This window comes from Streptomyces sp. NPDC093085, from assembly GCF_040683935.1.
Classification (GTDB): domain Bacteria; phylum Actinomycetota; class Actinomycetes; order Streptomycetales; family Streptomycetaceae; genus Streptomyces.
This window is the reverse complement of record NZ_JBFBFB010000009.1, coordinates 56,076-247,589: the sequence shown is the minus strand read 5'-3', so window position 1 is coordinate 247,589 and position 191,514 is coordinate 56,076. Positions and strand designations below refer to the sequence as shown.

164 protein-coding genes, 5 pseudogenes and 1 riboswitch (1 of these 170 cut by a window edge) are annotated in these 191,514 nt (G+C 72.5%); of the genes and pseudogenes, 101 read left to right on the top strand and 68 right to left on the bottom strand.

All coding sequences use genetic code 11. The features are described from left to right. Together AB0O07_RS24500 and AB0O07_RS24495 are read right to left on the bottom strand one after the other, a co-directional pair. On the bottom strand, nucleotides 1–186 hold a 186-nt coding region (locus AB0O07_RS24500; RefSeq protein WP_365636712.1), incomplete at its 3' end, for a hypothetical protein. A gap of 96 nt (nucleotides 187–282) precedes the next feature. After that, entirely contained in the window at nucleotides 283–1,260 is a 978-nt protein-coding gene (locus tag AB0O07_RS24495) for a hypothetical protein (RefSeq protein ID WP_365636710.1), read from the bottom strand. A 116-nt stretch (nucleotides 1,261–1,376) separates the two neighbouring features. On the opposite strand from AB0O07_RS24495, the gene AB0O07_RS24490 reads away from it, so the two are divergent. The 4 genes from AB0O07_RS24490 to glmM all read left to right on the top strand — a co-directional run bounded on the left by AB0O07_RS24490 (nucleotide 1,377) and on the right by glmM (nucleotide 5,956). Next, on the top strand, nucleotides 1,377–3,020 hold the full coding sequence (locus AB0O07_RS24490) for an ATP-binding cassette domain-containing protein (protein WP_365636708.1): 1,644 nt from the start codon (nucleotides 1,377–1,379) through the stop codon (nucleotides 3,018–3,020). 314 nt (nucleotides 3,021–3,334) lie between these two features. Beyond that, nucleotides 3,335–3,778, top strand: coding sequence for a 50S ribosomal protein L13 (gene rplM / locus AB0O07_RS24485; RefSeq protein WP_365636707.1), 444 nt, complete (start codon nucleotides 3,335–3,337; stop codon nucleotides 3,776–3,778). Nucleotides 3,779–3,820: 42 nt separating this feature from the next. Then, nucleotides 3,821–4,348: a 30S ribosomal protein S9 gene (rpsI, locus tag AB0O07_RS24480; protein WP_365636704.1), complete on the top strand. Its 528-nt coding sequence runs from the start codon at nucleotides 3,821–3,823 to the stop codon at nucleotides 4,346–4,348. Nucleotides 4,349–4,597: 249 nt separating this feature from the next. Then, nucleotides 4,598–5,956, top strand: coding sequence for a phosphoglucosamine mutase (gene glmM / locus AB0O07_RS24475; protein WP_365636702.1), 1,359 nt, complete (start codon nucleotides 4,598–4,600; stop codon nucleotides 5,954–5,956). Nucleotides 5,957–5,992: 36 nt separating this feature from the next. On the opposite strand, the gene AB0O07_RS24470 is transcribed toward glmM, so the two are convergent. Beyond that, entirely contained in the window at nucleotides 5,993–6,439 is a 447-nt protein-coding gene (locus AB0O07_RS24470; protein ID WP_365636699.1) for a hypothetical protein, read from the bottom strand. A 224-nt stretch (nucleotides 6,440–6,663) separates the two neighbouring features. Then, nucleotides 6,664–8,295: a hypothetical protein gene (locus AB0O07_RS24465; protein WP_365636697.1), complete on the bottom strand. Its 1,632-nt coding sequence runs from the start codon at nucleotides 8,293–8,295 to the stop codon at nucleotides 6,664–6,666. Between the two features lie 248 nt (nucleotides 8,296–8,543). Between AB0O07_RS24465 and AB0O07_RS24460 the strand changes: the two genes are divergently transcribed. The 5 genes from AB0O07_RS24460 to AB0O07_RS24440 all read left to right on the top strand — a co-directional run bounded on the left by AB0O07_RS24460 (nucleotide 8,544) and on the right by AB0O07_RS24440 (nucleotide 14,735). Further along, the gene (locus AB0O07_RS24460; protein ID WP_365636695.1) at nucleotides 8,544–9,503 is read left to right on the top strand and encodes a polyphosphate polymerase domain-containing protein; all 960 of its coding nucleotides are present in this window, start codon (nucleotides 8,544–8,546) and stop codon (nucleotides 9,501–9,503) included. Beyond that, the gene (locus tag AB0O07_RS24455) at nucleotides 9,500–10,183 is read left to right on the top strand and encodes a DUF4956 domain-containing protein (RefSeq protein WP_365636692.1); all 684 of its coding nucleotides are present in this window, start codon (nucleotides 9,500–9,502) and stop codon (nucleotides 10,181–10,183) included. The genes AB0O07_RS24460 and AB0O07_RS24455 overlap by 4 nt, the downstream gene beginning before the upstream one ends. After that, nucleotides 10,183–11,994 carry a CotH kinase family protein gene (locus AB0O07_RS24450; RefSeq protein WP_365636690.1) on the top strand — a complete coding sequence of 604 codons (1,812 nt, stop codon included), beginning with the start codon at nucleotides 10,183–10,185 and terminating at the stop codon, nucleotides 11,992–11,994. Before AB0O07_RS24455 ends, AB0O07_RS24450 begins: the two co-directional genes overlap by 1 nt. A 339-nt stretch (nucleotides 11,995–12,333) precedes the next feature. Beyond that, the gene (locus AB0O07_RS24445; RefSeq protein ID WP_365636688.1) at nucleotides 12,334–13,116 is read left to right on the top strand and encodes a response regulator transcription factor; all 783 of its coding nucleotides are present in this window, start codon (nucleotides 12,334–12,336) and stop codon (nucleotides 13,114–13,116) included. Then, a complete protein-coding gene (locus AB0O07_RS24440) occupies nucleotides 13,113–14,735 on the top strand; it encodes a HAMP domain-containing sensor histidine kinase (protein ID WP_365636686.1) in 1,623 nt (540 codons plus the stop codon). Before AB0O07_RS24445 ends, AB0O07_RS24440 begins: the two co-directional genes overlap by 4 nt. Nucleotides 14,736–14,759: 24 nt before the next feature. Here the strand turns inward: AB0O07_RS24440 and thrS are convergent, their stop codons facing one another. Then, nucleotides 14,760–16,088: a threonine--tRNA ligase gene (gene thrS, locus AB0O07_RS24435; protein ID WP_365636685.1), complete on the bottom strand. Its 1,329-nt coding sequence runs from the start codon at nucleotides 16,086–16,088 to the stop codon at nucleotides 14,760–14,762. A 179-nt stretch (nucleotides 16,089–16,267) separates the two neighbouring features. Next, nucleotides 16,268–17,260: a type I pantothenate kinase gene (gene coaA / locus AB0O07_RS24430; protein ID WP_365636834.1), complete on the bottom strand. Its 993-nt coding sequence runs from the start codon at nucleotides 17,258–17,260 to the stop codon at nucleotides 16,268–16,270. Between the two features lie 156 nt (nucleotides 17,261–17,416). Between coaA and glmS the strand changes: the two genes are divergently transcribed. The 7 genes from glmS to AB0O07_RS24395 all read left to right on the top strand — a co-directional run bounded on the left by glmS (nucleotide 17,417) and on the right by AB0O07_RS24395 (nucleotide 25,003). Then, the gene (gene glmS, locus AB0O07_RS24425) at nucleotides 17,417–19,312 is read left to right on the top strand and encodes a glutamine--fructose-6-phosphate transaminase (isomerizing) (protein WP_365636683.1); all 1,896 of its coding nucleotides are present in this window, start codon (nucleotides 17,417–17,419) and stop codon (nucleotides 19,310–19,312) included. Nucleotides 19,313–19,330: 18 nt separating this feature from the next. Beyond that, nucleotides 19,331–19,699 carry a holo-ACP synthase gene (locus AB0O07_RS24420; protein ID WP_365636681.1) on the top strand — a complete coding sequence of 123 codons (369 nt, stop codon included), beginning with the start codon at nucleotides 19,331–19,333 and terminating at the stop codon, nucleotides 19,697–19,699. Nucleotides 19,700–19,882: 183 nt separating this feature from the next. Then, nucleotides 19,883–21,370 (top strand): NAD(P)H-hydrate dehydratase, encoded by a 1,488-nt coding sequence (locus tag AB0O07_RS24415; RefSeq protein WP_365636680.1) that lies wholly within the window; start codon nucleotides 19,883–19,885, stop codon nucleotides 21,368–21,370. A gap of 106 nt (nucleotides 21,371–21,476) precedes the next feature. Continuing rightward, nucleotides 21,477–22,661 carry an alanine racemase gene (gene alr / locus AB0O07_RS24410; RefSeq protein ID WP_365636831.1) on the top strand — a complete coding sequence of 395 codons (1,185 nt, stop codon included), beginning with the start codon at nucleotides 21,477–21,479 and terminating at the stop codon, nucleotides 22,659–22,661. A gap of 12 nt (nucleotides 22,662–22,673) precedes the next feature. Beyond that, nucleotides 22,674–23,912 carry an alpha/beta hydrolase gene (locus AB0O07_RS24405; protein WP_365636677.1) on the top strand — a complete coding sequence of 413 codons (1,239 nt, stop codon included), beginning with the start codon at nucleotides 22,674–22,676 and terminating at the stop codon, nucleotides 23,910–23,912. A 76-nt stretch (nucleotides 23,913–23,988) separates the two neighbouring features. Further along, nucleotides 23,989–24,579: a tRNA (adenosine(37)-N6)-threonylcarbamoyltransferase complex ATPase subunit type 1 TsaE gene (gene tsaE, locus AB0O07_RS24400; RefSeq protein WP_365636675.1), complete on the top strand. Its 591-nt coding sequence runs from the start codon at nucleotides 23,989–23,991 to the stop codon at nucleotides 24,577–24,579. A 154-nt stretch (nucleotides 24,580–24,733) separates the two neighbouring features. Then, nucleotides 24,734–25,003, top strand: coding sequence for a hypothetical protein (locus AB0O07_RS24395; protein WP_365636673.1), 270 nt, complete (start codon nucleotides 24,734–24,736; stop codon nucleotides 25,001–25,003). Nucleotides 25,004–25,077: 74 nt separating this feature from the next. Here AB0O07_RS24395 and AB0O07_RS24390 read toward each other — a convergent pair whose 3' ends face one another. Next, the gene (locus AB0O07_RS24390) at nucleotides 25,078–25,644 is read right to left on the bottom strand and encodes a hypothetical protein (protein WP_365636670.1); all 567 of its coding nucleotides are present in this window, start codon (nucleotides 25,642–25,644) and stop codon (nucleotides 25,078–25,080) included. A 103-nt stretch (nucleotides 25,645–25,747) separates the two neighbouring features. On the opposite strand from AB0O07_RS24390, the gene tsaB reads away from it, so the two are divergent. The 4 genes from tsaB to AB0O07_RS24370 are packed head-to-tail and all read left to right on the top strand — an operon-like array spanning nucleotide 25,748 to nucleotide 28,392. Beyond that, on the top strand, nucleotides 25,748–26,401 hold the full coding sequence (tsaB, locus tag AB0O07_RS24385; RefSeq protein WP_365636667.1) for a tRNA (adenosine(37)-N6)-threonylcarbamoyltransferase complex dimerization subunit type 1 TsaB: 654 nt from the start codon (nucleotides 25,748–25,750) through the stop codon (nucleotides 26,399–26,401). Between the two features lie 50 nt (nucleotides 26,402–26,451). Further along, nucleotides 26,452–26,976, top strand: a complete 525-nt coding sequence (gene rimI / locus AB0O07_RS24380) for a ribosomal protein S18-alanine N-acetyltransferase (protein ID WP_365636830.1) — start codon at nucleotides 26,452–26,454, stop codon at nucleotides 26,974–26,976. Nucleotides 26,977–26,981: 5 nt separating this feature from the next. Then, nucleotides 26,982–28,124 carry a tRNA (adenosine(37)-N6)-threonylcarbamoyltransferase complex transferase subunit TsaD gene (tsaD, locus tag AB0O07_RS24375; protein ID WP_365636666.1) on the top strand — a complete coding sequence of 381 codons (1,143 nt, stop codon included), beginning with the start codon at nucleotides 26,982–26,984 and terminating at the stop codon, nucleotides 28,122–28,124. A gap of 10 nt (nucleotides 28,125–28,134) precedes the next feature. Continuing rightward, nucleotides 28,135–28,392 carry a hypothetical protein gene (locus AB0O07_RS24370; protein ID WP_365636664.1) on the top strand — a complete coding sequence of 86 codons (258 nt, stop codon included), beginning with the start codon at nucleotides 28,135–28,137 and terminating at the stop codon, nucleotides 28,390–28,392. 24 nt (nucleotides 28,393–28,416) lie between these two features. Here AB0O07_RS24370 and AB0O07_RS24365 read toward each other — a convergent pair whose 3' ends face one another. Together AB0O07_RS24365 and AB0O07_RS24360 are read right to left on the bottom strand one after the other, a co-directional pair. Next, nucleotides 28,417–28,665 carry a hypothetical protein gene (locus AB0O07_RS24365; RefSeq protein WP_365636661.1) on the bottom strand — a complete coding sequence of 83 codons (249 nt, stop codon included), beginning with the start codon at nucleotides 28,663–28,665 and terminating at the stop codon, nucleotides 28,417–28,419. Between the two features lie 124 nt (nucleotides 28,666–28,789). Continuing rightward, entirely contained in the window at nucleotides 28,790–30,196 is a 1,407-nt protein-coding gene (locus AB0O07_RS24360; protein WP_365636659.1) for a cytochrome P450, read from the bottom strand. A gap of 135 nt (nucleotides 30,197–30,331) precedes the next feature. Between AB0O07_RS24360 and AB0O07_RS24355 the strand changes: the two genes are divergently transcribed. Next, nucleotides 30,332–30,955, top strand: coding sequence for a helix-turn-helix domain-containing protein (locus AB0O07_RS24355; RefSeq protein WP_365636656.1), 624 nt, complete (start codon nucleotides 30,332–30,334; stop codon nucleotides 30,953–30,955). Nucleotides 30,956–30,994: 39 nt separating this feature from the next. Here AB0O07_RS24355 and AB0O07_RS24350 read toward each other — a convergent pair whose 3' ends face one another. Continuing rightward, the gene (locus tag AB0O07_RS24350) at nucleotides 30,995–32,467 is read right to left on the bottom strand and encodes an RICIN domain-containing protein (RefSeq protein WP_365636654.1); all 1,473 of its coding nucleotides are present in this window, start codon (nucleotides 32,465–32,467) and stop codon (nucleotides 30,995–30,997) included. A 294-nt stretch (nucleotides 32,468–32,761) separates the two neighbouring features. On the opposite strand from AB0O07_RS24350, the gene AB0O07_RS24345 reads away from it, so the two are divergent. Beyond that, on the top strand, nucleotides 32,762–33,121 hold the full coding sequence (locus tag AB0O07_RS24345) for a YciI family protein (protein ID WP_365636652.1): 360 nt from the start codon (nucleotides 32,762–32,764) through the stop codon (nucleotides 33,119–33,121). Nucleotides 33,122–33,430: 309 nt separating this feature from the next. After that, a complete protein-coding gene (locus tag AB0O07_RS24340; protein ID WP_365636827.1) occupies nucleotides 33,431–34,684 on the top strand; it encodes a DUF6596 domain-containing protein in 1,254 nt (417 codons plus the stop codon). 104 nt (nucleotides 34,685–34,788) lie between these two features. Here the strand turns inward: AB0O07_RS24340 and AB0O07_RS24335 are convergent, their stop codons facing one another. Further along, nucleotides 34,789–35,328, bottom strand: coding sequence for an NUDIX hydrolase (locus AB0O07_RS24335; protein WP_365636650.1), 540 nt, complete (start codon nucleotides 35,326–35,328; stop codon nucleotides 34,789–34,791). 346 nt (nucleotides 35,329–35,674) lie between these two features. On the opposite strand from AB0O07_RS24335, the gene AB0O07_RS24330 reads away from it, so the two are divergent. The 3 genes from AB0O07_RS24330 (at nucleotide 35,675) to AB0O07_RS24320 (ending at nucleotide 37,581) form a co-directional block, all read left to right on the top strand. Continuing rightward, nucleotides 35,675–36,451 carry a hypothetical protein gene (locus tag AB0O07_RS24330; RefSeq protein ID WP_365636648.1) on the top strand — a complete coding sequence of 259 codons (777 nt, stop codon included), beginning with the start codon at nucleotides 35,675–35,677 and terminating at the stop codon, nucleotides 36,449–36,451. 10 nt (nucleotides 36,452–36,461) lie between these two features. Continuing rightward, on the top strand, nucleotides 36,462–37,118 hold the full coding sequence (locus tag AB0O07_RS24325; protein WP_365636646.1) for a hypothetical protein: 657 nt from the start codon (nucleotides 36,462–36,464) through the stop codon (nucleotides 37,116–37,118). Nucleotides 37,119–37,203: 85 nt separating this feature from the next. Further along, nucleotides 37,204–37,581 (top strand): hypothetical protein, encoded by a 378-nt coding sequence (locus AB0O07_RS24320; protein WP_365636643.1) that lies wholly within the window; start codon nucleotides 37,204–37,206, stop codon nucleotides 37,579–37,581. On the opposite strand, the gene AB0O07_RS24315 is transcribed toward AB0O07_RS24320, so the two are convergent. Continuing rightward, on the bottom strand, nucleotides 37,565–38,902 hold the full coding sequence (locus tag AB0O07_RS24315; RefSeq protein ID WP_365636825.1) for a class I SAM-dependent methyltransferase: 1,338 nt from the start codon (nucleotides 38,900–38,902) through the stop codon (nucleotides 37,565–37,567). The genes AB0O07_RS24320 and AB0O07_RS24315 overlap by 17 nt on opposite strands. An 82-nt stretch (nucleotides 38,903–38,984) precedes the next feature. Between AB0O07_RS24315 and AB0O07_RS24310 the strand changes: the two genes are divergently transcribed. Continuing rightward, entirely contained in the window at nucleotides 38,985–40,010 is a 1,026-nt protein-coding gene (locus AB0O07_RS24310) for a polysaccharide deacetylase family protein (RefSeq protein WP_365636641.1), read from the top strand. Here AB0O07_RS24310 and AB0O07_RS24305 read toward each other — a convergent pair. After that, the gene (locus tag AB0O07_RS24305; protein ID WP_365636639.1) at nucleotides 40,001–40,276 is read right to left on the bottom strand and encodes a hypothetical protein; all 276 of its coding nucleotides are present in this window, start codon (nucleotides 40,274–40,276) and stop codon (nucleotides 40,001–40,003) included. The genes AB0O07_RS24310 and AB0O07_RS24305 overlap by 10 nt on opposite strands. Before the next feature lie 270 nt (nucleotides 40,277–40,546). Here AB0O07_RS24305 and groES point away from each other — a divergent pair, with 270 nt between their 5' ends. Together groES and groL are read left to right on the top strand one after the other, a co-directional pair. Next, nucleotides 40,547–40,855, top strand: coding sequence for a co-chaperone GroES (gene groES, locus AB0O07_RS24300; protein WP_365636636.1), 309 nt, complete (start codon nucleotides 40,547–40,549; stop codon nucleotides 40,853–40,855). A 103-nt stretch (nucleotides 40,856–40,958) separates the two neighbouring features. Continuing rightward, a complete protein-coding gene (gene groL / locus AB0O07_RS24295; protein ID WP_365636634.1) occupies nucleotides 40,959–42,584 on the top strand; it encodes a chaperonin GroEL in 1,626 nt (541 codons plus the stop codon). Nucleotides 42,585–42,782: 198 nt separating this feature from the next. On the opposite strand, the gene AB0O07_RS24290 is transcribed toward groL, so the two are convergent. From AB0O07_RS24290 to AB0O07_RS24280, 3 genes and pseudogenes are all read right to left on the bottom strand, one after another. After that, the gene (locus AB0O07_RS24290; protein WP_365636631.1) at nucleotides 42,783–43,577 is read right to left on the bottom strand and encodes an SDR family oxidoreductase; all 795 of its coding nucleotides are present in this window, start codon (nucleotides 43,575–43,577) and stop codon (nucleotides 42,783–42,785) included. A gap of 85 nt (nucleotides 43,578–43,662) precedes the next feature. Continuing rightward, on the bottom strand, nucleotides 43,663–44,349 hold the full coding sequence (locus AB0O07_RS24285; RefSeq protein WP_365636629.1) for an MOSC domain-containing protein: 687 nt from the start codon (nucleotides 44,347–44,349) through the stop codon (nucleotides 43,663–43,665). A gap of 247 nt (nucleotides 44,350–44,596) precedes the next feature. Further along, a pseudogene (locus tag AB0O07_RS24280) lies at nucleotides 44,597–44,914 on the bottom strand (WhiB family transcriptional regulator); the annotation flags it as partial. A gap of 436 nt (nucleotides 44,915–45,350) precedes the next feature. On the opposite strand from AB0O07_RS24280, the gene AB0O07_RS24275 reads away from it, so the two are divergent. The 4 genes from AB0O07_RS24275 (at nucleotide 45,351) to AB0O07_RS24260 (ending at nucleotide 49,863) form a co-directional block, all read left to right on the top strand. After that, nucleotides 45,351–45,962 carry a response regulator transcription factor gene (locus tag AB0O07_RS24275; protein ID WP_003948568.1) on the top strand — a complete coding sequence of 204 codons (612 nt, stop codon included), beginning with the start codon at nucleotides 45,351–45,353 and terminating at the stop codon, nucleotides 45,960–45,962. Nucleotides 45,963–46,363: 401 nt separating this feature from the next. Further along, nucleotides 46,364–46,939 (top strand): sigma-70 family RNA polymerase sigma factor, encoded by a 576-nt coding sequence (locus AB0O07_RS24270; protein WP_365636626.1) that lies wholly within the window; start codon nucleotides 46,364–46,366, stop codon nucleotides 46,937–46,939. Nucleotides 46,940–47,139: 200 nt separating this feature from the next. Further along, on the top strand, nucleotides 47,140–48,642 hold the full coding sequence (gene guaB, locus AB0O07_RS24265; RefSeq protein WP_365636624.1) for an IMP dehydrogenase: 1,503 nt from the start codon (nucleotides 47,140–47,142) through the stop codon (nucleotides 48,640–48,642). Between the two features lie 96 nt (nucleotides 48,643–48,738). After that, nucleotides 48,739–49,863 carry a GuaB3 family IMP dehydrogenase-related protein gene (locus AB0O07_RS24260; RefSeq protein ID WP_365636621.1) on the top strand — a complete coding sequence of 375 codons (1,125 nt, stop codon included), beginning with the start codon at nucleotides 48,739–48,741 and terminating at the stop codon, nucleotides 49,861–49,863. 100 nt (nucleotides 49,864–49,963) lie between these two features. On the opposite strand, the gene AB0O07_RS24255 is transcribed toward AB0O07_RS24260, so the two are convergent. Together AB0O07_RS24255 and AB0O07_RS24250 are read right to left on the bottom strand one after the other, a co-directional pair. Beyond that, a complete protein-coding gene (locus tag AB0O07_RS24255; protein ID WP_365636619.1) occupies nucleotides 49,964–50,452 on the bottom strand; it encodes a hypothetical protein in 489 nt (162 codons plus the stop codon). 115 nt (nucleotides 50,453–50,567) lie between these two features. After that, nucleotides 50,568–51,800: a nucleotide sugar dehydrogenase gene (locus tag AB0O07_RS24250; protein WP_365636617.1), complete on the bottom strand. Its 1,233-nt coding sequence runs from the start codon at nucleotides 51,798–51,800 to the stop codon at nucleotides 50,568–50,570. Between the two features lie 349 nt (nucleotides 51,801–52,149). Between AB0O07_RS24250 and AB0O07_RS24245 the strand changes: the two genes are divergently transcribed. The 7 genes from AB0O07_RS24245 (at nucleotide 52,150) to AB0O07_RS24215 (ending at nucleotide 67,554) form a co-directional block, all read left to right on the top strand. Then, entirely contained in the window at nucleotides 52,150–53,871 is a 1,722-nt protein-coding gene (locus tag AB0O07_RS24245; RefSeq protein WP_365636614.1) for a glycerol-3-phosphate dehydrogenase/oxidase, read from the top strand. Nucleotides 53,872–54,251: 380 nt separating this feature from the next. Beyond that, complete coding sequence (locus AB0O07_RS24240) at nucleotides 54,252–56,240, top strand: serine/threonine-protein kinase (protein WP_365636612.1); 1,989 nt, start codon at nucleotides 54,252–54,254, stop codon at nucleotides 56,238–56,240. 227 nt (nucleotides 56,241–56,467) lie between these two features. Continuing rightward, entirely contained in the window at nucleotides 56,468–59,767 is a 3,300-nt protein-coding gene (locus AB0O07_RS24235; RefSeq protein WP_365636609.1) for a protein kinase, read from the top strand. 85 nt (nucleotides 59,768–59,852) lie between these two features. Beyond that, nucleotides 59,853–61,832, top strand: coding sequence for a serine/threonine-protein kinase (locus AB0O07_RS24230; protein WP_365636607.1), 1,980 nt, complete (start codon nucleotides 59,853–59,855; stop codon nucleotides 61,830–61,832). 134 nt (nucleotides 61,833–61,966) lie between these two features. Then, nucleotides 61,967–63,976, top strand: coding sequence for a protein kinase (locus tag AB0O07_RS24225; protein WP_365636605.1), 2,010 nt, complete (start codon nucleotides 61,967–61,969; stop codon nucleotides 63,974–63,976). 55 nt (nucleotides 63,977–64,031) lie between these two features. Further along, nucleotides 64,032–65,654 (top strand): succinic semialdehyde dehydrogenase, encoded by a 1,623-nt coding sequence (locus AB0O07_RS24220; protein ID WP_365636603.1) that lies wholly within the window; start codon nucleotides 64,032–64,034, stop codon nucleotides 65,652–65,654. A gap of 28 nt (nucleotides 65,655–65,682) precedes the next feature. Next, on the top strand, nucleotides 65,683–67,554 hold the full coding sequence (locus AB0O07_RS24215) for a GMC family oxidoreductase (protein ID WP_365636600.1): 1,872 nt from the start codon (nucleotides 65,683–65,685) through the stop codon (nucleotides 67,552–67,554). Between the two features lie 75 nt (nucleotides 67,555–67,629). Here AB0O07_RS24215 and AB0O07_RS24210 read toward each other — a convergent pair whose 3' ends face one another. Continuing rightward, nucleotides 67,630–68,703, bottom strand: a complete 1,074-nt coding sequence (locus AB0O07_RS24210; protein WP_365636598.1) for an LAETG motif-containing sortase-dependent surface protein — start codon at nucleotides 68,701–68,703, stop codon at nucleotides 67,630–67,632. Nucleotides 68,704–69,158: 455 nt separating this feature from the next. Beyond that, entirely contained in the window at nucleotides 69,159–69,491 is a 333-nt protein-coding gene (locus AB0O07_RS24205) for a chorismate mutase (protein ID WP_365636596.1), read from the bottom strand. A gap of 370 nt (nucleotides 69,492–69,861) precedes the next feature. Between AB0O07_RS24205 and guaA the strand changes: the two genes are divergently transcribed. From guaA to AB0O07_RS24185, 4 genes are all read left to right on the top strand, one after another. After that, nucleotides 69,862–71,445, top strand: a complete 1,584-nt coding sequence (gene guaA / locus AB0O07_RS24200) for a glutamine-hydrolyzing GMP synthase (protein ID WP_365636594.1) — start codon at nucleotides 69,862–69,864, stop codon at nucleotides 71,443–71,445. A gap of 114 nt (nucleotides 71,446–71,559) precedes the next feature. Continuing rightward, complete coding sequence (locus AB0O07_RS24195; protein ID WP_365636592.1) at nucleotides 71,560–72,171, top strand: Uma2 family endonuclease; 612 nt, start codon at nucleotides 71,560–71,562, stop codon at nucleotides 72,169–72,171. 180 nt (nucleotides 72,172–72,351) lie between these two features. After that, on the top strand, nucleotides 72,352–73,617 hold the full coding sequence (locus AB0O07_RS24190) for a hypothetical protein (protein ID WP_365636590.1): 1,266 nt from the start codon (nucleotides 72,352–72,354) through the stop codon (nucleotides 73,615–73,617). A 253-nt stretch (nucleotides 73,618–73,870) separates the two neighbouring features. Then, nucleotides 73,871–74,389: a DoxX family protein gene (locus tag AB0O07_RS24185; protein ID WP_365636588.1), complete on the top strand. Its 519-nt coding sequence runs from the start codon at nucleotides 73,871–73,873 to the stop codon at nucleotides 74,387–74,389. A gap of 156 nt (nucleotides 74,390–74,545) precedes the next feature. On the opposite strand, the gene AB0O07_RS24180 is transcribed toward AB0O07_RS24185, so the two are convergent. Continuing rightward, nucleotides 74,546–75,952 carry a PspC domain-containing protein gene (locus AB0O07_RS24180; RefSeq protein ID WP_365636586.1) on the bottom strand — a complete coding sequence of 469 codons (1,407 nt, stop codon included), beginning with the start codon at nucleotides 75,950–75,952 and terminating at the stop codon, nucleotides 74,546–74,548. Nucleotides 75,953–76,110: 158 nt separating this feature from the next. On the opposite strand from AB0O07_RS24180, the gene AB0O07_RS24175 reads away from it, so the two are divergent. After that, nucleotides 76,111–77,415 carry a PspC domain-containing protein gene (locus AB0O07_RS24175; RefSeq protein ID WP_365636583.1) on the top strand — a complete coding sequence of 435 codons (1,305 nt, stop codon included), beginning with the start codon at nucleotides 76,111–76,113 and terminating at the stop codon, nucleotides 77,413–77,415. A 98-nt stretch (nucleotides 77,416–77,513) separates the two neighbouring features. Continuing rightward, nucleotides 77,514–78,236, top strand: coding sequence for a response regulator transcription factor (locus tag AB0O07_RS24170; protein WP_365636580.1), 723 nt, complete (start codon nucleotides 77,514–77,516; stop codon nucleotides 78,234–78,236). A 61-nt stretch (nucleotides 78,237–78,297) separates the two neighbouring features. Here the strand turns inward: AB0O07_RS24170 and AB0O07_RS24165 are convergent, their stop codons facing one another. Next, nucleotides 78,298–79,368, bottom strand: a complete 1,071-nt coding sequence (locus AB0O07_RS24165; RefSeq protein ID WP_365636577.1) for an NlpC/P60 family protein — start codon at nucleotides 79,366–79,368, stop codon at nucleotides 78,298–78,300. A gap of 274 nt (nucleotides 79,369–79,642) precedes the next feature. Here AB0O07_RS24165 and AB0O07_RS24160 point away from each other — a divergent pair, with 274 nt between their 5' ends. Then, nucleotides 79,643–79,996: a hypothetical protein gene (locus AB0O07_RS24160; RefSeq protein ID WP_365636575.1), complete on the top strand. Its 354-nt coding sequence runs from the start codon at nucleotides 79,643–79,645 to the stop codon at nucleotides 79,994–79,996. 145 nt (nucleotides 79,997–80,141) lie between these two features. Here AB0O07_RS24160 and AB0O07_RS24155 read toward each other — a convergent pair. Next, a pseudogene (locus AB0O07_RS24155) lies at nucleotides 80,142–80,498 on the bottom strand (C40 family peptidase); the annotation flags it as partial. A 1,453-nt stretch (nucleotides 80,499–81,951) separates the two neighbouring features. Then, nucleotides 81,952–82,127, bottom strand: a riboswitch (cyclic di-AMP (ydaO/yuaA leader). Nucleotides 82,128–82,482: 355 nt separating this feature from the next. Between AB0O07_RS24155 and pcrA the strand changes: the two are divergent. Beyond that, nucleotides 82,483–85,077, top strand: coding sequence for a DNA helicase PcrA (gene pcrA, locus AB0O07_RS24150; protein WP_365636572.1), 2,595 nt, complete (start codon nucleotides 82,483–82,485; stop codon nucleotides 85,075–85,077). Nucleotides 85,078–85,187: 110 nt separating this feature from the next. Here the strand turns inward: pcrA and AB0O07_RS24145 are convergent, their stop codons facing one another. Both AB0O07_RS24145 and AB0O07_RS24140 read right to left on the bottom strand, forming a co-directional pair. Continuing rightward, on the bottom strand, nucleotides 85,188–87,077 hold the full coding sequence (locus AB0O07_RS24145) for a M23 family metallopeptidase (RefSeq protein ID WP_365636570.1): 1,890 nt from the start codon (nucleotides 87,075–87,077) through the stop codon (nucleotides 85,188–85,190). A gap of 334 nt (nucleotides 87,078–87,411) precedes the next feature. Further along, nucleotides 87,412–88,380, bottom strand: a complete 969-nt coding sequence (locus AB0O07_RS24140) for an alpha/beta fold hydrolase (protein ID WP_365636568.1) — start codon at nucleotides 88,378–88,380, stop codon at nucleotides 87,412–87,414. Nucleotides 88,381–88,707: 327 nt separating this feature from the next. On the opposite strand from AB0O07_RS24140, the gene AB0O07_RS24135 reads away from it, so the two are divergent. Next, nucleotides 88,708–89,121 carry a cobalamin B12-binding domain-containing protein gene (locus tag AB0O07_RS24135; RefSeq protein ID WP_365636565.1) on the top strand — a complete coding sequence of 138 codons (414 nt, stop codon included), beginning with the start codon at nucleotides 88,708–88,710 and terminating at the stop codon, nucleotides 89,119–89,121. 157 nt (nucleotides 89,122–89,278) lie between these two features. On the opposite strand, the gene AB0O07_RS24130 is transcribed toward AB0O07_RS24135, so the two are convergent. Further along, nucleotides 89,279–91,183, bottom strand: coding sequence for a DUF5691 domain-containing protein (locus AB0O07_RS24130; protein WP_365636563.1), 1,905 nt, complete (start codon nucleotides 91,181–91,183; stop codon nucleotides 89,279–89,281). Nucleotides 91,184–91,254: 71 nt separating this feature from the next. Then, entirely contained in the window at nucleotides 91,255–92,598 is a 1,344-nt protein-coding gene (locus AB0O07_RS24125; RefSeq protein ID WP_365636561.1) for an SWIM zinc finger family protein, read from the bottom strand. 121 nt (nucleotides 92,599–92,719) lie between these two features. On the opposite strand from AB0O07_RS24125, the gene AB0O07_RS24120 reads away from it, so the two are divergent. The 5 genes from AB0O07_RS24120 to sucD all read left to right on the top strand — a co-directional run bounded on the left by AB0O07_RS24120 (nucleotide 92,720) and on the right by sucD (nucleotide 100,399). Then, a complete protein-coding gene (locus AB0O07_RS24120; protein ID WP_365636823.1) occupies nucleotides 92,720–93,859 on the top strand; it encodes an AAA family ATPase in 1,140 nt (379 codons plus the stop codon). Continuing rightward, nucleotides 93,856–96,501: a DUF5682 family protein gene (locus AB0O07_RS24115; RefSeq protein ID WP_365636559.1), complete on the top strand. Its 2,646-nt coding sequence runs from the start codon at nucleotides 93,856–93,858 to the stop codon at nucleotides 96,499–96,501. Before AB0O07_RS24120 ends, AB0O07_RS24115 begins: the two co-directional genes overlap by 4 nt. After that, complete coding sequence (locus AB0O07_RS24110; RefSeq protein ID WP_365636557.1) at nucleotides 96,498–98,084, top strand: VWA domain-containing protein; 1,587 nt, start codon at nucleotides 96,498–96,500, stop codon at nucleotides 98,082–98,084. Before AB0O07_RS24115 ends, AB0O07_RS24110 begins: the two co-directional genes overlap by 4 nt. A gap of 206 nt (nucleotides 98,085–98,290) precedes the next feature. Then, nucleotides 98,291–99,466: an ADP-forming succinate--CoA ligase subunit beta gene (gene sucC / locus AB0O07_RS24105; protein WP_365636556.1), complete on the top strand. Its 1,176-nt coding sequence runs from the start codon at nucleotides 98,291–98,293 to the stop codon at nucleotides 99,464–99,466. 21 nt (nucleotides 99,467–99,487) lie between these two features. Next, complete coding sequence (sucD, locus tag AB0O07_RS24100) at nucleotides 99,488–100,399, top strand: succinate--CoA ligase subunit alpha (protein ID WP_365636554.1); 912 nt, start codon at nucleotides 99,488–99,490, stop codon at nucleotides 100,397–100,399. Between the two features lie 199 nt (nucleotides 100,400–100,598). Here sucD and AB0O07_RS24095 read toward each other — a convergent pair whose 3' ends face one another. Continuing rightward, entirely contained in the window at nucleotides 100,599–102,104 is a 1,506-nt protein-coding gene (locus AB0O07_RS24095) for a helix-turn-helix domain-containing protein (protein ID WP_365636552.1), read from the bottom strand. A 116-nt stretch (nucleotides 102,105–102,220) separates the two neighbouring features. On the opposite strand from AB0O07_RS24095, the gene AB0O07_RS24090 reads away from it, so the two are divergent. After that, nucleotides 102,221–104,125 (top strand): DUF6350 family protein, encoded by a 1,905-nt coding sequence (locus AB0O07_RS24090; protein ID WP_365636549.1) that lies wholly within the window; start codon nucleotides 102,221–102,223, stop codon nucleotides 104,123–104,125. Between the two features lie 57 nt (nucleotides 104,126–104,182). On the opposite strand, the gene AB0O07_RS24085 is transcribed toward AB0O07_RS24090, so the two are convergent. Further along, nucleotides 104,183–105,160: a hypothetical protein gene (locus AB0O07_RS24085; RefSeq protein WP_365636546.1), complete on the bottom strand. Its 978-nt coding sequence runs from the start codon at nucleotides 105,158–105,160 to the stop codon at nucleotides 104,183–104,185. A gap of 362 nt (nucleotides 105,161–105,522) precedes the next feature. Here AB0O07_RS24085 and purN point away from each other — a divergent pair, with 362 nt between their 5' ends. Together purN and purH are read left to right on the top strand one after the other, a co-directional pair. Next, entirely contained in the window at nucleotides 105,523–106,134 is a 612-nt protein-coding gene (gene purN, locus AB0O07_RS24080; RefSeq protein ID WP_365636820.1) for a phosphoribosylglycinamide formyltransferase, read from the top strand. Continuing rightward, nucleotides 106,127–107,689: a bifunctional phosphoribosylaminoimidazolecarboxamide formyltransferase/IMP cyclohydrolase gene (purH, locus tag AB0O07_RS24075; RefSeq protein ID WP_365636544.1), complete on the top strand. Its 1,563-nt coding sequence runs from the start codon at nucleotides 106,127–106,129 to the stop codon at nucleotides 107,687–107,689. The genes purN and purH overlap by 8 nt, the downstream gene beginning before the upstream one ends. 169 nt (nucleotides 107,690–107,858) lie before the next feature. On the opposite strand, the gene AB0O07_RS24070 is transcribed toward purH, so the two are convergent. Next, nucleotides 107,859–108,461 (bottom strand): hypothetical protein, encoded by a 603-nt coding sequence (locus AB0O07_RS24070; protein ID WP_365636541.1) that lies wholly within the window; start codon nucleotides 108,459–108,461, stop codon nucleotides 107,859–107,861. Nucleotides 108,462–108,717: 256 nt separating this feature from the next. Between AB0O07_RS24070 and AB0O07_RS24065 the strand changes: the two genes are divergently transcribed. The 13 genes from AB0O07_RS24065 to AB0O07_RS24005 all read left to right on the top strand — a co-directional run bounded on the left by AB0O07_RS24065 (nucleotide 108,718) and on the right by AB0O07_RS24005 (nucleotide 125,120). Further along, nucleotides 108,718–109,587 (top strand): bifunctional methylenetetrahydrofolate dehydrogenase/methenyltetrahydrofolate cyclohydrolase, encoded by an 870-nt coding sequence (locus tag AB0O07_RS24065; protein ID WP_365636539.1) that lies wholly within the window; start codon nucleotides 108,718–108,720, stop codon nucleotides 109,585–109,587. A gap of 54 nt (nucleotides 109,588–109,641) precedes the next feature. Further along, entirely contained in the window at nucleotides 109,642–110,319 is a 678-nt protein-coding gene (locus AB0O07_RS24060; RefSeq protein ID WP_365636536.1) for a DUF3017 domain-containing protein, read from the top strand. 477 nt (nucleotides 110,320–110,796) lie between these two features. Next, nucleotides 110,797–111,858 (top strand): peptidoglycan-binding protein, encoded by a 1,062-nt coding sequence (locus AB0O07_RS24055; protein WP_365636534.1) that lies wholly within the window; start codon nucleotides 110,797–110,799, stop codon nucleotides 111,856–111,858. Next, nucleotides 111,855–112,925: a helix-turn-helix domain-containing protein gene (locus AB0O07_RS24050; protein ID WP_365636532.1), complete on the top strand. Its 1,071-nt coding sequence runs from the start codon at nucleotides 111,855–111,857 to the stop codon at nucleotides 112,923–112,925. Before AB0O07_RS24055 ends, AB0O07_RS24050 begins: the two co-directional genes overlap by 4 nt. A gap of 593 nt (nucleotides 112,926–113,518) precedes the next feature. Beyond that, nucleotides 113,519–114,694, top strand: a complete 1,176-nt coding sequence (locus tag AB0O07_RS24045) for a DUF2690 domain-containing protein (protein ID WP_365636530.1) — start codon at nucleotides 113,519–113,521, stop codon at nucleotides 114,692–114,694. Between the two features lie 356 nt (nucleotides 114,695–115,050). Beyond that, on the top strand, nucleotides 115,051–116,040 hold the full coding sequence (locus tag AB0O07_RS24040) for a malate dehydrogenase (RefSeq protein WP_365636528.1): 990 nt from the start codon (nucleotides 115,051–115,053) through the stop codon (nucleotides 116,038–116,040). Between the two features lie 164 nt (nucleotides 116,041–116,204). Further along, nucleotides 116,205–116,453, top strand: a complete 249-nt coding sequence (locus AB0O07_RS24035; RefSeq protein ID WP_365636525.1) for a helix-turn-helix transcriptional regulator — start codon at nucleotides 116,205–116,207, stop codon at nucleotides 116,451–116,453. Continuing rightward, the gene (locus AB0O07_RS24030; RefSeq protein WP_365636523.1) at nucleotides 116,450–116,983 is read left to right on the top strand and encodes a hypothetical protein; all 534 of its coding nucleotides are present in this window, start codon (nucleotides 116,450–116,452) and stop codon (nucleotides 116,981–116,983) included. Before AB0O07_RS24035 ends, AB0O07_RS24030 begins: the two co-directional genes overlap by 4 nt. A gap of 230 nt (nucleotides 116,984–117,213) precedes the next feature. Continuing rightward, the gene (locus tag AB0O07_RS24025; protein WP_365636520.1) at nucleotides 117,214–118,734 is read left to right on the top strand and encodes an aldehyde dehydrogenase family protein; all 1,521 of its coding nucleotides are present in this window, start codon (nucleotides 117,214–117,216) and stop codon (nucleotides 118,732–118,734) included. Nucleotides 118,735–118,815: 81 nt separating this feature from the next. Continuing rightward, nucleotides 118,816–120,414, top strand: coding sequence for a GMC oxidoreductase (locus AB0O07_RS24020; RefSeq protein WP_365636518.1), 1,599 nt, complete (start codon nucleotides 118,816–118,818; stop codon nucleotides 120,412–120,414). Next, the gene (locus AB0O07_RS24015) at nucleotides 120,411–121,799 is read left to right on the top strand and encodes a glycine betaine/L-proline ABC transporter ATP-binding protein (protein WP_365636515.1); all 1,389 of its coding nucleotides are present in this window, start codon (nucleotides 120,411–120,413) and stop codon (nucleotides 121,797–121,799) included. The genes AB0O07_RS24020 and AB0O07_RS24015 overlap by 4 nt, the downstream gene beginning before the upstream one ends. 281 nt (nucleotides 121,800–122,080) lie before the next feature. After that, nucleotides 122,081–124,051: an ABC transporter permease subunit gene (locus AB0O07_RS24010; protein ID WP_365636818.1), complete on the top strand. Its 1,971-nt coding sequence runs from the start codon at nucleotides 122,081–122,083 to the stop codon at nucleotides 124,049–124,051. Between the two features lie 175 nt (nucleotides 124,052–124,226). Then, nucleotides 124,227–125,120: an ABC transporter substrate-binding protein gene (locus AB0O07_RS24005; RefSeq protein WP_365636816.1), complete on the top strand. Its 894-nt coding sequence runs from the start codon at nucleotides 124,227–124,229 to the stop codon at nucleotides 125,118–125,120. 39 nt (nucleotides 125,121–125,159) lie between these two features. Here the strand turns inward: AB0O07_RS24005 and AB0O07_RS24000 are convergent, their stop codons facing one another. The 5 genes from AB0O07_RS24000 to AB0O07_RS23980 form a co-directional block, all read right to left on the bottom strand. Further along, on the bottom strand, nucleotides 125,160–125,387 hold the full coding sequence (locus AB0O07_RS24000) for a type II toxin-antitoxin system HicA family toxin (protein WP_365636512.1): 228 nt from the start codon (nucleotides 125,385–125,387) through the stop codon (nucleotides 125,160–125,162). Further along, the gene (locus tag AB0O07_RS23995; RefSeq protein WP_365636510.1) at nucleotides 125,377–125,598 is read right to left on the bottom strand and encodes a type II toxin-antitoxin system HicB family antitoxin; all 222 of its coding nucleotides are present in this window, start codon (nucleotides 125,596–125,598) and stop codon (nucleotides 125,377–125,379) included. The genes AB0O07_RS24000 and AB0O07_RS23995 overlap by 11 nt, the downstream gene beginning before the upstream one ends. A 146-nt stretch (nucleotides 125,599–125,744) precedes the next feature. After that, nucleotides 125,745–126,254 (bottom strand): carboxymuconolactone decarboxylase family protein, encoded by a 510-nt coding sequence (locus AB0O07_RS23990; protein ID WP_365636507.1) that lies wholly within the window; start codon nucleotides 126,252–126,254, stop codon nucleotides 125,745–125,747. Between the two features lie 67 nt (nucleotides 126,255–126,321). After that, nucleotides 126,322–127,467: a methyltransferase domain-containing protein gene (locus tag AB0O07_RS23985; RefSeq protein ID WP_365636505.1), complete on the bottom strand. Its 1,146-nt coding sequence runs from the start codon at nucleotides 127,465–127,467 to the stop codon at nucleotides 126,322–126,324. Nucleotides 127,468–127,682: 215 nt separating this feature from the next. Continuing rightward, nucleotides 127,683–128,519 carry a hypothetical protein gene (locus AB0O07_RS23980; protein WP_365636815.1) on the bottom strand — a complete coding sequence of 279 codons (837 nt, stop codon included), beginning with the start codon at nucleotides 128,517–128,519 and terminating at the stop codon, nucleotides 127,683–127,685. A 197-nt stretch (nucleotides 128,520–128,716) separates the two neighbouring features. Between AB0O07_RS23980 and AB0O07_RS23975 the strand changes: the two genes are divergently transcribed. Beyond that, on the top strand, nucleotides 128,717–128,986 hold the full coding sequence (locus AB0O07_RS23975; protein ID WP_365636503.1) for a hypothetical protein: 270 nt from the start codon (nucleotides 128,717–128,719) through the stop codon (nucleotides 128,984–128,986). Further along, nucleotides 128,986–130,245, top strand: a complete 1,260-nt coding sequence (locus AB0O07_RS23970; RefSeq protein WP_365636500.1) for a glutathionylspermidine synthase family protein — start codon at nucleotides 128,986–128,988, stop codon at nucleotides 130,243–130,245. Before AB0O07_RS23975 ends, AB0O07_RS23970 begins: the two co-directional genes overlap by 1 nt. Nucleotides 130,246–130,287: 42 nt before the next feature. Here the strand turns inward: AB0O07_RS23970 and rocD are convergent, their stop codons facing one another. Next, entirely contained in the window at nucleotides 130,288–131,475 is a 1,188-nt protein-coding gene (gene rocD, locus AB0O07_RS23965; RefSeq protein ID WP_365636813.1) for an ornithine--oxo-acid transaminase, read from the bottom strand. A 285-nt stretch (nucleotides 131,476–131,760) separates the two neighbouring features. Here rocD and trpS point away from each other — a divergent pair, with 285 nt between their 5' ends. Next, nucleotides 131,761–132,771, top strand: a complete 1,011-nt coding sequence (gene trpS, locus AB0O07_RS23960; protein ID WP_365636498.1) for a tryptophan--tRNA ligase — start codon at nucleotides 131,761–131,763, stop codon at nucleotides 132,769–132,771. A 305-nt stretch (nucleotides 132,772–133,076) separates the two neighbouring features. Beyond that, the gene (locus tag AB0O07_RS23955) at nucleotides 133,077–133,667 is read left to right on the top strand and encodes a 2'-5' RNA ligase family protein (RefSeq protein ID WP_365636495.1); all 591 of its coding nucleotides are present in this window, start codon (nucleotides 133,077–133,079) and stop codon (nucleotides 133,665–133,667) included. Nucleotides 133,668–133,754: 87 nt separating this feature from the next. Here AB0O07_RS23955 and AB0O07_RS23950 read toward each other — a convergent pair whose 3' ends face one another. Continuing rightward, nucleotides 133,755–134,549 carry an SDR family NAD(P)-dependent oxidoreductase gene (locus AB0O07_RS23950; RefSeq protein ID WP_365636492.1) on the bottom strand — a complete coding sequence of 265 codons (795 nt, stop codon included), beginning with the start codon at nucleotides 134,547–134,549 and terminating at the stop codon, nucleotides 133,755–133,757. 128 nt (nucleotides 134,550–134,677) lie between these two features. Here AB0O07_RS23950 and AB0O07_RS23945 point away from each other — a divergent pair, with 128 nt between their 5' ends. Further along, entirely contained in the window at nucleotides 134,678–135,715 is a 1,038-nt protein-coding gene (locus AB0O07_RS23945) for a YhjD/YihY/BrkB family envelope integrity protein (RefSeq protein ID WP_365636489.1), read from the top strand. Here the strand turns inward: AB0O07_RS23945 and AB0O07_RS23940 are convergent. Beyond that, nucleotides 135,663–137,204, bottom strand: coding sequence for a D-alanyl-D-alanine carboxypeptidase (locus tag AB0O07_RS23940; RefSeq protein ID WP_365636487.1), 1,542 nt, complete (start codon nucleotides 137,202–137,204; stop codon nucleotides 135,663–135,665). The genes AB0O07_RS23945 and AB0O07_RS23940 overlap by 53 nt on opposite strands. Here AB0O07_RS23940 and AB0O07_RS23935 point away from each other — a divergent pair. The 3 genes from AB0O07_RS23935 (at nucleotide 137,143) to AB0O07_RS23925 (ending at nucleotide 140,541) form a co-directional block, all read left to right on the top strand. Next, complete coding sequence (locus AB0O07_RS23935) at nucleotides 137,143–137,400, top strand: hypothetical protein (protein WP_365636484.1); 258 nt, start codon at nucleotides 137,143–137,145, stop codon at nucleotides 137,398–137,400. The two genes, AB0O07_RS23940 and AB0O07_RS23935, sit on opposite strands and share 62 nt — an antisense overlap. A gap of 102 nt (nucleotides 137,401–137,502) precedes the next feature. Then, complete coding sequence (locus AB0O07_RS23930) at nucleotides 137,503–138,813, top strand: metallophosphoesterase (protein WP_365636811.1); 1,311 nt, start codon at nucleotides 137,503–137,505, stop codon at nucleotides 138,811–138,813. A gap of 174 nt (nucleotides 138,814–138,987) precedes the next feature. Further along, entirely contained in the window at nucleotides 138,988–140,541 is a 1,554-nt protein-coding gene (locus tag AB0O07_RS23925) for an ABC transporter substrate-binding protein (protein WP_365636482.1), read from the top strand. Between the two features lie 68 nt (nucleotides 140,542–140,609). Here the strand turns inward: AB0O07_RS23925 and AB0O07_RS23920 are convergent, their stop codons facing one another. The 4 genes from AB0O07_RS23920 to AB0O07_RS23905 form a co-directional block, all read right to left on the bottom strand. Continuing rightward, nucleotides 140,610–141,302: a TetR family transcriptional regulator gene (locus AB0O07_RS23920; RefSeq protein WP_365636809.1), complete on the bottom strand. Its 693-nt coding sequence runs from the start codon at nucleotides 141,300–141,302 to the stop codon at nucleotides 140,610–140,612. A 196-nt stretch (nucleotides 141,303–141,498) separates the two neighbouring features. Continuing rightward, on the bottom strand, nucleotides 141,499–142,293 hold the full coding sequence (locus AB0O07_RS23915) for an SDR family oxidoreductase (protein ID WP_365636807.1): 795 nt from the start codon (nucleotides 142,291–142,293) through the stop codon (nucleotides 141,499–141,501). A gap of 182 nt (nucleotides 142,294–142,475) precedes the next feature. After that, nucleotides 142,476–143,327, bottom strand: coding sequence for a helix-turn-helix transcriptional regulator (locus AB0O07_RS23910; protein ID WP_365636480.1), 852 nt, complete (start codon nucleotides 143,325–143,327; stop codon nucleotides 142,476–142,478). A gap of 75 nt (nucleotides 143,328–143,402) precedes the next feature. Next, a complete protein-coding gene (locus tag AB0O07_RS23905; protein WP_365636477.1) occupies nucleotides 143,403–144,176 on the bottom strand; it encodes a glycosyltransferase family A protein in 774 nt (257 codons plus the stop codon). A 284-nt stretch (nucleotides 144,177–144,460) separates the two neighbouring features. On the opposite strand from AB0O07_RS23905, the gene AB0O07_RS23900 reads away from it, so the two are divergent. Next, nucleotides 144,461–145,657, top strand: coding sequence for a nucleotide disphospho-sugar-binding domain-containing protein (locus AB0O07_RS23900; protein ID WP_365636475.1), 1,197 nt, complete (start codon nucleotides 144,461–144,463; stop codon nucleotides 145,655–145,657). A 61-nt stretch (nucleotides 145,658–145,718) separates the two neighbouring features. Here AB0O07_RS23900 and AB0O07_RS23895 read toward each other — a convergent pair whose 3' ends face one another. From AB0O07_RS23895 to AB0O07_RS23865, 7 genes and pseudogenes are all read right to left on the bottom strand, one after another. Next, nucleotides 145,719–146,309, bottom strand: a complete 591-nt coding sequence (locus AB0O07_RS23895) for a helix-turn-helix domain-containing protein (protein WP_365636472.1) — start codon at nucleotides 146,307–146,309, stop codon at nucleotides 145,719–145,721. A 139-nt stretch (nucleotides 146,310–146,448) separates the two neighbouring features. Beyond that, entirely contained in the window at nucleotides 146,449–147,009 is a 561-nt protein-coding gene (locus tag AB0O07_RS23890; protein WP_365636469.1) for a hypothetical protein, read from the bottom strand. A 198-nt stretch (nucleotides 147,010–147,207) separates the two neighbouring features. Then, nucleotides 147,208–147,996, bottom strand: coding sequence for a succinate dehydrogenase iron-sulfur subunit (locus AB0O07_RS23885; RefSeq protein ID WP_365636466.1), 789 nt, complete (start codon nucleotides 147,994–147,996; stop codon nucleotides 147,208–147,210). After that, nucleotides 147,996–149,750, bottom strand: a complete 1,755-nt coding sequence (gene sdhA / locus AB0O07_RS23880; protein ID WP_365636463.1) for a succinate dehydrogenase flavoprotein subunit — start codon at nucleotides 149,748–149,750, stop codon at nucleotides 147,996–147,998. The genes AB0O07_RS23885 and sdhA overlap by 1 nt, the downstream gene beginning before the upstream one ends. 20 nt (nucleotides 149,751–149,770) lie before the next feature. Further along, on the bottom strand, nucleotides 149,771–150,265 hold the full coding sequence (locus AB0O07_RS23875; RefSeq protein ID WP_365636461.1) for a succinate dehydrogenase hydrophobic membrane anchor subunit: 495 nt from the start codon (nucleotides 150,263–150,265) through the stop codon (nucleotides 149,771–149,773). A 5-nt stretch (nucleotides 150,266–150,270) separates the two neighbouring features. After that, nucleotides 150,271–150,651, bottom strand: coding sequence for a succinate dehydrogenase, cytochrome b556 subunit (gene sdhC, locus AB0O07_RS23870; RefSeq protein WP_365636459.1), 381 nt, complete (start codon nucleotides 150,649–150,651; stop codon nucleotides 150,271–150,273). A 315-nt stretch (nucleotides 150,652–150,966) separates the two neighbouring features. Further along, nucleotides 150,967–151,482: pseudogene (locus AB0O07_RS23865) on the bottom strand (2-oxo-4-hydroxy-4-carboxy-5-ureidoimidazoline decarboxylase); the annotation flags it as partial. 387 nt (nucleotides 151,483–151,869) lie between these two features. Here AB0O07_RS23865 and AB0O07_RS23860 point away from each other — a divergent pair. The 4 genes from AB0O07_RS23860 (at nucleotide 151,870) to AB0O07_RS23845 (ending at nucleotide 156,190) form a co-directional block, all read left to right on the top strand. After that, entirely contained in the window at nucleotides 151,870–153,471 is a 1,602-nt protein-coding gene (locus AB0O07_RS23860) for a glycoside hydrolase family 20 protein (protein ID WP_365636457.1), read from the top strand. Between the two features lie 147 nt (nucleotides 153,472–153,618). Next, nucleotides 153,619–154,629: a DUF4328 domain-containing protein gene (locus tag AB0O07_RS23855; RefSeq protein ID WP_365636455.1), complete on the top strand. Its 1,011-nt coding sequence runs from the start codon at nucleotides 153,619–153,621 to the stop codon at nucleotides 154,627–154,629. A 112-nt stretch (nucleotides 154,630–154,741) separates the two neighbouring features. Continuing rightward, a complete protein-coding gene (locus AB0O07_RS23850; RefSeq protein ID WP_365636453.1) occupies nucleotides 154,742–155,320 on the top strand; it encodes a hypothetical protein in 579 nt (192 codons plus the stop codon). Between the two features lie 150 nt (nucleotides 155,321–155,470). Then, nucleotides 155,471–156,190 (top strand): hypothetical protein, encoded by a 720-nt coding sequence (locus AB0O07_RS23845; RefSeq protein WP_365636451.1) that lies wholly within the window; start codon nucleotides 155,471–155,473, stop codon nucleotides 156,188–156,190. A 71-nt stretch (nucleotides 156,191–156,261) separates the two neighbouring features. Here AB0O07_RS23845 and AB0O07_RS23840 read toward each other — a convergent pair whose 3' ends face one another. Continuing rightward, complete coding sequence (locus tag AB0O07_RS23840; RefSeq protein ID WP_365636449.1) at nucleotides 156,262–156,768, bottom strand: hypothetical protein; 507 nt, start codon at nucleotides 156,766–156,768, stop codon at nucleotides 156,262–156,264. Nucleotides 156,769–157,029: 261 nt separating this feature from the next. On the opposite strand from AB0O07_RS23840, the gene AB0O07_RS23835 reads away from it, so the two are divergent. The 3 genes from AB0O07_RS23835 (at nucleotide 157,030) to AB0O07_RS23825 (ending at nucleotide 159,557) form a co-directional block, all read left to right on the top strand. Then, on the top strand, nucleotides 157,030–157,734 hold the full coding sequence (locus AB0O07_RS23835; RefSeq protein ID WP_365636805.1) for an RNA polymerase sigma factor: 705 nt from the start codon (nucleotides 157,030–157,032) through the stop codon (nucleotides 157,732–157,734). Continuing rightward, nucleotides 157,734–159,041, top strand: coding sequence for a hypothetical protein (locus AB0O07_RS23830; protein WP_365636446.1), 1,308 nt, complete (start codon nucleotides 157,734–157,736; stop codon nucleotides 159,039–159,041). The genes AB0O07_RS23835 and AB0O07_RS23830 overlap by 1 nt, the downstream gene beginning before the upstream one ends. A 144-nt stretch (nucleotides 159,042–159,185) precedes the next feature. Then, complete coding sequence (locus AB0O07_RS23825) at nucleotides 159,186–159,557, top strand: peptidase inhibitor family I36 protein (RefSeq protein ID WP_365636445.1); 372 nt, start codon at nucleotides 159,186–159,188, stop codon at nucleotides 159,555–159,557. Nucleotides 159,558–159,958: 401 nt separating this feature from the next. Here AB0O07_RS23825 and AB0O07_RS23820 read toward each other — a convergent pair whose 3' ends face one another. After that, on the bottom strand, nucleotides 159,959–160,885 hold the full coding sequence (locus AB0O07_RS23820) for a L,D-transpeptidase family protein (protein WP_365636442.1): 927 nt from the start codon (nucleotides 160,883–160,885) through the stop codon (nucleotides 159,959–159,961). 279 nt (nucleotides 160,886–161,164) lie between these two features. Here AB0O07_RS23820 and hemC point away from each other — a divergent pair, with 279 nt between their 5' ends. Then, complete coding sequence (gene hemC, locus AB0O07_RS23815; protein ID WP_365636439.1) at nucleotides 161,165–162,100, top strand: hydroxymethylbilane synthase; 936 nt, start codon at nucleotides 161,165–161,167, stop codon at nucleotides 162,098–162,100. A gap of 78 nt (nucleotides 162,101–162,178) precedes the next feature. On the opposite strand, the gene AB0O07_RS23810 is transcribed toward hemC, so the two are convergent. Next, a complete protein-coding gene (locus AB0O07_RS23810) occupies nucleotides 162,179–162,376 on the bottom strand; it encodes a DUF1918 domain-containing protein (protein ID WP_365636436.1) in 198 nt (65 codons plus the stop codon). Between the two features lie 230 nt (nucleotides 162,377–162,606). Here AB0O07_RS23810 and AB0O07_RS23805 point away from each other — a divergent pair, with 230 nt between their 5' ends. Further along, entirely contained in the window at nucleotides 162,607–162,963 is a 357-nt protein-coding gene (locus tag AB0O07_RS23805; protein WP_365636434.1) for a hypothetical protein, read from the top strand. Between the two features lie 297 nt (nucleotides 162,964–163,260). Here the strand turns inward: AB0O07_RS23805 and AB0O07_RS23800 are convergent, their stop codons facing one another. The 3 genes from AB0O07_RS23800 to AB0O07_RS23790 are packed head-to-tail and all read right to left on the bottom strand — an operon-like array spanning nucleotide 163,261 to nucleotide 166,902. Next, complete coding sequence (locus tag AB0O07_RS23800; protein ID WP_365636432.1) at nucleotides 163,261–164,433, bottom strand: acyltransferase; 1,173 nt, start codon at nucleotides 164,431–164,433, stop codon at nucleotides 163,261–163,263. A gap of 1 nt (nucleotide 164,434) precedes the next feature. After that, nucleotides 164,435–165,916 (bottom strand): polysialyltransferase family glycosyltransferase, encoded by a 1,482-nt coding sequence (locus AB0O07_RS23795; RefSeq protein ID WP_365636429.1) that lies wholly within the window; start codon nucleotides 165,914–165,916, stop codon nucleotides 164,435–164,437. Then, a complete protein-coding gene (locus tag AB0O07_RS23790) occupies nucleotides 165,916–166,902 on the bottom strand; it encodes a glycosyltransferase family 2 protein (protein WP_365636428.1) in 987 nt (328 codons plus the stop codon). Before AB0O07_RS23790 ends, AB0O07_RS23795 begins: the two co-directional genes overlap by 1 nt. Before the next feature lie 208 nt (nucleotides 166,903–167,110). Here AB0O07_RS23790 and AB0O07_RS23785 point away from each other — a divergent pair, with 208 nt between their 5' ends. The 4 genes from AB0O07_RS23785 (at nucleotide 167,111) to AB0O07_RS23770 (ending at nucleotide 172,305) form a co-directional block, all read left to right on the top strand. Further along, on the top strand, nucleotides 167,111–168,547 hold the full coding sequence (locus tag AB0O07_RS23785) for a DUF6716 putative glycosyltransferase (RefSeq protein ID WP_365636426.1): 1,437 nt from the start codon (nucleotides 167,111–167,113) through the stop codon (nucleotides 168,545–168,547). 292 nt (nucleotides 168,548–168,839) lie between these two features. After that, entirely contained in the window at nucleotides 168,840–170,201 is a 1,362-nt protein-coding gene (locus AB0O07_RS23780; protein ID WP_365636423.1) for an N-acylneuraminate cytidylyltransferase, read from the top strand. Between the two features lie 12 nt (nucleotides 170,202–170,213). Further along, complete coding sequence (locus AB0O07_RS23775) at nucleotides 170,214–171,146, top strand: N-acetylneuraminate synthase family protein (protein WP_365636420.1); 933 nt, start codon at nucleotides 170,214–170,216, stop codon at nucleotides 171,144–171,146. 4 nt (nucleotides 171,147–171,150) lie between these two features. Beyond that, the gene (locus AB0O07_RS23770; RefSeq protein WP_365636417.1) at nucleotides 171,151–172,305 is read left to right on the top strand and encodes a hypothetical protein; all 1,155 of its coding nucleotides are present in this window, start codon (nucleotides 171,151–171,153) and stop codon (nucleotides 172,303–172,305) included. A 69-nt stretch (nucleotides 172,306–172,374) separates the two neighbouring features. Here AB0O07_RS23770 and AB0O07_RS23765 read toward each other — a convergent pair whose 3' ends face one another. The 10 genes from AB0O07_RS23765 to AB0O07_RS23720 form a co-directional block, all read right to left on the bottom strand. Then, the gene (locus AB0O07_RS23765; protein WP_365636803.1) at nucleotides 172,375–172,929 is read right to left on the bottom strand and encodes a GNAT family protein; all 555 of its coding nucleotides are present in this window, start codon (nucleotides 172,927–172,929) and stop codon (nucleotides 172,375–172,377) included. Between the two features lie 13 nt (nucleotides 172,930–172,942). Then, nucleotides 172,943–173,677 carry a lasso peptide biosynthesis B2 protein gene (locus AB0O07_RS23760; RefSeq protein ID WP_365636414.1) on the bottom strand — a complete coding sequence of 245 codons (735 nt, stop codon included), beginning with the start codon at nucleotides 173,675–173,677 and terminating at the stop codon, nucleotides 172,943–172,945. Further along, complete coding sequence (locus AB0O07_RS23755) at nucleotides 173,670–175,514, bottom strand: albusnodin/ikarugamycin family macrolactam cyclase (RefSeq protein WP_365636412.1); 1,845 nt, start codon at nucleotides 175,512–175,514, stop codon at nucleotides 173,670–173,672. The genes AB0O07_RS23760 and AB0O07_RS23755 overlap by 8 nt, the downstream gene beginning before the upstream one ends. 85 nt (nucleotides 175,515–175,599) lie before the next feature. Beyond that, on the bottom strand, nucleotides 175,600–175,734 hold the full coding sequence (locus AB0O07_RS23750) for an albusnodin family lasso peptide (protein ID WP_365636410.1): 135 nt from the start codon (nucleotides 175,732–175,734) through the stop codon (nucleotides 175,600–175,602). 122 nt (nucleotides 175,735–175,856) lie between these two features. Further along, nucleotides 175,857–176,723, bottom strand: a complete 867-nt coding sequence (locus AB0O07_RS23745; protein ID WP_365636407.1) for a helix-turn-helix transcriptional regulator — start codon at nucleotides 176,721–176,723, stop codon at nucleotides 175,857–175,859. Then, a complete protein-coding gene (locus tag AB0O07_RS23740; RefSeq protein ID WP_365636801.1) occupies nucleotides 176,720–177,244 on the bottom strand; it encodes a DUF6879 family protein in 525 nt (174 codons plus the stop codon). Before AB0O07_RS23740 ends, AB0O07_RS23745 begins: the two co-directional genes overlap by 4 nt. After that, nucleotides 177,244–177,480 carry a hypothetical protein gene (locus AB0O07_RS23735; RefSeq protein WP_365636404.1) on the bottom strand — a complete coding sequence of 79 codons (237 nt, stop codon included), beginning with the start codon at nucleotides 177,478–177,480 and terminating at the stop codon, nucleotides 177,244–177,246. Before AB0O07_RS23735 ends, AB0O07_RS23740 begins: the two co-directional genes overlap by 1 nt. A 60-nt stretch (nucleotides 177,481–177,540) precedes the next feature. Next, nucleotides 177,541–178,152: a hypothetical protein gene (locus AB0O07_RS23730; protein WP_365636402.1), complete on the bottom strand. Its 612-nt coding sequence runs from the start codon at nucleotides 178,150–178,152 to the stop codon at nucleotides 177,541–177,543. Beyond that, nucleotides 178,149–178,355 carry a hypothetical protein gene (locus AB0O07_RS23725; RefSeq protein ID WP_365636399.1) on the bottom strand — a complete coding sequence of 69 codons (207 nt, stop codon included), beginning with the start codon at nucleotides 178,353–178,355 and terminating at the stop codon, nucleotides 178,149–178,151. The genes AB0O07_RS23730 and AB0O07_RS23725 overlap by 4 nt, the downstream gene beginning before the upstream one ends. 131 nt (nucleotides 178,356–178,486) lie before the next feature. Continuing rightward, nucleotides 178,487–178,717: a hypothetical protein gene (locus AB0O07_RS23720; RefSeq protein WP_365636397.1), complete on the bottom strand. Its 231-nt coding sequence runs from the start codon at nucleotides 178,715–178,717 to the stop codon at nucleotides 178,487–178,489. Between the two features lie 103 nt (nucleotides 178,718–178,820). Here AB0O07_RS23720 and AB0O07_RS23715 point away from each other — a divergent pair, with 103 nt between their 5' ends. The 3 genes from AB0O07_RS23715 to AB0O07_RS23705 all read left to right on the top strand — a co-directional run bounded on the left by AB0O07_RS23715 (nucleotide 178,821) and on the right by AB0O07_RS23705 (nucleotide 180,477). Continuing rightward, the gene (locus AB0O07_RS23715) at nucleotides 178,821–179,651 is read left to right on the top strand and encodes a helix-turn-helix transcriptional regulator (protein ID WP_365636394.1); all 831 of its coding nucleotides are present in this window, start codon (nucleotides 178,821–178,823) and stop codon (nucleotides 179,649–179,651) included. Next, nucleotides 179,648–179,860 (top strand): DUF397 domain-containing protein, encoded by a 213-nt coding sequence (locus AB0O07_RS23710; protein ID WP_365636392.1) that lies wholly within the window; start codon nucleotides 179,648–179,650, stop codon nucleotides 179,858–179,860. The genes AB0O07_RS23715 and AB0O07_RS23710 overlap by 4 nt, the downstream gene beginning before the upstream one ends. 101 nt (nucleotides 179,861–179,961) lie before the next feature. Then, nucleotides 179,962–180,477: a DUF6879 family protein gene (locus tag AB0O07_RS23705; RefSeq protein ID WP_365636800.1), complete on the top strand. Its 516-nt coding sequence runs from the start codon at nucleotides 179,962–179,964 to the stop codon at nucleotides 180,475–180,477. Nucleotides 180,478–180,597: 120 nt separating this feature from the next. Here AB0O07_RS23705 and AB0O07_RS23700 read toward each other — a convergent pair whose 3' ends face one another. The 3 genes and pseudogenes from AB0O07_RS23700 to AB0O07_RS23690 all read right to left on the bottom strand — a co-directional run bounded on the left by AB0O07_RS23700 (nucleotide 180,598) and on the right by AB0O07_RS23690 (nucleotide 184,219). Further along, complete coding sequence (locus AB0O07_RS23700) at nucleotides 180,598–181,932, bottom strand: MFS transporter (RefSeq protein ID WP_365636389.1); 1,335 nt, start codon at nucleotides 181,930–181,932, stop codon at nucleotides 180,598–180,600. Nucleotides 181,933–181,955: 23 nt separating this feature from the next. After that, nucleotides 181,956–183,359, bottom strand: a complete 1,404-nt coding sequence (locus AB0O07_RS23695; RefSeq protein ID WP_365636387.1) for an MFS transporter — start codon at nucleotides 183,357–183,359, stop codon at nucleotides 181,956–181,958. Further along, a pseudogene (locus tag AB0O07_RS23690) lies at nucleotides 183,356–184,219 on the bottom strand (alpha/beta hydrolase). The gene AB0O07_RS23695 and the pseudogene AB0O07_RS23690 overlap by 4 nt, the downstream one beginning before the upstream one ends. Nucleotides 184,220–184,353: 134 nt before the next feature. Between AB0O07_RS23690 and AB0O07_RS23685 the strand changes: the two are divergent. The 6 genes and pseudogenes from AB0O07_RS23685 to AB0O07_RS23660 all read left to right on the top strand — a co-directional run. Then, complete coding sequence (locus tag AB0O07_RS23685) at nucleotides 184,354–185,412, top strand: LysR family transcriptional regulator (protein WP_365636384.1); 1,059 nt, start codon at nucleotides 184,354–184,356, stop codon at nucleotides 185,410–185,412. A gap of 87 nt (nucleotides 185,413–185,499) precedes the next feature. Next, on the top strand, nucleotides 185,500–186,741 hold the full coding sequence (locus tag AB0O07_RS23680; protein ID WP_365636797.1) for an amidohydrolase: 1,242 nt from the start codon (nucleotides 185,500–185,502) through the stop codon (nucleotides 186,739–186,741). Nucleotides 186,742–186,986: 245 nt separating this feature from the next. After that, nucleotides 186,987–188,036, top strand: coding sequence for a BMP family ABC transporter substrate-binding protein (locus AB0O07_RS23675; protein WP_365636382.1), 1,050 nt, complete (start codon nucleotides 186,987–186,989; stop codon nucleotides 188,034–188,036). 360 nt (nucleotides 188,037–188,396) lie between these two features. After that, nucleotides 188,397–190,019, top strand: a complete 1,623-nt coding sequence (locus tag AB0O07_RS23670) for an ABC transporter ATP-binding protein (RefSeq protein ID WP_365636795.1) — start codon at nucleotides 188,397–188,399, stop codon at nucleotides 190,017–190,019. Further along, nucleotides 190,016–191,110 (top strand): annotated as a pseudogene (locus AB0O07_RS23665) (ABC transporter permease); the annotation flags it as partial. The gene AB0O07_RS23670 and the pseudogene AB0O07_RS23665, both read left to right, overlap by 4 nt. A 158-nt stretch (nucleotides 191,111–191,268) precedes the next feature. Next, nucleotides 191,269–191,514, top strand: partial view of an ABC transporter permease gene (locus tag AB0O07_RS23660; protein ID WP_365636380.1) — the beginning only. Its footprint extends 1,044 nt past the window's final position; only the first 246 of its 1,290 coding nucleotides appear in the window; its start codon is at nucleotides 191,269–191,271; its stop codon lies off the right edge, out of view.

The window sequence follows — 191,514 nt, the reverse complement described above, 5'->3', positions numbered from 1 at the left end:
CGCCGCGCGTGCCGCGCCCGCCGCGCGTGCCGCGCCCGCCGCGCGTGCCGCGCCCGCCGCGCGTGCCGCGCCCGCCGCGCGTGCCGCGCCCGCCGCGCGTGCCGCGCCCGCCGGGCCGTCCGCGCCCGCCGTACCCGCCGCGCGTGCCGTCCGTACCGCGCGTGCCGTACGCGCCCCTCGCGCCATTCGCCCGCTCCCGTTCCGCCCCCGCCGGGTGCGTGGGGCACGTGGGTGAACGCGCGCGGAGGCCGGAGGGTTACGGCGTGACCCCAGGCCGGAGGGTTACGGCGTGACCGGCTCCGTGGCCGCCGCCGAGGCCTGCGCCTCGCCCCGGCCGAGGATCTGCCGGAAGGTGAACTCGGCGACGTCGTCGCCGATCGTGAAGACGTCCTTGTCCGCCTCCACGACGTTCTTGCCGCTGGTGAAGCCGCCGACCGTGAAGTACACGTACCGGCCGTACGAGTTGGTGGTCTTGCGGCAGATCGAGGGGGCCCGGCAGAAGGTGCCGACCCCGTCGCCGGAGAGCGAGGCGATGCCCCCCTGTGCCTGGTCCTTCGCCTTCAGCGCCTGCGCCTCGCGCCCGAAGACGGCGACGCCGACCGTGACGGCCACCCCGTCCTTGTGGTACGTGGCACGGATGACCTGGTCACAGCTGTTCGCGGCGAGCACGGAGCCCAGCGCGCCCTGGGTGGCCGCGGCGCAGTTGGTGGTGGTCGCGGTGGCGCCCTTGAGGTAGACGCGGTCGCCCATGGTCAGCTTCTTGCCGGGGAACAGGGTGCCCTCGTCGAGGGGCGCCTTGTCCTTGTCGGCGCTGGATATGAACTCCTTCGGGTCCGGCGGCGGCAGCGGGTCCGCCGACGAGAAGGAGGGTTCCGGGTCGGCCCCGCTGTTCGGCGAGTCCGCGCCGCTGGTGGGGAGCCGGCCCGAGGCGTTCTGCGCGTCGGTGTTCTTGTCGCCGCCGTTGTTCATCGAGACGACCGCGGTCGCGACGATCGCGGCGACCGCGCCGGTGGCGAGCACACCGCCGCCGGCCATCAGCCACCGCTTGCGCCGGGTGCGGGCGGCGGAGGCGTCGGCGAGCGCCGCCCAGTCGGGTGTCTGCGCGTTGTACGGCTCCGACGCGGGCGGCTCGTACGGATCCTGCGACTGCGGGTATCCGTAACCGCCCTGCGGCTGCCGTGCTCCGTAAGGATCCTGGTCCGGTGAACCGGGGCCGCCCCACGAAGGGCCCTGCCCCCCCTGCCCATGCCCAAAGCTCATGCGGCGCAGTCTAAAGCCCCGAAGTGAAGGGCGTGTGCCGCGTGTTGCCCCGAAGCGGCCGGGCGTAAACAGAAAACGGTTTGGGAGCCGGGACGTCTCCACCGACAATGCGGAGCATGGGACATCTGGAGGCCGCGCACCTTGAGTACTACCTACCGGACGGGCGGGTGCTGCTCGCCGATGCCTCCTTCCGCGTCGCCGAGGGCTCCGTCGTCGCCCTCGTCGGCGCCAACGGGGCGGGGAAGACCACTCTGCTGAGGATGCTCGCCGGCGAGCTCCGGCCGCACGGCGGCACGGTGAACGTGAGCGGCGGGCTCGGGGTGATGTCGCAGTTCGTCGGCTCGGTCCGGACCGGCGACGACGGCGCGGACAGCGACGAGCGCACCGTCCGTGACCTGCTGGTCTCGGTCGCGCAGCCCCGGATCCGGGAGGCCGCCGAGGCGGTGGACCGGGCCGAGCACGCGATCATGACGGTGGACGACGAGGCCGCGCAGATGGCGTACGCGCAGGCGCTCAGCGACTGGGCGGAGGCGCGCGGCTACGAGGCGGAGACGCTCTGGGACATCTGCACGACGGCCGCGCTGGGCGTCCCGTACGACAAGGCCCAGTTCCGCGCCCTGCGCACGCTCAGCGGCGGCGAGCAGAAGCGGCTGGTTCTGGAGGCGCTGCTGCGCGGCCCCGACGAGGTGCTGCTGCTGGACGAGCCGGACAACTATCTGGACGTGCCGGGCAAGCGGTGGCTGGAGGAGCGGCTCAAGGAGACCCGTAAGACGGTCCTCTTCATCTCCCACGACCGCGAGCTGCTGGCCACGGCGGCCGAGAAGATCGTCAGCGTGGAACCGGGCCCGGCCGGATCGGACGTCTGGGTGCACGGGGCCGGCTTCGCCACGTACCACCAGGCGCGCCGGGAGCGGTTCGCCCGCTTCGAGGAGCTCAAGCGGCGCTGGGAGGAGGAGCACGCCCGGCTGCGGGCGCTGGTGCTCCGGCTCCGGCAGCAGGCGGCGAGCAGCCCCGACATGGCCTCGCGGTACCGGGCGATGCAGACGCGCTTCGCGAAGTTCGAGGAGGCGGGCCCGCCGCCGGAGCCGCCGCGCGAGCAGGAGATCACCATGCGGCTGCGCGGCGGCCGTACCGGCGTACGGGCGCTGACCTGCGTCGGCCTGGAGCTGACCGGCCTGATGAAGCCGTTCTCGCTGGAGGTCTTCTACGGCGAGCGGGTCGCCGTGCTGGGCTCGAACGGCTCCGGGAAGTCGCACTTCCTGCGGCTGCTGGCGGGCGAGGACGTCCGGCACACGGGGGAGTGGAAGCTCGGCGCGCGCGTCCTGCCGGGACACTTCGCGCAGACCCACGCCCACCCGGAGCTGGTCGGGCGGGCGCTGGTGGACATCCTGTGGACGGAGCACGCGAAGGACCGGGGCGCTGCGATGAGCGTCCTGCGCCGGTACGAGCTGGAACGCCAGGGCGACCAGCCCTTCGAGAAGCTCTCCGGCGGCCAGCAGGCGCGCTTCCAGATCCTGCTGCTGGAGCTGGCGGGGACGACGGCGCTGCTCCTGGACGAGCCGACGGACAACCTGGACCTGGAGTCGGCGGAGGCGCTCCAGGAGGGGCTTGAGGCGTATGAGGGGACGGTGCTGGCGGTGACCCACGACCGCTGGTTCGCTCGTACGTTCGACCGCTATCTGGTCTTCGGCTCGGACGGGGTGGTACGGGAGACCTCGGAGCCGGTCTGGGACGAGCGCCGGGTGGTACGGGCGCGGTAGGGGGGCCGGGGGTACGGGACCGACAGGGCCCCGGGGGCGGGGTGTGCCCCTTCCGGGCCCCCTGACCCCCGTTTTGACCGGTGCGGCGGGGCGGCGGTATTCTGCTGGTTCGTTATGCGTATTGGCTTGGTCGTTCTCACGCGAGGGGCCCTTACGCCGGTTCACCGGGCCGATGGACAGCGGCGGTGCACGGGTTGCGTCCCCGTCGTACCTCCAGGGCTGTCGTGATCGTCCGGGTGGCCTTGTCAGGACCCGTCCCACAACCCTCGCGGGCTGCGGGAAACTCATCACTGAAGAAGCGAAGGCATACGACCGTGCGTACGTACAGCCCCAAGCCCGGCGATGTGACGCGCCAGTGGCACATCATCGACGCGCAGGACATCGTCCTGGGCCGTCTGGCGACCACCGCCGCCAACCTTCTGCGCGGGAAGCACAAGCCGATCTACGCGCCGCACGTTGACACCGGTGACTTCGTCATCATCATCAACGCGGACAAGGTGCACCTGTCCGGCAACAAGAAGACCCAGAAGATGGCGTACCGCCACTCGGGCTACCCGGGTGGTCTGCGTTCCGTCCGCTACGACGAGCTGATGGCGAAGAACCCCGAGAAGGCCGTCGAGAAGGCCATCAAGGGCATGATCCCCAAGAACTCCCTGGGCCGTCAGATGATCTCCAAGCTGAAGGTCTACTCGGGCGACCAGCACCCGCACGCTGCCCAGCAGCCGGTGCCGTTCGAGATCACCCAGGTCGCGCAGTAATTCCGGCCACCCCCTAAGACGAAAAGAAATCTGAGGAGCATCGTGGCCGAGACCACTGCAGAGATCCCCGTCGAGGGCGCCGAGGTCGAGGAGACCTATGACGCCGTCACGACCTTCGAGTCGGAGGTGCCCGTAGAGGGCGAGTACACCTCCGAGTCGCTCGCGGGCCGCTTCGGCGACCCGCAGCCGGCGGCCGGCCTGGGCCGCCGCAAGAACGCCATCGCCCGCGTCCGGATCGTCCCGGGCACCGGCAAGTGGAAGATCAACGGCCGCACCCTTGAGGACTACTTCCCCAACAAGGTGCACCAGCAGGCCGTCAACGAGCCCTTCAAGGTGCTTGAGCTGGACAACCGCTACGACGTCATCGCCCGGATCTCCGGTGGCGGCGTCTCCGGCCAGGCCGGTGCGCTGCGCCTCGGCGTGGCCCGCTCGCTCAACGAGGCGGACGTGGACAACAACCGCGCCACGCTGAAGAAGGCCGGCTTCCTGAGCCGCGACGACCGTGCGGTCGAGCGCAAGAAGGCCGGTCTCAAGAAGGCCCGCAAGGCGCCGCAGTACAGCAAGCGCTAATCGCGCGCCGGCCCGCACAGGCTCTTTCACAGCCTTTCGGCCTACCGTTCGCCCCGGCGGCACTCCCGTGCTGCCGGGGCGTTCGTTTATCGCCAGACTCGGGCGTATAACAGCATGCAGGGTGCACGCAGAGCACATGTCTGCTCAATCGCTCGATCTGTCGGTGCATGAATTCGCATTTTCGATGTGTTTTCGCTCGGGGTGGCCGCGGTGACGCCGCCGCGCCGGGCGTCTCTCGGAGGGAGAGCTGTGGGACGACTCTTCGGCACGGATGGTGTGCGCGGTGTCGCCAACGCCGATCTGACGGCTGAGCTGGCGCTCGGTCTGTCGGTCGCTGCGGCGCATGTGCTCGCCGAGGTGGGGACGTTCGAGGGGCACCGGCCCACGGCCGTGGTCGGCCGTGACCCGCGTGCCTCCGGCGAGTTCCTGGAGGCCGCCGTGGTGGCGGGTCTCGCGAGCGCGGGCGTGGACGTCCTGCGCGTCGGTGTGCTGCCCACCCCCGCGGTGGCGTATCTCACCGGTGTGCTGGGCGCCGACCTCGGCGTGATGCTCTCCGCGAGCCACAACGCCATGCCGGACAACGGTGTCAAGTTCTTCGCCCGGGGCGGGCACAAGCTCGCGGACGAGCTGGAGGACCGTATCGAGACGGTGTACGAGCAGCACAGCACCGGCGAGCCGTGGACGCGGCCCACCGGTGCCGGGGTCGGTCGGGTCCGTACGTACGACGAAGGTTTCGATCAGTACGTGGCACACCTGATCGGCGTCCTGCCCAACCGGCTCGACGGCCTGAAGATCGTCCTGGACGAGGCGCACGGCGCGGCGGCCCGGGTCTCGCCGGAGGCGTTCGCGCGCGCGGGCGCCGAGGTCATCACCATCGGCGCCGAGCCGGACGGCCTCAACATCAACGACGGCTGCGGCTCCACCCACCTCGGGCCGCTCCGGGCGGCCGTCGTCGAGCACGGCGCGGACTTCGGCATCGCGCACGACGGCGACGCGGACCGCTGCCTCGCCGTGGACGGCGCGGGCGAGGAGGTCGACGGGGATCAGATCCTCGCCGTCCTGGCGCTCGCGATGCGCGAGGCGGGGACGTTGCGCGGGGACGCGGTGGTCGCCACGGTCATGTCGAACCTCGGCTTCAAGCTGGCCATGGAGCGCGAGGGGATCCGCCTGGTGGAGACGGCGGTCGGCGACCGCTACGTTCTCGAATCGATGAAGGAGCACGGCTACGCCCTGGGCGGCGAACAGTCCGGCCATGTCATCGTCCTCGACCACGCCACCACGGGCGACGGCACCCTGACCGGCCTGATGCTGGCCGCCCGTGTCGCCGCCACCGGCCGCACCCTGGCCGAGCTGGCCGCCGTCATGGACCGCCTCCCCCAGGTCCTGATCAACGTCCCGGACGTCGACAAGTCGCGGGTGGGCACCTCCGCCGAACTGGCCTCGGCGGTAGCGGAAGCGGAGCGCGACCTGGGCACCACGGGCCGTGTCCTCCTCCGCCCCTCGGGCACGGAACCCCTGGTCAGGGTCATGGTCGAGGCAGCGGACATCGGACAGGCCCGCACGGTGGCCGGCCGCCTGGCGGACGCGGTGAAGGCGGCGCTGGGATAGGGGCGGCCCCGTACACCCCGTACGGCGTCACCACCCTCACGTGGTGACGCCGTACGCCCCCGAGCAACTGGAGGCGGCCCCCCGCACCAGGCAGACCCGCAGCTCGTAGCGGCGGCCCTCCGGGAGGTCGCCGGTGGCCCAGGGGCTGACGTACGGCGCGTTGTGGCCGCGGGTGGTGGCGACGCGGCCGACGGGGTTGAGGTACGCCTCTATCCCCCAGGTGTCGGTGGAGGTGTCGGCGACGATCATGGCGTTGCCGGGCCAGCCCAGTACGGGATCCGGGTCGCCGTTCCAGTACACGTACCCGACATGCTTGCCGTTCCTGACGACGACGACCTGGACGTACTTCCGGTTCGCCCCGCCGCCCGCCGACGCCTCGAACGTGACCGACGCCGCCCGGGCGGACCCCGCCCCGGCGGAGAGCAGCCCGGCCGTGAGCACGGCAGTGACCAGCGGCGCGACGCCCCGCCGCAGTAACTTCATGAACCCCACGTCCCTGCCCCGCCCCTGGTCACGCCGTCACGCCTAGTCGTGTACGCGCATTTTCCCGGCTCCCCCACCCCCCTGACCAGCGGGCCCGCGTCAAACAACGGCCCGGCCATGTGGCACTCCACAGGATTGCGCTCCGCAGGGCGGTGGGTGTACGCGGAACGATGGTCATACGGACACCCGGCCGGCCCCCCCCGGCGCGCTCCCGGGTGACTCGGTCAGGCCGAGGAGAGCTGTTCCGCTATCTCCTTGACCCAGGCGGCGCTCTTCGCCGGGTCGTCGAGGGAGTTCGCCCACTCGTCCGGGGTCATCCGCTGGTTGGCGGGGCCCGCCTTGAGGGCGACGAGAAGGGCCCTGGCCGAGCTCCGCATCTCCGGGGTCGTGTCGCCGTGCCCCTTGACGTCCGGGCCCGCCGCCAGTCCGTAGAGTTTGCGCGCCATGGCCTGGCGTTCGCCGTTCTCCACCTTCTTCCAGAACTTCAGGGCCTCCTTCAGCGCGTCCTCGCGCGAGGCGGGCTCCCTCGTGCTCCCCTCCGGCGCCCAGCGTTCGGGGTGGCGGGCCCCGTCGTAGCGCTTCTTGCCGGCGCGGCCCGCCTTGTACGCGGTGACGCCGAGGATGAGACCGGCCGCGCCCGCGGCGAGGCCCCAGCCGACCGGGTTGCTCGCCAGCCCGGCTCCGCCCGCCGTGGCGGCGACCGCCGTGACGACGCCGCCCGCGGCCTTGGTGGACTCGCCCACCGCCGTCAGCGCCTGCTTGCCCATCTTGTGGCGCTGCTTGCCGAGCGCGTAGTTGTGCACCGTGTCCATCGTCTTGACGTCGTCGGCCCGCCGGAAGTCCCGGCCGGCGTCACGGGCCTCACCCATCGCCGCCCAGGCCGTGTCGATCGCCTCGGAGACGCGCTCCAGCCGGCCCTCGTCCTCGTGGTCCCACTGGGCGTCCAGCGCGACGTACGCCTCGGCCGCGGCCCACTCGGCCTGCTGCCGCGCCTGGTCCAGGCGGGCCAGCGCCTCCTCGTCGGCGTGTTCGGGCGCCCCCAGCTTCTTGATGGCCCGGTACTTGCGGGCCGTCAGACCGGTGCGGGCCGCCGCACGGACGCCCTTCGCCGCGCCGACGATTCCGGAGCCGATACCGCTCGCCTCGGACACCGCGGCGGCGTTCGCCACCTTGTGAACCTTGGTCAGCTCCTTGGCGACACCGAGGGCGTAGTTCGCCGCGCCGGCCGAGCTGACGATCGCGTCGGCCGACTTGGAGTTGGCCTTCTTGTCCGCTCCGTGGAAGGCGGCGCCGCTCTGGTGCTTCTTGGCGTCCTTCCGGGCCTTGGCCGCCTCCATGCCGCTGAGCACGGCGCCCGCGGCCTCCTGGGCGAAGCCCTCCGAGGCGGCGGCGCTCCCCGAGACGCCGACGGAGCTTTTGAGGCCGCTGTCGGCGGTGGCGGCGGCGTGCTGGGAGAAGCCCGAGTTGGAAGGGGTGTGGATGCCCTTGACGAAAGTGTCGATGAATTCGAGATTCTTCTTGACCTTGTCGAGGATCCCGGCGATCCGGTCACGGAAACCCTTCGCCCCGGCAGCCGCGACCCGCCTCTCCGGCGCGGGGGGTCGACTGGTGGCCGCCGGTGTCTCGCCCGTCGCCGGTGTCCCCGCTCTCGCCGTTCTCCTGGCCCGCTGCACCACCGCGCTCGCGGCCCGGTTGCCGGCGGTGGACTGGACCTGGAGGAGGGCACGCTCCGCCGCGTTCCCGGCCGGAGCGCCGGCCGGGTTCCGACTTCGGCTCCGGCTCCCGCTCTGCTGCTGGGACGGCGTAAAGGCAGCCGCGGACTGGCGAGTTGAGGTGCGGTAGACCGGGGTGCTCATGGATCTGTCTCTCGTGCGCCGGACCAGGGCAAGGGACAGTAGCCAGGCAGGGCTAACGGAAGGCGTGCGCCGGGGAAAATCCTCAGGGATCACGCGGAACGCCTTGATCACGCTCCACTCTCCGTTCACCTTCCCTTCTCCTTGAAGACTCCTGAAATAAACCCGTGATTCTCATGGGCTCCTCATGCGCCGTTGGTTGCGTAGGCCAGGCCGGTCGGTCGGTCCGCAACGTACGAGCAAGGAGGCGCATGGTGTTCCTGGCGAAGCCGGACAGCGGCGAGGGCGGGGAGGGCGGGGAGGAGGAGGCGTTGCATGTGGCCAGTCGGCTGCATGCGTTCAACCGGTTCGAGCTGAAGTATCTGGTTCCGGTGGAGCAGGCCGCCGAGATCCGGGACGAGCTGGGCGAGCGGATGGACCGGGATCTGCACAGTCCGGCCGGCGGGTACGGGGTGTGGAGTCTGTACTACGACACCCCTCAGCTCCGGTTCTACTGGGAGAAGATCGAGGGGCTCAAGTTCCGCCGCAAGCTGCGTATACGGCACTACGGCAACCCCGATGGCGTCACCGACGACTCGCCGGTCTGCGTGGAGATCAAGCAGCGCGTCAACCGGGTCACCCAGAAGCGCCGTATCACCCTCCCCTACGGCGTGGCACGGCAGTTGTGCGACGGCCGGGAGATGGTGGCCCACTCGGCCAAGGAGAGCGCCTTCGTCCAGGAGGTTCTCGAACTGGTCGTACGGCTGAACCTGCGGCCCACCGCCATCACCGGCTACCAGCGGGAAGCCCTGGTCGGGCGGGATGCCGACACCGGGCTGCGGGTCACCTTCGACCGCCGGATCCGGGGCCGGGACCGGGACTTCGGCCTCGGCATCGCGACGCCCGAGAACCGGTTCACGATCCCGCCGCACCTGTCGGTCATGGAGATCAAGGTCAACGAGCGGACCCCGCACTGGATCACCGACCTCGCCGCCCGGCGCAACCTCAATCTGGTGCGCATCTCGAAGTACGTGCAGTCCATCGAGGCGTTCGGGCTCGCCCCTCGGTCGGTTTTCCATGTCGATGAGGCGGATTGTCCGCCCGTCACCCCCACCACCCCCACCACCCCCACTGAAGAGAAGCAGTCGTCCGGGCTGCTGTCGGCGCGGCACGACGCGTCGTCGGAAAACGCGACGTCGCGGGACGCGTCGTCGAAGGTAGGAGCGCCGTGAATTTCGATCTCGAACTACAGGAACTCAGCGGCACGTTCAGCGTGGCCGATGTCGTGGCGGCGATGGCGCTGTCGTTCGTCCTCTCCACGCTCATCGGTTACGCGTACCGCTACACGCACCGCAACGTCTCCTACAGCCAGTCCTACGTGCAGACCCTGGTCATCGTCGGCATGATCGTCGCCTTGATCATGCTGGTCGTCGGATCGAACCTGGCGCGGGCCTTCTCGCTGGTCGGAGCCTTGTCCGTGGTCCGCTTCCGTAACGCGGTCAAGGAGACCAGGGATGTCGGCTTCATCTTCCTGGCGATGGCCATCGGCATGGCCTGCGGCGCCCGCTTCTACACGCTGGCGGCGGTGGGCGCCGTCGTGATCTGCGCGGTCATCCTGGTGATGTTCAAGTTCAACTGGTTCGCGCTGAATGTGCAGCGGCAGGTCGTCAAGGTCCAGGTCCCGGCCGGTGAGGACTACACGCCGCAGATCCGTGACGTACTGATCAAGTACACGAGCGAGTTCGAGCTGGTGAGCACCGAGACCATCCGGGGCGGCGCGCTGAACGAGGTCTTCTACACGGTGCGCCTGAAGAAGGGCGCCGAGCCCGGCGATCTGGTCAGCGCCCTCCAGGAACGCACCTCCGGGCAGCGGGTGACCGTCCTGACCGGTTATGACACGACGGACCTGTGATGGGACGGCGGAAGAGCGCCGCCGCCGTCCGGCACGGGCGGCGACGACTGGGGCTACGGCTACGGGACCGGGTGCCCGTCCGGCTGCGCCACCACTGGAAGCCGACTGCGGCGCTGGGCGTCGGGCTCGCCGCGCTGGTCGCCTTCCTCGGGGACGCGCGGATCTCCCCGTACGTCACCTCGTCCTCGCGCGTCGAGGCGGACGCCATCACCGACGACGTCCGGGGGACGGTGGAGCTGTACGACGCCACGGTGCCGCACTCCGTGCAACTCACCTATCAGCAGACCGACTTCGACAAGATGATGAAGGAGTACAAGGAGGACGGCACCAAGGAGTACATCAAGGCCGACCTCGTCATCGACGGTGTCTATCTGAACGACGTCGGGATCCGTCTCAAGGGGAACTCCACACTGTCGTCCCTGCGCGGGAACAGGGGCATGCCCGGTGGCGGCCGGAACATGCCCCAGCGCGCGGGGGGCGCTCCGGCCGGCGGGGCCGCGCCTGGAGGGGGCGCCTCTGAAGGGGCCGCCTCTGAAGGGGGCGGTCCGGCCGCTGGGGACGCTGCTGGTGCTGGTGCTGGTGCTGGTGCTGGTGCCGGAGGTGGCAATGGTGCCCAAGAGGCCGGTGGGCCCGGCGGTCCCGGCGGTCCCGGGGGCATGGTGCAGTACAACCTCTCCGCCGAGAAGCCCGAGGAGCTGCCCTGGCTCGTCAAGATCGACGAGTACGTCGAAGGGCGCGCCTACCAGGGCGAGCGGGAGATCTCGCTGCGCCCCGGCAGCAACGGACAGGTGCCCCTCAACGAGGCGCTGTCGCTGGCCCTGACCAAGGAGAGCGGCGAGAAGGCCGAGCGCTACAGCTTCACCCAGCTCAAGGTGAACAACCGGCCGGCGGTCGCCCGGCTCATGGTCGAGGCGCCCGACACCGACTACGCCGACGACCTCGCCGACGGCAACGGCGTGCTCTACAAGGCGAGGGCGGGCGGCAGGTTCGAGTACGCCGGTGACGACCCGACCGCGTACGAGAAGTCCTTCAAGCAGCTCAACAAGAAGGGCAGCCAGGATCTCGAACCGGTGATGAGGCTCATCAAGTGGGCCGACAGCGCCTCGGACAAGGAGTTCGCCCGCGATCTGGGCACGTATGTCGAGGTCGAATCGCTGGCCACGTACATCGCCACGCAGAACCTGCTGCTGAACGGCGACGACATGGCGGGCCCGGGCAACAACTACCTCCTCTGGTACGACCTGGACACCAAGAAGTTCTCCGTCCTGGGCTGGGACTACAACCTGGCCTTCAGCGGGGACGCGGAAGCCGGGCCGGAGGACCGGGTCGGCATCGGCGGCGGAATGCCCGTCGGGGAAGGCTCGGGCGGGATCCCGGAGGGGTTCCCGGAAGGGATGCCCCAGGTACCCCAGGAGATCCCGGAAGGGTTCCCCGGAGGGGCGGCCGGCGGTGGGCCGGACGGTGCGGGCGGCAACGGGGGCGGTAACGGAGCCGGTAACGGAGACGGCAATGGAGCAGGGGGCGAGGGAGGTCAGCGGAGGATGCTCGGGGGGCACGTCCTGAAGACCAAGTTCCTCGACTCCGACGACTTCGACGGCGTCTACAAGAAGGTGTACCGGGAGCTGTACGAGAAGCTCTATGCCTCGGGTACGGCGGCGGAGGCGCTGAAGACGCTCGGGGAGCAGGCCCGCGCCGCGGGGGCCGGTTCCCAGGAGCTGGACACCGCTCTGACCGGGCTCACCACGACCGTCACCGACCGCGCGGCGGCCCTGGCCAAGGACAAGGCCGTGACGGGGGCGGCGGGGACATGACGTGGACGTGACGTAGGCGTGACCGGCTGAGCCCGCCCGGCGCCCCGGGCCTCCCGCCCCCTGAGGGCCTGGCCCGGGGCGCCGGATCCGGCCCCGTACCGACGTCATGCACGGCCCCCGGACCCGCCCCCCTCTCCGTATCCAGCCCCCGCACAGGTTCCCCTCCTACCCTGGCGCTCGCACGGCCGGCCCCGGCCCCCCGGCCCGGCCTGCCCGTACCCCGAGGTGCTGAACGTGACCGACCCGTACGCCCCAGTCCCAGCCCCAGTCCCTATCCCCGCACCCGCAGCCGCCCCCGCTCCCGTCCGCACGAACCCCGCCGGGCACACCGTCCTGGTCGTGGAGGACGACGCCAGCATCCGTACCCTCCTCACCTCGGCGCTCGGCGTCGCCGGGTACACGGTGGTGAGCGCGGCCAGTGGCCAGGAGGGCATGTTCGAGGCCGGTAACCGGCGGCCCCACCTGATCGTCCTCGACGTCATGCTGCCCGACACCGACGGCTTCGAGTTCACCCGCGCCCTGCGCGCGCAGGGCGTCTACACGCCGGTGCTCTTCCTCACCGCCCGTACCGGGGTCGAGGACCGCATCATCGGGCTCAGCTCCGGCGGCGACGACTACGTCACCAAGCCCTTCCACGTCCAGGAGGTGCTGCTGCGGATACGGGCCATCCTGCGCCGCAGCAACGCCCCGGCCTCCGCCGACGCGACCGGGGCCCGTCCGCCCCGGCCGCCGCTGCGGTACGCCGACCTCACCCTGGACGAGGGCGGTCACGAGGTACGGCGCGGGGGCCGCCTCCTGAAGCTCTCGCCGACCGAGTTCCGGCTGCTGGCCTGCCTGCTGGCGCACCCCGAGCGCGTGCTGACGAAGGCCGGGATCCTCCAGCAGGTCTGGCGGTACGACTTCGCCGGCGACACCCGCATCGTGGACACGTACGTCAAGAACCTGCGCCGCAAGATCGACCGCGAGCCGCCCGCGCTGATCCACACGGTGCGCGGCGTCGGCTACTGCCTCCGCCTGCCACGCGACGAGCCCCCCACGCCCCCCACACCCCCCACACCCCCGACACCCCCGACACCCCCGACACCCCCGACACCCCCGACACCCCCCAAGGCTCCCCAGTGAGGTGGCCCCGCCGCCTCCGCCCGCGCTCGCTCCGCAGCCGCCTCGTCCTGATCGCCTCCCTGCTCGCCACCAGCGCCGTCCTCCTCTGCCAGCTCGCCGGGCTCACCGTTCTCCGGGGCTGGCTCACCGACCAGGTCGACGACCGGCTCGCCCGCTTCCGGCCCCCGGAACCCGCCTACGCGGACATCCTCGCCGCGGAAGCCGCCGACATCGGCACACTCCGCCCGGGGCGCCCGCACGACGACGTACTCCCCTCCGACTACCGGGTCTACTTCTACGACGCGGCGGGCGACCTGCTCGACGCCTCCCTGGCCAGCGGCGGCAGCGAGGAGGGCCCCCGCCTCCCTCGCCACGCGGCGGACCTGGACTCGGCCGTCGGGAAGCCCAGGACCGTACCGGACGCGGACGACGCGGCAGGCCGCTCCGGCTGGCGCGTGATGGTGCACTCCGGGCCCGACCGCATGTACGCCGTCGTCGCGCTCCCGCTGGACACCGTGGACGGTGCCACCACCAAACTCCTCTGGCTCAGCCTCAGTCTCGGGGCCGCCGTCGCCGCCGGTGTGGTCGTCCTCGGCAACGGCGCCGTCCGGCTGGGGCTGCGCCCGCTCACCCGGGTCGAGCACACCGCGCGGCACATCACCGAGGGCGCGCTGCCCGACGTCCCCGTCGCGGACCCGGACACCGAGGTCGGCCGGCTCGGCCTGGCCCTCAACACCATGCTCGACCGGCTGCGCGCCGCGCTCCAGCGCAGGGAGGCGTCCGAGGCACAGCTCCGCCGCTTCATGGCGGACGCGGGGCACGAACTGCGTACGCCGCTCACCGCGATCCAGGGGTTCTCGGAGCTCCTCCTCGACGAGCCGGACATGTCCGTACGGCGGCGGCGCGAGGCACACGCTCTGATCGCCCACAACGCCGACCGTATGAGCCGCCTCGTGGAGGACCTGTTTCTCCTCGCCAAGCTCGGCGACACCCCGGCCGCGCACCGGGAATCCGTCGATCTCCTCTCCCTGGCCGCCGACGCCATCGCGACCACGGCGGTACGCCACCCCGCCCGCCCCATCACCCTGGAGCCGCTCACCACCCACCCGACCGCCCCCGCCCCTTCTCCCGTGCCTTCTCCGGCCCCCTCTCCCGACCTGGACGTCATCGAGGCCCCCGGCGACCCCCACCAGCTCGCCCAGGTGCTGGGCAATCTGCTCGCCAACGCCTGCGCGCACACCCCCGCCGCCACCGCCGTCCACGTCCGCGTAGGCGCCACCCGCACCCCTCAACCCGGCAGCGGCCCCGCCCCGGGCTCCCTCGGGAGCGGCCCCCCACTACCCCCCGGCACCCCCGTCAACGTCATCGAGGTCGCCGACGAGGGCCCGGGAATCGACCCCGCCGAAGCCCCGCGCGTCTTCGACCGCTTCTACCGCGCGACGCCGCTCCACCGGCCGTCCGTACGGACCCGGGCGTACGGGGCCGATGGCGACCCCGACCCCGACCCCGGGTCCGGGCTAGGGCTCGCCATCGCCGCCGCCATCGCGACGGCCCACGGCGGACGCCTCGAACTCGACAACCGCCCCGGCGAGGGCTGCGTCTTCCGCCTCCTCCTCCCGGACCCGGCAGACGGCACCTGACCAGGCCGACAGCATGGCGGGGGGCTACTTCCCCTCCGCGCCCTCCCACAAGGCAGTGGTACGTCCTGCGATGACCCCGCCCATCCGCCCCAGCAGCTCTTCGACCGGCAGCCCAGGCACCCTGCGGCCGTCCCGGAGCCGCAGCGCCACCTGCCCTGCCGCCGCCTCCCGGGCGCCGATCACCGTCTGGTACGGAACGAGCCGCCCGCCCCGGATCCGGGCCCCCAGGGTGCCGTGTTCCGGGCCGCTGAGTTCCGCCCGTACCCCCTGATCGGTGGCGCGGCGGACCAGTTCGGCGGCCGGGGCCAGCTCGGCGGCGGAGACCGGGAGGACCGTGAGCTGGGTCGGGGCGAGCCAGGCGGGGAACGCGCCGCCGTGGACCTCGATCAGGTGCGCCATGGCCCGCTCCATGCTGCCTATGACACTGCGGTGCACCATGACAGGACGGTGCCGTGCCCCGTCCGCGCCGATGTAGCGCAGCCCGAACCGCTCCGGCTGGTGGAAGTCGACCTGAACGGTCGAGAGCGTCGCCTCGCGCCCCGCGCCGTCGGCGATCTGCACGTCGATCTTCGGCCCGTAGAACGCCGCCTCGCCCTCCTCCGCCTCGTACGCCACCCCGGCCCGCTCCAGCGCCTCCCGCAGTACCCCGGCGGCCCGCTCCCACATCCCCTCCGGGCCCGCCACGTACGACGCACCAGTCCCGCCGGTCCCGCCCGGACCCGGGAGCGAGAGCCGGTGGCGCACCGGCCGGATCCCCAGCGCCGCGTACGCCCGCCCGATCAGCTCCAGCGCCCCGTACGCCTCTTCGGCCGCCTGCTCCGGGGTGCAGAAGATGTGCGCGTCGTTGAGCTGGATCGACCGTACGCGGGTGAGGCCGCCCAGTACACCGGAGCGCTCGGCCCGGTACATGCCCCCCAACTCGGCGATACGGAGCGGGAGTTCGCGGTAACTGTGGGTGCGCGAGCGGTAGATCAGGGCATGGTGGGGGCAGAGGCTGGGGCGGAGCACGACCTGCTCGCCGCCGAGTTCCATCGGCGGGAACATGTCGTCGCTGTAGTGCGACCAGTGTCCGGAGATCTCGTACAGCTCGCGCTTGCCGAGCACGGGCGAGTACACGTGGCGGTACCCGGCCCGCCGCTCCAGGTCCCGTACGTACTCCTCCAGGGTGTGCCGTACGGTCGCGCCGTCCGGCAGCCAGTAGGGGAGCCCCGCGCCCATCAGCGGGTCGGTGTCGAAGAGGTCCAGGGCACGGCCCACCCTGCGGTGGTCGGGGGCTCCGTCGGACGTCTGGCCGGGGGTCTCCCGGGGGTGGTCCCCCGGGGGCGGGGGCATCTCGGGGGGCATCGCGGTCATCGGGGGTCTCCTCGCTGGGGAGGGAGCGGGTGACCCGACGGCGAAGCCCCGGGGCACTCGCCCCGGGGCTTCGGACTCGGTCAGCAGTCAGCGCGCCGGGACACTCTCCGGCGTCGTCGTCATCACGGCTGCGGCACGCTGCATGGGCGGGAGCGTAGCCGGGGCGGTTCCCGAGGGCATCAGAGTTTCCGGAGCGAGAGGCGCTGGACCTTGTGGTCCGGGCCCTTGCGGAGGACCAGGGTGGCGCGGCCCCGGGTGGGGGCCACGTTCTGGAGGAGGTTGGGGCGGTTGATGGTGTGCCAGGTGGTACGGGCGTACTCCAGGGCCTCCTCCTCGGAGACCTGGGTGTACTTGCGGAAGTACGAGGACGGGTCCTGGAACGCGGTCTCGCGGAGCTTGCGGAAGCGGTTCAGGTACCAGCTCTCGATGTCCTCGGGCCGGGCGTCCACGTACACGCTGAAGTCGAAGTAGTCGGCGAGCGCGACCCTCGTCCTGCCGTCCTTGCCGGGCAGGGCGGGCTGGAGGACGTTCAGGCCCTCCACGATCAGGATGTCGGGGCGGCGCACCGTCAGGAGCTCGCCGGGGACGATGTCGTAGATCAGGTGCGAGTAGACGGGCGCGGTGACCTCGTCCCTGCCCGCCTTGATGTCCGCGACGAACCGGGTCAGGGCCCGGCGGTCGAACGACTCGGGGAACCCCTTACGGGACATCAGGCCGCGCGCGATCAGCTCCTTCATCGGGAGCAGGAAGCCGTCGGTGGTGACCCGTTCCACCCTCGGGTGCTCCGGCCAGCGGGCCAGCAGCGCCTGGAGGAGGCGGGCCACCGTCGACTTGCCCACGGCCACGCTGCCGGCCACCCCTATGACGAACGGCGTGCCGCGCTGCGCGCCGTGCCCGTTGCCCGCGTCGCCGAGGAAGGTGTTGAGCGCCCCGCGGAGCCCGTCCGTGGCCTGTACGTAGAGGTTGAGGAGGCGGGAGAGCGGCAGGTAGACGTCGCGGACCTCGTCCAGGTCGATGACGTCCCCGAGCCCGCGCAGCGCCTCGACCTCCTCGGCGGTGAGCGGCAGCGGCGTCTTGTCGCGGAGCGCGCTCCACTCGGCGCGGGAGAGGTCGACGTACGGGGTCGGTCCGGGCTCACCCCTGCGGGGGGCGCCGGGCGGTGGCGGAATGATCACTGAGCCATTGTGGGGGAGCGTGTCCGATTGTGGCGGGTGTGTTACGTCACGCCCCCCGAGCCCCGACGCGGGCCCGCGCTCCCCGCCAGCCACCCTCCCTTGTGTGACGATATGTCAGCAATTCATCGGAAAAGGGAGCTTCGGAGGAGCGTTATGTGCGGAATCGTAGGGTACGTCGGCGGTCAGCCGGCGCTCGACGTCGTCGTCGCGGGGCTCAAGCGCCTGGAGTACCGGGGATACGACTCCGCAGGGGTCGCCGTCCTCGCCGACGGCGGGCTCGCCACCGCCAAGAAGGCGGGCAAGCTGCTCAACCTGGAGAAGGAGCTGGTGGAGAGCCCGTTGCCGGGCGGCTCCACCGGCATCGGCCACACCCGCTGGGCCACCCACGGCGGCCCCACCGACGCCAACGCCCACCCGCACCTGGACAACGCGGGCCGGGTCGCCGTCGTCCACAACGGGATCATCGAGAACTTCGCCGCCCTCCGCGCCGAACTCGCCGAACGCGGCCACGACCTCGGCTCCGAGACCGACACCGAGGTCGTCGCGCACCTCCTCGCCGAGGCGTTCTCCTCCTGCGACGACCTCGCCGAGTCGATGCGCCAGGTCTGCCGCCGCCTGGAGGGCGCCTTCACCCTCGTCGCCGTCCACGCCGACGCGCCCGACGTCGTCGTCGGCGCCCGCCGCAACTCGCCGCTGGTCGTCGGGGTCGGCGAGGGCGAGGCGTTCCTCGCCTCCGACGTCGCCGCGTTCATCGCCCACACCCGCTCCGCCATCGAACTGGGCCAGGACCAGGTGGTCGAGGCCCGCCGGGACCCCAAGGGCGGCGGGGACGGCATCGGCGGCGGCCGCGGCGGCAGTGTTGATGTACTGGTCACGGACTTCCACGGCGCCCCGGCCGAGGTCCGCTCGTACCACGTGAACTGGGACGCCTCCGCCGCCGAGAAGGGCGGCTACCCCTCCTTCATGCTCAAGGAGATCGCCGAACAGCCGAAGGCCGTCGCCGACACCCTCCTCGGCCGGATCGACGCCGAGGGCGTGCTCACCCTCGACGAGGTGCGCATCCCCGAGCCCGTGCTGCGCGAGGCGGACAAGGTGGTCATCGTGGCGTGCGGAACGGCCTTCCACGCCGGGCTGATCGCCAAGTACGCCATCGAGCACTGGACCCGGCTGCCCTGCGAGGTGGAACTGGCCAGCGAGTTCCGCTACCGGGACCCGATCCTCGACCGCCGTACGCTCGTCGTCGCGATCTCGCAGTCCGGCGAGACGATGGACACCCTGATGGCGCTCCGCCACGCCCGGGAGCAGGGCGCGAAGGTGCTGGCCATCTGCAACACGAACGGCTCGACCATCCCCCGTGAGTCCGACGCGGTCCTCTACACCCACGCGGGCCCCGAGGTCGCCGTCGCCTCCACCAAGGCGTTCCTGACCCAGCTCGTGGCCTGCTATCTGGTCGCGCTCTACCTGGGGCAGCGGCGCGGCACGAAGTGGGGCGACGAGATCCGGGACGTCGTACGGGACCTGGGGCGGATCGCGGCGGACGTGGAGCGGGTGCTCGCCACGATGGAGCCGGTACGGGCCCTCGCGCGCACCCTGAAGGAGAAGCGGACGGTCCTCTTCCTGGGCCGCCATGTCGGGTATCCGGTGGCGCTGGAGGGGGCGCTCAAGCTCAAGGAACTGGCGTACATGCACGCGGAGGGGTTCGCTGCGGGCGAGCTGAAACACGGCCCGATCGCGCTGGTCGAGGAGGACCTGCCGGTGGTGATCGTCGTACCGTCGCCCCGGGGACGCTCGGTGCTGCACGGCAAGATCGTCTCGAACATCCAGGAGATCCGGGCCAGGGGCGCCCGCACGATCGTGATCGCGGAGGAGGGGGACGAGGCGGTGGCACCGTACGCGGACCATCTCATCCGGATCCCGGCGACGCCTACGCTGCTCCAGCCGCTGGTCGCCGCGGTGCCGTTGCAGGTGTTCGCGTGCGAGCTGGCGACGGCCCGGGGCAACGAGGTCGACCAGCCGCGAAATCTGGCCAAGTCGGTCACAGTGGAGTGAGTGAGGGAGAGGCGCGGAGTGATTATCGGGGTGGGTATCGACGTGGCCGAGATCGACCGGTTCGGGGAGTCGCTGCGGCGCACCCCGCACCTGGCCGACCGGCTCTTCGTCCCGGACGAGCTGCTGCTCCCCGGCGGCGAGCGGCGCGGCACGGCCTCCCTGGCGGCGCGGTTCGCCGCGAAGGAGGCCCTGGCGAAGGCGCTCGGCGCGCCCGCCGGGCTGCGCTGGACGGACGCGGAGGTCTACGTCGAGGAGTCCGGCCGGCCCCGGCTCCGGGTGACCGGCACGGTGGCGGCGCGCGCCGCCGAACTGGGCGTACGGAGCTGGCACATCTCCCTCAGCCATGACGCGGGGGTGGCCTCCGCCGTGGTGATCGCGGAGGGGTGAGGACGGGGAGAGGGAGGACAGGGAGGGCGGGCGCCGGGAGGGCGCGTACGGGGAGGGCGGGCGCCGGAGGGTGATCGCGTACGGGCACGGGGTAGCCATCGGGGGCACGGGCCGGGGCCGGCGCGGCCCGGGACCCGACCGAACTCGGCAGGAACTCGGCAGAGAGCAGACAGGGCAGAGCAGATGCGTACCGCCTACAGCGTGGAGACCGTGAGAAACGCCGAGCGCGAGCTGATGGCGCGGCTGCCGGAGGGCGCCCTGATGCGGCGCGCCGCCGCCGGTCTCGCCGCCGCCTGCGCAGGGCTGCTGGGCGATCTGCTCGGCCGGGTGTACGGGGCGCGCGTCGTCCTGCTCGTCGGCAGCGGCGACAACGGCGGCGACGCCCTGTACGCCGGCGCACGCCTGGCCCGCAGGGGCGCCGGGGTCGCCGCCGTCCTGCTCGCCCCCGACCGCGCGCACCCCGGCGGTCTCGCCGCGCTGCGGGCCGCGGGCGGCCGGATCGCGGAGGACCCGTACGAGATGCTGGCCGCCGCCGATCTCGTCCTCGACGGCATCACCGGCATCGGCGGCCACGGCGGGCTGCGCCCGGACGCGGTGCCGCTGGTACGGGCGGCGCGCGGCAGCGGCGCCGTGGTCGTCGCGGTGGACCTGCCGAGCGGCGTCGAGGCGGAGAGCGGGCAGGTCGAGTCGGCGGAGCGGGCGGTACGGGCGGACGCGACGGTCACCTTCGGCGCGTACAAGCCGGGTCTGCTCGTCGACCCGGCGCACACACACGCGGGCGCGCTCCGGCTGATCGACATCGGCCTCGGCCCGTATCTGCCCTCCGTACCCGACCTGGAGGCGCCGCAGCACGCGGACATCGCGCGGCTGCTCCCGGTGCCGACGGCGGAGAGCGACAAGTACCGGCGCGGCGTCATCGGCATCGTCGCGGGCTCCGCGCGCTATCCGGGCGCGGCGGTCCTCGCGGTCTCGGGCGCGCTGCGGGGCGGCGCGGGGGCCGTACGGTACGTGGGCCCCGGCAGCGAGCCGGTCCTCGCCCGCTTCCCGGAGACCCTGGTCCACGAGGGCCCCCCGTCCGACGCGGGCCGCGTCCAGGCATGGGTGGTCGGCCCCGGCCTCGGCGAGGGCTCCTGGGCCCGCTCGGCGGTGGCCGAGGTCCTCGCCTCCGACGTCCCGGTCCTGGTCGACGCGGACGGCCTGCGCCATGTCACCCCGGAGGCGCTCCGCCCCCGTACCGCCGAAACCCTCCTCACCCCGCACGCGGGCGAGGCGGCGGCGCTGCTCGGCATCCCCCGCGCGGAGGTGGAGGCGGCCCGCCTGGCGGCCGTACGCGAACTGTCCGCCCGGTACGGCGCCACCGTCCTCCTGAAGGGCTCCACCACCCTGATCGCCACCCCACCGAAGCCCACCCCCGCCACCCCGCCACCCCCGGTCCGCGTCAACCCCACCGGCACCCCCTGGCTCGCCACGGCCGGCTCCGGCGACGTCCTCTCCGGCCTCGCCGGCGCCCTCCTCGCCACCGGCCTCCCGGCCCACGACGCCGCCACGGCCGCCGCCTACCTCCACGGCCTCGCCGCCCGCCTCGCCGCCCGGGGCGCCCCGGTGGCGGCCGACGACGTGGCGGCGGGGCTGGGGGAGGCGTGGCGGAACGTGGTGGGGGACGGCGGCTGACGACGCGGGGCGCGGCGGGGCCGGGCACGGTGCGGGGGCGGACGGCCCCGGCCGGATCTGACCGGTGCCCCGCGGAGCTGAGAGACTGGCTCCGATGACCGGAAACATGCAGACCTCGGCGGCGCTTCGGGCGCGGGCCGAAGTCGATCTCGCGGCCCTGCGGGGCAATGTGCGCGCGCTGCGTTCCCGGGTGGGGGACGGGGTCGCGGTGATGGCTGTCGTGAAGTCGGACGCGTACGGGCACGGCGCGCTCCCCGTCGCGCGGGCGGCCCGCGCCGCCGGGGCGGCCTGGCTCGGGGTGGCGACGCCGCACGAGGCGCTGGCGCTGCGGGCCGCCGGGGTCGGGGGGCGGATGCTCTGCTGGCTCTGGACGCCCGGCGACCCGTGGCGGGAGGGGATCGAGGCCGATCTCGACATGGCCGTCAGCGGGCTCTGGGCGCTGCGCGAGGTGACCGCAGCCGCGCGGGCGGCGGGCCGGGCAGCGCGGATCCAGCTCAAGGCCGACACCGGGCTCGGCCGCAACGGCTGCCAGCCCGCCGACTGGCCGGAACTCGTCTCCGCCGCGCTCGCCGCCGAGGCGGCCGGCGAGGTCCGGATCACCGGGCTCTGGTCCCACTTCGCCTGCGCCGACGAGCCCGGACACCCCTCCATCGCCGGGCAGTTGGACGTCTTCCGGCAGATGGTGACGTACGCCGAGAAGGCGGGCGTCGAGCCCGAGGTGCGGCACATCGCCAACTCGCCCGCCGCCCTCACCCTCCCCGAGTCCCACTTCGACCTCGTACGGACGGGCATCGCCCTGTACGGCATCTCGCCCTCCCCCGAGATCGGGGTTCCCGAGGACTTCGGGCTGCGGCCGGTCATGACGCTCTCCGCCTCCGTCGCCCTGGTCAAGCAGGTGCCCCCGGGCCACGGCGTCAGCTACGGCCACCACTACGTCACCCCGGCCGAGACCACGCTCGGTCTGATCCCGCTCGGCTACGCCGACGGCATCCCCCGGCACGCCTCCGGGCGCGGCCCCGTGCTGGTCGGCGGGGTCCGCAGAACGGTCGCCGGGCGGGTCGCCATGGACCAGTTCGTCGTCGACCTCGGCGGCGACACGCCCGAACCCGGCACCCCCGCCGTCCTCTTCGGCCCCGGCGACCGGGGCGAGCCGACGGCCCAGGAGTGGGCGGACGCCGCCGACACCATCGCGTACGAGATCGTCACCCGGATCGGCACCCGCGTGCCGCGCGTCTACGTCGGCGAAGAGCCGCGGGAGCGGGCGGACGACGAGAGCACGACGACAGCATGACGGGGGAGCACCGTGAGTGAGGACCGCAGTTGGCGCAAGGCGGGGATCGCGGGCGCCGCCATCGGCGTGATCGCGGCCGGGGCCGCCGCCGGTGTCGCGATCGAGCGGATGACCGTCGGGCGCGGCATGCGCCGCAAGGCGCGGCTCGCGCTGGACTCGGCGGGCCCGTACGGCGCCCTGCGCGGCACCCCCGGCAAGGCGGTCGCCGACGACGGTACGGAGTTGTACTACGAGGTCGACGAAGTCGACGAGACCGGAGCGGCCGGGGATGCCGGGGCGGCCGGGGCGGCCGGGGCGGCCGGTCCGGGGACGTCCGGCGGGCGGCGGCGCCGGCTCTTCGGGCGGAAGCGGCCCGCGCCCGTCACCGTCGTCTTCAGCCACGGCTTCTGCCTCAACCAGGACGCCTGGCACTTCCAGCGCGCCGCCCTGCGCGGCCTCGTCCGCACCGTCCACTGGGACCAGCGCAGCCACGGCCGCTCCGCCCGGGGCGTCGCCCAGCTCGCCCAGGGGCCGGCGCGAGGTCCCGTACCCGGGCCCGCGCAGGACCCCGTACCCGTCACCATCGACCAGCTCGGCCGCGACCTGAAGGCCGTCATCGACGCCGCCGCCCCCGAGGGCCCGCTGGTGCTGGTCGGCCACTCCATGGGCGGGATGACGGTGATGGCGCTGGCCGGCCAGTTCCCGGAGCTGATACGGGAGCGGGTCGCCGGGGTCGCCTTCGTCGGCACGTCGAGCGGGAAGCTCGGCGAGGTCACCTGGGGGCTGCCCAGCGTCGGTGTCACCGCCCTGCGCACCGTGCTCCCCGGCGTGCTGCGGGCCCTCGGCTCCCAGGCGGAGCTGGTCGAACGCGGTCGGCGGGCCACCGCGGAGATCGCCGCGGGCCTCGTCAAGCGGTACTCGTTCGGCTCGAAGGACGTGGACCCGGGCGTCGCCCGCTTCGCGGAACGCCTCATCGAGTCCACCCCGATCGATGTCGTCGCCGAGTTCTACCCGGCCTTCACCGAACACGACAAGACGGCCGTCCTGCCCGTCGTCTTCCGGGACATCCCCGCGCTGATCCTGGCGGGCGAGAAGGACCTGGTGACCCCCAGCACCCACAGCGAGGTCATCGGCGACCTGCTCCCCGACGCGGAGCTGGTCCTCGTCCCGGACGCGGGACACCTGGTGATCCTGGAGCACCCGGAGGTCGTCACGGACCGCCTGGCCGACCTGCTCGTACGGGTCGGGGCGATGGCGGCCCGTACGGGCTGACCCGCACCGGCCGAGGGGCCCCGTACGGGCTGACCCGTACGGGCCGGAGCGGCCCGTACGGCTACCGTGGGGACGTATGGAAGCTCCCCGCCCCACCGGCACCACCCCCCGTACCGCAGGCACCGCCACCCGTACCGTTCTCGCCGTCGACTCGCCCGCGCGGATGACGGCCCTGGGCCTGCGCCTCGCCGCCCTGCTCCGCCCCGGCGACCTGGTGATGCTCACCGGCGAACTCGGCGCGGGCAAGACGACCCTGACCCGCGGTCTCGGCGAGGGCCTGGGGGTACGGGGCGCCGTCACCTCCCCGACCTTCGTGATCGCCCGCGTCCACCCCTCCCTGACCGGCGGCCCCGCGCTGGTCCACGTCGACGCGTACCGGCTCGGCGGCGGTCTCGACGAGATGGAGGACCTGGACCTCGACGTCTCGCTGCCCGACTCGGTGATCGTCGTGGAGTGGGGCGACGGCAAGGTGGAGGAGCTCTCGGAGGACCGCCTCCATGTCGTCATCGAGCGCGCCGTGGGGGACGCGGGCACCATGGCTGCCACGGATGCCACGGACGCCACGGATGCCCCGGACGGCGACGACCGCCGTACGGTCACGGTGACCGGCCTCGGGCCCCGCTGGGCCGACGCCGACCTGACGGTCCTGGCCCCGTCCGCCTCGTAGCGGCCCGTACGGCCGCCCCACCCGGTGCGGCCGCCCGTTTCCGACAAGCCGTCGGCAAAATGTTGCGCGGGCCCCGCCCTGCGTGGTCCCATGGAAGGGAGATTTGGTTAGGTCTGCCTAACCGTGCCTGCCCCCGGAGCCTCAGGAGGCACCCATGCAGCCGCCGTCCGTCCCCATGAAAGACCTGCTGGCGTCCTGCGCGGCGGCAGCCGCCGTCTCCACCCCGCCGGCCGCCCCCGGAGCGGACGCGGAAGCCGGCCAGGCGTCGCGGGAGGCGGTGGAGCTGGAGGTGCTCCGGGAGAGCGGCGCGGACGGCGAGGGCGGCGAGAGCGGCGCGGACACGGAGGGGCCGGAAGGTACGGAAGGCCCCGCGGGTCCGCGGGGACAGCGATGCGGCGCCGCGCGGGAGCGCGACGCCGCATAGGGCACATCCGTTCGTACGTGTTCGCCCGTACGTCTCCGTGCGGGCGTATCCGCGCGGCCGTTTCCGCTCGGGCGCTACGGCACGACCTGCACCGCCGAGCCGACCGTCGCGAACGTCCACATCGCGTTGCCGTCCGCCACCTTCATCCGCACCCCGCCCGTCTTCAGCGTCGGGTCAGGGCTGGTCAGCGTGCCGTCCACGGCCGCGCTGAACCCGATCGTCACATTGTCGACGGTGGCGAAGCGCACCACATGCTCGATCCGGACCCCGTCCGAGCCGGTCACGGAGCCGGAGCGCGAGGTCACGGTGTACGCGCCGGGGTCCGGGCTGACCGTGCTCGGCATGACCCCGAAGGTGTGCGTCGCCCGGCCCTTCTCGTCCACCAGCCACACCCGGCGCTGGGCCAGCGCGTAGACGACCCGTTCCCCCGTACCCGAGTCGGCCGGCAGGGCCAGCGGGTCCTTCGGCTTCTGCGCGGGGGAACCGGCGGAGGGGGCGGAGCTGCTGGAGCTGGGGGAGGCCTTCGAAGGCTTGCCCAGGGTCTTGGGGACGTTCGCCGATGCCTGGAAGGCGAGGAAACCGACCACGGCGACAGCCGCTGCGGTGAGCCCGGCCACGATTCCCGAGCTGCTCCTGGACACCTAGATCCACCTCTCGTACGTATGACTCCGTGGTGACGTTAGCAGCAGCCGGGTGACGGGGCAGGGCGCCGTGCCCCGGCCGTGGGAGCCGTAGGCTGTTTGCGTGCTTCTGCTCGCCGTAGATACCGCCACGCCCGCCGTCACCGTTGCCCTCCACGACGGTTCCGCCGTCCTGGCCGCCGAGCGCCGTACCGACGCCCGCCGCCACGGGGAGCTGCTGCTGCCCGCCGTCGACCGGGTCCTCGCCCGCGCCGGACGGAGCCTCGACGCCGTCACGGAGGTGATCGTCGGGGTCGGCCCAGGACCGTACACCGGACTGCGCGTCGGACTCACGACGGCACTGACGTTCGGCTCGGCGCTCGGCGTGCCGGTGCGCGGCCTCTGCTCGCTGGACGGCCTCGCGTACGCCTCCGGCCTGGACGGGCCCTTCGTCGTCGCCACGGACGCCCGCCGCAAGGAGGTCTACTGGGCGCGGTACGCCGACTTCCGTACGCGGCTGACCGAGCCCGCGGTGGACCGCCCCGCCGAACTCGCCGAGCGGTGCGCGGGGCTCCCCGTGGTCGGCGCGGGGGCGACGCTCTACCCGGACGCCTTCCCGGACGCGCGCGGCCCCGAGCACCAGTCGGCCGAGGCGCTGGCGGAGCTGGCGGCGGAGCGGCTGGCGGGGGGCGGGGAGTTCCTGGATCCGCTGCCGCTCTATCTGCGGCGGCCGGACGCGCAGGTGCCCAAGAACTACAAGGTGGTCACCCCCAAGTGACGGCCTCATCCGCCTCGTCTGCCTCTCCCGCCGCTGTCGTCCTGCGCGAGATGCGCTGGTGGGACATCGAACCGGTGCTCGCCCTCGAACGCGCCCTCTTCCCCGAGGACGCCTGGTCACCGGGGATGTTCTGGTCCGAGCTGGCGCATGCGCGCGGCCCCCGGGCCACCCGGTACTACGTGGTCGCGGAGACGGCCTCGGAGCCGACGGGGGAGCGGCGGATCGTCGGGTACGCCGGGCTCGCCGCCGCGGGCGGCCTCGGCGACGTACAGACCATCGCCGCCGCCCGCGACCACTGGTCCACCGGCCTCGGCTCCCGGCTCCTCACCGACCTCCTCCAGCGGGCCACCGCCTTCGAGTGCGCGGAGGTCCTGCTGGAGGTACGGGTCGACAACACGCGGGCGCAGCGGCTGTACGAGCGCTTCGGCTTCGAGCCCATCGGCTTCCGGCGGGGCTACTACCAGCCGGGCAATGTCGACGCGCTCGTCATGCGCCACCGCGCCCAGGACACCGCCCAGGACACCGCTCAGGACAGAGAAACCCATGATGGTGCGAGAGAGACGGCAGGGAACTGAGAACCATGGCTGACGAACCCCTCGTTCTCGGCATCGAGACCTCCTGCGACGAGACCGGTGTCGGCATCGTGCGCGGGACGACGCTCCTCGCCGACGCCGTCGCCTCCAGCGTGGACGAGCACGCGCGCTTCGGCGGCGTCGTCCCGGAGGTCGCCTCGCGCGCGCACCTGGAGGCGATGGTCCCGACCATCGACCGCGCCCTCAAGGACGCCGGGATCGCCGCCCGCGACCTCGACGGGATCGCCGTCACGGCGGGCCCCGGACTGGCCGGGGCGCTGCTGGTCGGGGTCTCGGCGGCCAAGGCGTACGCGTACGCGCTCGGCAAGCCGCTGTACGGCGTCAACCACCTGGCCTCGCACATCTGCGTCGACCAGCTCGAACACGGGCCGCTCCCCGAGCCGACGATGGCGCTGCTGGTCAGCGGCGGGCACTCGTCGCTGCTGCTCGCGCCGGACATCACCAGCGACGTACGGCCGATGGGCGCGACCATCGACGACGCGGCGGGCGAGGCGTTCGACAAGATCGCGCGCGTGCTCCATCTGGGCTTCCCCGGCGGCCCGGTGATCGACCGGCTGGCGCGCGAAGGCGACCCGGCCGCCATCGCGTTCCCGCGCGGGCTGACCGGGCCGCGCGACGCCCCGTACGACTTCTCCTTCTCCGGGCTGAAGACGTCCGTGGCGCGCTGGATCGAGGCGAAGCGGGCGGCGGGCGAGGAGGTGCCGGTACGGGACGTGGCGGCCTCGTTCCAGGAGGCGGTCGTCGACGTGCTGACGCGGAAGGCCGTCCGCGCGTGCCAGGACGAAGGCGTCGACCATCTGATGATCGGCGGCGGGGTCGCGGCCAACTCCCGGCTGCGCGCGCTCGCCGAGGAGCGGTGCGAACGGGCCGGCATCCGGCTGCGCGTGCCGCGCCCGGGGCTCTGCACGGACAACGGGGCGATGGTGGCCGCGCTGGGCGCCGAGATGGTCGCCCGGGGCCGCGCGGCCTCGGACTGGGGCCTCTCGGCGGACTCCTCGCTCCCGGTCACGGAGCCGCACGTACCGGCCGTACGGAAGGATCCGCAGGACCCCGGCCACGACCACGGCCACGGCCACCCGCACGACCACGACCACCTGCACGAACTGGCGAAGGACAACCTCTACTCATGACCGCCGCCTCATGACCGTCGCCCTGATGTGGGAAGCGAAGGCCGCCCCCGGCCGGGGCCCCGACCTGCTGTCCTGGGCTGCCGCACACACCCTGCCGGCCACCCCGCTGCGCCGCGAACTCCTCCGCGCCCCGGGCGACCGGGTCCTGGTCATCACCTGGTGGGCGGCCGCATACGACGCCGAACTGCCGGAACTCCCCGACCCGGCCCCGGACCTGACCGCCCGCCCGGTCCACCGCTGGCGCTTCGAGGCGGTCGACCCGGCCTGACCCCCGTCCGGGCCGGGCCGATATTCAGGGATTCAGGAGCACGGAGGTGTCGAGGGAGGGATAGGGCGTGGGCAGCGGCAGCGAACGCCCCAGTTCCACTTCGACTTTGGTCGCGTAGTGCGCTGTGGCCGGATCGTCGCCCGGCACCGGCTCGGAGAAGGCGTACGCCTTGCCTTCCTGACGGTGAATGAGGACATAAACCGGGATGCCGACACCACCGTCATCCCCTCGAAGTACTCGGGCCGAATCGGCGTCTCCGACGCTTCTTCGCACGCGATCAGTAGATCGACGGGGTCCTGCCTCAGCTCGTTCACCGGCTCGATGCTGGGGCATGATCGCGTACGTCCGTGGCCCTTTCCCGGGAAATCCCCCGAACGGGAACCCCGCGCTCGCCCCGCTACCGGCGGAGCGGCAGCCGGTTCAGCCCGCGCAGCAGGCCGGGGCGCCAGTCGGGGGGTGCGGCCTCGTCGGCGAGGGTCAGGTCCGGGAAGCGTTCCAGCAGCGTACGGAGGGCTATGGCGCCCTCCAGGCGGGCCAGCGGGGCGCCCAGGCAGTGGTGGATGCCGTGGCCGAAGGAGAGATGGGCCCGGGTGGCGGCCGGGTCGCGGTGGATGTCGAAGCGGTCCGGGTCGGGGAAGCGCTCCGGGTCCCGGTTGGCCGCCGCGATCGAGAACATGACGGGCTCGCCGGCGGCGATGCGTGTCCCGGCTCCGGTGCCGACGGGGCCGGCGGGGCCGCCAGGGCCGGCGGTGCTGCCAGGGCCGCCGGGGGTGCCGAAGTCGACCGGGGCGGCGGTGTGCCGGTACGACGTGGCCTGTACAGGTGGCTCGTACCGCAGGGTCTCCTCGATCGCCCCGTCCAGCAGCGTCCAGTCGGCACGGAGCGCGGCGAGCTGGTCGGGGTGGCGCAGCAGGTGGTGGACGGCGCTGGAGATCAGGTGCGCGGTCGTCTCGTGCCCGGCGACCAGCAGCACGAAGGCCATGCCGAGCAGTTCCTCGGTGTCGAGCGCCCCGTTCTCGTCCTCCGCTCCTCCGGCGGAGTGGATCACCGCGTGCAGCAGATCGCTCTCCGCCGCCCCGGCCGGGAGCGCGCGCTTCCGCTCGATGAGGCCGAGGAAGTACGCCGCCATCTCCTCGTTGGCCCGCTGCCCGGCCGCCGGGTCCGTCGGGTCGACCACCGCCGCCGACCAGGCCCGGAACGGCCCCCGGTCCGCGACCGGCACCCCCAGCAGCTCGCAGATGACCGTGACGGGGAGCGGGAAGCCGTACGCGTCCACCAGATCGAAGACCCGGCCGTCCCGCTCCACCGCGTCCAGCAGGCTGTCCGCGATCTCCTGGACGCGCGGGCGGAGCGCGCTCACCCGGCGCGCGGTGAACTCCCGGGCCACCAGGCGGCGCAGCCGGGTGTGGTCGGGCGGGTCGACCTGGAGCATGTTGCGGCCCACGGCATGGCCGCCGTCGCTGGTCCAGGAGGCGGAGTGGCGGATGTCGTTGCGCAGCCGGCCGGTGTCGGTGAGCCCGGCGCGGATCGCGGCCCCGTCGGTGACCAGCCACTGCGGGGCGCCGAGGGGGAGGCGTACGGGGTGGACGGGGCCGGTGGCGCGCAGCTCCGCGTAGCGGGGGTACGGGTCGGCGGTGAAGCCGGGCCAGTCGCCGAGGGCGAGATCCTCCGCCCCGGCGTCCTCGGCGCGCACCCCGTCGCCCGCGCCCGCGTCCGCGCTCGCGTCCTTGGGAGGGGGAGGCGTGGGGGTGGTGGAGCCGGTAAGGCCAGTGGAGCCGGTGGGGTCGGTGGGATGGGTCGGCATGGTGGCGGCCTCCTGGGTCCGGTCCGTCCAGCGGGAACCATGAAACGGGGAGTCCTCCCCGTTTCCTCTCCGCCCGGACGATAGCAGGAAATGGGGAGTACTCCCCGGTTATTCTCGGCGCGGTACGGTACGGCCGTGAGACAGGACGCGCAGCGCAACCGTGAGCGGGTGATCGCGGCGGCCCGCGCGGTCTACGCCGAGCAGGGCGTGGAGGCCCCGCTGGATGTGATCGCCCGCCGGGCCGGGGTCGGCAACGCCACGCTCTACCGGCGCTTCCCCGACCGGGCCGCCCTGATCGAGGCCGTGTTCGGCGCGGGGCTCGCCGAGACCATCGAGGCGGGGGAGCGCGCGCGGGCCGCCGTGGACCCCTGGGCGGGGCTGACGGCGTATCTGGAGCGGACGTTCGGCGGGCTCGCCACCGACCGGGGGGTCACCGACCTGATGACGACCGCGATCCCGGGCGTACCGACCCTGGAGGCGCTGCACGTGCACAACGCCGTGACCGTCGAGGCCCTGCTCGCGCGCTGCCGCGCCGAGGGCACCGTACGGACGGACCTGTCGACGCCGGACGTCCTCTTCACCCTGGCCGCGCTGGGCCGGGCCGTACCGGCGGCCGAGGCGGCGGCGCCGGGGTCCTGGCGGCGGCTGCTCGCGCTCTTCCTCGACGGGCTGCGCGCTGAAGGGGCCCGCCCGTTGCCGGGCGAGCCCCTTACCGATGAAGCGCTACGGACGGCGCTGGGCGAGCTGCACACCTCCTAAGAGGGCGGGCAGCGCGTCCCGGGGCGCCGTCCTGGCCGGCTACTGGCCGGTCTGGGCCAGCTCCTTCGCCTTCTTCTCCGAGACGAACTTCCAGACCCCGCCCTCGCCCTGCGTGCACGGCACGACCACGAGCGACGCGTCCGGCCCGAAGTCGTCCGAGTTGGGGTCGGCGCGCTGGAGCTTCAGGCACATGTTGTCGCTGGCGACGTTGCGGATGAAGTAGTGGGACAGGGTGTCACCGTCGTTGGGCTGGAGGTCGAGCCACCAGAGCTGGTTGTCGGCGGTGGTGCCGTCGCAGTGGAACTCGGCGACGGCCGTCCCGGGCTCGACCCCCCCGTAGCCGCCCAGGTCCATGCAGAGCTCGTCCGTGACGTTCCTGATCTGGAAGATGCTCGTTCCGTTGGGCGCCTTGTCCTTGTAGCGGACCTCAAGGTTCCAGAGCTGGTTGTCCTCGTCCGGGGGGTTGCAGAGCGAGTGCCTGACCGGCCCGTTCGGCTCCCCCTTCTCACGGCCGAGGATGTCGGCGCACTTGCCGGTGAGGACGTTCCTGATCTGGACGCGGGAGCGCTCGGCCGGGTCCTTCTTCTCCTTGGGCTCCTCCTCGCCTCCCCCCGAGTCCTTCTCGCCGTCGCCCGCCCCGGCCTCGGGCGAGGGCGCGGCCGGAGCCTCGGGCGTCTTCTCCTCGACGGGGGCGGAGGGCAGCGCGGCCGGGGGATCGGACGGCTTGATCACCTCGGCGGCGACCGGAGTGGTCTTCTCCTGGGCCAGGCTCACCACGCGGGGCTTGAAGTTGAACCACATGACCAGCCCGCTGATCGTGAGCACGAGCAGCAGACTCAACACCGTCATCAGCCAGTACGGCATCACACTGCGCTGCACATACGTACCGTCGACGGCCGTCGGCTCGGCGCCCGACCTGCGGACGTCCAGCTTGTACGGCCGGTCCTGCTTCGACCCGGCCCAGGTGATCTGCCGCGGCTTGAGGGTCGCCTTGACGAACGCGGCGCGCCCCGGCTCGATCTGCACACTGCCCGGCAGGATCTCGTACGAGAGCTGATCGCCGTTGTCGCTGCCGCTGATGGAGGCGGTGAGCTTGACGTTGCCGAGGTTGTCGACCGCCAGCTTGGGGCGCCCACGGAACCGCCCCTTGACGGTCGGCGGTACGAGTTCGGCGCGCAGCTCCGTGAAGGGCGCGATGGTGACATTGCCCTCGGCGACCGTCGTCGCTTCGGAGTTCTCGGTGGGCACCACCTGCACCCCGTACGGGTGCGGTCCCGCGGTGGAGTCGGGGGAGCGCGGGGGAGCGAAGGTGATGGCGACCGTACCGGTGGTACCGGGGTAGAGCCGCAGGCTGGGGGGCTCGACCGTGGCATACGGCGCGAGGTCACCGACGGTGACGAAATGGAATTCGTCGACGACGTCACCGGTGTTGCGCAGCCGCAACGTCACGGTCTTGGTCGCACCCGCGTCCATGGTGATCGAGGGGGGTTCGAGGGAGGTCCATAGGCTCACGCGCCCGACCCTAGAGACGTTCAGGCAGGGGTGACAGTGGCTCAGGGGCACAATGGCCGGCCATAAGGGCGCCCATGAGGGCGCGAAAAAGTGCCCGAAGGCGCATCGGCGCATGCGGTGCGTCGTCGGTGACGAACCCCGGTCGTCACTCTCTGTGAGAGAGGTGCTCCCGGACCCGGTCCTCGACCGGTTTCTGACATTCCTCTCCGGCGTGTGTCGATTCCGGTGTCTCCCGTTCGACGTAAGGGTGTGAGACGGGAAACACCCGTTCCCTACCCAAGGAGCAGAGTCACCATGCCGCGTTTTCTCTCCATGATCCGCATCGACGAGTCCACCGTCCCCGAGGCAGGCCCCAGCATCGAGCTCCAGCAGCGCATGGGGGCGCTGCTGGAGGAGATCACCAAGGCCGGCGTCATGCTCGACACCGCCGGTCTCACGCCCACCTCCGACGGAGTGCGGGTCCGGCAGGACAAGAGCGGGAAGATCACCGTCACCGACGGCCCGTTCACCGAGTCCAAGGAGGTCATCGGCGGGTACGCGGTCTTGCAGGCCAAGGACAAGACCGAGGCCGTCGAGTGGGCCCGGCGCTTCGTGGAGGTGCACGAGGGCGAGTTCGACATCACCTGCGAGGTCCGGCAGATCCAGGAGGGGTAGTCCGGGGACGACGTCCCCGGCCCGCCGCGCCGCCGGCCGGTCCGTGTGCTGTCATTGGTGCCCGTGAGGGCACACGGACCACGGGGCGGAGCCGATCCGGCCGGAGACGCCGGCCGGCCCGGCACCTCCGGCCGCGCCGAACCGGCCGAGGGCGCTGCTCCGGCCGATCACGCTGCCCCGCCCGAAGGCGCCGATCCGTCCGAGGGTGCCGAACTGCCCGGCCACGGCGAACCGTCCGGCCACAGCGAACCGTCCGGCCACAGCGAACCGTCCGGCCGCGCCGAACCGTCCGGCCGCGCCGACCGGGCGGTGGAGGCGGTCTTCAGGATCGAGTCCCCGAAGATCATCGCGGCGGTGGCCCGCGTCGTGCGCGATATCGGCATCGCCGAGGAGATCACGCAGGACGCCCTCGTCGCCGCGCTGGAGCGGTGGCCCGAGTCGGGCGTCCCGGAGCGGCCGGGCGCCTGGCTCATGGCCACCGCCCGGCACCGCGCCATCGACCTGGTACGCCGCAGGGAGACCTACGCCCGTAAGCTCGCCGAGGTCGGCCGCTCCCTGGCGGAGGTCTCCGGGCCGGGCGGCGAGCCCGCCGGACCGGCCGGGATCGCCGACGGCGAGGAGATCGACGACGACCTCCTCCGCCTCATCTTCACCGCCTGTCACCCCGTGCTCCCCACCGAGGCCCGGATCGCCCTCACCCTGCGCCTCCTCGGCGGGCTCACCACCCCCGAGATCGCCCGCGCCTTCCTCGCCCCCGAGGCCACCGTCGCCCAGCGCATCGTGCGCGCCAAGCGCCGGCTCGCGGCGGCGGGGGTGCCCTTCGAGGTGCCGTACGGTACGGAGCGCGCCGCGCGGCTCTCCTCCGTCCTGGAGGTCATCTACCTGATCTTCAACGAGGGGTACGCCGCGACCGAGGGCGACGACCTGCTCCGCCCCGCGCTCTGCGAGGACGCGCTCCGGCTCGCCCGGGTGCTCGCCGCGCTGATGCCGGAGGAGCCGGAGGCGCACGGACTCGCCGCGCTGCTGGAGCTCCAGGCGTCCCGTACCCCCGCCCGTACCGGGCCCGACGGCGCGCCCGTGCTCCTCGCCGACCAGAACCGGGCCCGCTGGAGCCAGGCGCTCGTGCGGCGCGGTTTCGCCGCCCTCACCACCGCCGGTGACCTCACCGCCCGCGCGGGCGGGGCGCCCGGGCCGTACGCGCTCCAGGCGGCCATCGCCGCGTGCCACGCCCGCGCGGCGACGTACGAGGAGACCGACTGGAGCGCGATCGCAGCCCTGTACGGCCGGCTCGCCGCGCTCACCCCCTCCCCGGTGATCGAACTCAACCGGGCCGTCGCGGTCTCCCTGGCCGAGGGGCCCGAGGCGGGGCTCGCGCTGGTGGACGCCGTCGCCGGCGCGCCCGCGCTCAAGGCGTACCACCTGCTGCCCAGCGTCCGGGGCGACCTGCTGGCCCGTCTCGGCCGTACGGCGGAGGCGCGCGCCGCGTTCGAACGGGCCGCCGGGCTCACCCGTAACGAGGCCGAACGCGCCCTGCTGCTCCGCCGCGCCGCGGAACTCGGCTGACACGATTCCACGGCGGCCCCGCACCTCCGGCCGGCTCCGGCCCGTACCCCGGCCCCTGCCCCGACCCAGACCCCGGCCCGTGGCCCGTCGGCGCCACCGGCCGGCTACCGGGATACGGCCATCCTGTCCTGGAGCCGGTGGCGGAGCCGGGGCGGCCCGATCTCGTCCAGCGAGGTCCAGCGGGCCCGCCCCAGCGCGGCCATCGCGGGGACCAGGACGCGTGAGTGGGTCCGGAAGAGATAGCGGAAGCCGAAGCGGGTGCGGCGGCCGTCCTCCGGGGCCGCGGGCGAGGTGTCGACCAGGATCGGGCCCTCCTCGCCGGGCGCCGTCCAGACCTCGGCCACCCCGGCGAACTCCTGGAGCACCCGCGAAGCGGTCCGGCTGAGCGACTGGTCCGACGGGGCGGGCGCACCCTCGGCGAACCCCCAGGCCGCCCCGTACCGCAGGGCGAGCGCGCGCCCCCGCTCGTCGAGGAGGATGGCGCCCGCGCGGACCACCGGGCAGCTCCCGTGGTGCAGACAGACGCCCTGGCGGGAGTGGTCGAGCAGCGCGTCGAACAGGGGCATGGTCGCCGACGTCTCGTCCGGGTGGCCAAGCAGGTAGTGATTCAACTCCTTGATGATGGCGCTCGCTTCGACAGCCACGGTCAACTCAACTCCTTGTGCTCTCAGCCCTGGACCCACCGGAACGGCCGCTGTGACGCCCTGAGGGCGAGGTCACGTACGGTGACGGGCAGATGGGGTTCGGTCGGTGTGACGAGGAGGCCGCGGCGGCCCCGGCGTGTTTGTCGATACGGGGCGGCGGCACCCGATTCATGGCCCTATGACGTCAACGTTTCTACCAGTTCACGGGGTTTGCGTCCCACTCCGTCCCGGCGCACGGCGAGGTCGATCGTCAGTTCCCGTACGGGTGCGCGCACATGAGGGGGCAACGTTAAGTGACGAAGGGTGCGGAGAGAGGGGACGGGAGGAGGTGGCTACTCTCATGCCCATGTCACGCCGCACGCCGCTGCCCCCGCCTCCGCCCCCGGCGCATCTGCGCTCCTGGCCCGACCGCGCTGCCCTGCTCGCGGATCGCGCCCTGGCCCTCGCCCACCTCGGCGGGCGCGTGCTGGGTCCCGCGGCGCTGGCGGCGTACTGGCTGCTGACGCTGGGGGTGGAGGCCGGCTGGGCGCTGATCGCGCTGGTGCTGAAGGCGTTCGTGGACGGAACCGATGACGCGATGGCCCTGATGTCCCTGCCCCTGGCGGGCATCGGCCTGGCCACCCTCCTCACGGCCGGGATCTTCCTCGCGGAGTCGGTCGGCAGGGCGCGCCGGGTGCGCGCGCTGATGGCCGAGTGGGCGGCGCTGGACAGCGACCCCGGGGCCGACGCGGGGCTGCGGATGCCGGCGCGGAGCCTGAGCTGGCTGCTCACGTCGTTCGTGGCGGGCGCTGCGGGGCTGGGCGTGGCGCTCGTCGTACCGGCCACGGCGGTGCGCGGCGAGGACACGTACACGGATGTCGCGTACGCGATGGTCGCGGGCACGGTCCTGTGGATCGCGGGTCTTGCCGGGGTGACGAGGGCGGTGGCCCACTACCGCTGGGCGCTGAGACTGCGGCCCCCGGCCACCCCGGCCACCCCGACCGACCCACCCACCCCGACCGACCCAGCCACCCCAGCCACTATGGCGGCCCCAGCCACCCCGGCCGCCTCGGCCACCCCGGCAGCCCCGCCGACTCCGCTGCCGCCCCCGACCGGTCGGAACGCGCCCCCGGAAGGACGCTAACCTCTCCCCAATGATCACTGGAATGATCACCCGTCGGCCCTTGCCGCCCGCCCCGCCGCCCGAGGACGAACCGGCCTGGCCCGACGAGGCGGCCCTGCTCGCGGAGCGGGCCACGGCCCTGGCGGAGCTGACCCGGCGCGGGCTCGGGGTGGCGCGGCTGCTCGGGCTCTGGCTGCTGGCGGGGGCCGCCGCCCTCGGGTGGGCGTGTGTCGCGCTCGCGGTCCAGAGCCTCGGCGAGACGGGCTTCGACCCCGTGGGCGGAGCGGTGGCCCTCTTCCTCGCCGCGCTCCTGCTGATACCCGCGGCGGTCGGGTTCGGCTTCTGGCTCCACCGGGGCGCCGTCATCCGGCAGCGGCTCACCGCGTGGGCGGAGCTGACCGACGAGCCGGCGGCCGACGAACGCGCCCTGGCCCACAGCAGGTCGGTGCTGTGGCTGCTGCCCTCGGTGGTGCTCTCCCCGGCGGGGGCCGGGGTGATCGGCGTCGCACTGGCCGAGGCCTCGTCCCGTGAGACCGCGGTGAGCGGAACGGCGTACCAACTCGGCCTGGGCGCGACGATCCTGCTCACGGGCGCCGTGGGGATCGCCCAGGCGCTCACCCAACGCCACTGGGCGGTCCGCCTCCGCCCCCGGCTCCCGCCCCGCCCGCGCGGCGGCGCGCACCGCTGAGGCGCGCATCGCCGACGCGGTTCGTACGGCGACGGTCTTATCCTGAAGAGAACGTATGCGCCATTCAGGTGCGAGGGGGCGGCGGATGGACTGGCTCTGGTGGATTTTCGTCTTCTTCATCGTCGGCGGCTTCGGCTGGGTGGCCGACACCGGAAGGACCGCGCTCAGGACCCGGCATGAACGGAAGATGCAGCGCCTGCAACTGGCCGAGCACGAACGCCAGGCCGAACGGGAGGCCCTGGAGGTGGCCCAGAAACCCCCGGAGCCGGTCTGCGGCTGCTCCCACCACCTCGCCAAGCACGACCGCCAGGGCAAGTGCCATGAGGACGTGGAGATCCCGACCGAACTGGACGAGAACAAGAAGCCCCTCAAGTACGAACTGCGCCAGTGCAACTGCCAGCAGTACGTAGGCCCCCAGCCCCTCTCCCGGATCTACGCCGACGAACTCACCGACCTCGGCTGACCGCCTCACCGCCGGGGACCGGCGTCGGGTGGCCCAGGAGCATGGTGGGGGCTCCTGCCGCGCGGGTCAGGAAGACGGTGGCCGTGTTGGGGCCCTTGAGTTTGAGGCGGCGGCGGAGTTCCTCCGGTTCCACCGCCGAGCCGCGCTTCTTCACCGTCAGGACGCCCACCTCGCGGTCGCGGAGCAGGGCCTTCAACTTCTTGAGGTTGAAGGGGAGTTCGTCGGTGATCTCGTAGGCGGTGGCGTACGGGGTGGGGTGCGCGCCGTCGGTGGTGATGTACGCGATCGTCTCGTCGATCAGGCCGCCCGCGATCTCCTCGGCGACCTCCGCGACCAGATGGGCCCGGATGACGGCGCCGTCCGGTTCGTACAGGAAGCGGCCCACCGGGCGGACCGGGGGGTCGGGAAGGCCGCGGCCCATGAGGGTGACGGGGGGTCTGCCGGGGGCGAGGAGGGTGGCGCGGCGGGTGTCCGGGGTGGTGGGGGCGGTGTCCGGGGTGGCGCGGCGGGTGTCCGGGGTGGTGGGGGTGGTGCGGGGGAGGTGCCAGAGGACCGCCTCCTTGACGTCGCCGCCGTCCGAGATCCATTCGGCCTCGAACCCCTCGGGGATCAGCTCGTGCGGGATGCCCGGGGCGATCTTGATCGCGCCCGCGCCGGCGCCGCGTACCGCCTCCACCGCCCAGGAGAGCGGGGGCGAGTAGGCCTCGGGGTCGAAGATCCGGCCCCGGCCGCCGCGCCGCGCCGGGTCGATGAAGAGCGTCCCGGCGTCGGTGAGGTCGTACGTGCGGACGTCCGCCCGGGTGACCTTCGCGGGCGGGGCGTCGGGGGCCAGGGTGGCCAGGTTCGTCCGGGCCATCTCGCAGGTCGGCGGGTCGAGATCGACGGCGGTGACGGCGAAGCCCGCCCGCGCCAGCTCGATCGCGTCACCGCCGATGCCGCAGCACAGGTCCGTGACCCGGGGCGCGCCCCCGTCGTCGCCGGTCGGGGGTACGAGGGTCCGGAGCCGCGCTGCCCGGTAGGCGGCGACCGAACGGCGCGTGGCCTGCTCGACGCCGTTCGGCGTGAAGTACATGCGGTACGCGTCCGCCGCGCCGAACTTCGCCACCGCCCGCTGGCGCAGCCGCGCCTGTGCGAGCGCCGCCGAGACCAGCTCGGCCGGATGGTCACGGCGCAGCCGGGTCGCGAGGGCCAGTTCGCCGGCCGGGTCGTGGTGGCGCAGCTCGGCGAGGAGCGCCTGGCCCTCGGGGGAGAGCAGGGGCGCCAGCGACGAGGAGGCGGGGGAGGAGGGGGAAGCGGGGGTGCGGGCGGTCACCTGGCCCATTGTGGGCCAGGAGAGGGACCGTACGCGCCGGGCGGCGGTGTCGGCCGGGCGGGGACGGCGCCCGCTGACAGGATGCGGCACCATGCAGCTAGTAGGAAAAAAGGAACAAAAGGCAGCAGAGGGAGCGCCCGTGGCGGCGCCCCGCACCCGCCGCACTCCCCACCGCACGCCCCGGCGCACCCGGCAGTGCGCCGTCTTCCTGACGGCGCTGCTCGTCGCCGCGGCCGGCTCGGCGTGCGGCTCCGGTGAAGGCTCCGGGGGAAGCTCCGGCGAAGGCGCGGGCAACGGCGCGCACGGCCGGTCGGCGGCCCCCGGCGCACCCGGCGCCCGCGAGGAGGGCGGCGCTGGCACCCTCTCGTACGCCGAGCAGACGCGCCGCTCGCAGGCCGCGCGCGCCGTCGCGGCGAAGAAGTGGGGGCTCGCGAGCACCCCCCTCCCCGCGCCCCCGCCCCCCGCCGTCAAGCCGGAGATCACCAACCGCAAGGGCTTCGAGATCACGGACGAGGAGGAGGGCGAGAACCTGCCGCCCGTCTTCACCACCGTCCCCGTCAAGGACCGCGTCGTCTTCCTGACGATGGACGACGGCTCCGAGAAGGACCCCGACCTGCTGCGGATGATGACCGAGCTGAAGATCCCGTACACGGCCTTCCTCAGCGACTACGTCATCAACGACAACTACGGCTACTTCAAGGAGATGCAGGACCGGGGGGTGACCATCCAGAACCACACCCTCAACCACCCCTACCTGCCGGGACTCTCCTACGAGGAGCAGCGCACCGAGATCTGCGACCAGCAGGACAAGCTGGAGAAGCGGTACGGGAAGCGGCCCACCCTCTTCCGGCCGCCCTACGGCAACTACAACCACGACACGCTGCGCGCCGCCAAGAGCTGCGGGGTGCGCGCCGCGCCGCTGTGGACGGCCGAGGCGTACCCCGACCACATGGAGTGGCGCGAGTGGGACCGGGACCTGCACCCCGGGGACATCGTGCTGACGCACTTCCGGGGCCGGGACGACTGGAAGGGCACCATGCCCGACATGATCCGGCAGGTGATGAAGGTGATCACGGACAAGGGGTACGCCGTGGCCAAGCTGGAGGACTACGTATGACCCCCGCGCACCGGCCGCTGGGGTCCGCCCTGGCCGGAGTGGTGGCGGCCGGTGCGCTCCTGACCGCCGGCTGCGCGCCGTCGGCCGACCCGCTCGACCCCATCGAACGCCTCGGCCGCAAGGCGGCGCACCTGCCCGCCGTCCCCGCTGCCCCCGTGGCCCCGGCGGAACCGGCTGCCCCCGTGGCCCCGGCGCCCGCCCCGGCCCCGGTCTCCCGCGCGGTCGCCGTCGTCCACCGCGTACACCCGGAGCACGCCCGTACCCATGCTCGAACTCCCGTACGTACACAGGTGTGGGACGACAGCGGAACGAACCCCTCGTCCCTCCCGTTTCCCTGTCGGAGAGACGCGCCGCGCCCATCCGTATTGGCACTCCGCTTGACCGAGTGCTAATCGCGGTCATAGTGTCGTCTCTGGCACTCCCCACTGGAGAGTGCCAAGCGCGACTGACGGATCCGGCACCCGCGACGACGGGTCCCAAGGGCGCCACCCTCAGACAGTTAACCCCGTGAGATCTCCGAAGGGGGAGGTCGGATCGTGACGACCGCCAGCACCAAGGTTGCCATCAAGCCGCTTGAGGACCGCATCGTGGTCCAGCCGCTCGACGCCGAGCAGACCACGGCCTCTGGCCTGGTTATCCCGGACACCGCCAAGGAGAAGCCCCAGGAGGGCGTCATCCTGGCCGTGGGCCCGGGCCGCTTCGAGAACGGCGAGCGGCTTCCGCTCGACGTCTCCGTCGGCGATGTCGTTCTGTACAGCAAGTACGGCGGCACCGAGGTGAAGTACAACGGCGAGGAGTACCTCGTCCTCTCGTCCCGCGACGTGCTCGCGGTCATCGAGAAGTAACTCACCCAAGATTTACTTTTGTTTGTGAGCCGCGCCCCTGGCCCTCCCCGCGAACGCCGGGCGGACAGGGGCGCGACTCATGTGAGAGGACAGAGAAGCTCCCATGGCGAAGATCCTGAAGTTCGACGAGGACGCCCGTCGCGCCCTTGAGCGCGGCGTCAACAAGCTTGCCGACACGGTGAAGGTGACGATCGGCCCCAAGGGCCGCAACGTCGTCATCGACAAGAAGTTCGGCGCCCCCACCATCACCAACGACGGTGTCACCATCGCCCGCGAGGTCGAGCTGGACGACCCGTACGAGAACCTGGGCGCCCAGCTCGTCAAGGAGGTGGCGACCAAGACCAACGACATCGCGGGTGACGGCACCACCACCGCCACCGTGCTGGCCCAGGCGCTGGTCCGCGAGGGCCTGCGCAACGTCGCCGCCGGTGCCTCCCCGGCCGCCCTGAAGAAGGGCATCGACGCCGCGGTCAAGGCCGTCTCCGACGAGCTGCTCGCCACCGCCCGTCCGATCGACGACAAGTCCGACATCGCCGCCGTCGCCGCGCTCTCCGCCCAGGACGAGCAGGTCGGCGAGCTCATCGCCGAGGCGATGGACAAGGTCGGCAAGGACGGTGTCATCACCGTCGAGGAGTCCAACACCTTCGGGCTCGAACTGGACTTCACCGAGGGCATGGCCTTCGACAAGGGCTACCTGTCCCCGTACATGGTGACCGACCAGGAGCGTATGGAGGCCGTCCTCGACGACCCGTACATCCTGATCCACCAGGGCAAGATCGCCTCCATCCAGGACCTGCTCCCGCTTCTGGAGAAGGTCATCCAGGGCGGTGGCTCCAAGCCGCTGCTGATCATCGCCGAGGATGTCGAGGGCGAGGCGCTCTCCACCCTCGTGGTGAACAAGATCCGCGGCACGTTCAACGCGGTCGCCGTCAAGGCGCCCGGCTTCGGTGACCGCCGCAAGGCCATGCTCGGCGACATCGCCACCCTCACCGGTGCGACCGTCATCGCCGAGGAGGTCGGCCTCAAGCTCGACCAGGCCGGTCTGGACGTGCTGGGCACCGCCCGCCGCGTCACCGTCACCAAGGACGACACGACCATCGTCGACGGCTCCGGTGCCGCCGACGAGATCACCGGCCGCGTCAACCAGATCAAGGCCGAGATCGAGACCACGGACTCCGACTGGGACCGCGAGAAGCTCCAGGAGCGCCTCGCGAAGCTGGCCGGCGGCGTCTGCGTGATCCGCGTCGGTGCCGCCACCGAGGTGGAGCTCAAGGAGAAGAAGCACCGTCTGGAGGACGCCATCTCCGCGACCCGCGCCGCGGTCGAGGAGGGCATCGTCTCCGGTGGTGGCTCCGCCCTGGTGCACGCCGCCAAGGTGCTGGAGGGCAACCTCGGCAAGGACGGCGACGAGGCCACCGGTGTCGCGGTCGTCCGCCGCGCCGTGGTCGAGCCGCTGCGCTGGATCGCCGAGAACGCCGGCCTGGAGGGGTACGTCATCACCTCGAAGGTGGCGGACCTGGACAAGGGCAACGGCTTCAACGCCGCCACCGGCGAGTACGTCGACCTGGTGAAGGCCGGCGTCATCGACCCGGTCAAGGTGACGCGCTCCGCCCTGGAGAACGCCGCTTCCATCGCCGCGCTGCTCCTCACGACCGAGACCCTGGTCGTCGAGAAGCCGGCCGAGGAGGAGCCCGAGGCGGCCCACGGCGGTCACGGCCACAGCCACTGACGCCACGGGACATGCCGGGTGCGGGGCCGTCCCCGTACGTACGGATGTCACCCCCGGCGCACGGACATCCGCAGGGAGGTCCGTACGTACGGAGGTACGCACGACGCCGAGGCCCGGTGTCCCCACGGGGGCGCCGGGCCTCCGGCATGTCCGTACGTACGGTGCGGTCGCGCGGTCCCGGCCGGGCGCCGTCCGCCGTCAGGAGCCGCCCCGGCCCTGGTGCTGCGGGCCGAACTTGTGGCCCATCTTCGACGTGACCCCGCCGAGCACCGAACGCGGCGTCAGCTTCGCCGCCCCCATCAGCGCCTTGTACCGCGGATCCGGTACGGACACGGTCTTCCCGCGCGCCAGGTCCGCCAGCGCGGCCGTCACCAGCTTGTCCGCGTCCAGCCACATCCACGCCGGGATGTTCCCGGTGTCCAGACCGGCCCGGTCGTGGAACTCGGTCCGTACGAAACCGGGGCAGAGCGCCATCAGCCGTACCCCCGACCCCGCCAGATCCCGCGCCGCCCCCTCGGTGAACTGCACGACCCACGCCTTCGACGCGCCGTACGTCCCGCGCGGGACGAACGCGGCGGCCGACGCCACATTGACGACACCGCCCCGCCCGCGCGCCTTCATCCCGCTCACCCCGGCCGACGTCAGCCGCAGCACCGCCTCGCAGTGCACCTTCAGCATCATCAGCTCGTCGGCCATCGACACATCGAGGAACCGGCCCTTGCTGCCGAAGCCCGCGTTGTTGACCAGCAGGTCCACCGAGTGCTTACGGTCCGAGAGCCGCTTCTCCACCGCCTCGATCCCGCTGTCGGCCGACAGGTCGGCGGTGAGCACCTCGGCCTCGATGCCGTGCAGATCGTGGAGTTCGGTGGCCTCGTCCCGCAGGCGCTCGGTGTCGCGGGCCACGAGCACGAGGTTGTGCCCGTCCGCCGCCAGCCGCCGTGCGAAGGCGGCGCCGATGCCCGCGGTCGCGCCGGTAATCAGAGCAGTCGTCATACGCGCACGGTAATGCCTGCGCCGGGAAGCCCCCGGAGCCGTCCCCCTTCCCGGCGCTTCCCGCCGCCGCCCGCCGCTCCCCGGGCTACTCCCCGGACTTCCCGGACGTCCCGTGCTTCGCCACGTACTCCCGCGCGGTCCGCAACTCCTCGCCGTGCAGCGCCTCTCCGGCCGCCAGCACCCTCGGCAGCAGCTCCCGCTCCGTCGTGGAGGCGCGGAACGCGAGGCTCACCGTCACGTCGTGGTCGGGGCGGTGGACCACCTCGATCGGATCGCCCGCCCGAATCTCCCCCGGAGTGATGACCCGCAGATACGCGCCGGTCACCGCCGCGCGGGTGAACCGCCGGACCCAGCCGGTCTCGCCCAGCCACGCCTGGAACGTACGGCACGGGATCCGTCCGCTCGTCGTCTCCAGCACCACCTCGGAGCCGATCCGCCAGCGCTCGCCGATCCGCGCGCCGGTGATGTCGAGGCCCTGGGTGGTCAGATTCTCGCCGAAGGCCCCGTTCGCGAGGGGGCGCCCCAGCTCGCGCTCCCAGAAGTCGAGATCCTCGCGCGCGAAGGCGTAGACGGCCTGGTCGGTGCCGCCGTGATGACGCAGATCGCAGACCGAGTCGCCCAGCAGCCCGCTCGCCCCCACCCCCTTGGGCCCCGGATCGGCCACCTGGACGGGGCCCTCGGCGGGGCGCTTGTCGATCCCCGTGGCGCCACCGGGCGCGTCGGTGTACTCCACGGCCTTCGGCTGTCCCACATTCACGGTCAGAAGCTTCATACCCGCCTACGCTAATCGGGCCCGGTGCGGACGTCGTGGTGATTTCCCGGAGGGGATCCCGCGGGGAACGCTCGCGGGACAGTGCCGCCCGCAGGGGAGTTGCAGAAACGTTTCTTTCCACAGTGGACGCGGTGCCGGATCAGTCGTCGTGGTGCCGTACCGCGGACGAGGGCGCCACCGAGTGGCCGGCGGAATGACCGGTGGAATGGCCGCCGGAATGACCGGCGGAATGACCGCTGGTGGAGTGGCCGCCGGAGTGGGCCGCGGAATGCGTGGTGATCAGCCGGGTGCGCGCCCGTCCCATCAGCTCCTCGCGCTCGTCCTCGGTCAGTCCGCCCCACACGCCGTACGGCTCCCTCACCGCCAGCGCGTGTGCCGCGCACTCCGCGCGGACCGGGCACCGCATGCACACCTCTTTCGCCGAGTTCTCGCGCGCGCTCCGTGCCGCGCCTCTTTCCCCCTCCGGGTGGAAGAAGAGCGAACTGTCCACCCCGCGGCAGGCCGCGAGGAGCTGCCAGTCCCACAGATCTGCGTTCGGTCCGGGAAGGCGGGAGAAATCTGCCATTGCTCATGTCCCCTTGAAACCGTGCTGAGGCGGATCCGGGCCGCTTGGACGCCGGGCGTGCGCCGGGTGCGAGCCCAGCGCGTACCCGCTCCGGTGCTCCCGACGGTACATCTACTATGTAAGTAGATGTAAATATGACTCATTGCGAATCTAGCTACAGACACCACCAAAAGTGAAGAAAAGCCGCTAAATGGGGCATGACTCCGATCGGGTAGCGCATGGACGCGCTCCCGCTCTGCTCCGTGTGCGCCCCCTTACGGGGAGTGCCGAACCGGGCTCGTGGACCCGTAACTCTTTCGAGTGACCGTCGTTGAAGGTGCGAGGCGGTTGAGAGAATGAGCGATCGGGCACATGTCCGAGAGCGTCAATCGCACAGGTGACGACATGTACCAGCCTGGAGGCTCAAGGTGACGCGCACTAGCTGCGGAGGACGGTCATGACATCCGTCCTCGTCTGCGACGACTCCCCGCTTGCCCGAGAGGCGCTCCGCCGCGCGGTCGCGACCGTGCCCGGCGTCGAGCGCGTGACGACCGCGGCCAACGGCGAGGAAGTCCTCCGCCGCTGGGGCGCCGATCGGTCGGATCTCATTCTGATGGACGTACGGATGCCCGGGCTCGGCGGTGTGGAGACCGTCCGCCGGCTGCTCTCGGCCGACCCCGGGGCCCGCATCATCATGCTCACGGTCGCGGAGGATCTGGACGGCGTCGCGCTCGCGGTCGCCGCCGGGGCCCGCGGCTATCTGCACAAGGACGCCTCGCGCGCCGAGTTGCGCGCGACGGTGACCCAGGCGCTCGCCGACCCGACCTGGCGGCTCGCCCCGCGCCGGCTCCGCTCCGCCGAGATGGGCGCGGCGCCCACGCTCACCGCGCGGGAGATCCAGGTGCTCGAAGGCATGAGCCACGGCCGCTCCAACGCGGAGATCGGCCGAGAGCTGTTCCTCTCGGAGGACACGGTCAAGACGCACGCCCGGCGCCTCTTCAAGAAGCTCGGCGCCTCGGACCGCGCGCATGCGGTGGCGCTCGGCTTCCGCTGGGGTCTGGTCCGCTGACCTGCGGCGACCCCCTTCGCCGCGCCGCGCCCCGCCCGCGCGGCCGGCCCCGGTGCTCCGCCCGCCGACGACGCACGGCGGCGGGCGGCCCAGCGGTCCCCCGGGCGGGTTCCCGGGGTGGTTCCGGGGCGTTCCGCAGGGAAATTCCCCGCCGGAGAGGGGGCGTTTTCGGCGTCGCGAGCGGCGCTTTCCGGGCGCCTGGTGAGGCAAACGTACGCCCGTACACACCCGTTTCCCGCGCTATGCCGCATCCTTGAGATGTGGACCTCCACGGGGACGAGTCGGACGAGCGCGAGGGGAGAGCGCAGGGAATGAGTTCTGCCGCACCCGCTCATAACGCTTCAGTGCACAACTACGGACGCGGTGCCACCGAGCATCAGGCGCCAAGGCACCATGGACCGATGCGCGAAGACGAGCCCACGGTGATCGGTGCGCTCGTTCACCGCGCCGTCGACGGGGACGAACGGGCAACCCACGATCTGCTCGCCCGCGTCCACCCGCTCGCGCTGCGCTACTGCCGTACGCGGCTGAACCGGCTGCCGGGTGACGCTCGCCACTTCGTGGAGGACCTCGCGCAGGAGGTCTGCGTCGCCGTCCTCATGGCGCTGCCGCGCTACCGCGACACCGGACGCCCCTTCGAGGCGTTCGTCTTCGCCATCGCCGGGCACAAGGTCGCCGACCTCCAGCGGGCCGCGATGCGCCACCCCGGATCCACCGCCGTCCCCTCCGACGAGATGCCCGAGCGGCCCGACGACTCGCTCGGCCCCGAGGAGCGCGCACTGCTCAGCAGCGATGCCGAGTGGGCGAAGAAACTCCTGGCCAACCTGCCCGAGAACCAGCGGGAGCTGCTGGTGCTGAGGGTCGCGGTCGGGCTCACCGCGGAGGAGACCGGGCAGCTCCTGGGGATGTCCCCGGGGGCGGTACGGGTCGCCCAGCACCGCGCCCTGAGCAGGCTGCGGGCGCTCGCCGAGCAGTAGGAGGAGGGCGGCGGCGGTTGCGGGGCGCGGTCGCCGGAGGGCTCACGGAGGGGTCACGGAGGGTGACCGTGCCGGGGGCGGGGTGGTTCGCCGTACGAACGTACAAAGCCCGATCGGTGATCTCCGGCGTGGAATGAGAGGCCCGCAGAGGCCGTTAGCATGGACATCCGCACCGATCAAGGCCATTTGGGGAAGGTGTCATGACTGCAAACGTCGACGGAGTGCCCGGGAAATTCGCGACGCTCGGGCTGACATACGACGACGTGCTGCTGCTGCCCGGCGCCTCGGAAGTGCTGCCCAACGAGGTGGACACCGCGTCTCTGGTCTCGCGGAACGTCAAGGTGAACATCCCGCTGCTCTCCGCCGCGATGGACAAGGTCACCGAGTCCCGGATGGCGATCGCCATGGCCCGCCAGGGCGGCGTCGGCGTCCTGCACCGCAACCTCTCCATCGCCGACCAGGCCAACCAGGTCGACCTGGTGAAGCGCTCCGAGTCCGGCATGGTGACCGACCCGATCACGGTCCACCCGGACGCGACGCTCGCCGAGGCGGATCAGCTCTGCGCCAAGTTCCGGATCAGCGGGGTCCCGGTCACCGACCAGGCGGGCAAGCTGCTCGGCATCGTCACCAACCGTGACATGGCCTTCGAGGGTGACCGTACCCGTCAGGTGCGCGAGGTCATGACCCCGATGCCGCTGGTCACCGGCAAGGTCGGCATCTCCGGTGTGGACGCGATGCAGCTCCTGCGCCGCCACAAGATCGAGAAGCTGCCGCTCGTCGACGACGCGGGCATCCTCAAGGGCCTGATCACCGTCAAGGACTTCGTCAAGGCGGAGAAGTACCCCAACGCGGCGAAGGACGCCGAGGGCCGGCTGCTCGTCGGCGCGGCCGTCGGCGCCAGCCCCGAGGCGCTGGAGCGCGCCCAGGCGCTCGCCGCCGCGGGCGTCGACTTCCTCGTCGTGGACACCTCGCACGGCCACAACAGCAACGCGCTGAGCTGGATGTCCAAGATCAAGTCGAGCGTCCCGGTCGACATCATCGGCGGCAACATCGCCACCAGGGACGGCGCCCAGGCGCTGATCGACGCGGGCGTCGACGGCGTCAAGGTCGGCGTCGGGCCGGGCTCCATCTGCACCACCCGGGTCGTCGCCGGGATCGGCGTCCCGCAGGTCACGGCGATCTACGAGGCCGCGGTGGCGTGCCACGCCGCCGGTATCCCGGTCATCGGCGACGGCGGCCTCCAGTACTCCGGCGACATCGGCAAGGCGCTCGCCGCCGGGGCCAGCACGGTGATGCTGGGCAGCCTGCTCGCCGGGTGCGAGGAGTCGCCGGGCGAGCTCCAGTTCATCAACGGCAAGCAGTTCAAGTCGTACCGCGGCATGGGCTCCCTCGGCGCGATGCAGTCGCGCGGCCAGGGCCGCTCCTACTCCAAGGACCGCTACTTCCAGGCCGAGGTCGCCTCCGACGACAAGCTCGTCCCCGAGGGCATCGAGGGCCAGGTCCCCTACCGGGGCCCGCTCGCCGCCGTACTCCACCAGCTCGTCGGCGGGCTGCGCCAGACGATGGGGTACGTGGGCGCGGCCTCCATCGACGAGATGGAACGCAAGGGCCGCTTCGTCCGCATCACCTCGGCGGGGCTCAAGGAGAGCCACCCCCACGACATCCAGATGACGGTCGAGGCGCCCAACTACACCGGGCGCTGACGATTCCGTCCACGTGGTCGACTTCACCCAGGTCCTCCTTGAGGAGTGAGCGCGGGGATACTGGGACGGCAGACGTAGAGGGAAAGGCCACACATCGTGACTGAGATCGAGATCGGGCGCGGCAAGCGCGGCCGCAGGGCGTACGCCTTCGACGACATCGCCGTCGTCCCCAGCCGGCGCACCCGGGACCCGAAGGAGGTCTCGATCGCCTGGCAGATCGACGCCTACCGGTTCGAGCTGCCGTTCCTGGCCGCGCCGATGGACTCCGTGGTCTCGCCGCGCACCGCCATCCGCATCGGCGAGATGGGCGGTCTGGGGGTGCTCAACCTGGAGGGTCTGTGGACCCGGTACGAGGACCCGGAGCCGCTGCTCGACGAGATCGCCGGGCTGGACGGGGCGACCGCGAACCGCAGGCTCCAGGAGATCTACGCCGAGCCGATCAAGGAGGAGCTGATCGGGCGGCGTATCAAGGAGGTGCGGGACTCGGGGGTCGTCACGGCCGCCGCGCTCTCGCCGCAGCGCACCGCGCAGTTCTCCAAGGCCGTCGTGGACGCCGGGGTCGACATCTTCGTCATCCGGGGGACGACGGTCTCCGCCGAGCATGTCTCGGGCGCCGCCGAGCCGCTGAACCTGAAGCAGTTCATCTACGAGCTGGACGTCCCGGTGATCGTCGGCGGCTGCGCCACGTACACCGCGGCCCTGCATCTGATGCGGACCGGCGCCGCGGGTGTCCTGGTCGGCTTCGGCGGCGGCGCCGCGCACACCACCCGTAACGTGCTGGGCATCCAGGTTCCGATGGCCACGGCCGTCGCGGATGTGGCGGCTGCGCGGCGCGACTACATGGACGAGTCCGGCGGCCGGTATGTCCATGTCATCGCGGACGGCGGCGTCGGCTGGTCCGGCGACCTGCCCAAGGCGATCGCCTGCGGCGCGGACTCCGTGATGATCGGATCGCCGCTGGCCCGTGCCACGGACGCGCCGGGCAAGGGGCGCCACTGGGGCATGGAGGCCGTTCACGAGGACGTGCCGCGCGGCAAGCTGGTGGACCTGGGCATCGTCGGTACGACGGAGGAGGTCCTGACGGGCCCCTCGCACATCCCGGACGGGTCGATGAACTTCTTCGGCGCGCTGCGCCGGGCGATGGCGACGACGGGCTACAGCGAGCTGAAGGAGTTCCAGCGCGTCGAGGTGACGGTGGCGGACTCGCAGCACCGGCGCTGAACGCTCGCCCTGGCGTGCTGCCGTGATCGGCAGAGCGAGTGACATACAGGTGGCCGCTTCCGTGGTGAGGAAGCGGCCACCTCTGTCTCTCCTGTGCCTCTCAGGACGCTGCCTTCTTGGCGCCCGAGAACGCGGCGAAGACGGCCAGCGCGAAGAAGAGCAGCGTCATGGCGCCGGCGCCCTCGCTCCAGGCCCGGGTCAGCTCCCCGAAGTGGTCGACGAGGATGTCCGTCACGGCGAGGTTCATGCTCTTGCCGATGAGGATGGCGATGCCCAGGATCTGGCCGAGATAGACCGCCCCGATCGCCAGCGCGGCGCTCACCACGGGCAGCACGGGGCCGGGTCCGCCCGCCTTGCCGGCGGCGAGGCCGATCAGGAAGCCGACGCCGATGGCCGCCCACCCCACCTCGCGCTCGATGGCCCCGGCGATCGCGCCGTAGATCCCGGCCGAGACCAGCGCGGCGACCACGGCCGCCAGCAGGCCGAGCGCCAGGTTGTCCCGTACGGGCGCGGGCGGCGGGGCGTACGGCGCGGGCGGCACCGCGCCCTGGGCGAACGGGTTGCCTGGTGGCGGTGCGGAGTTGCTCATGGTGATATCCCCCCTGGGAAAAATGGCGCATGCATGACTTGCACACGACAGCCCAGGACAGTAGCAGCCGGCTCCGGCAGCCGTCCCCGCGATATTTCTCCCGATACTTCGCGCCTCAGAGGCGGTACGCGGCGCCCGCCGGGCTCGCGCCCCGGGTGTCCAGCAGGAGTTGCGCCTTGACCGCGAGGCCCTGGAGGTCGTACGTGCGGTGGTGCTGGAGCAGCACCGTCAGATCGGCGTTGGCGGCGGCCTCGTAGAGGGAGTCCGCGCGGGGTACGGGGCGCTCGCGTACCCGCCAGCCGGGGACATAGGGGTCGTGGTAGCTGACCGCCGCGCCCAGGTCCATCAGCCGCTGGGCGATCTCGGTGGCCGGTGAGCGCTCCTGGTCGGCGAGGTCGGGCTTGTAGGTGACGCCCAGGAGCAGCACCCTGGCGGCGCGCGCCGACTTGCCGTGCTCGTTGAGGAGGGTGGTGCAGCGCTGGATGACGTACTCCGGCATGCGGTTGTTGATCTCCTGGGCGAGCCCGGCCAGCCGGAGGGGGTGGCCCGGGGCGAGCGGTACGCCGTGGCCGCCGACGCCGGGGCCGGGGCGGAACGCCTGGAAGCCGAAGGGCTTGGTCTCGGCGCAGCGGATGACGTCCCAGATGTCCACGCCGAGGTCGTGGCAGAGCACGGCCATCTCGTTGACCAGGGCGATGTTGACATGCCGGAAGGTGGTTTCGAGGAGCCCCGCCATCTCCGCCTCGCGGGGGCCCCGGGCCCGTACGACCTTGTCGGTGAGGCGGCCGTGGAACGCGGCGGCGGACTCGGTGCAGGCGGGGGTGAGGCCGCCGATCACCTGGGGGGTGTTGGCGGGTCCGTGGGTGCGGTTGCCGGGGTCGAGCCGGCTGGGCGCGTACGCGAGGTGGAAGTCCCGTCCCGCGCGGAGCCCGGAGCCCTCCTCCAGCAGGGTGCGCAGGAGGCCTTCGGTGGTGCCGGGCGGTGCGGGCGAGGCGAGGAGCACGGTGGTGTGCGGGCGGAGCCGGGCGGCGAGCGCGCGGGCCGCCTCGCCGAGCGCGGTGAGGTCGGGGGTGTGGTCGGCGCGGAGGGGGGTGGGCGCGCAGAGCACGGCGGTACGGACCCGGCCCAGCTCGGCCGGGCTGGTGGTGGGCCGGAAGCCGCGGGCGAGCATCCGGCGGACGTCGGAGGCGGTGAGCGGCCCCTCGACCGGGGTGTGGCCGGCGGCGAGCGCGGCGACGGGGCGGGGGTCGGTGTCGTAGCCGACGGTCTGGATCCCGGCGGTCACGGCGGCCTGGGCGAGGGGCAGTCCGAGATGACCGAGTCCGATGACGGCGAGGTCTGCGGGCATGGCGGTGGCCGTCCTTCCCTTAGGGCCTGTCTGGGGTCGTGATCTGCCAGATCACAACCCCAGACAGGCCCTAGCCGGAGTGGGCTGTGAGCGCAAGCCGTGTGGACAGAACGAGCGAGCGCAATGTCAGACTAGGCGTAAATATGACCGTTCTGTCGCATTGTGCGGCCGGGGCGTCGTGGTGGCGTTTCCGGGGGGTGACACGGGCGCCGGGCGAGGGGCGTTGGAGGGCCGGGCGGGGGCCGGGCGCGGGGCGGGCGGGGTTGTCCACAGCCGGTGGCTGAAGTCGGGGAGTGCGGACAGAATCGAGACGTGGGCCCGATCAGTGGGGGACGACGGGAGGCGTGCGGTGAAGACAGCGACACTGGGACCGGCGGAGCGTGCGCAGGCGCTCGCCACGATGGCCGAGCGTGAACTGGACGTGCTGGTCGTGGGCGCGGGGGTGGTCGGCGCGGGGACCGCGCTCGACGCCGCGACCCGGGGCCTGGCGACCGGTCTGGTGGAGGAGCGCGACTGGGCCTCCGGCACGTCGAGCAGATCGAGCAAGCTGATCCACGGCGGCCTGCGCTATCTGGAGATGCTGGACTTCACCCTCGTGCGCGAGGCCCTCAAGGAGCGCGGGCTGCTGCTGGAGAAGCTCGCGCCCCACCTGGTCAAACCGGTGCCGTTCCTCTACCCGTTGCAGCACAAGGGCTGGGAGCGGCTGTACGCGGGCTCGGGCGTCGCGCTGTACGACGCGATGTCGGTCTCCTCCGGGCACGGCCGGGGTCTCCCCGTCCACCGCCACCTCTCCCGCCGGCACGCCCTGCGGGTGGCGCCCTGTCTGAAGAAGGACGCCCTGGTCGGCGCCTTGCAGTACTACGACGCCCAGATGGACGACGCGCGGTATGTGGCGACCCTGGTGCGCACCGCCGCCACCTATGGCGCACAGGTCGCCAACCGGGCGCGGGTGGTGGGCTTTCTGCGGGAGGGCGAGCGGGTCGTCGGGGTCCGGGTGCGGGACATGGAGAGCGCCCGGCGCGGCGGGGCGGGGGAGTACGAGATCCGGGCCAAGCAGGTCGTCAACGCGACCGGGGTGTGGACGGACGACACCCAGGCGCTGATCGCCGAGCGCGGGCAGTTCCATGTCCGCGCCTCCAAGGGGATCCATCTCGTCGTCCCCAAGGACCGGATCAACTCGTCCACGGGGCTGATCCTGCGCACCGAGAAGTCCGTGCTCTTCGTGATCCCCTGGGGCCGGCACTGGATCGTGGGGACCACGGACACCGACTGGGATCTCGACAAGGCGCACCCGGCGGCCTCCAGCGCCGATATCGACTATCTCCTCGAACGGGTCAACGCGGTGCTGCGGACTCCGCTGACCCGGGACGACGTCCAGGGGGTGTACGCGGGGCTGCGCCCGCTGCTCGCCGGGGAGTCCGACGCGACGAGCAAGCTGTCGCGCGAGCACACGGTCGCCCACCCGGTGCCGGGCCTGGTCGTCGTCGCGGGCGGCAAGTACACGACGTACCGGGTGATGGCCAAGGACGCGGTGGACGAGGCGGTGCACGGCCTCGACCAGCGGGTCGCGGAGTGCGTCACGGAGGAGGTGCCGCTGCTGGGGGCCGAGGGGTATCCGGCGCTCTGGAACGCGCGGGTCCGGATGGCCGCGCGGACCGGTATCCATGTGGCCCGCGTGGAGCATCTGCTGAACCGCTACGGGACGCTGGTGGAGGAGGTCCTGGAGCTGATCGCCGCCGAGCCGGGGCTCGGCCGGCCGCTCGGCGGCGCCGAGGACTATCTGCGGGCCGAGGTGGTGTACGCGGCCTCGCACGAAGGGGCGCGCCATCTCGACGATGTGATGACGCGTCGCACCCGGATCTCGATCGAGACCTTCGACCGGGGCACGCGGAGCGCCCGGGAGTGCGCGGAGCTGATGGCGCCGGTGCTGGGGTGGGACAAGGACCAGATGGAGCGGGAGGTGGAGCACTACGAGAAGCGGGTGGAGGCGGAGCGGGAGTCGCAGCGGCAGCCGGACGACCAGACGGCGGACGCGGCACGGCTGGGGGCGCCGGACATCGTGCCCGGGTGACGGGGCGGGAGTTGAGCGGCCGGTGGCGGGTGTCGCGCCGATCGCGGGGGAGCGCGGGAGCGGGGCTCGGTGGCGGCGGGAGAGCGGGCGTAGGGCATACTCCCGTCACCCCCCTCCGATGTCATACGTCACAGTGGGCTCACCGGTTGCGGGCATACGTTCCCTTTTTCGGACGGGTGCCCGGGCCGCGGGGTGCGGGGACGGGCCGGGGGTAGTGGCACAGTAGGGCTTCTCCGCCGGGCCGGGCCGTGCGGGTCCGCCGGACCCGCGAGCAGTGGCCGTCCCGGAGTGAGGGACAATGAAGGCTCTGCCAGGGCGTGTTACGGCACCGCGCCGCGCGGGCAGTCGCGGGCCAGGATCAGGGATCGCAGAGGGGACGCATGTCGGAGTCGGAGCAGTCGCGGGACACGGTGCGGGAACCTCGGAAGGACGCGGGGACGAAGGTCGAGGACGCCCCGGAGGGGCGCCTGCTCGCCGGCAGGTACCGGCTCGAAGGCGTGCTCGGCCGCGGCGGTATGGGCACCGTGTGGCGGGCGCTGGACGAGACCTTGGGCCGTACCGTCGCGGTGAAGGAACTCCGCTTCCCCTCCAGCATCGACGAGGACGAGAAGCGCCGGCTCATCACCCGCACCCTGCGCGAGGCCAAGGCGATCGCCCGGATCCGTAACAACGGCGCGGTCACCGTCTTCGACGTCGTGGACGAGGACGACCGGCCCTGGATCGTCATGGAGCTGGTCGAGGGCAAGTCGCTCGCCGAAGCCATCCGCGAGGACGGGCTGCTGACGCCGAGACGGGCCGCCGAGGTCGGGCTCGCCATCCTCGACGTGCTGCGCTCGGCGCACCGCGAGGGCATTCTGCACCGCGATGTGAAGCCGTCCAATGTGCTCATCGCCGAGGACGGCCGGGTCGTCCTCACCGACTTCGGGATCGCCCAGGTCGAGGGCGACCCGTCGGTCACCTCCACCGGCATGCTGGTCGGCGCCCCCTCGTACATCTCGCCGGAGCGCGCCCGGGGCCACAAGCCGGGCCCCGCCGCCGACCTCTGGTCGCTCGGCGGACTGCTCTACGCCTCGGTGGAGGGGTGCCCTCCGTACGACAAGGGCTCGGCGATCGCCACTCTGACCGCCGTGATGACCGAGCCGCTCGACCCGCCGAAGAACGCGGGCCCGCTCAGCGAGGTCATCTACGGGCTGCTCGCCAAGGACCCCGAGCGGCGGCTCGACGACGCGGGCGCGCGGGCCCTGCTGGAGGATGTCGTCCAGGCGCCGGAGACGGAGCCGGAGCCGCCGCTCGACGCCACCCGGGCCGTCCCGATGGTGGTGCTGCCCGAGGAGTCCGGCCGGGGCGCCGGGGATTCGGGCGGCGACCGGGCGCGCGGAGCGCAGCGTTCCGGGCGCGGTGCGCCGGTGGCCGCCGCCTCCGCCTCCGTCGGCGCCGGATCCGCCGCCCCGGCCGCGCCGGGTCCGGGGGCCGGGGCGGTCACGTACCGTTCGGCCGGATCGCGCCCCTCGCTCACCGATGTGGTGCCCCGGCGCACGCTGGTGATCATCGCGATCGTCGCCGTGGTGGCCCTGTTCACCACGATCCTGGTCGTCGCCCTCACCGGCGGCGACGAGAACGCGGGCTCCGGCGCGAGCGGCGGCAAGGACGCGCCGGCCGTCGCCAAGAGCGCGGGCGCGGACGGGGGTCCGGACGCCGGCAAGAGCGCGGACGCGGACGGCCAGGGCACCGTCGCCACCGGCAGCGCGAAATCCGGCGACGACTCCGACGGCGATTCCGGTGACGATTCCGGCGAGGACCGCTCCGGCAAGAGCGCCGACCCGGCGGACGGTTCCGGCTCCGACGACGACAAGAGCGGGAACAAGGGCAAGGGAAAGAGTGGCGACGACAGCGGCGACAAGGCCGGACTTCCCGCCGGGTACACCACGGTGAGCGACGGCCGGTTCCGGTTCTCGATGGCGATGCCGGAGGGGTTCAAACGCACCGACGTCGCCGGAGCGAACTCCGGGGGCATCTACAACAGGTCCTCCGGGGCCTTCCCGCGCGTCCAGGTCGACTTCACCTCCGGGCCCACCGACGACGCGGCGGCGGCCTGGCGGAAGGCGGAGCCGACCGTTGCGGGCAGTAGCGGTAATTACAAGCTGCTGGGCATCACATCGGTCTCGTACAACGGCTATCCGACCGCCGCCGACTGGGAATTCGAGCGTGACCAGGGCGGTCAGCGAATACGGGTGCTCAACCGGGGCTTCAAGATCGACAGTACCCACGGTTACTCGATCATGGTGAGCTGTGCGGCCGACCGGTGGGACGACACCGAGTGCAAGACCCTCCGGGAGACCGCGCACGCGACGTTCGCGCCCAAGGACTGAGAGGTCCGAACGGACGGGTGAGTTCCGGCCGTGGACGGGAAGGATGCGGAATACCGGATGCGAACGTTCCGCAGCGGGTTGCCTCGACCCGGCGGCATGTTCACCCGCCGCCACGTATCGTGAGACCTCGCGAACCGTACGCATCCACAATGAGCCGGTAGACGACCGGAATTGGCGGTTACGCGGGTCTCCGTGACCAGGAGACGGCCTGTTTGTGGGGAGGCGTCGTGGACGAATACGCGGGTCGAGTGCTCGCAGACCGCTATCGCCTGCCGTTGCCGCCCTCCGACGAGTACGAGCTCGTCGAGACGCGCGCGTTCGACACGTACAGCGGACAGGAAGTCCTCGTCAGGCAGGTGCCGCTGCCGGAGGTCGTGGAGGCCGAGGTCGTGGAGACCGACGGCGGGCCGCCCCGGCGGGTCCACGGACGTACGGCACGCAGACATACCGATCCGGCGGTACGGCGGGCCATCGAGGCCGCGCAGAGCGCCGCCCAGATCCCCGACCACCCCCGCCTCGACCAGGTCTTCGACGTCTTCGCCGAGGCCGGGTCGCTGTGGATAGTGAGCGAGCTGATCGCCGCCAGGCCGCTCGCCGCGCTCCTCGCCGAACGGCCGCTGAACCCCTTCAGGGCCGCCGAGATCGCCTCCGACGTGCTCACCGCCGTCCGCGTGGTCCACGCACACGGCTGGACCCACCGGAACATCACCGTCCGTACCGTGCTCGTCTGCGACGACGGCCGGGTCGTGCTGACCGGGCTCGCCGCGGGCGCGGCCGAAGAGGCGCTGTGCGGTTACGCACCGGTACCGGAACCGCCGGATCCGGACCCGGAGCCGGTCGCCGGCCCCTACGCCCAGGGGCGGCCCGAGGGGCACTCCCCGGGGCAGAGTCAAGAGCCCGAACAGGCCGACGAGGCGCCTCCGCACGGCCTGGAAGGGCATGCGGGAACGGACGGAAGGCTCGGTTCACCAGGGCGGCTCGGACTCCCCGAGGGGTTCGCGCCGTCCGGCTCCGGGGGAGTCCCCGGCACCACCCGCCAGGGCCCCGCGTACGACCCGGGGCCGACGGTGGGCGTGCCCGGCGCCACCGGCCGCGCCGAGCTGGAACGGGCGCCTCGGGACGCCCCGTACGACGAGAACGCCTCCTCCGGTACGTCCGGCGCCTTCCCCCGGCCGCGCACCTCGCCCCCCGGGGCGCCCGCCCCGTACGGCGGCCGTCCCTCGCTGCCGAGCGGGAGCGCCTCGGGCGACATCCGCGCCGCGCGCGCCGGCGCGATCGCCGCGTACCGCGCGGGCGCACGCGCCGCCGCCCAGGCCAGCGAGGAGCAGACCACCGGCGGGACCGTCATCCCCCCGCTGCCCGAACCGCGCAGTGGCAGCACCAGCGGTGCCGGTGGTGCGGGCGGTGCCGGTGTTACGGGTGCGGGGAGCGCCGGTACGGGCACGGGCGGTCTGAGCGCGGGAACGGGCACCGGAACGGCGGGAACGGGCGCGGGAGAGGGCGCGGAGGGCACGGAGGGCGCCGACGCGGGTGCCGGTACCGGCGGCGTCGGCACGGGAACCGGCACCGGAACCACCACGGGAACCAGCACCAGCACCGGTAGCGGGATCAGCACCGGTACCGGGAGCGCGGACGGCGGGCGGCCCGAGGAGCCCGTACGCCCCGCCGGGCCCGACCCCGACTGGTGGGCCCAGCCGCGCGGCTTCTCCTTCGACCCGGACGGGGACGCCGACGGCGACGCCGACGAGGACGAGGAACCGCCCACCCCCTACCGCCCCCGGCTCGCCGGGACCTGGCGGGACGGCCCCGCGCCCTGGAGCGACACCTCCGGCTCGCTCCCCGCGGGCGGCGGCCTCCCCGGCGGCGACCCGGCACCGTACGGCGGACCCGGCGACGAGGACCCGCACCACGGCACCGACCTGGTGATGGCCCGGAGCGGCGGCGGCCGGTGGGACGAGGTGATGGCGAGCGGCACCACCCCCGCCTACCGGGGCCCCGCCACCCCGCTCGCCGCCGAGCGCGCCCGGCAGGCCAGGATCGCCCTGGTCGGCGCGGTCACCGAGCGCTGGTCGCCCGAGCAGGCGGGCCCCGTCCACGGCAACTGGCAGCTCGCGCCGCCCATCGGCCCCGCCACCGACCTGTGGGCGTTGGGCGCGCTGCTCTACCGCGCGGTGCAGGGCCACGCCCCGTACCCGGAGGAGAGCGCGATCGAGCTGGTGCAGCTCGTCTGCGCGGAGCCGCCCGCGTTCGCCGAGGAGTGCGGCCCGCTCCGCCCCGTGGTCGAGTCGCTGCTGCGGCAGGACCCCACCGAGCGCCCGGACTTCGAGGAGCTGCGCGGCTGGCTCCGCTCGCTCATACGCTCCGCGCCGGAGCCCGAGGCCGGACTCGACGTCGTGCCGCTGCTCTCCGAGGACGCCACCAAGCTGCCCATCAAGCGGCGCAGGGGCGAGCTGGTCCGCCGCAGGCGCCGCCGCGATCTGCGGCACGGGAAGCACCGTCAGAAGAAGGGCGGCGAACGGAAGGAGAAGCCCGCTAAGCCGGGGAAGGCCGGAAAGGCGGCGGCTTCCGGGACGGCGATGGCCGCGGGGACGCCGCTGCGCGGCGCGGCCGACGGACTCCGGCCGTACGAGCCGCGGGAGCCGAGGGGGTCGCGGGACGAGCGGGGGTCGCTGAGCCCGGAGACCGAGGAGCTCTTCCACCAGGAGGACCGCTTCGACGAGGCCCCGGAGCGCGCGGGACGCCGGGACCGGCGCGACCGGACGGACCGGCGCGACCGGGCCGGCCGGGCCGCTCGCGAGGAGTGGGACGAGCGGGACGAGGGCGGGCGCGGCCCGCGCGCCCTGGGCCGCACCCTGCTCCTCCTGATCCTGCTCCTCGTCGTCGGTGGCATCGCGTACGCCATGCTCTTCCTGCCCAGGAACGACGCGGCACAGCAGGGACAGAGCGTCAGCGAGGAGAGCCCGGGCGCCACTTCGGCCCCCCGGACCCCCTCAGGGGAATCACCGCCCCCCGAAGGGCCGGCCGGAGGAGCCGACACCACCGCGCCCCAGACCGACGGGCCCCCGCCCGAACTCGCCCAGGGGTACGCGATACGGCAGGACACCGAAGGGTTCCGTACGGCCGTCGACAAGACCTGGCAGCGCAGCCCCATCAACGACAGCGGCCAAGTCCGCTTCAACGGGGGCGGCTTCACACTGATCGTCGTCCCCGGCCGGGACAGCGTCGCGGACAACGGCGACGACCCGCTCGTCTACCAGAGCGACAAGGAGCGTGAACTCCAGCCGCTGCGCGACTCGTCGTGGTCGAGTTCCACCGGCGTACGCCGGATCGACGTGGGGCAGCAGGCCATGGCGGAGGGTCAGTACACCTGGCAGGACAGCAGCGGACGGGAGGTCTACGTCCGGAACCTGGCGATGATCGTCGCGGGCCGGTACCACATAGTGCAGGTGATCGGTCCGGAAGACCAGCGCGACAAGGTCACCGAGATCTATCAACAGGCCACCGGCAACTACCGGGTCACCCGCTGAGGCACCGCACCGGCGCGCCCCCGAGGTTCCCGCCACGGTGTTCGCTCCGTACCCTGTGATCCCGAGGAACGGGGCAGGGGACGTGATGCATGCGCAGGGTACGGGCGCGAACACCGGCGCCGGCGCGGGAAGGGGCGCGATGACAGGCGCGGGCGCGGGTGGCGGTACGGGGGCGCGTGATACGGGTGCTCGCGATGCGGGGGCGCGCGGTACGGGGCCGAACGGTACCGCCGTCGGCGCCGGGCCGGTGCTCGCCGGGCGGTACCGGCTGGGCGAGTCCATCGGCAGCGGCGGCATGGGCCGGGTGTGGCGCGCGCACGACGAGATGCTGCACCGCACGGTCGCCATCAAGGAGTTGACCGCCGGCCGGTACGCCTCCGAGGCGGACCGCGCGGTCCTGCACCAGCGCACCCAGAAGGAGGCGCGGGCCGCCGCCCGGATCACCCACCCCTCCGTCGTCACCGTCCATGACGTCCTCCACCACGACGGCCGCCCCTGGATCGTCATGCAGTACGTGGACGGCCCCTCGCTCGCCGACGCCACCAAGGAGCGGGGCCGGATCGAACCGACCGAGGCGGCCAGGATCGGCCTCGGGGTCCTCGGCGCGCTGGGCGCGGCGCACGCCGCCGGGGTGCTGCACCGCGATGTGAAACCCGGGAACGTGCTGCTCGCGCGGGACGGCAGCATCCTGCTCACCGACTTCGGGATAGCCGCGATCGAGGGTGACTCGACCATCACCAAGACAGGTGAACTGGTCGGCTCCATCGACTATCTGGCGCCCGAACGGGTACGCGGCAAGGACCCCGGCCCCGCCTCCGACCTCTGGTCGCTGGGCGTCACCCTCTACACGGCGGTGGAGGGTACCTCCCCGTTCCGCCGTGGCTCCCCGCTGACCACCATGCAGGCGGTCGTCGCCGACGAACCGGACCACCCCGGCCACGCGGGCCCGCTCGCCCCCGTCATCACCGCGCTGCTCGCCAAGGACCCGGAGAAGCGGCCGGATCTCGCGGAGTGCGCGCGGCTGCTCCGGGATGCGGCGGAGGGCCGTACCCCCGGGGAGGGCGGCGCGCCGTCGGGACCGGAGGCGGCGACGGCGTATGTGACGCGGCAGGTCGCGGTGGACGGCGCTGCCGCGGTCCCGGCCGCGCCCGCGCACGCCGGGAGCGCGGGCGGCCCCGGGGACACGATCGGCGCGGGTGTCTCCGGTGGTGCCGGTGGTGCCAACGGTCCGGGTGGTGCCAACGGTTCGGGTGGTACGAGCGGTTCGGGTGGTACGAGCGGATCCGGCGGCTCCGGTTTCGGCGTACCCGGTTCGGCGGTGCTGCCCCCGGCCGGGCCGATGCCGGGGCCCGCGACCGTCCCCGGGGCGGACCCCGGAACGGGACCGTCCTCCTCCGTACCGGCGCGCGGGGGCCAGAAGCGGCGCGGCCGGTGGCGTACGGCGGTCGTCGCGCTCGTCGTGGCGGCGGTCCTCGGCGGCGGCGCGGGGTATCTCGCCCTCCAGTACCCGGGCGGCTCCACGGACGCGGCCGGCGGCTCCGGTACGGGCGGCGCGGCGCGGCCCACCGGCGACGAGACCCCCGGCGACACCGTCGAGCCGGGGTGGAAGCGGATCGAGGCGCCGGAGGGCTTCAGCGTCACCGTGCCCGAGGACTGGGAGCGGGTGGAGGGCACCGGGCAGATCGACTACAGCCCGGACGGCGGGCTCCACTTCCTCCGTATCAGCATCGACAACCCGGACTTCGAGACTCCGCAGCAGCACATGGAGTCCATGGAGAAGAGCCTTCAGAAGCGGCTCGACTACACCGTGATCCAGATGCAGGCCAACCGCTACCGGGACCAGCAGAAGGCCGCGATCTGGGAGTTCACCTGGACCGAACTGGGCACCCACCCCGGCAAGCGGCACGCCATCGACCAGATCTACTACTCGGACGACAACGGCACCGAGTACGCCATCTACATGTCGGGCCCCGACGAGGACTGGGAGACGACGCGCGAGCAGTTCGACGCGGTCCTCAGAAGCTGGCGGGAACCGCCCGCCGCGTCGGCGGAATCCTCCTACTGAGCGCGGCGTACCGTTCCTACGGGCGCATGCGGCGTGGCGCGGCGTAGTGCGACACCGTGCGGCATCGTGCGGTACGACGGTGCGGCGCCGCGTACGGGGTGCGGTGCGCACGGGGCGACCGGGAGGAGCTGGGCATGCCCGCAGGGGACGGCGGGCCGCCGGACGGCCGGCTGATCGCCGGACGGTACCGGCTGGGGGCCAGGCTGGGCCGGGGCGGCATGGGCACGGTGTGGCGGGCGGAGGACGAACTGCTGGGCCGCTCCGTCGCCGTCAAGGAGCTCCATGCCACGGAGTTCCCCGCGACGGGATCCCACGTTGCCGGTGACGCCGCCGGTGGTGACGCCGACGCAGGGCGGGGCGCGACGACGCTGCGGGAGGCGCGCGCGGTCGCCCGCGTCAAGCACCCGCATGTGGTGGTCGTGCACGATGTCGTGCAGGAGGACGGCCGCCCGTACATCGTCATGGAGCTGGTCGAGGGCGGCTCCCTCTCCGACCGGCTCAGGAGCGGCACGCTCGACGTGCGCGAGGCCGCCCGGATCACGCTCGCGCTGCTGGGCGCGTTGCGCGCGGCCCACGGGCTCGGGGTGCTGCACCGCGATCTGAAACCGGCCAATGTGCTGCTGGAGGAGGGCACGGGCCGGGTCGTGCTGACCGATTTCGGTATCGCCCGTCTCGTCGGCGCCACCACGATCACCGATCCGGGTGTCTTCATCGGCTCGCCCGAGTACTCGGCGCCGGAGCGGGTACTGAACGCCGTCTCCGCGGGCCCCGCCTCCGATCTCTGGTCGCTCGGCGCGCTGCTCTGCGCGATGCTCAGCGGCGAGTCCCCGTTCCGCCGTGACTCGCTGCCGGGCGTGCTGCACGCGGTGGTGACCGGCGAGATCCGGCCACCCGCAGCGGCCGCGCCCCTGCTGCCGCTGGTCCAGGGCCTCCTGGAGCGCGAACCGGGCGACCGGCTCACCGCGGCCGAGGCGGAACGGCTCCTGACGGCGTACGTCGCGACGGGCACCCCACTGGCCCCGCTGCCGCCGGGGAGGCCGTCCGCCGGGGGCCCGCCGCCGGAGCAGCCGACTCCGCAGACGCCTCCTCCTGAGGACCCGCCGCCCGGGACCGCCCCACCGGCGGCCTCGCCCCCGCCGGACAGCCTGCCCCCCGGGCCCCCGCCCCCGGACGCCCCGTCACCGGCGGCCCCGTCTCTGGGTGCTCAAGCCCCGGGAGCCCCGTCCCAGGAGACCCCGTCCCCGGGGGGTCCCGTTCCGGGCGCCTCGCCGTCGGGGGTTCGGGCTTCGGAGGTTCCGGCTCCGTCTCCTTCCTCGTACTCCCGGACGCAGGCCGTCGGCAGGGCGGACGTGCCCACCGCCGGGCGGGCCGGCCCCGCCGCTGTCCCCGCTCCGGTGGAGCCCGCGCGGGCCCGGCGCCGGGGCCGTACCGCGCTGCTCGCGGGGGTGCTGGCCGCCGTACTCGCCGGGGGCGGCATCGCCGGGCTCCTCCTCTCCCGCGACGCGGGAGACGGCCGTACGGATGCCATCGGGAGCCGGAGCGCGACCGCGGACCGTACGCCCGCCACCGGCGGCCCCGTCCAGGGCGGCCCCACCGCCCCCGTACCGGCTCCGGAATCCCCCGGGGCCCCCGGAGCCTCGGCCTCGGACCGTACGGAGCCCCCGGTCCCCGCGCCCGACGGGTTCCACACCGTCCATGACCCCATGGGCTTCACCCTCGCCGTGCCCGACGGGCATGTCCGCTCCCACGACGACAAGCGCGTCTACTACATGTCGCGGGACAGGTCCCTCCGGATCGGCGTCCGCATCCAGCCCCTGGTCCCCGGCGGCCCCGTCGCGTCGATGACCCAGGCCGACGAGAACGGCCCGCACACCAACCCCGGCTTCCACGACAGCAGCGTCACCCCGACCACCCACAACGGGTTCCGCGCCGCGCTCTGGGAGTTCACCTGGGACGGGTTCACCGTCGCCGAGGGGCGGCGTCACACCATGGATCTGGCCTGGGAGGAGAACGGGCTGATGTACGACGTCTGGGTCTCCGCGCCGCTGAACAAGCTCGACACCGCCCGGGGCCAGTTCGACGCCGCGCTCGACTCCTTCACGCCCCCGCCGGAAGGGACATCCGTACCGGATCCCGTACGCTGATTGGCTGTTACTGCCGGGTATTCAAAGCCTCGCCCCCGGAAGTACGCTCGGCTCCATGACGGACTCGCAGGTCTCCACCGACGCCCCCACCCCCCGTACCAACCCCCCGGCCGCCGCCCCGGCCGGCGCGCGGACGGCGGCCGACGTGGTCACCCCCGAGGTGGTCGCCCAGCTCACCCGGGGCGTCGTCGGATCCGGCCGCACCGCCGGGCACACCCCCTTCACCGGGGAGAAGCTGGCCGACCTGCCCGAGTCCACCCCCGAGGACGTCGCCACCGCCTACGAGCGGGCCCGCGCCGCCCAGCCCGCCTGGGCCGCCCTCCCCGTCCGCCGGCGCGCCGCCGTCTTCCTCCGCTTCCACGACCTGCTTCTGGCCCGCCAGGCCGAGATCCTCGACCTGATCCAACTGGAGACGGGCAAGGCGAGGCTGCACGCCCATGAGGAGGTCCAGGCGGTCGCCGTGGCCGCCCGGCACTACGGGCACAAGGCGGCCTCGTATCTGCGCACCCGCCGCCACACCGGCGCCGTACCGCTGCTGACCAGGGTCAGCGAGGCGCGGCTGCCGCGCGGCGTCGTCGGCCAGATCGCCCCCTGGAACTATCCGCTGGAGCTCTCGCTCGGCGACGCGCTGCCCGCGTTCGTCGCCGGGAACGCCGTCGTCATGAAGCCCGACACGGAGACCGCCCTCACCGCGCTCTGGGCCCGCGACCTGCTGATCGAGGCGGGGCTGCCCGCCGAGGTCTTCCAGGTCGTCCTCGGGGAGGGGCCCGTGGTCGGCCCCGAGGTGGTCCGGCACGCGGACTACGTGTCGTTCACCGGCTCCACCCGGGTCGGCCGCGAGGTCGCCAGGGGCGCGGCGGAGCGGCTCGTCGGCGTCTCCCTCGAACTGGGCGGCAAGAACGCCATGCTGGTGCTGGAGGACGCGGACATCGAGCAGGCGGCGGCGGGCGCGGTGCGGGCCTGCTTCTCCTCGGCCGGCCAGCTCTGCATCTCCATCGAGCGGCTGTACGTGCACGAGAAGGTCGCCGACGCGTTCCTGGCGCGGTTCGTGGCCCGTACGAAGGCGATGCGGTTGGGCAGCTCGCTCGCTTACGGCGCCGATATGGGCTCTCTGGCGGGGGAGCGGCAGTTGGCGGCCGTCGTGCGCCATGTCGAGGAGGCCGTCGCCAAGGGCGCGACGGTGCTCGCGGGCGGCGTCGCGCGCCCCGACATCGGCCCGTACTTCCACGAGCCGACCATCCTCGAAGGCGTCGAGGCGCCGATGGCGGTCTGCACGGAGGAGACCTTCGGCCCGGTCGTCTCGGTCTACCGCTTCGGCGACGAGGACGCGGCGGTCGCCCTCGCCAACAACACGCCGTACGGGCTGAACGCGAGCGTCTGGACCCGGGACGCGCGCCGGGGCCGCGCGGTGGCGGCGCGGCTGCGCACCGGCACCGTCAACATCAACGAGGGGTACGCGTCGGCGTACGGCAGTGTGCGGGCGCCGATGGGCGGCATGAAGGACTCCGGCCTGGGGCGGCGGCACGGCTCCGAGGGGATCCTCAAGTACACCGAGGCGCAGACGGTGGCGGAGCAGCGGGTGATGCCGATGGCGCCGTCGTTCGGGATGGACGACGAGCGGTACGCGGCCTTCATGAGCACGAGCCTGCGGGTGATGAAGGCGTTCCGGCTGCGGTAGGCGCGCGTTCCGGGCGAGGGGAGTCGCTATGGGGCAGGAACATGAGCAGCACGAAGAAAGCCATGAGGAGAGCACCGATTACGACGTGCTCGTGATCGGCTCCGGGTTCGGCGGCTCGGTCGCCGCGCTGCGGCTGACCGAGAAGGGGTACCGGGTCGGCGTCCTGGAGGCGGGCCGCCGGTTCACCCCGGAGACCCTCCCCAGGACCTCGTGGGACCTGAGGAACTACCTCTGGGCCCCCGCCCTCGGCCTCTACGGCATCCAGCGGGTCCATCTCCTCGGCCATGTCATGGTCCTCGCGGGCGCCGGGGTCGGCGGCGGTTCGCTCAACTACGCCAACACCCTCTATGTGCCGCCCGCCGCCTTCTTCCAGGACCCCCAGTGGGCCGCCATCACCGACTGGGAGCGGGAACTGAAGCCGCATTACGACCAGGCGCGGCGCATGCTCGGTGTCCGCGTCAACCCGACCGAGACCCCCTCGGACGTCCATCTGCGGGCGGTCGCCGAGGAGATGGGCGTGGGCGACACCTTCCACAGGGCCCCGGTCGGCGTCTTCTTCGGCGACGGAGCGGACGCCTCCGGTACGGCGGTGGCGCGGCCGGGGGAGGAGGTCGCCGACCCGTACTTCGGCGGTACGGGGCCGGCCCGGCGCGCCTGCGTCGAGTGCGGTGAGTGCATGACGGGGTGCCGCCACGGCGCGAAGAACACCCTCACCGAGAACTACCTGTACCTGGCGGAACGCGCCGGAGCGACCATCCACCCCTTGACCACGGCCACCGAAGTCACGGAGAGCGGGGAGGACGGCCTCCGCGTCACCACCGTGCGGACGGACCAACGGCGCATGGGGCGTAGAAAAAAGCGGGTGAAGGGGCCCACAGGCGTCTTCACGGCCCGTCATGTGGTGCTCGCGGCGGGTACCTACGGCACCCAGACCCTCCTGCACACGATGCGCGACCGGGGGCTGCTGCCCCGGCTCTCGCCCCGGCTCGGGGAGCTGACACGTACCAACTCCGAGGCGCTGGTGGGTGCGCGGACCCTGGACCGGCGCTACCGCGCACGCCACGGCGCGCCGAAGGCGGACTTCACGCAGGGCGTCGCCATCACGTCCTCCATCCACCCCGATGCGAGCACCCATATAGAGCCGGTGCGGTATGGCAGAGGCTCCAACGCCATGGGCATGCTCTGCGTGGTCCAGGTCCCTTATGGGGAGCGCCGGGTGCTGGGGTGGCTCGGGAACGTCCTGCGCCATCCGGTACTGCTGTTCCGCTCGCTCTCGTACCGCAAATGGTCGGAACGGACGATCATCGGACTGGTCATGCAGACACTGGACAACTCGCTGACCACGTACCGCCGGACTACCGGCCCCGGCAAGGGCCTGCTCACCGCCCGCCAGGGCCATGGCGCCCCCAATCCGCAGCAGATACCCGAGGCGACGCGGGCCGCGACCCTGCTGGCCGAGGAGATCAACGGCTTTCCCGGCAGCAATGTGGGCGAGCTGATGGGCACCCCGCTGACCGCGCACTTCCTGGGCGGCTGCGCCATCGGCGCCTCGGCGCGGGAGGGCGTCATCGACCCGTACCACCGGCTGTACGGGCATCCGGGGATCTCCGTGGTCGACGGCTCGGCGGTCTCGGCGAACCTGGGCGTCAACCCCTCGCTGACGATCACGGCACAGGCGGAGCGCGCGATGTCCTTCTGGCCCAACAAGGGCGACCCGGACCCGCGCCCGGAGCAGGCCGGTGGGGGCGCGGGGGGCGCGCAGGGCGCGGAAGCGGCGGATTACGTACGGCTCGCCCCCGTGGCGCCGCGTGCGCCGGTGGTGCCGGCGGAGGCGTTCGGGGCGCTGCGGCTGCCGTTCCTGGGGATGCCCGCGGTCCCGCGCCGTCGCCCCGCGCCGTGACGCGTGCGGAAAGGCGCTGCACCCCCCTCCGAGTGCAGCGCCTTTCCTGGGCAGCGGCGTGTGGCCGCCTTGGTGTTACGCGGTGGCGTCACCGCTGCGGCGGCGCTTCATCGCGAACATCACACCGGCACCGGCGACGATGGCGATCCCGCCGACCGTGCCGATGACGGGCAGCATCGAGGAGGAACCGGTCTCCGCGAGGTGGCCCTCCGGCTTGATCTGGGTGTTGCCGGCCGGCTTCGCCTGGACCGGCTTCTGGCCGCCCGTCTGCGGCTTGGCCTCGCCCGGCTTGCCCGCGTCCGAACCGGCGGCGACGATGTCGAACTCGTAGTACGCGTCGTCGTCAGCGATGACGCAGTTGCCCTCGTCGTCGGCGTACAGGCCGATGCTGATGGCGTAACCGAGGCCCGCGGGGGCGGACTTGTCGACGCTCAGACGCAGGTTGATCGAGAAGGACTCCTTCGGCTGGACATCGGTGTAACCGAGGTAGCCGGCCGCCTCGTCGTCGTCGGCGAGGGAGATGTCGACCCACTTGCCGGACGTCGGGTCCTGGTACTGGAGCGTCAGGTGGCCGGCGTCGTCCTGCCAGGTCTTCTCGTCGACCTGGGAGGCGAAGACACCGAGGTCGACGCGCTTGTAGGTGTTCTTGCTCTTGTTCGAGACGTTGAGCTTGAAGCCGTGGAAGCCACTGCCCGCGACGATCCGCTCCGGCAGCCCGGTGAGGCTGGTCCGGAGGTTCTCGTCGAAGATCACGTCACCGTCGCACTCGACCGGGCCCGGCGCGGGGCTGGACTCCGTTGCGGTCGGCTCGGCGGAGGGGCTGGTGGAGGTGGACGGGGACGGCTTGCCCGGCTCGGAGGCGCCGGGGGTCGGCTCGGCCGACTCGGCCGGCGTCGACTCCGCGGGGGCCGGGGCGTCGGTGGACGGCGACGAGGCGCTGTCCGGCGTCTCCTCGTCGACGACCTCGGTGGTGTCGTCGCCGTTCTCGGTCCCGTTCTCGGCGCCGGTCCCGGGCGCGGGGGAGTCGGCGGAGGTCTGCGGGGAGGTGGTGTCGCCTTCGGTCGCGAACGCGGCCGGCGCCGCGAGGAAGGTGGCGGGTGCGATGACGGCGGTCGCGGCGGCGAGCGCCATCGCGCGGCGGAGCTTCATGAAAGACCTCAGCGAAGTTCGGCGCACCGGCAGGATGCGGTGCGGAGTCGTGGGGCCCTCCCAGATGATGTGGGGTCACGGGTGAGGCCGTTGTTTTCGCAAGCAAGACCCGCGGCCCCCGGCAATGGTTGCGGTGGACTTCACAGAATCTTTAAGTGTCCTGCGTCACAGTGCGCGAACCGTGTGTGCGGGGACGGCGGCCGGTCCCGGGCGTCCCCGGAACCGGCCGTTCCTCCGGTGACCGGTCAGGCTGTCCCCTGCCGTCCGGTCACGGGCGCCGGGACGAGGTCCCACGACGTACTCGTCGCACGTCCCGGCGGAGTCACGCGGTCCTTCTCCCGACTGCGATGGAAGTGCGCTGCGTGCCCGTACGGCCCAACGAAGCCCGGGCGGGGGCGGTCACGCGCCGTACGGGTGAGAGCGGTGCCCGAACGCAGGTGCGCCCCCTGGGGGCCTCAGACGCGGCCTCGGCTCAGCTCCAGCAGGGTCATCGCCAGCGTGGTGCCCGGCTTGCCGAGGGCGTCCCGGTAGTGGGCGAGGATCTCCATCTCCCGGGAGAGGTGGACCCGGCGGCCTCCCGAGCTGACGCGGGCGTCCTGGATGACGGCGGAGATCGCCACCCGTTCCTGGATGAGGCCGATGATCCGGTCGTCCAGCGCGTCGATGCGCTCCCGCGCGCCGCCGATGAGCGCGTCGGCCTCGGCGGTGCGGGCGCCGGTGGTGCCGGGGGCCGCCTCGGAGGGGGCGTGGGCGGGGGCGGTCGCGGGGACGGTGGTGTCGGTTGCCATGGCGGGTTCCTTCTCGGTTCGGGGCGGCCCCGTGCCGTACGGCCCCGAACGCGACAGACGCCCCGGGCCTGGTGGCCCGGGGCGCCTGGGAGGTCGCTTGTCAGCTCAAGCAGCACGACCATGGCAGCCGGACGGGCCGGTGCCATAGGTAAAGACGTACATGTGCCGCTGACGCATGGGCCCAGTATGGACCCGCCGGCGGGGCGGAGGGCAACGCGGGGCCGGATGGTGAGACGGGCCAGGGCGCAGGGCAGAGGGGCATATCGTCGTACCGCGCCTGTGGACAGAACGTCGGGCGCCTCATCGTCCCCCGGTAGAATCGGGGGCATCCGTACGTGCTCTCGCCCCACCTCCGCCGGAAGGCCGCCCCGTGCCAGCAGCGCCCCCCGCCGCCCCCGACGTCGTCCTCGTCGTCGACTTCGGCGCCCAGTACGCCCAGCTCATCGCCCGCCGGGTCCGCGAGGCGCGGGTCTACAGCGAGATCGTCCCGTCCACGATGCCCGTGGCCGAGATGCTGGCGAAGAACCCGAAGGCGATCATCCTCTCGGGCGGCCCGTCCTCCGTGTACGCGGCGGAGGCGCCCAGCGTGGACCGCGCGCTCTTCGAGGCGGGCGTCCCCGTCTTCGGCATGTGCTACGGCTTCCAGCTCATGGCGACCACCCTCGGCGGGACCGTCGACAACACGGGCGCGCGTGAGTACGGGCGTACGGAGCTGACCGTCTCCGGGACCGGCTCCACCCTCTTCGCGGGCACCCCCGCCGAGCAGTCCGTCTGGATGTCGCACGGCGACGCCTGCTCGGCCGCGCCCGAGGGGTTCACCGTCACCGCCTCCACCGGCGTCGTCCCGGTCGCCGCCTTCGAGAACGACGAGAAGCGGCTGTACGGGGTCCAGTACCACCCCGAGGTCCTGCACTCCACGCACGGGCAGCAGGTCCTGGAGCACTTCCTCTACCGGGGCGCGGGCATCGAGCCGAACTGGACCACCGCCAATGTGGTCGACGAGCAGATCGCCCTCATCCGTGAGCAGGTCGGCACCAAGCGCGCCATCTGCGGGCTCTCCGGCGGGGTCGACTCGGCGGTCGCCGCCGCGCTCGTGCAGCGGGCCATCGGCTCCCAGCTCACCTGCGTGTACGTCGACCACGGGCTGATGCGCAAGGGCGAGAGCGAGCAGGTCGAGAAGGACTTCGTCGCCGCGACGGGCGCGCAGCTCCGGGTGGTCGACGCAGAGGAACGCTTCCTCACCGCGCTCGCCGGGGTCTCCGACCCCGAGCAGAAGCGGAAGATCATCGGCCGGGAGTTCATCCGGGTCTTCGAGCAGGCGCAGGCGGAGATCGTCGCCGAGGCGGGCGCGGAGGGCGAGGAGGTCGCTTTCCTCGTCCAGGGCACCCTCTACCCGGACGTGGTCGAGTCGGGCGGCGGCACCGGCACCGCCAACATCAAGTCGCACCACAACGTCGGCGGGCTCCCCGACGACATCGAGTTCCAGCTCGTCGAGCCGCTGCGCAAGCTCTTCAAGGACGAGGTCCGGATGGTCGGCAGGCAGCTCGGCCTGCCCGACGAGATCGTCCAGCGCCAGCCCTTCCCCGGCCCCGGCCTGGGCATCCGGATCGTCGGCGAGGTCACCAAGGACCGCCTCGACCTGCTCAGGGACGCCGACGCGATCGCCCGCGAGGAGCTGACGGCGGCCGGTCTCGACCACGAGATCTGGCAGTGCCCGGTGGTCCTCCTCGCCGATGTCCGCTCGGTCGGCGTCCAGGGCGACGGCCGCACCTACGGCCACCCCATCGTGCTCCGCCCGGTCTCCTCGGAGGACGCCATGACGGCGGACTGGACACGGATGCCGTACGACGTGCTGGCGAAGATCTCCACCCGCATCACCAACGAGGTGGCGGACGTCAACCGGGTCGTCCTCGACGTCACGAGCAAGCCCCCGGGGACCATCGAGTGGGAGTGACCTCCCCGCGCAGGTCAACGCCGACGCCGTCGCTCATTCGTTTGGGTGGCGGCGTTGCCGTACCCCCTGGGTACGCTGCTGATACGGGTCAGACTCCGTCGCATGGGAGTAATCATGAGCGCCGCACCTGAGCATGGGCTGGAACCGCGATACCAGTGGCCGATCCCGCCCGCCGAGGGCTGGACCGCGGATGATCTCGACCGGATTCCGGGCCTCCCGCCGCACACTGAGCTGATCGACGGGAGCCTTGTCCTGATGAGTCCGCAGCGGAAGTTCCACACCCGCATGATGTGGCTGCTGGAATACGCGCTTCTGTCACAGGTGCCGGACGGCCTGGATGTCGACCGTGAGATGACCATCAAGATCGACCGAAAGAACCGGCCGGAGCCGGACCTCATCGTCTATCGAGCGGAGGCGGACACCGGCCTGGAACAGACCTGGTACGACCCTGAGGACGTCGTCCTCGCCGTCGAGGTCGTCTCGGAGGATTCCGTTGAACGCGACCGCGAGGTCAAACCGCGTAAGTACGCCGCCGCGGGGGTGCGCTGCTACTGGCGGGTCGAGAAGGAGGGTGACCACCCCGTCGTCTACAGCTACGAACTCGACCCGGCCACCCGGGTGTACGTCCCGACCGGCATCCACCGGGAGCGGCTGGAGCTGAAGCAGCCGTTCCTCATCTCCATCGACCTGACCGGGATCAACCGGCGGCGCCCCGTGGAGGAGTGAGCCCACGCGGGGCCGGGTCCTGCGTAAGGCCCGGCCCCGTGCGTCAACACCGTAACGAGGTTGTCACCCTCTCCGACCCGGCAAACTCCGTGAACGCCTCCTTCCGTGCGGGACAATTTCCCCCTGAGGTTCACGGAAGTCCGGCGGGCGGGACACGGGGCGGGGAAGGCGGCAATCGGCGTGGCGGTGCAAGAGGTGCGGCAGGGCGTGCACGGCGGTGGCTGTGCGTGCGGGGACTGTCCGCACGGGGCCAGGGAAGGACACCGGCGGGCCGTGGCCGCGTTCCTGGCGAAGCGGGACGAACTGGCCCTCGGTGAAGGGCTGCCGCCCGCCGTCGCGCACTCGGTGAGCGCCTCCCGGCAGTGGGTCTCCGACGAACTCACCCAGTCCGCCCGTACGGTGGCCGACCGCAGCCGCGAGGCGGGCGACGCCTGGCTGCACCGGGTCTGGCGGCACACCGTGTTCGCCGTGTGGGGCGGCGTCGTCCTGCTCGCCCTCGTCCAGACCGCGACCGCGATCGGCACGGGGTGGACCCTCGCCAGGACCGGCGGACTGCTCGCCGCGCTGGTCTGCGCCCTGCTGCTCACCGCCGCCGCCTGGCTCCACCGGGGCAGAGGCGGGCTCCTCGCCCCGCTCATCGGCGAGGACAACCGGCTCTCGACCTCCAGGACCGTCGCCTCCGCCTGGGTCTTCCTCGTCGTCTTCGCCGTCCTCACCCTCGCCCTCCAGCTCGCCGGCGCCTCCGGACCGCGCCACCGCGACGAGCTGATCGCCGGTCTCGAACTGGCCCGGGGCGTGGGCCTGGTGGCCGTACTCGCCACCGTCTCCGCCATCGCCGTCGTGGTCCGCCGGGTGATCGCCGTACGGGTGCTGGGCCAGCGGCTGCAGAAGGTGCGCGCCGACCGGCCCCGCCTCGCCGACCTGCTCTGCGACGACGCCGGGCGCGGCAGCTTCACGGATGTCCAGTACGCCCTGGTCAACGCCGTCGCCGTGATCTTCGCCGCCGTACGCCTCGGCCGCCGCCCCGAACAACTCCCCGACCTGCCCTGGGCGCTGGCCCTGCTCGTCGGGGTCTCCGCCGTCACCTACTTCGCCGGGAAGTACGCCGAGGGCGGGCGCCCCGTCGTCCTCTCGGTCGTCCGGGCCAGGGAGGCGGGCGACCTCGACGCCCCCATCAGGACCGGCGACGACATCGAGATCCGCGGCGCCGGATTCGTCCCGCCCGGCGCCGCCACCCCGGACCGGCTGGCCCGTATGGTCGTCCTGATCGGCCCGGTCCATGTCCATGTGCCACTGGTGCCCGTCCCCGGCGGCTTCGCCAACCCCTCCGACACCTCGCTCACCGTGCCCGTCCCCGTCGAGGTGGAACCCGGCGCCGTCGAGGTGCAGGTCGTCACCGCCGCGGGGATCGAGACCAACCGCGTGATCATCGAGGTCATGGACTGAACCGCCGCCTCCGGCCGAACGGACAACGGCCCAGCGGACCCGGCCGAGCGGACCTGGCCGGACGGGCCCGGCCGAGCGGAAACGGTCACATTCCCTTCTGTTCCTTCCGATTCCTTCCCGTTCCGTGGAAGAGTTTTCCGCTCTTTTCCGGGTAGGGCTGCCGCGTCGCACCGCCCGGCTGGTTCACTGAGCGCCGGACGCGTTCGGCACGTATCCACCCACGGGTGCGGGAGACGGAGAGGCGGACCCGGCGATGACACACGGCTACCGGACGGGCGGCTACGGAGGGCTCGGCGACCGGCGCCCCGGCAAGCGCGAACTCGCCGCGACCCACGCCCTCCTCCCGCTGAGGATCTTCCTCGCCGTCACCTTCTTCTACGCGGGCATCGACAAGATCACCCAGGGCGGCTTCTTCGCCGCCACCGGCAGCGGCTCGGTGGGCGAGCTGATGCGCGGGGTGCGCGACAGCGCCGCGATACCCGCCCTGGTGGACCTGGCCCTCAAGAGCCCGGCCGGCTTCGGCTACGCCATCGCCCTCGGTGAACTCGCCGTCGGCCTCGGTGTCCTGTTCGGCCTTCTCACCCGGATCGCCGCCCTCGGCGGCGCCCTGATCTCCCTCAGCCTCTGGCTCACCATGAGCTGGCAGGCCACGCCGTACTACTACGGCAACGACCTCCCCTACCTCATGGCCTGGCTGCCGCTCGTACTCGCCGGGGCGCCCTCGTTCTCCCTCGACGCCCTCCTCGCCGACCGGCGACGGCGTATGCGGTAATTGAGCCACGTCACCCCGGACGCCAGCAGCAGCCCCCAGAACACCAGCGGGAAGGCCACGAACCACGGCAGGTGCCAGACACCCGCCACCGCCCCCGCATAGGCGCCGGACGCCGCGAGCGCCGTGAGCCCCACGACCAGCCGGCCCGGCCGGAACTCATGCAGCAGCACGGTCCACCACCACCTGTCCCAGAGTGACCTCCAGAGTCAGCCGCAGCGTCCCCGCCGGGGCGCTGCCCGCCGAGGGCTCCAGCGTGAGGCCGCGCGACTGGTGCGGGGAGACCTCCACATCGTTGGGCGGCTCACCGGGGAACTGGATGTCCCCCAGACCGGCCTTCGCCGTCACCTCCACCCGCACCCCCTTCGGCACGACCACCTTGAGCCGCCCCGCGCCCACCTCGGCCGACGAACTCACCGTCTCCCCCTTCGCCACGGACACCCCGCTCAGATCGAGCGTGCCCGTCCCCGTCCCCACCTCGTAGTGGGGCCGCACCGACGCCACCGACGCGGGCGTCCACCGCCGGTCCGACCACTCCGACGTGATGTTCTTCGGCAGGGCGGCGCTCCCGGCGAGCAGCCCGGCCGTGACCACCGCGAGAAAGACCGTCCCCGCCCCCGTGCGCCCCAGGAAACTGCTGACCACGAGCCCGAGCCCGAACACCCCGAGCGCGGCGGCCAGCCCGATCTCCAGGCTCGTCCCCAGCGGCCGGTCCGCCCAGGAAGGCCCCGCCGCCAGCGCGCCCGCCGCCAGGGCCATCACGAAGACCAGCCCGGATATCCCGTGCGCTTCCCGCCGGGCGCACTCCGGTCTCCGCCGCGCGTCCGGGGCCTTCTCGTCCGCCCGCTCCGCACCCCGGTGCCACTCCCCGGCGCGCGCCTCCACCCGTACGCTCTCCGGACCCCACATGTAGTCCGCGCCCACCGGCCCCATCGGGCCGACCGGACCCACCGGGCCGTCCTTCGTGAGCGGGTCCCGCCACCACGACGGGGTGCCCGGTGGCGGCGGCGCCTGGGTCTCCGGCGGCGCCTCCGCGACCAGATGCGCCGACGCCGGATCCAGCGGCGCCCCGTCGGGCAGCGCGCCCCGCCGCCGCTGCGACCAGACCGCCGACCCAGCGACCGCCACCGACAGCATCCCGGCGAACGCCAGCACCTCCCCGTTGTCCAGCATCGACAGGAAGAGCCCGCACCCCGCGAGCGCCAGCAGCACCGCGATCAGCGACGCCCCGTCCACCCGTCCCGAGAGCAGCCTCCGCCCCTCGTTCTCCTCCTCGCCCTCCAGCGGGATCAGCAGCCACGCGAAGCCGTAGAAGACCAGCCCGAGCCCGCCCATGGCGGCGAGCACCCCGAGCACGATCCGGAAGATCACCGGGTCCACGTCGCAGTACCGCCCCAGCCCCCCGCACACGCCCGCGACCAGCTTCTGCCGCGGGCTCCGCCGCAGCAGCTCGGGCGCGCCCGGCACAGGGGTGGCGCCCGACGGCTCGGCCGTCGCGTCGGTCGGCGGTGCGTCGGACGGCGGCGGCGCGGTCGGCGCGGACGGCGGCTGAGTCGGCTGGGTCATAGCTCCATGGTGACGGTGCGGGGGCCCGGTCTCCACCGGCGACAACCCCGGTCCGACCCTGATATTCGCCCCGACCCCACCCAGGGTTCCGGATCAGGGTCACGTCAGGGGTGCGACCCTGATGCCCCGGCCCGCCCGCCCGTGTGACCATCGGTGTCATGTCAGCCGCTCCGCCCCGCACCGCCGCGCCGCCGCACTCCCGTGCCCCCGGGCCCGAGGAGCTGCCGCCGCGCAAGCTGTACCGCAGCGCGGACGGGCGGATGCTCGGCGGCGTCGCGCGCGGACTGGCCGGACACCTCGGACTGCCGGTGATCTGGGTCCGGCTCGTCTTCCTCATCCTCTTCTTCTCGCAGGGCCTGGGCGCCCTGCTCTACGCCGTGTTCTGGATCGTCGTGCCGCTCGGCTACGGCGGCCGGGCCGTCGTCTCCCGCCCGCTCTTCGAGACCACCCCCGACGGCAGGCGCCGGCTCCGCAAGCCCGACAAGGGCCAGGTCTTCGCCCTGCTCGCGCTGGTCGTCAGCGCCGCCACCTTCCTGGGCAACGTCAACTTCGGCCGCAACCAGGCCGACCGCTACATCTGGCCGATGCTGCTCATCGGCGCGGGCGTCGTCCTGGTCTGGCGCCAGGCGGACAACCAGCGCCGGGCCCGCTGGACCGAGATCGGCCGCCGCCCCCGCATCCTCCAGCTCGCCCGCGGCCTCTCCGGTGTCGCCCTGGTCGGCCTGGGCCTCGCCGTCTTCATGGTGGTGCGCGGCTCCGCCGCCCAGTTCGGCAATGTGCTGACGGGCGCCATCGCCGTCGTCGCCGGCATCGCGCTGCTCGCCGGGCCCTGGCTCGTCCGGATGACCCAGGACCTCTCGGAGGAGCGCCTGATGCGCATCCGCGCCCAGGAGCGAGCCGAGGTCGCCGCCCATGTCCACGACTCCGTCCTGCACACCCTGACCCTGATCCAGCGCAACGCCGACGACGGCGGCGAGGTCCGCAGACTCGCCCGCGCCCAGGAGCGCGAGCTGCGCGCCTGGCTCTACAAGCCGGAGGGCAGGGGCAAGGACGAGGAGGACGAGCCGGCCACCCTCGCCGACGCGGTGAAGCGGACCGCGGCCGAGGTCGAGGACCACCACGGGGTGCCCATCGAGGTCGTGGTCGTCGGCGACTGCCCGCTCGACGAGAAGCTCGCCGCCCAGATGCAGGCGGCGCGCGAGGCGATGGTCAACGCCGCCAAGTACGGTGGCCAGGGCGGCGCCGTCCAGGTCTTCGCGGAGGTCGAGGGGCGCACGGTCTTCCTCTCCGTCCGCGACCGGGGCCCCGGCTTCGACCTGGACGCCGTACCGGACGACCGGATGGGCGTCCGGGAGTCGATCATCGGCCGCATGCAGCGCAACGGAGGCACCGCCCGGCTGCGCTCCGTGCCCGACGGGGGGACGGAGGTCGAGCTGGAGATGGAGCGCGCCGAAGCGGAGTGACAGCGCGGCGCGGGGGATGGAGCGGTCGCCGCACGGGGACCGTACGGTACGAGGGCCGCGTGCGGCGGCGGAACGACAGAGAACGAGGGGCAGGGACCATGAGCGAGGGCGTACCCGCCGGATCCACACCGGCGGCGAGCGGCGGACCGGCGGGGGACGGGCGCCGCGTGCGCGTCGTGCTCGTCGACGACCACCGTATGTTCCGTACGGGCGTGCAGGCCGAGATCGGCCGTACCGAACAGACCGGCGTCGAAGTGGTCGGCGAGGCCGCCGATGTCGACCAGGCGATCACCGTGATCACCGCGACCCGGCCCGAGGTCGTGCTGCTCGACGTCCATCTGCCGGGCGGCGGCGGGGTCGAGGTGCTGCGCCGCAGCGCCACCCTGATGGCGGCGGCGGAGAACCCGGTGCGCTTCCTGGCCCTCTCGGTCTCGGACGCCGCCGAGGACGTCATCGGCGTGATCCGGGGCGGCGCCCGGGGATATGTCACCAAGACGATCACCGGCACCGACCTGGTCAACTCGATCTTCCGGGTGCAGGAGGGCGACGCGGTCTTCTCGCCCCGGCTGGCCGGCTTCGTGCTGGACGCCTTCGCCTCCACGGACGCGCCCCCGATCGACGAGGACCTGGACCGGCTCACCCAGCGCGAGCGCGAGGTGCTCCGGCTCATCGCCCGGGGGTACGCCTACAAGGAGATCGCCAAGCAGCTCTTCATCTCGGTGAAGACCGTGGAGTCCCATGTCTCCGCGGTCCTGCGCAAGCTCCAGCTCTCCAACCGGCACGAACTGACCCGCTGGGCCGCCGCCCGCCGCCTGGTCTGACCGGCGGCGGGCTCGGACGGGGCGGGCTCGTACGGGGGAGGGCTCGCGGACGGGGGCGGGCTCAGACGGGGCGGGTGGCGCCCGCGAAGGGCATCGAGTCGACCGGCGCGAGCCGGACCGCCGTACCGGGCCTCGGCGCGTGGATCATCTGCCCGCCGCCCACATAGATGCCGACATGGCTGATCCCCGAGTAGAAGAACACCAGGTCACCGGGGGCCAGTTCGGCGCGGGACACCCGGCGGCCCGCGTTGATCTGCGTGTACGTCGTACGCGGCAGCGCCACCCCGGCGGCGTGGTACGCGGCCTGGGTCAGCCCCGAGCAGTCGAAGGACCCCGGCCCGGTGGCGCCCCACACATACGGGGCGCCGATCGCGCCGTACGCGAAGGAGACGGCGGCCTCGGCCCGCGCGTTCCGTGCCCCCACCGTGGCGCGCGGTGTCCCCCGTCCCGCCCGCGCCGCGTACGCCCCGTCCGGGCCCGCTCCCGGTCCGTCCGACGCCTCGTACCGGCCGCGCTCCTCGGCGGTGAGCCGGGCCAGCAGCCGCTCGGCGGCGCTGATCTTGTCCTGGACGGCCTTCTTCCGCCGGGCCAGCTCGGCCTGATGGGCCTTGAGCTCTGTGAGCCGGGTGTCCGCCCGTGAGCGCAGCCCGGCGATCCGCGACAGCTCCCTCCGCACCCCGGCCACGGCGGCGGCCTGCCGGCTGCCCGCCCGCTCGGCGAGCCCGGCCCGCTCCAGATACTCCTCGGGCCGGGAGGTGAGGGCGAGCTGGACGGCCGGATCGAGGCCCCCGCTCCGGTACTGCGCTGCGGCCACCGAACCGAGCCGGTCCCGCGTGGTGTTCAGCCGCTCCGTGGACCGGGCGGCCTCGTCGCGCAGCGCGGCCAGCGAGGTACGGGCCGCGTCGGCCTTCACCTGCGCCCCGTTGTACCGCTCGGTGGCGGCCTCCGCCTCCTCGTACAACGTGTCGACCTTGGCCTTGATCTCCGCGGGGGTGAGCCGGGGCTCGGTGTGCGCCGGTCCTGCGGCGGTGGCGGTCGCCGCGCCCGCCAGTGCGAGCGTCACGGCGGTACGGCCGGCCTGGCCGCCGAAGAGGCGCCTGCGGGGTTTGCGGTGGTTGCGGTGGGCTGCCACGGGGGCGGGGTCCGTTTCCCTGGGTCCGTCGGTTCCGCGCACGGAACACCCGTACGCGGACGGTCCGTGAGCGGGCCGTCACGCAGGACGTTAGGGCGGCCGGTCACGATCCGGCCTCGGGATGGCGGTTATTGGCTGGAGCTGAAGGTTCCAGAGCCTTTGGCGATCACCTGGGCCGTCCGGAGTGCGTTATTCCGTGCGGGCCCGACCGATAAGCGGAAGTAAGTCCCACCTCACCGGAGAGGGGTGATACGGGCCCGGCTACGCTCCCGGCATGGACGTACTCATCAATGTCTTCGTCGCCCTGCACATCATCGGGATCGCCGCGCTGCTCGGCGGTTTCCTCACCCAGACGAAGGCGATGACCGCCGGTACGGCGCGCTTCACCCCGTCGATGCTGCACGGCGCGCTGACCATGCTGGTCACCGGGATGGTGCTGGTGGGGCTCAACCAGGCCGAGGACCACCAGGTCAACATGGTCAAGATCGGCGTCAAGCTCGCCGTTTTGGTGGTGATCCTCGGCATCGTCTACGTGCAGCGCGACGAGGAGAGCGCGGCGAAGCCGGTCTTCGGCGCGGTGGGCGGGCTGACCGTGGTGAACATACTCGTCGCCACACTCTGGACCTGACCCCCGGGGCGGCACCCCGGGGCGCCGTGTCCCGCGTACGGCGAGATCCCCGTACACCGAGATCCCGTACACCAGAACCCCGTACGCCGAGATCCCCGGCCCCGGGCGGGCGGCGCCGCCGGGGACCGGGGATCAGGGCCCGGGCTCAGGCCGGGCGGACGCTGCCGTAGATCGGCAGGTAGTAGATCGACTCCTCGCGGACGTTCGCGCCCGGCTTCGGCGCGTGGATCATCATGCCGTCGCCGATGTAGATGCCGGCGTGGCTGCTGTCCTCGTAGAAGAAGACCAGGTCACCGGGGAGCAGGTCATCGGTGTCGACCCGTGTCCCGGTGTGCGCCTGCTCGGTGATGGCCCGGGGCAGTTCGACGCCGGCCGCCCGCCACGCCGCCTGCGTCAGCCCCGAGGAGTCGTACGAACTCGGCCCCGAGGCGCCCCAGACGTACGGCTTGCCGATCTGGGCCCGCGCGAAGGCGAGCACCTTCGCCGCCTTGGCCGCGTACGTACCGGCGGTGTCGCCGCCGGTGACGGTCTCCATCCCGGCGGTGGCCGGGCCCGGGACCACGTCCGGAGCGGTGTCGGAAGGACCGGGCTTGGCGTGCGCGCGCGGCGGCTTGACCCGGCGCCGCCCCTTGGTCTCGACCGGGGCCGGGGAGTGCAGTTCGATCGTCATGTCGACCGGAGCGACCGGCGTGACCGGCGCCACCGGCATCTCGACCGGCAGGGCGGGCGTTTCGGCCGGTGCGACCGGCAGGTCGACCGGGGCGGCGAGCGCTTCGGCCGGCATCCCGGCGGCCGGGATAGGGAACTCACCGGTCCGGTGGACCGGCGGCTCGGCCGGGGGCTGCTGGAGCAGATGGGCCGGGAGCTTGAGCTGGGACAGGCTGTGGCCCGCCTCGAAGAGCTGCTCCGCCTCGGCCAGCCACCGCGCCTCCGCGCGCCGCTCGGCCTCCGTGAGACGGTCCGCCGACATCGGCGGCTCGGCCCCCGTCGGACGTCCCGCCGCCAACCGCCCCGCCTCGGCGAGGCGTTCCGCCTCCGCCAGACGCTCCGCTTCCGCGAGACGCCCGGCCTCGGCGAGGCGTTCCGCCTCCGCTTCGGCCTCCGCCTGGGCCAGCGACTCCGCCGTACGGCGGGCCTCTTCCTCCTGCTGGCGCCCCAGCTCGGCGAGGCGCGCCTGCTCCTCCTCGGCGAGCCGGCCCAGCAGCGCGCGGGCCGCCGCGAGCTTCTTCTGGATGCTCTCCTTGCTCGCCTGAAGGGTCGCCGGGGACTCCTCGGGCGACTCGGGGCCGCCGGCCGCACGGGTCCGCTGCGGGGGCACCTCCCCGAGCCGCGCCCCTCCGGGGCCGTCAGCGGCGGCGGGCGGGGTGCCGGGGGCTTCGGGGGCGGACGGGGCCGCGGAGGCCGCGGGGGCCTGCTGACGGTCGGTCAGCCGCGCTCCGTCCTGCTGCTGTTCGCGGTAGGCCGGTGGGCCGTCCGCGTACAGTACGGCGGCGCCGGGGCCGCCGGGTGTGCCGGGCGCGCCGGGGGTGCCGGGGGTGCCCGCGCCGCCGTCCCGGGAGAGCGACGCGGCGAACGAGCCGAGCGTGCGCCGGGCGTCGGTCGGCCGGTCACCGCCCTTGGCGGCGCCCTCGGCGCCCCGCTCGACCGCGCGCTTCTGCTTGGCCGTCGTCTCCTTGGCCTTGTCGGCTCTGCCGGTCTTGGGCGCGCCGCCGCCCTTCGGCCCGTTGCCGCCGCCCTTCGGCGCGTTGCCACCGGCCTGCCGGTAGAGATCGCTGACTTTTCTCTGTACCTCTTCGGGCGACGCCGTCGGTTGTACGGGCGCCGTGGGGGCGTCCGTCTCGCGCGTCGACAGTGGGGTGAACGAGGCGTTGGCGGCCGTCGTGATACCGCCTGCGGGAGTGTCGGTCTCCACTCCGCCGCGGGTGCGCGCCTTGCGATGCGACGCCAAGTTCGGCATCTCCTTCCGTGGACCGCCTACCGGGTTAGCTGTCGGGTTCGGGCGGGAACGGAAGGCTGCCCTACGGGCCTTGGACGTATGGCGTACGTACGGCCCGATTCACCCCGGTCGTGCAGAATGGGTCCCCGGTTCCGAACTTCCCTGGGAAAAGCCCGGATTCGGCGTGGGCCGCCCGCTCGGCGCGGATCGCCTTCAGAGGTACGGGCTGCCTGATCGAGCACGCTAGCCAAGATGTGGCGTCGGTGTGAAGGTGGATGGCCGATATGCCCGATACATTTCTGTGACCATTTGCTCGTGTGAGGTGCGAGGAGCCCCGAGCCGGGGTATAGCGTCACGCTGCGTACGCGGCCGTGAACGTTCCGGCTCCCCTTGTTCGACCGGTCGGCTCCCCCGCCCTGCGGGGGGACTCCTCCCGTCCCGCCGGGTCACTCCTCCCGTCCCGCCGGCCGGCTCTCCCCGTCCCGTTGTCCGGTTCCCTTCGCCCGGGGCGGCGCCGAGTGTCAGTGCGGCGGCCTAGACTCGTTAAGCGATGAGCAGCCTCTTTGACGACAGCTTCCTGGCCGATCTCCAGCCCTCCGGCGACGAGCCCCCGCCGCCCCCCGAGGACCTGGACGAGCATGCCCCGGAGCAGGTGCCCGACGACCTGTTCCAGGGGGCGTACGACGCGCCCCCGGCCCGGGACCCATACCACAGGAACGGCGCTCCCCGTACGGTCATCGACCCCGCCGCACTCCTCGAAGGGCTGAACGAGGAGCAGGCTGCGGCCGTCGTCCACTCCGGCTCGCCGCTGCTCATCGTCGCCGGGGCCGGCTCCGGCAAGACCCGGGTGCTGACCCACCGGATCGCGTATCTCCTGGGCCACCGCGGTGTCCACCCCGGGCAGATCCTGGCGATCACGTTCACCAACAAGGCCGCCGGTGAGATGAAGGAGCGCGTCGGCGACCTCGTGGGACCGCGCGCCAACGCCATGTGGGTGCTCACCTTCCACAGCGCCTGCGTCCGGATCCTGCGCCGCGAGTCGAAGCTGCTCGGGTTCACCTCGTCGTTCTCGATCTACGACGCCGCCGACTCGAAGCGGCTGATGGCGCTGGTCTGCCGCGATCTCGACCTCGACCCCAAGCGTTACCCGCCCAAGTCCTTCAGCGCCAAGATCTCCAACCTCAAGAACGAGCTGATCGACGAGGAGACCTTCGCCGGGCAGGCCGCCGACGGCTTCGAGAAGACGCTCGCCGAGGCGTACCGGATGTACCAGGCACGGCTGCGCGAGGCCAACGCCCTGGACTTCGACGACATCATCATGACCACCGTCCATCTGCTCCAGGCCTTCCCCGACGTCGCCGAGCACTACCGGCGCCGCTTCCGCCATGTCCTGGTCGACGAGTACCAGGACACCAACCACGCGCAGTACACCCTCGTACGCGAACTGGTGGGCACCACGGCGGGCGGCGCGGGCGGGGCCGGCGACGGGGCGGCGGAGGCCCGGGGCGAGGGCCCGGCCGAACTCTGCGTCGTCGGCGACGCCGACCAGTCGATCTACGCCTTCCGGGGCGCCACCATCCGCAACATCCTCCAGTTCGAGGAGGACTACCCGGACGCGACGACGATCCTGCTGGAGCAGAACTACCGCTCCACGCAGACGATCCTCAGCGCCGCCAACGCGGTCATCGAGCGCAACGAGAGCCGCCGCCCGAAGAACCTGTGGACCAAGGCCGGGGCCGGCGCCCAGATCACCGGCTATGTCGCGGACACCGAGCACGACGAGGCGCAGTTCGTCGCCGACGAGATCGACCGGCTGACGGACGCGGGCGACGCCAAGGCGGGCGATGTCGCCGTCTTCTACCGCACGAACGCGCAGTCCCGGGTCTTCGAGGAGATCTTCATCCGGGTCGGCCTGCCCTACAAGGTCGTCGGCGGCGTGCGCTTCTACGAGCGCAAGGAGGTCCGCGACGTCCTGGCCTATCTGCGGGTGCTGGCCAATCCGGAGGACAACGTACCGCTGCGCCGGATCCTCAATGTGCCCAAGCGCGGCATCGGGGAGCGCGCCGAGGCCATGATCGACGCCCTGGCGCTCCGGGAGCGGATCACCTTCCCGCAGGCGCTCCGCCGGGTGGACGAGGCGTACGGGATGGCGGCCCGCTCCGCCAACGCCGTCAAGCGCTTCAACACGCTCATGGAGGAGTTGCGCACGATCGTCGAGTCGGGTGCCGGCCCCGCGGTGATCCTGGAGGCCGTGCTCGAACGCACCGGCTATCTGGCGGAGCTCCAGGCGTCGACCGACCCGCAGGACGAGACGCGGATCGAGAACCTCCAGGAACTCGCCTCGGTGGCGCTGGAGTTCGAGCAGGAGCGCGCCCAGGCCGCCGGGGAAGGGGACGCCGGAGAGGCGGAGACGGGCGAAGGGGGCGCGGCCGGCGCTCCCGAGGCGGCCACGCCGACGCTCGCCGAGTTCCTGGAGAAGGTGGCGCTCGTCGCCGACTCCGACCAGATCCCCGACGAGGACGAGGAAGGCTCCGGTGTCATCACGCTGATGACGCTGCACACCGCCAAGGGCCTGGAGTTCCCCGTGGTGTTCCTGACCGGCATGGAGGACGGCGTCTTCCCGCATATGCGCGCCCTCGGCCAGGTCAAGGAGTTGGAGGAGGAGCGGCGCCTCGCGTACGTCGGGATCACGCGCGCCCGTGAACGGCTCTATCTGACGCGCTCGTCGATGCGGAGCGCGTGGGGGCAGCCCTCCTACAACCCGGCGTCGCGGTTCCTGGAGGAGATCCCGGGACACCACCTGGAGTGGAAGCGGACCGGCCCGCACCTCCCGGCGGGACCGGCCGGCGGAGGCTCGTCCTCCCGTTCCTCCTCGGGGGCTTCGGGCGGCGCGGGTGGTGCGGGCTTCTCGGCGGGCTCGCGCTCGCGGTCGGGCGGCGGCCCCTCGGGGTTCGCCACGCGGCGTACGGCCGACAAGCCGGTGATCGCCCTGGCGGTGGGCGACCGGGTCACCCACGACCAGTTCGGCCTGGGCACGGTCATGGAGGTGACGGGCGCGGGCGCGGACGCCCAGGCGACGGTGGACTTCGGGGACACCAAGCCCAAGCGGCTGCTGCTGCGGTACGCGCCGGTCGAGAAGCTGTAGCCGGGAGAGCGCGGCCGGGGGAGGACGGGCCGACGGTACGACGCCCCCGCGCCCCGCTGGGGCGTCGGGCGCGTACGCCATCACGCCGGGTCAGGCCGGTTCAGGTGGGGTCACGTCGGGTCGAGGCCGTGGCTGCGCAGCCAGGCGAGCGGGTCGACGGCGGCGCCCCCGCCCGGCCGTACCTCGAAGTGCAGGTGCGGGCCGGTGGAGTTGCCGGAGTTCCCCGAGTACGCGATCACGTCACCGGCCTTGACCGTGCCGGAGCGGATCTTCGTGGTGCTGAGGTGGCAGTACCAGGTCTCCGTGCCGTCCGGTGAGGTCACGATGGCCATGTTGCCGTAGGCGCTGTTGTACTGCGTCCGTACCGTGCCGTCGGTCGCTGCCATCACGGGCGTGCCGTACGAGACGGGGAAGTCGATCCCGGTGTGCATGGACATCCAGTTGACGCCGGCCTGGCCGTAGTACGCGCTGAGTCCGTGCTGCGAGACGGGGAGGACGAACTTGGGGCGGGCCGCCTCCTTGCGTGCCGCCTCCTCCGCAGCGCGCTTCCGCTCCGCTTCCTTGCGGGCCTGGAGGTCGATGCGCTCCTGGGTACGGCTGGCGCGGTCGCCGAAGTCGCGGGCGTCGGCGTCGAGGGCGGCGAGCTGGGTGTCCAGCTTGTTGTTGGCCGCCGCGGCGACCGGCTTGGCGGACGCGGTGTCCTCGGCCGAGGCGGTCGTGGTGGCGTCGTCCTTGGGCTCCTCGCCGGTCAGCCCGCCCACAGAGGCGGCGGCGATCCCGGCGACCCCCATCACACAGGCGGAGGGCACGGCGACGGTGAGGAGCGCGGAGCGCTTGGCGGTGGTACGGCGGCGGCCCCGGCTGCCACCGCCGCCGGAGCGGCGGACGGGGCGGGGGGTGATCCCGACGGCGGGGGTGGCCATCGTCTCGGCCAGGTGGTGGGCGTCGGAGGTATCGGAGACGTCGTCCGGGGAGCCGGGCTCGGCGGGGTCCTCGAACTCCGCGGCGAAGGGGGCGAAGTCGTCGGCTCCGGCGTGGTGTTCCCCCTCGTCGCCGGGGCCGGTCCCGGGCGCGGGGCGGTCGGGACCCTCGGTGGCCACGCTCTCGTAGCCGTGCTCCGTGTCGTACCCGGCGTCGTCGTAGCCGGCGTCCGGGTCATAGCCGGGTTCCGCGTCGTAGCCGGTTTCCGTGTCGTGGACCCGTTCAGGCTCCGGCCCGGGGGCTTCGTAGGCGTACGGGGTCTCCTCGTGCCCCGAACCGGCCGAACCGGGCGTACCGGCAGCACCGTTCGCCCCGTTCACGCCGTTCGTCCCGTTCCAGGCGGTCGCGTCGTACGCGCCGCTGTCGCCCGGCGAACCCGCCCATGGAGCGTTCGCGTCGTACCCGAACGCGGCGCCGTCGAACGGGGCCGCGTCGAAGTGTGCCGTCTCGAACTGCCCGGTCGCGAACTGCGCCGCGTCGAACTGCGCGGTTTCGAGTTGGCCGAGCTGAGCGGCCTGAGCGGAATGGGCTGCTTGCCCGGCGTCGAAGGGGCCCGTCGCCCCGGGCGTGTCGTATCCGTACGCCGCGCCCTCGAACGCCGTGGTGTCGAACTGCCCTGTCGTACCGGGAGCGTTCGGGTCGACGGCCTGCTGCCAGGCCCCGGAACCCCACTCACCGGTGGCGCCCTGCGGGTAACCGCCGTTGGCCGGGGCGCTCGGGTCGACCGTGGGCCACTGGCCGCTGGTGTCGTATGTCTGCGTGCCGTACGTGTCGTATCCGGTGACCTGGGGGTAGGCGCCGCTCTCCCACTGCCCGTTCTGCCCGCCCTGCCCGTCCGCCCACTGCCCGCTGTCCCACTGGCCGGAGTGCCCGGCCTGATGGTGCGTCATCTGCCCGGCCTGGTCGACCTGGACGGCCGAGCCGTCCGGCAGCGAGCCGAACAGTGGATCTGCGTCGAAGTTGCCGGTCTGGTAACCGTTGTACGCGGTGTACCCGGCGTGGGCGTGCTGGTCGTTCACCAACGTCTCTCTCGCCTCGGCAACAGGACCAGGGTCTGGGAATAATTCCGGCCCCGCGTCGAAGGGCGTCCCAGAGGAAAGCAGTGGCCGCGACTGTACCCGCCGGTCTACGACGGGGACAATCTTCCGCGAGTTTCGTGCTTTGCGGAAACGGGCATTCGGCCGTGTTTCGGCGAACTGCGGGCACAGGCTTGGCCATATGTTCGAAACGCGTTCGAATGCGGGAAGCGTCAAGACAGGGGCGCATGGGACGCCCCTTGTTCCAGGCCGCGTCCCGGGGCGCGTCTCAGGCCGTGTCCGGGGCCGCGTCAGAGGTCGCGTCTGAGGTGGTGTTTCAGGCCGTGTCCCGGGCGACCGGGGCGGAGTCCGCCGCCGGGCCGGGGCCGGAGAGCGCGTACCGGATGCCTGCCGCGACCCCGGGGTGGACCGGCAGGGCGAGATGGCCGACCCCGCTCACCAGTACGTTCTCCACGTTCAGATCGGGATGGTCGATCCTGGCGGTGGTGGCGGGCGTCATCAGCGGGTCGGTGTCGCTCCAGAAGCTCACGAAGCGGGTACGGCACCCGGGCGCCGGGCGCCGCAACTCCTCGATGACCGGCGACCCGGGGCGCATCTGCCGGACGACGGGGTGCGCGTCGGCGAGGGCGACCGCCGTGGTGCCCTCATGCGGTGTGCCCAGGGTGACCAGCGTACGGATCCGGGCGTCACCGCCCAGCCGCTGTACGTAGTATCGGGCGATCAGGCCGCCCAGGCTGTGCCCGACGACATCGACCCGCCGGTGGCCGGTGCGGGCGGTGAGCTCCTCGACCTGGCGGCCCAGCAGCTCGGCCGCCGCCGGGATGTCGCAGGTCAGCGGCGAGTAGTTGAGCGAGACGAGATGGCGCCAGCCGTGCCGGGCCAGAGAGCGGCGCAGCAGCACGAAGACCGACCGGTTGTCCACGAAACCGTGCAGCAGGACGACCGGCGGATGGCCCCGGCCCTCGCCCGGCAGCGGGACCGCCCCGGGTGGCAGCGCGGACGGCTCGGGCGGCAGGGGGGCCGAGCGGCGCTCCTGGATGATTCCGGCCGGGTAGAGGAAGAGGTGGGCGGTGAAGATCGCCAGGTCGAACGCGCCGGCCCGCAGCGGGCCCGCCAGGCCGGGACCCGCCGCGCGTACCCGCTCCACCTGGCGGCGTACGGGCGCGAGCGCGGGCGAGGCGAGGGCGGAGGTGGCGGCGGCGGAGAGGGCGGACGAGACGGCGGACGATACGGCGGCGGAGAGCGGTGCCAGCGGGGTGAGCGGGGCGAACGGCGTGACCTTCATGGCCGACCTCCGTACGGCATACGGGAGGCGGCTCTGTCCCCCGTATGCCCTCATGGGGTGCCGCGGTGTCCTGACGGGAGGGCCGGGCGGGTCGTGACGGCTCCTCCGTACGCGGCTCCCCTTGCGCCCCTTCCGCCAGGACCGGTGGGGCCGGGTCATGACGGAACGGCGCAAAGCGAACATGTCCCGTGTGTGATTTCCCCCTCGGGGGCCTCCGCGAAACGGCTGGTTGCGGGATGCTGTGGATAACGTTCGTTCACTCCTCCGGGCCTTGGCGGCGCGGAGAGCCCGTCCCAGAGTCGGAGCGGTCGGTATGTGGAGGCAGCGATGGGTGTGACAGGTCCGATCCGTGTGGTGGTCGCCAAGCCGGGGCTCGACGGGCACGACCGAGGGGCCAAGGTGATCGCGCGGGCCCTGCGGGACGCGGGGATGGAGGTCATCTACACGGGGCTGCACCAGACGCCCGAGCAGATCGTGGACACCGCGATCCAGGAGGACGCCGACGCGATCGGCCTCTCCATCCTCTCCGGCGCCCACAACACGCTCTTCGCGAAGGTGATCGAGCTGCTGGAGGAGCGGGACGCGGCGGACATCAAGGTCTTCGGCGGCGGCATCATCCCGGACGAGGACATCGCCCCGCTGAAGGCGAAGGGCGTCGCGGAGATCTTCACGCCCGGGGCGACCACCACGGAGATCGTCACCTGGGTCAACGACAACATCCGCGAGCCCGCGGGCGCGTGACACCGGGCAGGTGACACCGGGAGTGCGGCTGCTGGCGCGTGACATCGGGTGTGTGGCTGCGGGTGCGTGCCACCGTACGTACTCGCCACGTACTCGCCGGGCGCCGCGCGTACGTACGCGGCGCGCAGCGGCCCGGCCCGGCGCCCTTCCCGCCTGCTCAGGCGGCTCCCCGCGACCCCCGTGGCTCCGGTGACTCATGCGGCTCCGGTGGCTCCGGTACGGGGGCCAGCTCGGCCAGCATCTGGCCGCGCAGCCGCAGCGTGGAGACCAGGCGCTGGAACGCCTCCGACCAGTAGCCGCCCGCGCCCGGTGAGGCGTCCTCCGGGTCGTCCGGGGTCGCCGTGAGGAGTTCGAGTCTGCTCACCTCCGCCGGGTCCAGACAGCGCTCCGCCAGCCCCATGACACCGCTGAAGCTCCAGGGATAACTGCCCGCGTCCCTGGCGATGTCCAGCGCGTCCACCACCGCCCGGCCGAGCGGCTCCGACCAGGGCACGGCGCACCCGCCGAGGAGCTGGAACGCCTCCGGCAGGCCGTTCGCTGCGATGAAAGCGGCCACCCACGCCGACCGTTCGACCGCCGGCAGGGTGGCGAGCAGCTTCGCGCGCTCGGCGAGCGAGACGGTGCCGGGGCCCCGGTCGGGCGCGGCGGCGGGCGGGCCCAGCAGCGCCGCAGCCCACCGCGCGTCCCGCTGCCGTACGGCCGCCCGGCACCACGCGGCGTGCAGTTCGTCCGCCCAGTCGTCCAGGACGGGCAGGGCGACGATCTCCTCGGGGCTCCGGCCGCCGAACCTGGCCGGCCAGCCGGAGAGCGGGGCCGCCTCCACCAACTGCCCGAGCCACCAGGAGCGTTCGCCCCGGCCGTTGGGCGGGTCCGGGAGCACCCCGTCGTGCCGCATGTCCGCGTCGCACTCGTGCGGTGCCTCCACGGCGATGACCTGGCCCCCGCCGGTACGGTCCATGCCCACACAGGTGGCGGCGCGGGCCGCCATCCGGGCCGCGAACGCGGATTCCGGCAGTGCGGAGAGGAGTTCGGCGGCGGTGGCGCGCACATTGCGGCTGCGGTCCGACAGCGCCTGCTCCAGGAAGGGCTCGTCGGACGGGGTGAGCCCCTCGCGCAGCGAGTCGAGGAACATCAGCCGGTCCTCGGCCCGTTCGGTCGGCCACGTCGAGGCGAGCAGGGCGCGCGCCGCTTCGGGGTCCTGGGCGCGTACGGCCGAGAGCAGCGCCGTACGCTCCGCGAACAGCCCCTCCTCCCAGAGCCGGCGCCGCGCCTCCGGGTCCGCGGCGCGTCCGGCCGGCGGTACGGTGCCACCGGGCCCGCCGCGCAGCGCGAACCTCCACTCCGGGTTGAGCCGGGCGAGCCAGAGTCCGCGCGGCCCGGCGAACGCCAGGGCCCGGGGCCGCAGATCGGTCCGCGCGCGGGCCGCGTCCAGCAGCGCGGGCAGCAGCGGGGCGGGGGCGGCGTACCCCTGGGCGTTGGCGGCTGCGAGCCACTGCGGCAGCAGCTCCGTGAGATCCGGCGCCGTACCCCGCCGGGCCCCGCCGCCGGGAGACCCCCGGTCCGCCAGCAACTGCCCGAGCCGCCGCTCCGCCGCCTCGGGCAGCCGGGCCCGCCCGTCGGGTGCCGCCCGGGGCAGCCGCCCGGCGGCGGACGCGGGCCGAAGCCCCGCCCTGCGCCGTACGGTATGCAGCGCCGCCGCGTCCAGCAGCGCCACCGGCGTGTCCTTACCGGGCGCCAGCACCTCCACCGGCGGCACCCGCCGGTCGGTCCCCAGCAGCGCCGAGGTGACCAGCTCCTCCCAGGAGGACTCCCAGGACGCGGCACTCCCGGCCGGGCGTGTGCCGCCGGTCGGAACGGCCCGGCCCGCCGTCTCCGGCGTGCCGCCCGACGGGCCCGGCCCGGCCGCCGCCTTCGGCACGGTCGGCCCGTTCTCCCGGGCCGCCGCGTTCCGCACGGTCGGCCCGTTCTCCGGAGCCGCTGCGTTCCGCACGGTCCGCGCGGCCTCCGCGAGCCGGGTGCTCCAGTCGCTCCGGGGGCTCTCCATGTGCTGTGCCGACGTCATCAGGGGTGCTCCGTCCGTGAGTTGCGGGTCGGGTCAGGGGGTGCACAGGGCCGTGGCCCGTGGCGGTGTGGTCAGGTGAGCGGGACCGTGCCCGGTCTGCGGGGCGACCAGGCCGTGAGGGGGCGGAAGCCCCGGTGGCCGCATTCGCCGAAGACGGTGAGCGGCTCGCCGCCGGAGAGGGCGGCCAGTTTCCAGAGGCCCGGGCGGCCCAGGGCGGGCGGGGTGACGGGGAGGGCCGAGTCGCCGTCCGCGTCGGCCAGTTGCCAGCCTCCGGCCGCGTCGGGCACCGGGACGACCTCGCTCAGCGTCACCGGGCAGGACTCCAGCCAGGGATCGGAGGTCAGCGCCGCCCCGTACGCCTCGATCGCCGCCATCACCGGACCGCCGGGCGGCGGCCCCTCGAAGGGGACCGGCGGGCCGAACCCCTGGCCCCAGTCGGCCCGCGACTGGCCGGCGCCCCGGTGCGGGACGATCTCCGCCTCGATCACCATCCCCACCGGCAGCGCCAGTTCCGGCGCCCGCCCGCCGGCCCCGAAGGAGAGCAGCAGCGCCGACCGCCCCGACTCCCTTCCGTACAGCCGGATCCGGCGCGTGACGAGCTTGCCGTCCGACGTGTCGTACTGCGCGAGGACCAGCCAGTGGTCCCGCACCGGCGCGTCACCGGCGGGCGAGGGGAGGCCGACCCGGGTACGGACCGTGGTGGCCAGCGGCTCGGGCAGCCGGTCGAGCCCCAGCCAGGCCGTGTCCAGCAGATGCAGCAGCGCGGACTCCTCCAGCAGCCGCACCGGCCACCCGGGCCCCGAGCCCGGTATGGCCCCCAGCTCCCGCACCCGGCCCGCCAGCCCCGGCGCCTGCGCGTCGACCATCCGCGCCGCCGTCTCCTCCCACACCCCCTGCCCCGACTGCTCCGCCGCCGCGAGCCCGCCCCGCAGCAGATCCGTCAGCCGCCGCTCCAGCTCGGTCGCCCCCGCCGTGATCCGCGCGGCCCTGCGCTCCGTCCTGCGCCGGGCCGCCGCCGGATCGGCCGTCTTCGCCGGCCCCTTCGCACCTCCGTTCTCCGCCCGCCGCGCCTCCCGGCCGGCCCGCCACGAGGCCACCCAGTCGGGCGCCTCCGCGCCCGGGGCCACGGCCGCCTCGTCCGCCGCCCAGAGCAGCAGCAGCCCGAGCGCGTGTTTGCACGGGAACTTCCGGCTCGGGCAGGAGCAGTGGTACGCGGGGCCCGCCGTGTCCACCACCGTCCGGTACGGAGTGGACCCGCTGCCCTTGCACAGCCCCCACACCGCGCCCGCCGCGTCGCACCCCGCGTCCGACCACGGCCCCGCCGCGCCCAGCTTGGTCCCCGCCTTGCGTGACGTGTCGTCAGGAGCCAGAGCCAGCACCTGATCCGACGTCCAGCGCACCCCCGTCTGATTCATGTCCTCGAAGGTAGACGCCGCCACTGACAATCGCCCTGACCTGCGGAGACGGTCGATTGTCAGTGGTGTGGTGCACGGTGGGAACACAGCAGGTCGACCGATCTGAGGGGGATTCATGACCATGCCCGAAAACACCGCGACCGGGCCCGGGAACGCCGGGGACGGGGCCGGGAACGCCGGGGGCGAGGCGCTGCGACCGCACGCGGAGGACGCGTTCGCGCGGGAACTCGCTGCGCTCGCCGCCGCCGACGACCGGCCCCGCCCCGCCCGCTGGCGCCTCTCGCCCTGGGCCGTGTCCACCTATCTGCTCGGCGGCACGCTTCCCGACGGGACGGTCGTCACGCCGAAGTACGTGGGCCCGCGCAGGATCGTCGAGGTCGCCGTCACCACGCTCGCCACCGACCGCGCCCTGCTCCTGCTCGGCGTGCCCGGCACCGCCAAGACCTGGGTCTCCGAACATCTCGCGGCGGCCGTCAGCGGCGACTCCACCCTGCTCGTGCAGGGCACGGCCGGCACCCCGGAAGAGGCCATCCGCTACGGCTGGAACTACGCCCAGCTCCTCGCCAACGGCCCCAGCCGCGCCGCGCTCGTGCCCAGCCCCGTGATGCGGGCCATGGCCGAGGGTATGACCGCCCGGGTCGAGGAGCTGACCCGTATCCCCGCCGATGTCCAGGACTCGCTGATCACGATCCTGTCCGAGAAGACCCTGCCCATCCCCGAACTGGGCGAAGAGGTGCAGGCCGTAAGGGGCTTCAACCTGATCGCCACCGCCAACGACCGGGACCGGGGGGTCAACGACCTCTCCAGCGCGCTGCGCCGCCGGTTCAACACCGTCGTCCTGCCGCTCCCGGCCACCCCGGAGGCCGAGGTCGACATCGTCACGCGGCGCGTCGCCGAGCTGGGCCGCTCCCTCCACCTGCCGGACACCGCCGACGGCCTGCACGAGATCCGGCGGGTCGTCACCGTCTTCCGCGAACTCCGCGACGGGGTCACGGCCGACGGCCGTACGAAACTCAAGTCGCCGTCGGGGACGCTCTCCACGGCCGAGGCGATCTCCGTCGTCACCAACGGCATCGCGCTCGCCGCGCACTTCGGCGACGGGGTGCTGCGGCCGGGCGACGTGGCGGCCGGGATCCTCGGGGCGGTGGTCCGCGACCCGGCGGCGGACCAGGTGGTCTGGCGGGAGTACGTCGAGACGGTCGTCCGCGAGCGTGACGGCTGGAAGGACTTCTACCGCGCCTGCCGTGAGGTGACGGCATGACCACCGGCCCGGGCACCACGGCGAACACGTCCCCGGCTGGAGCCCCGGGCGGGGCACGGGCCGCGGGGCCGCTGCTGCTCGGCGTACGGCACCACGGGCCGGGGTCCGCGCGTGCCGTACGGAGCGCGCTGGACGCGGCGCGGCCGGGCGTCGTCCTGGTCGAGGGGCCGCCCGAGGGCGACGCGCTGCTGCCGCTCGCCGCGGATCCGGCGCTGCGCCCGCCCGTCGCGCTCCTCGCGCACGCCGTGGACGACCCGTCGCGCGCCGCGTTCTGGCCGCTGGCGGAGTTCTCCCCCGAGTGGGTGGCGATCCGCTGGGCGCTCGCGCACGACGTACCGGTCCGCTTCATCGACCTGCCGGCCGCGCACTCGCTGGCGCTCGCCGAGGCGACGGAGGACGGGGCAGCGGAAGTCCCGGCCCCGGAGCCGGACTCCGCCCCGGAGCCGGACTCCGCCCCGGAGCCGGGCCCGGAGGCGGCCCCGGACGCGGGCCTGGAGTCGGGCCCGGACGCGGCCCCGCAGGCGGGCCCGGAGGGAGGCTCCGACGCGGGTCCGGGCGCGGGTGTGGAGGACGGCGGGGCCGCTGACGGGGTGCGGGTCGATCCGCTCGCCGTCCTCGCGGAGGCGGCCGGGTACGACGACCCCGAGCGCTGGTGGGAGGACGTGGTCGAGCACCAGGGGGCGGGGCGTACGGCCGCGTCCGACGACCCGGCGGCGGCGTTCGCGCCGTTCGAGGCGGTCGCCGAGGCGATGGGCGCGCTCCGGGCGGAGTACGGCGCGGGCGGGCGGCGTGACCTCGTCCGCGAGGCCCATATGCGGGGCAGGCTCCGTGCCGCGCGCAAGGAGTTCGGGGACGGGGCGGTCGCCGTCGTCTGCGGCGCCTGGCATGTCCCCGCGCTGCGCGAGAAGACCACCGTCGCCGCCGACCGCGCGCTCCTCAAGGGGCTGCCCAAGGTCAAGACGGACATCACCTGGGTGCCCTGGACCCACCGCAGGCTCGCCCGGCGGAGCGGGTACGGCGCGGGTATCGACTCGCCGGGGTGGTACGGGCACCTCTTCGCCGCCCCCGACCGGCCCGTCGAGCGGTGGCTCACCAAGGTCGCCGGGCTGCTGCGGGCCGAGGACCGCACGGTCTCCTCCGCCCATGTCATCGAGGCGGTACGGCTCGCGGAGAGCCTCGCCGTGGTGCGCGGCCGGCCGCTCGCCGGGCTCACCGAGACCCTCGACGCCGTCCAGGCCGTGATGTGCGAGGGGTCCGAGGTGCCGCTCGACCTCATCAGGGACCGGCTGATCGTCGGTGACCGGCTCGGGGAGGTCCCCGACACGGCGCCCGCCGTTCCGCTCCAGCGCGACCTCACCCGCCTCCAGCGCTCCCTGCGGCTCAAGCCGGAGGCGGCCGACCGCGAGATCGACCTCGACCTCCGTACGGAGCACGACACGGCGAAGAGCGCCCTCCTCCACCGGCTCCTGCTGCTGGACATCGGCTGGGGCCGGGTGACCGCCGGGCGGAGCGGCACCACCGGCACCTTCCGGGAGAGCTGGCGGCTGCGCTGGGAGCCCGAGCTCTCCGTACGGGTCGCGGAGGCCGGGATCTGGGGCACGACCGTGCTCGCCGCCGCCACCGCCAGGGCCGAGGCGCGCGCCCAGGAGGCCACCGAACTCGGCGAGATCACCGCCCTCGCCGAGCACTGCCTGCTGGCCGCGGTGCCCGACGCCCTGCCCGGGGTGATGCGCGCCCTCGCGGACCGCGCCGCGCTCGACGCGGACATCGGGCGGCTCGCCCAGGCACTGCCCGCGCTCGCCCGCTCGCTGCGGTACGGCGACGTACGGGCCACCGACACCGGCGCCCTCCGCGAGGTCGCGGCGGGCCTCGCGGAGCGCATCTGCGTCGGCCTGCCACCTGCCTGCACCGCGCTCGACCCGGACGGCGCCACCGAGATGCGCGGCCACCTCGACCGCGTCCACACGGCGATCGCCCTCCTGACCCCCGGCGACCGTGCCCCCGGGGGCTCCGGCGCCCCGGACCCCCGCGACCGCGCCCCCGCGGATCCCGGCGGCTCTGCCCTCCGGGACCCCGGGGATCCCGGAGGGCAGGGCCTTGCCGGCCGGTGGGTGGCCGTGCTGGCCGGGCTCGCCCGGCGGGACAGCGTCCCCGGGGAGATCCGGGGGCGGGCCGCCCGGCTGCTGCTGGACGACGGACGGCTCGCCGACGACGAGGCGGCCCGGCTGATGGGGCTCGCCCTCTCGCCGGGCGTCCCGCCCGCCGACGCCGCCGCCTGGATCGAGGGGTTCGTCGGCGGCGCCCCGGGGAGCGGCGGCGGGCTGCTCCTCGTCCACGACGAACGCCTCCTCGGCCTGGTCGACGCCTGGCTCACCGGGGTGGCCCCCGACGCCTTCACGGACGTGCTGCCGCTGCTGCGCCGCACCTTCTCGGCGTACGAACCGGGCGTCCGCCGCACCCTGGGCGAGCTGATCCGGCGCGGCCCCACCACCCAGGGCCCCGGCCCGGCCGGGGCGACGGCACCGGGCTTCGGCGCAGGACTCGACCCGGAGCGCGCCGACGCCGTACTCCCGGTGGTACGGCTCCTGCTGGGCGAAGGGCCCCGGGACCGGGCGGACACCAGGGTGGGGGCGGACGTATGACCACGGCGGGGACGGAGGCGACGGACGAGATCACGGAGGCCGGAGTGATGGCAGGGGCGGTAGCGGTGAGCAGCAAGGAAATAGTCACGACAGAGGCCGAAACGGGGAAAGGGGGCACGGCGATCACCGGCGCCGCCGGAGGCGTTGAGGGCACCGGCGGCACCGGCGAAGTCAGGGGTGCTGGGGACACCGGCGGCACTGGAGGCACCAGCCATGCCAGAGACGCCGACGGCACCGGCCGCACCGGCGATGTCAGGGACGCCGGTGCCACCAGTGATGTCAGGGGTGCCGGAGACCCCGGTGAGGGTGAGCGGGTGCGGCGGTGGCGGCTGGTGCTCGGTGGAGGGGAGGGCGATGGGACCGGGTGTGGGCTCGGCGGGCGGGACGCGGCGATGGACGGGGCCCTCACCGCCCTCTACGGCGGCCAAGGCCAGGGCCAGGGGGCGGGGCGGGGGAGCCGGGGCGGGGGGCGTTCGGCGGGGCTCGGGGGGTCCGCGCCGGCCGTCGCGCGCTGGCTCGGTGACATCCGTACGTACTTCCCGGCCTCCGTCGTCCAGGTCATGCAGCGCGACGCCATCGACCGGCTCGGGCTCTCCGCCCTGCTGCTCGAACCGGAGATGCTGGAGGCCGTCGAGGCGGACGTCCATCTCGTCGGCACCCTGCTCTCGCTGAACAAGGCGATGCCGGAGACCACCAAGGAGACCGCGCGCGCCGTCGTCCGCAAGGTCGTCGAGGAGATCGAGAAGCGACTCGCCACCCGCACCAGGGCCACCCTGACCGGGGCGCTCGACCGCTCCGCCCGGATCAGCAGGCCCCGCCACCGGGACATCGACTGGGACCGTACGATCCGCGCCAACCTGAAGAACTACCTCCCGGAGCACGGCACCGTCGTCCCCGAACGGCTGATCGGATACGGCAGGGCCGCGCGGGGCGTCAAGAAGGACGTCGTGCTCTGCATCGACCAGTCCGGTTCCATGGCGGCCTCGGTCGTCTACGCCTCGGTCTTCGGCGCGGTGCTCGCCTCGATGCGCTCCCTCGACACCCGGCTCGTCGTCTTCGACACGGCCGTCGTGGACCTCACCGACGAACTCGACGACCCGGTCGACGTCCTCTTCGGCACCCAGCTCGGCGGCGGCACCGACATCAACCGCGCGCTCGCCTACTGCCAGTCCCGGATCACCCGCCCCGCCGACACCGTGGTCGTCCTGATCAGCGACCTGTACGAGGGCGGGATACGCGCCGAGATGCTGAAGCGGGTCGCCGCGATGAAGGCGTCGGGCGTGCAGTTCGTGGCGCTCCTCGCGCTCTCGGACGAGGGGGCCCCGGCGTACGACCGGGACCACGCGGCGGCGCTCGCCGCGCTCGGCGCCCCGGCCTTCGCCTGTACGCCCGACCTCTTCCCCGAGGTGATGGCCGCGGCGATCGAGAAGCGCCCGCTGCTCTACCGGACAGCCATGCCGACGCCCCCGCCGGGCGGTGACTCCCCGGCCCTCCGGGAGCGCGGATCGGTGGCCTCCGAGGCCCGGAAACGGCGCCTTTCCCGGCCCGGGAAGGGATCTGTGACGGGGATCACCGCTCTGTGACAGGTATCACCGCTCATCTGTGATCTGCGATTTAGGGAGCCACGGCCCACGGGGATAACCTGCGAGGCGGACATGCCGCGTATCCGGACACCGCGTACGCCTTCCTCAGTGACAGCGCAGTCACGTTGCCCTTCGCGGCACGCCCACGCAGACAACGAACCCGCGATCACCAGGCTGCGGTTAAAAGACACAAGGGACGGACACGCGTGGACCTGTTCGAGTACCAGGCGAGGGACCTCTTCGCCAAGCACGGTGTACCGGTGCTGGCCGGTGAAGTCATCGAGACGCCCGAGGCCGCCCGCGAGGTGACCGAGCGTCTCGGCGGCAAGGCCGTCGTCAAGGCACAGGTCAAGGTCGGCGGACGCGGCAAGGCGGGTGGCGTGAAGCTGGCCTCCGACCCGGCCGACGCCGTCGAGAAGGCCGACCAGATTCTGGGCATGGACATCAAGGGCCACACGGTCCACAAGGTGATGCTGGCCCAGACCGCGGACATCGCGGAGGAGTACTACGTCTCCTTCCTCCTGGACCGCACCAACCGCACCTTCCTCGCCATGGCCTCCGTCGAGGGCGGCGTGGAGATCGAGGTCGTCGCCGAGCAGAACCCCGACGCGCTCGCCAAGATCCCGGTCGACGCCAACGAGGGGTGCACCCCCGAGAAGGCCGCCGAGATCGTCGCCGCCGCCAAGTTCCCGGCCGACATCGCCGACCAGGTCGCCGAGGTCCTCCAGAAGCTGTGGACCGTCTTCATCAAGGAGGACGCCCTCCTCGTCGAGGTCAACCCGCTGATCAAGTCCGGTGACGGCAAGATCATCGCGCTCGACGGCAAGGTCTCGCTCGACGAGAACGCGGACTTCCGCCAGCCCGAGCACGAGGCGCTGGAGGACAAGGCCGCGGCCAACCCCCTCGAAGCCGCCGCCAAGGCCAAGAACCTCAACTACGTCAAGCTCGACGGCGAGGTCGGCATCATCGGCAACGGCGCGGGCCTGGTCATGTCGACCCTCGACGTCGTCGCGTACGCCGGTGAGAACCACGGCGGCGTCAAGCCCGCCAACTTCCTCGACATCGGCGGCGGCGCCTCCGCCGAGGTCATGGCGAACGGCCTGGAGATCATCCTCGGCGACCCGGACGTCAAGTCCGTCTTCGTCAACGTCTTCGGTGGCATCACCGCCTGCGACGAGGTCGCCAACGGCATCGTCCAGGCCCTCGAACTGCTGAAGACCAAGGGCGAGAACGTCACGAAGCCGCTGGTCGTGCGGCTCGACGGCAACAACGCGGAGCTGGGTCGCAAGATCCTGTCCGACGCCAACCACCCGCTCGTGCAGCGCGTGGACACCATGGACGGCGCGGCCGACAAGGCCGCCGAGCTGGCCGCGGCCAAGTAAGGGACGAGGGAAACCACAACCATGGCTATTTTCCTGACCAAGGAAAGCAAGGTCATCGTCCAGGGCATGACCGGCGCCACCGGCATGAAGCACACCAAGCTCATGCTCGCCGACGGCACCAACATCGTCGGCGGTGTCAACCCGCGCAAGGCCGGCACGTCCGTCGACTTCGATGTCGTGTCGGAGACGCGCGAATCGAGCACTGTCGAGGTGCCCGTCTTCGGTTCCGTGGCCGAGGCGATCGAGAAGACCGGCGCCGACGTCTCCGTCCTCTTCGTGCCGCCGGCCTTCGCCAAGGCCGCCGTGATCGAGGCGATCGACGCCGAGATCGGCCTCGCCGTCGTGATCACCGAGGGCATCGCGGTGCACGACTCCGCCGCCTTCTGGGCGTACGCGAGCAGCAAGGGCAACAAGACCCGGATCATCGGCCCGAACTGCCCCGGCCTGATCACCCCCGGCCAGTCCAACGCCGGCATCATCCCGGGCGACATCACCAAGCCCGGCCGGATCGGCCTCGTGTCCAAGTCCGGCACGCTGACCTACCAGATGATGTACGAGCTGCGCGACATCGGCTTCTCCTCCGCCGTCGGCATCGGTGGCGACCCGGTCATCGGCACGACGCACATCGACGCGCTCGCCGCGTTCGAGGCCGACCCCGAGACCGACCTCATCGTGATGATCGGCGAGATCGGCGGCGACGCCGAGGAGCGCGCGGCCGACTTCATCGCGAAGAACGTCACCAAGCCGGTCGTCGGCTACGTCGCGGGCTTCACCGCGCCCGAGGGCAAGACCATGGGCCACGCCGGCGCCATCGTCTCCGGTTCCTCCGGCACGGCGCAGGCGAAGAAGGAGGCCCTGGAGGCCGCCGGGGTGAAGGTCGGCAAGACGCCGACCGAGACGGCCGGGCTCGCCCGCGCCATCCTCGCCGGCTGACCCGACGCCGCCCGTCCGCCGACGGCTGCCCCGTCGGCCCGTACGGGGCCGTCCGTACGTTCGTACCGCCTGTACGTTCGTATGTCTGTACGGCCCCGGGCCACCCGCGCGTGGGCCCGCACCTCTTCGCAGGTGCGGGCCCACGCGCGTGTGTGTGTGCGTCCGGCGGGGCGGTCCGCCGGGCGGTCCGTGACGCCGTTCAGCGCGTCATCGGTACGAGCCGGTGCGGTCCCGTCATCGGCGCGGCGCGCAGCAGGGCGCGCAGGCGCAGGTCCTGCGGGGTGAGCCGCTCGGGGCCGCCCGGTACGGGCACCCCGCCGACCTGCTCGGGCGGCGACTGCGGCGGGTCGTACTGACGCGGCGCGGTCGCCAGCGTGAAGCTCGTCGCCCCGATGATCAGCACGGTGAACGCGATCGCGGCCCGGGTCCAGATCTTCGCCCGCCGCTCGCTCCCGTTCCGTACGGACGGGGCCGAAGCGAGCTCCATGGCGGGTACGGCGCGGACGAGCGTCCCCAGCCGCTCGCCGAGCCGCCCCGCGTCGGGCAGCCCGGGGACGCGCTCGCAGACGGTGTCCCTGGCGTGCAGCAGCCGGTGGGCGGTGGCGGGGGTGCTGGCCTCCGTCTCGGCGGCGGTCTCCGGCAGGTCGAGCCCGAGCCCGTCGTAGAGGAGCAGCGTACGGCGGTACGAGGGCGGCAGCGCGAGCAGCGCCTCGCGCAGCGCCCGGCTGCCGGGGCCCTCCCGTCCGCCCTGGCTGTCGCGGCCCTCCGGGAGCGGGTCGGGGCGGCGGTGCGTACGGCGCAGCCGGTGCCAGGGCGACAGCGCGTACTCGTACGCGGCGGCCCGCACCCAGCTCTCCGGGTCCCGGTCGACCGCGACCTTGGGCCAGTTCTCCCAGGCCCGGTGGAAGGCGCGCTCGACGGACTCCCGGGAGAGCGCGCGCCGTCCGGTGAGCAGATACGCCTGGCGTACGAGGGCGGGCGCGGTGCATGAGTACAGCGCGTCGAAGGCCTGGCCGGGCGTGAGCGACAGGGTGGCGGTCCGGTCGAAGGCGGCGGGGACGACGCCGGGCTCGACGGCGAAGGCGTCGTCGGAGTCGGCGTCGGTGTCGGTGCTGGAGCCGGTGGCGGCGTCGCCCGGGGCCGCCCCGTCCGCCTCGTCAGCCCCAGCCGTCCCGTCCGCCCTGTCCGTCTCGTCCGTCCCGTCCGTTCGGCTCCTCTCCGTCGTGGCCCCCGTGCCCGGCGCCTCGTCCTCCGGGGCGGGCCGTGCGAGGCCTGCCTCCCGTGCCGCCGCCGTTTCTGACGCCGGGTCGGTCGCTGACCCCGGCTCAGCCGCCCGCCGCCGTACCGCCTCCCGTGCCGTCTCCTGCCCGGTGCTCTGGTGCCGGCGCGCCGCCGAACGTTCCTGGGCCGCGCGGATCGCGGCCCGTTCGGTGCGCCGGGCCCGTTCCTCCGCCTGGCGCAGCTCGGCCGCGACGGCCCGCAGCAGCCTCGCGTACGCCTCGCCCTTCCGCCCGCGTGGCGTCGTACGCCCGGTCTCCCAGGACCGGATGGTCGCGCGGGTGACGCCGACCGTGGTGGCCGCCTGCTTCTCGGTCATCCCCTTCGCCTCGCGCAGTCGGCGCCGCTCCTTCGGGGTGGGGAGCGGCGCGTCGGCGGCGGTGGCCGGGGCGGGCTGCGGGGCGCTCCGTGCGGTGTTCTGGGTCATGAGGGACTCCCCGCAGCACTGTGATGGTCGAAAAAGCACATAAACGTATATTGGGCGACATGGCGAGTATTCGCCTGTTGCGCGGATAAAGCGCGTGTCGTGGGCACCATGATGGTGTGACCCAATTGACCGATCGCGGCACACCGTTGTCCTCCGCCTCGGCCGTCGATCGCGGCCGGGCCGCCGCGCTGACCGCCTCTTTCCTCCGTGGTGCCATCGCCGCCGGCCTCGGACTCGGCGCGCTGGGCGCGCTTCTGACGGCGATGTGGATCGCGTCGCCCTACCCGGACGGCGGAGCGGGGGCCGCCCTCCATGTGGCGGCAGGGCTCTGGCTGCTGGGCCACGGGATCGAACTGGTACGCCCCGAGACGCTCTCCGGGGGCCCTGCGCCGCTGGGTGTCGTGCCGCTGTTCCTCATGGCGGCGCCGGTCTGGCTGCTCCACCGCGCGGCGCGGGACACGCTGGAACCGGAAGAGGGGCGTCCGCAACTCACCGCGCTCGGCGCCGTGTCCACGGTGAGCTGCGGCTATCTGCTGGTCGGCGCCGCCGCCGCGGGGTACGCGGCGGGCGGCCCGCTCCCCGCGCACCCGCTGCGCGTCGCGCTCGCCCTGCCCGCCGTCACGCTTCTCTCGGCCGCCGTCGGGGCGTGGACGGCGAGCGGGCGGCCGGGCGGCCCCCTCCCCGCCTGGCTGCCCGGTCCCGTACGGACGGCGCTCGCGCGCACCAGGACCCGGGTCGCGGTGCGCGCCGGGGCGGCGGGCGCGCTGCTGCTGACGGGCGGGGGCGCGCTGCTCGTCGCGGTCTCGCTCGGCCTGCACAGCGGCGCGGGGTACGCGGCCTTCGAACACCTGGCCGCCGACTGGTCGGGCCGGCTGGCCCTGCTGCTGCTCGCGCTGGCCCTGGTCCCCAACGCCGCGATCTGGGGCGCGTCGTACGGCCTGGGCGCCGGCTTCGCCCTCGGTACGGGGGCCACGGTCACCCCGTACGCGGTCCTCGGCACCCCCGCGCTGCCCGCCTTTCCGCTGCTCGCCGCGGTGCCCGAGGGGCCGTTGACGCCGCCTCAGTGGGCCGTGGCGGCGGTGCCGGCCCTGGCGGGGCCGACGGTCGCCTGGTTCACGCTCCGGGTGGCCGCGCCGCCCTTCGCCGTACGGGAGGAGGCGTGGAGCGCACGGTCCACCGCGCTGGGGACGGCGCTCGGGGGAGTGGTGTGCGCGGGGCTGATGGCCCTTCTGGCGCTGCTGTCCGGGGGCCCGTTGGGCAACGGGAGGCTGGCGGACTTCGGCCCCGCGTGGTGGCTGACCGGGGCGTCGGCGCTGGTGTGGACGGTGGCCCTCGGCGTACCGACGGCGCTGGTGGTACGGGCCTGGCGGCTGCGGAAGCGGCGGCCGAGCAGGGCGGAACGGAGGGCGGAACGGCGAGCCGACCGGGAAGCCGCGCGGACGGCGGCGAAGGCGGCGAAGTCGGCTGCGAAGACCCCGGCTCCGGCCCCGGCCCCGGCCGCGGAGCCGGAGCTTCCGGCGTGGTGGCAGGCGCCCCTGTGGTGGCTGGGACTGCGCCGCGTCCCGGGGGACGGTGCGGTACTGGGCGGCACGGATCCCGTACCGCCGGGCGCCGCTGGGAACGCCGCCGCGTATACGGCAGGAGGAGGCGGACCGGGGAGCGTCCTGACGGACGAGGACGACGAGCCGTACGAGTTCCTGGCGACCGACGCCTGGCACGAGCGGGGGGCGCGGGAGGCACGCTGGGCCGCGTTCAAGGAGGCATCGGGCGGCCTGATGGCCGACTTCCCGCCCACCACCCCGCCCCGGCCACCGGCCGCATCGGCTCCGCCTTCGGCCGCGCCTACCCCGTCGTCCCCGCTGGCCCCGTCGGGCCTGTCGGCTCCGCCTCCGGCCCCACCTGCCCCGCCAACCCCGCCTGCTGCGTCGGGCCCAGCAGCCGCCGGACCCTCTCCGGCTCCTGAGTCTCCCGAGGCGCCTCCCCGGACATCTCCCCGGACGCCGCCGGAGTCCGGTTCCTGACGGGGAACCTTCGGGGGCCGGTGGGGTGTCTGTGTTCTGTCTGTGCCGGCTGTTCCCTTACTCCCTGACGCCGAAGACCGGCTCCAGGGAGTGCGGGAGCAGTTCGTTGCAGGAGAGCTGGCCCGTCTTTGTCAGCGCGTCGTTGACGCACGTGTAGTAGTCGCGGTAGACGAGCTGCACCGTGAACGTCGCCGCCACGATGGCCAGTGCCAGGCCGGCCGTCACCAGGCCGCTCACCGCCGCCGTGGTCTGCGACCGGTTCGAGGGCCGGCCGGGCTCGCCGGACGGGCCGGCGGGGCCGGACTTGGCGAGCTGGACGCGCGCGCCGGGCTGACCGGGCTGACCGGGGGGAGTGGCCGGTGGGGGCGGGATCTGCCGGCCCGTCGCAGAGGTGGAGGCAGCGGGGTTCTCCGTTGCCTTCTTGCTTTTGGCGCGCAGGGAGCTGGCGCCCCAGTAGACCGCGAGCGAGCCGAGCAGCAGGGCGATGTCGGGCAGGTCGAAGAGGGCGAAGAAGAACGCCCACATCCCGCTGAGCAGCGCGTAACGAGCGCGGCGCTGGGCCGGGTCCGTCGGATCCCAGCGCAGCCCGCCGCTCCGGCCGGGGTCGGCGCCCTCCGGGCCGTTGCCGGAACCGCTCTGCCCGTACGGGCCCTGGTTCTGGTCGCCGGGGCGGCTGCCGAAGCCTCCCGAGGAGCGGCCGGGCTGGCGGCTGCTCCACTGGCTGCCCCAGCCGCCCCGCCCGGAGCCGCCGTCCTGCCCCGCGCCCTGCCCGTCGCCGGACTCGGGGTGGCGGGGCTGCCACGGCTGGTCGGGCCTGCCCTCGGGCGGCGGTGCGAACGGATTGTCGTCGGGGGAGGCGCCGGAGGCACCGGACCCGGAGCCACCGGATCCGGAGGTGCCGGACGCCGGTCCGGATCCGGAGCGGCCCTCCGGCTCCTGGGACCCCGTGGAGGAGGACTGGCGTTCCCGCTCCAGCAGCACCGGCCCGGAGGGCGGCGGGAGGTGGAGTGCCGTGCGGCGGCGTCGGTCCTGCATGTGGTGAACGTCTTCCCCTCAGACCCGCTCACGCCCATCACGCGGGGGTCATGTACCAGATACGGCCCGTCCCGGAGACGAACCCTGTCCCCTGACGCTACCTCCCGGCCGCGCCCCCGTCCCGTGGGGGCCGCTCGGTGTGCCGGTATCGTTGCTGACGGTCGGCCCCTTCGTAGAGTTCCCCGGATCGGGGAACGTGACTCGTTCGTACGACCACACAAAAAGCCGCACGGCCGTCGCAGGGCAGTCGCACGGCCTGTGAAGCTGTCGCCCGCTCCCAGAAAGGCCCCGCCGTGGCCTCCCCGCCCGACGACGCACCCCGGCCGTCCGCCGCCTCCGGGGCGCCCGCCGCATCCGACCGGATCGCCCGGATCGTGGTGCTGGTCTCCGGATCCGGTACGAATCTCCAGGCCCTCCTCGACGCCATCGGCGACGACCCCGAGGGCTTCGGCGCCCGTATCGTCGCCGTCGGCGCGGACCGGGGCGCCATCGCGGGGCTGGAGCGCGCCGAGCGCGCCGGGCTGCCGACCTTCGTACACCGGGTCAAGGAGTACGCGACGCGTGACGAGTGGGACGCCGCGCTGGCCGAGGCGACCGCCGCGTACCGACCCGACCTGGTGGTCTCGGCGGGCTTCATGAAGATCCTGGGCAAGGAGTTCCTGGCCCGCTTCGGCGGCCGGTGCGTCAACACGCACCCCGCCCTCCTCCCCAGCTTTCCCGGCGCCCACGGCGTACGCGACGCGCTCGCGTACGGCGCGAAGGTGACCGGCTGCACGGTCCACTTCGTCGACGACGGTGTCGACACCGGCCCGATCATCGCGCAGGGCGTGGTCGCGGTCCGGGACGAGGACGACGAAGACGCTCTCCATGAGCGCATCAAGGAAGTCGAGCGACGCCTGCTCGTCGAGGTCGTGGGGACACTGGCCCGGCACGGCTATCGCATCGAGGGACGAAAGGTATACGTCGGTGAATAATCAGGGAACCAAGCGGCCCATCCGCCGGGCACTGGTCAGCGTCTACGACAAGACCGGCCTGGAGGAGCTGGCGCGCGGGCTGCACGAGGCCGGCGTCACCCTGGTCTCGACCGGCTCCACCGCCGGGAGGATCGCCGCGGCCGGCGTGCCCGTCACCAAGGTCGAGGAGCTGACCGGCTTCCCCGAGTGCCTGGACGGCCGCGTCAAGACGCTCCACCCGCGCGTCCACGCCGGCATCCTCGCCGACCTGCGCCTCGACTCCCACCGCGAGCAGCTCGCCGAGCTGGAGATCGAGCCGTTCGACCTGGTCGTCGTCAACCTCTACCCGTTCCGCGAGACGGTCGCCTCCGGCGCCACCCCCGACGAGTGCGTCGAGCAGATCGACATCGGCGGCCCCTCCATGGTCCGCGCCGCCGCCAAGAACCACCCCTCGGTCGCGGTCGTCACCAGCCCCGAGCGGTACGCGGACGTCCTCGGCGCCGTACGCGACGGCGGCTTCGACCTGGCGACGCGGAAGCGGCTCGCGGGCGAGGCGTTCCAGCACACGGCGGCATACGACGTGGCCGTGGCCTCCTGGTTCGCCGGCGACTACGCCGCAGCCGACGACTCTGGTTTCCCGGACTTCCTGGGGGCCACGTACGCGCGGAAGAACGTCCTCCGGTACGGCGAGAACCCGCACCAGCCCGCCGCGCTCTACACCACGGGGGAGGGCGGCCTCGCGGAGGCCGAGCAGCTCCACGGCAAGGAGATGTCGTACAACAACTACACGGACACGGACGCCGCGCGCCGTGCCGCGTACGACCACTCCGAGCCCTGCGTCGCGATCATCAAGCACGCCAACCCGTGCGGCATCGCCATCGGTGACGATGTCGCCGAGGCGCACCGCAAGGCCCACGCCTGCGACCCGCTCTCCGCGTTCGGCGGCGTGATCGCCGTCAACCGCCCGGTCTCCGTCGCGCTGGCCGAGCAGGTCGCGGAGATCTTCACCGAGGTCATCGTGGCACCGGGGTACGAGGACGGCGCCGTCGAGGTGCTGGCCCGCAAGAAGAACATCCGCGTACTGCGCTGCCCCGAGGCGCCCGCCGCCGCCGTGGAGACCAAGCCGATCGACGGCGGGGCGCTGCTCCAGGTCACCGACCGGCTCCAGGCCGACGGCGACGACCCGGCCAACTGGACGCTGGCGACCGGCGAGCCGCTCTCCGAGGCCGAGCTGCGCGAACTGTCCTTCGCGTGGAAGGCCTGCCGCGCCGTCAAGTCCAACGCGATCCTGCTCGCCAAGGGCGGCGCCTCGGTCGGTGTCGGCATGGGCCAGGTCAACCGCGTCGACTCGGCGAAGCTCGCGGTGGAGCGCGCGGGTGAGGAACGGGCGCGCGGTGCGTTCGCGGCGTCCGACGCGTTCTTCCCGTTCCCCGACGGCCTGGAGATCCTGCTGGACGCGGGCGTCCGGGCGGTGGTCCAGCCGGGCGGTTCGGTCCGCGACGAGCAGACGATCGAGGCGGCCCGCAAGGCGGGGGCGACGATGTACTTCACGGGGACGCGGCACTTCTTCCACTGAGCCTGCCGACCGCTGACTCGCTGACTCTGCTGACCGATGGCTCGCTGACCTGCTGGGTACTGCTCGTAGGGGCCGCGTAAAGCCGAAGGCCGTAGATCCAGCACCGGTTGCCCGGTGGGGATTTACGGCCTTCGGCTGTGAGCGTGCCCGAGCGGCGCACTCACGGGGATCAGTAGCGGGGGCGGTTGAACCACGCGGAGGCGGAGCTGTTCACCATCGAGGCGAGGATGATCCCGCTGCACGCGAGCGAGATGATCGCGCTGAAGGCGCCCCCGTTGCCCCCGTTGGCCAGGTTGCCGAGACCGCCGAGCAGGCCCAGCGAGGCGTAGACGATCGTCGTCACGCGGATGCCGGTGCCGCCGGTGGCGAACTTGACGCCCAGGAAGATCGAGAGGGCGCCGATGCCCACGAGGAGCACGCCGCCGACGATGCCGATGCCCGCCAGGGCGTTGCCGGCGTTCGACGAGCTGTGGGAGGCGGCGGCGCCGACGATGCCCATGCCGATACCGATGACGAGCCCCGCCAGGATCTGGAAGCCGGCGAAGATGAAGAGGAAGACGCGAGCGGTCTTCATCAGGCCGGGCATCTCCATCTGGCCGCTGTACCCGGTGGGGGCCGGCGGCGGGGACGGGTAGCCGTACCCGCCGGGCTGCTGCGGCTGGCCCTGCGGGTAGCCGTACCCCGGCTGGCCAGGCGGCGGACCCTGGGGCTGGCCGTAGCCGGGCTGCTGGCCCTGCTGGCCGTAGGGGTTGTTGGGATCGCCGAAACTCATGGCGGGGTTCCTCCGTTGGGTGGTGCGGGGACGGATGGCCCGCGCGCGGAGGAAGATCTCAGGCTGTGGTGCGGTCTGAGCGGTCTGGCTCCCCCGACGCCGGCCGCACTGCGACGTAATCGTGTTATCTACCACCGATTTTGTCCAGTCGCACACCATAGACGTTGTGCAAGTGCAATCTCTTGTGCGCCGACGTACGGGAAGGTGGCGGGGAGCGGATTGGAACCGGGGAGGGGTCTTCCGGGAGGATGGGGGTATGAGCGCCCAGATTCTCGATGGCAAGGCCACCGCAGCCGCGATCAAGTCCGATCTCACCGTCCGCGTGGCGGCCCTCAAGGAGCGGGGTGTCACCCCTGGTCTCGGCACCCTGCTGGTCGGGGACGACCCGGGCAGCCGCTGGTACGTCAACGGCAAGCACCGCGATTGCGCCCAGGTGGGCATCGCCTCCATCCAGCGTGAACTGCCCGACACGGCCACGCAGGAGGAGATCGAGGCGGTCGTACGGGAGCTGAACGCCGACCCCGCGTGCACCGGGTACATCGTGCAGCTCCCGCTGCCCAAGGGCATCGACACCAACCGGGTGCTGGAGCTGATGGACCCGGCCAAGGACGCCGACGGGCTGCACCCGATGAGCCTCGGCCGGCTGGTGCTCAACGAGCCGGGCCCGCTGCCGTGCACCCCGTACGGGATCATCGAGCTGCTCCGCCACCACGGCGTGGAGATCAACGGGGCGCATGTCGTGGTCGTCGGGCGCGGTATCACGGTGGGCCGCTCGATCCCGCTGCTGCTGACCCGCCGGAGCGAGAACGCCACCGTCACCCAGTGCCACACCGGCACCTGTGACCTGCCCGCGCTGCTGAAGCAGGCCGACATCATCGTGGCGGCGGCGGGGGTGCCGCACATCATCAAGCCGGAGGACGTCAAGGAGGGCGCGGCCGTTCTCGACGTCGGCGTCAGCCGGGACGAGAACGGCAAGATCGTCGGTGATGTCCACCCGGGCGTGGCCGAGGTGGCCGCCTGGATCTCGCCCAACCCGGGCGGTGTCGGGCCGATGACCCGTGCGCAGCTCCTGGTCAATGTGGTGGAGGCGGCGGAGCGTACGGCCGCCGACGCGGACGCGGGCTGAGCGCGGGCCCGAGCGAGAGCCTGAGCGGAAAGCCTGAGCGAAAGGGTGCCATTGATGGGTGCGGGGTCGGGTGCGGGTACGGGGTCGGGGTCGGGTGCGGGGGAGGGCGCCGGGGTTGCTGAGGGCACTGGTTCCGCCGGTGCCGTAGGCGCCGCCGAGTCCGTGGATGCGGCGGATACGGCGGAGGCCGGCGGGGCTGACCGTACGGCCGGATCCGGCGGTACGGATGCGATGGCCGGGACCGGGGGTACGGACGCGGCTGCGGAAGCCTCCGGGGCGGACGGGACCAGCGGGACCGCTGGAACGGGCGGAGCAGCCGGTGCGGCTGGTGCGGGCGGGGCCGGGCGGCGGTTTGCGCTCACCCGGGACACCGCCCGCCCCGAGGGCGGCGGCCGGGCCGCGCCCGGCGGGGCCCCGGCGCCCGCCCGGCAGTGGCCGCTGCTCAGCGTGGTCGGCACGGTCGGCCTCGGGCTGCTGATCGTCGGGGCGAACCCGTTCGCCGAGGCGTTCCGTATCGGCACCATCCTGGTCGGTATCGCCCTCATCGGCGGCGCGGTCCTGCGGCGCGTCCTGCCCTCCGTCGGCATGCTCGCCGTACGGTCGCGCTTCACCGACATGCTCACCTACGGGCTGCTCGGCGTCGCGATCGTGCTGCTCTCCCTGATGACCCAGCCCCGGCCATGGCTGGAGATCCCGTTCCTTGAGGACACGCTCCACTTCACCGTGCGCTGACCTCGTCCCCTGCTCGAACTCCCTGGCCGAATCGCTCCGTCCGGCCACAGCGGCGGTCCGCCCTCTCCCCCGTGGAAGGCGGACCGCCGTGTTCGTGCGGCTGCCCGTCCCCTCCCCCGAGGAGGACGGACCGCCGTGGCACGCACGGTGTGGTCGGTGGAGGGCGGCGCGGGGTGGACCGCGCCGCCCGTTGTGCACCACAGACTGTTCCGCGTCACGTCGGGTGACCGCCAGAGTGATCCGGGTAATCGGGCCCTTGTGGGACGGACGCCCCTCTGAACTGCTGGGACGCGATGTCCCATGGGACGTGGTGGGACGCAGGGGAACGGTTGGGAGCGCTTCCCCGCAGAGCGGAGGTTGGCCGGAAGCCGATGGGCGGGCGGTGAGGGGAGGAACCGTGAGTTCGCCAGGGGGCGCCCTGGGGAGGACAGGGTATGGGGAGGGCCCCCGTACCATCCGATAACGCATGAGGTGGACATGCCGCGTTGGAAAGAATTGCCTTCGGAGCTGCCGGAGAAGGATTTACAGCTTCTCGTTCAGCTACGGCGGCTCAAGGACCGCTCCGGCCTCGGGCTCACCGGGCTGGCCGCGAAGACCGGGTACAGCCGCTCGTCCTGGGAGCGCTATCTCAACGGGAAGCAGCCGGTGCCCCGGGGGGCCGTCGAAGCACTGGCCAAGGCGTGCGGCCAGGACCCGACGCGGCTGCTGGTCCTGCACGAGGTGGCCGCCGCCGAGGCGGGGAGGACCGGGGAGACGGCGGGTGCGGCCGGTGCGGCCCATGCGGCCCATGCGTCCGGTGCGGCGGAGGCCGCCGGGAAGAGCGCGGCCGGGGAGAGCGCGGCCGGGGAGAAGCCGGGCGGGGAGAAGCCGGGCGGGGCGAAGCCGGAGAGCCCGGAGAATCCCGGGAAGGCGACGGCGGCGGAAGCCCCGGAGACCCTGGGACCGGCGGGATCGGCGGCATCGGCAGGGCGGACGGGATCGGCGGGGCTCGCTGGGCCGGCGGGATCGGCGGCATCGGCGGAGGGGGGAGCCACGGCCGGCTCCGGGGGCGCGTCCTCCGGAGACCACGGCCCGGCGGGCGGGGGCGACCCGGATGCGGGTGCCCCGGAGGCCCCCGGGGACCGTCCCCGCCGTATGGTCCCGCTGTGGGCCGCCGTCACGGGCGTCGTCGTCGCCCTCGCCGCCGCCTTCGGCGCCGGGCTGCTGCTCGCGCCCGACGACAGGGCGCCGGAGAGCAAGGCGCCCGAGCCGGTCGTCTACGAACCGGGGCGTACGTACGACTGCCTCAAGGAGCGCAAGGACGGCGCGGCGTACGCCGGGCACAGCGTCACCCGCGATGCGCTGATGGACCTCAACGGCAGCGGCCGGGATGTCGTCGAGGCCCAGTGCCTGCTGAAGCAGCACGGTTTCGACCCGGGGGACATCGACGGCCTGTACGGGGTGCGCACCAAGGAAGAGGTCAGGAAATTCCAGACCTCGCGCGGTCTCGTCAGCGATGGCATCGTGGGCCCCGACACCTGGGGGGAGCTGCGCAAGTGAGTGAAGTGCGCCCGGTGGCGGCCGAATGTGCCCGGCTGGCCGCCGAGTTGAGCGCGTTACGGGAGCGTACGGGGCTGAGCCTGGCGGCGCTGGCCGACCGGACCCCGTACAGCAAGTCGTCCTGGCAGCGGTACCTCAACGGTACGAAACCCGTGCCCCGTAACGCGATCACGGTGCTCTGCGGGATCGCGCGGGAACCCGCGGACCGGCTGATCGCACTCTGGGAGATCGCCGACGCGGCCTGGAGCGGCCGGGCGGGTACGGCTCCCCCGTCCGCCCCGTCCACCGCCCCGGTTGCCGTCCCTGCCCCGGCCCCCGGACCGGCGCCCCCCGCTGCCGCTGCCCCTGCCCCTGCCCCTGCCCCCGCCGCCGCACCGGGCGGGGGCGCCGCGCCCGTACCCGTACCCCTATCCGTACCGGCCGGTCCGCGCGGCCCCGGGAAGCGGGGCGTGCGGCACCAGCGGTGGCTGCTGGCCGGCGGGGTGGTGGCCGCCGTCGCGGTCGCCGTCTCCGTGCTGGTGCTGGGGTGGCCGTACGGAGGCGGCGGTGGCGGGAGCATCGGGGCGGCGGGCGCGGGCCGCGCCGGGGCGACGGAGTGGATCACCGCCCAGCCGATCGCGCCGCAGTGCGTCGGCTCCGCCTGCGTCGGGCTCAACCCGGGGAGCATGACCTGCGCGGTCGGGGACGCCGTGAAGACCATCGAGACCTTCCGCGCCTCGGGCGGGCAGCGGCTGGAGCTGAGGTTCAGCGAGACCTGCCGCGCGCTGTGGCTCCGTACGACCGGGCTACGGCTGGGGGAGTACGCGGAACTCGCGGTGCCCGGCGGCCTCCCGCAGCGGATCCTGGTGCGGGACCAGCGGCAGGCCGAGAACTACCTCTCCACGAACATCGCGGGCGACGGCAACGCCGATTCGGCCCGGATCTGCGTGGGCGTGGGCGTGGGGGAGGGAGCCGCAGGGGCCGAGGGGGCCGCAGGGGCCGAGGGGGCCGAGGGGGCCGCGGAGAAGACCACCGAGCAGGTCTCGGACCGCGGTGAACCCGAGTGCTTCGACTGGAGGCGCCCATAGGCAGGCGCCCATAGGCAGGCGCTCGTAGACAGGCGCTCGTAGCGGCGCTCATAGGCGCGCCCTGTGGACAGGCCCCGTAACAGGCCCCGTAACAGGCCCCGTGGACAGGCGCGCGCAGGCAGGCGTCACGGCGGCGGCGACCGTCCTCACCCCCGATGAGAGGACGGGTGCCGCCGCCGTGACGTGAGATCAGCGTCACGTGAGAACACAAAGAGGCTCAAGCTCTCTTTGCCGCCTGTGGCACGGAAGTGACCATTCCGCGGTGGTGTGATGAGTGCGCAACGAATGCGAGACTGGGGCGGTGTCCGGTCCCGGGGCGTGCGCCGTGGCGCGCGTACGGTCTCGGACACTCCCGTGCGGGGCAGACCCCCGGCCTGGCATCCTGGCCGGGTACGCCTTCGCGGGCGGCCACGGCGGGGGAGAGCCGGGGCCGCGCCGTACGGCTCCGGCCGGGGCGGTGGGGGAACGGCGCGGGAGACCGCGGGAGATCGCGGGAGATCGCGGGAGACCGCGGGAGATCAAGTGCGGCGCGGGGGCGCCGGTGACGGTGCGCGGCTCATCAGGCACGTGCGGGGGGACAAGGGGGAGGCGGAATGCCTCGTTGGAAGGCGCTACCGGAAGGACTCGACCCGGAGGTCAGCGAGTTCACGAGCCAGTTGCGCAGGCTCGTCGACCGGAGCGGTCTGAGTATCGCCGCCGTGGCGGACAGGACCGGCTACAGCAAGACGTCGTGGGAGCGGTATCTGGGCGGGCGACTCCTCCCGCCCAAGGGCGCGGTCGTCGCGCTGGCCCAGGTGACCGGGGTCGACCAGGGGCATCTGACGACGATGTGGGAGCTTGCGGAGCGGGCCTGGAGCCGTTCCGAGATGCGCCACGACATGACCATGGAAGCGATCAGGATCTCGCAGGCGCGGACGGCGCTCGCCGAATCCGGGAAGAACCCGGTCGTCGCCGTCCCCGACCCGGCCCCCACTCCGGCCCCGAACGCGCCCGCCGGTACGGCCGCCCACGGTGCCGGTAACGGCAGTGGCGCCACCGTGGACCTGGGGCGCGGCCGTGGCACCGTACCCCCGCAGGGCGCGCCGGGAGCGCCGGGAGCGCCGTACTCCGCAGCGCCGAACATCTCCGGGCCGCCGTTCCCCGGCGGTCCGGGCGCCCAGCAGGCCCCGTACGGCCCGAACACCCCGTACGCACCGCATGCGCAGGCCGGTCCCGGCGGACCGGGCGGCCAGGCCGGACCCGGCGGCCAGGGCGGAGGCAAGCGTGGCGGACGGCGCAAGGCGATGATCTTCGTCTCGGGCCTCGCCGCCGCGCTCATCGGGGTCGCCGCCGCGTTCGCGCTCACCAACCTCGGCGGCGACGGTGACGGCAGGACCGTCGCCCAGTCCCCGACGCCCAAGGCGTCCACCAGCGAGCCGGTGCTGCCCGAAGGGGTGAAGTGCGCCGGTGACCGGTGCGCCGGCAAGGACCCCGAGGAGATGGGGTGCAGCGGCGAGTACGCCGAGACCGTCGCCAGTGCCACGGTCGGTACGGCGCTGGTCGAGGTCCGCTACAGCAAGACCTGCGGCGCCGCGTGGGCCCGGATCACGCAGGCGGCGCTCGGCGACGAGATACGGATATCCCCCGCCAAGGGGCCGGGCCAGAGCAGCGAGGTCGAGACCGCGACCAACGCCTACACCCCGATGACCACGGCGGAGGACGCGACGGCCGTCAAGGCGTGCGCCACCCTCAAGACCGGCGAGACGGGGTGCGCGACCCCGCAAGGGTGACCCTCTTTCAGGGGGAGTGCGGGGGAGTACGGGGGGGGAGTGCGGGGAGTACGGGGGGAGTACGAGGCCGCCGTACCGACGGTCGTACAGGGCATCCGTCAGGGCATCCGTGTCCCGTGGGACAAGTCCGTGAGACAAGTCCGTGGGAAAGCACGTGGGACAAGCCCGTGAGACGTGCCACAAAGGGGGCGTGGGCGCGCTCCGGCGCGGGTCGGATAGCCTGACCGCTGGATATCTCTTCACGTCAAGATTCGGATGACGGACGGTCGATCACCGGCCCGCCCCCGAGACCGCCGGGGGAGATGTCCCGATCAGGGGCTGGGCCCCCACCGCCAGACTGTCTTACGGAGACCGCCATGACCCGCACTCCCGTGAATGTCACCGTCACCGGCGCGGCCGGCCAGATCGGTTACGCGCTGCTCTTCCGCATCGCCTCCGGCCAGCTCCTCGGCGCGGACGTGCCGGTCAAACTGCGTCTCCTGGAGATCCCGCAGGGCCTCAAGGCCGCCGAGGGCACCGCGATGGAGCTGGACGACTGCGCCTTCCCGCTGCTCAGCGGCGTCGAGATCACCGACGACCCGAACGTCGCCTTCGACGGCGCCAACGTCGCGCTGCTGGTCGGCGCCCGCCCCCGTACCAAGGGCATGGAGCGCGGCGACCTGCTCGCCGCCAACGGCGGCATCTTCAAGCCGCAGGGCAAGGCCATCAACGACCACGCCGCCGACGACATCAAGGTCCTCGTCGTGGGCAACCCGGCCAACACCAACGCGCTCATCGCGCAGGCCGCAGCGCCGGACGTACCGCGCGAGCGCTTCACCGCGATGACCCGCCTCGACCACAACCGGGCGATCTCGCAGCTCGCCGCGAAGACCGGTGCCGCCGTCTCCGACATCAAGCGGCTGACGATCTGGGGCAACCACTCCGCCACCCAGTACCCGGACATCTTCCACGCCGAGATCGCGGGCAAGAACGCCGCCGAGACCGTCGACGACGAGACCTGGCTGGCCGAGACGTTCATCCCGACCGTCGCCAAGCGCGGCGCGGCGATCATCGAGGCGCGGGGCGCGTCCTCCGCCGCCTCCGCCGCCAACGCGGCCATCGACCACGTCCACACCTGGGTCAACGGCACCGCCGAGGGCGACTGGACCTCCATGGGCATCCCGTCGGACGGCTCGTACGGGGTGGCCGAGGGGCTCATCTCCTCCTTCCCCGTCACCACGAAGAACGGCACGTACGAGATCGTCCAGGGCCTGGACATCAACGCGTTCTCGCGCGCCCGGATCGACGCCTCCGTCAAGGAGCTGGCGGACGAGCGCGACGCGGTGCGCGAGCTGGGCCTCATCTGACCGTACGGTCGTCGCCCGACCGCAGGACCCACCAGCACCAGCACCAGCGCAAGCCCTGTGCCGCCGGAACACCACCGGCGGCACAGGGCTTTTCGCTGCCTCCTCCGCTGACGCGCCTCCATGCGCTGTTGCGTACCTTCGTCGCGATGTAGTACTTCTTATACATGAGCGAGCAGGTGCACAACAGGATGGCTGTCGTGAGGGCCGAACGGAAGGTCTCCCGGCAGCAGTTGGCCGAGGCAGTGGGCGTCCACTACCAGACCATCGGCTACATCGAGCGCGGGCAGTACAACCCCAGCCTCGACCTGGCCCTGAGGGTCGCGGAGTACTTCGGCCTCCCCGTGGAGGCGCTGTTCTCCCTGAAGCCCTTCAGCCCGCTCACGGACGAGGTCTACGGGAGGAAGCAGCGATGACCGCACGACAGGCAAATGGAACTCAGGCGCCCACGGCGTACGACCGGCGCATGCACGCGATCATGAACCGCGAGGAGGGCCGTTCCCTCTACGGCACCGCCGCGCGCAGGAGGCTCGTCGTCGGCGTCCATATCGCGCTGACGGCGGTCGGCGTCGGCGCGGCGCTGTTCGCGCTCGCCACCGACCGGGTGTGGCCGCTGTTCGTGATGGCCGGCGCGCTGCTCCCCTGGTGCCTGGCGACCGGCCTCCTCAACGGCGCCACGCGCGGGCTGCTGGAGCTGCGCGGCCGGATCCTCGACGAGCGCCAGCGCGCCGAGCGCGACCAGGCCGGCGCCCGCGCCCACCGGGTCATGCTCACCCTCCTGCTCGGTGGCACGCTGATCGCCCTCGGGCTCGGGCTGGGGCCGGGCGGCGGCTCGGACCTGACGGTTCCGCTGCCGTACGTCCTGACGCTCGCCCTGATCACGCACTGGCTGATGCCGCTGTGGGTGGCCGGACTCCGCGTCCAGGACGAGCCCGCGGACGCCTGACACCGGGCGCACATCCGACGTCCGGCGCACATCCGACGTCCGGCGCACACCCGGCGTCCGGCACGCGCCCGGCGTCCGGCGCACACCCGACGTCCGGCACACCTGCGTACTGCCGTACGGCGTGACAAAAAGTGACACGACGCACTTTCCGGCACGCCGTACGCATGCTTTCCGCACCCCGGGGCAGGTGCCCCCATCGCCAGTTGTCGCTGGTGAGGACTGTTCCGGGAATGGAAGGCAAACACGACGTGTCGGCACAACAGACGATTCATGTGGACGGGAAGTGGCGCGCTGCCGCGTCCGGTGCCACCCGGGACATTCTCGACCCCGCCGACGCGACGCTCCTCGCCGTCGTGTCCGAGGGCGACGCCCAGGACACCGACGCGGCGGTCGCCGCCGCCCGGCACGCCTTCGACCACGGCCCCTGGCCGCGCACCCCGGTCGCCGAGCGGGCCGCGCTGCTGCGCAGGACCGCCGATCTGCTGATCAGGAACCGCGAGCAGATAGCCCTGCTGGAGAGCCGGGACGCCGGCAAGACCCTCGAAGAGGGGCGCGTCGACGTCGACTGTGTCGCCGCCGCCTTCCGCTACTTCGCGGACCTCGTCGTCAACGAGAGCGGCGGCCGGGTCGTCGACGCCGGCGCGGACACCGTCCACAGCGTCGTCGTCCACGAACCCGTCGGCGTCTGCGCGATGATCACCCCCTGGAACTACCCGCTCCTCCAGGCGAGCTGGAAGATCGCCCCGGCGCTCGCCGCGGGCAACACCTTCGTCATCAAGCCGAGCGAGCTCACCCCGCTCTCCACCGTCGACCTCATCGACCTGCTCGCCGAGGCCGGCCTGCCGCCCGGCGTCGCCAACCTCGTCACCGGCGCCGGTGACCCGGTCGGCGCCCGGCTCTCCGCCCACCCCGACGTGGACCTCGTCTCGTTCACCGGCGGCCTCGTCAGCGGTACGAAGGTGATGGCGGCGGCGGCCCCCGGCGTGAAGAAGGTCGCCCTCGAACTCGGCGGCAAGAACCCGAACGTCGTCTTCGCGGACGCCTGCGCCACCGACGAGGGCTTCGACACCGCCGTCGACCAGGCGCTCAACGCCGCCTTCATCCACAGCGGCCAGGTCTGCTCGGCCGGCTCCCGCCTGATCGTCGAGGAGTCCCTGCGCGAACGTTTCGTCGCCGAACTGGCCCGCCGCGCCGGGCGGATCCGGCTCGGCCGGGGCACCGAGGACGGGGTGGAGTGCGGCCCGCTGGTCTCCGCGCGGCAGCTCGCCAGGACCGAGGAGTACGTGGCCTCCGCGCTCGCCGAGGGCGCGGTGCTCCGCTCCGGCGGCAAGCGGCCCGCGCCCTCCGCCGCCCGTCCCGAGGGCGGCTACTTCTACGAGCCGACCGTCCTCGACCAGTGCGACCGCACCATGCGGGTGGTACGGGAGGAGGTCTTCGGCCCCGTCCTGACGGTCGAGACCTTCCGCACCGAGGAGGAGGCCGTCACCCTCGCCAACGACACCGAGTACGGGCTCGCGGGGGGCGTGTGGAGCGCGGACCCGGGGCGCGCGCGGCGCGTGGCCGGACGGCTGCGGCACGGCACCGTATGGATCAACGACTTCCACCCCTACCTCCCGCAGGCGGAGTGGGGCGGCTTCGGCAAGTCGGGCGTCGGCCGGGAGCTGGGCCCGGCGGGGCTCGCGGAGTACCGGGAGGCCAAGCACATCTACCAGAACCTGGAGCCGCGCCCGGTCCGCTGGTTCGCGGGCTGAGGTTCGCGGGCTGACGTACGTACGGACCTGAACCCGGCCTCACCCAGGCCCCGGCCACCCCAGCAGAGGAGCAGACCAGACATGGGCACGACGGAGACTCCGCCCGCGTACGACCCGGACGACCACGCGTCCGGCGACACGTACGACTACGTCGTCGTCGGCGGCGGTACGGCCGGCTCGGTGATCGCCTCCCGGCTCACCGAGGACCCCGGCACCACCGTGGCCGTCATCGAGGGCGGCCCCTCCGACGTCGGCCGGGACGATGTCCTCACCCTGCGGCGCTGGATGGGGCTGCTCGGCGGCGAGCTGGACTACGACTACCCGACCACCGAGCAGCCGCGCGGCAACTCCCACATCCGCCACAGCCGCGCCCGGGTGCTGGGCGGCTGCTCCTCCCACAACACGCTCATCGCGTTCAAACCGCTCCCCGGCGACTGGGACGAGTGGGCGGCGGCCGGGGCCGAGGGGTGGGACGCGGCCGCGATGGACCCGTACTTCGGGAAGCTGCGCAACAACGTCGTCCCCGTCGACGAGCGCGACCGCAACGCCATCGCCCGCGACTTTGTGGACGCCGCGCAGACCGCGCTGGGCGTGCCCCGCGTCGAGGGCTTCAACCGGAAGCCCTTCCACGAGGGCGTCGGCTTCTTCGACCTCGCGTACCACCCGGAGGACAACAAGCGCTCCTCCGCCTCCGTCGCCTACCTCCACCCCTTCCTCGACCGCCCCAACCTCCACCTCCTGCTGGAGACCTGGGCGTACCGGCTGGAGCTGGACGGCACCCGCGCCACCGGGGTACGGGTCCGCACCGCCGACGGTACGGAGCGGCTGATCGAGGCCCGTACGGAAGTCCTGGTCTGCGCGGGCGCGGTCGACACGCCCCGGCTGCTGCTCCACTCCGGCATCGGGCCCCGCGCCGACCTGGAGAAGCTCGGCATCCCGGTCGTCCACGACCTGCCGGGTGTCGGCGAGAACCTGCTCGACCACCCCGAGTCGGTGATCGTCTGGGAGACGGACGGGCCGATACCGGAGAACTCGGCGATGGACTCCGACGCGGGGCTCTTCGTACGGCGCGACCCGGCGGCCGAGGGGCCCGACCTGATGTTCCACTTCTACCAGATCCCGTTCACCGACAACCCCGAGCGGCTGGGGTACGAACGCCCCGCGCACGGCGTGTCGATGACCCCCAACATCCCCAAGCCGCGCAGCCGTGGCCGGCTCTACCTCACCAGCGCCGACCCCGAGGTCAAACCGGCCCTGGACTTCCGGTACTTCACCGACGAGGACGACTACGACGGGCGCACCCTGGTCGACGGGATCAGGATCGCCCGCCGGGTCGCCGCCACCGGACCGCTGGCCGGCTGGCTCAAGCGGGAGGTGGCGCCGGGGCCCGGGATCACCTCCGACGAGGAACTGAGCGAGTACGCCCGCCGGTGTGCCCACACCGTGTACCACCCCGCCGGTACCTGCCGGATGGGCGCCGCCACCGATGAACAGGCCGTCGTCACACCCGATCTGCGGATCAGGGGGCTCCGGTCCATCCGTATCGCCGACGCGTCGGTCTTCCCGACGATGCCGGCGGTGAACCCGATGATCGGGGTGCTGATGGTCGGGGAGAAGTGCGCGGACCTGGTCAGGGCGGCGGCCGACGCGGAGGACGAGGAGAAGGGGCTGAGCCGATGAGCGCACCACTGGACAGGCCGGACGAAGCGGGCGGGGCCGGCGCCGAGGGGCCGGAGAGGCCGGCGGGCGCGGCAGGCACGGGCGGGGCCGCGACCGAGCCCGCGCCCGCGTCTGCATCCGCGCCCGCGCCCGCGCCTGATACGGGGACGAGTACGACCGCCGCCGGGCCCGCCGAGGGATCGGCCCCGCCGCCCGTCTTCGCCGTACGCGACCTCTGGAAGGTCTTCGGGCCCCGGCCCGCCCGCGTCCCCGCCGACCCCGAACTCGCCGCGCTCACCGCGCCCGAGCTGCGCGAACGTACCGGCTGTACCGCCGCCGTACGCGCCGTCTCCTTCGATGTCCGCAAGGGCGAGGTCTTCGTTGTCATGGGCCTGTCCGGGTCCGGCAAGTCCACCCTCGTACGATGCCTCACCCGGCTCATCGAACCGACCTCCGGCGCGATAGCCATCGACGGCGAGGACGTCCTCGCCATGGACCGGACCCGGCTGCGCGCGCTGCGCAGGCACCGCGCCGCCATGGTCTTCCAGCACTTCGGCCTGCTGCCGCACCGCTCCGTCCTCGACAACGTCGCCTACGGCCTGGAGATCCAGGGCGTGCCGCGCGCCGAGCGGCGCGCGAGGGCCGCGGAGGTCGTCGGCAAGGTCGGCCTCCAGGGGCTGGAGGAACGGAAACCCGGGCAGCTCTCCGGCGGCCAGCAGCAGCGCGTCGGGCTGGCCCGCGCGCTCGCCGTCGACCCGCAGGTGCTCCTCTTCGACGAACCGTTCAGCGCGCTCGACCCGCTGATCCGGCGCGAGATGCAGGAGGAGGTCATCCGGCTCCACCGGGAGGAGGGCCGCACGATGGTCTTCATCACCCACGACCTCAACGAGGCGCTGCGCCTCGGCGACCGGATCGCGCTGATGCGGGACGGCCGGATCGTCCAGCTCGGCACGCCCGAGGAGATCGTGGGGGCGCCGGCCGACGACTACGTACGGGACTTCGTCCGCGACGTACCGAGGGAGCAGGTGATCACCGTACGGGCGGCGATGCGCGCCCAGGCCGAAGGCGACTCCGGCGCGGGCCCGGCGCTGGCCCCGACCGCGACGGTCTCCGAGGCCATCGAGGCGGTGGCCCGCTCGGGCGACACCGAGGCCCGCGTCGTCGACGACGGCAAGGTGGTCGGCGTCATCGACCACGCCGGCCTCCTGGGCGTCGTCGCCGGCACGGGCACGGGTGCTTCCGGTACGGGCACGGGCGCCTCCGGTACGGGCACGGGCGCCTCCGGTACGGGCACGGGCGCCTCCGGTACGGGCATGGGCGGGGCCGGTACGGAGGTGGGCGGGGCCGGAGCGGCGGGCACGACCCCGGCCACGCACCCGGAAACCGGAGAGGCGGCCCTCCGATGACCGCCACGAACGACACCCCGGACCCCGCCATAGGACCGGGCCCCTCCGGGGCTGTCAGGACCTCCGGTGTCTCCGGTGAACTCGGAGCCCTCGCCTCGGTTGACGCCGAAGGGGCCGGCGCCCCCGACACCCCCGTTTCCGTATCCGCCCCGGGCGGGGACGGCGGGGACGGCGGGGACGGTAGGGCCGATGGCGCCGCCGGAATCGGTGCCTCCGTCGGATCCGGTGACCTCGCCGGCCCCGACGGCCCCGTCGGGAGTCCGCTCGCCGGGACGCTCACCATGCTGCGGCGGCGACCCTGGCTCGGGAAGGTGCTTCTGTTCGCGCTCTTCGCCGCCGTACTGGTGCCCGTCGCCCTCATCCGCTGGCCCGGGACCGCCTGGCCCGACGGGCTCACCGTCGATCTCTCGGGGCCGCTCGGCTCGGCCAGTGAGTGGATCATCGACAACCGGGACAGCCATCCCCTCTTCCTCTACTTCCTCGGCCACCTCAGCAACGCCGTGGTCCTCTCCGTCCGCGCCGTCTACCTGCTGCTGCTCGCCATGGGGTGGGCCGGGGTCACCGCCGCCGCCGGGCTGATCGCCTGGCGGGTCGCCGGGGTGCGGCTCGCGTGCACCACCGCCGCCGCCATCGCCCTCTGCGGGGTGCTCGGCATGTGGGTGCCCACCATGCAGACGCTCGCCCTGATGGTTGTCGCCGTCGCCGCCTCGGTCGTGGCCGGCGCGGTGCTCGGGCTTGCCGCCGGGCTCTCCGACCGGCTCCACCGCGCCCTGCGGCCCGTCCTCGACACCATGCAGGTGCTGCCCGCCTTCGCGTATCTGCTGCCCGTCGTGCTGGTCTTCGGCATCGGCGTCCCCGCCGCCGTCCTCGCGACCGTCGTCTACGCCGCACCGCCGATGGCCCGGCTCACCGCGCTCGGCCTGCGCCACGCCGACCCGGGCGTCATGGAAGCCGTCACCTCGCTCGGGGCCACGCCCCGCCAGCGGCTGCTCACCGCCCGGCTCCCGCTCGCCCGGGGGCAACTGCTCCTCGGCCTCAACCAGACCATCATGATGGCCCTCTCCATGGCCGTCATCGCCTCGGTGATCGGCGCCGGCGGCCTGGGCGACCGCGTCTACCAGGCGCTCGCCTCCGTCGACGTCGGCGCGGCGCTCGCCGCCGGGCTGCCCATCGTGCTGCTGGCCGTCGTCCTCGACCGTACGACCGCCGCCGCCGGTTCCAACTCCGGCTCCAACGCCGGCTCCGGCTCCGGCTCCGGGCGGAGACGTCCGGAGCTCGCCGCCCGGCTCCGTACCGCAGGGGCCGGGTGGGCCGGGTGGGCCGCCGTCGCCGTGGGCACCGCCGTCGTCGCGCTCGCCGGACGCCTCGCCGGGCGGCTCGACTGGCCCCCGGGCGGCACCGTCCGGATCGCCGCCCCCGTCAACCGCGCCGTCGACTGGATGACCGCCCACCTCTACTCCGGCGTCCCCCTCATCGGCGGCACCGCCGACTGGGCGGGCCACTTCACCACCTGGATCCTCGACCCGCTGCGCGGCGGACTCCAGGCGCTGCCCTGGTGGACGCTGCTCCTGATCGTCGCCGCGCTCGCCCTCCTCATCGGGACCTGGCAGACCGCGCTCACCGCCGTGCTCGCCCTCTCCGCCATCGGCGTCCTGGGCGTGTGGCAGCCGTCGCTGGACACGCTCTCGCAGGTGCTGGCCGCCGTCGCGGTCACCCTCGTCGTCGGCTTCGCCACCGGGATCGCCGCCGCGCGCAGCACCCGCTTCGAGAAGGTGCTCCGGCCGGTCCTCGACATCTTCCAGACCCTCCCGCAGTTCGTCTACCTGATCCCCGTGGTCGCGCTCTTCGGCGTCGGCCGCGCCCCGGCCGCCGCCGCTGCCGTCGTCTACGCGCTGCCCGCCGTCGTCCGGATCACCACCCAGGGGCTCCGCCAGGTCGACCCGGCCGCGCTGGAGTCCGCCCGCTCCCTCGGCGCGACCAGTGCCCAGCAGCTCCGCCAGGTCCAACTGCCCCTCGCGGGCCCGGCGCTCCGTCTCGCGCTCAACCAGGGCGTGGTCCTGGTCCTCGCCGTCGTCATCATCGGCGGCCTGGTCGGCGGCGGCGCGCTCGGGTACGACGTGGTGTTCGGCCTGGCCCAGGGCGACCTGGCCACCGGCCTCGTCGCGGGCGCCGCGATCGTCTGCCTCGGCCTGATGCTCGACCGGGTCACCCAGCCCACGGAACGCCGTGGCGGAGAGAGGAAGGGAGCCTGACATGGCACGCACCCGCCCGGTCCGGAGCCGCACGCGATCCGGCGCCCGTACGACCGGATCCCTGGCCCGTACGAACGAATCCGGCGCCCGTACGACCGGATCCCTGGCCCGTACGGCCGGAGCCCTCGCCTCCGTGACCGCGCTGCTCGCCGCCACCGGCTGCGGCGCCGCCGACATGACCAAGCAGGCCTCCCCGTACGCCAACGCCCAGGGGTCGAAGACCGTCACCCTCTCCGTGCAGTCCTGGGTCGGGGCCCAGGCGAACGTGGCCGTGGCGACGTACCTCCTCGAACACGAACTCGGCTACCGCGTCGACACCGTCCAGGTCGACGAGATCCCCGCCTGGGACGCGCTCAGCCAGGGCCGGGTCGACGCGATCCTGGAGGACTGGGGCCACCCCGACCAGGAGCGGCGGTACGTCAAGGAGAAGAAGACCATCACCCCGGGCGGCGGGCTCGGGGTGACCGGGCACATCGGGTGGTTCGTCCCCACGTACTTCGCGCAGCGGCACCCCGACGTGACCGACTGGCGCAACCTCAACAAGTACGCGGACCAGTTCCGCACCCCGGAGTCCGGCGGCAAGGGCCAGCTCCTGGACGGCTCCCCGTCGTATGTGACCAATGACAAGGCCCTGGTGGCCAATCTGAAGCTGAATTACCAGGTGGTCTTCTCAGGCTCGGAGGCCGCGCAGATCACCCAGATCCGGCAGTTCGCCAAGGAGAAGAAGCCGTTCCTGACCTACTGGTACACGCCGCAGTGGCTCTTCCAGCAGGTCCCGATGACGGAGGTGAAGCTCCCCGCGTACACGGAGGGATGCGACGCCGACCCGAAGAAGGTCGCCTGCTCTTACCCGCACACCCCCCTCCAGAAGTACCTGAACGCGGAGTTCGCGAAGAACGGCGGCGGCGCGGCCACCCTCCTGAAGAACTTCCGGTGGACGACCGAGGACCAGAACGAGGTCGCCCTGCTGATCGCGGACCGGAAACTCACACCGGAGAAGGCGGCGGAGACCTGGGTGAAAGCACACGAGCCGACCTGGCGGAAGTGGCTCCCGCCCCGGGAAAAGTAAATCGGGGCCGCTGGACGGCAACCAGGGGCGGGGGCACGGCTACATGTGGCCCAGCAGGGTGTCGATGGTCCAGTCGGCTTGCCGCAGGATGGACTTCAGCGTGCCGGGCGCCAGGCTGGAGTGCAGGGGAACGATGACGGTCCGGTCGGCCGCGCGGTACTTGGCGTGGCTGCCTCGGGTGGAGACATGTCCGAAGCCGCCCGCAAGAGGGCCTTGGCGACCGCTTCCCCGGACAGCCCGCGAGGGAGAGAGGGAGTCACGCGACACGGACCTCGATCGGCGCGGTGATGACCTCGGTCTCGTACGCCTCGGGGACGGGCTCGTCCTCAAGGTACAGTTCCAGCGCCTCGCGCAGGTTGTCGAGCGCTTCCTCGATGGTGGTCCCTTGGCTGGTCACCTCGACCTGAAGGCAACGCGCGACGTACCACTCGTCCTCATGCGTAACGGCGGCGGCCAGGTGCACGGCATGCTGCGTCATGTCGGCCACTGTGGCACGCGAGCCGATCGGCCGGGGGTGCTCCATCGGCAGGCTTCCCTCCCCCGGGCGACCTGCCAGGACTCTCGATCGCTCGGCTGTCCGACGTGACGGGCGGCTGTCCGACGCGACGGGTGACCAGGGGGGCGTTACCGATGGCTGCCGGGGGTGTAGTGCCCGGGCACCATCCGGCTGGTCACGGCGAACCGGTTCCACGCGTTGATCACCGTGATCGCCGCGATGAGATGCGCCAGCTCGGTCTCCTCGAAGTGCGCGGCGGCCTTCGCGTAGACCTCGTCGGGCACGAAGCCGTCCGTCAGGACGGTCACCGCCTCCGCCAGCTCGATCGCCGCGATCTCCTTCGCCGTGTAGAAGTGCCGCGCCTCCTCCCACGCGCTGAGCTGCACGATCCGCTCCACCGACTCGCCGGCCGCCAGCGCGTCCTTGGAATGCATGTCGACGCAGTACGCGCAGTGGTTGATCTGCGAGGCCCGGATCTTCACCAGCTCCAGCACCACCGGATCGACCCCCTGCCGGGCCGCCCGGTCGAGCTGGATCATGGACTTGTAGACCTCGGGAGCGAGCTTCGCGATCGCCAGCCGGGGAGTGTGCTCGGGCAGTCGGTCGGATGCCGTGTTCTTCACCGCTTCGGTCGTCATGATGACGACGCTACGCCGTTGACGGCGGACGGCCAGTGCGCTTCCGGGCAAGATCGCCCCGATACCGCTACCCCTCCGCCTCCCAGCGCGGGCCTTTCTCCCGGTCTCCGCTCCAGACGTACTGCTCCTCTCGTGTCCGTGTCAGCCCGAAGTCGAAGAGCGATGGCGCGCCGCCGCTCTCCCATCTCCGCCAGGCCGTCACGACGGCGTCGGCCAGCCGTCGCGGGCCGCCCTGGAGCGCCGTCGCCCGCCGTGCCCCGGGCGGTGCGGTGAGGGTCGCCCAGGAGGAGTGGCCGTCGTGCAGGTGGGCGGTCGGGCCGCCGCTCCCGCCGGTGTTCGTGGCGATCCGTACGGCCGGGAGCAGCACCCTCAGGGCGAAGAGCAGGTTCCCGTCCGTGAGGGCGCGCGGGTCCCCGGGGAACGGGGACTCCGTATCGGAGGGGACGGCCCCCCGGATCTCATGGAACTCCCTGCCCTGGTCAGGCCCGTACCGGCTGGGCATGAACATTCCCAGCCCCTGCATCCACCCCGAGGCGGACCGGCCGTCGGGCGCGACCGTGAGCGCCACATGGCCGAGCCTGCCCCAGGGGGTGACGATCCGGCCGCCGGGCCCGGTCTGCTCCACCCAGGACCAGGGCACCTCGTCCACCGCGTAGGTCGCGATCACCCGGTCGTACGGCGCGCCCTCCGGCACCCCCAGCGCCCCGTCACCCACCCGCACCGCCACCTCGGCCCCGGCGCGGGCCAGCCGCTCCCGCGCGGCGGCGGCCAGCTCCGCGTCGCACTCGACACTGGTGACACGGCCGGGGCCGGCCCGTATCCCCAGCAGCGCCGCGTTCCACCCCGCGCCCGTGCCGAGTTCGAGCACCCGATGGCCCGGCTCGGGCATCAGCGAGTCGAGCATGTCGGCCACCACCGACACACAGGACAGGCTGGAGGTGGCGACGCCGTCGGTGACCTGGACGACCGTCGCGTCGTACCGTCCCGGGTACACCGCCTCCGCCCACTCCCGTGGGCATCCCAGGGGGGCGGTGGTGCGCTCCACCGGCCGGTACTCCTCGCCGTTCCAGATCCAGACCCGCTCCGGCGCGAACAGGTCCCGGGGCAGCGACTCGACGGCGGCCCTGACCCAGGGGGAATCCCCGGGCCAGCAGCCCCCGGCCGCCATCTCGTCCACCAGGCGCCGACGGTACGCCTCGATGTCCACGGGCATCGTCACTTCCTGCGTTTGCCACTTGGCGGTGGGGGATCGGGCACCTTTCCGTCCGTGTTTCCCGGCGGCGGCTTGCCCTGTGCGGGGTCGGGCGGCGGCTTGGCGTGGTTGCCCATGGTCAACTCCGTTCTCCGCTCTCCCGTCTTTCGGGAGGCGCGCATCCATCGTCACGCACCGCAATAACTCTGCGCAAGGGGCTGATTACTCTATGGCGTCTACTCGCCAGACCTCTCCGCCTCCCCCGGCGCCTCCCCGAACCGTGCGAGCGCCAGCGCGCCCGACACCGCCACCACGAAGCCCGTGACCGCCAGCCACTCCAGGCCGCCCCGGGTCCGGTCGCCCAGCCAGACCACGCCCACCAGAGCCGGGGCGACCGTTTCGCCGAGGACCAGGCCGGCCGTCGCCGTGGTCACCGAGCCGCGTTGCAGCGCCGACGTCAGGAGCAGGAACGCCCCCGCGCCCCCCAGCGGCAGTGCGTACAGCGCCGGGTTCGCCGGGTCGAGCGGGTTCGTCGCGTCGATCAGGCGTACCGCCACCTCCACCACCCCGAAGCCGAGCCCCGCCCCCAGGCCGAGTACCGGCGCCCGCGCCCGTCCCGGCAGCCGCCCCGCCGCCGCGCCCAGCACGGGGATCGCCACCGCTGCCGCCAGCAGTGACCAGCGCAGGGCGGGCGGGGGTGTGCCGTGGCCCTCCGCGCCCGACGCCAGGCCGAGCATCGCCAGGCCCCCGCACACCGCCGCCACCGCGCCCCACTCGGCCGGGGCGAGCCGTGCCCGCAGCACCCGCGCCGCGACCACCGCCGTCACCGCCAGGCTCGCCGCCAGCGCCGCGCCCACCGCGTAGATCGGCAGCGCGCGCAACGCCACGATCTGGAGGACGAACCCCAGCCCGTCCAGGGCGAGTCCGACCACGTACCGCCACTGCCGCACCGCCCGCAGCAGCAGCGCGGGGTCCACCCCGGACCCCGTCCCGGGCTCGGCGGCCCGTGCGGCGACGGCCTGGAACACGGACGCGGTGCCGTAGCAGACCGCCGAACCCAGCGCGCAGATCATCCCGAAGAGCACAGAACGACCCTAGGGCCTCCGCGCACGGAATCGGCCAACTATCCTGTTCGAGTGGCCTGCTGGCCAGAATCGAACATCACGGGGGTGATGCGGTCGTGACCGCGCGTATGGGTAAAGAGGGCAAAGAAGGTCAAGAGGGCGAAGAGGGTAAAGGGAGTCGAGCGGGCAAGGCGGGCGGGCGGAGGATGCGGTCGAGCACCGTCGTCCTGGGGTCCATGGGGGTGCTGGCGCTCGCGCTCACCTCCTGCGGCTCCGAGCCCGACCGGCGGTGCGTCGACCGGGGGTCGGGGACGACCCTGCCGGAGTCCTCCTGCCGGAGCAGTACCGGCGGGGGTTCGTACTACTACGGCGGTTCCAGCCGCGACGGCAAGGTCTCCGGCGGCAGTTACGACAAGCAGGCGGTCGACCGCGGCGGCTTCGGCTGCTCCGGCAAGTCCGGGGGGACGGGCGGCTGATGGAACGTCACACCATCGACCCGCGCCCGGGCTGGCAGCAGACCGTCGAGGAGCAGGGCGTCATCTACCCGCTCACCCGCTACCCGGACGACTCGCTCCGCCCCTACTGGGACGAGAGCGCCTACTACAGCTTCACCCTGCCCGAGGTGGAGGCGCTGGAGGAGGTCGTCGAGGAGCTGCACGCGCTCTGCCTGGACGCCGCCGAGCACATCGTCGCGTACGACCGGTTCGCCGACCTCGGCATCACCGACGCCCGGCTGGCCGCCCTGGTCGCCGAGTCCTGGCGGCGCCGCGCCGAACTGCCGTCCCTGTACGGCCGCTTCGACCTCCGTTACGACGGGACCGGGCGGCCCGCGAAGCTGCTGGAGTACAACGCGGACACGCCCACCTCCCTGGTGGAGGCCGCGAGCGCCCAGTGGTTCTGGATGGAGGACCGCTTCCCCGGCGCCGACCAGTGGAACTCCCTCCATGAACGCCTCGTCGACGGCTGGCGGCGGCAGGCCGCCCTGCTGCCGCCGGGCCCGGTGCACTTCGCCCACTCCGACGACGACGAACTCGGCGAGGACCTGATGACCGTCGCCTATCTCCGCGAGACGGCCGAGCAGGCCGGCCTGGAGACGGCGGCGCTGTCGGTCGAGGAGATCGGCTGGGACCGGCTCTCCGGCCGCTTCGTGGACGACCGGCTCCGGTACATCCGTACCTGCTTCAAGCTCTACCCCTGGGAGTGGCTGGCCACCGACCACTTCGGCCCGCATGTCCTCGACACCCTGGACAACGGCGGCGGTACGGGCACCACCTGCTGGATCGAACCCGCCTGGAAGATGCTCCTCTCCAACAAGGCCCTCCTGGCCGTCCTCTGGGAGCTGAACCCCGGCCACCCCCACCTCCTCCCCGCCTACCTCGACGGCCCCCGCGAACTCGCCGCCACCAGCGGTTACGTCGCCAAGCCGCTGCTGGGCCGGGAGGGCGCCGGGGTGACCATCCACCGGCCGGGCGGTCCGGGCGGTCCGGGCAGTTCGTACGGTCCGGGCGGTCCGGGCAGTTCGTACGGGGCGGACCGGCCTCCGGCCGTACGGGCGGTACGGGACGGCGAGGCGTGCTGCTACCAGGAACTCGCCCCGCTGCCCGCGTTCGACGGCAACCACGTGGTGCTCGGCGCCTGGGTGGTCGGCGACGAGGCGGCCGGCCTCGGCATCCGTGAATCGGCCGGCCTCATCACGGACGGATACGCGCGCTTCCTGCCCCACGTGATCCGCTGACTCCGCTGCCCCTCTACTCCGCTGCTCCTCCTCCTACTCCTGCTACCCCTCCGCCAGCACCGCCCTGAGCTGGTCGAGCCCCCAGTCCAGGTCCTCCTTGCTGATCACCAGCGGGGGCGCGATCCGGATGGTGGAGCCGTGGGTGTCCTTGACCAGGACGCCGTGGTCCATCAGGCGTTCCGAGATCTCGCGGCCCGTGCCGTGGGCCGGTGCGATGTCGACACCGGCCCACAGGCCCCGGCCGCGTACCGCCTCCACCGCGCCGCCGCCCGTCAGCAGGTTCAGTTCGCGGTGGAGGTGGTCGCCGAGTTCACGGGCGCGGTCCTGGAACTCGCCGGTGCGCAGCATCGCGATGACCTCCAGGGCGACCGCGCAGGCCAGCGGGTTGCCGCCGAAGGTCGAGCCGTGTTCGCCGGGGCGGTGCACCCCGAGGATCTCCGCCGAGGAGACCACCGCCGAGACCGGCACCACCCCGCCGCCGAGCGCCTTCCCCAGCACGTACATGTCGGGCACCACGCCCTCGTGCTCGCAGGCGAAGGTCGCGCCCGTCCTGCCGAGCCCCGACTGGATCTCGTCGGCGATGAAGAGCACGTTCCGCGCCCGGGCCAGCTCCCGTACCCCGGCGAGATAGCCGGGCGGCGGCACCAGGACGCCGGCCTCGCCCTGGATCGGCTCCAGCAGCACGGCCACCGTGTTCTCCGTCAGGGCCGCCGCCATCGCGGTGAGGTCCCCGTACGGCACGATCTCGAACCCCGGGGTGTACGGGCCGTAGTCCGCGCGGGCCTCCAGGTCCGTCGAGAAGCTGATGATCGTCGTCGTCCGGCCGTGGAAGTTGTTGCCCGCCACGACGATCTTCGCTCTGCCGTCCGGTACCCCCTTCACCCGGTACCCCCACTTCCGCGCCGTCTTGACCGCTGTCTCCACCGCCTCGGCGCCGGTGTTCATCGGCAGGACCATCTCCATGCCGCAGAGCTCCGCCAGCTCCCGGCAGAAATCGGCGAACCGGTCGTGGTGGAAGGCCCGGGACGTCAGCGTCACCCGGTCGAGCTGCGCCTTCGCTGCATCGATGAGCCGCCGGTTGCCATGGCCGAAATTGAGTGCCGAGTACCCGGCGAGCATGTCGAGGTAGCGCCGCCCCTCGACATCCGTCATCCACGCCCCGTCCGCCGAGGCGACGACGACCGGCAGCGGGTGGTAGTTGTGCGCGCTGTGGGCCTCCGCGGAGGCGATGGCGTGTTCCGTTGCCGCCGTCGTCGCTGCCGCTGCCGCTGTCGTCGCTGGGGTCTCGGTCCTTTTCGTACGCTCCGTAGCCGACACGGGGCTCTCCGATCGTTCAGGTGGTTCATGTCGTTCAGGTGGTTCGTGTGGTTCGTGTGGTTCTTGCGGGTCGTGTCGTTCATCGGCGAGTCGACTAGCTGATCACCAAGCGGATCACCGCGTTGACCGGAGCCTGCCCGTGGCGGTCCCGGGCCGAACCGTTTCGAGCTGTCGGTCCCACCTGAGACAATGCTGAGCATGGCCTCTAGTCCTCGCGCCCTCTCCGGGATCCAGCCCACCGCAGGCTCGTTCCACCTCGGGAACTACCTCGGTGCGGTGCGTCAGTACGTGGCGCTGCAAGACACGCACGATGCGTTCTACATGGTCGTCGACCTGCACGCGATCACCGTCGCGCAGGATCCCGCCGCCCTGCGCGCCAACACGCGGCTGGCCGTCGCCCAGCTCCTGGCCGCCGGGCTCGACCCGCGGCGCTGCACGCTCTTCGTCCAGAGCCATGTGCCCGAGCACGCGCAGCTCGGGTGGGTCATGAACTGCATCACGGGGTTCGGCGAGGCCGCCCGGATGACGCAGTTCAAGGACAAGTCCGCCAAGGAGGGCACCGACCGGGCCACCGTGGGGCTTTTCACGTATCCGATCCTCCAGGTCGCGGACATCCTGCTCTACCAGGCCGACGCCGTCCCGGTCGGCGAGGACCAGCGCCAGCACATCGAGCTGACCCGCGATCTCGCCGAGCGGTTCAACTCCCGCTTCGGGCAGACGTTCACCGTCCCGGCGCCGCACATCGTCAAGGAGGTCGCCAAGATCTACGACCTCCAGGACCCCGCGATCAAGATGAGCAAGTCCGCGTCCACGCCGAAGGGCCTGGTCAACCTGCTGGACGAGCCCAAGGCCACGGCGAAGAAGATCAAGAGCGCGGTGACGGACACCGGCACGGAGATCCGCTTCGACGCGGTCGAGAAGCCCGGCGTCAGCAACCTGCTGACCATCTACTCCACCCTCACCGACACCTCCGTCGCCGACCTGGAGAAGCGGTACGACGGGAAGGGGTACGGCGCGCTGAAGACGGACCTGGCGGAGGTGATGGTCGACTTCGTCACACCGTTCCGGGCCCGTACGCAGGAGTATCTGGACGACCCGGAGACGCTCGACGCCATCCTGGCCGAGGGCGCGGAGAAGGCCCGTACGGTCGCCGCCGAGACCCTGGCCCAGGCCTATGACCGGGTCGGATTCCTGCCCGCCAAGCACTGAGCCCGCCGGGCGGCGGACCCGGCACCGGGCCCGCTGAGCCGGATGGGCGCGGCCCGGCGGAGCGGAAACGGGGGCCCGGGGCCGACCGTACGGACGAATCGGCGTGACGGGGACAGGTCGCCCGGTTACGCCCTGTACCGAGAGCGGCCCTCCGCTCGGGCGACCGCCGGCCGGAGCGCTGGCAGCATGACCGTACGACCGTCACACTAGCGATTCACTGGCGCGTCACACCGGGAAGACCGGCGAGACCGGCGAGACCGGCGAGACCGACGAGATGCCAGACCGACGAGATGGAGGAGAACGACGTGGGGACCGTAACGCTCGGCGTTTCGATCGCGGTCCCGGAGCCCTACGGCACTCTGATCCAGGAGCGGCGTGCGGGCTTCGGTGACCCCGCCGCGCATGGCATCCCCACCCACGTCACGCTGGTGCCGCCCACCGAGGTGGACACCGCCGCGCTGCCCGCGATCGAGGCACACCTCGCCGCCGTCGCCTCGGCGGGGCGCCCCTTCCCCATGCGGCTCTCCGGGACCGGTACGTTCCGCCCGCTCTCCCCGGTCGTCTACATCCAGGTCGTCGAGGGCGCCTCGGCGTGCGCCTGGCTCCAGCGCCGGATCCGGGACGCCTCGGGTCCGCTCGTACGGGAGCTGCAGTTCCCGTACCACCCGCATGTGACCATCGCGCACGGCATCGCGGAGGAGGCGATGGACCGGGCGTACGAGGAGCTGGCGGATTACGCGGCCGAGTGGAGCTGCGCCTCCTTCGCCCTCTACGAGCAGGGCGCCGACGGCGTCTGGCGCAAGGTGCAGGAGTACGCCTTCGGCGGCGGTACGGAGAGCTCGGGGGTGCCCTCCCAGGCCACCCCCGCCGACAGCCCCGAGCCGGTCAGCCCGTAAGCGCGTGAGCAGTACGTGAGCAAGTGCGTGAGCAAGTGCGTGAGCGGTACGTGAGCCCGTGAGCGGACGTCCTGGAGCCGGTACGTCTCAGAGGGGCAGCCTGCGGTAGAGCGGGCCCGGGACCAGCCGCAGCGCCGCCGCCACCGCCCCCAGCGCCCCCGGCACCCACACCGTCCGCGCGCCCCGCCGCAGCCCCGCCTCGATCGCCACGGCCACCTCCCCGGGCGTCGCCGCCAGGGTCAGCGCCGTCGGGGCGACCGGGGCGTCCGGCGCCCCCGGCGGGGTCCACGGGCGGACGAATCCGGGCCGTACGGCCATCACCCGTACCCCCGTGCCGTCCATCGCGTCCGCCAGCCCCCGCGTGAACGCGTCCAGGCCCGCCTTGCCCGCCCCGTAGAGGAAGTCGGCGCGCCGGGGCCGTACCGCCGCCAGCGACGAGAGCACCGCCAGCGCCCCGTGCCCCTGCGCCTGGAGCGCCGCGGCGCAGACCAGGCCGGCGGAGACCGCGCCCGCGCAGTTCGTCCGCACCACCCGCGCGGCGGCCGGCGGGTCCGCCTCGTCCCGCGCCTGGTCGCCCGGGACGCCGAAGGCGAGCACCACCAGGTCGACCGGGCCCTCGGCGAAGACCTTCCCCAGCGCCTCGGGGTGCGCTTCGGGGTCGAGCGCGTCGAAGGCGACGGTACGGACCTCCGCGCCCTGGGCCCGCAGCCCGGCCGCGGCGGCCTCCAGCGCGGGGGAGGGGCGCCCCGCCAGCCAGACGGTACGGGCGCGGCGGACGATCAGGCGGCGCACGGTGGCCAGGGCGATCTCCGACGTACCGCCGAGAACGAGCACGGAGCGCGGCAGCCGCACGAGGGCGGCGTCATTCGTGGATGAGCGCATGCCCGTGACCGTATCGTCAGGATCGACCGGTATCACATACTTCATGGCGTTTGTCGCGATGTGGCTCGTGGTCGTGATGTGGCTCGTGGTGTGGTTACTGATGGAGCCCGGGGCGGTAGACCCTCCCCATGGAGTGGCTGAAAAACCTCCCCGTCATCGGCCCGGTCGTGGCGCGCCTGATGCTGACCCACGCCTGGCGTTCGTACGAGAGGCTCGACCGGGTCCACTGGACGCGGCTCGCCGCCGCCATCACGTTCATCAGCTTTCTCGCGCTCTTCCCGCTGATCACCGTGGCCGCGGCGATCGGTGCCGCGCTGCTCAGCCAGGACCGGCTCGACCGGCTCCAGAACACCATCTCCCAGCAGGTCCCCGGCATCTCGCAGCAGCTCGACCTCAACGCTCTCGTCGCCAACGCGGGCACGGTCGGGCTGGTCGCCGGCGCGCTGCTGCTCTTCACCGGGATCGGCTGGATCGGCTCGATGCGGGAGTGCCTGCGGGCCGTCTGGGAGCTGGCGGACCCGGAGGACGGCAACCCGTTCGTCCTCAAGGGCAAGGACGGGCTGGTCCTGCTCGGCCTCGGCGCGGTCGTGCTCGCCTCGCTCGCCGCCTCCGGGCTCGGCTCGACGGCGGTCGGCTGGAGCGCCGCCCGGCTCGGGATCCCGGAGGGCGGGGCGGGCGGCGTCCTGCTCCGGACCGCCGCGCTCGTGGTGGCCGTACTCGCCGATTTCCTGCTCCTGCTGTACGTCCTGACGCTGCTGCCCCGGGTCCACCCGCCGCGCCGCCGCCTCGTCGTCGCCGCGCTCCTCGGCGCCGTCGGCTTCGAGCTGCTGAAGCTGCTGCTGGGCGGCTATATGAGGAGCGTGGCGACGAAGAGCATGTACGGCGCGTTCGGGGTGCCGGTGGCGCTGCTGCTGTGGATCAACTTCACGGCGAAGCTGCTGCTGTTCTGCGCCGCCTGGACGGCGACGCCGAGCAGGGCCGGGCAGCCGGGCGGGAGCGAGCCGCCGTCCGGTGACGAGCCGCCGGCCGATGACAAGCCGCCGGCCGAGAACGAGCCTCCGCACGCGTTCTCGGACGGGCCCCCGCCCCCGGGACAGGCGGCCGGCGGCGGTGCTACCCGCGCGGACGCCGCCGGACCAGGTCGGGGAGCGGCCAGCGCCGGTTGACCAGGTACGCCGTCCCCGCGAGCAGGACCAGCGCCCCGCCCGTGATGCCGAGCGCGACCCCCGCCCCGCCCGAGCCGCCGTTCGCCGCCGCCACCGGCTGGTGGCCCTCGGCGCCCGCCTTGGTGGCCTCGGGCGACGGGCTCGTACGGGCGGACTTCGGGCCCACCAGGACCCCTACGGGCTTGACCTTCCCGCTCGCCGCGAACCCCCAGTCCAGGAGCCGCGCCGTCTCCTGGTAGACCGCGTGCGGCTCGCCGGACGACGGGTTCATCACCGTGACCAGCAGCTTCTTGCCGTCGCGCTCGGCGACCCCGGTGAAGGTGTTCCCGGCGTGCGTGGTGCTGCCGTTCTTGACGCCCGCGATGCCCTTGTACTGGGTGACCCCGCCGGCGCCGGTCAGCAGCTTGTTGGTGTTCTGGATCTCGAACTTCTCCCGTACGGGCTTGAAGTCCTCCTCCTTCTCCCCCTTCTCCCCCTTTTCCCCCTTCTTCGGCTTCGAGTACTCGCCGGGGAACTTCGCGGTCTGCGTCGAGCTGTACTCCCGGAAGTCCTTCTTCTGGAGGCCGGAGCGGGCGATCAGCGTCAGGTCGTACGCGCTGGAGACCTGGCCCTTCTCGTCGTACCCGTCGGGCGTGACCACATGGGTGTCCAGCGCCTGCAACTCGTCGGCCTGCGCCTGCATCTCGCCGACCGTCTTCTCCACCCCGCCGTTCATCGCGGCGAGCACATGCACGGCGTCGTTGCCGGAGCGCAGGAAGACCCCGAGCCAGAGGTCGTGGACCGTGTACGTCAGGTTCTCCTTGACCCCGACCAGGCTGCTGCCCGCGCCCACGCCCATCAGGTCGGCGTTCTCGACCTTGTACTCCTCGTTCGCGTCCAGCTTCGGCAGCAGCGTGTCCGCGAAGAGCATCTTGAGGGTGGAGGCGGGCGGGAGCCGCCAGTGCGCGTTGTGCGAGGCCAGGACATCCCCGGTCTCGGCGTCCGCGACGATCCACGACCGGCCGCTCAGCTTCTTCGGCAGCACCGGCGCGCCCGCGCCGAGGTTCACCTGGGTCCCCGCCTTGCCCAGCAGCGTCCCGCCGACCGTGGACATCGACGCGGGCGGCTGCGGCTGCCCGTTGCCCGCCCCGTCGGCCCGGCTCTCCGCGGCGGAGGCGGTCGCGGAGGCCGCGGGCGCCTCGGGCGACTCGGGGGCGCCGCTCGCGGCCACGGCGGGCGCGGCGGGCAGCACGGTCAGAACGGGCAGCAGGGCGGCGGCCAGGACCGTCATGGCGGTCCTGGCGGTGGCGGTCCTGGAAGTCCTTGAGGTCCTTGTGGGTGCGGGCACGACGGAGAACGTACAGGGCCCTGTCATGGACGCCGACACCGGCGGTGGCACTCCCGGACCCCGCCGCCGGCGCCGGAACGGCGGCGGCGATACTGGATCCATGAAGCTCAGCCGCCCCGTGTCCTGGTTCCTGCTCGCGTTCGGGGTCTGGAGCTGGTTCATCTGGATCACTTTCGTGAAAAATCTCTGGCAGGACGGCAGCGGGCTCGCTTTCGACGACGCGGGGGACCCGACGGGGTACTTCTGGGTCCACCTGACACTCGCCATCGTGTCCTTTCTTCTGGGGACGGCGATCGGCGTGATCGGGTTCCGCGGAGTCCGCGCGCTCCGGCGTGAAGGGCCGGAGCGGGACGCGTGAGCGGCGCGACGTACCGGCGGCGCGACGTACCGGACGTATCGGCAGTGCGACACATCAGCGGGTAACGGGTAAACGGGTAGGGGAGCGTACTCCGTGGTCGGGGTGGTAGTGGCGGTTCTGGTGGGGCTGGTGGTCGTCGCGGTGCTGGTCGCGGCGCACTGGTATGTATGGCGGCGCCTGGTCCGCGAGACGACGACGGCGCCCGGACCGCTCCGCAGGCTGGGAACCGTTGCGGTCATTCTGCTTCCTGTTCTCTCCATCGGCGCTGTCACATCGGGCCGTTCGGGCGCACCCTTCTGGCTCCAGCAGACCCTGGCCTGGCCCGGATTCCTCTGGCTGGCGCTGCTGCTGTACCTGGTGCTGGCCCTGGCGGCCGGCGAGGCGGCACGTCCGCTCGTACGGCGCTACCTGGCCCGGCGCGACATGGCGGACAACTCCCCGGCAGGGAGTACTCCGTCAGAGCCACAGGAGGGCACGGAGCCACGGGAGGGCACGGAGCCCCCGGCGTCCTCCGCGACCCCGGAGCCCCCGGCGGCCCCCGCTGTCACGGAGCCACCGGCGGCCCCCGCCACCCCCGTCGTCTCCGCCCCCTCCCGCCGGCTCTTCGTCTCCCGGGTCGTCGGCGGGGCCGCCGCCACCGCCGCGCTCGCCACCGTCGGTTACGGCACGTACGGCGTCCTGCGCGGCCCCTCCGTCAAGCGCGTCACCGTCCCGCTCGCCAAGCTGCCGCGCTCCGCCCACGGCTTCCGGATCGCCGTCGTCAGCGACATCCACCTCGGCCCGATCCTGGGCTCCGCCCACAGCCGCCGTATCGTCCGGGCGATCAACTCCACCCGGCCCGACCTGATCGCCGTCGTCGGCGACCTGGTCGACGGCAGCGTCGCGGACCTGGGCCCGGCCGCCGAACCGCTCGCCGGTCTTGAGGCGCCGCACGGCTCCTTCTTCGTCACCGGCAACCACGAGTACTTCTCCGGCGCCGACGCCTGGGTGGACCACGTACGCGAACTGGGGCTGCGCCCGCTGGAGAACGCCCGCGTGGAGATCGACGGCTTCGACCTCGCCGGGGTCAACGATGTCGCGGGCGAGTCGTACGGCGAGGGTCCCGACTTCGCCAAGGCGCTCGGGGACCGCGACCCGGCCAGGGCCTCGGTGCTCCTCGCGCACCAGCCGATCGTCATCCACGACGCCGTACGCCACGGCGTCGATCTCCAGCTCTCCGGCCACACCCACGGCGGCCAGCTCTGGCCCGGGAACCACCTCGCGGCCCTCGCCAACCCCACCGTCGCCGGTCTGGAACGGTACGAGGACACGCAGCTCTACGTCTCGCGGGGCGCGGGCGCCTGGGGTCCGCCGGTACGGGTCGGGGCGCCGTCCGACATCACGGTCGTGGAACTGGCCTCGCGCCAGACGTGAGGGGACCTGCCCGTCCCTCCCGGCTTCTCATGTCCCTCCCGGCTTCTCCCGTCCCTCCCGACTTAACGTGAACGTTGCCTGTGAGAGCCTCCACATCCCTTCCACAGGCACAGACCCTTGTGGTTGGGTGAGCGCCATCACGGTCAGGGGTGGGCGTGATAGAGGGGCACAGCAATGCGGTCGGTCCGTGTTCGGATACTTGTCACATGTCTGGTACTGGTGGTCGCGGGCGTGGGCGGCTGGCAGCTCCTGCCGTCCGACAAGGCGGGAGCGAAGACCATCACCGTCGGCACGAGTGACGTCGTCACGTCGCTCGACCCGGCCGGGGCGTACGACGCCGGTTCCTGGGCGCTGTTCAGCAACATCTACCAGTCGCTGCTCACGTTCAAACCCTCCGCCATCACCCCGGTTCCGGACGCGGCCCGTTCCTGCGGCTTCGTCGGTACGGAACTCACCACATACCGCTGCGAGTTGCGGAGCGACATCCACTTCCGCAGCGGCGCGAGGATGACGGCGGAGGACGTCAAGTACTCCTTCGACCGCGTGCTGGCGATCAAGGCGGACGCGGGCCCCGCGCCGCTCTTCGCGACGCTCAAGTCGGTGACGGCGAACGGGCTGACGGTGACCTTCCGGCTCCGCTCGCGCGACGCCACGTTCCCGCTCAAGGTGGCCACCGGGGCCGGCGCGATCGTGGACCGTACCCAGTACCCGGCGGACGCGCTGCTCACCGGCGACGGGGTGAGCGGCTCGGGACCGTACCTCCTCGAACGCTATCTGCCGGGCTCCTCCGCGCATCTGCGGCCCAACCCGGAGTACCGGGGCGCGGTCGGGGCGACCGGGGGCCCGGTGGACATCGAGTACTTCAAGACCTCCGAGGCACTGGCCACCGCCTGGCGGGCCCGTACGATCGACGTCACGACGCGGCAGCTCCCGCCGGACGTGATCGCCGGTCTCGACAGCGCCGGGGACGGCACCCGGGTCAGCGAGTCCGAGAGCGCCGCCATCCGGAACCTGGTCCTCAACACGCGCTCCGGCTCGCCGATGGCCGACAAGGCGGTGCGCCGGGCGGTCGCCGCCGTGGTCGACCGGGCCAAGATCGTCTCCACCGTGTACGACTCGACGGTCGAGCCGCTCTACTCGCTGATCCCGCAGGGCATCACGTCGCACAGCACCCCGTTCTTCGACGACTACCCGGAACCGGACGCGGCGCGCGCCCGCGCCCTGCTCCAGGCCGGGGGCGTCACGACGCCGGTGAGCTTCACCCTCGGATACGCGCAGGGCGGGGCGGCGAAGCCGGAGGCGGAGGAGCTGAAGCAACAGCTCGAAGCGACGGGCCTGTTCAAGGTGGAGACCGTCGAGAAGGAGTGGACGGAGTTCCAGAAAGGTTTCTCCGGCGGCGCGTTCGACGCGTACACGGTGGGGTGGGTGCCGGACTTCCCGGACCCCGACAACTTCGTACAGCCGCTCATCGGCAGCGGCTCGATCCTGCACAACGGGTACAGGAGCGACCGGACCGAGGAGCTGATCCGGGCGACGCAGCGGTTCGAGGAACGGGGGCGCGCGGCCCAGGACTTCAAGACCTTGCAGCGGGTGGTCGCGGAGGACGTGCCGATGGTGCCGCTGTGGCAGAAGAAGGACTACGTGCTCAGCACGGAGGATGTGACGGGCGCGCAGTATCTGTCGGACGGGACGGGGATCTGGCGGCTGTGGAGCCTGGGCTGGGTGTGACGCGGGGGCCCTGGCCCGTACGGCGGCGGCTGCTCGTACGGCCGGCGGCTACTCCGCACGGTCGGCGACTACTCCGTACGGTCGGCGGGGAGCTTCGCCGCCCCCGCCATCCCCGCCGCCCCCGCCATCCCCGCCATCCCCGGCAGGAACTCGACGAACAACTCGTGAACCTCCCGTACGAGCGGCCGGAGCACCCGGAACCGGGAGAGCGCGGCGCCGCGTGCGATCAGCCGGGCGCCGCGCAGCGCCAGGCGGCGGGTGCGCTCGGCGCCGGGGGAGCGGTCGTACACCCAGTACAGGACCAGGCCCATCTGGGTCAGCCACATCAACTCGGGCAGGGCGAGCCGCAGTTCGGGGTCGACCTTGGTGGCGGAGCCGGCCAGCACATCCCGGTGCACGGAGATGGCGGCCTCCCGGGTGGGCCCGGACTCGGGGGAGAAGGGGCTCAGCGGGCTGTCGGGGTCGGCGGCGTTCTTGAAGAACTGGGCGGAGAACCGGTGGTACGGCTCCGCGATGTCCAGCCACGCCGTCAGCACCCCGCCGAGCCGCGCCTCCAGCCCGGTCTCCCGGGCGAGCACGCCCCGGATCGCGGCGCGGTGCTGGGTGGCGATCCGGTCGTAGAACCCCTGGACGAGGTGCTCCTTGCCGGAGAAGTAGTAGTACGCGTTCCCGACCGAGACCCCGGCCTCCTGGGCGATGGCCCGCATGGTCGTCCTGTCGTACCCGCGTTCCTGGAAGAGCCGCAGCGCGGTCTCCAGGATGAGCGTACGCGTCTGCTCACTCTTGGCCGTACCGGCCCCTTTGCCATCCTTGGCGCCCCGCTGGCCCCTCTGGCCCCGTTGACCCCGCTGGTCCGTCTCGTCCTTCACACTGCCCGAGCCTAGTAGGAGGCCCGCACGGGGAGCGCGGCGCGGCGACCGGAGCGCCGCCGGGGGACGGCCGCCCCGGTCGGGCGGCCTACGCGGTGGTGGCGATGCCGCCGTCGACGGGGATCACGGTGCCCGTCAGGTACGCGCCTGCCCGGCCGGCGAGGAACACGGCGACACCCGCCATGTCGTCGGCGCGGCCGATCCGGCGCAGGGGGGCCGCCGCGGCGATCGCCTCGCCCAGCTCGTCGAGGGTCGTGGCCATCATCGCCGACGGGAACGGTCCCGGTGCCACGGCGTTCACGGTGATCCGCTGCGGTCCCAGTTCCTTGGCGAGCACCCTGGTGAGCTGATGCAGCGCGGCCTTGCTGCTGGAGTACGAGTAGTTGGGCCGCTGGGGGATGTGGATGGCCGCGATGCTGCCGATGTTGATGATCCGCGCGGGATCGTCGGCGGTGCCCGCCTCGCGCAGTGCCGGCAGCAGCGCCTGGACCAGCCAGAACGGCGCCTTCAGATTGAGGTCGACGACCGAGTCCCAGGCCGCGTCCGGGAAGGTCTCCAGCGGCTCGTCCCACAGGGTGCCCGCGTTGTTGACGAGGATGTCGAGGGGCTCCGGGCCGGCGGTGACGAGGCCGGAGAGCCGCCGGCACTCGTCGTGGCGGGACAGGTCGGCGGGGATGGCCCGCACCTCACCGAACGCGGACAGCCGCTCCTGCGCCTGGGCGCACGCCTCCGCGTCGCGTGAGCTGACGACCACGCGGGCGCCCGCCTGGAGAAGGCCACGCGCGATCATCATTCCGATGCCTCTGGTGCCACCGGTGACGAGCGCGCGCTTTCCCCGCAGATCGAATAGTTCCGTATGCGTGGTGAAGGGGATGTCCATCACTTGCCGTCTTTCTCGTCGCATGGAGAAAAGCCTCTGGGATAAGGCAGACCGGCCCGCACCGATTTCGTGCCGCGGATTTCCTGTCGAGGATTTCCTGCCGGGCCGGGAGCCGGTACAGAGATTAGGCAGCCTTCCGGGAGGCGGGCGAGACCCTGCTGATACGGGTACTGCGAGGGCCTCCCTCAGGACCGCGAAGCCAGCAGGGCCAGATTGCGGGCGGCCGGCCCCTCCGCGGGTGCGGTGTAGACATTCAGGTGCAGGCCGGGGTCGGTGGGCAGATCCATGGACTCGAAATCCAGGTCGAGCCGGCCCACCACCGGATGGTTCACCCGCTTGCTGCCGTATCCGTGCAGCCGCACGTCCCGAGACGCCCACTGCCGCCGGAACAGCTCACTGCACGCCGACAATTCACCGACCAGGGCGAGGAGTTCCCCGTCGTGCGGATCGCGGCCGAATTCCATGCGCAGTACCGCGGCCGCGTTGTGTGTCATCTGGTCGTAATCGACGAAGAACGCCCTGGCCGCGTCGGGGTTCAGATACACGAACCGCGCGATGTTGGCGGGGCGCCGCGGATCCGCCAGCACCGGTGCGTACAGGGCTCGGCCGAGCTGGTTCATGGCGAGCACGTCGTGGCGGCCGTTGCGGATGCACGCGGGTGCGTCGGTCATGGCGTCGAGCACTTTTTGCAGCGCCGGGCGCACCGTCACCGCGGGGCCCCGGCGGCGTCGGCCGCCGGCTCCCCCGGACTGGCGCGCGAGGTGGAACAGGTGATCGCGCTCCGCGTCGTCGAGTCGCAGGGCCGAGGCCAACGCGGCGAGCACGCCCTCGGAGGTACCGGACAGGGCGCCGCGCTCCATACGCACGTAGTAATCGACCGACACCCCTGCGAGCAGCGCCACCTCCTCGCGGCGGAGCCCCTTGACCCGGCGGTTGCCGCCGTACGCGGGCAGTCCTGCCGTGTCGGGCGTGATGCGGGAGCGACGTGACCGCAGAAACTCCCGGATCTCGGCGCGCACATCGATCGTACCGGCCATCCCGCCATCGTACGCCCGCCGCCCTGGGGGCGACGGGGCCCAGTGCCGCGACGGGGCGGAGCTTGCCGACAGGCCCTAGATCCGCGACTTGCGCAGCGAGTGCCACGCGGCGCCGGCCAGGGCGCGGGTGGAGCGGGGGATCGAGAGGTGTTCGTGGTCGCGGTAGAGGGACCAGTTGTACGGGATGAGCGAGAGCTTGTTGGAGGAGAGGGAGTTCGCCTGGTGGGCCCGGTAGACCGCCAGCGGTTCGGGGAGGCCCCGGGCGTCGGCGCCGTCGCGCATGATCGACAGCCAGAGCGCGTAGTCCTGCCGCTTCCGCATCTCCGGCATCAGCCGGGTGCCGAGGGCCTTGCGGTCGTACATCGCGGTCAGCGCGCCGATGTGGTCCTGGACCAGCATCGCGCGGTAGTCCACGTGTTCCCGGGCCCGGACCACGCGTCCGTTGGGGGTGAAGGTGGTGCTCTCCCCCGCGTAGTCGGCGTCCATCTTGTAGTACGAGGTGTGCGTCAGGGGGGCGGTGCCTGCCGCGGCGAAGGCGATCTGGCGCTCGGTTTTCTCCGGGAGCCACATGTCGTCGCTGTCGAGGAACGCCACGTAGTCGCCCCGGGCCCGCTCGATGGCCAGATTGCGGGCCCGGCCCGCGCCGCCCCGCTCGGGTGCGGACTCCGGCCGTACGCGCTTGTCCTCTCGCGCGAACTCCCTGAGCAGTTCCATGGAGTTGTCGGACGACTGGTCGTCGGTGATCAGCAGCTCCAGGTCGGTGTGGGTCTGCGCGAGCACCGACCGGACCGCCGCGCCCAGCGTGGCCGCCGAGTTGTAGACGGGCATCACTACGGACACCAGGGGCACGGCGTTTCTCCTTGATCGGCGGGGCTACGGAGCGATGGGGCTACGGAGCGAGGGGGCCACGGGGCGCGGGGCCACGGAGCTGCGGTCTATTCAAACACTGGGACGGGGGGAGAAAGTTCGTTCATGTCCCGCCCTGGTGTGCGGTGCGGAGTGTCCGAGGGGGCGGACATGGTTGCGGAGACGGCACAACGATGACGGCTACAGCGATGACGGCTCCAACGATAGTGAGGACTTTCATGCGCATACTCTTCAGCGCGACCCCGGCACACGGTCACCTTTTACCGATGGCCCCGCTGATCCGGGCGGCGGTCGGCCGTGGGCACCAGGTGGCCCTGGTCACCGGCGGGGGCATGGCGCGGGTGGTGGCCGAGGAGCTGCCCCCGGCCGTGGAGCACCTGCCCGCCGGGCCCATGCCCGCCGAGTTCCTCGCCGAGGCGGCGCGGCGGGTGGGCCACGATGTCATGAATCCCACGCCGGACGAGGTCGGGGAGATCTTCGCCGCCACCCGGATCGACCTCACCGCCGAGGAGGCGATCCCGGCCGGGTCGGAGTGGAAGCCGGACGTCGTCGTCGCCGAGTCGTACGACGCGGTCGGCCCGCTCCTGGCGGCGGTCCTGGACGTGCCGTGGTACGAGGTGGGGCTCGGGCCGGCCATGCCCGCCCCGTTCGCCGCGTGCATAGCCGGAGCGGCGGCCCCCCGGTACGCCGCGCGCGGGGCGCGGCCGGTGCCGCCCCGGAGCTATGTCGACCCGTGCCCTGCGCTGCTCCAGGGGCCGGAGTGGGCGGGGCCCGCCGGTGACGTACGCCACTGGCCGGTGCGGCCGGAGGCCCACCGCCGCCCCGGCGCCACATGGACGGCGCCGGACTTCACGGACTCGACCCGGCCGCGTGTGCTCGTCACCCTCGGGACCATCTTCTCCGAGCCCGAGCTGCTGAGGACCGTGGTCGACGCCGTCACCGCGCAGAACGCCAACGCCCTGGTCACCTTGGGCTTCGGGATCTCGCGGGGGCCGGTGGGGGCCGCCCCTGCCGGAGGCTCCGCCGACCGGGGTTCCCCGGACGCCTCCGACGGGGCGGTGGGCGGGACGGCGAGCGGGACGGTGGGCGAGGCGCGGTACGTGCCCTTCGCGCCGATCCGGGACCTGCTCGACGGCGTGGACGCGGTGGTCGGCGTCGGCGGCTCGGGCACCGTCCTGGCGGCCCTCAGCCACGGGGTGCCCATGGTCCTCTGGCCGCAGGGCGCCGACCAGCCGATCACCGCGGCCCGTACGGAGGCCGCGGGCGTCTCGGTCGTCGCCGACAGCCCCGCGACGGTCTCCTCGGGCCTGGCCCGGATACTGGCGGACGACCGCTACCGCGCCGCCGCGAAGGACGCGGCCGAGCGCATCGCCACCCTGCCGAGCCCCGCCGACGTACTGGACGCCCTGGTCGCGGAGGCCGGCGCGGGAGCCGGTGCGGGGGCCGGTACGGGCGCGGGGTGACCCCGTCAGGGGGCCGGCCCCTCGGGGGCCCGCCCCCTCAGGGGCCGGTCCCCTGGAGGCCTCACCCGAACGACGTCTCGATCTCCCGGCCCAGCGCCGCGAAGTCCGTGGGGGCGCGTACGGAGGCGAGGACGGCGTAGCCGACGAGCGCGGCCAGTGCCGCCTCGGCCCGGGTCGTGTCCGCCGCCGTCGGCTCCGGGCCGGCCGCCGTCGGCTCCCTCCGCGCGTCCTCGCGGGTCCGCGCGTACAGGCGGGCCAGGTGGTCGCGGAGCGCGGTGTGCCGGGAGACGGCGACGGCCGCCAGGTCCTCGGAGACCGCCGCCTCCGCCCAGATCTGGATGACCAGGCGCGCGTGGTCCACGGAGGCGCCGGGCGGCGTCACGTACGAGGTGAGGCGGCGCAGCAGCTCGCGCGGGGTCTCGCCGGCCGGGAAGCCGCCCTCCTCCGTGCCGTCCCGCCCGCCGACGATCTCGGCCACCAGCGCCGCCTTGCTGGGGAAGTACCGGTAGAACGTGCCGGTCGACAACCCCGACGCCTTGACGATGGCCGCCATCGGCGCTGCCGTGAACCCCTTCTCGGCGAAGACGGTGCGGGCCGCTTCCACGATGCCTCTGCGGCGGGCGTCCAGGTACTCCTGGCTGACTTTGGGCACCGGCCCTCCTCCGTAGGACAATAAGACACAAATGAACGTTCATTCACTTGGCGGCGGAGACGCGCTCGACCCGTACCCGGCCCCCCTCCGGGCTCTCCACGGGACCGGCGGGCCCTGGACGGGGCCCCCGGTCCGGGTGTCACATGCTGCTCAGCGAGCGGGCGTAGTTGATCTGGCCCATCAGCATCTGGAACGAGTCCGGGCCCACCGCCGGGACCATCGTCGAGTGGTGCTTCCCCGCGCTGGTGACCATGACCTGGATGAAGCCCGTCGTCCGCTTCTCCTTCATCAGCAGGAAGAAGAGGCCGACCAGACAGAGCAGACCGAAGATGATCGCCAGCACGATCGCGTGCGTGGGGATCTTCTCCTCCGTGCGGGACATGTCCGTGGCGTTCCAGACCGCGCCCTTCAGTGGCATCGTCCCCGCCGGCGTGATGATCGTGTCGCCCGAGACCGTGATGTCGCCGATCGCCAGCAGCGGCGGGCCGCCCGCGTTCGCGCTGCTCATGGGCGCCGGCACGTAGTTGGGGCTGGTGTCCGCGTACGCGTGGGACGGCGGCGGGCTCATGGAGTGACCCTCGGCGAGGGTCGGCTGCGGGAAGTCGTACTCCGGCGTCCCGGGGGTGTGCCGGGGCGGACCCGGCTGCTGGGCCGGACCCCACTTGTACTCGCCATCCGTGTACGGATTCGGCTCCGTCATCTCTTTTCCCCGCTCCTCCTGGCCCGTTGGCCCACCGGCCCATGGGCACGCCGCTCGCGTTTATCTCGCCACGATCCTGACACACCGACGGCCCGTTCCCGTACGGAGTCCACAGGGAAATCCGTACCGGAACGGGCCGTCGGCCCGGGCGGCGGACGGGAGCCGTCCGCCGCCCGGCACACCTCTGGTGACCGGGTGTCAGAAGCGACGCGTGATCAGCGCGCGCTTGACCTCCTGGATCGCCTTCGTGACCTCGATACCGCGCGGGCAGGCGTCCGTGCAGTTGAACGTCGTGCGGCAACGCCACACGCCGTCCTTGTCGTTGAGGATCTCCAGACGCTGCTCGCCCGCCTCGTCACGCGAGTCGAAGATGAAGCGGTGCGCGTTGACGATCGCGGCCGGGCCGAAGTACTGGCCGTCGTTCCAGAACACCGGGCACGACGACGTGCACGCGGCGCACAGGATGCACTTGGTGGTGTCGTCGAAGCGCTCCCGGTCCTCGGCGGACTGGAGGCGCTCCCGCGTCGGCTCGTTGCCGGTGGTGACCAGGAAGGGCATCACGTCGCGGTACGCCTGGAAGAACGGGTCCATGTCGACGACGAGGTCCTTGAGGACCGTCAGACCCTTGATCGCCTCGATGGTGACCGGCTTGGTGACCGCGCCGCTCTTGTCCGTCGAGACGATGTCCTTGATCAGCGTCTTGCACGCCAGCCGGTTACGGCCGTTGATGCGCATGGCGTCCGAGCCGCAGATGCCGTGCGCGCAGGAGCGCCGGAAGGTGAGGGTGCCGTCGACATCCCACTTGATCTTGTGGAGGGCGTCGAGGACGCGCTCCTTCGGATCGATGTCGATCTGGAAGTCCTGCCACTCGGCCTCCGCGGAGACCTCGGGGTTGAACCGGCGGATCCGGAACGTCACCGCGATCAGGTGGGAGGAGGTGGAGTCCGCCTCCAGCTCGCTCAGCTTGTCCAGGGTCGGGGTAGCCATCAGTACTTACGCTCCATCGGCTGGTAGCGGGTCTGGACGACCGGCTTGTAGTCGAGACGGATCGACTCGTTGCCGTCGTCGCCGACCTCGCGGTACGCCATGGTGTGGCGCATGAAGTTCACGTCGTCACGGTTGGGGTAGTCCTCGCGGTAGTGACCGCCGCGCGACTCCTTGCGGGCGAGCGCGGAGACCGCCATCACCTCGGCCAGGTCGAGCAGGTTGCCCAGCTCGATGGCCTCCAGCAGGTCGGTGTTGAACCGCTTGCCCTTGTCCTGGACGGAGACGTTCAGGTAGCGCTCGCGCAGCTCGCCGATCTTCTCGACGGCCGTCTTGATGGTCTGCTCCGTGCGGAACACCATCACATTGGCGTCCATGCACTCCTGGAGCTCAAGACGGAGCGTCGCCACCCGCTCGTTCCCGGTGGACGCGCGGAGCCGCTCGACCTGCTCCTGGACCAGCGAGGCCGGGTCCTCGGGCAGCTCGACGAAGTCGTTCTCCGCCGCGTACGCCGCCGCCGCGATCCCCGACCTGCGGCCGAAGACGTTGATGTCGAGGAGCGAGTTGGTGCCGAGCCGGTTGGCGCCGTGCACCGACACACAGGCCACCTCGCCGGCCGCGTACAGCCCCGGGACGACCGTCGTGTTGTCGAGGAGGACCTCGCCCTCGACGTTGGTGGGGATGCCGCCCATGGCGTAGTGCGCGGTCGGCTGGATCGGGATCGGGTCCGTGTACGGCTCGATGCCCAGGTACGTCCGGGCGAACTCGGTGATGTCGGGGAGCTTGGCGTCGAGCTGCTCCGGCGGCAGGTGGGTGAGGTCGAGGTAGACGTGGTCGCCCTCGGGACCGCAGCCACGGCCCTCGCGGATCTCCGTGTAGATGGAGCGCGAGACGACATCGCGCGAGGCGAGGTCCTTCATGACGGGCGCGTACTTCTCCATGAAGCGCTCGCCGTCCTTGTTGCGGAGGATGCCGCCCTCACCACGGGCGCCCTCCGTCAGCAGGATGCCCATGCGCCAGATGCCCGTCGGGTGGAACTGGAAGAACTCCATGTCCTCCAGCGGCAGCCCGCGCCGGTAGCACGCCGCCTGGCCGTCGCCGGTCAGGGTGTGCGCGTTCGAGGTCACCTTGAAGAACTTGCCGGTGCCGCCGGACGCGTAGATGACCGCCTTCGCCTGGAAGACGTGGATCTCGCCGGTGGCCAGCTCGTAGGCGACCACACCGGCGGACTTCTTGACCCCGTCGACCTCGGTGATGAGCTGGTCGAGGACGTAGAACTCGTTGAAGAACTCCACACCCTCCTTGACGCAGTTCTGGTAGAGCGTCTGGAGGATCATGTGGCCGGTGCGGTCCGCCGCGTAGCAGGACCTGCGGACCGGCGCCTCGCCGTGGTTACGGGAGTGACCGCCGAAGCGGCGCTGGTCGATGGTGCCGTCCGGGGTGCGGTTGAACGGCAGGCCCATCTTCTCCAGGTCGAGGACGGCGTCGATGGCCTCCTTCGCCAGGATCTCGGCGGCGTCCTGGTCGACCAGGTAGTCGCCGCCCTTGATCGTGTCGAAGGTGTGCCACTCCCAGTTGTCCTCCTCCACATTGGCGAGCGCTGCGGCCATGCCGCCCTGCGCGGCGCCCGTGTGGGAGCGGGTCGGGTAGAGCTTGGTGAGCACCGCCGTACGGCTGCGCTTGGTCGCCTCGATGGCGGCGCGCATACCGGCGCCCCCGGCGCCGACGATGACGGTGTCGTACTTGTGGATCTTCATTGGTCTCGTCTGCCCCGGCTCTAGCGGATGTTCGGGTCGAAGGTGAAGATCACCAGCGAGCCCAGAAGGATGGTGAACACCGTGGCGGTGTACAGCAGGCCCTTGAGCCACAGGCGCGTGTTGGCGCGCTCCGCGTAGTCGTTGATGATCGTGCGGAGGCCGTTGGCGCCGTGCAGCATGGCGAGCCAGAGCATCAGCAGATCCCAGACCTGCCAGAACGGCGAGGCCCAGCGGCCCGCCACGAAGGCGAAGCCGATCTTGGAGACGCCGCCGTCCAGGACGAGCTGGATGAGCAGGTGGCCGATGACCAGGACGACGAGGACGACGCCGGAGAGGCGCATGAAGAGCCACGCGGCCATCTCGAAGTTGCCGCGCGTCGCCTTCGGGGTCTTGCCGGTGCGCTTGCGCGGCGGCTCGATGACCGGGGCGGGGTGGTCGACGTCGTAGAGGCTCGCGCCCTCGACCTCGCCGATCGCGGTGGCGGACTCGGTGGCGGGGGTGGTGTCGGTGGACATCAGTCTCAGCTCCCGAGGACTTCGCGTACGGCGTGGCCGAGCACGGGGTAGAGGGCGCCGACCATGAGGACGACCCAGACACCCACGACCGACCAGAGCATCTGCTTCTGGTAGCGGGGGCCCTTGGACCAGAAGTCCACGGCGATGACCCGGAGGCCGTTGAGCGCGTGGAAGAGAATCGCGGCCACCAGGCCGTATTCGAGGAGCGCCACGACCGGCGTCTTGTAGGTGGCCACGACGTCGTCGTACGCCTCTGGTGAGACGCGGACGAGAGCGGTGTCCAGTACATGCACGAACAGGAAGAAGAAGATGAGCACGCCGGTGACTCGATGAGCCACCCACGACCACATTCCTTCCCGGCCGCGGTACAGCGTTCCAGCCGGCACGGAAAACCCTTCGGGAGCGATGATCGGGGCCGGCCGCCATCTTCTACTCAATCAAGCACAGTGGTGTCGGTCGCGCCCGGCCGGGTACGGTCCACCGGCCCCGGCAATGGTAGCGACGCCTTGTCGGTTCCCCTACGCGGGGTCCCACAGGTGTGATCAAACTGGCAATCAAACAGCCACGGACGGGCTACCGCTCCGCCCGGAACCCCCGGATCGGGCCGAACGCCCCGCTGAATGACCCGATCCGCTTGCTGATTGGCCGGGAACGGCCGGGGGAGGGGGACCGGGGGAGCCCGGGGGAGCGCCGGGGGCGCCGGGGTCCGGCCCGGCGAGCAGCCGGGTGATCCGGCCCCGGGCGACCCGGCGCAGCTCCTCGGCGGAGACGGAGCGCTCCAGGTCGGGGTCGTGCGCGAGGCGGGTCCGGATGCCGGCCAGGACCTGGTCGAAGTGCTCCTCGGGCCGGTGGTCGTCCAGGCCGATCACGAACGCGTGTCCGAAGCTGCTCTCGTACGCGGCGTGCGCGGCCCGCAGCGCGGTCCTGGCGCTGGGCGGCGCGGGGTGCGCCGGTACGGCGGAGGACTCGGCGGCCAGCGCCTCGGCGAGGTCGGCCAGCGGCAGGTCGTATCCGGCCTCGTCGGAGGCGGCGAGCAGGGAGCCGAGGTCGGGGTAGGGCCGGTGCGCCGCGACCCGCCGGGCCCAGCGGAGGCTGCCGCAGCAGGCGAGCAGCGCGGCCTCGGCGGCCTCGGGCGGCGCGGCGTTGAACCGGGCGAGACCGGGGTGCGGGGTGGGGCCGGCGCCCGTCGGGCGCCCGGCGTCTGGTGCGCGGGACAGCGGAGGCTCCTGGTATGCGGGTGCCGGGGAAGTGGCGCGAAGTGGTGATCCACGGGGCGGCGGATGGTACGAAAGGCGTCAGGTGTCACACGCGTGTCGGAACACGCGACCGGCACCCCGTGCCCCACGTCTCCCCCGTCGCACAGACGACCTGCACGAGGGGAGACGTGATTCCCCGCGAAATGGTTGAGCCTGAAGGGGCGGAAACGCCGTCAAAGCTAGCGATGCCCTGCGCGGGCCGTCCGATGGCCGCGCGAAATTCACCCGGATGGGAGAGTTTCGGCGCGCGGAATGGACGGGGCCATGGGACCTTCGGCGTAACCGCGTCGACCTTGTCCCGCTTATATCCCACCTATGCAGTACATCCGCACATGGGAGGTTCGAGTGATGTGGTCATCCCCGGGAATACGGGCCGCCGGAGCGGCGGCCCTCGCCCTGGCCACCGCCGTCACCGTCGCGGGCTGCGACTCCGGGAGCGCCCGGGCCGGCGCCGCGGGCACCACCACGGGGCGCGCCGAGAGCGCCGCGGAGAGCGCCACGCCCTCACCCACCCGCTCCTACCCGCTCTCCACCGCCCCCCGGGGCATACCGTCCGTACGGGCCCACGAGGCGGCCCGGGGCCCCGGCTGGAAGCCCGCCCCGGAGAGCGGGGTCGTCATAGCCAAGGGCAGTGAGGGACTGGCCGACGAGGGGAAACTGCTCTCCCAGGAGCTGAAGATCTCCTACCGGGGCGTGACCGCCGCCCGGCCCGGCGATGTCGAGCTGGCGCTCGCGACCGGCAGCGGCGCCCCCGAGTCGTACACCCTCACCGCCCGCGACAACAAGGTCCGGATCACCGGCCCCGACCAGGCCGGGGTCTTCTACGGCACCCGGACGCTCAAGCAGGCCGTACGGGCCGACGGCGCGATGCCCGAGGGCGTCGTACGGGACGCGCCCGCGCGGCCCCAGCGCGGCCTCAACCTCGACATCGCGCGCAAGTACTACACGCCGGGGTGGATCGAGGACCGGCTGCGCGAGATGGCCGACCTCAAGCTCAACCAGCTCGGTCTGCACTTCTCCGACGACCAGGGGTTCCGGATCGAGTCCACCACCCACCCCGAGATCGTCTCGCCCGAGCATCTGACCAAGGCGCAGGTCAAGCAGATCCTGGCGGTCGCGGACCGGCTGCACATCACGGTCGTCCCCGAGATCGACTCGCCCGGACACCTGGGCGCGGTGCTCCGCCAGCACCCCTCCTTGCAGCTCCGCAACGTCAATGGGAAGGCGACGCAGGGCGCCATCGACATCTCCAACCCGGAGTCCGCGAAACTCATCGACGAGCTCCAGAGCGAGTTCGCCCAGCTCTTCCCGGGCCCGTGGTGGAACCTCGGCGCCGACGAGTACCAGGCGCTCGTGGTCGCCGACCCCGAGGCGTCGTACCCGAAGCTGGCCAAGCTCGCGGTCGAGAAGTACGGGAGCGGGGCGCGCATCCAGGACCTGACGACGGCCTGGACCAACGACCGGGGCGCGGCGCTCCGCCCGTACGGCAAGAAGCTCAAGATCTGGAACGACGGCCTCTTCAAGGGCGGGGTGGTCAAGGCCGACCCCGGCATGGAGGTCCAGTACTGGACGGGCAAGGAGTACGGGGCGCGGGAGCCGGTCGCGTATCTGAGCGAGGGCCGCAAGGTCGTGAACTTCAACGACGAGTACCTCTACTACGTGCTCGGCGAGCCGAACACCTTCGTCTACCCGACCGGGAAGCGGATCTACGAGGAGTGGACCCCGCTGGTGCTGCGCGGCACCAAGCCGGTGCCCGAGAAGTACTCGCCGCAGATACAGGGCGGCATGTTCGCCGTCTGGGGCGACTTCCCCAACGCGCAGACGCAGGACCAGGTGGCGAAGGGGATCCGGCTGCCGCTGGCGGCGGTCGCGCAGAAGGTGTGGGACGCGGAGAAGCCGAAGGAGAGCTGGAGCGCGTTCACGGCGCTGGCGGAGAAGGTGGGCTCCTGACGGAGCCGGGGACCTGAGGTGCGGTGAACCCGGTGGACAGGGCGCCCGCGGGACGCATATGTTCCGCAGACGCCCATGGTGGGTGCATGTCAGGCCCGTAGGGGTCTCCGGGGGGCCCGCGCCGGGCCGGGGGGTTGGCCGAAATCCATGCTCTGTTCCCAGTGCCGTACGAGAGCCGCAGCGACGGCGGAAGGACTCTGCGCCGAGTGCGCGGCCACGCGCGGAAACGCCGGTGAGGCGCCGGGTCAGGGCCCCTGGCAGGCGCCGGGGCAGGTACCCGGTCAGGCGCCGGGGCAGGCGCCCGGTCAGCCGTACGGGCAGGGGGCCGCGCAGCCGCCCGCGCAGGGGGCCGCGCCCGGGGCCTTCCCGCCGCCGCCCGTACCGGGGCCGCCGCAGGCGCCGGGCTATCCGCCGCCGGCACCCGGGTACGGGTACCCCTCCCCGGCACCTGGGTACCCCTCCCCGTACGCCCCCGGCTATCTGGCGGGCCCGCCCGTGCCGCCGGTCGTGCCGCCGGTCGGGCTCTTCAAGGCGCTGGTGGCGCTCTTCGCCGCCGTCGTCCTCGCCGACCTCTACGCCCTGGTGTCGGGCGCCCGGATCCAGTCCCTGATGGCCTCCGTCATCGCCGAGGACTTCGACGCCTACACCGACGCCGACCTGGACGCGGCCGACGCGAGCTACGCGCTGGCCGGTGTCGCGCAGACCGTGGCGATGCTGGCGACGGCCGTCGTCTTCCTGGTCTGGTTCCACCGGGTACGGCGCAACGCGCAGGTCCTCGATCCGGCCGCGCAGCGGATGGCCCCCGGGTGGGCGATCGGCGCGTGGTTCGTCCCGTTCGCCAACCTGGTCCTCCCGCGCCGGATCGCGGGCGACATCTGGAAGGCGAGCGGCCGGCGGGGGCCGGACGGGGCGCCCCAGGTGTCGTACGTCCTCGTCAACCTGTGGTGGACCGTGTATCTCGTCTCCCTGGTGGTCGCGCAGCTCGGCACCCGGCTCTACCTCCAGGCCGAGGAGGCCGAGGAGGTCAGGAGCGGGGCGTCCGTCATCTTCGCCGGTGACCTGCTGGACATCGTCGCCGCCGTCTTCGCCGTCCTCTTCGTACGGAAGCTGACGCGGATGCAGGAGGAGCGGGCGACCGGGGCGGCCGCCGCCGCGTAATTCCCCGTCCGCGTCCTTTCCTGTCCGCGCATTCCCCGTCCGGGGCGGCGGGTTGACGCCAACCCGTACGGCCGCCCTGGCCGTCCGCTCCGGCGCCCCGCATGCTGTCCCCATGACCATGGGTTTCTGGGGCTACTTCCTGGTGGGGCGGGGCGCGGCGCCGCTCGCCGAACTGCCGGCGCTGGCCGCCGTACGGGCCGGGCTCACCCTCCACCAGCGGCGCGCCGGCGGCTGGCAGGTCTGGCGCCACCCCGGCGAACCGGTCGTGGGCGAGCTGGGCGCGCTCTCCCGCGCGCTCTCCTCGCCGGTGCTCTTCGGGTACGTCATGAACAGCGAGTGCGTGGCGGTGGAGGGCGCGGCTCCGGAGAGCGGCACCTGGTACGGCTGCCTCGGGCGCGAGCCGATGGCCCGCCATCTCGCCGCGAGCGGCCGGTCGCTGGAGGAACTCTTCCTCTCGGCGGAGGACGCGGCGCGCCGCGCGGTGGAGTGGGCAGTGGAGGCGGGCGCCACGGTGGAGCCGCGTCCCCTCCTCGACGTCCTGCACGCCCGGCGCCCCGAATCGCCGCAGGCCGGCGGCGAGGGGCTGTTCTTCCGGCTGCTCGACGGGCTCGGGATCCCGGCGGAACCGGATCCTCCGGAGGGCGGAGGCACCCACGGCGGCCCGCCGCGCGGGCCGTTGGAAGATGGTTGATGCACGCATGGGCGTTCCATGCCCTATGGGCGGTCTACGCGCGAGATCGGAGTGACGTTTTCCGGATGATTGACGCAGTACTGGTCAGCACTTGGAGTGCTGGAGTACCGGAGTGCTCGGCAGTACCGCGTCCGTGACGGGAGACATCGCATGAGTCTGGTGAAACTGATCGCACAGGCGGACGAGCGAGGCTTGGCCGCCAGCGGTCTGGCCTGCCTCGACCGATGCCTGCCACCCCTGAGCGGCGACCCCGATGTCCTGCGCCCCCTGTGGGCGGGGGCCGCGGCGGGCGCGGCGAAGTGGCCGGAGCGACTGGCGGAGGCGCGGGAGGCGGTGGACGCGGTGATCGCCGCGGAGTCGGCCCCGGAGCTGGACGCGGTGGCGGCGGCGCCGCTGGGCGAGTCCGCCGCCGTACCCGGGTCCGGACCCGGCGGGGCGGAGAGCGGACGGCCCCCGAGCAAGGGCGTGACGCTCGCCCTCGTCCGTACGATGCTGGCGAACGCCCCGGCCGGATGGGACCCGGAGCCGCTGCGGGCCTGGGCGGACACCTGCTCGGTGGTCGCCCTGGAGATCCACCAGAAGCTCGACACGGTCGGCGAGAGCGGCAGCGCGGCGGCGGCCGAGTGGCTGACCCGCTGCCGCGAGGACCCGGCCGCGGTGGCCGACGCGGTGGAGGGCGCGGAGCGCGGCGACGGGGTGGGCCCCCTGGTCGCCGGTGAACTCCGCCGCCAGATCGCCATCCTGGAACTCCTCTCCGACACCACGGGCCCGGCGGCGGCCGGCGCGCTGCACCGCGCGATGGCCCTGTCGACCGAGGGCCAGCGGGTCCTGCGCGCGGTGGTCTCACGGCGAGCGCGCGCCCGGAGCTGAGACCGGAGCCGGGACCGGAGCCGGGACCGGAGCCGGGACCGGAGCCGAGGCCGGAGCCGAGACCGGTACGGTCACGCCCGACGTACCGGTGCCCTGCCGCGTCCGGCGACCGCCAGCAGCAGCGCCCCGGTGGCGGCGATGACGGCCGCGATGGTGAACGCCGTCGTCCACGAGCGAGCGTGCTCGACCACGGCTCCGGTGACGAGCGGCGCGAGGAACCCGGCGCATCCGGCGATGAACTGCACGACTCCGGCGACCGAACCGTACCGGGGCCCCGGCACCTCCTCGGCGACCACGGTCCAGTACTGCGCGCCGGTGAAGTAGAGCAGGAAGATGATGACCACCATGAGCGCCACGGCCTCGACGGCGCTCCCGACGAGCGGGATACAGCCGAAGAGCACGCCGATGACGCCGAAGATGATGAACGGGGCGCGCCAGTTTCCGTTCGTCGCCTGGATGACGGCGACCACGACGGGGGTGCCGACGGCCCCGCCGAGCGGGGTGGCGGCGTTGGCGGCACCGATGGCCGTGCCCAGCTCCCGCGAAGCGGCACGGAAAGCGGCAAACGGAAGCGGCAAACGGAGGCCGGAAGAACGAGGACGACCGGGGTCGCCACCCCCCACAGGAGAGACCCCGGTCGTCTTCGGACGGAGCCGTTGGGCGGCTCCGTATTCATATCAGCGTCACGGAGGCGTTTTGTGTCACACCGCGGAGCGCCTTCCCGCCGTCGCAGTGTGTGCCAGACGTGGACGCGGGCCCGGGTGAAGCCGTAGCGTGCAGGGACAGCGGGGGGAGGCGCGGTGGTGTGACCGGCCGCGGACATCGGACGGGTTGTGGGAGTGCTGGGGGACGACGCGGAGCTGACCACCGCGGTGCTCGCGGCACAGGGCGGGGACGAGGAAGCGTTCCGTACTGTGTACCGCGCGGTGCACCCGCGGTTGTTGGGGTACCTGCGGACGCTGGTCGGCGAGCCGGACGCGGAGGACGTGGCCTCCGAGGCGTGGCTCCAGATCGCGCGTGACCTCGACCGTTTCACCGGCGACGCCGACCGGTTCCGGGGCTGGGCGGCCCGGATCGCCCGTAACCGCGCCCTCGACCATCTGCGGATGCGCGGCAGGCGCCCCGCCATCGGCGCCGACGAGACCGAGCTGACCGGCAAGGCCGCCGACTCGGACACGGCGGACGAGGCCATGGAGGCGCTGTCGACCGGCCGCACGATGGCGCTGATCGCCCAGCTCCCCCGGGACCAGGCGGAGGCCGTCGTGCTCCGCGTGGTCGTCGGACTCGACGCCAAGAGCGCGGCCAGGACCCTGGGCAAGCGCCCCGGCGCCGTACGCACCGCCGCGCACCGCGGACTCAAGCGGCTCGCCGAACTCCTCGACGCCGACGGCGCGGAAGGGGGAGCGGAGGGCGAAGAGGGTACGGAGGGCGGGGGGCGCTCCGGGGGCCTCGCCGCCGTACCCCCGCCGCGTACCCCACTGCCGCAGGCCACCGCCTCCCCAGGTGTGACGTATTCGCGCCTGCGGACGCAGAAGGACATGTGATGGCCGACGAGCGTGACACGTGGCTCGACAAGGACGCGGCGGAGAGACTGCTGCGCGGTGAGCCTGTCGAGGCCCTGGACGAGGGTGCGCGGGCCCGGCGGGAACGGCTCTCCGGAGCCCTGGCGGACATCTCCGCCGTCACGTACGCAAACGATACGGAACTGCCCGGTGAAGCCGCCGCGCTCGCCGCGTTCCGCGCCGCCGGAGCCGGGGGTGCCGCCGGTGCCGGAGCCACGAGTGCGACGGGTGGGGCGGGCGATCCGCTGGGGACGGTACGGCTGGCCCTGGCGCCCGGAGACGTACGGACAGCAGGGACCGCACGGGCCGCACGGAGCGGACGGCGTGACGGGAAGGGCAGGGACGGGCGGCCGGGCCGGGAGTCCGGTCCGCTGCGCCGGGGGCTGATCGTCGCGGTGGCCGGCTGCGCGCTGGGCGGGATCACCGTCGCCGCGGGCGCCACCGTCCTGCCCGGTCTCTTCTCCACCGACGGTGCCGGGCCCGTCAGTTCCATCTCGGCCGGCGTCTCCCCGAAGGCGCTGCCTTCCGGGGGCCGCGCCGCCACCCCGTCGGACCGCCCCAGCGCGGACGGTACGACCGGACGCGAGCCCTCGGACCCGTCGGGGGCGACGGGCGCGCCGTCCGGCGGCGTACGGGGCGGGTCCGAGGACGCCGACGCCATGACCGGCGAGGCCACGGACGACCGGAGCGGGCCGTTCGTACCCGACGCGGACCCGGGCTCCGGCGCCCGCTACCGCAGGACCCTGGAAGCCTGCCGCGACTACCGCGGCGGCGAGATCGACCCGCAGCGCCGGAAGGCCCTGGACGCGGCGGCCGGGGGCCAGGGCGGTACGGAGCGCTACTGCGCCCGGCTGCTCGACCGCGAACCGCTCGACGTGGACGGCCGGAACAGCGACGGCCACGGCAAGGACGGGCACAACGGCGGGGACAGCACCAAGCGCGGCGGCGGCAGCGACCGCGTCGGCACGGGGGAGAAGGAAGGGGGCAAGGGGGAGAGCAGCGGAACACCGTCCTCCCCGAACCCGGCCCCGGACCCGACCCCGACACCGACGCCGTCACCCACCACGACCCTGGCACCGGCCTTCGGCGTGCCGGTCCCGGAGGAGTCGCCGTCCCCGGAGAGCTCGCCGTCCGCGGCGGAGCCGTCCGGCCCGGCGGAGCCCGCCGCGCCTGCCGCGTCCGCCGCCCCGGCCGACCCGCTCTCCTCCGCCGGGGCGTCCGCGTTCGCCGGATCCGTTGGGGAGACCGTCCCACCGTCCCAGTCTTCCGTCATATGGGACGGTATCTGAGCAGGTCAGTGCTTGGTATGTCCCATCAACGCGTCATTTTCCCGGTGGCTGTGGCGGCCCCTGTCGCCCGTCCCGCAGTCTCGTTGGCGAGCCGACCGCAACGGTCGGCCACCGACATCACCTCAGGGGGATCACACCATGCGTATGACCAACAAGATTGCGACCCTCGCCGGCGGCATCGTGCTCACCGGCGGCCTGCTGGGCGCCGGTGCGGCCCCGGCCGGCGCCGCACCGGCGGCGCCGCAGGCCGCGGCGGACTGCCCGGCGGGGTACTTCTGCGTCTGGGCCGGGCAGAACTACACCGGTCAGCGGCAGCAGGTCGCGGGGACCAACGCGGACCTGACCCAGTACGCGGTCTTCCAGAACTTCAAGTCCTGGTACAACCACGGCACGTCCTGCAACTTCCAGTGGTTCTCGGGGAAGAACCACACCGGCTCCAGCGGGATCATCGTCAAGGGCACCAAGGTGTCCGACACTGTGTCCCACTACATCAAGTCCAACAAGTGGGCCTGCTGACCGGTCCGACCGCCCGACCGGCAGCCGCCGGAACGCATGAGAGCGGCGCCCCGCCCGGGGCGCCGCTCTCCCGTGTCGGCTGTCGGCCCATGTGCCATGTGCCATGCGCCATGCGCCTTGTGCCTTGCTGACCTGGGGTTTTTCGGTGGGCTCGGGCGAGGTGTGACGTTTTTCCACCCGGTGGCGCAGTACAGAGTGAGCCGACTGGTCATCGGCTGCGTATCGAGCCGGGGTTCCCCCCGTACCTTCGGCTCAGCGCATCGGCGCGGGCGGGATACGTTCCCCCGATCCCGCCCGCGCCACCCCCTCTGTGCGCCTGAACCGGCGCCGCTTTAGCGGATGTGGTTGCTCCCGGTGGGGGGTGCTCAATTGACGGTGCGGTTGTCACCAGGAGTTGGGCGTCACCAATAAATGACTACCTTGTCGCCTGTCCGCACGTCGGCGAAGAGGGCCGCGATCTTCTTCTCGTCCCGTACGTTGACGCAGCCGTGCGAGGCGCCCGAGTAGCCGCGGGCAGCGAAGTCCGAGGAGTAGTGGACCGCCTGGCCGCCGCTGAAGAACATCGCGTACGGCATGGGGGAGTCGTACAGCGTCGAGACATGGTCCCGGGACTTCCAGCCGACCTGGAACTCGCCCTCGCGCGTGGGGGTGTACTCGGAGCCGAAGCGCACGTCCATCGCCGACTGGACCTTGCCGTTCACCATCCACGCCAGCGTGCTGCTCTTCTTGCTGATGCACATCACCCGGCCCGTCAGACAGCGCGGGTCCGGCTTGGCGACCGGCTTGGTGGTCGGGGGGTCGAGTTCGTCGGCGGTCGGGGTGCGGGTCATCGCGCGCAGCCGCTCCCAGGTGACCGTGTCCGTGGTGCCGGTCCTGGGCAGTCCGCGCTTGGCCTGGAAGGCGCCGACCGCGTTCGCGGTGACCGAGCCGTAGTAGCCGGTGGGCGCCCGGTCGAAGTAGCCGATCTGGCCCAGTCTGGCCTGGAGTTCGCGGACCTGGTCGCTGGTGGTGCCGGCCGCCATCAGGGTGCGCGGTACGGAGCGTACGGGCGCGGCAGGGGGAGCGGTGGTCTTCGGGGCCGGGGGCTCCGGGCTCCGGGTGGCGGGGCGTTCCGAGGGGGTGTACGGGGTCGGCGCCGCCGGGGTCGCCGTGGTGGCCGGGGCGGGGGCGGGCGGCTCCGGGGCCGGGCCCAGGCTCACCTTCAGCGGGTGGGTCCCCTTGCCGTCGGCGCCCGGTTCGCCGGTGGCCGGTTGCACCGTACAGCCCACACTCGCGGCCAGCACGGCGACCGCGGCGAACCCTCTGCGCAGGGCGGTTTTCGCGAGCATCTGGGCGGCTCCCCAGGAGAAGACGACAGGTTCCCGGCGCGCGGCCGGGCCGGAGTGACCGGAGTGCCATGATCCCGCGCCGGAGCCGCCCGTGGGCCGTAACTCCCTAATTTCCGGGCCTTATTGGACCTGTTGTGACCCGTCATTGAACCTGTTGTGACCCGTTGTACACGCTCCGTCCCGGTCCGGTGCCCGCGAGCCGGTACGGAGGTGTCCGAGGCGCCCCGGGCCGGCCGGACGGCGGTCGGGCGGGGCGCGCGGGCGGACTATCGTGGAGGCATGTCCGCCCCTGAGCTGATCCGTATCGTCTCCCGTGACTCGCCCATGGCCCTGGCCCAGGTGGAGCGGGTCCGCGCCGAACTGGCGGCGCTGTACCCGGCCACCGCGACCGAGGTCGTCCCCGTGAAGACCACCGGGGACAAGTGGATGGGGGACCTCGCGCAGGTCGAGGGGAAGGGCGCGTTCACCAAGGAGGTCGACGCCGCGCTGCTCGCGGGCGAGGCGGACCTGGCGGTGCACTGCGTCAAGGACGTCCCGGCGGACCGGCCGCTCCCGGCGGGCACCACCTTCGCGGCGTTCCTCAAGCGCGACGACATCCGGGACGCCCTGGTCCACCCCGGCGGCCTCACCCTGGACCAGCTCCCCGAGGGCAGCCGGATCGGCACGTCGTCGGTGCGCCGGATCGCCCAGCTCGCCGTCTCCCACCCGCACCTGGAGTGCGTCCCGTTCCGGGGCAACGCCAACCGCCGGCTGGAGAAGCTCGCGGCGGGCGAGGCGGACGCGCTGCTGCTCGCGGCGGCGGGGCTGGAACGGATCGGCCGCCCCGACGTGATCACCGAGGTGCTCTCGCCCGAGGTGATGTGCCCGCCCATCGGCGCCGGGGTGCTCGCCCTCCAGTGCCGTGAGGACGACACGGCGCTCATCGACGCGGTGAGTGCCCTGGGTGACCCGGCCACGTACCGCGAGACGACGGCCGAGCGGATGTTCCTCCATGTCCTCCAGGGTCACTGCAACAGCCCCATCGCGGGGTACGCCACCGCCCGCCCCAACGGCGATCTCTCGCTGCGGGCCTGTGTGTTCACCCCCGACGGCAAGACCGTGCTCAACGCCCACGAGTGGGCCGGGCTGCTCAGCCCGGCCGACCTCGGCGCCTCGGTCGCCCTCGCGCTGCTCCGTCAGGGCGCGCGGGAACTGATCGACTCCATCGCGCACTGAGACACTCGGACACGGAGCAGACGCTCGGACACGGAGCGAGGCGCCGCCCCGCCGCCCGGCTTCCCCCTGCCAGAGGCGTCAGCCCTTGTCGTGGGGGCGGTGGTCGACCACCGTGTCCGGACCCGGCGACATGATCGTCTCGTGCCCGTCCTCGGCCCGCACCCGGAACGGCGGCGCCCCCTCCGGCCCCAGCACCTCCACGACCTCCACGACGTGGTCCTGCTGCCCGACCGCCCTGCCGTGCACGACCAGCCGGTCGCCCTTGCTCGCCTTCATCGCCACTCCCTGTATTGACCCCGTCGCACCTCGTTACGGCACGAGCTTAGAGCGGCACCCCGCACCGGACCAGCCGAACCGCACCCCAGGGTGAGCGGGCGGATACGCATGGAAACGGCAGCAGATTATTTCCGGCCAACCCCGCACGCGCACCTGGCCGGCGTCGGCTGTACGGTTCCCGGGTGCCGTCGAACACCGGTCGGCAGGCGCCGCGTTGGCAGGAGGCGGACATGGAATCGAACGCGACGGGTCCGCCGGGCGGCCGTGCGGCCGGTGCGGTGGCCGTGGTCTGCCTGGCGTTCCTGCCGGCCCTGCTGGCCGCTCTGCCGCTCGCCCTCAACGGTGCGCAGCAGACGCTGAGCGCCCTCGGCCGGGCAGAGGCGCCCGAGGGCGCCACGCCTTCGCTCGGCTGGGGGGTCGTCATGCTGGGGACCGCGGTGCTGCCCTTCGTCGCGGCTCCGGTGGTGCTTGTGGCAGGGCGGGCCAAGCGCATTCCCTGGGCCAGGACGGCCAGGATCTGCGCCGGAGTCGTGCTCGGCTGTGGCGTGTTCGCCTGCCTGATGGCGGCGGTGTTCGCCGGGGCGTGACGCCCTGCGCTCTTTTCCTCCGGGAACCAGGGGTTCCCCTGACCGCCCGGACGCTTTTACGGCCGGTGAATCGACGGGACCGCCGCGGGGAAATCGGGCCGAGGCCGCTTTTCGCTCCCCATTTCGCTCCCCATTTCGCTCCCCACTTCTCCCGCCACTTCTCCCGCCATTTCTCACGCCCATCACGGGGCAATTGAGCGAACGGGGCGGCCGGGACGCCGCGTACTTGCGGAACGTATCCCGGCCGCCCTTCCGCGCCCGTACGGCGCTACGGCGTCCGCGCCCTCGCCCGTACGGCTACGGCATCCGTATCCGCTGGGCCTGGAGCTTCATCACCCGGCGCATGCGCGGGCCCACCGGGACCTCCACCAGGCGGTGGATCAGCCAGGCGACGGTCAGCAGCGAGACGATCGTGGCGATGAGCGTCAGCCGCGCGTCCAGACCGAATTTCCGGTGGTAGAGGGCGATCACGAACCAGCCGAGGTGTTCGTGGATCAGATAGAAGGGGTACGTGAGCGCGCCCGCGAAGGTCAGCCAGCGCCAGTTCGCCCAGCGCAGCCACCCCAGGGCCACCGCCGCCACCGACGCGAAGGCGAAGGTGACGATCAGGAGGATCACGTAGGGGGAGCGCTCCAGGTAGACATTGGTCGCTTCGGGGTTCCAGAGCGCGGTGGTCGAGTACCGCTGGCCCAGCAGCCAGCTCGTCCCGACGATCGACCAGAGCAGCAGATCGCTCCCGTACCGGTGGATGAGGTAGAGCGCGAGGCCGCCGATGAAGAACGGCGCGTGGTCCCGCATGACCAGCTCGTCGGTGAGCGGGTTGTCGGCGACCCGGGCGAAGACGGACGCCACCGTCCAGAGGCAGCAGAAGATGACGACGCGCCGGTAGGTGACGCCCTTCCAGACCACGAACAGCGCGAAGAGCAGGTAGAAGCGGGCCTCGACCCAGAGCGTCCAGCAGACGCCGAGCACCCGGTCCACGCCCATCGGCTGCTGGAGCATCGTCAGGTTCACCAGCACCTCGTCGAGGCGCAGCGGCGGGATGACGGACGGCGCGGCCACGCACGCCGCCGTGACCAGGACGATGGCGACCCAGTAGGCCGGGTAGAGCCGGGTGACCCGGGAGCGGAAGAAGTCCCCGAGCGACCGGCCCCAACTGCTCATGCAGATGACGAAGCCGCTGATCACGAAGAAGAGCTGCACGCCCAGCGCGCCGTACGTGGCGAACGCCGACAGGTCGGGGAAGAGGTTTTTCGGGGAGGCACCCCAGGCGTGGCCGACCTGCCCCTTCCCCGCGTAGTGGAAGAGGCACACCATCAGGGCGGCCAGGATCCGGAGGCCGTCCAGCGCGCGCATCCGGTCCGACCGGCCGCCGCCCGCGCCGGGAGCCTGCGCGGCGGGGGCCGGGGCCCCTGCGGGGGATGGTTCCGGGGCCGGCTCCGGCTGCTTGGCCAGGGTCGTCTGTGTCATCTCAGCCCAGCGCCGCCTTCTTGAAGGAACGCGCGTGCCGGGCGACCCTGCGGACCGTGGCGTTGCGCGGGATGAACGCGAGCTGTGCCGGGACCCCGCCGGGGAGCGCCAGCACCGCGAGGCGGCGGCGCTTGAAGTAGACGGCGGTGCGCGGGGTGAGGTGGTCGGTGAGGAACGCCTCGGCGGCCGGGCGCAGGGTGCGGTAGATCTGCGGCTGCATCGCGAAGCCGACCGCCTTGACCAGCTCGGAGAGGGGTTCGTACGGGGTGTACGAGGCCGCCGCCTCCGCCTGGGCCGCCGCCTCCGCCTCCCCGGGGGCGTCCGTGAGCGCGTCGGCCGGGGCGCTCTCCGGGCCCGCCACCAGCGGCGGAATGAGCGCGTCCACGATCGTCACCGGCACCCGGTTGCTGTTCTGGTACGGCGCCAGCCGCTCCAGCAGCAGCTCCGTACCCGTACGGGCGACGGGGAGTCCGTAGAAGGCCCGCGCCGTGAACAGGGCCGTCGAGAAGCAGGCGATCACGAGCGCCGGGCGCAGCCGCTGGTACAGCACCTCGGCGAGGACCGGGCCCGACCGTACGGTCAGCCGGGCGCCGAGCGAAGCGGCCTCCTCCTCCAGCCGGCGCGACCACCCCGCCGGGGCGGACGGGTGGGGCTTGAAGACGACCTCGCGGTGGCCCCGGGCGATCGCGCCCCTGACCATCCGCAGATGCAGGTCCTCCTCCTCCTGCGGGGTGAGGATCTCCAGCGCGGAGAGGTACTGGCCCAGGATGAGCGCGGGCGGCTCGTCGAACGCCGCGCCGACGGCGTCGGCGGGCTCCGCGTCCGCCATCTCGGCCAGCACCTTCAGGAACGTTCCGTCCGGGATGATCTCCGCCTCGACGCCGAACTCCGTGAGCAGCAGCGGCTTCAGCCCCGGGACGAGATCCAGGTGGAGCAGCCGCTCGACCCGGCCCCCGATCAGCGGGTCGAGCTTGCTGCGGGTCGGCCCGTAACTCATCAGCCCGTCCGCGTACACATGGACCGGGCTGTCCCCGAAGATCGTCGCGACCGCCTGGGAGGGGTTGGCCTGGATCGACTCGCAGGCGATCTCCACCGGCGTGTCGCCGAGCCCCCACGCCTGCCGGACCGCCCGCTGCCAGAGCGCGGCGTCCTGCTCGCGCGGGGACCAGCCGGCCGGATGGAACGGGCGGACGAAGTCGTTCCACGACCGGATCTCGTCGAAGTCCGGTCGCAGGCAGGCGAATCCGGGCAGCGAGTCGAGCGCGCTGCCCAGCTCGGGGGAGGACGAGGTGTCGCTGATGACCAGGATCCTGCGGTGCTCGGCGCGCGGGCCGAACTGGCCGGCCCGGATGGCCGCCGTGACGGTCGCCGCCGCGTACTGCGTGCAGGCGAAGAAGAGCTGCGTGGTGCCCGGGGGGCAGGGGGTACGTACAGCGCTCGCCGTGCCCGTGGTGTTCTCGGTACCTGTGGCTGAGGTCGACATCAGGCCGCCGCCCCCGGTCCGCGCTGCGCGACCGGACGCCGGCGCACCCGGCGGAGCCGGGCGGCGCGCTGGGTGTCCATCGAGTCCAGCGTCTCCGTGAGAAGGGGCGCGGGGATGCGCCGGAGGGCCGCCGCGCTGAGCGAGCGGAGTTTGCGTGCCACGGGTGGTTCGAACCTCTCGATGGAGCCAAGGTGGTGGGCCATGACCGCGCAGTACGTCCGTACGGCCTTCGGCAGCAGCAGATCGGCGTCCTTGTCCGTGGCGGTCTCGGCCACCACCTGGTCGAACGCCCGGATGAAGTCGAGCTGCCGCACATCACCGATCTGGGTGAGCGACGAGGTGACCCCGCGACGGTAGAAGACCCCTTGCAGGCTCACCGCGGCGAAGGACTCCGCCTCCCGGTGGAGCTTCCAGATCCAGGGCCGGTCCTCGGCGGTCCGCAGCCCGTCCGTGAAGTGCAGCAGCCCCCGGTCGACCAGCCGCCGGTGGTAGATCCCGGCCCAGGCGTACGCGTAGTCCACGGAGGTGGAGCGGTCGGCGGGGAGGATCGCGTCGCGCGGGCTCAGCACGGTGGAGCGCTTGCCGACCGGGACGCGGTGCACCGTACGGGACTTCCCGGTGAACTGGACGTGGTCGGTACGGAGGAAGTCGCACCCCAGCTCCTCGGCGGCCCCGAGGAGCTGCTCGAAATAGCCGGGCACGACCCAGTCGTCACCATCCAGATAGGTGATGTACGTGCCGGTCGCGGCGTCCAGGCCGGTATTGCGGGCGGTGGCGAGTCCTCCGTTCCGCTCATGTCTGATCACTCTGGCGCCCGGGAGGTCACCGGCCGCACGGTCCAGGATCTCGCCGGTACCGTCCGTCGAACAATCGTCGACAAGCAGGAATTCGAAGTCTTCACGGGTATTCGCCTGAAGACTGCGCAGGGTTTCGGGGGCATACGTCCGCACGTTGTAGAACGGCACGACAACAGAGAGCTTCACCACCCGGGCGACGCTAGGGGCCCTCACATCCCGAGGACCGACATCGCGGGGCATGGCAGATGAACGAAGAGTGTCGGATCGGTGAATCGGCCTTGCCCGGCGTTTATTTCGGGCATTTCCCGGGGTGCGACGCCATTCGTAGACGTGTTGTTAACCCTCCATTGCCATTGAGTTGGGCCGAAAAACGGAATGGCTTCCTAACGTCCAGGACGTGCCATCACCTATCAGCCGACCGGTCCGGGTCGCCGTGCTCGCCGACTCCGACACCCGGTGGAAGTGGGGCGCGCTCACCGCGCGCCGCATCGCCCCGGACGGCCGCCCCATCGAGCTCAGCGGCTTCCTGCTGCGCGGCCGGGCCACCCCCACCGCCCGCCAGATAGCCGAGGTCGGAGCGGAGGCGGACGCCCTGCGCGAGGTGACGGGCACGGAGTTCCTGCGGGAGCTGCGCGAGGAGGCGGCGGGGGCGGCGGGGGCCGGACGGCCCGAGGGCTCTCCCGAGGGGGCGCCGGACGACTCGCCCGGGGAGCCCGACGGCTCGCCCCGGGGACCCGGCGGTCCGTTCGACATCGTCGTACTGGCCCTCGTCGGCGGCGCCGTCCAGGCCATGCTGCACGGCATCGCCGCGCTGAAGCTCGCGCGGCGCCCCCTCCTCGTCACCGGCTACGTCGGTGTCGTCTACGAGAAGCTCTCCGACGGGCTGCTGCTGCGGCACGGCGCTGATGTCGTACTCGCCAACTCCGCGTACGACGCCGACAGGTTCCGCGCCGTGTACGAGGGCGTGGGCGCCGACGCCTCCAGCGTCACCGAGGCGGCCCTGCCCTTCCTCGGCGGCGCCCGCTACCAGCCCGAAGAGGGCCGCGACACGGTCGTCTTCGCCGCGCAGCCCTCCGTACCGGCCACCCGGGCCGACCGCACGTACCTGCTGCGCCGCCTCGTCGAGCACGCCAGGCTCCACCCGAACCGCGAGGTGCTGCTCAAGCTGCGCAGCAAGCCCGGCGAGCACACCACGCACATCGAGGAGTTCCCCTACCAGCGCCTCGCCGAGAAGGTGCCCGGCGGGCTGCCGGCGAACTTCCGGCTGGTGTACGGGAACATGGGCGAGGTCCTGGACCGTACGGACCTGCTGGTCACCGTCTCCTCGACGGCGGCCCTGGAGTCCCTGCACCGCTCCATACCCACCGCGATCCTCACCGACTTCGGGGTCCGCGAACCGCTGGGCAACCACCACTTCATCGGATCCGGCTGCCTCGCCTCCTGGGACCAGCTCGACGGCGGCGGCAGGCCCACCCCCGACGCGGCGTGGGCGGACCGGCAGGGCGTCGCCGCCGACGGCTCGTACGCCAGGGCCTTCGACACGGCGCGCGCCCGCGTCACCGAACTGACCGAGCGCGCCGCCGCCGGGGACCTCCCCGAGATCACCCCGTACTACACGGCGGCCACCGCCCCCGGTTACCTCCCCGGCCTGCTGGCCCGCTACCACCTCGCGGCGGACGGGACTCCGCTGCCGGCGGCGGCCAGAACGGCGGAGAGCCAGGTGGGCGGCGTACGCCGGGTGGTCCGCGAAGCGGTACGCGGCGCGGCGCGCGGCGCCTACCGCCACGGCGTCCAGCGCGTGGCCCCGGTCATCCGCCGAATGGGCGAACTGTGACGGCGCGTACGGCGCGCGGGGCCTCGGCTCCGGCCGGGGCGCGCGTCCCCGGGCCGGTCGGAGCCTCGTTCCGGGCGCCGGGCGGGACCCCGGCGCTCGTGGCGTCCGTACGGCCGGTATCCGTGCGGCCCGTACGCGTACGGCCGGTATCCGCGCGGCCCGCATCCGGGACCGCAGGGACCCCGGCAGCCCCCGCCCCCGCAGGGGCCCATGCCTCTGCCGCCGCCCCCGCCCCGGCAGGAGCTTCCTGCCACGTACGAGCCGCACATTCCCGACCCTCTACGGAGTACTGATGACCGTCCTCGCGGTGATCCCCGCACGCGGCGGATCCAAGGGCGTCCCCGCCAAGAACCTCGCCTCCGTCGGCGGCATCCCGCTCGTCGTCCGCGCCGTCCGCGCCTGTCTGGAGGCCCACCGCGTCACCGATGTCGTCGTCTCCACCGACGACGCGCTGATCGCCGACGCCGCCCGCTCGGCCGGTGCCGAGGTCGTCCTGCGCCCCGCCGCGATCGCCGGGGACACGGCGACCAGCGAGGCCGCCGTCCTGCACGCCATGGACGCGTACGCCGCGATGCGCGGTGCGGGCACCCCGAGCGCGGGCACGCCGAGCGCGGGCACGCCGAGCACGGGCACGGGCACCGGCGGGGAGAGTGCGGCGGCCCCCGCGGCCCCCGCCTCCGCCGACCCCGATGTCGTCCTCCTCGTCCAGTGCACCAGCCCCTTCCTCACCGCCGAGGACGTCGACGCCGTCACCGGCGCGGTCACCGAGGACGGCGCCGACACCGCGCTCACCGTCGCGCCCACCCACGGCTTCGTCTGGCGCGAGGACGGCGCCGGGCGCAGCCGCCCCGACGGGTACGGCGTCAACCACGACAAGGCCAACCGGCCGCGCCGCCAGGACCGCCCCCAGGAGTACCTGGAGACCGGCGCCGCGTACGCCATGCGCGCCGACGGCTTCCGCGCGGCCCGCCACCGCTTCTTCGGCCGCACCGCGCTCGTACCGACGGACCCCGCGCGCGTCCTGGAGATCGACGACCCGCACGACCTGGCCCGCGCCCGGCTCCTCGCGCCGCTGCTCGACCCGCAGACGCTCCCCGCGTACGACGACATCGACGCGGTCGTCCTCGACTTCGACGGCACCCAGACCGACGACAAGGTCCTCATCGACGCCGAAGGGCGCGAGACCGTCGCCGTCCACCGGGGCGACGGCCTCGGCATCGCCGCGCTGCGCCGCTCCGGGCTCCGCCTCCTCATCCTCTCCACCGAGCAGAACCCGGTCGTCGCGGCCCGCGCCCGCAAGCTCCAGGTGCCGGTGCTGCACGGCATCGACCGCAAGGACCTGGCGCTCAAGCAGTGGTGCGACGAGCAGGGCATCGCCCCCGAGCGGGTCCTCTACGTCGGCAACGACGTCAACGACCTGCCCTGCTTCCGGCTGGCCGGCTGGCCCGTCGCGGTCGCCAGCGCCCATGACGAGGTACGCGCCGCCGCGCGCGCCGTCACCACCACCCCCGGCGGCGAGGGCGCCATCCGCGAGATCGCGGCCTGGCTCCTCGGCCCCACCCTCTCGGCCCCGGCGGCACCCGGAGCCCCCCGTACGGCATCCACCCCCGCCCCTCAGACCACCCCCACCACCCTCCACGCAGTCAACAAGTAAGGACGCACCGCCATGAGCACCAACCCCTCCTCCCGCCTCCGCACCTTCGGCTCCCGTACGGCGGGCCCCGGCCACCCCGTCTACATCACGGGTGAGATCGGCATCAACCACAACGGCGAGCTGGACAACGCCCTCGCCCTGATCGACGTGGCCGCCGAGGCGGGCTGCGACGCGGTCAAGTTCCAGAAGCGCACCCCGGAGATCTGCACCCCGCGCGACCAGTGGGACATCGAGCGCGACACCCCCTGGGGCCGGATGACGTACATCGACTACCGTCACCGCGTCGAGTTCGGCGAGGACGAGTACCGCGCCATCTCCGACCACTGCGCCAAGCGCGGCATCGACTGGTTCGCCTCCCCGTGGGACACCGAGGCCGTCGCCTTCCTGGAGAAGTTCGACGTCCCGGCCCACAAGGTCGCCTCCGCCTCCCTCACCGACGACGAGCTGCTGCGCTCCCTGCGCGCCACCGGCCGCACCGTCATCCTCTCCACCGGCATGTCGACGCCGAAGCAGATCCGCCACGCGGTCGAGGTCCTGGGCAGCGACAACATCCTGCTCTGCCACGCCACCTCCACCTACCCGGCCAAGGCCGAGGAGCTCAACCTGCGGGTCATCAACACCCTCCAGGCCGAGTACCCGAACGTCCCGATCGGCTACAGCGGCCACGAGACCGGTCTCCAGACCACCCTCGCCGCCGTCGCCCTCGGCGCCACGTTCGTCGAGCGCCACATCACCCTCGACCGCGCCATGTGGGGCTCGGACCAGGCCGCGTCCGTCGAGCCGCAGGGCCTCACCCGCCTCGTCCGCGACATCCGCACCATCGAGGCCTCCCTCGGTGACGGCGTCAAGAAGGTGTACGAGTCGGAGCTGGGCCCGATGAAGAAGCTCCGCCGCGTCGCGGGCGTCGTCGCCGAGGCCGCGTCCGCCGAGCCGGCGGCGGTCTGACGCCATGACCGGTGCCGGCGGGACGAGCACCCCGCACCCGACCCCCGGGGCGTCCGCGGCGTCCACGGCGACGATCGCCTTCGTGGAGAGCCCCGTACAACTGCTCAACGTACTGGAATGGGCCCACGTCAGCGGCGAGACGGCCGGGGCGAACGGGACGGCCGGGGCGAACGGAACGGCCGGGGCGGACGCGGGCGCCGGGCTGAGCATCGTCGTGCTCTCCCCGACCGACCCCATGTCGCGCGGCCAGCTCCGCCGGGTGGCCGACCTGGCCCGCGACGCGGGCTTCGCGGTCCGCTGGCAGGAGGCGCGCGGCGGGGCGGGGGCGCCCGTACGGACCGTACGGGAGCTGGCACCGGCACTGCGCAAGGCGGACCGGGTCGTCATCGGCGACCCGTTCTCCCGCTACGTGCAGCTCCTGCTCGCCCTGGTAGGCACCAAAGAGCTGACGGTGGTAGACGACGGCACCGCGACGATGGAGTTCGTCGGCCAACTGGCCCGGGGCGAACGCCTGGTGCGCTGGCACCGGCGCGGCGGCTCGCGCGGCCCGCGGGAACTGGCCCTGGCACCGGTCACCGCGGCCGCGCGCCGCCGGCTCACACCGTCGGCGGCGCGCTCGGTCGAGGTCTTCACCTCGATGCCGGTGGAGGAGGTCCCGGAGGGCATCACGGTCACACGCAACACCTTCGCGTGGACCCGGGCGACCTACGGCCCGCCCCGGATCACCACGGGCGCCGACATGGTCGGCACCTCCCTGGTGGAAACAGGGGTGGTGGACGAGGCCCCGTACCTGGAAGCGGTCATGGCCCTGGCCCGAACCCACGGCGCCACCCGCTACTTCGCCCACCGCCGCGAACACGTCGACAAGCTGCACCGCCTGCACACGGCGACAGGCCTGGAAATCGTCCGCCCGGACCTCCCCCTGGAACTGATCGCCCGCCGCGGCCCCATCGGCCGCATGGTCCTCAGCTTCCCCTCCACGGTGGTCCACACCCTCCCCCTGGCCCTGGCGGGCACGGGCGTCAAGGTGGCGGTCTGCGACATAGCCCCGGAATGGCTCAAGTCCACGGCGTCCCCCCGAGCCCAGGGCTTCCTCTCCGGAGTGACAGGCACAGCCAAGGACATCCACCGCCTCCCCCGACTCCCTTCCCCGGCCTGACTTCCCAGGCCCCGCCCTTCCCGACGCCGCCGGCCCGCCCCCGCACTTACGGGGGCGGGCCGGCGGCGTTCAGGGACGGCGGCGCAGAGGCGGCGCGATGGCAGAAGGCCCGATGAACTCTCCGGCGAGCTGGTCCATGATCACCTCGTCGCAGACCTGCCCCAGCCAGTACCCGGCCTCACGGAGCATCCCCGCCGATCGGAAGCCCGCCTTCTCGTAGGCATGTACGCCTGCGGTGTTCGGGGCGAGAACCTTGAGCCAGACCATGCGCAGGTTGGTGATGTGGAAGGCGTAGTCGAGTGTGAGCCGGGTCGCCGCCGTCCCGAGCCCGCGTCCCCGGGCCTCCGGGGCAAGCATGATCACGTACTCGGCGGTCCGTACGGAGTGGTCCGGCAGCAGCGTGGTCACCCCGGCCGGGACGGGAGTGCCCGAGGCCAGGTCGTAGACGGTGAACCGGATGTTCTCGCCCCGGAGTTGGTGGGCCATGCCCTCGGTACGGGCTTCGAGCGACTCGGGCGCCTGGCGGCCGTACCCGACCAGCAGGGCCGGGTCCTGCTCCCAGCGCCAGTACGTCTCGACCAGATCGGCCCGGTAGGGGCCGAGGGCACAGGTGTCATGGGTGATCCACAGGACGGGGTCAGGACTGGTGTCGATGACGGTCTCCGATGGTGAGTACAGGGGTGTAACCGAGTGTTGAGGGCGGTTCCGCGACGGGACCGCCGTCCTCCGTCCGTATCCAGGCGTGCAGTCGCACCGGATCCGGTGCGATGCCATGACACCAGGTGACGGCGAGTCGCCGCGAGGCGAGCAGGAGAGCAGCGGCGGTCGACTCTTCCAGGCAGGCCGTACGGCCCGGGAAGTGCCATCCGGCATAGCGGACGGCGAGGACAGCGGCGCGGGCCTCGGCGGGGGTGGCCGCACGACGGCAGACCGACGTGGCGGCGCGGAGAGTTGTCGTGAGCCGCAGCATGATGGACCTCCGGTTTCCTGCCCGCTTGACAGCGATGACGGAAGCCAGGGCCGCGACTGCGGCGGCGCTCCGCCCGTGGGGCACGGCGGGCGGCCGGACTGCTCCCGCCGCGTGCTCCGCGCTGCCCCAACTCGGGGGAGCGGGGCCGGCGATGGTCGCGGGGCGCCATGGTGTGGGCGAGGAGACCGTTCGCAGTAGTCCGGCGGCGAGGAGACGGGTGGCCAGGGCGGGGGCCATGGCCGACAGGTGGCCGTGACAGGCGGCGTTCCGCCACTGGATCGCGGCTGCGGGCAGCAGACACCGGAGGAGACCGCTGCGGTAGTCGATGAGGACCAGGACATGTCCGAAGTCCACGGCACGGACGTGCCCGGGGGCCGTGGCGAAGCGTGGCGTTTCAGCCATGTACGTTCTCCGCTGACCGGTCGGTCCACGCGGGACCGGGGGTGTGCCGGTGCGCACGCAGCCATGCTTCGGCGGACAGCGCCTGTTCCAATGTGGCCAGGGGCATCGGGACACCGGCGGCGGCCTGACGCAGGTGTCCGCGCAGCCGGCCGGGGTCGAGAAGCCCGAGTTCCGCGAGGTGACCGTCGGCCAGTGCCAGGAGTTCGGGCAGGTTGGCGCGGAGCCCGGAGTAGTGGTCGGCGTTGAAGCTGCCCTTGGTGGTGCGAGCGGCTACGTCGGTGGGGAGCAGATGCCGCATCGCTCCGGCCAGGACCGGCTTGTAGCTGTGGACCGCCGGCCGCTGGTCGAGAGGGGTGCGCAGTACCGCGTCCACGACGCGCGCGTCGAGGAACGGGTTGTGCAGGGCGATACCGCAGGCTGCGGAGAGCTGGGCGTCGGCGGCGGCGGTCCGGGCGACCTCGCGGATCTCGTCCACGAGCGTCCGGACCGAAAGGTCCGCACCGGGGACCGGGTCCTCGGCGTCCACCGCCTCGGCGGCAGCGTCGGCCAGCAGCCGCAGGGCTTCGGGGGTGGCCCAAGACGGTACCGGCAGAGTGTGGAACCAGCCCACACGGTGGTGGCGGACGCCCGGGGAACGCGCCGGGGAGGCGAGCGTACGGGCCAGGACGGCGAGGGCGGCGCGGCGGCTGGTCCGTGCCGTGGTCACCGCGTCCCTCAGCAGGGGTGCGGCCGAGCAGTGCCGCAGACGGGCCCAGCCGAGCGCCTCGCTCAGCGCTCGTGACCAACGGTGACGGCGGATCAGGTCGGCGAGGTGGATGGGCGGCTGGAACAGCACACTGTCTCCGCCGTCCCCGGTCAGGTGGTTCCTGCTGCCCAGGTGCCGGCGCATCCAGCACAACTGCGTGGTCAGACGGGCGACGGTGAGCGTCGAGGGGGCGGGTTCGTCCGTGACCGGCACGGAGGAGATGCCGGTGTAGGGCAGGTGCGCGTCGGCCAGAGGAAGAAGGTGGTGGGTGATGCGGTCCGGGTATGCCTCGGAGGCGAGCCTCGCGTAATGAAGATCCGCGCCGCTCTCGTCCCCCTCGGGATGGACCGTGACCGTGTTGAGCCGGTGCCGCGCGGGCAGGCGCGACGCGGCCAGGACGGCGACCGAGGTCGAGTCCAGTCCGCCGGACAGGTCACAGGACAGCTCCGGGTCGGCGGCCACCCGGAGCGCCACGGCTGCCGACAGGGCGCCGAGCATACGGTGCTGTGGCGGGCCCTCGAAGGGATCGGGGCGCCACAGGGGGGTGCGGCGCGGGCTGCCTCCGGTTGCGGGAAGCTCGATCCGGCAGCCTGGGACCAGTTGTGTCACTCCGGTGTAGCAGGTATACGGGCCGACGAGCGCGGGCAGCGACGGGGCGAGGACGGCGCAGGCGAGCCGCCTGGGATCGATGGGCGCCCCGGTGAGGCGGGCGAGCAATCGGGCCGAGGTGGACCACGCCCAACTCTTCGACCATTCCGCCATATAGACGGGTTGGGCGGCGGCCGGGTCGGTGTGGCAGGCCACGCCGTCGCGGGTCTCCTCGATCACTGTGTACGCGCCCGGCCACCGCCAGGCGACATCGGCAGGCAGGGGAGCATCGGCCAGTTCCCGCAGCTCGGGGCCGGTGGCAGCGCACCAGCCGAGGACGAGCACGCGACGCTCACCGCCCGGGGTGGTGACGACCCGGGCCGGGGCTCCGCCGAGCCGCCACGTGGACGACCCGGTGCCGAAGCGCTCTGCCCCTTCGGGGAGGGGCCACGCACTCCCGGCCCTCCCTGCACTCCCGGCCGCACTGAAACCGCCGAATGTCACGGACCCTCCACGTGGCGAGCGGGACGAACGGGGCGACACGGCACCGGGATTCACATTCCCCGTCGCGTCGCCCCGCAGGGGCAGGTCAGCAGTTGTAGGCGCGGCGCTTGTCCTCGCTCTGGCCGCCGCCCTGGCCCTCCGTCAGCTCGGCGATGTCGCCGAGTGCGACGGGCAGCAGCTCGTCCTCACTGCTGACATCGGTGCGAAGCGGATCACTCATGTCACTCATGGCGGTTCCTCTCTTCTCCGGATGCTGAGGAGAGTAGAGGCGTCTGCCTCTGTCGGAACAGAGGATTTCTTGGTATTTCCAGAAATTCCGCCGAGCGGAGGCCCGACGGGAAATTACCCGTCAACTTCCGTGGTCTCAGGGACCTCTGAGGCAAGCTCCTCGACGACCGCCGTCATGAGGGTGCGCGCGGCTCGTCCGTAGCGGGCCAGGGCGGCAAGCCGCGCGAAGACGGTCCCGTACAGCGTCACTTCGGCCGGCTGGGCGAGGTTCAGCTCGGCGGAGTAGGTCTCCACCATGACCCTGTCGTGATCAAGGATCCAGAAACCGTGCCAGGGTGCGATGGCACAAGGGGTGTCGAACCCGATGATGCCCAGCCGGACGTTCGGGAGAGTCGACAGCGAGATCAGACGGTCGAGCTGCCCGAGCATGACCTCGGGGGCGCAGAGACGGAAGCGCAGGGCGGCTTCGGTGAGAACGAAGTGGAAGCGTTTGTCCGGGCGGTAGAGAATCTCCTGACGCTGCGTCCGTACGCGCACCGCTTCGTCCACATCGTGCGGCACATCGAGCGTGGGGACACCCTGGGCGAACCGTTCCCGCGCGTACCCGGCCGTTTGCAGCAGGCCAGGTACGACCGTCGGTTCGAACGCCCGGAAGAGTCTTGTCCGCGCGTCCAGTTGGGTGATCACCCGCTGGTGGGAGGCGAGGCCGGTCCTCAATTGCCGCTGCCACTCGGCGTATTGGAGATCCAGAGCGTGCAGCGACGTGAGCAACGCGTCGGTCTGGTGTTCACTGCCGGTCGCCGCCGTCCAGTCGCGGATGTCCTGGGCGGTCGGTGTCTGCCGGCCGTTCTCCAGCTTGGAGACCTTGGACGGCACCCATGCAAGTGACTCCGCGAGCCGCTTGCCGGTGAGCCCGGCCTGCTGACGCAGCTCGCGGAGCCGCTGCCCGAGGGCGCTGCGCGCCTCGTGAACGGTGGTCACGCCCGGTGGATCCACTCGGTCGCGACATCGTCCCGCCTGATCGCGTGGTGCCAGGCGGTATCCCGCCAGTAGCTGTGCTGTACGACCGCTGCGGGGGCGTCGACCAGCTCACCTCCGAGGAAACGGTCGGCCTTGTCGAAATGCATCCTGATCAGTTTGCGCGAGTCGAACAACCAGTAGTCGTGGTCGGGCAGTTCCGCCGCCTCGGCCCGTTCGCGTTCGAGATAGCGGATGTCCTCACCGGCTCCGTTGGTGAACTGCGCACACCACACGCCGAATCGGCTGTAATCGGTGAGCGGCCTGCTCACCACACGTACCCGGGAGAAGCGACGGCCCGCAGCGGTGGCTTCGCCGATCATGGACAGCCATTCCCGCATCCACGGCAGGTCGTCCTTCTCCCCCGCGAGGAATTTGGCCAGAGAGGCGTTCTCGTACGGCGCGTCATAGCGGTCACGGACCTCCAGGCGGAACGCGGTGTGCTCGAACGTCCTGAAGAGCCGACTGAACGCGTCGCCGGTGATCAGGCTGATCGCTGTTCCTCCTCGTACCGGCGTACGTAGAACTTGAGTACCTCTTCGGGGATCTCGATGATCGCTTCCCCCTCGGGTACGGGACCGACATCGGCAAGGGTCTGCGGGTCGGTCACCACCCACCCTTGGGCGATACAGGTCTTGCGGTCCGTCCGGTCCGTCGCGAACAACGTCGGCGACTGTCCCACCTGGGACTCGGGATCCTTGCCGAGAAAACGAGCACGCATGCTGATCCTTTCTCGAAACTTCCGAAAGGTGCTCAGGGATTGTCCCGACGCATCGAGGCGTCAGTCAAGAGCGGTGGTCAGGAGAGGCGGAACGGGCTGTCCACGCGAGCAAGCACGCGGCCCCAGCCGTGCGGCGACACGTATCCGGCCGGGGCGGCGGCGGGGGCGGAAGCGGTCGTACCAGCGGGGTTTGCGGTGTCTGCGGCGGCCGGGGCGGCTGTGCCGGAAAGCCGGGGGAGCCGGGGATGACGGGAGAGCCGGGAGAGCCGGGGGCGACAGGGAGGACCGGGCCGACAGAGCGGGCGCGGGTACGGGGAGTGCTGTGAGCAGGTAGCGCCCGGTGTGGTCGGCGGCGCGGAAGGTGAACTCCGTACCCGCGAGGAGCTGATTCCGGGCCTTCTCCTGGGCCACGAAATCGTCGCACCAGCACCGGAGTTCGGTGGGCGCGTCCGGAACGGGGAGTCCTACCGGAACGAGGGTGCCCCGAGGGGCCCACAGGGACTGCGGGTCGGGGTCGAGCCCGTCGGCGATGCGCAGGGCCTGGCAGCGCAGGAAGGACAGGGTGCGGTCCGGGGACGCCGCCTGCCGGGCGGCGAGGACGACCCGTACCCACGTACCGTTGACCGGCCCCTCACAGACCACGGTCAGACGGTAGAACGGGCCGGTGTTCATCCCTCCCTCCGCGCGGGAGGCCGCTGCCTGCGGTGGAGTTCCGCGAGGGCACGGAGCTGGGTCCGCTCCCGCTCGGTCGCCGGCCGCACCGACTGCCGGGTCGCTTCCCAGGTGTGGCCCGAGGGGCGGACCAGGCGGACCATCAGTCCCGCGAAGGACTGGATGAAGCCGGGCATGTCGGTCCTGTGGTCGAACACCGCCATCCCCACCCGGAGTTCCTGCCCGGAGCCGGCCGCGTCCGTCTGCGGCCTCTGGCTCTGACTCTGGCTCGGGAGACGCCGGGGCCGCCGGGGCTGCCATACCGGGTAGGGCCATTCGTCGCGCGCACCGGGCGTCATACGGGGTCCCCCGCCCTGCGATGCGGGTGCGCCGCGATCTGCCGGGCGCACTCCAGGGGCGTGGCCGGGGCGATCCCGCGCTTGGCGTTCTCCCTGCGCCTGTCCCACCAGGCGCAGAGGTCACAACCGGGCTCGGGCGCAAGGTCGATCGGGGGCTTGGGCCCGTCGGGGGACGGCGGGTACGGGGGTTGCTGCTGCGGCTTGGTGGAAACGCTCTTGTCGGGCACGACGGCTCCTCTCCGTAGTGAATCCACTACCAAGCGCGTTCAGGTTCGCCTACGCTGAGTTAGGCAGCAACGTGGCAGCGAAGAAGGAAGGGGCGGCCGCAGCATGGTCAATCGCAAGGAGCTGAACCCGGAAGCATCTCCGCGGGAGGCGTTCGGAGCCCGCCTGCGCAGCGTGCGAGAGGCGCGTGGCGTGACGCAGGATGCCCTCGGGGGACAGATGGAATATTCAGGGCAGCATATTTCGGCAGTTGAAACTGGTCGCAAACCGCCAACTCTTCCCTTCGCGCGACGTGCTGATCTGGCCTTGGACGTCGGAGACGAGTTCGAGCGCGAGTGGGGCAAGATCCGGAACGGCAGCCTGCTGGAGGGCTTCTCGGAGTACGTACGGTGCGAGGCGCGCGCCGTGGAGATCCGTATCTTCGAGGTCGGCTCCATTCCGGGCCTGCTCCAGACAACGGAGTACGCGACGGCCATGGAGGCGGCCAACGTCAAGCGCGGAGTTATCCCGCCCGAGCAGGCCGAAGAGCGGCTCACCGTCCTGGCGGAGCGACAGGCCGCTCTGGAACGGCCCAATCCGCCCATCGTGATCGCGGTGTTGGACGAGAGCTGTATCCGGAGGCCGATCGGAGGCCCGGAGGTCATGGACGCCCAGTTGGCTCGGTTGATCACATTCGCGGAGCGGCCGAACACGATCCTCCAGATCGCCCCCTACGTCATAGGGGAGCGCTGTCCGTTCAGCAGGGTGGTCAATCTGCTGACCCTGTCCGACCGGTCCGTGGTCTCGTACGTCGAGTCGCAGACCCGGGGTTATCTGGACCGCGATATCCCTACTGTGGTGCCCCTGGTGAGGGCCTACCATCAACTACAGGCCGAAGCCCTCTCCCAAGCGGCGTCCGTGGCCCTGATCAACGAGGTACGAAAGGGCATCCTGTGACAACCGACGAATCCCCTCGCTGGTTCACTTCCTCCTACAGCGGCAATGGCGGTACCTGTGTGGAGGTCGCCGTCAACCTCGTCGCTTCGCGCGGTGTGGTTCCCGTACGTGACTCCAAGAACCCGTCCGGTCCCCAACTGACGTTCCTCGCCGACTCGTTCGCGACCTTCGTGGCGGGAGTCAGCGCCGAAGCGCCCGGCACCGTCTGAGCACCCACCCCGGAACACGGCCCGGCCCGCCGCCCTCCCAGGGAGGCGGGCCGGGCCGTGTTCCGGGGAGAACGCCCGCTACCTGAACAGGAGGAAGAACGCTGAGCCTGCTCATCGGCCCCGAGTTCAGCAAACTTTTTCGCACCTTCGAGCACACGGCCTTCCGGCTGGAGACGCGCGACCACTACAAGTCCGCCAACGAGGCGGAGGCGCTGCGTCAGTTCGTCGCGGGGGAGCCGGTCGACCTGGAGTGGTTCCAGAACTGGCTGGCTATGATCCGGGAGACCACCGCCCAGGGCCGCCGCTTCACGCGCGTGCGGGTGGTCACGATGCCGCCCACGGATTACAGCCGCTTCGGGGTGTTCTGCTCGCAGCACACCAACGCGGCCGGTGAGGACATCCGTTACCTCAGGCGGGACGATGCGGCCGAACTCCCGGACTACGACTACTGGTTGTTCGACTCGCGCATGCTGGTACGGATGCACTTCGATGACGACGAGAACTTCCTGGGCGGTGAAATCATCGAAGATCCTGCCGTGATCGTGCAGCACAACTACTGGCGCGATGCCGCCTGGCACCTCGCCACACGACGGGATGACTTCGCCGCCGACCAGTAGAACCCACCGGCGTCACCAGCGTGCACGAAGCGCGTGACGCCCTGGGCAGACGCCGTGCGGCGGTGCGCCGCTCGTATATCTGGATCTATACGGATCCGTATAGATCCAGATATACGAGTCTCATGCCGGGTCGCGCGGCAGCAGCAGCGGGGTGGCCAGGAGGAGGATTCCGGCGGCGGCCAGGGCGGGGCGGGGGCCTGTGAAGGTGGCCAGGAGGCCCCAGAGGGCGGTCAGGGTGGCGATGGCGGCGCTGGTGGAGATCGACCAGGCGGTCAGGGTGCGGGCCATGCGGTCGGGGGGTGTGTGGGAGAGGCGGTACGTGGCCAGGACCGGGTTGAAGACGGCGCAGCAGGTCACCAGGGCCAGTTGGAGGGCCATCAGCAGGGCCATTCCCGGGAGCCCCGGGGGGATGAAGGCCAGGCCGACGGGCCAGCAGGAGCGGAGGGCGCCGGCAGTGCGCAGGACCTTGTGGGGGCCGAATCTCCGGACCAGGCGCGGTGCCATGCGGGCGCCCAGCAGGCCGCCCAGGCAGGGGAGGGCGAAGACCAGGCCGTACTGCCAGGGGGCGAGGCCCAGATGGTCCAGGAGGAGGACGGCGAGCAGCGGTTCGCCCGCCATGATCAGGCCGTTGACCAGGAGGGCGTTGAGGAACAGGGGGCGCAGCACCGGGTGGGTGAGGATGTGGTGCCAGCCGGTGAGGAGGTCCCCTTTACGGGAGGAGGCGGGGTTACGGGAGGAGGCGGGGGACGGTGCGGGGCGGGGTGCGGGGGGTTCTGTGCCGCCGATCGCCCGGATGCCCAGCGCCGAGAGCAGGTAGCTGACCGCGTTGGCGAGGACCGTCGCCGTCGGGCCGGAGACGCCGATCGCGGCGCCCCCGAGCGGCGGGCCGATCGCCGTCGCCGACCAAGTCGTCGACTCGAACCGGCCGTTCGCGACCAGCAGGTCCTCCGGGGGCAGCAGCGCCTTCAGATACGCGCCGCTCGCCGCCCGGAACGCGATGTCGGCCGCCGCGACCACCACCGAGATCAGGAGGAGGTGGGAGAAGGTCAGGCGGTCCAGGGCGTAGGCGAGGGGGATGCTCGCCAGGGCCGCGAAACGGATCAGGTCCGTCGCGATCATCACCGGGCGTTTACGGCGGAACTCCACCCACGGCCCCAGCGGCACCGCGATCACCGCCCCCACCGCCCGGCCCGCCGCCGCCAGCGCCGCCACCTCGCCCGGGCCCGCGTGCAGCACGATCACCGCGATCAGGGAGAACGCGCCGAAGCCCAGCCCCGTGCCGTACGAGCTGACCGCGAACGCCGCCCACAGCCAGCCGAACCGCCGCCCCAGGTGACGCCGCCGGGGCGGCGATGGGGGGTTGGGTTTCGCGGTTGCTTCTGTTGTCTCTGTTGATTTTGGGCCTTCTGTGCCTTCTGGGCCTTCTGTTGTTTCTGTGGCTTCTGGGTTTTTCATGCCTCGCCCTCGTCGCCGTCACCCTATCCAGGCCCGTCGCGGAGCCGGAGGCTGATCAGTGCGGTGATCGTGAAGGTGGCGACCTGGTAGAGCATGGCGTGCCGGAACGCGGTGGCCGCGTCGGCGGCGGGGGCGTAGTAGGCGAGTCCGGCGGCGGTCACTCCGATGGATCCGCCGAGCTGCTGTGCGGTGGGGAGCAGCCCGGAGACCGAACCGGCGGCCGGGCCGTGCACCCCGGCCAGGACCAGGGTGAACACCGACGCGGTGAAGGCGCCGAACGCGGCTCCGCCGACGGCCAGTACGGGCAGTAGGGGCAGTAGGGGCAGTGTCGTTTGGTGGTCCGTCGCCGAGGCGATCAGCGGGGCCAGTGTCAGGCACATCCCGGCCAGTGCCAGGGACGTGACGGTGAGCACCCTCGGTCCGTACCGGCGGGTGAGGGCGGGCGCGGCTCTGCTGCCGGCGACGGCGGCGGCGGCGAACGGTGCCGACGTCAGCGCGGCCGCCAGGGCCGAATACCCGACGGCGGACTGGAGGTGGAGGAAGAGCAGGTACGTGAAGGAGGGCACGCCCGTGTTGAACACGAACACCAGCAACGTGCCCCTCCGGGCCGACCGGTCACGCAGCACCGAGGGATGGATCAGCGGGTCGGGCCGGTGCGGGAGGCTCCGGACGAAGTGGCCGAGGGCGGCCACGGCCACGGCGAAACAGGTCCACGTCCACCAGGGCCACCCTGCTTCCCGCCCCAGCGCCAGGGGCAGGACCAGCGCGCCGGCTCCCACGGTCACCAGCAGCGCCCCCGGTTTGTCGACGCGGAGTCCGTCCGCCCCTCGGGTGCGGGGCAGCGCGGTCGCTCCGGCCAGCGAGGCGAGCGCCACCGGCACGGTGAGGAGCAGCACCGGCCGCCAGCCGAGGCCGAAGAGATCGGCGCTGAGGACGAGGCCGCCGATCAGCGGCCCGGCCAGCGACGCGACGGCCATGGTGGCTCCGTACAGGCCGAGGGCGCGCGGCCGGTGGGTCGCGGGGGTGGTGGCCTGGATGAGCGACAGGACCTGGGGGGCGACCAGGCCGCTGCCCGCGCCCTGCACCAGCCGGGCCGTGATCAGCGACAGGGCGTCGGGGGCACACGCTTCGGCCACCGAACCCGCGGCGAAGACCACGGTGCCCACCACGAACAGCCGGCGGTAGCCGTACCGGTCGCCCAGCCGTGCGGCGGGGATGAGCAGGCACGCGTACGTCAGGGTGTATCCGGCGAGGACCAGTTGCACGGCGCCCGGACCGGCGCCCAGGCCGGCCTGTATCGCCGGCGCTGCCACCTGGGCGACGGTGACGTTGAGCAGTTGCGCGAAGGTGGCGCTGAGCACCACCGGCAGGACCAGTCGTCCGGTGAGGTGTCCTGCGAGGCGTCCGGTGAGGCGTCCGCCGCTCACGAGAGCAGGGCCGTGGCGAGCTCACGGGGCCGGGCGGCGAATGGGCTGTGGCTGCCCGGGAGCGTACGTACGGTGAACGGGTTGCCGGGCATGGCCCGGTCGGCTTCCGCGATCATCAGATCCTGCACGGCCGTCGGCAGCGCCCGGTCGTCCGCGCAGCGCAGGAAGGTCCGCGGGACGTCCCCCCACCGTCGCGGAGTCACGGCGACCGGGGTGGTGGGGATCGCCAGCGGCAGATCGGGGCTCAGCGCCGAGCGTCAGCGGCCGAAGCGGTCCGGAGGGGTGTCGTGGTAGTGGGTCTGCCGCAGTTCCTCGACGTACGCGGGGTCCTGCGAGAGCGGGTTGATCCGTACGGCGCCCACTTCCCCGGGGTCGCCGAGGTTGAGGCTCCGGCCCCGTGCCGTGGCGTTCTCGGGCGAGTCGAGGTAGTCGGAGAACCGGGGCCGTCCGGCGGGCACGAAGGCGGAGAGGTAGACGATCTCGTCGACGAGTTCGGGCGCGCGCTCGGCGGCCAGTGACGCGGGGCCGCCGCCCGCGCTGTGTGCGACGAGCACGACACGACGGTGGCGGCGTGCCTGGCGCAGCGTGTCCAGCACGGCCGCTGCGCTGTCGTCCATCGTCACGGTGGCGAGCGCGGACCTCTCGGTCAGCAGGCCCGGCTGGCCCGGCTGGAGGTATCCGCTGGGCAGCGGGGCGTCGAAGCCGTGCCCCGGCAGGTCGACGGCGATGCTCGCGGCACCGAGCCCGGCGAGTGCGCGCTGCGTCGCCGCCCACTGCCCGGAGCTGTGCCAGGCACCGTGCACGAGGACGAAGACGGTGTCCGCGGGGGCCGTAGTGGCCGTGGGGGAAGAATCAGTCATGAACGCATTCCACACGGCCCGCCCCCGATCATCCAGAAAAAGATCTGACAAACTGATCGGCGATACATTTGAGATATGGATGGTGGGACGGGGATGGTGGGACATGGACGGCGGGATAGGAACGGGAGGCTGACATGGAGGCGCGGCATCTGCGGTACGCGCTGACCCTCGCCGAGCACGCGCACTTCGGCCGGGCGGCCGGTGCGCTGGGCATCGCGCAGCCTCCGCTGTCCAAACAGATCGCCGACCTCGAACGGGAAGTCGGCACCCGCTTGTTCGACCGCACCCGCCAGGGGGTGTTCCCGACGGCCGCGGGCGCGGCCTTCCTCGCCCGGGCCCGCAGGGCGCTCGACGAGATCGCGGCGGCCTCGGTCGACGCGGCCAGGGCGGCACGCGGCGAGACGGGGCGGCTGCGCCTGGGGTTCATCGCCTCGGCGCTGCTCGATCCCCTGCCGGACGTCCTCGGCCGGTTCGGCCGTGAACGTCCCGATGTGCGGCTGGAGCTGCACGAGATGGCGACCCGGCGCAGTACGGCGGCGCTCGTCGCCGGGGAACTGGACGTGGCGATCGGCCTCGGCCGGCCAGGGGGCATCGGGGCCGAGCATCTGGTGTCGGTCCCGATCGGACACGACCACCTGGTCGCGGTCGTGAGCAGTACGCACCCGTACGCGGGACAGCCGTCGGTGGACGTGGACCGGCTGCGGCGACAGCCGCTGATCATCGCGCCGGGGGAGGACGAGCCCGCCGTCGCCACCGTGCTGCGGACCCTCCTGGGCGAGGACTCCCCGGCGCTCTCCGGTGCGACCGTGGCGAGGGACGTCCACACCATCATCGGCCTCGCCGCCTGCGGGGTGGGCGTCGGCCTGGGACCCTCTCGCATGCTGGCGGTCCCACGGCGGGGCACGTGGTTCTGCGAGGTGACCCCGCGCACGCCGCTGCCCGATCTGGTCCTGTCCTTCAGCGCCCGGGACCGTTCCCCGGCGCTGAATGCCTTCCTCGGCGTCATCCGAGGGAACTGCCCCGATATCGGTGCCGCGCTCGACCACCGGCTCGGTCCACTCGATCCACTCGGCCCGCCCGGCCCGCTCGACACCGCCCACCAGGCGGACTCCCGGGCCGGGACGTGGACACCCGACTGGGTGAAGCCGCCTGTTATACCCGCTGTCACCGATCGCCATACATGGACGCCGTAAATTTCTTCCTCTGAGTGGCTGAAATTTTGTAGATCCAGGGTTGGTTGATCACTAAAGGGGCCTACCCTTCGACAGGTGAGCCAGTTGATGTCCCGCGAGTCCGAAACCGACCAGCCCGGTGCTCCCACGCACCCGTTGCTCCCCGGCGCCCTGCCCGAACCCCTGCGCGAAGAGCTGATCGCCTTCCGCCGGGACATGCACATGCACCCTGAGCTGGGGAATCAGGAGTTCCGGGCGACCGCCGCGCTCAAGCGGAGACTGGAGGCGGCCGGTCTCGCGCCGCGCGTGCTGCACTCCGGGACCGGGCTCGTCTGTGACATCGGGACCCCCGACCCCGCGCGCCCCATGCTCGCGCTCCGGGCCGACATCGACGGGCTGCCCATCCCGGATACCAAGACGGGCGTCCCGTACCGCTCCACCGTGCCCGACCGGGCGCACGCCTGCGGGCACGACGTGCACACCACCGCCGTCCTCGGCGCGGGGCTCGTCCTCGCCGACCTGGACCGGCGCGGGCTGCTGCCCAATGCCGTACGGCTGGTCTTCCAGCCCGCCGAGGAGGTGCTGCCCGGCGGCGCCGCCGACGCGATCGAGTCGGGGGTCCTGGACGGGGTCGGTTCGATCATCGCCGTGCACTGCGACCCCAAGGTCGACGCCGGAACGATCGGACTGCGGCCGGGTCCGATCACCTCCGCCTGTGACCGGCTGGAGGTCTCCCTCGACGGGCCCGGCGGCCACACCGCCCGCCCGCACCTCACCACCGACCTGGTCACCGCCGTCGCCAAGGTCGCCACCGAGGTCCCCGCGCTCCTCGCCCGCCGGATCGACGCCCGCTCCGGGCTCGCCGTCACCTGGGGGCGCATCGCGTCGGGCCACGCCTCCAATGTCATCCCGCAGCACGCCGAGCTCTCCGGCACCGTCCGCTGCCTCGACCTCACCTCCTGGCGGGAGGCGCCGGACCTGGTGCACGCCGCCATCGACGAGGTCGCCACGCTCCACCGCGCCAAGTCCCAGATCACGTATGTGCGCGGGGTGCCGCCGGTCGTCAACGACCCGGCCGTCACCGAGCTGCTCCGTACCGCCCAGGCCGCGCGCCGCGGATCGTATGCGATCGAGGACACCGAGCAGAGCCTCGGCGGCGAGGACTTCTCCTGGTACCTGGAGCAGGTGCCGGGCGCCATGGCGCGGCTCGGCGTACGGGTCCCGGGCAGCCAGGCCCGGTACGACCTGCACCGGGGCGACTTCGACGTGGACGAGCAGGCCATCCAGGTCGCCGTGGAGCTGTTCACGGCCGCCGCGCTGCTGGACGGGGAGAGTTCCGACCGTACGTAAGGGGGCGGGGGCGGGCGGTGCGTAAAACGTATGCAAAGGGGCGCGCGGCGACCATCTGTGACCGGCCGGTAACCCCGGTGTGTCCGTCGGTCGCCTCGCATCGCCCCGCCGTCGGCTCCCGTTCGCCTCTCGTTCGCGACGATCCGATAACGGCTTCCGTACAGGTCTTTATCTGACATCTACGCGCGTTACGATCGCCGCGAAACCAGCGCCGGAAGAGGCGCTTAGGCCAGAAGGAGCCTCCCTTGCGCCGGATCACCAGGATAGCCACCGTGGGCGCCGCCACCGCGGCCCTCGCGCTCTCCGCCACCGCCTGCGGCGGCAAGTCGTCGTCGGACGCCGGAAGCGGCTCCGGGGAGGCCAAGGCGGCCATCGCGTACGACATCGGCGGCAAGGGCGACCAGTCCTTCAACGACGCCGCCTACGCCGGCCTGGCCAAGGCCGAGAGCGAGCTGAAGATCAAGGGCACCGACGCCGAGCCCACCTCCGGGGAGGCCGACGCCGACAAGGTGCAGCGCCTCACCGACCTGGCCCGCGCCGGCAACAACCCGGTGATCGGCGTCGGCTTCGCCTACGCGCCCGCGCTGGAGAAGGTCGCCAAGAAGTTCCCGAAGACCACCTTCGGCATCATCGACGACTCCTCCAAGACCGGCCCGAACATCGTCAACATGGTCTTCAACGAGGAGCAGGGCTCCTACCTGGCGGGCGTCGCCGCCGCCAAGGTCACCAAGACGAAGACCGTCGGCTTCATCGGCGGTGTCGAGACCCCGCTGATCAAGAAGTTCCAGGCCGGTTTCGAGCAGGGCGTCCAGGCCACCGACCCCTCGGTCAAGGTGCAGGCCCAGTACCTCACCCAGCCGCCGGACTTCAGCGGCTTCTCCAAGCCCGACCTCGGCAAGGCCGCCGCGCAGGGCCAGCTCGACAAGAAGGCCGACGTGGTCTACCCTGCCGCGGGCCTGGCGGGCTTCGGCGCCATCGAGGCGACGGCGACGGCCGGCAAGTGGGCCATCGGCGTCGACTCCGACCAGTACGAGCAGAAGGGTCTGGCCAAGTACAAGGACCACATCCTCACCTCGGTCACCAAGGACGTCTCCGACGCGGTCTTCAACCTGATCAAGTCGGTGAAGGACGGCAAGCCGCAGAGCGGTGAGGTCCGTTACGGCCTCGACAAGGACGGCGTCGGCCTGGCCGACTCCAACCCCGCGTACACCAAGATGACCGATGTCGTCGCCGCCGTGGACAAGGCGAAGAAGGACATCATCGACGGCAAGATCACCGTCAAGACCACCCCGTGACCCCCCGCGCGCGGACCCCGGCTCCCCCCGGCCGGGGTCCGCGCGCAGGGATGCGACAGGGACCCGTGAGTTCTGCCACGTTCTCACGGGGCCCTGCTCCCGTATCCGCGTCACGTAGTCACGCGGTCACGTATCCCCGTCCCGTATCCCCGTCCCGTATCCGCATCACGTTCTGGCAGCGCTACGCGTGTTGACGTCACCCCGGCGCGATAGCTCACCCCGCCCTGCCCCGCGGCCTCACCCCCGCTCCTTTTCCGCCGAGGAGAGTGCGTCATCAACGCGTCCAGCACCCCGACCGGTTCACAGGCCGGCACCCCGCCGCCCGGTACCCCCGTCGGCACCCCGCCGCCCGCCGTCCATCTGCGCGGGATCACCAAGCGGTTCCCCGGTGTCGTCGCCAACCACGACATCGACATCACCATCCGCAAGGGCACCGTGCACGCCCTCGTCGGGGAGAACGGGGCCGGCAAGTCGACCCTGATGAAGATCCTCTACGGGATGCAGCGGCCCGACGAGGGCACCATCGCCATCGACGGCGACCAGGCCGTCTTCGCCAGCCCCGGCGACGCCATCGCGCGCGGTATCGGCATGGTCCACCAGCACTTCATGCTCGCCGACAACCTCACCGTCCTGGAGAACGTCGTCCTCGGCGGCGAGAAGCTGCACGGCATCGGGAACAAGGCGCGCCGGAAGATCAAGGAGATCTCCGACGCGTACGGGCTCGGCGTGCGCCCCGACGTGCTCGTCGAGGACCTGGGCGTCGCGGACCGGCAGCGCGTCGAGATCCTCAAGGTCCTCTACCGGGGCGCCCGGATCCTCATCCTCGACGAGCCGACCGCCGTCCTCGTCCCGCAGGAGGTCGACGCGCTCTTCGACAACCTGCGGGAGCTGAAGGCGGAAGGGCTCACCGTCATCTTCATCTCGCACAAGCTGGGCGAGGTGCTGTCGGTCGCCGACGACATCACCGTCATACGGCGGGGCACCACCGTGGGCACCGCCGACCCGGCGGCCACCACCGTCAAGCAGCTCGCCGAACTGATGGTCGGCAGCGAACTGCCCTCCCCGGAGACCCGCGAGCGCACCGTCACCGACGTGCCCGTGCTCACCGTCGACGGGCTCCGGCTCACCGCGACCGACCCCGACGGCGTCGTACGCGAGGTCCTGGACGGTATCGGCCTCACCATCCACCGGGGCGAGGTGCTGGGCATCGCCGGGGTCGAGGGCAACGGCCAGACCGAGCTGATCGAGGCGCTGATGGGGATGCGCGACCCCGACGGCGGCACGATCACCCTCGGCACCGAGGACATCTCCCACGCGCCCACCCGCAAGCGGCGCGAGGACGGCATCGGCTACATCCCCGAGGACCGCCACCGGCACGGGCTGCTCCTGGAGTCCCCGCTCTGGGAGAACCGCATCCTCGGCCATGTCACCGAGGAGCCCAACAGCCGCCGGGGCCTGCTCGACCTCAAGGCGGCGCGCGCCGACACCGAGCGGATCGTACGGGAGTACGACGTCCGCACCCCCGGTATCGAGGTCACCGCGGCCTCCCTCTCCGGCGGCAACCAGCAGAAGCTGATCGTCGGCCGCGAGATGAGCCACCGCCCCAAGCTGCTGATCGCCGCGCACCCCACCCGGGGCGTGGACGTTGGCGCGCAGGCCCAGATCTGGGACCAGATCCGCGCGGCCCGCCGGGAGGGCCTGGCCGTCCTGCTGGTCTCCGCCGACCTGGACGAGCTGATCGGCCTCTCCGACACCCTGCGGGTGATGTACCGGGGCCGCCTGGTCGCCGACGCCGACCCCGCCACGATCACCCCCGAGGAGCTGGGCTCCGCGATGACGGGCGCGGCCTCGGGCCACCTGGAGGCGGACCCCGCTTCCGTATCCGCGGCGGCCCCCGCCTCCGCGGACGCCACCACCGACGCGGCCCCCGAGCCCGCGGCAGACGCAGCGGACTCCGCATCCCCGGAGGGCGACGCCCGATGAAGAAGTTCGACAAGGACCGGCTGATCCTGGGCCTCGCGGGCCCGTTGCTCGCCCTGGTCGTCGCCCTCGCGCTCACCACGGTGGTGCTGCTCGTCTCGGGCAGCGATCCGGTCGAGCCGTACCGCATCATGTTCGAGTCGGCCTCGTACGAGGACGTCCAGGTCCTGATCGTCAACCAGGCCGGTACGTACTACCTCGCCGCGCTCGCCGTCGCCATCGGCTTCCGGATGAACCTCTTCAACATCGGGGTCGACGGCCAGTACCGCCTCGCCGCGATGACGGCCGCGCTCGTCGGCGCCAGTGTCGACCTGCCGGGGCCGCTCCAGATCGCCCTGATCGTGATCGTCGCGATGCTGGTCGGCGCCGTCTGGTCCGGGATCGCCGGCATCCTCAAGACGACGCGCGGGGTGAGCGAGGTCGTCTCCACGATCATGCTCAACTCGATCGCCACCGCCCTGGTCGCCTGGCTGATCCTGCCGGCCAACTTCGGTGTCCAGCCCGCCGGTTCCAACAACCTGACCACCGGCGACATCCCGCCGTCCGGCTGGTTCCCCGGTCTGGACATGGGCGCGGAGGCCGGCGAGATCTACGGCTTCACCTTCGTCGCCGCCGCGTGCGGCATCGCGTACTGGTTCGTCCTCGGCCGTACCCGCTTCGGCTTCGACCTGCGCGCCACCGGCGCCAGCGAGTCCGCAGCGCAGGCCTCCGGGGTCGACGCCAAGAAGATGGTCCTCACCGCGATGCTGGTCTCCGGCGGTATCGCCGGGCTCGCCGGGATGCCGACGCTGCTGGGCGACACCCACACGTACAGCCTCGACTTCCCCACCGGCATCGGCTTCACCGGTATCACCATCGCCCTGCTGGGCCGGAACAACCCGCTGGGCATCGCGTTCAGCGCGCTGCTGATCGCCTTCCTCGACAAGTCCTCCGCCTCGCTCGACCAGTTCGGGTACGAGAAGGAGATCGCCACGATCATGCAGGGCCTGATCGTGATCTCGGTCGTGGTCAGCTACGAACTCGTCCGCCGGTACGGGCTCCGCCGCCAGCAGCAGAAGGTCGGCGAGGAGCTCGCGGCGGGCGGCGCGCTCACCGCGAGCCCGGCGGGCGGTCCTGCGGGCGGTACGGCGGGCGGTACGGCGGGCGACAACGCGCCGGAGGCCGCGTCTTCGGGCAACGTAGCGGTTGACACGCAGGACAACGGCTCCCGCGACGACAAGAACGAGAAGAACGAGAAGGAGGGATCCGCGCTGTGACCACGAGCACCGGCACCAGCAGCAGCACCAGCACCGTCTCCGCCACGAGCGGCGCCCCCCGCAAGGGCGGCGGCCGGCCCGCGCTCTCCCTCCCCGTCATCCTCCTGATCGTCGCCGCCGGACTCGCCCTCGTCTCGCTCGTCCGGCTCATCAGCGGCGCCGACGACATCACCTCCGTCGGCCAGGTCGCCGGCGCCCTCGAACTCGCCATCCCCATCGGCCTCGCCGGACTCGGCGGCCTC

Bases quoted from the DNA above. Each gene is read 5' to 3' on its own strand.
- AB0O07_RS24495 (WP_365636710.1), bottom strand. From the start codon at position 1,260: ATGAGCTTTGGGCATGGGCAGGGGGGGCAGGGCCCTTCGTGGGGCGGC.
- AB0O07_RS24490 (WP_365636708.1), top strand. From the start codon at position 1,377: ATGGGACATCTGGAGGCCGCGCACCTTGAGTACTACCTACCGGACGGG.
- AB0O07_RS24470 (WP_365636699.1), bottom strand. From the start codon at position 6,439: ATGAAGTTACTGCGGCGGGGCGTCGCGCCGCTGGTCACTGCCGTGCTC.
- AB0O07_RS24465 (WP_365636697.1), bottom strand. From the start codon at position 8,295: ATGAGCACCCCGGTCTACCGCACCTCAACTCGCCAGTCCGCGGCTGCC.
- AB0O07_RS24460 (WP_365636695.1), top strand. From the start codon at position 8,544: ATGGTGTTCCTGGCGAAGCCGGACAGCGGCGAGGGCGGGGAGGGCGGG.
- AB0O07_RS24450 (WP_365636690.1), top strand. From the start codon at position 10,183: ATGGGACGGCGGAAGAGCGCCGCCGCCGTCCGGCACGGGCGGCGACGA.
- thrS (WP_365636685.1), bottom strand. From the start codon at position 16,088: ATGACCGCGATGCCCCCCGAGATGCCCCCGCCCCCGGGGGACCACCCC.
- glmS (WP_365636683.1), top strand. From the start codon at position 17,417: ATGTGCGGAATCGTAGGGTACGTCGGCGGTCAGCCGGCGCTCGACGTC.
- AB0O07_RS24415 (WP_365636680.1), top strand. From the start codon at position 19,883: ATGCGTACCGCCTACAGCGTGGAGACCGTGAGAAACGCCGAGCGCGAG.
- alr (WP_365636831.1), top strand. From the start codon at position 21,477: ATGCAGACCTCGGCGGCGCTTCGGGCGCGGGCCGAAGTCGATCTCGCG.
- tsaE (WP_365636675.1), top strand. From the start codon at position 23,989: ATGGAAGCTCCCCGCCCCACCGGCACCACCCCCCGTACCGCAGGCACC.
- AB0O07_RS24395 (WP_365636673.1), top strand. From the start codon at position 24,734: ATGCAGCCGCCGTCCGTCCCCATGAAAGACCTGCTGGCGTCCTGCGCG.
- rimI (WP_365636830.1), top strand. From the start codon at position 26,452: ATGCGCTGGTGGGACATCGAACCGGTGCTCGCCCTCGAACGCGCCCTC.
- tsaD (WP_365636666.1), top strand. From the start codon at position 26,982: ATGGCTGACGAACCCCTCGTTCTCGGCATCGAGACCTCCTGCGACGAG.
- AB0O07_RS24370 (WP_365636664.1), top strand. From the start codon at position 28,135: ATGACCGTCGCCCTGATGTGGGAAGCGAAGGCCGCCCCCGGCCGGGGC.
- AB0O07_RS24360 (WP_365636659.1), bottom strand. From the start codon at position 30,196: ATGCCGACCCATCCCACCGACCCCACCGGCTCCACTGGCCTTACCGGC.
- AB0O07_RS24345 (WP_365636652.1), top strand. From the start codon at position 32,762: ATGCCGCGTTTTCTCTCCATGATCCGCATCGACGAGTCCACCGTCCCC.
- AB0O07_RS24330 (WP_365636648.1), top strand. From the start codon at position 35,675: ATGTCACGCCGCACGCCGCTGCCCCCGCCTCCGCCCCCGGCGCATCTG.
- AB0O07_RS24325 (WP_365636646.1), top strand. From the start codon at position 36,462: ATGATCACTGGAATGATCACCCGTCGGCCCTTGCCGCCCGCCCCGCCG.
- AB0O07_RS24320 (WP_365636643.1), top strand. From the start codon at position 37,204: ATGGACTGGCTCTGGTGGATTTTCGTCTTCTTCATCGTCGGCGGCTTC.
- AB0O07_RS24315 (WP_365636825.1), bottom strand. From the start codon at position 38,902: ATGGGCCAGGTGACCGCCCGCACCCCCGCTTCCCCCTCCTCCCCCGCC.
- AB0O07_RS24310 (WP_365636641.1), top strand. From the start codon at position 38,985: ATGCAGCTAGTAGGAAAAAAGGAACAAAAGGCAGCAGAGGGAGCGCCC.
- AB0O07_RS24305 (WP_365636639.1), bottom strand. From the start codon at position 40,276: ATGGGTACGGGCGTGCTCCGGGTGTACGCGGTGGACGACGGCGACCGC.
- groL (WP_365636634.1), top strand. From the start codon at position 40,959: ATGGCGAAGATCCTGAAGTTCGACGAGGACGCCCGTCGCGCCCTTGAG.
- AB0O07_RS24290 (WP_365636631.1), bottom strand. From the start codon at position 43,577: ATGACGACTGCTCTGATTACCGGCGCGACCGCGGGCATCGGCGCCGCC.
- AB0O07_RS24285 (WP_365636629.1), bottom strand. From the start codon at position 44,349: ATGAAGCTTCTGACCGTGAATGTGGGACAGCCGAAGGCCGTGGAGTAC.
- AB0O07_RS24275 (WP_003948568.1), top strand. From the start codon at position 45,351: ATGACATCCGTCCTCGTCTGCGACGACTCCCCGCTTGCCCGAGAGGCG.
- AB0O07_RS24270 (WP_365636626.1), top strand. From the start codon at position 46,364: ATGCGCGAAGACGAGCCCACGGTGATCGGTGCGCTCGTTCACCGCGCC.
- guaB (WP_365636624.1), top strand. From the start codon at position 47,140: ATGACTGCAAACGTCGACGGAGTGCCCGGGAAATTCGCGACGCTCGGG.
- AB0O07_RS24255 (WP_365636619.1), bottom strand. From the start codon at position 50,452: ATGAGCAACTCCGCACCGCCACCAGGCAACCCGTTCGCCCAGGGCGCG.
- AB0O07_RS24250 (WP_365636617.1), bottom strand. From the start codon at position 51,800: ATGCCCGCAGACCTCGCCGTCATCGGACTCGGTCATCTCGGACTGCCC.
- AB0O07_RS24240 (WP_365636612.1), top strand. From the start codon at position 54,252: ATGTCGGAGTCGGAGCAGTCGCGGGACACGGTGCGGGAACCTCGGAAG.
- AB0O07_RS24230 (WP_365636607.1), top strand. From the start codon at position 59,853: ATGCATGCGCAGGGTACGGGCGCGAACACCGGCGCCGGCGCGGGAAGG.
- AB0O07_RS24225 (WP_365636605.1), top strand. From the start codon at position 61,967: ATGCCCGCAGGGGACGGCGGGCCGCCGGACGGCCGGCTGATCGCCGGA.
- AB0O07_RS24220 (WP_365636603.1), top strand. From the start codon at position 64,032: ATGACGGACTCGCAGGTCTCCACCGACGCCCCCACCCCCCGTACCAAC.
- AB0O07_RS24215 (WP_365636600.1), top strand. From the start codon at position 65,683: ATGGGGCAGGAACATGAGCAGCACGAAGAAAGCCATGAGGAGAGCACC.
- AB0O07_RS24210 (WP_365636598.1), bottom strand. From the start codon at position 68,703: ATGAAGCTCCGCCGCGCGATGGCGCTCGCCGCCGCGACCGCCGTCATC.
- AB0O07_RS24205 (WP_365636596.1), bottom strand. From the start codon at position 69,491: ATGGCAACCGACACCACCGTCCCCGCGACCGCCCCCGCCCACGCCCCC.
- AB0O07_RS24195 (WP_365636592.1), top strand. From the start codon at position 71,560: ATGAGCGCCGCACCTGAGCATGGGCTGGAACCGCGATACCAGTGGCCG.
- AB0O07_RS24185 (WP_365636588.1), top strand. From the start codon at position 73,871: ATGACACACGGCTACCGGACGGGCGGCTACGGAGGGCTCGGCGACCGG.
- AB0O07_RS24180 (WP_365636586.1), bottom strand. From the start codon at position 75,952: ATGACCCAGCCGACTCAGCCGCCGTCCGCGCCGACCGCGCCGCCGCCG.
- AB0O07_RS24175 (WP_365636583.1), top strand. From the start codon at position 76,111: ATGTCAGCCGCTCCGCCCCGCACCGCCGCGCCGCCGCACTCCCGTGCC.
- AB0O07_RS24170 (WP_365636580.1), top strand. From the start codon at position 77,514: ATGAGCGAGGGCGTACCCGCCGGATCCACACCGGCGGCGAGCGGCGGA.
- AB0O07_RS24160 (WP_365636575.1), top strand. From the start codon at position 79,643: ATGGACGTACTCATCAATGTCTTCGTCGCCCTGCACATCATCGGGATC.
- pcrA (WP_365636572.1), top strand. From the start codon at position 82,483: ATGAGCAGCCTCTTTGACGACAGCTTCCTGGCCGATCTCCAGCCCTCC.
- AB0O07_RS24140 (WP_365636568.1), bottom strand. From the start codon at position 88,380: ATGAAGGTCACGCCGTTCGCCCCGCTCACCCCGCTGGCACCGCTCTCC.
- AB0O07_RS24135 (WP_365636565.1), top strand. From the start codon at position 88,708: ATGGGTGTGACAGGTCCGATCCGTGTGGTGGTCGCCAAGCCGGGGCTC.
- AB0O07_RS24130 (WP_365636563.1), bottom strand. From the start codon at position 91,183: ATGACGTCGGCACAGCACATGGAGAGCCCCCGGAGCGACTGGAGCACC.
- AB0O07_RS24125 (WP_365636561.1), bottom strand. From the start codon at position 92,598: ATGAATCAGACGGGGGTGCGCTGGACGTCGGATCAGGTGCTGGCTCTG.
- AB0O07_RS24120 (WP_365636823.1), top strand. From the start codon at position 92,720: ATGCCCGAAAACACCGCGACCGGGCCCGGGAACGCCGGGGACGGGGCC.
- AB0O07_RS24115 (WP_365636559.1), top strand. From the start codon at position 93,856: ATGACCACCGGCCCGGGCACCACGGCGAACACGTCCCCGGCTGGAGCC.
- AB0O07_RS24110 (WP_365636557.1), top strand. From the start codon at position 96,498: ATGACCACGGCGGGGACGGAGGCGACGGACGAGATCACGGAGGCCGGA.
- sucD (WP_365636554.1), top strand. From the start codon at position 99,488: ATGGCTATTTTCCTGACCAAGGAAAGCAAGGTCATCGTCCAGGGCATG.
- AB0O07_RS24095 (WP_365636552.1), bottom strand. From the start codon at position 102,104: ATGACCCAGAACACCGCACGGAGCGCCCCGCAGCCCGCCCCGGCCACC.
- AB0O07_RS24085 (WP_365636546.1), bottom strand. From the start codon at position 105,160: ATGCAGGACCGACGCCGCCGCACGGCACTCCACCTCCCGCCGCCCTCC.
- AB0O07_RS24070 (WP_365636541.1), bottom strand. From the start codon at position 108,461: ATGAGTTTCGGCGATCCCAACAACCCCTACGGCCAGCAGGGCCAGCAG.
- AB0O07_RS24065 (WP_365636539.1), top strand. From the start codon at position 108,718: ATGAGCGCCCAGATTCTCGATGGCAAGGCCACCGCAGCCGCGATCAAG.
- AB0O07_RS24060 (WP_365636536.1), top strand. From the start codon at position 109,642: ATGGGTGCGGGGTCGGGTGCGGGTACGGGGTCGGGGTCGGGTGCGGGG.
- AB0O07_RS24055 (WP_365636534.1), top strand. From the start codon at position 110,797: ATGCCGCGTTGGAAAGAATTGCCTTCGGAGCTGCCGGAGAAGGATTTA.
- AB0O07_RS24045 (WP_365636530.1), top strand. From the start codon at position 113,519: ATGCCTCGTTGGAAGGCGCTACCGGAAGGACTCGACCCGGAGGTCAGC.
- AB0O07_RS24040 (WP_365636528.1), top strand. From the start codon at position 115,051: ATGACCCGCACTCCCGTGAATGTCACCGTCACCGGCGCGGCCGGCCAG.
- AB0O07_RS24035 (WP_365636525.1), top strand. From the start codon at position 116,205: ATGAGCGAGCAGGTGCACAACAGGATGGCTGTCGTGAGGGCCGAACGG.
- AB0O07_RS24030 (WP_365636523.1), top strand. From the start codon at position 116,450: ATGACCGCACGACAGGCAAATGGAACTCAGGCGCCCACGGCGTACGAC.
- AB0O07_RS24025 (WP_365636520.1), top strand. From the start codon at position 117,214: ATGGAAGGCAAACACGACGTGTCGGCACAACAGACGATTCATGTGGAC.
- AB0O07_RS24020 (WP_365636518.1), top strand. From the start codon at position 118,816: ATGGGCACGACGGAGACTCCGCCCGCGTACGACCCGGACGACCACGCG.
- AB0O07_RS24015 (WP_365636515.1), top strand. From the start codon at position 120,411: ATGAGCGCACCACTGGACAGGCCGGACGAAGCGGGCGGGGCCGGCGCC.
- AB0O07_RS24010 (WP_365636818.1), top strand. From the start codon at position 122,081: ATGCTGCGGCGGCGACCCTGGCTCGGGAAGGTGCTTCTGTTCGCGCTC.
- AB0O07_RS24005 (WP_365636816.1), top strand. From the start codon at position 124,227: ATGACCAAGCAGGCCTCCCCGTACGCCAACGCCCAGGGGTCGAAGACC.
- AB0O07_RS23995 (WP_365636510.1), bottom strand. From the start codon at position 125,598: ATGACGCAGCATGCCGTGCACCTGGCCGCCGCCGTTACGCATGAGGAC.
- AB0O07_RS23990 (WP_365636507.1), bottom strand. From the start codon at position 126,254: ATGACGACCGAAGCGGTGAAGAACACGGCATCCGACCGACTGCCCGAG.
- AB0O07_RS23985 (WP_365636505.1), bottom strand. From the start codon at position 127,467: ATGCCCGTGGACATCGAGGCGTACCGTCGGCGCCTGGTGGACGAGATG.
- AB0O07_RS23980 (WP_365636815.1), bottom strand. From the start codon at position 128,519: ATGATCTGCGCGCTGGGTTCGGCGGTCTGCTACGGCACCGCGTCCGTG.
- AB0O07_RS23975 (WP_365636503.1), top strand. From the start codon at position 128,717: ATGCGGTCGAGCACCGTCGTCCTGGGGTCCATGGGGGTGCTGGCGCTC.
- AB0O07_RS23970 (WP_365636500.1), top strand. From the start codon at position 128,986: ATGGAACGTCACACCATCGACCCGCGCCCGGGCTGGCAGCAGACCGTC.
- trpS (WP_365636498.1), top strand. From the start codon at position 131,761: ATGGCCTCTAGTCCTCGCGCCCTCTCCGGGATCCAGCCCACCGCAGGC.
- AB0O07_RS23950 (WP_365636492.1), bottom strand. From the start codon at position 134,549: ATGCGCTCATCCACGAATGACGCCGCCCTCGTGCGGCTGCCGCGCTCC.
- AB0O07_RS23945 (WP_365636489.1), top strand. From the start codon at position 134,678: ATGGAGTGGCTGAAAAACCTCCCCGTCATCGGCCCGGTCGTGGCGCGC.
- AB0O07_RS23935 (WP_365636484.1), top strand. From the start codon at position 137,143: ATGAAGCTCAGCCGCCCCGTGTCCTGGTTCCTGCTCGCGTTCGGGGTC.
- AB0O07_RS23940 (WP_365636487.1), bottom strand. From the start codon at position 137,204: ATGAACCAGCTCCAGACCCCGAACGCGAGCAGGAACCAGGACACGGGG.
- AB0O07_RS23925 (WP_365636482.1), top strand. From the start codon at position 138,988: ATGCGGTCGGTCCGTGTTCGGATACTTGTCACATGTCTGGTACTGGTG.
- AB0O07_RS23910 (WP_365636480.1), bottom strand. From the start codon at position 143,327: ATGGCCGGTACGATCGATGTGCGCGCCGAGATCCGGGAGTTTCTGCGG.
- AB0O07_RS23900 (WP_365636475.1), top strand. From the start codon at position 144,461: ATGGCCCCGCTGATCCGGGCGGCGGTCGGCCGTGGGCACCAGGTGGCC.
- AB0O07_RS23890 (WP_365636469.1), bottom strand. From the start codon at position 147,009: ATGACGGAGCCGAATCCGTACACGGATGGCGAGTACAAGTGGGGTCCG.
- AB0O07_RS23885 (WP_365636466.1), bottom strand. From the start codon at position 147,996: ATGGCTACCCCGACCCTGGACAAGCTGAGCGAGCTGGAGGCGGACTCC.
- sdhA (WP_365636463.1), bottom strand. From the start codon at position 149,750: ATGAAGATCCACAAGTACGACACCGTCATCGTCGGCGCCGGGGGCGCC.
- AB0O07_RS23875 (WP_365636461.1), bottom strand. From the start codon at position 150,265: ATGTCCACCGACACCACCCCCGCCACCGAGTCCGCCACCGCGATCGGC.
- AB0O07_RS23860 (WP_365636457.1), top strand. From the start codon at position 151,870: ATGTGGTCATCCCCGGGAATACGGGCCGCCGGAGCGGCGGCCCTCGCC.
- AB0O07_RS23855 (WP_365636455.1), top strand. From the start codon at position 153,619: ATGCTCTGTTCCCAGTGCCGTACGAGAGCCGCAGCGACGGCGGAAGGA.
- AB0O07_RS23850 (WP_365636453.1), top strand. From the start codon at position 154,742: ATGACCATGGGTTTCTGGGGCTACTTCCTGGTGGGGCGGGGCGCGGCG.
- AB0O07_RS23845 (WP_365636451.1), top strand. From the start codon at position 155,471: ATGAGTCTGGTGAAACTGATCGCACAGGCGGACGAGCGAGGCTTGGCC.
- AB0O07_RS23830 (WP_365636446.1), top strand. From the start codon at position 157,734: ATGGCCGACGAGCGTGACACGTGGCTCGACAAGGACGCGGCGGAGAGA.
- AB0O07_RS23825 (WP_365636445.1), top strand. From the start codon at position 159,186: ATGACCAACAAGATTGCGACCCTCGCCGGCGGCATCGTGCTCACCGGC.
- AB0O07_RS23820 (WP_365636442.1), bottom strand. From the start codon at position 160,885: ATGCTCGCGAAAACCGCCCTGCGCAGAGGGTTCGCCGCGGTCGCCGTG.
- hemC (WP_365636439.1), top strand. From the start codon at position 161,165: ATGTCCGCCCCTGAGCTGATCCGTATCGTCTCCCGTGACTCGCCCATG.
- AB0O07_RS23810 (WP_365636436.1), bottom strand. From the start codon at position 162,376: ATGAAGGCGAGCAAGGGCGACCGGCTGGTCGTGCACGGCAGGGCGGTC.
- AB0O07_RS23805 (WP_365636434.1), top strand. From the start codon at position 162,607: ATGGAATCGAACGCGACGGGTCCGCCGGGCGGCCGTGCGGCCGGTGCG.
- AB0O07_RS23800 (WP_365636432.1), bottom strand. From the start codon at position 164,433: ATGACACAGACGACCCTGGCCAAGCAGCCGGAGCCGGCCCCGGAACCA.
- AB0O07_RS23795 (WP_365636429.1), bottom strand. From the start codon at position 165,916: ATGTCGACCTCAGCCACAGGTACCGAGAACACCACGGGCACGGCGAGC.
- AB0O07_RS23780 (WP_365636423.1), top strand. From the start codon at position 168,840: ATGACCGTCCTCGCGGTGATCCCCGCACGCGGCGGATCCAAGGGCGTC.
- AB0O07_RS23775 (WP_365636420.1), top strand. From the start codon at position 170,214: ATGAGCACCAACCCCTCCTCCCGCCTCCGCACCTTCGGCTCCCGTACG.
- AB0O07_RS23770 (WP_365636417.1), top strand. From the start codon at position 171,151: ATGACCGGTGCCGGCGGGACGAGCACCCCGCACCCGACCCCCGGGGCG.
- AB0O07_RS23760 (WP_365636414.1), bottom strand. From the start codon at position 173,677: ATGGCTGAAACGCCACGCTTCGCCACGGCCCCCGGGCACGTCCGTGCC.
- AB0O07_RS23750 (WP_365636410.1), bottom strand. From the start codon at position 175,734: ATGAGTGATCCGCTTCGCACCGATGTCAGCAGTGAGGACGAGCTGCTG.
- AB0O07_RS23735 (WP_365636404.1), bottom strand. From the start codon at position 177,480: ATGCGTGCTCGTTTTCTCGGCAAGGATCCCGAGTCCCAGGTGGGACAG.
- AB0O07_RS23730 (WP_365636402.1), bottom strand. From the start codon at position 178,152: ATGAACACCGGCCCGTTCTACCGTCTGACCGTGGTCTGTGAGGGGCCG.
- AB0O07_RS23725 (WP_365636399.1), bottom strand. From the start codon at position 178,355: ATGGCGGTGTTCGACCACAGGACCGACATGCCCGGCTTCATCCAGTCC.
- AB0O07_RS23715 (WP_365636394.1), top strand. From the start codon at position 178,821: ATGGTCAATCGCAAGGAGCTGAACCCGGAAGCATCTCCGCGGGAGGCG.
- AB0O07_RS23700 (WP_365636389.1), bottom strand. From the start codon at position 181,932: ATGAAAAACCCAGAAGCCACAGAAACAACAGAAGGCCCAGAAGGCACA.
- AB0O07_RS23685 (WP_365636384.1), top strand. From the start codon at position 184,354: ATGGAGGCGCGGCATCTGCGGTACGCGCTGACCCTCGCCGAGCACGCG.
- AB0O07_RS23680 (WP_365636797.1), top strand. From the start codon at position 185,500: ATGTCCCGCGAGTCCGAAACCGACCAGCCCGGTGCTCCCACGCACCCG.